The sequence below is a fragment of the Pseudomonas sp. ESBL9 genome (assembly GCF_036668715.1).
GTDB classification, from domain to species: domain Bacteria; phylum Pseudomonadota; class Gammaproteobacteria; order Pseudomonadales; family Pseudomonadaceae; genus Aquipseudomonas; species Aquipseudomonas lundensis.
The window spans coordinates 1-230,138 of the sequence record NZ_JAZEVV010000004.1; the positions used below are offsets into that span (position 1 = coordinate 1).

Annotated in this window: 207 protein-coding genes, 9 tRNA genes, 3 pseudogenes and 1 riboswitch (1 of these 220 running past the window's edge); of the genes and pseudogenes, 92 read left to right on the forward strand and 127 right to left on the reverse strand. The window is 58.1% G+C overall.

All coding sequences use genetic code 11. The annotated features are described in order from the left end of the window. Nucleotides 1-296: 296 nt before the first annotated feature. Nucleotides 297-1,184, forward strand: a complete 888-nt coding sequence (rhtA, locus tag V6F78_RS12320) for a threonine/homoserine exporter RhtA (protein WP_070414316.1) — start codon at nt 297-299, stop codon at nt 1,182-1,184. A gap of 164 nt (nt 1,185-1,348) precedes the next feature. Next, a complete protein-coding gene (locus tag V6F78_RS12325) occupies nt 1,349-1,630 on the forward strand; it encodes a hypothetical protein (RefSeq protein ID WP_047293986.1) in 282 nt (93 codons plus the stop codon). 55 nt (nt 1,631-1,685) lie between these two features. Here V6F78_RS12325 and V6F78_RS12330 read toward each other — a convergent pair whose 3' ends face one another. After that, nucleotides 1,686-3,509 (reverse strand): aminopeptidase P family protein, encoded by a 1,824-nt coding sequence (locus V6F78_RS12330; RefSeq protein WP_047293988.1) that lies wholly within the window; start codon nt 3,507-3,509, stop codon nt 1,686-1,688. A 56-nt stretch (nt 3,510-3,565) separates the two neighbouring features. Then, nucleotides 3,566-4,735, reverse strand: coding sequence for a cysteine desulfurase family protein (locus V6F78_RS12335; protein ID WP_169839836.1), 1,170 nt, complete (start codon nt 4,733-4,735; stop codon nt 3,566-3,568). A gap of 537 nt (nt 4,736-5,272) precedes the next feature. On the opposite strand from V6F78_RS12335, the gene V6F78_RS12340 reads away from it, so the two are divergent. Next, complete coding sequence (locus V6F78_RS12340; RefSeq protein WP_047293992.1) at nt 5,273-6,052, forward strand: TSUP family transporter; 780 nt, start codon at nt 5,273-5,275, stop codon at nt 6,050-6,052. On the opposite strand, the gene nudC is transcribed toward V6F78_RS12340, so the two are convergent. From nudC to gnd, 5 genes are all read right to left on the reverse strand, one after another. After that, complete coding sequence (gene nudC / locus V6F78_RS12345) at nt 6,020-6,850, reverse strand: NAD(+) diphosphatase (protein ID WP_047293994.1); 831 nt, start codon at nt 6,848-6,850, stop codon at nt 6,020-6,022. The genes V6F78_RS12340 and nudC overlap by 33 nt on opposite strands. Nucleotides 6,851-6,892: 42 nt before the next feature. After that, nucleotides 6,893-7,705: a crotonase/enoyl-CoA hydratase family protein gene (locus V6F78_RS12350; protein ID WP_047280472.1), complete on the reverse strand. Its 813-nt coding sequence runs from the start codon at nt 7,703-7,705 to the stop codon at nt 6,893-6,895. 112 nt (nt 7,706-7,817) lie between these two features. After that, nucleotides 7,818-8,600, reverse strand: coding sequence for an HAD family hydrolase (locus V6F78_RS12355; RefSeq protein ID WP_169858701.1), 783 nt, complete (start codon nt 8,598-8,600; stop codon nt 7,818-7,820). A 40-nt stretch (nt 8,601-8,640) separates the two neighbouring features. Then, on the reverse strand, nt 8,641-10,164 hold the full coding sequence (gene zwf / locus V6F78_RS12360; protein WP_047276474.1) for a glucose-6-phosphate dehydrogenase: 1,524 nt from the start codon (nt 10,162-10,164) through the stop codon (nt 8,641-8,643). Further along, nucleotides 10,161-11,141: a phosphogluconate dehydrogenase (NAD(+)-dependent, decarboxylating) gene (gnd, locus tag V6F78_RS12365; protein WP_047276476.1), complete on the reverse strand. Its 981-nt coding sequence runs from the start codon at nt 11,139-11,141 to the stop codon at nt 10,161-10,163. Before gnd ends, zwf begins: the two co-directional genes overlap by 4 nt. Before the next feature lie 291 nt (nt 11,142-11,432). Between gnd and V6F78_RS12370 the strand changes: the two genes are divergently transcribed. The 3 genes from V6F78_RS12370 to V6F78_RS12380 all read left to right on the forward strand — a co-directional run bounded on the left by V6F78_RS12370 (nt 11,433) and on the right by V6F78_RS12380 (nt 15,924). Continuing rightward, nucleotides 11,433-11,615, forward strand: coding sequence for a DUF6026 family protein (locus tag V6F78_RS12370; protein ID WP_047276477.1), 183 nt, complete (start codon nt 11,433-11,435; stop codon nt 11,613-11,615). A gap of 168 nt (nt 11,616-11,783) precedes the next feature. Further along, complete coding sequence (locus V6F78_RS12375; protein WP_094991377.1) at nt 11,784-13,526, forward strand: phosphoethanolamine transferase CptA; 1,743 nt, start codon at nt 11,784-11,786, stop codon at nt 13,524-13,526. Nucleotides 13,527-13,677: 151 nt separating this feature from the next. After that, nucleotides 13,678-15,924 (forward strand): TonB-dependent siderophore receptor, encoded by a 2,247-nt coding sequence (locus V6F78_RS12380; protein WP_094991378.1) that lies wholly within the window; start codon nt 13,678-13,680, stop codon nt 15,922-15,924. Nucleotides 15,925-16,039: 115 nt separating this feature from the next. Here V6F78_RS12380 and V6F78_RS12385 read toward each other — a convergent pair whose 3' ends face one another. The 8 genes from V6F78_RS12385 to V6F78_RS12420 all read right to left on the reverse strand — a co-directional run bounded on the left by V6F78_RS12385 (nt 16,040) and on the right by V6F78_RS12420 (nt 27,410). Then, entirely contained in the window at nt 16,040-16,525 is a 486-nt protein-coding gene (locus V6F78_RS12385; protein WP_047294102.1) for a GNAT family N-acetyltransferase, read from the reverse strand. A 56-nt stretch (nt 16,526-16,581) separates the two neighbouring features. Further along, nucleotides 16,582-16,926, reverse strand: a complete 345-nt coding sequence (locus V6F78_RS12390) for a hypothetical protein (RefSeq protein ID WP_047294103.1) — start codon at nt 16,924-16,926, stop codon at nt 16,582-16,584. A gap of 118 nt (nt 16,927-17,044) precedes the next feature. After that, complete coding sequence (locus V6F78_RS12395) at nt 17,045-20,302, reverse strand: transporter substrate-binding domain-containing protein (RefSeq protein WP_332727380.1); 3,258 nt, start codon at nt 20,300-20,302, stop codon at nt 17,045-17,047. Next, nucleotides 20,303-20,929 (reverse strand): response regulator transcription factor, encoded by a 627-nt coding sequence (locus V6F78_RS12400; protein ID WP_203305217.1) that lies wholly within the window; start codon nt 20,927-20,929, stop codon nt 20,303-20,305. 288 nt (nt 20,930-21,217) lie between these two features. Then, nucleotides 21,218-21,934, reverse strand: a complete 717-nt coding sequence (locus V6F78_RS12405; protein ID WP_047294109.1) for an MgtC/SapB family protein — start codon at nt 21,932-21,934, stop codon at nt 21,218-21,220. 70 nt (nt 21,935-22,004) lie between these two features. Beyond that, on the reverse strand, nt 22,005-24,767 hold the full coding sequence (gene mgtA / locus V6F78_RS12410) for a magnesium-translocating P-type ATPase (RefSeq protein ID WP_047294111.1): 2,763 nt from the start codon (nt 24,765-24,767) through the stop codon (nt 22,005-22,007). A gap of 708 nt (nt 24,768-25,475) precedes the next feature. Beyond that, a complete protein-coding gene (locus tag V6F78_RS12415) occupies nt 25,476-26,813 on the reverse strand; it encodes a lysine N(6)-hydroxylase/L-ornithine N(5)-oxygenase family protein (RefSeq protein ID WP_047294113.1) in 1,338 nt (445 codons plus the stop codon). 117 nt (nt 26,814-26,930) lie between these two features. Continuing rightward, nucleotides 26,931-27,410 carry a sigma-70 family RNA polymerase sigma factor gene (locus V6F78_RS12420; RefSeq protein ID WP_047294115.1) on the reverse strand — a complete coding sequence of 160 codons (480 nt, stop codon included), beginning with the start codon at nt 27,408-27,410 and terminating at the stop codon, nt 26,931-26,933. A gap of 312 nt (nt 27,411-27,722) precedes the next feature. Here V6F78_RS12420 and V6F78_RS12425 point away from each other — a divergent pair, with 312 nt between their 5' ends. The 5 genes from V6F78_RS12425 to V6F78_RS12445 all read left to right on the forward strand — a co-directional run bounded on the left by V6F78_RS12425 (nt 27,723) and on the right by V6F78_RS12445 (nt 34,473). Continuing rightward, on the forward strand, nt 27,723-28,895 hold the full coding sequence (locus V6F78_RS12425; RefSeq protein ID WP_047276498.1) for an efflux RND transporter periplasmic adaptor subunit: 1,173 nt from the start codon (nt 27,723-27,725) through the stop codon (nt 28,893-28,895). Further along, nucleotides 28,896-30,863, forward strand: a complete 1,968-nt coding sequence (locus V6F78_RS12430; protein ID WP_047294119.1) for a MacB family efflux pump subunit — start codon at nt 28,896-28,898, stop codon at nt 30,861-30,863. 7 nt (nt 30,864-30,870) lie between these two features. Beyond that, nucleotides 30,871-32,265 (forward strand): efflux transporter outer membrane subunit, encoded by a 1,395-nt coding sequence (locus V6F78_RS12435; protein ID WP_332727658.1) that lies wholly within the window; start codon nt 30,871-30,873, stop codon nt 32,263-32,265. Between the two features lie 285 nt (nt 32,266-32,550). Continuing rightward, nucleotides 32,551-33,501: a hypothetical protein gene (locus V6F78_RS12440; protein ID WP_169839843.1), complete on the forward strand. Its 951-nt coding sequence runs from the start codon at nt 32,551-32,553 to the stop codon at nt 33,499-33,501. Between the two features lie 30 nt (nt 33,502-33,531). Beyond that, nucleotides 33,532-34,473, forward strand: a complete 942-nt coding sequence (locus tag V6F78_RS12445; protein WP_139048400.1) for a hypothetical protein — start codon at nt 33,532-33,534, stop codon at nt 34,471-34,473. Nucleotides 34,474-34,546: 73 nt separating this feature from the next. On the opposite strand, the gene pvdP is transcribed toward V6F78_RS12445, so the two are convergent. Next, complete coding sequence (pvdP, locus tag V6F78_RS12450; protein ID WP_047294125.1) at nt 34,547-36,175, reverse strand: pyoverdine maturation tyrosinase PvdP; 1,629 nt, start codon at nt 36,173-36,175, stop codon at nt 34,547-34,549. Between the two features lie 227 nt (nt 36,176-36,402). Between pvdP and dkgB the strand changes: the two genes are divergently transcribed. After that, nucleotides 36,403-37,206, forward strand: a complete 804-nt coding sequence (gene dkgB / locus V6F78_RS12455; protein ID WP_095007888.1) for a 2,5-didehydrogluconate reductase DkgB — start codon at nt 36,403-36,405, stop codon at nt 37,204-37,206. A 26-nt stretch (nt 37,207-37,232) separates the two neighbouring features. On the opposite strand, the gene zapE is transcribed toward dkgB, so the two are convergent. Next, nucleotides 37,233-38,354 (reverse strand): cell division protein ZapE, encoded by a 1,122-nt coding sequence (gene zapE / locus V6F78_RS12460; RefSeq protein ID WP_332727387.1) that lies wholly within the window; start codon nt 38,352-38,354, stop codon nt 37,233-37,235. 305 nt (nt 38,355-38,659) lie between these two features. On the opposite strand from zapE, the gene V6F78_RS12465 reads away from it, so the two are divergent. Both V6F78_RS12465 and V6F78_RS12470 read left to right on the forward strand, forming a co-directional pair. After that, a complete protein-coding gene (locus V6F78_RS12465; RefSeq protein ID WP_047276512.1) occupies nt 38,660-38,914 on the forward strand; it encodes a DUF2790 domain-containing protein in 255 nt (84 codons plus the stop codon). A 300-nt stretch (nt 38,915-39,214) separates the two neighbouring features. Beyond that, nucleotides 39,215-39,472 carry a DUF2790 domain-containing protein gene (locus V6F78_RS12470; RefSeq protein ID WP_047294131.1) on the forward strand — a complete coding sequence of 86 codons (258 nt, stop codon included), beginning with the start codon at nt 39,215-39,217 and terminating at the stop codon, nt 39,470-39,472. Nucleotides 39,473-39,605: 133 nt separating this feature from the next. Here V6F78_RS12470 and V6F78_RS12475 read toward each other — a convergent pair whose 3' ends face one another. Beyond that, nucleotides 39,606-39,887 (reverse strand): PepSY domain-containing protein, encoded by a 282-nt coding sequence (locus tag V6F78_RS12475; protein ID WP_047294133.1) that lies wholly within the window; start codon nt 39,885-39,887, stop codon nt 39,606-39,608. A 164-nt stretch (nt 39,888-40,051) separates the two neighbouring features. Between V6F78_RS12475 and V6F78_RS12480 the strand changes: the two genes are divergently transcribed. Further along, the gene (locus V6F78_RS12480) at nt 40,052-41,053 is read left to right on the forward strand and encodes a FecR family protein (protein ID WP_169839848.1); all 1,002 of its coding nucleotides are present in this window, start codon (nt 40,052-40,054) and stop codon (nt 41,051-41,053) included. Here the strand turns inward: V6F78_RS12480 and pvdQ are convergent. Continuing rightward, nucleotides 41,050-43,344, reverse strand: coding sequence for a bifunctional acylase PvdQ (gene pvdQ, locus V6F78_RS12485; protein WP_332727390.1), 2,295 nt, complete (start codon nt 43,342-43,344; stop codon nt 41,050-41,052). The genes V6F78_RS12480 and pvdQ overlap by 4 nt on opposite strands. A 311-nt stretch (nt 43,345-43,655) precedes the next feature. Between pvdQ and V6F78_RS12490 the strand changes: the two genes are divergently transcribed. Further along, the gene (locus tag V6F78_RS12490) at nt 43,656-44,039 is read left to right on the forward strand and encodes a fe2+ zn2+ uptake regulation protein (RefSeq protein ID WP_332727391.1); all 384 of its coding nucleotides are present in this window, start codon (nt 43,656-43,658) and stop codon (nt 44,037-44,039) included. On the opposite strand, the gene V6F78_RS12495 is transcribed toward V6F78_RS12490, so the two are convergent. After that, nucleotides 44,036-44,224, reverse strand: a complete 189-nt coding sequence (locus V6F78_RS12495) for a hypothetical protein (RefSeq protein ID WP_047276524.1) — start codon at nt 44,222-44,224, stop codon at nt 44,036-44,038. The two genes, V6F78_RS12490 and V6F78_RS12495, sit on opposite strands and share 4 nt — an antisense overlap. 149 nt (nt 44,225-44,373) lie before the next feature. Between V6F78_RS12495 and V6F78_RS12500 the strand changes: the two genes are divergently transcribed. After that, on the forward strand, nt 44,374-44,559 hold the full coding sequence (locus V6F78_RS12500; protein WP_097191499.1) for a hypothetical protein: 186 nt from the start codon (nt 44,374-44,376) through the stop codon (nt 44,557-44,559). Between the two features lie 12 nt (nt 44,560-44,571). Here the strand turns inward: V6F78_RS12500 and V6F78_RS12505 are convergent, their stop codons facing one another. Beyond that, nucleotides 44,572-45,477, reverse strand: coding sequence for a LysR family transcriptional regulator (locus V6F78_RS12505; protein ID WP_047294141.1), 906 nt, complete (start codon nt 45,475-45,477; stop codon nt 44,572-44,574). 118 nt (nt 45,478-45,595) lie between these two features. On the opposite strand from V6F78_RS12505, the gene V6F78_RS12510 reads away from it, so the two are divergent. Then, nucleotides 45,596-46,591, forward strand: a complete 996-nt coding sequence (locus V6F78_RS12510) for an aldo/keto reductase (RefSeq protein ID WP_047294143.1) — start codon at nt 45,596-45,598, stop codon at nt 46,589-46,591. A gap of 58 nt (nt 46,592-46,649) precedes the next feature. Here V6F78_RS12510 and V6F78_RS12515 read toward each other — a convergent pair whose 3' ends face one another. The 3 genes from V6F78_RS12515 to V6F78_RS12525 all read right to left on the reverse strand — a co-directional run bounded on the left by V6F78_RS12515 (nt 46,650) and on the right by V6F78_RS12525 (nt 52,762). After that, on the reverse strand, nt 46,650-50,324 hold the full coding sequence (locus V6F78_RS12515; RefSeq protein WP_332727394.1) for a translocation/assembly module TamB domain-containing protein: 3,675 nt from the start codon (nt 50,322-50,324) through the stop codon (nt 46,650-46,652). Next, entirely contained in the window at nt 50,321-52,048 is a 1,728-nt protein-coding gene (locus V6F78_RS12520) for an autotransporter assembly complex protein TamA (protein WP_047294147.1), read from the reverse strand. The genes V6F78_RS12515 and V6F78_RS12520 overlap by 4 nt, the downstream gene beginning before the upstream one ends. 63 nt (nt 52,049-52,111) lie before the next feature. Continuing rightward, nucleotides 52,112-52,762, reverse strand: coding sequence for a GNAT family N-acetyltransferase (locus V6F78_RS12525; protein ID WP_047276532.1), 651 nt, complete (start codon nt 52,760-52,762; stop codon nt 52,112-52,114). 184 nt (nt 52,763-52,946) lie between these two features. Here V6F78_RS12525 and xthA point away from each other — a divergent pair, with 184 nt between their 5' ends. Continuing rightward, complete coding sequence (xthA, locus tag V6F78_RS12530; RefSeq protein WP_047294148.1) at nt 52,947-53,759, forward strand: exodeoxyribonuclease III; 813 nt, start codon at nt 52,947-52,949, stop codon at nt 53,757-53,759. 142 nt (nt 53,760-53,901) lie between these two features. Further along, the gene (locus V6F78_RS12535; protein ID WP_047277918.1) at nt 53,902-55,218 is read left to right on the forward strand and encodes a substrate-binding domain-containing protein; all 1,317 of its coding nucleotides are present in this window, start codon (nt 53,902-53,904) and stop codon (nt 55,216-55,218) included. Nucleotides 55,219-55,279: 61 nt separating this feature from the next. On the opposite strand, the gene V6F78_RS12540 is transcribed toward V6F78_RS12535, so the two are convergent. Beyond that, nucleotides 55,280-56,494 carry an acyl-CoA dehydrogenase gene (locus V6F78_RS12540; protein ID WP_047294149.1) on the reverse strand — a complete coding sequence of 405 codons (1,215 nt, stop codon included), beginning with the start codon at nt 56,492-56,494 and terminating at the stop codon, nt 55,280-55,282. Between the two features lie 154 nt (nt 56,495-56,648). On the opposite strand from V6F78_RS12540, the gene V6F78_RS12545 reads away from it, so the two are divergent. Genes V6F78_RS12545 through V6F78_RS12555 form a run of 3 tightly spaced genes read left to right on the forward strand, consistent with a single transcriptional unit; the run spans nt 56,649 to nt 58,990 of the window. Next, nucleotides 56,649-57,614 (forward strand): LysR family transcriptional regulator, encoded by a 966-nt coding sequence (locus V6F78_RS12545; protein WP_094990330.1) that lies wholly within the window; start codon nt 56,649-56,651, stop codon nt 57,612-57,614. A 26-nt stretch (nt 57,615-57,640) separates the two neighbouring features. After that, the gene (locus tag V6F78_RS12550; protein WP_047276537.1) at nt 57,641-58,036 is read left to right on the forward strand and encodes a MerR family transcriptional regulator; all 396 of its coding nucleotides are present in this window, start codon (nt 57,641-57,643) and stop codon (nt 58,034-58,036) included. A gap of 57 nt (nt 58,037-58,093) precedes the next feature. Next, nucleotides 58,094-58,990: a hydroxymethylglutaryl-CoA lyase gene (locus V6F78_RS12555; protein ID WP_047294153.1), complete on the forward strand. Its 897-nt coding sequence runs from the start codon at nt 58,094-58,096 to the stop codon at nt 58,988-58,990. Nucleotides 58,991-59,532: 542 nt separating this feature from the next. Here the strand turns inward: V6F78_RS12555 and V6F78_RS12560 are convergent. Then, complete coding sequence (locus V6F78_RS12560) at nt 59,533-61,230, reverse strand: AMP-binding protein (RefSeq protein WP_094990329.1); 1,698 nt, start codon at nt 61,228-61,230, stop codon at nt 59,533-59,535. 206 nt (nt 61,231-61,436) lie between these two features. Between V6F78_RS12560 and V6F78_RS12565 the strand changes: the two genes are divergently transcribed. From V6F78_RS12565 to V6F78_RS12580, 4 genes are all read left to right on the forward strand, one after another. Next, nucleotides 61,437-62,600 (forward strand): isovaleryl-CoA dehydrogenase, encoded by a 1,164-nt coding sequence (locus V6F78_RS12565; RefSeq protein WP_047277923.1) that lies wholly within the window; start codon nt 61,437-61,439, stop codon nt 62,598-62,600. Between the two features lie 10 nt (nt 62,601-62,610). Then, a complete protein-coding gene (locus V6F78_RS12570) occupies nt 62,611-64,218 on the forward strand; it encodes a carboxyl transferase domain-containing protein (protein WP_169839853.1) in 1,608 nt (535 codons plus the stop codon). Between the two features lie 106 nt (nt 64,219-64,324). Further along, nucleotides 64,325-65,143: a gamma-carboxygeranoyl-CoA hydratase gene (locus V6F78_RS12575; protein WP_047276545.1), complete on the forward strand. Its 819-nt coding sequence runs from the start codon at nt 64,325-64,327 to the stop codon at nt 65,141-65,143. Next, nucleotides 65,140-67,080 carry an acetyl/propionyl/methylcrotonyl-CoA carboxylase subunit alpha gene (locus V6F78_RS12580; protein WP_094990328.1) on the forward strand — a complete coding sequence of 647 codons (1,941 nt, stop codon included), beginning with the start codon at nt 65,140-65,142 and terminating at the stop codon, nt 67,078-67,080. Before V6F78_RS12575 ends, V6F78_RS12580 begins: the two co-directional genes overlap by 4 nt. Nucleotides 67,081-67,152: 72 nt before the next feature. Here V6F78_RS12580 and V6F78_RS12585 read toward each other — a convergent pair whose 3' ends face one another. Next, entirely contained in the window at nt 67,153-67,809 is a 657-nt protein-coding gene (locus tag V6F78_RS12585; protein ID WP_169839854.1) for a LexA family protein, read from the reverse strand. Between the two features lie 131 nt (nt 67,810-67,940). Here V6F78_RS12585 and V6F78_RS12590 point away from each other — a divergent pair, with 131 nt between their 5' ends. Then, a complete protein-coding gene (locus tag V6F78_RS12590) occupies nt 67,941-68,288 on the forward strand; it encodes a DUF6124 family protein (protein ID WP_047276550.1) in 348 nt (115 codons plus the stop codon). Between the two features lie 131 nt (nt 68,289-68,419). Here the strand turns inward: V6F78_RS12590 and V6F78_RS12595 are convergent, their stop codons facing one another. Then, nucleotides 68,420-69,472 carry a Glu/Leu/Phe/Val dehydrogenase dimerization domain-containing protein gene (locus tag V6F78_RS12595; RefSeq protein WP_047294164.1) on the reverse strand — a complete coding sequence of 351 codons (1,053 nt, stop codon included), beginning with the start codon at nt 69,470-69,472 and terminating at the stop codon, nt 68,420-68,422. 189 nt (nt 69,473-69,661) lie between these two features. On the opposite strand from V6F78_RS12595, the gene V6F78_RS12600 reads away from it, so the two are divergent. The 3 genes from V6F78_RS12600 (at nt 69,662) to V6F78_RS12610 (ending at nt 73,220) form a co-directional block, all read left to right on the forward strand. Then, the gene (locus V6F78_RS12600; protein ID WP_047276552.1) at nt 69,662-70,129 is read left to right on the forward strand and encodes an Lrp/AsnC family transcriptional regulator; all 468 of its coding nucleotides are present in this window, start codon (nt 69,662-69,664) and stop codon (nt 70,127-70,129) included. Nucleotides 70,130-70,664: 535 nt separating this feature from the next. Further along, complete coding sequence (locus V6F78_RS12605; RefSeq protein ID WP_332727401.1) at nt 70,665-71,816, forward strand: M14 family metallopeptidase; 1,152 nt, start codon at nt 70,665-70,667, stop codon at nt 71,814-71,816. A 93-nt stretch (nt 71,817-71,909) separates the two neighbouring features. After that, the gene (locus V6F78_RS12610) at nt 71,910-73,220 is read left to right on the forward strand and encodes a leucine-rich repeat-containing protein kinase family protein (RefSeq protein WP_047294169.1); all 1,311 of its coding nucleotides are present in this window, start codon (nt 71,910-71,912) and stop codon (nt 73,218-73,220) included. 106 nt (nt 73,221-73,326) lie between these two features. On the opposite strand, the gene V6F78_RS12615 is transcribed toward V6F78_RS12610, so the two are convergent. Continuing rightward, nucleotides 73,327-74,052, reverse strand: coding sequence for a YebC/PmpR family DNA-binding transcriptional regulator (locus V6F78_RS12615; RefSeq protein ID WP_047294171.1), 726 nt, complete (start codon nt 74,050-74,052; stop codon nt 73,327-73,329). A gap of 169 nt (nt 74,053-74,221) precedes the next feature. Further along, nucleotides 74,222-75,091 carry a LysR substrate-binding domain-containing protein gene (locus V6F78_RS12620; RefSeq protein WP_047294173.1) on the reverse strand — a complete coding sequence of 290 codons (870 nt, stop codon included), beginning with the start codon at nt 75,089-75,091 and terminating at the stop codon, nt 74,222-74,224. A gap of 115 nt (nt 75,092-75,206) precedes the next feature. On the opposite strand from V6F78_RS12620, the gene V6F78_RS12625 reads away from it, so the two are divergent. Beyond that, on the forward strand, nt 75,207-76,316 hold the full coding sequence (locus V6F78_RS12625; protein ID WP_047294174.1) for a 2-aminoethylphosphonate--pyruvate transaminase: 1,110 nt from the start codon (nt 75,207-75,209) through the stop codon (nt 76,314-76,316). Nucleotides 76,317-76,384: 68 nt separating this feature from the next. Continuing rightward, nucleotides 76,385-77,212 (forward strand): phosphonoacetaldehyde hydrolase, encoded by an 828-nt coding sequence (gene phnX, locus V6F78_RS12630; protein ID WP_095007908.1) that lies wholly within the window; start codon nt 76,385-76,387, stop codon nt 77,210-77,212. Between the two features lie 50 nt (nt 77,213-77,262). Here the strand turns inward: phnX and V6F78_RS12635 are convergent, their stop codons facing one another. Next, nucleotides 77,263-77,823 carry an NADPH-dependent FMN reductase gene (locus V6F78_RS12635; protein WP_047282916.1) on the reverse strand — a complete coding sequence of 187 codons (561 nt, stop codon included), beginning with the start codon at nt 77,821-77,823 and terminating at the stop codon, nt 77,263-77,265. A gap of 205 nt (nt 77,824-78,028) precedes the next feature. Between V6F78_RS12635 and V6F78_RS12640 the strand changes: the two genes are divergently transcribed. Next, nucleotides 78,029-78,250, forward strand: coding sequence for a hypothetical protein (locus V6F78_RS12640; RefSeq protein ID WP_047294178.1), 222 nt, complete (start codon nt 78,029-78,031; stop codon nt 78,248-78,250). A 119-nt stretch (nt 78,251-78,369) separates the two neighbouring features. Here the strand turns inward: V6F78_RS12640 and V6F78_RS12645 are convergent, their stop codons facing one another. The 4 genes from V6F78_RS12645 to V6F78_RS12660 all read right to left on the reverse strand — a co-directional run bounded on the left by V6F78_RS12645 (nt 78,370) and on the right by V6F78_RS12660 (nt 81,097). Further along, on the reverse strand, nt 78,370-78,942 hold the full coding sequence (locus tag V6F78_RS12645; RefSeq protein WP_047277944.1) for a GNAT family N-acetyltransferase: 573 nt from the start codon (nt 78,940-78,942) through the stop codon (nt 78,370-78,372). Nucleotides 78,943-79,038: 96 nt separating this feature from the next. Continuing rightward, nucleotides 79,039-79,797: a DNA polymerase III subunit epsilon gene (gene dnaQ / locus V6F78_RS12650; RefSeq protein ID WP_047294182.1), complete on the reverse strand. Its 759-nt coding sequence runs from the start codon at nt 79,795-79,797 to the stop codon at nt 79,039-79,041. Beyond that, nucleotides 79,790-80,242 (reverse strand): ribonuclease HI, encoded by a 453-nt coding sequence (gene rnhA, locus V6F78_RS12655; RefSeq protein ID WP_047276573.1) that lies wholly within the window; start codon nt 80,240-80,242, stop codon nt 79,790-79,792. Before rnhA ends, dnaQ begins: the two co-directional genes overlap by 8 nt. A 96-nt stretch (nt 80,243-80,338) precedes the next feature. Further along, complete coding sequence (locus V6F78_RS12660) at nt 80,339-81,097, reverse strand: methyltransferase domain-containing protein (protein ID WP_047276574.1); 759 nt, start codon at nt 81,095-81,097, stop codon at nt 80,339-80,341. Between the two features lie 73 nt (nt 81,098-81,170). On the opposite strand from V6F78_RS12660, the gene gloB reads away from it, so the two are divergent. The 8 genes from gloB to fabI all read left to right on the forward strand — a co-directional run bounded on the left by gloB (nt 81,171) and on the right by fabI (nt 91,793). Further along, nucleotides 81,171-81,950, forward strand: coding sequence for a hydroxyacylglutathione hydrolase (gene gloB, locus V6F78_RS12665; protein ID WP_047294186.1), 780 nt, complete (start codon nt 81,171-81,173; stop codon nt 81,948-81,950). Nucleotides 81,951-82,049: 99 nt separating this feature from the next. Next, nucleotides 82,050-83,450 (forward strand): transglycosylase SLT domain-containing protein, encoded by a 1,401-nt coding sequence (locus V6F78_RS12670; RefSeq protein ID WP_047276576.1) that lies wholly within the window; start codon nt 82,050-82,052, stop codon nt 83,448-83,450. A gap of 130 nt (nt 83,451-83,580) precedes the next feature. After that, nucleotides 83,581-85,434, forward strand: coding sequence for an extracellular solute-binding protein (locus tag V6F78_RS12675; RefSeq protein WP_095007910.1), 1,854 nt, complete (start codon nt 83,581-83,583; stop codon nt 85,432-85,434). Further along, nucleotides 85,431-87,272, forward strand: coding sequence for an extracellular solute-binding protein (locus V6F78_RS12680; protein WP_094987723.1), 1,842 nt, complete (start codon nt 85,431-85,433; stop codon nt 87,270-87,272). The genes V6F78_RS12675 and V6F78_RS12680 overlap by 4 nt, the downstream gene beginning before the upstream one ends. Beyond that, on the forward strand, nt 87,273-88,346 hold the full coding sequence (locus V6F78_RS12685) for a microcin C ABC transporter permease YejB (RefSeq protein WP_193077835.1): 1,074 nt from the start codon (nt 87,273-87,275) through the stop codon (nt 88,344-88,346). A gap of 1 nt (nt 88,347) precedes the next feature. After that, nucleotides 88,348-89,367 carry an ABC transporter permease gene (locus tag V6F78_RS12690; RefSeq protein ID WP_047276583.1) on the forward strand — a complete coding sequence of 340 codons (1,020 nt, stop codon included), beginning with the start codon at nt 88,348-88,350 and terminating at the stop codon, nt 89,365-89,367. A 1-nt stretch (nt 89,368) separates the two neighbouring features. Next, nucleotides 89,369-90,979: an ABC transporter ATP-binding protein gene (locus V6F78_RS12695; RefSeq protein WP_314397839.1), complete on the forward strand. Its 1,611-nt coding sequence runs from the start codon at nt 89,369-89,371 to the stop codon at nt 90,977-90,979. A 19-nt stretch (nt 90,980-90,998) separates the two neighbouring features. Further along, nucleotides 90,999-91,793, forward strand: coding sequence for an enoyl-ACP reductase FabI (fabI, locus tag V6F78_RS12700; RefSeq protein WP_047276587.1), 795 nt, complete (start codon nt 90,999-91,001; stop codon nt 91,791-91,793). Between the two features lie 251 nt (nt 91,794-92,044). Here fabI and V6F78_RS12705 read toward each other — a convergent pair whose 3' ends face one another. The 9 genes from V6F78_RS12705 to V6F78_RS12745 all read right to left on the reverse strand — a co-directional run bounded on the left by V6F78_RS12705 (nt 92,045) and on the right by V6F78_RS12745 (nt 101,292). Then, nucleotides 92,045-93,916 (reverse strand): SurA N-terminal domain-containing protein, encoded by a 1,872-nt coding sequence (locus tag V6F78_RS12705; RefSeq protein ID WP_047294195.1) that lies wholly within the window; start codon nt 93,914-93,916, stop codon nt 92,045-92,047. A gap of 229 nt (nt 93,917-94,145) precedes the next feature. After that, nucleotides 94,146-94,418 (reverse strand): HU family DNA-binding protein, encoded by a 273-nt coding sequence (locus tag V6F78_RS12710; protein ID WP_003183171.1) that lies wholly within the window; start codon nt 94,416-94,418, stop codon nt 94,146-94,148. 148 nt (nt 94,419-94,566) lie between these two features. Next, nucleotides 94,567-96,963, reverse strand: a complete 2,397-nt coding sequence (gene lon, locus V6F78_RS12715; RefSeq protein ID WP_047277959.1) for an endopeptidase La — start codon at nt 96,961-96,963, stop codon at nt 94,567-94,569. 164 nt (nt 96,964-97,127) lie between these two features. After that, the gene (gene clpX, locus V6F78_RS12720) at nt 97,128-98,411 is read right to left on the reverse strand and encodes an ATP-dependent Clp protease ATP-binding subunit ClpX (RefSeq protein WP_047276597.1); all 1,284 of its coding nucleotides are present in this window, start codon (nt 98,409-98,411) and stop codon (nt 97,128-97,130) included. A gap of 106 nt (nt 98,412-98,517) precedes the next feature. Continuing rightward, nucleotides 98,518-99,159 (reverse strand): ATP-dependent Clp endopeptidase proteolytic subunit ClpP, encoded by a 642-nt coding sequence (gene clpP, locus V6F78_RS12725; RefSeq protein WP_047276599.1) that lies wholly within the window; start codon nt 99,157-99,159, stop codon nt 98,518-98,520. 91 nt (nt 99,160-99,250) lie between these two features. Beyond that, entirely contained in the window at nt 99,251-100,561 is a 1,311-nt protein-coding gene (gene tig, locus V6F78_RS12730; RefSeq protein WP_047276601.1) for a trigger factor, read from the reverse strand. Nucleotides 100,562-100,958: 397 nt separating this feature from the next. Then, nucleotides 100,959-101,043: transfer RNA gene (locus V6F78_RS12735), tRNA-Leu, on the reverse strand. 56 nt (nt 101,044-101,099) lie between these two features. Beyond that, nucleotides 101,100-101,175: transfer RNA gene (locus tag V6F78_RS12740), tRNA-His, on the reverse strand. A gap of 40 nt (nt 101,176-101,215) precedes the next feature. Continuing rightward, a tRNA-Arg gene (locus tag V6F78_RS12745) sits at nt 101,216-101,292 on the reverse strand. A 280-nt stretch (nt 101,293-101,572) separates the two neighbouring features. Between V6F78_RS12745 and folD the strand changes: the two genes are divergently transcribed. Then, a complete protein-coding gene (gene folD / locus V6F78_RS12750) occupies nt 101,573-102,427 on the forward strand; it encodes a bifunctional methylenetetrahydrofolate dehydrogenase/methenyltetrahydrofolate cyclohydrolase FolD (protein WP_047276671.1) in 855 nt (284 codons plus the stop codon). 112 nt (nt 102,428-102,539) lie between these two features. Here folD and cysS read toward each other — a convergent pair whose 3' ends face one another. Both cysS and V6F78_RS12760 read right to left on the reverse strand, forming a co-directional pair. Continuing rightward, complete coding sequence (gene cysS / locus V6F78_RS12755; protein ID WP_047295307.1) at nt 102,540-103,922, reverse strand: cysteine--tRNA ligase; 1,383 nt, start codon at nt 103,920-103,922, stop codon at nt 102,540-102,542. A 21-nt stretch (nt 103,923-103,943) separates the two neighbouring features. After that, nucleotides 103,944-105,641 (reverse strand): glutamine--tRNA ligase/YqeY domain fusion protein, encoded by a 1,698-nt coding sequence (locus V6F78_RS12760; protein ID WP_047277965.1) that lies wholly within the window; start codon nt 105,639-105,641, stop codon nt 103,944-103,946. 275 nt (nt 105,642-105,916) lie between these two features. Between V6F78_RS12760 and V6F78_RS12765 the strand changes: the two genes are divergently transcribed. Together V6F78_RS12765 and lpxH are read left to right on the forward strand one after the other, a co-directional pair. After that, complete coding sequence (locus V6F78_RS12765; RefSeq protein WP_047277967.1) at nt 105,917-106,420, forward strand: peptidylprolyl isomerase; 504 nt, start codon at nt 105,917-105,919, stop codon at nt 106,418-106,420. Then, entirely contained in the window at nt 106,417-107,166 is a 750-nt protein-coding gene (lpxH, locus tag V6F78_RS12770; protein ID WP_094990274.1) for a UDP-2,3-diacylglucosamine diphosphatase, read from the forward strand. Before V6F78_RS12765 ends, lpxH begins: the two co-directional genes overlap by 4 nt. A 105-nt stretch (nt 107,167-107,271) precedes the next feature. Here the strand turns inward: lpxH and V6F78_RS12775 are convergent, their stop codons facing one another. The 5 genes from V6F78_RS12775 to V6F78_RS12795 form a co-directional block, all read right to left on the reverse strand. Then, a complete protein-coding gene (locus V6F78_RS12775) occupies nt 107,272-108,801 on the reverse strand; it encodes a DHA2 family efflux MFS transporter permease subunit (protein WP_332727426.1) in 1,530 nt (509 codons plus the stop codon). Between the two features lie 63 nt (nt 108,802-108,864). Continuing rightward, entirely contained in the window at nt 108,865-110,070 is a 1,206-nt protein-coding gene (locus tag V6F78_RS12780; protein WP_332727428.1) for an HlyD family secretion protein, read from the reverse strand. 15 nt (nt 110,071-110,085) lie between these two features. Next, the gene (locus V6F78_RS12785) at nt 110,086-111,555 is read right to left on the reverse strand and encodes an efflux transporter outer membrane subunit (protein WP_332727429.1); all 1,470 of its coding nucleotides are present in this window, start codon (nt 111,553-111,555) and stop codon (nt 110,086-110,088) included. After that, nucleotides 111,552-112,025 carry a MarR family winged helix-turn-helix transcriptional regulator gene (locus V6F78_RS12790; RefSeq protein ID WP_047295315.1) on the reverse strand — a complete coding sequence of 158 codons (474 nt, stop codon included), beginning with the start codon at nt 112,023-112,025 and terminating at the stop codon, nt 111,552-111,554. The genes V6F78_RS12785 and V6F78_RS12790 overlap by 4 nt, the downstream gene beginning before the upstream one ends. Before the next feature lie 197 nt (nt 112,026-112,222). Next, the gene (locus tag V6F78_RS12795; RefSeq protein WP_047295316.1) at nt 112,223-112,831 is read right to left on the reverse strand and encodes a tRNA-(ms[2]io[6]A)-hydroxylase; all 609 of its coding nucleotides are present in this window, start codon (nt 112,829-112,831) and stop codon (nt 112,223-112,225) included. A 212-nt stretch (nt 112,832-113,043) separates the two neighbouring features. Between V6F78_RS12795 and V6F78_RS12800 the strand changes: the two genes are divergently transcribed. Next, nucleotides 113,044-113,907, forward strand: a complete 864-nt coding sequence (locus V6F78_RS12800; protein WP_047295318.1) for a universal stress protein — start codon at nt 113,044-113,046, stop codon at nt 113,905-113,907. Nucleotides 113,908-113,915: 8 nt separating this feature from the next. Here V6F78_RS12800 and V6F78_RS12805 read toward each other — a convergent pair whose 3' ends face one another. Next, complete coding sequence (locus V6F78_RS12805) at nt 113,916-114,386, reverse strand: DUF1289 domain-containing protein (protein ID WP_047295319.1); 471 nt, start codon at nt 114,384-114,386, stop codon at nt 113,916-113,918. Nucleotides 114,387-114,791: 405 nt separating this feature from the next. Here V6F78_RS12805 and acnB point away from each other — a divergent pair, with 405 nt between their 5' ends. Further along, on the forward strand, nt 114,792-117,392 hold the full coding sequence (gene acnB / locus V6F78_RS12810; RefSeq protein ID WP_047277978.1) for a bifunctional aconitate hydratase 2/2-methylisocitrate dehydratase: 2,601 nt from the start codon (nt 114,792-114,794) through the stop codon (nt 117,390-117,392). Between the two features lie 70 nt (nt 117,393-117,462). On the opposite strand, the gene V6F78_RS12815 is transcribed toward acnB, so the two are convergent. Beyond that, nucleotides 117,463-118,533 carry an AI-2E family transporter gene (locus V6F78_RS12815; RefSeq protein ID WP_047277980.1) on the reverse strand — a complete coding sequence of 357 codons (1,071 nt, stop codon included), beginning with the start codon at nt 118,531-118,533 and terminating at the stop codon, nt 117,463-117,465. 32 nt (nt 118,534-118,565) lie between these two features. Further along, nucleotides 118,566-118,805 carry a sulfurtransferase TusA family protein gene (locus V6F78_RS12820; RefSeq protein ID WP_047295322.1) on the reverse strand — a complete coding sequence of 80 codons (240 nt, stop codon included), beginning with the start codon at nt 118,803-118,805 and terminating at the stop codon, nt 118,566-118,568. A 113-nt stretch (nt 118,806-118,918) separates the two neighbouring features. On the opposite strand from V6F78_RS12820, the gene V6F78_RS12825 reads away from it, so the two are divergent. Further along, on the forward strand, nt 118,919-120,349 hold the full coding sequence (locus V6F78_RS12825) for a M48 family metalloprotease (RefSeq protein ID WP_169839275.1): 1,431 nt from the start codon (nt 118,919-118,921) through the stop codon (nt 120,347-120,349). A 71-nt stretch (nt 120,350-120,420) separates the two neighbouring features. Here the strand turns inward: V6F78_RS12825 and nadA are convergent, their stop codons facing one another. Both nadA and V6F78_RS12835 read right to left on the reverse strand, forming a co-directional pair. Continuing rightward, the gene (nadA, locus tag V6F78_RS12830) at nt 120,421-121,479 is read right to left on the reverse strand and encodes a quinolinate synthase NadA (RefSeq protein ID WP_047277983.1); all 1,059 of its coding nucleotides are present in this window, start codon (nt 121,477-121,479) and stop codon (nt 120,421-120,423) included. Between the two features lie 237 nt (nt 121,480-121,716). After that, entirely contained in the window at nt 121,717-122,406 is a 690-nt protein-coding gene (locus V6F78_RS12835; RefSeq protein WP_047295327.1) for a type 1 glutamine amidotransferase domain-containing protein, read from the reverse strand. 186 nt (nt 122,407-122,592) lie between these two features. Between V6F78_RS12835 and V6F78_RS12840 the strand changes: the two genes are divergently transcribed. Then, entirely contained in the window at nt 122,593-123,858 is a 1,266-nt protein-coding gene (locus V6F78_RS12840) for a deaminase (RefSeq protein ID WP_169839276.1), read from the forward strand. 143 nt (nt 123,859-124,001) lie between these two features. On the opposite strand, the gene V6F78_RS12845 is transcribed toward V6F78_RS12840, so the two are convergent. The 17 genes from V6F78_RS12845 to V6F78_RS12925 form a co-directional block, all read right to left on the reverse strand. Further along, nucleotides 124,002-124,077, reverse strand: a tRNA-Lys gene (locus V6F78_RS12845). Between the two features lie 74 nt (nt 124,078-124,151). Continuing rightward, nucleotides 124,152-124,844 carry a 7-cyano-7-deazaguanine synthase QueC gene (gene queC, locus V6F78_RS12850; RefSeq protein ID WP_169839277.1) on the reverse strand — a complete coding sequence of 231 codons (693 nt, stop codon included), beginning with the start codon at nt 124,842-124,844 and terminating at the stop codon, nt 124,152-124,154. Nucleotide 124,845: 1 nt separating this feature from the next. Beyond that, nucleotides 124,846-125,493: a 7-carboxy-7-deazaguanine synthase QueE gene (gene queE, locus V6F78_RS12855; RefSeq protein ID WP_047276706.1), complete on the reverse strand. Its 648-nt coding sequence runs from the start codon at nt 125,491-125,493 to the stop codon at nt 124,846-124,848. 163 nt (nt 125,494-125,656) lie between these two features. Then, the gene (gene ybgF / locus V6F78_RS12860) at nt 125,657-126,478 is read right to left on the reverse strand and encodes a tol-pal system protein YbgF (protein ID WP_332727437.1); all 822 of its coding nucleotides are present in this window, start codon (nt 126,476-126,478) and stop codon (nt 125,657-125,659) included. Nucleotides 126,479-126,484: 6 nt separating this feature from the next. Continuing rightward, entirely contained in the window at nt 126,485-126,985 is a 501-nt protein-coding gene (gene pal, locus V6F78_RS12865) for a peptidoglycan-associated lipoprotein Pal (protein WP_003441254.1), read from the reverse strand. A gap of 55 nt (nt 126,986-127,040) precedes the next feature. Next, on the reverse strand, nt 127,041-128,291 hold the full coding sequence (gene tolB, locus V6F78_RS12870) for a Tol-Pal system beta propeller repeat protein TolB (RefSeq protein WP_222933227.1): 1,251 nt from the start codon (nt 128,289-128,291) through the stop codon (nt 127,041-127,043). 47 nt (nt 128,292-128,338) lie between these two features. Next, nucleotides 128,339-129,433, reverse strand: coding sequence for a cell envelope integrity protein TolA (gene tolA / locus V6F78_RS12875; protein WP_047295335.1), 1,095 nt, complete (start codon nt 129,431-129,433; stop codon nt 128,339-128,341). After that, the gene (tolR, locus tag V6F78_RS12880) at nt 129,433-129,885 is read right to left on the reverse strand and encodes a protein TolR (protein WP_162199712.1); all 453 of its coding nucleotides are present in this window, start codon (nt 129,883-129,885) and stop codon (nt 129,433-129,435) included. Before tolR ends, tolA begins: the two co-directional genes overlap by 1 nt. Before the next feature lie 23 nt (nt 129,886-129,908). Then, nucleotides 129,909-130,604: a protein TolQ gene (gene tolQ / locus V6F78_RS12885; protein WP_047277996.1), complete on the reverse strand. Its 696-nt coding sequence runs from the start codon at nt 130,602-130,604 to the stop codon at nt 129,909-129,911. Next, nucleotides 130,594-131,061 carry a tol-pal system-associated acyl-CoA thioesterase gene (gene ybgC / locus V6F78_RS12890; RefSeq protein ID WP_047277999.1) on the reverse strand — a complete coding sequence of 156 codons (468 nt, stop codon included), beginning with the start codon at nt 131,059-131,061 and terminating at the stop codon, nt 130,594-130,596. Before ybgC ends, tolQ begins: the two co-directional genes overlap by 11 nt. A gap of 138 nt (nt 131,062-131,199) precedes the next feature. Further along, nucleotides 131,200-132,258, reverse strand: a complete 1,059-nt coding sequence (gene ruvB / locus V6F78_RS12895) for a Holliday junction branch migration DNA helicase RuvB (RefSeq protein ID WP_047276721.1) — start codon at nt 132,256-132,258, stop codon at nt 131,200-131,202. Further along, nucleotides 132,259-132,867, reverse strand: coding sequence for a Holliday junction branch migration protein RuvA (gene ruvA, locus V6F78_RS12900; protein WP_047276723.1), 609 nt, complete (start codon nt 132,865-132,867; stop codon nt 132,259-132,261). Between the two features lie 106 nt (nt 132,868-132,973). Continuing rightward, the gene (gene ruvC / locus V6F78_RS12905; RefSeq protein WP_332727442.1) at nt 132,974-133,498 is read right to left on the reverse strand and encodes a crossover junction endodeoxyribonuclease RuvC; all 525 of its coding nucleotides are present in this window, start codon (nt 133,496-133,498) and stop codon (nt 132,974-132,976) included. Between the two features lie 128 nt (nt 133,499-133,626). Further along, nucleotides 133,627-134,373, reverse strand: a complete 747-nt coding sequence (locus V6F78_RS12910) for a YebC/PmpR family DNA-binding transcriptional regulator (protein WP_047276727.1) — start codon at nt 134,371-134,373, stop codon at nt 133,627-133,629. Nucleotides 134,374-134,507: 134 nt separating this feature from the next. After that, on the reverse strand, nt 134,508-136,283 hold the full coding sequence (gene aspS / locus V6F78_RS12915) for an aspartate--tRNA ligase (protein ID WP_047276729.1): 1,776 nt from the start codon (nt 136,281-136,283) through the stop codon (nt 134,508-134,510). A 112-nt stretch (nt 136,284-136,395) separates the two neighbouring features. Then, the gene (locus V6F78_RS12920; protein ID WP_047278004.1) at nt 136,396-136,617 is read right to left on the reverse strand and encodes an FmdB family zinc ribbon protein; all 222 of its coding nucleotides are present in this window, start codon (nt 136,615-136,617) and stop codon (nt 136,396-136,398) included. A 178-nt stretch (nt 136,618-136,795) separates the two neighbouring features. Next, nucleotides 136,796-137,158, reverse strand: a complete 363-nt coding sequence (locus V6F78_RS12925) for a ribbon-helix-helix domain-containing protein (RefSeq protein ID WP_047278006.1) — start codon at nt 137,156-137,158, stop codon at nt 136,796-136,798. A 734-nt stretch (nt 137,159-137,892) separates the two neighbouring features. On the opposite strand from V6F78_RS12925, the gene V6F78_RS12930 reads away from it, so the two are divergent. Beyond that, on the forward strand, nt 137,893-138,495 hold the full coding sequence (locus V6F78_RS12930) for a cold-shock protein (protein ID WP_047295340.1): 603 nt from the start codon (nt 137,893-137,895) through the stop codon (nt 138,493-138,495). Between the two features lie 70 nt (nt 138,496-138,565). Here the strand turns inward: V6F78_RS12930 and V6F78_RS12935 are convergent, their stop codons facing one another. The 3 genes from V6F78_RS12935 to V6F78_RS12945 form a co-directional block, all read right to left on the reverse strand. Beyond that, the gene (locus tag V6F78_RS12935; protein ID WP_047278009.1) at nt 138,566-138,772 is read right to left on the reverse strand and encodes a SlyX family protein; all 207 of its coding nucleotides are present in this window, start codon (nt 138,770-138,772) and stop codon (nt 138,566-138,568) included. After that, nucleotides 138,769-139,200, reverse strand: a complete 432-nt coding sequence (locus V6F78_RS12940; RefSeq protein ID WP_047295342.1) for an HIT family protein — start codon at nt 139,198-139,200, stop codon at nt 138,769-138,771. The genes V6F78_RS12935 and V6F78_RS12940 overlap by 4 nt, the downstream gene beginning before the upstream one ends. Nucleotides 139,201-139,295: 95 nt before the next feature. Then, entirely contained in the window at nt 139,296-139,550 is a 255-nt protein-coding gene (locus tag V6F78_RS12945; RefSeq protein ID WP_143517913.1) for a hypothetical protein, read from the reverse strand. Between the two features lie 380 nt (nt 139,551-139,930). Here V6F78_RS12945 and V6F78_RS12950 point away from each other — a divergent pair, with 380 nt between their 5' ends. Further along, a complete protein-coding gene (locus V6F78_RS12950) occupies nt 139,931-141,214 on the forward strand; it encodes an OprD family porin (RefSeq protein ID WP_047278013.1) in 1,284 nt (427 codons plus the stop codon). Between the two features lie 231 nt (nt 141,215-141,445). Here V6F78_RS12950 and V6F78_RS12955 read toward each other — a convergent pair whose 3' ends face one another. Continuing rightward, nucleotides 141,446-142,288: a mechanosensitive ion channel family protein gene (locus V6F78_RS12955; protein WP_047278015.1), complete on the reverse strand. Its 843-nt coding sequence runs from the start codon at nt 142,286-142,288 to the stop codon at nt 141,446-141,448. A 143-nt stretch (nt 142,289-142,431) separates the two neighbouring features. After that, the gene (locus tag V6F78_RS12960; RefSeq protein ID WP_047276745.1) at nt 142,432-142,917 is read right to left on the reverse strand and encodes a YajQ family cyclic di-GMP-binding protein; all 486 of its coding nucleotides are present in this window, start codon (nt 142,915-142,917) and stop codon (nt 142,432-142,434) included. A 115-nt stretch (nt 142,918-143,032) separates the two neighbouring features. On the opposite strand from V6F78_RS12960, the gene V6F78_RS12965 reads away from it, so the two are divergent. The 3 genes from V6F78_RS12965 to V6F78_RS12975 are packed head-to-tail and all read left to right on the forward strand — an operon-like array spanning nt 143,033 to nt 146,628. After that, nucleotides 143,033-143,986 (forward strand): putative 2-dehydropantoate 2-reductase, encoded by a 954-nt coding sequence (locus V6F78_RS12965; protein WP_169839279.1) that lies wholly within the window; start codon nt 143,033-143,035, stop codon nt 143,984-143,986. 45 nt (nt 143,987-144,031) lie between these two features. After that, nucleotides 144,032-146,044, forward strand: a complete 2,013-nt coding sequence (locus V6F78_RS12970) for a sensor histidine kinase (RefSeq protein ID WP_047295349.1) — start codon at nt 144,032-144,034, stop codon at nt 146,042-146,044. Between the two features lie 2 nt (nt 146,045-146,046). Further along, the gene (locus V6F78_RS12975; RefSeq protein ID WP_047276751.1) at nt 146,047-146,628 is read left to right on the forward strand and encodes a cob(I)yrinic acid a,c-diamide adenosyltransferase; all 582 of its coding nucleotides are present in this window, start codon (nt 146,047-146,049) and stop codon (nt 146,626-146,628) included. 89 nt (nt 146,629-146,717) lie between these two features. Here V6F78_RS12975 and V6F78_RS12980 read toward each other — a convergent pair whose 3' ends face one another. The 3 genes from V6F78_RS12980 to secA form a co-directional block, all read right to left on the reverse strand. After that, a complete protein-coding gene (locus V6F78_RS12980) occupies nt 146,718-147,662 on the reverse strand; it encodes a Nudix family hydrolase (protein ID WP_047295351.1) in 945 nt (314 codons plus the stop codon). A gap of 143 nt (nt 147,663-147,805) precedes the next feature. Beyond that, nucleotides 147,806-149,023 (reverse strand): bifunctional glutamate N-acetyltransferase/amino-acid acetyltransferase ArgJ, encoded by a 1,218-nt coding sequence (gene argJ, locus V6F78_RS12985; RefSeq protein WP_047295353.1) that lies wholly within the window; start codon nt 149,021-149,023, stop codon nt 147,806-147,808. 117 nt (nt 149,024-149,140) lie between these two features. Further along, a complete protein-coding gene (gene secA, locus V6F78_RS12990) occupies nt 149,141-151,894 on the reverse strand; it encodes a preprotein translocase subunit SecA (RefSeq protein ID WP_047295356.1) in 2,754 nt (917 codons plus the stop codon). A 308-nt stretch (nt 151,895-152,202) separates the two neighbouring features. Between secA and V6F78_RS12995 the strand changes: the two genes are divergently transcribed. Then, nucleotides 152,203-152,667, forward strand: coding sequence for a DUF721 domain-containing protein (locus tag V6F78_RS12995; protein WP_047278025.1), 465 nt, complete (start codon nt 152,203-152,205; stop codon nt 152,665-152,667). Between the two features lie 13 nt (nt 152,668-152,680). On the opposite strand, the gene V6F78_RS13000 is transcribed toward V6F78_RS12995, so the two are convergent. After that, the gene (locus V6F78_RS13000; protein ID WP_332727452.1) at nt 152,681-154,159 is read right to left on the reverse strand and encodes a helicase HerA-like domain-containing protein; all 1,479 of its coding nucleotides are present in this window, start codon (nt 154,157-154,159) and stop codon (nt 152,681-152,683) included. A 196-nt stretch (nt 154,160-154,355) separates the two neighbouring features. Between V6F78_RS13000 and V6F78_RS22435 the strand changes: the two are divergent. Together V6F78_RS22435 and V6F78_RS22440 are read left to right on the forward strand one after the other, a co-directional pair. After that, nucleotides 154,356-155,387: pseudogene (locus tag V6F78_RS22435) on the forward strand (HAMP domain-containing protein); the annotation flags it as partial. A gap of 93 nt (nt 155,388-155,480) precedes the next feature. Next, nucleotides 155,481-156,245: a methyl-accepting chemotaxis protein gene (locus tag V6F78_RS22440; protein ID WP_428982728.1), complete on the forward strand. Its 765-nt coding sequence runs from the start codon at nt 155,481-155,483 to the stop codon at nt 156,243-156,245. Between the two features lie 32 nt (nt 156,246-156,277). Here the strand turns inward: V6F78_RS22440 and V6F78_RS13010 are convergent, their stop codons facing one another. Continuing rightward, on the reverse strand, nt 156,278-156,451 hold the full coding sequence (locus V6F78_RS13010) for a hypothetical protein (RefSeq protein ID WP_162841624.1): 174 nt from the start codon (nt 156,449-156,451) through the stop codon (nt 156,278-156,280). A 116-nt stretch (nt 156,452-156,567) separates the two neighbouring features. Next, entirely contained in the window at nt 156,568-157,416 is an 849-nt protein-coding gene (purU, locus tag V6F78_RS13015) for a formyltetrahydrofolate deformylase (protein WP_047278030.1), read from the reverse strand. Between the two features lie 351 nt (nt 157,417-157,767). On the opposite strand from purU, the gene mvaT reads away from it, so the two are divergent. Then, nucleotides 157,768-158,145, forward strand: coding sequence for a histone-like nucleoid-structuring protein MvaT (mvaT, locus tag V6F78_RS13020; RefSeq protein ID WP_047276768.1), 378 nt, complete (start codon nt 157,768-157,770; stop codon nt 158,143-158,145). 75 nt (nt 158,146-158,220) lie between these two features. On the opposite strand, the gene sbcB is transcribed toward mvaT, so the two are convergent. The 3 genes from sbcB to V6F78_RS13035 all read right to left on the reverse strand — a co-directional run bounded on the left by sbcB (nt 158,221) and on the right by V6F78_RS13035 (nt 160,686). Continuing rightward, on the reverse strand, nt 158,221-159,672 hold the full coding sequence (gene sbcB / locus V6F78_RS13025) for an exodeoxyribonuclease I (protein ID WP_047295359.1): 1,452 nt from the start codon (nt 159,670-159,672) through the stop codon (nt 158,221-158,223). 71 nt (nt 159,673-159,743) lie between these two features. Beyond that, complete coding sequence (locus V6F78_RS13030; RefSeq protein WP_047295361.1) at nt 159,744-160,103, reverse strand: PilZ domain-containing protein; 360 nt, start codon at nt 160,101-160,103, stop codon at nt 159,744-159,746. Nucleotides 160,104-160,311: 208 nt separating this feature from the next. Beyond that, nucleotides 160,312-160,686 (reverse strand): tetratricopeptide repeat protein, encoded by a 375-nt coding sequence (locus tag V6F78_RS13035; RefSeq protein WP_047276773.1) that lies wholly within the window; start codon nt 160,684-160,686, stop codon nt 160,312-160,314. Between the two features lie 160 nt (nt 160,687-160,846). On the opposite strand from V6F78_RS13035, the gene pyk reads away from it, so the two are divergent. Then, a complete protein-coding gene (gene pyk, locus V6F78_RS13040; protein ID WP_047276775.1) occupies nt 160,847-162,298 on the forward strand; it encodes a pyruvate kinase in 1,452 nt (483 codons plus the stop codon). Nucleotides 162,299-162,355: 57 nt separating this feature from the next. Here pyk and V6F78_RS13045 read toward each other — a convergent pair whose 3' ends face one another. Together V6F78_RS13045 and V6F78_RS13050 are read right to left on the reverse strand one after the other, a co-directional pair. Then, nucleotides 162,356-163,111, reverse strand: a complete 756-nt coding sequence (locus V6F78_RS13045; RefSeq protein ID WP_047278034.1) for an enoyl-CoA hydratase-related protein — start codon at nt 163,109-163,111, stop codon at nt 162,356-162,358. A gap of 30 nt (nt 163,112-163,141) precedes the next feature. Then, nucleotides 163,142-164,080, reverse strand: coding sequence for an iron-sulfur-binding ferredoxin reductase (locus V6F78_RS13050; RefSeq protein ID WP_094990253.1), 939 nt, complete (start codon nt 164,078-164,080; stop codon nt 163,142-163,144). 311 nt (nt 164,081-164,391) lie between these two features. Here V6F78_RS13050 and V6F78_RS13055 point away from each other — a divergent pair, with 311 nt between their 5' ends. Next, on the forward strand, nt 164,392-165,915 hold the full coding sequence (locus V6F78_RS13055) for a fumarate hydratase (protein ID WP_047276780.1): 1,524 nt from the start codon (nt 164,392-164,394) through the stop codon (nt 165,913-165,915). A gap of 122 nt (nt 165,916-166,037) precedes the next feature. Here the strand turns inward: V6F78_RS13055 and yiaY are convergent, their stop codons facing one another. After that, nucleotides 166,038-167,186: an L-threonine dehydrogenase gene (yiaY, locus tag V6F78_RS13060; RefSeq protein ID WP_047281025.1), complete on the reverse strand. Its 1,149-nt coding sequence runs from the start codon at nt 167,184-167,186 to the stop codon at nt 166,038-166,040. 147 nt (nt 167,187-167,333) lie between these two features. On the opposite strand from yiaY, the gene V6F78_RS13065 reads away from it, so the two are divergent. Next, a complete protein-coding gene (locus tag V6F78_RS13065; protein ID WP_047281026.1) occupies nt 167,334-168,359 on the forward strand; it encodes a DUF4917 family protein in 1,026 nt (341 codons plus the stop codon). Between the two features lie 14 nt (nt 168,360-168,373). Here V6F78_RS13065 and V6F78_RS13070 read toward each other — a convergent pair. Further along, a pseudogene (locus tag V6F78_RS13070) lies at nt 168,374-168,487 on the reverse strand (cupin domain-containing protein); the annotation flags it as partial. Between V6F78_RS13070 and V6F78_RS13075 the strand changes: the two are divergent. After that, nucleotides 168,458-168,681 (forward strand): annotated as a pseudogene (locus V6F78_RS13075) (dihydrodipicolinate synthase family protein); the annotation flags it as partial. The pseudogenes V6F78_RS13070 and V6F78_RS13075 overlap by 30 nt on opposite strands. 64 nt (nt 168,682-168,745) lie before the next feature. Here V6F78_RS13075 and V6F78_RS13080 read toward each other — a convergent pair. After that, complete coding sequence (locus V6F78_RS13080) at nt 168,746-169,078, reverse strand: YegP family protein (protein WP_047276791.1); 333 nt, start codon at nt 169,076-169,078, stop codon at nt 168,746-168,748. 181 nt (nt 169,079-169,259) lie between these two features. On the opposite strand from V6F78_RS13080, the gene V6F78_RS13085 reads away from it, so the two are divergent. The 3 genes from V6F78_RS13085 to V6F78_RS13095 all read left to right on the forward strand — a co-directional run bounded on the left by V6F78_RS13085 (nt 169,260) and on the right by V6F78_RS13095 (nt 173,416). After that, nucleotides 169,260-169,799, forward strand: coding sequence for an RNA polymerase sigma factor (locus tag V6F78_RS13085; protein ID WP_047276793.1), 540 nt, complete (start codon nt 169,260-169,262; stop codon nt 169,797-169,799). After that, nucleotides 169,796-170,746, forward strand: a complete 951-nt coding sequence (locus tag V6F78_RS13090; protein ID WP_047295370.1) for a FecR family protein — start codon at nt 169,796-169,798, stop codon at nt 170,744-170,746. The genes V6F78_RS13085 and V6F78_RS13090 overlap by 4 nt, the downstream gene beginning before the upstream one ends. Before the next feature lie 120 nt (nt 170,747-170,866). Further along, entirely contained in the window at nt 170,867-173,416 is a 2,550-nt protein-coding gene (locus V6F78_RS13095) for a TonB-dependent receptor (protein WP_332727463.1), read from the forward strand. 33 nt (nt 173,417-173,449) lie between these two features. On the opposite strand, the gene V6F78_RS13100 is transcribed toward V6F78_RS13095, so the two are convergent. The 10 genes from V6F78_RS13100 to V6F78_RS13145 all read right to left on the reverse strand — a co-directional run bounded on the left by V6F78_RS13100 (nt 173,450) and on the right by V6F78_RS13145 (nt 180,583). Then, complete coding sequence (locus V6F78_RS13100; protein WP_047278045.1) at nt 173,450-173,755, reverse strand: ribbon-helix-helix domain-containing protein; 306 nt, start codon at nt 173,753-173,755, stop codon at nt 173,450-173,452. A gap of 15 nt (nt 173,756-173,770) precedes the next feature. After that, entirely contained in the window at nt 173,771-174,352 is a 582-nt protein-coding gene (locus V6F78_RS13105) for a DJ-1/PfpI family protein (protein ID WP_047276800.1), read from the reverse strand. 146 nt (nt 174,353-174,498) lie between these two features. Then, entirely contained in the window at nt 174,499-175,716 is a 1,218-nt protein-coding gene (locus V6F78_RS13110) for a class I SAM-dependent methyltransferase (RefSeq protein WP_047295373.1), read from the reverse strand. Nucleotides 175,717-176,012: 296 nt separating this feature from the next. Then, entirely contained in the window at nt 176,013-176,825 is an 813-nt protein-coding gene (locus V6F78_RS13115; RefSeq protein WP_094990251.1) for a hypothetical protein, read from the reverse strand. 9 nt (nt 176,826-176,834) lie between these two features. After that, nucleotides 176,835-177,413 (reverse strand): 2OG-Fe(II) oxygenase, encoded by a 579-nt coding sequence (locus V6F78_RS13120; RefSeq protein WP_047295375.1) that lies wholly within the window; start codon nt 177,411-177,413, stop codon nt 176,835-176,837. Beyond that, entirely contained in the window at nt 177,394-177,945 is a 552-nt protein-coding gene (locus V6F78_RS13125) for a hypothetical protein (protein WP_047295377.1), read from the reverse strand. Before V6F78_RS13125 ends, V6F78_RS13120 begins: the two co-directional genes overlap by 20 nt. Nucleotides 177,946-178,001: 56 nt before the next feature. Continuing rightward, nucleotides 178,002-178,223, reverse strand: coding sequence for a LuxR C-terminal-related transcriptional regulator (locus V6F78_RS13130; protein WP_332727467.1), 222 nt, complete (start codon nt 178,221-178,223; stop codon nt 178,002-178,004). 256 nt (nt 178,224-178,479) lie between these two features. Next, complete coding sequence (locus V6F78_RS13135; protein ID WP_047295379.1) at nt 178,480-179,094, reverse strand: TPM domain-containing protein; 615 nt, start codon at nt 179,092-179,094, stop codon at nt 178,480-178,482. A 28-nt stretch (nt 179,095-179,122) separates the two neighbouring features. After that, nucleotides 179,123-179,866, reverse strand: coding sequence for a TPM domain-containing protein (locus V6F78_RS13140; RefSeq protein WP_094990250.1), 744 nt, complete (start codon nt 179,864-179,866; stop codon nt 179,123-179,125). Between the two features lie 105 nt (nt 179,867-179,971). Continuing rightward, entirely contained in the window at nt 179,972-180,583 is a 612-nt protein-coding gene (locus tag V6F78_RS13145) for a LemA family protein (RefSeq protein ID WP_070411899.1), read from the reverse strand. Between the two features lie 261 nt (nt 180,584-180,844). On the opposite strand from V6F78_RS13145, the gene bglX reads away from it, so the two are divergent. Continuing rightward, nucleotides 180,845-183,136 (forward strand): beta-glucosidase BglX, encoded by a 2,292-nt coding sequence (bglX, locus tag V6F78_RS13150; protein WP_332727472.1) that lies wholly within the window; start codon nt 180,845-180,847, stop codon nt 183,134-183,136. Nucleotides 183,137-183,491: 355 nt separating this feature from the next. On the opposite strand, the gene V6F78_RS13155 is transcribed toward bglX, so the two are convergent. Beyond that, nucleotides 183,492-183,701 carry a hypothetical protein gene (locus V6F78_RS13155; protein ID WP_139048414.1) on the reverse strand — a complete coding sequence of 70 codons (210 nt, stop codon included), beginning with the start codon at nt 183,699-183,701 and terminating at the stop codon, nt 183,492-183,494. A gap of 125 nt (nt 183,702-183,826) precedes the next feature. Between V6F78_RS13155 and V6F78_RS13160 the strand changes: the two genes are divergently transcribed. Next, nucleotides 183,827-186,712, forward strand: a complete 2,886-nt coding sequence (locus V6F78_RS13160; protein ID WP_332727474.1) for a ribonucleoside-diphosphate reductase subunit alpha — start codon at nt 183,827-183,829, stop codon at nt 186,710-186,712. Nucleotides 186,713-186,930: 218 nt separating this feature from the next. Here V6F78_RS13160 and flgE read toward each other — a convergent pair whose 3' ends face one another. From flgE to V6F78_RS13190, 6 genes are all read right to left on the reverse strand, one after another. Continuing rightward, on the reverse strand, nt 186,931-188,259 hold the full coding sequence (flgE, locus tag V6F78_RS13165; RefSeq protein WP_047294921.1) for a flagellar hook protein FlgE: 1,329 nt from the start codon (nt 188,257-188,259) through the stop codon (nt 186,931-186,933). 29 nt (nt 188,260-188,288) lie between these two features. Next, nucleotides 188,289-189,017, reverse strand: coding sequence for a flagellar hook assembly protein FlgD (flgD, locus tag V6F78_RS13170; RefSeq protein WP_047294925.1), 729 nt, complete (start codon nt 189,015-189,017; stop codon nt 188,289-188,291). A 15-nt stretch (nt 189,018-189,032) separates the two neighbouring features. Continuing rightward, entirely contained in the window at nt 189,033-189,476 is a 444-nt protein-coding gene (gene flgC / locus V6F78_RS13175) for a flagellar basal body rod protein FlgC (protein WP_047276817.1), read from the reverse strand. A gap of 3 nt (nt 189,477-189,479) precedes the next feature. Next, entirely contained in the window at nt 189,480-189,887 is a 408-nt protein-coding gene (flgB, locus tag V6F78_RS13180) for a flagellar basal body rod protein FlgB (protein WP_047276819.1), read from the reverse strand. A 252-nt stretch (nt 189,888-190,139) separates the two neighbouring features. Then, nucleotides 190,140-190,967, reverse strand: a complete 828-nt coding sequence (gene cheR / locus V6F78_RS13185; protein ID WP_047276821.1) for a protein-glutamate O-methyltransferase CheR — start codon at nt 190,965-190,967, stop codon at nt 190,140-190,142. Between the two features lie 46 nt (nt 190,968-191,013). Continuing rightward, a complete protein-coding gene (locus V6F78_RS13190; protein ID WP_047276825.1) occupies nt 191,014-191,946 on the reverse strand; it encodes a chemotaxis protein CheV in 933 nt (310 codons plus the stop codon). A gap of 77 nt (nt 191,947-192,023) precedes the next feature. Between V6F78_RS13190 and flgA the strand changes: the two genes are divergently transcribed. The 4 genes from flgA to V6F78_RS13210 all read left to right on the forward strand — a co-directional run bounded on the left by flgA (nt 192,024) and on the right by V6F78_RS13210 (nt 194,621). Beyond that, complete coding sequence (gene flgA / locus V6F78_RS13195; protein ID WP_047276827.1) at nt 192,024-192,794, forward strand: flagellar basal body P-ring formation chaperone FlgA; 771 nt, start codon at nt 192,024-192,026, stop codon at nt 192,792-192,794. Between the two features lie 151 nt (nt 192,795-192,945). Further along, the gene (flgM, locus tag V6F78_RS13200; RefSeq protein ID WP_047276829.1) at nt 192,946-193,269 is read left to right on the forward strand and encodes a flagellar biosynthesis anti-sigma factor FlgM; all 324 of its coding nucleotides are present in this window, start codon (nt 192,946-192,948) and stop codon (nt 193,267-193,269) included. Between the two features lie 50 nt (nt 193,270-193,319). Further along, a complete protein-coding gene (locus V6F78_RS13205; RefSeq protein ID WP_047294927.1) occupies nt 193,320-193,787 on the forward strand; it encodes a flagella synthesis protein FlgN in 468 nt (155 codons plus the stop codon). Nucleotides 193,788-193,880: 93 nt separating this feature from the next. Beyond that, nucleotides 193,881-194,621, forward strand: coding sequence for a flagellar brake protein (locus V6F78_RS13210; protein WP_047278066.1), 741 nt, complete (start codon nt 193,881-193,883; stop codon nt 194,619-194,621). A 51-nt stretch (nt 194,622-194,672) separates the two neighbouring features. On the opposite strand, the gene V6F78_RS13215 is transcribed toward V6F78_RS13210, so the two are convergent. Then, entirely contained in the window at nt 194,673-196,013 is a 1,341-nt protein-coding gene (locus V6F78_RS13215) for an MFS transporter (RefSeq protein ID WP_047278068.1), read from the reverse strand. 103 nt (nt 196,014-196,116) lie between these two features. Continuing rightward, on the reverse strand, nt 196,117-197,358 hold the full coding sequence (locus V6F78_RS13220; protein ID WP_169836381.1) for a glutamine synthetase family protein: 1,242 nt from the start codon (nt 197,356-197,358) through the stop codon (nt 196,117-196,119). Between the two features lie 279 nt (nt 197,359-197,637). On the opposite strand from V6F78_RS13220, the gene V6F78_RS13225 reads away from it, so the two are divergent. From V6F78_RS13225 to V6F78_RS13250, 6 genes are all read left to right on the forward strand, one after another. Continuing rightward, complete coding sequence (locus V6F78_RS13225; protein ID WP_095007976.1) at nt 197,638-198,648, forward strand: LacI family DNA-binding transcriptional regulator; 1,011 nt, start codon at nt 197,638-197,640, stop codon at nt 198,646-198,648. A 147-nt stretch (nt 198,649-198,795) separates the two neighbouring features. Continuing rightward, nucleotides 198,796-199,629 (forward strand): inositol monophosphatase family protein, encoded by an 834-nt coding sequence (locus V6F78_RS13230; protein ID WP_047294931.1) that lies wholly within the window; start codon nt 198,796-198,798, stop codon nt 199,627-199,629. A 79-nt stretch (nt 199,630-199,708) separates the two neighbouring features. Beyond that, nucleotides 199,709-201,097: an MFS transporter gene (locus V6F78_RS13235; protein WP_332727484.1), complete on the forward strand. Its 1,389-nt coding sequence runs from the start codon at nt 199,709-199,711 to the stop codon at nt 201,095-201,097. Nucleotides 201,098-201,250: 153 nt separating this feature from the next. Beyond that, a complete protein-coding gene (locus V6F78_RS13240) occupies nt 201,251-202,009 on the forward strand; it encodes an oligogalacturonate-specific porin KdgM family protein (RefSeq protein ID WP_169839291.1) in 759 nt (252 codons plus the stop codon). Between the two features lie 37 nt (nt 202,010-202,046). Continuing rightward, a complete protein-coding gene (locus V6F78_RS13245) occupies nt 202,047-203,351 on the forward strand; it encodes a histidine-type phosphatase (RefSeq protein ID WP_332727485.1) in 1,305 nt (434 codons plus the stop codon). Between the two features lie 150 nt (nt 203,352-203,501). Further along, entirely contained in the window at nt 203,502-204,812 is a 1,311-nt protein-coding gene (locus tag V6F78_RS13250) for a histidine-type phosphatase (protein WP_332727486.1), read from the forward strand. 36 nt (nt 204,813-204,848) lie between these two features. Here V6F78_RS13250 and V6F78_RS13255 read toward each other — a convergent pair whose 3' ends face one another. Both V6F78_RS13255 and V6F78_RS13260 read right to left on the reverse strand, forming a co-directional pair. Further along, a complete protein-coding gene (locus V6F78_RS13255; RefSeq protein ID WP_047294941.1) occupies nt 204,849-205,610 on the reverse strand; it encodes a FadR/GntR family transcriptional regulator in 762 nt (253 codons plus the stop codon). Beyond that, entirely contained in the window at nt 205,591-205,839 is a 249-nt protein-coding gene (locus V6F78_RS13260; RefSeq protein ID WP_139048409.1) for a hypothetical protein, read from the reverse strand. Before V6F78_RS13260 ends, V6F78_RS13255 begins: the two co-directional genes overlap by 20 nt. A 9-nt stretch (nt 205,840-205,848) precedes the next feature. Here V6F78_RS13260 and V6F78_RS13265 point away from each other — a divergent pair, with 9 nt between their 5' ends. The 10 genes from V6F78_RS13265 (at nt 205,849) to V6F78_RS13310 (ending at nt 214,901) form a co-directional block, all read left to right on the forward strand. Beyond that, complete coding sequence (locus V6F78_RS13265) at nt 205,849-206,589, forward strand: SDR family oxidoreductase (protein ID WP_047276849.1); 741 nt, start codon at nt 205,849-205,851, stop codon at nt 206,587-206,589. Between the two features lie 44 nt (nt 206,590-206,633). Continuing rightward, nucleotides 206,634-207,482: an ureidoglycolate lyase gene (locus V6F78_RS13270; protein ID WP_332727487.1), complete on the forward strand. Its 849-nt coding sequence runs from the start codon at nt 206,634-206,636 to the stop codon at nt 207,480-207,482. Between the two features lie 14 nt (nt 207,483-207,496). After that, complete coding sequence (locus V6F78_RS13275; RefSeq protein ID WP_169858676.1) at nt 207,497-208,774, forward strand: L-fuconate dehydratase; 1,278 nt, start codon at nt 207,497-207,499, stop codon at nt 208,772-208,774. 33 nt (nt 208,775-208,807) lie between these two features. Next, a complete protein-coding gene (locus tag V6F78_RS13280) occupies nt 208,808-209,671 on the forward strand; it encodes an amidohydrolase family protein (RefSeq protein ID WP_169839294.1) in 864 nt (287 codons plus the stop codon). Continuing rightward, entirely contained in the window at nt 209,668-210,444 is a 777-nt protein-coding gene (locus tag V6F78_RS13285) for an SDR family oxidoreductase (RefSeq protein WP_332727489.1), read from the forward strand. Before V6F78_RS13280 ends, V6F78_RS13285 begins: the two co-directional genes overlap by 4 nt. After that, entirely contained in the window at nt 210,441-210,818 is a 378-nt protein-coding gene (locus V6F78_RS13290; RefSeq protein ID WP_094990238.1) for an L-rhamnose mutarotase, read from the forward strand. Before V6F78_RS13285 ends, V6F78_RS13290 begins: the two co-directional genes overlap by 4 nt. A gap of 44 nt (nt 210,819-210,862) precedes the next feature. After that, nucleotides 210,863-212,095 (forward strand): sugar MFS transporter, encoded by a 1,233-nt coding sequence (locus V6F78_RS13295; RefSeq protein ID WP_047294948.1) that lies wholly within the window; start codon nt 210,863-210,865, stop codon nt 212,093-212,095. Nucleotides 212,096-212,141: 46 nt separating this feature from the next. Next, a complete protein-coding gene (locus V6F78_RS13300; RefSeq protein WP_047282946.1) occupies nt 212,142-213,449 on the forward strand; it encodes an MFS transporter in 1,308 nt (435 codons plus the stop codon). A 118-nt stretch (nt 213,450-213,567) separates the two neighbouring features. Then, complete coding sequence (locus V6F78_RS13305; protein ID WP_169858679.1) at nt 213,568-214,467, forward strand: SDR family oxidoreductase; 900 nt, start codon at nt 213,568-213,570, stop codon at nt 214,465-214,467. A gap of 164 nt (nt 214,468-214,631) precedes the next feature. Further along, nucleotides 214,632-214,901: a hypothetical protein gene (locus tag V6F78_RS13310; protein WP_186348030.1), complete on the forward strand. Its 270-nt coding sequence runs from the start codon at nt 214,632-214,634 to the stop codon at nt 214,899-214,901. Nucleotides 214,902-214,932: 31 nt separating this feature from the next. Here V6F78_RS13310 and V6F78_RS13315 read toward each other — a convergent pair. Next, a tRNA-Arg gene (locus V6F78_RS13315) sits at nt 214,933-215,009 on the reverse strand. A gap of 355 nt (nt 215,010-215,364) precedes the next feature. Between V6F78_RS13315 and V6F78_RS13320 the strand changes: the two genes are divergently transcribed. Together V6F78_RS13320 and V6F78_RS13325 are read left to right on the forward strand one after the other, a co-directional pair. Then, nucleotides 215,365-215,601, forward strand: coding sequence for a hypothetical protein (locus V6F78_RS13320; RefSeq protein ID WP_314397703.1), 237 nt, complete (start codon nt 215,365-215,367; stop codon nt 215,599-215,601). A gap of 18 nt (nt 215,602-215,619) precedes the next feature. Beyond that, entirely contained in the window at nt 215,620-215,799 is a 180-nt protein-coding gene (locus V6F78_RS13325) for a PA3371 family protein (protein WP_047278099.1), read from the forward strand. Here the strand turns inward: V6F78_RS13325 and phnN are convergent. Next, nucleotides 215,791-216,369, reverse strand: a complete 579-nt coding sequence (phnN, locus tag V6F78_RS13330; RefSeq protein ID WP_047294958.1) for a phosphonate metabolism protein/1,5-bisphosphokinase (PRPP-forming) PhnN — start codon at nt 216,367-216,369, stop codon at nt 215,791-215,793. The two genes, V6F78_RS13325 and phnN, sit on opposite strands and share 9 nt — an antisense overlap. 364 nt (nt 216,370-216,733) lie before the next feature. Here phnN and V6F78_RS13335 point away from each other — a divergent pair, with 364 nt between their 5' ends. Then, nucleotides 216,734-217,060: an Arc family DNA-binding protein gene (locus tag V6F78_RS13335; protein WP_047276944.1), complete on the forward strand. Its 327-nt coding sequence runs from the start codon at nt 216,734-216,736 to the stop codon at nt 217,058-217,060. Between the two features lie 118 nt (nt 217,061-217,178). Here the strand turns inward: V6F78_RS13335 and mgtE are convergent, their stop codons facing one another. From mgtE to ltaE, 9 genes are all read right to left on the reverse strand, one after another. Continuing rightward, nucleotides 217,179-218,621 carry a magnesium transporter gene (gene mgtE / locus V6F78_RS13340; RefSeq protein ID WP_047276945.1) on the reverse strand — a complete coding sequence of 481 codons (1,443 nt, stop codon included), beginning with the start codon at nt 218,619-218,621 and terminating at the stop codon, nt 217,179-217,181. A 442-nt stretch (nt 218,622-219,063) separates the two neighbouring features. Next, nucleotides 219,064-219,140 (reverse strand) — tRNA-Arg (locus tag V6F78_RS13345). Nucleotides 219,141-219,210: 70 nt separating this feature from the next. Then, nucleotides 219,211-219,287 (reverse strand) — tRNA-Arg (locus tag V6F78_RS13350). A gap of 70 nt (nt 219,288-219,357) precedes the next feature. Continuing rightward, a tRNA-Arg gene (locus tag V6F78_RS13355) sits at nt 219,358-219,434 on the reverse strand. 107 nt (nt 219,435-219,541) lie between these two features. Next, nucleotides 219,542-219,632 (reverse strand) — tRNA-Ser (locus V6F78_RS13360). 61 nt (nt 219,633-219,693) lie between these two features. After that, complete coding sequence (csrA, locus tag V6F78_RS13365) at nt 219,694-219,882, reverse strand: carbon storage regulator CsrA (protein ID WP_003175645.1); 189 nt, start codon at nt 219,880-219,882, stop codon at nt 219,694-219,696. A 187-nt stretch (nt 219,883-220,069) separates the two neighbouring features. Next, complete coding sequence (locus tag V6F78_RS13370) at nt 220,070-221,305, reverse strand: aspartate kinase (RefSeq protein WP_047278104.1); 1,236 nt, start codon at nt 221,303-221,305, stop codon at nt 220,070-220,072. 83 nt (nt 221,306-221,388) lie between these two features. Further along, nucleotides 221,389-224,007, reverse strand: a complete 2,619-nt coding sequence (gene alaS / locus V6F78_RS13375) for an alanine--tRNA ligase (protein WP_094990222.1) — start codon at nt 224,005-224,007, stop codon at nt 221,389-221,391. Between the two features lie 146 nt (nt 224,008-224,153). Beyond that, complete coding sequence (gene ltaE / locus V6F78_RS13380) at nt 224,154-225,158, reverse strand: low-specificity L-threonine aldolase (RefSeq protein ID WP_169858682.1); 1,005 nt, start codon at nt 225,156-225,158, stop codon at nt 224,154-224,156. 214 nt (nt 225,159-225,372) lie between these two features. Next, nucleotides 225,373-225,543: riboswitch (FMN riboswitch) on the forward strand. Between the two features lie 129 nt (nt 225,544-225,672). Between ltaE and V6F78_RS13385 the strand changes: the two genes are divergently transcribed. Then, nucleotides 225,673-226,185, forward strand: a complete 513-nt coding sequence (locus V6F78_RS13385) for a 6,7-dimethyl-8-ribityllumazine synthase (RefSeq protein WP_047276954.1) — start codon at nt 225,673-225,675, stop codon at nt 226,183-226,185. Between the two features lie 143 nt (nt 226,186-226,328). Next, on the forward strand, nt 226,329-227,810 hold the full coding sequence (locus V6F78_RS13390; protein WP_094990221.1) for a M91 family zinc metallopeptidase: 1,482 nt from the start codon (nt 226,329-226,331) through the stop codon (nt 227,808-227,810). Here the strand turns inward: V6F78_RS13390 and astE are convergent. The 3 genes from astE to astB all read right to left on the reverse strand — a co-directional run. Continuing rightward, nucleotides 227,795-228,817: a succinylglutamate desuccinylase gene (gene astE / locus V6F78_RS13395; RefSeq protein ID WP_094990220.1), complete on the reverse strand. Its 1,023-nt coding sequence runs from the start codon at nt 228,815-228,817 to the stop codon at nt 227,795-227,797. The genes V6F78_RS13390 and astE overlap by 16 nt on opposite strands. A gap of 13 nt (nt 228,818-228,830) precedes the next feature. After that, nucleotides 228,831-229,118, reverse strand: a complete 288-nt coding sequence (locus V6F78_RS13400) for a hypothetical protein (protein ID WP_047276959.1) — start codon at nt 229,116-229,118, stop codon at nt 228,831-228,833. Between the two features lie 64 nt (nt 229,119-229,182). Continuing rightward, a protein-coding gene (gene astB, locus V6F78_RS13405) for an N-succinylarginine dihydrolase (RefSeq protein WP_047278112.1) crosses the window boundary here: on the reverse strand, nt 229,183-230,138 show its 3' portion. 391 nt of this gene lie beyond the right edge of the window; the window shows 956 of its 1,347 coding nt (coding positions 392-1,347); the start codon falls outside the window, past its right edge; the stop codon is at nt 229,183-229,185.

Sequence of the window (230,138 nt, forward strand, 5' to 3'; positions counted from 1 at the left end):
TCTACAGCGTTACACGCTGCTGTCAACACCTCATTTCCTGCTTCGATGAATTGAAGCTGGTATCGTCAAAACCGTCTAACTCATTGAAACTCAAGGAGTTTTCCGTTTCGACTGCGCCGGAAGTGGGGCGAATTATAGGCCGCTGAAATTCTGAGTCAAGCCCCGTGTTCGCTTTAGTTGTGAAAAGTTCAAAACCAATGTGCCCCCCTCAATTGCGCACTATATTGCACAGCCTTTATAACTTGCGCATCATGCCCCTCTTAATGCTACTGCATCCCTTCTCAGGCCACCCCTATATGACAAAGCAGACTCAACACCTTACATCAGTTCTATTACCGGTCGGCTTACTTCTGATAGCCATGGCGTCTATTCAATCTGGCGCTTCGCTTGCCAAAAGCATGTTCCCGATCGTGGGCGCGCAAGGCACCACTACGCTGCGCCTGATCTTTGCCAGCCTCATCATGCTGCTCATTCTGCGTCCCTGGCGAGCCAAGCTCACCGCCAAGTCCCTGAAGACTGTGATTGTTTATGGCATCGCGTTAGGCGGGATGAATTTCCTCTTCTATATGTCATTGCAAACGGTCCCACTCGGCATAGCCGTAGCACTTGAATTCACAGGTCCTTTGGCAGTCGCTATTTATGCATCCCGCAGAGCTATTGATTTCGTCTGGATTGCGCTTGCGATCACGGGCCTCTTACTACTGATTCCGGTTGGCGAAAGCACACATGGCATTGACTTATTAGGGGCCGGGTACGCCCTAGGGGCTGGTGTTTGCTGGGCGCTCTATATCTTGTTCGGACAGAAAGCAGGGGCTGACAACGGCGTGCAGACTGCCGCACTGGGCGTGATCATTGCGGCGTTATTCATTGCACCGATCGGCATCGTCCACGCAGGCGCAACGTTATTGACGCCAAGCCTGATCCCGGTGGCCATCGGTGTAGCTGTACTGTCGACAGCCCTGCCCTATACCCTGGAAATGGTTGCGCTCACCCGCATGCCCACGCGCACATTCGGCACGCTCATGAGCATAGAACCAGCGTTTGGCGCACTGTCAGGCCTGCTGTTTCTTAATGAAGTGCTGTCGTTCGTACAGTGGATGGCCATCCTGTGCATCATCATGGCGTCAGTCGGAGCAACGTTAACCATGCGCGGCCACACAAAGCCTGTAACTAAAGCCGAATGACAGTCCATCGCTATAAGCTCTGGCAATTGACTCTCATTTGAGCGATGTTTAATCACCGTGAGAGTCAATTGGGGCGGTTCAAGACAGGGAGATCTATAAATAGCCACGGGCAAGGCAGTTCGGCACCCACCTCCGCAACCCGACGCTAACGCTTAAGGACAGGAATGAAACGCTTTTTGATAGGTTTGACAGCATTGGCACTCGCAGGCTGTGCGGCAACCTCAGAAACCACTGTGAAACACGGCAAACGTGGGATGCATATCAACTGCTCAGGATTGTCTTCATCGTGGGACAAATGTTATGCCGAGGCTGCGCGATCCTGTGGCGAAAAAGGGTTTCGAACCCTCGCAAAATCAGGCGACTCCGCCGAAGAGCCGGGAGATTATCCCTTCGGCTTGAACCCGGCGGGTTACACCAGCCGAAGCCTGATCATCATCTGCAAGTAAAACAGCCATAAAAGTCAGCCACGCAACCCTCTGAAATTGATTGCGTGGCTTCTTGTTATGACCGCGTGTTGACTACAGGCTCAGTGCGCGTGTTCAGCCAGGCCAGCGCATCGCCTGCAAGCAACGGCGACAAGCGCTCACGAACGTGCGCGTGATAGCCATTGAGCCAATCCAACTCTTCGCACGTTAATAGCTCAACTTGAAGACAGCGCGTGTCAATCGGACACAACGTAAGCGTTTCAAACTTCAAGAACGTGCCAAATTCTGACGTCCCCGCTTCTTGATTCAAAACCAGGTTTTCAATTCGCACCCCCCAGCGACCCGGCCTGTATGTACCGGGTTCTATAGAGGTAATCATTCCCGGCAGCATGGCCGTATGCGGCGCAGTTGCGGCCTGATAGGCAATCACTTGTGGGCCTTCATGCACGTTCAGAAAGTAACCGACCCCATGTCCGGTACCGTGCCCGTAATCGACGTTATCCGCCCAGAGAGGGGCGCGCGCGATCGAGTCCAGCAAAGGAGACAAAATACCTTTCGGAAAACGGGCCCTGGACAATGCGATCACACCTTTGAGCACGCGGGTGCAGTCCTGTTTTTGTTCAGCACTGACCTCCCCCACCGGCACCATCCGCGTGATATCCGTTGTGCCACCCAGATACTGCCCACCCGAGTCAATCAGGAGCAGGCCATTACCCTCGATCACAGCATGTTCCTGCTCGGTCGCATGGTAATGAGGCATCGCACCATTTGCGTTAAATGCCGCAATGGTATTGAAGCTCAATGACACAAAACCCGGACGACGTGCCCGGGCAGCCGTCAATCGTTCATCAATGGTCAGTTCGGTAATACGCTCGCGGCCCCAAGCGGACTCCAGCCACGCAAAGAACTCGCACAACGCCGCGCCGTCCTGCTCCATTGCCTGACGGATGTGAACGGCATCTTCGGGCTTCTTTTGGGCTTTAGCTAACGTTGTAGGGTTTATGCCTTCAACCAGCCTGACCTCCTTGTTTACATTGGCAATCAGCCCACACGTGACACGCGCAGGATCCAGCAGCAAACGGGTCGATGCTGGCAAGGCCGCCAAGGCGTCTGCGATCTCGCTGTAATCACGCAGCACTACGCCCTCACGCTGCAAAGTACGCTTGAGTTCGGCACCGACCTTGTTCAGATCGACAAACAAAGAGGCTTGTGTGTGTTCAATCAATGCAAACGAGAGGAATACAGGATTAAAGGAAACGTCCGAACCGCGAAGATTAAAAAGCCAGGCGATATCGTCCAACGTAGCAATAAAGTGCGCATCGGCCTGACGCTGTTGCAGCGTTTCTCGCAATTGCGCGAGCTTTTCTGCACGGCTCACAGTGGCCTGTGGCGCTCCATGTTCGTACAACGGCTGAACAGGGAGCGAGGGACGCCCCTCCCACACCAGCCCCAACACGTCGATATCGGTACGCAATTGCGCACCCCGCTCTTTCAACCTGTTTTCCAGTGTGCGTGAAGACGCCAAGGCCAGCACTGAACCGTCCACCGCGACGGTTTCACCTTCAGGGGTTTGCTCGGCCAGCCATTCAAGCGGGCCAGGTTGCCCGGGCATCAGTTTGACCAATTCGATGCCGCTGCCCGCTAGCTCTTTGGCCGCCTGTTCCCAGTAGCGGCTATCGGCCCACACACCCGCAAAGGTCGGCGTCACGATCAACGTACCGACTGACCCCTGAAAACCCGATAACCACTGCCGGCCTTGCCAATACGCAGGCAAATACTCTGATAGATGAGGATCGGCGGAAGGCACCAGCAACGCATGGACGCCATGCTCGCTCATGACTGACCGGACCCGCGCCAGGCGCTGCACAACCGATCCTTGATTCAACAACTGAGTACTCATCCTCTCTCCTGCAGGCCAATGGTCATTGTTATGAAGCCCTGATCATGAATCAGCAACTAAGGTTGAGCAACTGCCCAAAACGGCGTGGCGACTTGTGTTGCCGCGTGAATAGCGCTGGCCAGCGCATCAACGTCTTCTTCAGATGTAAAGCGTCCAAAACTCAAGCGAAGGGTGCGTGATGCTTCTTCTGCACTCAGGCCCAAGGCGAGCAGTACATGGGACGGGGCATGACTGGCCGAATTACACGCCGACGTGGCCGAATACGCTACATCAGCCGCCAGCACCGCACTGTCGAAGTTGCCCTCAACGAAAGTCAGACTCAGCGTGTGAGGAATCCGATGCGTCTGACAACCGTTACACCGCAAACCGGCAATACCGGCCAGTTGATCCAGTAAACGCTCACGTAAGCGGCAGATATGCGCCAGCTCTTCACTAAACTGCTGCTCGGCCAGCTCAAACGCCGCGCCCATACCTGCAATTTGGTGTGTGGCCAACGTACCGGAGCGCAGACCCAGCTCATGCCCCCCGCCATGCATCTGAGCCTGCAGCCGCTCCTGAGCCCGTGGGCCAACATACAAAGCGCCAATTCCTTTAGGCCCGTAAATCTTGTGCCCAGAAAAGGACATCAAATCCACCGACCAACTGCCGAGATCAATGGCCATCTTTCCTGCGCCTTGTGCGGCATCCACGTGGAAAAGGGCTCCATGCTCGCGCACCCGCTGCCCGATGGACTGGATATCGTTGACTGTTCCCAGTTCGTTGTTCACCAGCATCAACGAAACCAGCAAGGTATCTTCGCGCAACGCATCCCGGACTTGCTGCACACTGATCAGTCCGTTGACGTCCGGCTTCAGCCAGGTCACATCAACGCCTGATTGCTGCAAAAACAACGCAGTGTCCAAGACGGCCTTGTGCTCGATCTGGCTGGTAATGATATGTCCACGGGTCAAGCCACTGCCTGATGCCACCCCCTTGAGCGCCAGGTTGTTGGACTCCGTGGCCCCGGATGTCCAGACAATCTGTGAGGGCATAGCTCCAACCAACCGGGCAACTTGCGCCCGGGCCTGCTCAACCACAGCACGCGCTTGCCGACCAAACACGTGTGAACTGGAAGCCGGGTTCCCGAAGTTACCCTCGAAACCGAGGCAATCCACCATCACCTGAATGACGCGAGGATCGGCAGGGGTGGTGGCAGCGTAATCGAAATAAAGAGGTCGTTTGTCCATTGTGAACACTCACTGATCGAATTCCGGCATCAGGCATTGCTTGATAACAGAAGCGGGAGGCAAACAGGTTCAGGGGCCTTTACAACTACCCTACCGAAGCCTGCGAAAAAAGAGCCGCGCACAAGAAAAGCCGTAGGAGCATTCCCAAATTCTGATCTTGCACCGCAATGGCCTTAATAAAGCGCCAGAACACCAATCAAGCGCAAGTCTTATATGCAATACGGATATATAAATATGGAATTAGATAGATTTAAGGAATATAAACCCTCGCCTTTCAAGCTGACTCCGACTGACCGGTGAAAGTCTGAGCCTCAAGCAATGGCAGCGTCGGGGTCATTGGGGGGAAACCGGCAATAACACTTGCACCGGCTGCAGGGCCGCGCGGTTTGTTTTCCCTGACCAATTGCTGAACACCTGTTGACCCAGCAGCATGTGGCAAATCGTCGACATGCCTGTCGCCGCCCTGTCGGGTTATGGGTAAGATGATGCCCTTCCCGCGCACCTGCGCCGTACGTCCCGCCGAATTAAGTCGATCCCATGCCTTTTGAACTCAGCGTAGATTTGACCACCCTCGCCATTCTGGCTGCCGTGGCCTTTGTGGCCGGCTTCATCGATGCCATCGCCGGCGGTGGTGGCCTGCTCACCACGCCTGCATTGCTCACCGCTGGGTTGCCGCCGCACCTGGTACTGGGCACCAACAAGCTCAGCTCGACCTTCGGCGCCGCCACTGCCAGCTTCACCTTTTACCGACGCAAGCTGTTTCACCCGCGGGAGTGGAAACTGGCGATTTTCGGCACGTTGGCGGGCGCCCTGATTGGCGCCATCGTCGCGCACTACATGCCTGCCGAATGGCTTAATAAAATGCTGCCGGTGATTGTTTTTGCGTGCGGGTTGTACCTTTTATTCGGTGGCACGCCCAAAACCCCGATCGACAACGATGCTCCGATCAAAAAGAAGTGGCAGTTGCCTCAAGGTTTCAGTCTCGGGTTCTACGACGGCGTTGCAGGGCCTGGAACGGGGGCCTTCTGGACCGTCAGCAGCATGCTGCTTTATCCCATCGATCTGGTGAAAGCCAGCGGGGTAGCGCGCAGCATGAACTTCGTGAGCAATATTGCAGCCCTGTCGGTGTTCATCTTTTCCGGGCATGTGGACTGGATCATTGGCCTGAGCATGGGCCTGGCAGTCATGGTCGGCGCCTTCTTTGGCGCCCGCAGCGCAATCAGCGGCGGGGCCAAATTCATTCGTCCGGTATTCATCACCGTGGTATTGGGGCTGACTGTACGCCTAGCCTGGCAACACTGGTTCGGCCAGGCCTAAACGGCGCGCCACGTACAGATCGATGAGATAACGCGCAATCGAGCGCGATGCCGGCAATGGCGGCAGGTGATGCACATTGAACCATTGCGCATCCTCAATCTCATCGGGCTGCGGCACGATCTCCCCGCCGGCATACTCCGCATGAAAACCCAACATCATGGAGTGCGGGAACGGCCAGCACTGGCTGCCCACATACTGGATGTTCTTGACCTCAAGCTGCACTTCTTCGCGCACCTCGCGGATCAGGCACTCCTCCGCCGACTCCCCCGGCTCGGCAAACCCCGCCAATGTGCTGTAGACACCAGGGACAAAGCGCGGGGACCGCGCCAACAACACCTCATCTCCTCGGGTGATCAGCACGATCATGCTCGGTGAAATACGCGGATAACTGCGCAAATCGCAAGGCGAGCAGTACATCGCCCGCTCCCCGGGCACTTGAGTCATCGCCCGGCCGCAACGCCCGCAGAACCGATGCTCGCGCGCCCACGTCGCAATCTGAGCGGCATAGCCCAACACCTTGTACAGCGTGTGATCGCCTTCCAGCATAAAGGCGCGCAACCCTTGCCAGCGACAGCCTTCCACCTCCACCGCGCGCTCCAGCTCCAGCACATACACCGGCTCGCCATCCAGATAACCGATCCCGTGTTCAGCCATCACCGGTAACGACTGTGAAGCCAGCCATTCACGCGAAAACAGCGGCCCATCATCGTTAACCAGAAAGCCCTCCGGGCTGCGCGCCACGGCACGGCCGCCCGAAAGGTTGGTGTCCAGTACTGCGGTGGTCCAACGCGGTGTCATACAAGGTCCTTGTCAGGGTTAAACGCTGACGCCGCGCAGGCGTCAGTCGAGAAATTGCGGGGTGTTCTTGGTCATGTGCGCCGTCATCGCGACGCGCAAATCAGCGGATTGCAGCATGGCTGCGTTCCAGGTAGCCACGTACTCCAGGCCGTCGTCCACCCGGTGATCGCGCATGTAACCGATCATCTGCTTGGTGCCACCAATCGCAATAGGTGACTTGCCGGCAATCTCACGTGCGATCCCCATAACGCCTGCAAGCAGCGCCTCATGGTCGGGGTAAACACGGTTGACCAGCCCGATGGCGCGCGCTTCTTCGGCACCGACCATACGCCCGGTGTAGGCCATTTCGCGGAGCATGCCATCGCCGATGATGCGCGGCAAACGCTGGAGAGTACCCACGTCGGCGGCCATGCCCATGTCGATTTCCTTGATCGAGAACTGTGCGTCTTCTGCGGCATATCGCATGTCACACGCGGCAATCAGATCAATCGCACCGCCCAGACAGTAACCTTGAACCGCCGCCAGTACAGGCTTACGGCAGCGATCCACGGCATTGAAAGAGTCTTGCATCTGCAAAATCTTGCGCCGCAACAAGCGCGCATTGCGCCCTACATCCTTGCCCATTTCGTTGGCGACCGAGGCCAGCAACATGAGGTCGATACCCGCCGAGAAATGCTTGCCGGCACCGCTGATGACCACTGCCCGCACGGCATCGGTCTCGTCGATCCAGCGGAAAATATCGATAATCTCAGTCCAGAACGCCGCATTCATCGCGTTGACCTTTTCCGGTCGATTGATCCGCACGTGAGCAATATTGCCGTCTAACTCAACCTCAAACGCCTGGTACTGAGACATCACCTGAATCCTTTGTTAAGTGCCGTTGCCGGCCATAAGCCAAGGACTATAACAAGCCGCAAACCACGCTAGCAGGCCGCGATCCTGCCAAACGCCGGACAAAATGACTTACTCAGTGCTTCTGAGGCCGAAGGACAAAGCGCTCGATCGCCTGGGCAACACCGTCTTGCACATTGGTGCCCGTGACATGGGTCGCCTTCAACTTGATGGCTTCGTCCGCTTGCCCCATGGCGATTGATAGCCCGGCCTTTTCGAACATCGCCGGGTCATTGCCCCCATCACCAATGGCCATGGTCCGGGACAACGGCACATCCAGCATGTGCGCCAGCGCCACCAGGGCTTCGCCCTTGTTCGCCTTCGGCGCCGTGATATCGAGATAGAACGCCTGAGAACGGCTCGCCAGCGCCTTGCCTGCCAGTTCGTCGTGCAGGCGATCTTCAAGCTGGATCAACAATGGCGCGTCACGACTGGCGGCCACGATTTTGTCAACGCGCTCCAGGTGCGGCTCAAAACGGTCAACCACCACAGGGGCGTAGCCGAGTGCGCGCTGCTCATGATCCACCATCGGGCTGTCAGGATCGCGCAAATACCATTGATCATCAGCGAAGACCCACAGATCCACCGGGTAGGCTGACAACAGCTTCAAGCTCTGGCGTACCGCGTCTACCGGTATGTGGTGCGACTTCAGGTACTGGCCATCTGCATCGACCAATACTCCGCCATTGAAGGCCGCCGTGGGCAAGATGATGCCCAACTGCTCGATCTGATCGCACATCGCGCGCGGCGGGCGCCCCGTGGCCAACGTGAAGAACACGCCAGCATCTTGCAGTTGCCTGACCGCCGCCACCGTGGCCTCACTCAGGGAGTGGTCCGGGCGCAGCAGGGTGCCGTCCATATCGCATAGCACCAGTTGGATTGAATCGGATTTCACGCGTTCATCCTATGTTCAGCCACACCCGGCCATCGCGGGCCAGCAGGTCTTTAGCTGCTTCAGGCCCATCTTCGCCAGCCCTGTAGGATTGGACTTCAGTGTGTTCGCGCCAGGCGTCCAAAAAGGGCTGCACGCCTCGCCAGCCGTTTTCGATGTTATCGGCGCGCTGGAACAGCGTCTGATCGCCCGTCAGGCAATCGTAAATCAACGTTTCGTAACCCGAAGAAGGCTGGATCTTGAAGAAATCCTTGTAGGCAAACCCCAACTCGATATTGGCCATTTTCAGGCCCGGTCCCGGACGCTTGGCCTGCAAGTCAAACCACATGCCTTCATTGGGCTGGATCTGAATGCGCAAATAGTTGGGCTGCATGCGCTCAACGTCGGTATCACGAAACTGCGCATAAGGCGCAGGCTTGAAGCAAATGGCAATTTCCGTGTCCCGGGCACTCATACGCTTGCCGGTGCGCAGATAAAACGGCACACCCACCCAGCGCCAGTTATCGATCATCACTTTGAGAGCGACGTAGGTTTCCGTCGTGCTGTCGGGCGCCACATTGTTTTCTTCGCGGTAACCGGGCACTGGCTTACCGCCGGACTCACCCTGGGTGTACTGCCCGCGCACTGAATATTTGCGCGCGTCTTCAATCGACCAAGGACGAATCGCGCCGATGACCTTGGCCTTTTCGCCCCGCACCGCGTCTGCGCCGAACGCGGCAGGTGGCTCCATGGCTACCATCGCCAACAACTGAAACAGGTGATTGGGCAACATGTCGCGCAACGCACCCGTGTGTTCGTAAAAACTGCCACGTGTCTCGACCCCCACGGTTTCGGCCGCGGTGATCTGCACATGGTCAATGTAATGGTTGTTCCAAAAGGCCTCGAACAGCCCGTTGGAAAAGCGGCTGACCAAAATGTTCTGAACCGTCTCTTTGCCCAGGTAGTGGTCAATCCGGTAGATCTGCTTCTCGCTCATCACTCTTAGCAGGCAAGCGTTCAATGCCTGGGCTGTTTCGAGGTCCGAGCCAAAAGGTTTTTCAATCACGACCCGGCGAAATGCATCCGGTGTTTCATTGAGCAACCCGCTGGCTCCCAGACGCTGCGCCACTTCACTGAAAAAGCGCGGCGCAGTGGCCAGGTAAAACACCGCATTGCCCGTGCCACTGGCGGCAATCTTCTGTTCCAGCGCCGCGTAGGTGCTGTCGTCCAAAAAGTCGCCCTGCACGTAACTGATGTTTTTTGCCAGCGAAGCCCATAACGCAGCATCCAAGCCATGGCCATCAGGATGATCGACCTTGCTGGAGGCTTCCGTGCGAATGAAGTCCTCCAGTTTCTTGGCAAAGCCTTCATCACTGATCGCATTGTGGTCAACGCCCACAATGCGCAGGCCATCGTCCAGCAACCCGTCACGACTCAAGTTATACAGCGCGGGCATCAGCAAGCGCTTGACCAGGTCACCGTGCGCACCAAACAGAAACAGTGTGGTGGGCGGTGCCGGCTTGGCGTCGGGTTGGCTGGACAGGTCAGTCATTTTTTAGGGGTCTCAACGTGGCCGCCGAAACCAAAGCGCATGGCCGACAACATTTTGTCGCCATACAGGCTTTGCTGACGGGAGCTGTAACGGGCAAACAATGCGCTCGACAGTACAGGAACCGGCGTCGATTGCTCCATGGCCGCTTCGATGGTCCAGCGACCTTCGCCGCTGTCAGCCACCGCACCCGAGAAACCGTCCAGCGGTGCGTCGGTGGCCAGAGCATCGGCTGTCAGGTCCAGCAACCAGGACGACACCACGCTGCCACGGCGCCAGACTTCAGCGATATCGGCCAGGTTGAGATCAAAGCGCTGGTCTTCCGGCAAGTTTTCGGAAGCCTTCATTTTCATCACGTTGAAGCCTTCGGCATAAGCCTGCATCAGGCCGTACTCGATACCGTTGTGGACCATTTTCACGAAGTGACCGGAACCTGCCGGGCCTGCATGGATGTAGCCACGTTCGGCACGGTCATCGTCAGACACACGGTCTTTGGTACGCGGGATGTCTCCCATGCCCGGCGCCAGCGTGGCGAACAACGGGTCGAGGTGCTTAACCACCGCCGTATCACCGCCGATCATCATGCAGTAACCGCGCTCCAGGCCCCACACACCGCCCGACGTGCCGACATCCACATAACGGATGCCTTTTGCAGCCAGCGATGCGGCCCGGCGAATGTCATCTTTATAGAACGTGTTGCCACCGTCGATGATGATGTCATCGGCGTCGAGCAGTTGGCTCAAGGTCTCGATGGTGTCTTCGGTCGGTGCACCGGAAGGCAGCATCACCCACACTGCACGTGGCTTGGACAGGCCGTCGACCAGCGCCTGAAGGTCGGCAACACCGGTTGCACCGTCCTTTTCCAGCGCGCTGACGAAATCGGTATTGCGGTCAAAAACCACGGTGGTATGCCCATTGAGCATCAGACGCCGTGCGATATTACCGCCCATACGGCCCAATCCAATAATTCCCAACTGCATGTACTGATGCTCCAAACACAAAATAAAAAAGGGTTACAACACTCTAGTGCAGCGATGCGTAAAGTGCCTCGCTGAGGATTAGTCCTAGCGCATGGCGCATAGTTTCGCACATGAGAGGTAACAGATTCCCTATTCAATACGTTCTGGCGACGGACGAAGGCACGCGGACAACAAAAAATATAAAAGTTCACTTCCCCGACAAAAGAAATCACAATTCACCCCGGCAGTGACCCACGACCCGTAGCGGGCCGTTCGGGTACTCGATCGAAGATGTCAAAAAAGAGGTGAACCATGACCACAGTACTGTCCGCACGACCCGCGCAAACCCTCTATGTCACGATCCGTCGTGATGAGTTGCGTCAGCTCAAGGACGACAACGCGCAGTTACTGCAACAGGTCGAGCACTTGCGCCAGCAACTGGCCCTCGGCCAATCGCCTCTTTCCCTGACACGCTCAGCCGCTCACCTGAACTGACACCCGCCTGCCATGGCGAGTGAATGCTCGCCATTTCGCGACAAAGTTTTCACATCCCCTTGTTGATACTTCAACGCTCGAAGGCTGCTCAACGCTTGATGCAGCGCTGACGCGTTGGCCACGCCTTGCTGCGCCAACCATCCAAGTGGTTATCAGCTGGAGCGCTGTATGGGGATGTTTAAACGCGATACCACCTCGGCTAAAGGGTTCGACTGGGCAGGCCTGGGCTGGCTGTTTCTGTTCTTCTGGTACTTTTCCGGCATCACTCAACTGTTGATCCAGCTGACCGGCACCTCGGGCTTTTCCGGCTTCCGTCAGGCCTTCGTCATGAGCGCAATCTGGCTGGCCCCGATGCTGCTCTTCCCCGCCCGCACTCGCGTGCTCGCGGCGATTATTGGCGTTGTGTTGTGGGCTTGCTCCCTGGCCAGCCTCGGCTATTTCTTCATTTATCAGCAGGAATTTTCCCAAAGCGTCATCTTCATCATGTTCGAATCGAACATCTCTGAAGCGGGCGAGTACCTAACCCAATACTTTGCCTGGTGGATGGTACTGGCCTTCCTGGCACATACCGCCGTGGCCGTATTCCTGTGGACGCGTTTAAGGCCGGTGTACCTGCCCCGCGTCCAGGCATGGGCCGCCGCCGTCGGTATTCTGGTCGCCGTCGTGGGTTACCCGTTGATCAAGCAAACGCTCAAGCACGACACCCTGGCCGCTGCGATGGAAAGCTTTGAAAGCCGCGTCGAACCGGCGGTGCCATGGCAGATGGTAGTGGCGTATCGCCGTTACCTTGAGCAACTGGACAGCATGCAGGGCATGTTGGCCAGCGCCAGCAAAATCCCGCCGTTGACCCATCTCAAGGACAGTGAAGCGGGCAAGCCTGCCACGCTGGTGCTGGTCATCGGCGAGTCAACCAACCGCCAGCGCATGAGCCTGTATGGCTACAACCGCAAAACCACGCCCAACCTCGACGAACTGCGCGATCAGCTGTCGATTTTCGACAACGTCGTGACCCCGCGTCCGTACACCATCGAGGCCTTGCAACAAGTGCTGACGTTTGCGGACGAAGAAAACCCGGACCTGTACCTGAGCACGCCGTCGCTGGTCAGTGTGATGAAGCAGGCGGGCTACAAAACCTTCTGGGTGACCAACCAGCAGACCATGACCAAGCGTAACACCATGCTCACCACCTTCTCCGAGCAAGCGGACGAACAGGTCTACCTCAACAACAACCGCAATCAGAACGCCCGTCAGTACGATGGCGACGTGCTGGAGCCGTTCTCGAAAATCCTCGCCGACAGCGCACCGCGAAAATTGATCGTGGTTCACTTGCTGGGCACCCACATGAGCTACCAGTACCGTTACCCGCCCAGCTTCGACACATTTACTGACCGCACAGGTGTGCCCGCTGGCCTGACGGACGATCAGGTGCCGACCTACAACAGTTACGACAATGCGGTGCTGTACAACGACTTCGTGGTGTCGAGCCTGATCAAGGACTTCGCCAAGACCGATCCCAACGGTTTCCTGCTGTACCTGTCCGACCACGGCGAAGACGTGTTCGACTCGGTCGGCCACAGCACGCTGGGGCGCAACGAAGCCAAACCGACGGCCCCGATGTACACCATTCCCTTCATGGCCTGGGCCTCACCGAAATGGCGTGAAAACCACCCATGGAATTTCACCCGTGACCTGAGTCGCCCGTACAGCAGCTCGCAATTCATTCACACCTGGAGCGACCTGGCCGGGTTGTCCGCCGATGAGCTGGACGACAAGAAAAGCCTGGTCAGCGATCAATTCGTGGCCCGCCCGCAACTGATCGGCGACCCCTACTCGCGTCCGCAAAAAGCCTTGATCGACTTCAGCCTGATCAAACCCAAACACCCGGCTCCCGGTGAAATCGCCAAGCAATAACCCCCGCCACGAGGCGGCCCGACCGCCTCGTTGACTTTCAGTTGCGCCAAGACATAATTTGAAATAAGAACATTTCCCATTTGGCTAATTTGCCTCCTTATCGCTCGTTTTATGTGAACCACTTCACAACAACGATAAGGAGCCGACAGCCATGTACGCGCCCAAACCCCGTCCCGTCACGTTCGCCCTCGGCCTGCTTGGCAGTGTTTTCACCGCCCAACTGCTGGCAGCGCCCGAGGCCGAAAAGGATGAGCCAGCCCCATCCCCCACGCTGGAACTCCCCAAAACCAGCATCACCGCCCAGGGATTAGGCGCCATCACTGAGCACACAGGCGCTTACACCACCGGTTCTACCAATACCGCCACCCGGCTTAACCTGAGCATTCGCGACACCCCGCAGTCGGTTTCGGTGGTCACCCGTCAGGAAATGGACGACTTCAACCTCAACACGCTTACCGAAGCCATGCGCCATACCACCGGCGTGGTGGTGCAACACAACGACACGGATCGCGTCAGTTATTCATCCCGGGGTTATTCCATCCAGAACTTCCAAGTCGACGGGATGCTCAACACGTTTCGCCACATGAAAACCGACGCCGATACGATCATTTATGACCGCATCGAACTGGTGCGCGGCGCCACCGGCCTGACCACTGGCGCAGGTGATCCCTCAGCCACCATCAATATGATTCGCAAGCGCCCGACTCATGAACTGGCTGCCAAAGTGGGGGTCAGTGGCGGTAGTTACGACGACTATTACAGCTACGTGGATGTCGGCGGTCCATTGGCCTTCGACGGCCGTTTGCGCGGCCGCAGCGTACTGGCCTACCGTGACAAAAAGTCCTTTCGCGATCACTACGCCCTCAAACGAGAAGTCGCCTATGGCATTCTTGAAGCCGACCTGACCGACGACACGACCCTCTCGGTGGGTTACGACTACTTCAACAAAGAGGTCCAGGGCACATCATGGGGCACGTTGCCCTACTGGAATGGCGCGGGTGAGAAAGCCGGGCTGGGCCGTTCAAACAACTGGGCGGCGCCCTGGAGTTCATGGCCCAAGCAAGACAAAACGGCGTTTGCCACGCTGGATCAACGTCTATTCAGCGACTGGCGCCTCAAAGCGGCTTACACCCATCGCATCAGCAGTACAGACGGCAGTGTTTATTACGCCGGTGCCGGTTTTCCGCAAGCCGATGGCACGGGCATGCAGGCCTATACCAAGCACATGACGGGCGACGAATCCATGACCGCCATGGACATCAACATTTCAGGCACATACCCGCTGTTGGGGCGCGATCACGAGCTGATGTTTGGCTACGGGGAGGCAAAGTACGTCAATACCTCCCCCTGGTTAATTGATCGCAACCCGGAAGGTTACACGCAGATTCCCGACTGGCAGGACTTGAGCACCGCGCCCAAGTTCCAGGACATCAACACCGGGCTGGAGCAAAGCCGGGACACCACCCAGCAGAAAGCCGGGTACCTGGCAACGCGCTTTAACCTCAGCGCTCAATGGCACGCGGTGCTGGGCACGCGTTACGGCAGCTGGAAAGGCACAAACCTCAACAATGAATACGACGAAACCACGTACCGACTGACCCAAAAAAGCAAGGTCACCCAGCTGCATAACGACATGCTCACCCCGTACGCCGGGCTGCTCTATGACGTCACCGAACACCTCACGGCCTACGTGAGCTACACCGATATTTTCAAACCGTCCGAAGAGAAAACCATCAACAAGACTTACCTTGAACCGGTGGTCGGCAGTAATTATGAAGTGGGTCTCAAAGGCAGCTTTCTGGATGAGCGGTTGAATCTGTCGAGCGCCGTGTTCTGGAGCACGCAAGACAACGTGCCCGTGGTAGATGACTCCGTGCCGCGCGGCCCGAATGGTGAGGAATATTACAAAGCTGCCGGCAAAGGCAACAAGATCAAGGGCTTTGAAATAGAGCTGGCCGGGGAGATCATGCGCGACTGGAACATGATGGCCGGTTACACCTACACCCACTCGCGGGACAGTGAAGGTCAACGCCTCAACAGTGCATCGCCGTTGAACCTGTTCAAGCTCTCAAGCACCTATCGGCTGCCCGGACAGTGGCGAGCCCTGACAGTGGGGGCGGCCGTCAACTGGCAGAGCGACATATTCCGTGAGGCCCGACGTCCAACCGGTGACAAAGATGAAAAGGGCGAGCCGATTACCGTCGCCAATACCATCACTCAAAAGTCCTACACCCTGGTGGATCTGATGGCCCGCTACGAATTCGATAAACACGTGTCGGCCACACTGAACGTCAAGAACTTGTTCGATCAGAAGTACTACGACAATGTCGGTTTTTATAACGGTGTGTTCTGGGGGGATCCCCGTACCGTCAACCTGGGGATTGAATGGAAGCTGTAGCCAGCCCGTGGTAGGCAGCGGGCAACGCAGGGCACGAACGGGGCTGGCGCAAGCAGCCCTGGGCAATTCATATGCGGCTCGCCGGGCACCCGCCTGAAGTCACCGGCGGCAAGCCTTACAAGTATTTATTCCAGAACAGCATGCGCCCGTGCGCCGGATTCAGTTGGCCTTCGCTAAAGCCAAACTTGCGATAGGAACCCTGGGCCACCGGATTGCCTTCCAGCACTTCGAGGGTGATTTTGCAGCACCCGCGCTCACGGGCGATGACTTCAACTTTCTCCAGCATGTGCTGGCTCAAGCCCAGCCCCCGATAGGTATCGACCACCGACACGTCGTGAACGTTGACCAGCGGCTTACCGGCGAAGGTGGAAAACCCTTCGAAGCAGTTGATCAATCCCGCGGCTTGGCCGCCTACAAAGGCCAGCACGCTGAACGCATGCGGGCGCTTGGCCAGTTCAGCGGGCAACGCCTGAAGAACCGCATCCGATAACGCCTCACCGCCCCCCATCGGGTCCCTGGCGTAATGGTTGAGCACATCCCTGACGGCCTGTGCGTGAACAGGGTTCAAATAGTCCGCTTGCACCACAACCACGTCTGACATGCCATCGGCTCCTTTATCAACGTGCATAAGAAGCCTCGGACATTAACGGGCCAACCTCAGCCCGACAAGCCTGACGTAGTGACCGGCACGTCAATGCTCTGCATCAACGCGTTGACCCGTTGTGCAACGTCATGGGCACTGGCATACACCAGCACGTGTTTGTATTGCGGGTGATCCTTGCGGGCGTCGGGTCGATCAAAACCCGCAGCGGCCGCCATGGGTTGACTGATCAGCAACACATCAAACGCATGTTTCTCGGCATCCCCGAGCCCCAGCAGGGCTTCAATCCGGTCCAGTGGCGCAATGCGGAAATAGCCCAAACCGTTAAGCGCCCTCTCTATCTTCAGAGCCTCTTTTCGCTCTGCGTCGGCGATCAAGATTCGCAATGATTTCGTTGGCATTTAAGTTGAACCATCAGCAAGTGTGTCGTAGGAACGTTTACCGGTGCCAGGCAGCTTCAGGCCACGGCACCAGCAAAATAAGTGCTGCCCACCCCATTTCAAGAGGCCGCCGGTCTTGTCAGGCGCCCGATTCATCGTCATCCAGATAAGGCGCAAGCAGCTCATCGAGCCTTTCCATGCTTTGGTACAAAGCGTCTACAGCCTCGGTCAGCTCGGGGGCATGGCTGGCAGCACAGGCGTCTTCGAGGCGCTCACATTGATGGATCACGTCCCGCGCGTCGATCAGGCGCGCACCGCCTTTAACGCCGTGCGCCAACCCCATCACCCCCTTGCGATCGCCGGCCACAAACATTGCCAACAGCCGGGCCATGTCCTGCTGATTACTCGTGGCCAGAGCGGCCAGCATCTTTTGGACCTGTGCTTCATCCCCCTGACTGGTCTCGCGCAGGTACCTCAGGTCAATGTCTGGCGCGGCGCCGCAAAGCGCATCGGTCTCCTCACCTCCGACCGATGCCAGACAGTCGCTCAAGTCCTTGAGGCTGATGGGTTTGAACAGGCATTTATCCATCCCGGCTTCCAGGCAACGGTCAACTTCTTCGGGTTGAGCATTGGCCGTAAACCCCAGGATCAGGCACGGCTTCATGCCCAGCAGGTGTTCTTGTTCGCGTATGGCGCGCGCCAGGTCATAACCGTTCATGACAGGCATGTTGCAATCGGTAATGACCACGTCAAATGAGCGCGCATGCCAGCTTTCAAGCCCTCGCGCCCCGTGCTCGGCATCGACCACCTGATGCCCCAGGTAGCGCATCTGTTGAGCCAGCAACAGGCGGTTCGCCGGATAATCGTCGACCACCAGAATCGTTAACGAACGGCTTTGCAGCGGCGCCGATTCAGGCTCAATGGGCAGTGCTATCGGCTCAAGACGCGGCACCTGCAACAGCACCTCAACCTGAGTCCCCTGCCCCAGCACGCTCTGCAGGCGTAACGTTCCGCCCATCATTTCGCAGAGGGTTCGGCAAATAACCAGCCCCAGGCCCGAGCCACTGCGGGCGGATTGCGTGTTGTTGCTGGCTTGAATGAACGGGCTGAACAACCGTGACTGATCGGCCTCAGAGATGCCCATGCCCGTATCGCTCACGCGCACGCGCACGCTCAGGCGTGAAGGGTCGCGGCCCGGCGTCACGCGCAAGGCCAGCTTCACGTCTCCGGCGTCCGTAAACTTGATGGCATTGCTCAGCAGGTTGGAAACAATCTGCTTGAACCGCATAGGGTCGATCCAAGCGTCCGTCTCAGGCACTTCACAGACCACGTGACTGACCAGATTCAGACGTTTCTGGCGTGCCAGACCGTCAAACATGCGCAACACCGACGCGACCAACGCCTGAATATTGGCCCGTTCAGGACTTAAAGACAGATGCCCGGACTCAATGCGCGCGATGTCCAAAATGTCCCCGATCAGCGCCAGCAACTCTCGCGCCGATCCGGAAGCCACCTCGATGGCAAACCGGTCCAGCACACCCTGCTCGGCTTTTTTCATGGCCAGTTCGAGCATGCCGATCACCGCATTCATCGGCGTACGAATTTCATGACTCATGGTGGCCAAAAACGTGGTTTTGGCCCGGTTCGCCTCATCAGCACTTTGCTTGGCGGCCTGCAGCTGCTCCAGCAATTGCTGACGTTTAATGACCGCGCGACGCAGATAAGCAATCCAGCCCAACGCCACCGCCAACAAAACAGCGGCAATCGCAAAGCCCTGAAGAATCGCGGCACGATTGCGTAACCAATAACTGTCTGTCTCTTGCCCGGTGGTGCGCCAGCGCTGGGTCAAGGCGCCCATTTCTTCAGGGCTGATACTCAACAAGGCTTTGTCGAGAATGCTGCTTAACTCCGATGAGTGACGCGCCGTGGCGAAGCCGATATGCGCGGGCTGTGTGCCGACCGTGCTGGTGATATGCAACTGCTCGCGGAAATAGCGCGAAATCATATAGCGCGCGCTGATCAACGCATTGACCGCCGCTGCCGCCTCACCTTGGGTCACCTTGTTCATGGCTTCCCAGGCATTTTCCACCTCAAGCACCTGCACCTGCGGGTAGTGATGCAACACAAATTCACGCAGCACAGTGCCCCGCACCATGGCCACCCGCTGGCCTGCCATCTGGTCCAGGGTGGTCGGGCTGCCCGACCCGACCCGCGTGACAAGCACGAAGGGCGTGGTGAGATAAGGCCGGGAAAAGCGCAATTGCCCTTCACGGGCGTTGCTGGGCGTGAAAGCGCCCATCAAGTCGGCTTCGCCCGTAGTCACCAGCGCGATCAATTCTTCAACAGAATTCCCCGTCACCGGCTCGAACACCAATCCGGTTCGAGCACTGATATTGAGCAACACATCCGCGCTCACGCCTTTGAAGGCGCCCTGCTCATCAATAAACGATAGCGGCAGGTAATGGTCATTGATGGCCACTTTCAGTCGCGGGTGTTCATTCAACCAGCGCTGTTCGTTACTGCTGAGGTTTAATCGCCAATGACCGCTTACCTGCGGCCCTTCCGAACTCCAGCGGCGCAGGATCGTCATGCGTTCACTGGGCGGAATGGCCGACAGGGCGGCGTTCACAATACCCAACAGCCTGGTGTTATCCCGTTCAAGGGCGAAGGAAAACGGGGTGACTTCCATGCGCGAGAAGTCAGCCAACTGCACGTTGTTCAAGTAATTTCTGTTGATCAGGTAATTGGCGCCGATGAAATCGCCGAGGTAGACGTCTGCCTGGCCGAAGGCCACTGCGCCGATCGCGGTCAGGGTGGACGGGTACAGTTGCAGGATGGCCTTGGGGTAAAACGCCTGGACTTTTTGCGGCTGTAAATAATGATCCAGCAGCGCCACCCGCAGGCCAGCCAGATCGGCAGGCAAATGGCCTTTTCGCGCCGTTCGCGTCACCAGCGTCGGCGCGTCTTCGGCGTAGGCCTGGGTCAACTTGAGCGCGCTGTCCTGGGCTTCAAAGTCGTTGGCGCTGCCCAGCAGGTCGACTTCACCTTGCTTGAGGGCTTGCACGGCAAGCGGCCTTGAAGGGTAGCGCCTGACATCGATCGCGATGTGCAGCAACTGCGAGAGGAGTTGCGCATAGTCCGCCGTGATGCCTTCAAGGTACTGCTCATCTTCGGCCAGTTCGAAAGGCATGTTGTCGGGGGCTGACACCCCTAATCGCAAGACACCCTTTTGCTCAAGCCAGTGTTCATCGGCGGCCTCAAGCGCCACGTTGTACTCTTCGACATTCGAGCGTCCCAGCAGCTGCAAGGTTTGCACTGAGGGGTCAGCAAAGGCTTGTGGCCACCCGAATACGAGCACCACCATGCCAGCCCACGCCCGGAGGATGAGCGCGTTCATTCAGATCAGGTCATTACGTTTGGCAAACTCTGCCAGGTAAACCACCGACTTCATGTTCAGCTTTTCAATCAGGCGGGCTTTGTACGTACTGATGGTTTTACTGCTGAGCAACATGTCTTCAGCAATTTTCTTGTTGGTTTTACCCAGTGCCAGTTGTTTAAGAATGCTCAGTTCACGGCCGGATAAACGCTCGATCAACTCCTGTTCACTCACGGCGCTATCGCTGCTGCGCACAGAGCTGTCACTCAAGTTGGGGAAAAAGGTATACCCATCAAGCACCACTTTTACCGCTTGCAGAACTTCGCTAAGGCCTTTGGTTTTGGTGATAAATCCGGTCGCACCGGCTTTCATGCAACGCTGTGAATAATGCAGGGGCGAATGGGAGGTCAGCACCAGAATACGGCTCGTAAGGCCCGAGGTTTTTATGCGCCTGATGACTTCAAGGCCATCGAGCCCTGGCAGGCTCAGATCAAGAATAATCAGATCGACATGATGCTCGCGGGCCATTTGAACAGCGTCCACCCCGCTATCGGTTTCCCCCACGACGTGATAACCGTGATTGCTCAAGATGGCGCTCACGGCAGAACGGATTAACGGATGATCATCAACAATCAAAATCTTATGCATATGCACCCCAGCCAGTAGTATCAATGCCGGTGTACACCGAGCGAAAATCACCGTTTTGAATAGACACGATTTAATATCAACCCAAAAAGACAGAGTTATTGAGACCTAAATGAAGTATAGGAAAAGTCCTACGAACTTCTTTCATCAGGCTCAAAAAAAACGCTGCCGGGTTAGAACCGATTTCAAATCAAGCTGCGGATAATGGCCAAAAAAAAACCATCGCGAGGAAGGGCGCTGGTGACTCTTGTTGTAAGAATTCCCTTAAAGATGCTTTCCGTTATCCCGAAGTTACTCCGTGGTACTCGGGCTCCAAAACGCCTGGACCACCAACGTTGATGTGGAAATTCGCGCGACCAGTGCATCCAGCTCGTCGCCGTCCACGGAAGTGGCAACCAGCGTGCATTCAATCTCGACTTCGTCCTGGCCAAACGCATGCAGATCCAGATCCCGCGCCGGGTAATTGCTGCGCTCAAGCTCGGCTTCCAGCAAGGCAAGCACGGCCTTTTGCTGATGACGTCGCGCAATCACATAGACCATGTAAGTGACTTCGGACGAAATCACGTCCAACGGCTGGCGGTTGATGTTGTTCACGATCGGACGCAATAAGGTGTTGGCCGCGAGCACGAACAAGGTGCCCAGCAGCGCTTCGAGAATCAGGTCAGCCCCCGCACACGCGCCTACGGCAGCAGACGCCCAGAGCGTGGCGGCCGTGTTAAGCCCACGCACATTGCCTTCTTCCCGCATGATGACCCCGGCCCCTAAAAAGCCGATACCGGAAACCACATAGGCCACCACCCGCACGGCGCCTTCAGCCCCGCCCAGGCGGTTGGCCATGTCGACAAAAATGGCCGCGCCCACCGCCACCAGCACATTGGTGCGCAAGCCGGCGGTGCGTTGGCGGTATTGACGCTCGAAACCGATCAACCCGCCCAGGACGAACGCCGCGCTGAGGCTGACCAGGGTGTCGATCAGTGACGTGAGGTTGATGTTGTTGAGTGCTTGCATGGTTTCATCCCTGACTCAATCGCTGTGTGGCACCGCCGCCCGGCCAGGCGGCGATGGGTGAGCGCTGGCGTTACTGCCAGCCGAACTTGCGAATGTAGAACCCTTTCACCGCTTGGGTCAGCCCCATGTACGCCAGCAGGATCACGGGCAAGAACACGAAGTACAGCGGTGGCAGCGCCTCCAGTTTAAAGTAGCTGGCCAATGGCCCCATCGGCAGGAAAATCCCGATCGCCATGATCACCCCCGTCATGACCAGCAGCGGCATGGCGGCGCGGCTTTGCAGGAACGGAATCTTCGGCGTGCGGATCATGTGCACGATCAGGGTTTGAGTCAGCAGGCCAACCACAAACCAGCCCGACTGGAACAGCGTCTGATGCTCGGGCGTATTGGCCTGGAACACGTACCACATCAGGCAAAACGTCAGGATGTCGAAGATCGAGCTGATCGGTCCGAAGAACAACATGAAGCGTCCCACGTCGGCGGGCTGCCAGCGCTGGGGCTTTTTCAACATCTCGTCATCGACGTTGTCGAACGGAATCGCAATCTGCGACACATCGTAGAGCAGGTTTTGTACCAGCAGGTGCATCGGCAGCATCGGCAGGAACGGGATAAAGGCGCTCGCCACCAACACCGAGAACACATTGCCGAAGTTGGAGCTGGCCGTCATTTTGATGTACTTGAGCATGTTGGCGAAGGTGCGACGCCCTTCCAGCACGCCCTCCTCCAGCACCATCAGGCTCTTTTCCAGCAGGATGATGTCAGCCGCTTCCTTGGCAATGTCCACGGCGCTGTCGACCGAAATCCCGATGTCGGCGGTGCGCAATGCCGGGGCGTCATTGATCCCGTCGCCCATAAAACCGACCACATGGCCATTGGCTTTGAGCAAGCGCACGATGCGCTCCTTGTGGGTGGGCGTGAGCTTGGCAAACACATTGGTGGTTTCCACAGCCACCGCCAGTTCGGCATCGCTCATGCGCTCAATGTCATTGCCCAGCAACAAACCCTGCTGGTCCAGCCCCACTTCCCGGCAAATTTTCGCCGTCACCAACTCGTTGTCACCGGTCAGCACTTTAACCGCCACGCCGTGTTCAGCCAGTGCCTTGAGCGCGGGCGCCGTGCTCTCTTTGGGTGGATCCAGGAACGCCACGTAGCCGATCAGGGTCAGGCCTTGCTCATCCGCCAGGGTGTAGGTGTCGCGCCCGCGCGGCATGGAACGTGCGGCGACGCCCACCACCCGCAGGCCTTCTTCGTTGAACGCTGCCGTGACGCTGCGAATGCGGGCCAGCAGTTCATCGGTCAGTACTTCTTGCGCATCGCCGTGGCGAACGTACTGACACACGGAGAGGACTTCCTCGACAGCCCCTTTGCAAATCAGCACGTGCGGCCGGTCGTGCTCGGCCACCACCACCGACATGCGCCGCCGGTTAAAGTCGAAAGGAATTTCGTCGACCTTGCTGTAGGCCGTGCCCACGTTCAACTCGCGGTGCACCTCAACATGCTCCAGCACCGCGACGTCCAGCAGGTTCTTCAGGCCGGTCTGGTGATAGCTATTGAGGTAGGCCATTTCCAGCACGTCGTCGGACTCTTGCCCCCAGATGTCCACATGACGGGCGAGAAAGATTTTGTCCTGGGTCAGGGTCCCGGTTTTATCGGTGCACAGTACGTCCATCGCGCCAAAGTTCTGGATCGCATCCAACCGCTTGACGATGACCTTTTTGCGCGACAGAAACACCGCGCCCTTGGCCAGGGTCGAAGTCACGATCATGGGCAGCATTTCAGGCGTCAGGCCCACGGCCACCGAGAGTGCAAACAGCAGGGCTTCGGGCCAGTCGCCTTTGGTGAAACCGTTGATGAACAGCACCAGCGGCGCCATCACGAACATAAAACGGATCAGCAACCAGCTGACTTTATTGACACCGGTCTGGAACGACGTCGGGCCACGGTCGGTGGCCCCGACGCGCTGGGCCAATGCCCCAAAATACGTGGCGTTGCCCGTGGTCAGCACCACGGCGGTTGCCGCCCCGGACACCACGTTGGTGCCCATGTACACGATGTTTTCCAGCTCCAGCGGGTTGCGGGTATCGCGGTCTGCCTGGTGCGGGAATTTTTCCACGGGCATGGATTCGCCGGTCATGGCTGCCTGGCTGACGAACAGGTCCTTGGCACTGAGCACGCGGCAATCTGCCGGAATCATGTCCCCGGCCGACAACACGATCAGGTCACCCGGCACCAGTTGCTTGATCGGCAACTCGATGCGTTGCGCGCCCTTGATGTGCAACGACGCCCCATAAAATTTGCCAAACACCGGCGCCGCATCGGCACTGAAGTCACGGCGCATCACCGTGGCGGTGTTGCTGACCATGGCCTTGAGCGCATCCGCGGCCTTATTGGACTTGGCCTCTTGCCAGAAGCGCAACACCGTGGACAACACCACCATGGTGCCAATCACCACCGCGGCCTGGACGTCATCGGTGGCCAGCGACACGCCCGCCAGCAAGGTCAGCAACAAGTTGAAGGGGTTTTTATAGCAGTGCCACAGGTGAACCCAACGGCTGAGCGGTTGTTCGTGCTCGACCTCGTTAAGCCCGTGCTGTTGGCGCAAGGCCTGCGCTTCAGCTTCGCTCAGCCCGTCAGTGTGGGTGCCGAGCCGGTCGATCAGCTCGGCACTGTCACTGTGGGCCGCGGCTACCAGGGTTTGCGCCAGGGTGGGCGGCACCTCGCGGCTGACGGTGGTGTGGGTCACGCTGTCGAGCACGGCCAGACGCCGAAAATGCCGGGCGATGTGCCGGGTCCGCAGAAAACCTGCGAAAAATTCTTTAAGGGTGAGTTTCATCGTGCTACTCCTGCGCCGCCTGCGCTCACCCTCATCGGGGCTTACGCAGGCGGCCTTAATCTCGAACCGTCATTCATGGTGTGAGTACTCGCGAGCAGGTCAAATACCTGCGTTTAACGGGGCAATCGCCCACGGCCCGGCAAGGCAGGTCGATGATGGCGACGGCGGATTGGCATAAACGTGTTACCCATGGTGAGTCCTCTGACAGACAACGTCAGCGGGATTCCACGGCAGGTGCAGGCGAGCACAGGCGCTACGCCGCAAACGCGGGGCATGAGCCTGCTTCCTGAGGCAACCGGCCTGGCAGAAGGCGTTGGTCACACAGGTTTAAGTGTCGAAGAAAGGGCTTGTCGGATCAGGTCACAGGGGACCGGCTCCAGGCGCCATTTCTCGCTGTTCAGCAAGAAACGGCAGGGGAAGCTGCGCGTTAACTTGCCGAGTATGTGCCAGTCTTGAAGACCGGCCGACTACTGTCACTCGAACTGGTACCCACTGAGGGACTCCGCTATTGATGAAAACGCCGGCAGCTTACGCCCGACCTTTTGCAGAGTAAACCGTGAAAACACGTCCCGTTGAGGAATCAAACAGTTCTTCAGCACGGGTTCAGAAATGACCAGTCACTCACTCAAAAAACGTGAGCGACTGGAGGGAGGCAATGGCCAAGGCTGGGAACAGAGCGCTGCGACAGGGCCTTAAGTAGGGGCAGGTTCAGACGGCAGCGGCCAGCATTTGCTCAGCGCTGACGCCGCTCTTTGCACGATCTTTCTCGTAACCATACAAAGATGCTGAAATTTCCTCGGCACGAATCGGAAGAACCGACAACAAGGTATCGCTCAAACCATGGCTGGCCTGACAGAAACCTTGCATGTAGATCCCCGCTTTGCATCGCTCGTCGGTGACGATTCGATAATCGCGGTCCACTTCAAACTCGCCCAGGTACTCAGCCAGCGGGGCCAGCAGGTGACGGTGCATGTGCCGCTCATAGCCCGTGGCCAGAATCACTGCATCGTAAGCCTGCGTGCTGACCTCACCGTTGGCGGAGTTACGCAGCGCCAGGGTGATGCCCTGCTCGTCAGCCACGGCGCTTTCAATGCCGGTCAGGCTGCGGAACGCGTGACGGGCAATGCCCGAGACTTTCTGACGGTAGAAAATCCCGTAAATACGCTCGATCAGGTCGATGTCGACCACCGAGTAGTTGGTGCTCTGGTACTCGGTAATCAGGCGCTCGCGCTCGGCGGTGTTCTGCTGGTACACCAGATCGGTGAACTCCGGCGAAAACACTTCGTTGACGAACGGGCTGTCATCGGCCGGTTTGAGGGCCGAACCGCGCAGGATCAAATCCACCTGGGCCGACGGGAAACTGTCATTTAAATCAATGAAGGCTTCGGCGGCACTCTGGCCACCGCCAATGATTGCGATACGCATGGGCTGGCCGCTCACGCAAGGCTGCGAAGCCATCCGCGCCAGGTACTGCGAGTGGTGGAACACGCGGCTGTCATCTTTGAGTGCCTTGAACGCCTCTGGAATGCGCGGTGTACCGCCCGCGCTGACCACCACCGAACGCGTGGTGCGCACGTGCTGCTGGCCGTGGGCATCGCGGGAAATCACGCGCAGCGCTTCGACCTGTTGCTGATGCAACACCGGCTCGATGGCCAGCACTTCTTCGCCGTAGCGGCTTTGTGCTTCAAAGTGCGACGCCACCCAGCGCAGGTAGTCATTGAACTCCATGCGGCACGGATAAAAGGTGCCGAGGTTGATGAAATCCACCAGGCGCCCGTGGGCTTTGAGGTAATTGACGAAAGAATAAGGGCTGGTCGGGTTGCGCAATGTGACCAGATCCTTGAGGAAGGAAATCTGCAGCTCACTCTGGGTGACCAGCGTATTGCCGTGCCAGCGGTAGTCCGCCTGCTTGTCCAAAAACAGCACGTCCAACGGGCCTTGCACCTGCCCGCGTTCTTCCAGGGCGATGGCCAAGGCCAGATTGGAAGGCCCGAAACCGATGCCGATCAGATCATGAACGACGGCCGAAGCGATTGCCTGTGTCATTTCCAGTGTCCTCTGGATTGCCCCTCAACAGAGGGAAGAAAAAGCCCATGACCCGATTGCGCTGTTGCAGCGCAGCAGGTCGTCTGTTGAGTAGGAACGAGGCTACAGAAATAAAATTTAAGCGTGGTCCCACTGCCGAATCCGAACTCGGCAATGCTTCATGGCGTTCACGATGTGCTTCTCGACCACACTGCGGGACACACCGAGGCGTTCGGCAATTTCCAGGTGGGACAGCCCTTCGAGCTTGCGCAGCAAGAAACAGTCGCGGCACACCGCCGGCAACTCATTGAGCGCGCGCTGCACCATTTCCAGACGCTGACCCTGCGCCAGGGTGGCCTGCGGGGATGGGCTGTAAAAGCGTTCGTCGGCGTCCAGGGCCTCCAGTGGCTCGATCTGGCGCAGCGTGTTGCGTCGATGCCCGTCGATCACCAGGTTCAGGGCCGTGCGGTACAAAAAGGCCCGTGGCTGCTCAATCGGCTCATCGCTGGAACGCTCCAGTACGCGTACATAGGCGTCATGCACCACATCTTCGGCGGCCTGTGCATTGCCCAGTCTGGCGCTCAAAAAGCTGACCAGCTCGCGGTAGTAGTTTTCCAACGTAACTCCTGACCGCAGCGGGTGCGGCAACTTTCCATGAGCGCTGAAACAGGGCCGAATCAGATGGCGGCATGATGATGGCACTTTAGGGGACGTAATTTATAGTAATTCTCATATAGATTTAAAGTCCGGCCGTAGAAACAAACAGGAAATATTCAGTAACAGCCCAATCCGAACAGCCTTAAATTCATGGCTCACGCCTACGTCTACTCAACAGCTCCCCGTAACTGTCATCTCGCGACAGCGTTAGCTGTAGGGCATTTCAGCTCGATAACCTGACGACGGGCCGAATCCCATTGGCCGGAACCCTGCATGAAACGCCCCCGACAGACCCGCCGCGCGTTGCTGATCGTACTTTCTTCACTGCTGGTTGGTGCCCTGGTTGCCTGGCCTTTTCTGACACCCGGTCGCGAAGCGTATGACACGGTGCCCGTGACACGCGGCAACATCGAAAGCAGTGTGACGGCACTCGGCACGCTGCAACCGCGTCAGTACGTCGACGTCGGCGCCCAGGCGTCCGGGCAGATCCGCAAGATCCACGTCGACGTCGGCGCCGAGGTCACGCAAGGCCAGCCGCTGGTCGAGATCGATCCGTCGACGCAAACCGCAAAGCTCGACGCCAGCCGCTTCGCCATTGAAAACCTCAAGGCCCAGTTACAAGAACAACGCGCCCTGCACGATCTGGCGCAACAGAAATACCAGCGCCAGCAGCGCCTCGCCCAGGGCGGCGCCACCCGCGAAGAAGACATCCAAAGTGCCCGGGCTGAGGTGCGCACCACGCAGGCGCGCATCGACATGTTCCAGGCACAGATCCGTCAGGCCCGGGCCAGCTTGCGCAGCGACGAAGCCGAACTGGGCTATACGCGCATCTTCGCGCCCATGTCGGGTACGGTGGTGGCCATCGACGCCCGCGAAGGGCAAACCCTCAACGCCCAGCAGCAAACACCCCTGATCCTGCGGATCGCCAACCTGTCGCCCATGACGGTCTGGGCCGAGGTCTCGGAAGCCGACATCGGCCACGTCAAACCGGGCATGCAGGCGTATTTCACAACCTTGAGCGGCGGCAACCGGCGCTGGGCCAGCACCGTGCGGCAAATCCTGCCCGTGCCGCCCAAGCCCCTGAACGAGGCCAGTCAGGGCGGCGGCAGCCCCGCCAGCTCAGGCAAAAGCGGCAGCGCGCGGGTGGTGCTGTACACCGTGCTGCTCGATGTCGACAACACCGACCAGGCGTTGATGCCTGAAATGACGACCCAAGTGTTCTTCGTCGCCAATCAGGCGCGCGATGTCCTGCTGGCGCCGGTCGTGGCGCTGCAAGGCAGCACCGACAGCGATCGCCAGACCGCGCGGGTGGTGGCCAAAAACGGTGACATCGAAACCCGCCAGATCCGCACTGGCATCAGCGACCGCTTGCGCGTCGAAATCCTTGAAGGGCTCAACGAAGGCGATCACCTGCTGATCGGCCCCGCTCCCGGCAACGGAGGTTAAATGCCCACGCCCCTGATTGAACTGCATGACATCCGCAAGGTGTACGGCGGTGTCGACACCCCGCAGGTGCAGGTGCTCAAAGGCGTCAGCCTGTCGATCCATGCGGGTGAATTCGTGGCCATTGTCGGCGCCTCGGGTTCCGGCAAGTCGACGCTGATGAACATCCTCGGCTGCCTCGACCGCCCGACGTCCGGGCGCTACCTGTTTGCGGGCGAAGACGTGGCCAGCCTCGACACCGACGAGCTGGCGTGGCTGCGCCGCGAAGCCTTCGGCTTTGTGTTTCAGGGCTACCACCTGATTCCCTCTGCCTCGGCCCAGGAAAACGTCGAAATGCCCGCTATTTATGCCGGCATGCCTGCCGCCGAACGCCATGCCCGCGCCGCTGCCCTGCTGACGCGCCTGGGCCTGGCCGAACGCACCGGCAACCGCCCGCATCAACTGTCCGGCGGCCAGCAACAACGGGTGTCCATCGCCCGCGCCTTGATGAACGGCGGGCACATCATCCTCGCCGACGAACCCACCGGCGCCCTCGACAGCCACAGCGGCGCCGAGGTCATGACGTTGCTCGATGAACTGGCCAGCCAGGGCCATGTGGTGATCCTGATTACCCACGACCGCGATGTCGCGGCACGGGCCAACCGCATTATCGAAGTGCGCGATGGCGAGGTCATCAGCGACAGCGCCAATGGCGCGCCCCCCGTCTCTGACAACCCGAACGCCTTGCAAGCCATCGACCTGCGCCAACGCCTCAACCAGGGCAGCGAAGCGCGCGGGGCCTGGAAAGGCGAGCTGGTGGACGCCGTTCACGCAGCCTGGAGGGTGATGTGGATCAATCGCTTTCGCACCGCCCTGACCTTGCTCGGCATCGTGATTGGCGTGGCGTCGGTGGTGGTGATGCTGGCCGTGGGTGAAGGCAGCAAGCGTCAAGTGATGGCCGAAATGGGCGCGTTCGGCTCCAACATCATCTACCTCAGCGGCATGTCGCCCCGGCCTCGGGCACCGCTGGGAATTATCACGCTTAATGACGTGGCCGCGCTGTCCACGCTGCCGCAGGTGAAGATGATCATGCCGATCAACGGCGCCGAGATTGGCGTGCGCTATGGCAACGTCGATCACACGATGTACACCGGGGGCAACGGCATCGATTTCCCGGCCATCTTCAACTGGCCGGTGGTGCAAGGCAGTTTCTTCACCCAGGCCGACGAAGACGCGGCGGCCGCCGTGGCTGTGATCGGCAAGAAAGTGCGGGAAAAGGTACTCAAGGACGTGCCCGACCCGATCGGGCGCTACATTCTGCTGGAGAATGTACCGTTTCGCGTGGTGGGGATTCTGGCCGAAAAAGGCGCCAGCTCCGGGGACTCGGACAGCGACACGCGCATCGTGGTGCCCTATTCCGCCGCCAGTGTCCGCCTGTTTGGCACCCACAACCCGGAATACGTGGTGATCGCCGCGGCCGACGCGAGCAAGGTCAATCAGACCGAAAAAGCCATCGAGCACTTGATGCTCAGGCTGCACAACGGCCATCGCGATTTCGAAATCACCAACAACGCCGCGATGATTCAAGCCGAGGCCAAGACCCGCAACACCCTGTCCTTGATGCTCGGCTCGATTGCTGCCATCTCATTGCTGGTGGGCGGCATCGGGGTGATGAACATCATGCTGATGACGGTGCGTGAGCGCACCCGTGAAATCGGTATTCGCATGGCCACCGGGGCGCGCCAACGCGACATCCTGCGCCAATTCCTCACCGAAGCGCTGATGCTCTCGGTGGTGGGGGGCGCGGCTGGCATCGGACTGGCTTTCATCGTCGGCGCCGTGTTGTACCTGTGCGACGTGGCCGTGGCGTTCTCGTGGATGGCCGTCCTCGGCGCCTTTGGCTGCGCCCTGGTGACCGGCGTCATTTTCGGCTTTATGCCGGCCCGCAAAGCTGCCCGGCTCGACCCGGTCACGGCCCTGACCAGTGAATAAACAATTGATAAAGCCGTCCTTGAGCCTGTTGTCCGTGTGCCTGTTGCTGGGGGCTTGCAGCCAGAACGTTGCGCCTGACGCGACGGCCGTTGTCCCGCCGCCGAGCTGGCAGTTTGCCCAAGAGCGCGCCTCCCTGGCCGTCAACCAGCCATGGTGGCAACAGTTTGGCAGCCCTGAGCTGAATCGCCTGATTACCGAAGCCCAAGCGGGCAGTTATGACCTTGCGGCGGCCGTCGCCCGCGTGCAGCAAGCGCAAGCCGGCGCCGTGATTGCCGGTGCGCCGCTGCTGCCCGAGGTTAAGTTCGGTGGCAGCGGCAACCGGGAAAAACTCCTGCGCGGCAACGGCTACAGTCAGCTGGATGCCACCGATGACAACAAGGCCGTGGACTACTTTGATGCCAACCTGACCGCCAGCTATGAGGTGGATTTCTGGGGGGGCAAGGCTGCTGCCCGGGACAGTGCGGTACAGGCGCTGCGGGCCAGCGAGTTTGATCGCGCAACCGTGGAGCTGACCTTGCTCAGCAGCGTCGCCAACCGTTACGTGCAGACCCTGGCCTTTGTTGAGCAACTGCGTATCGCCCGCCTCAACCTCGCCAACGCTCAACGGGTGCTCAAGGTGGTGCAAACGCGCCATGACGCGGGCTCGGCCACGGCGTTGGAACTCGCCCAGCAAACCAGCCTGGTGGCCAGCCAGCAACGGCACGTGCCGCTCGTGGAACAGCAAGCCCGAGAGGCGCGCATCAGCCTGGCCGTTTTGCTGGGTAAGCCCGTGCAACAGCTGCAACTAGGGGCGACGCCTTTCGCGCGCCTGCACTGGCCAAGCATTGGCAGCGGCGTACCCAGCCAATTGCTGAGCCGCCGCCCGGACATCGCCAGCGCCGAAGCCAAACTGGCGGCGGCACACGCCGACATCACCGTCGCACGGGCCGCCATGCTGCCCAGCCTGACCCTGGGCGCCAGCCTCGGCTCGGGCGCCGACCGCTTGAGCGACGTGCTGCGCAGCCCGTTCTACAACCTGACGGCAGGGCTGGCGGCGCCCATCTTCAACAATGGCCGCCTGAGCGCCGAACGTGACAAAGCCATCGCCCGCCAGCAGGAACTGCTGCACACCTACCGCGCCAGCATCATCAGCGCCTTTGCCGACGTCGAAAAAGCCCTGAACAGCGCTAACGGGCTGGACCGCCAGCGCCAGTGGCAAGACGAAGAACTCAAGCAGGCGCAACAGGCGTTCGCCATTGCCCAACACCGTTATGCCGCCGGAGCAGAGGTGTTACTGACGGTGCTGGACACCCAACGCACGCTGTACCAGACGCAAGACCAGCACGTGCAACTACGCCTGGCGCGCCTGCAAGCCAGCATCGCGTTGTATAAAGCACTGGGCGGGGGATGGCACGCGCGGTAGCGGCCAAGGCCACCTCCAGTGCGGCGCTGCTGTGCCCATAACGCCGTAAACGTCACCCTATATATCTACCCCTTCAACGCCCCCGCCCCGCCTTAGTATGTCGACATGCCGTTTTCAACAGCTGCATGGAAAAGTCATCACCCCGACTTAAGAACAACGAAGCAGAACGCGCTGTTGCTGGATCGACTCGTCTCAATGGTGATAGTTCGACGAGCATAGGACTCACGCACCGTTTAATTCGCTTCCTTATCTACTTGCACATTACGTTGCAGTCAGGAGTCACGTTTGAACACACATATGGGCGATAACATGCTAAACCTGCATGCAGGTAATCAGCCCCAGGACACGTTCCCCTGCCAGAGTTGGCAACTGGTTCTTCCGGTAGAAGGCACCGGTATTAACAGCGGCGTTTCAGCCGTCGAATACCAAGGCAAGTTATATGCCTTCTATAACAAAGGTCGCGGCCCGCAAGACGGCATGATCGGCTATGCAATCCTGTCGAAAAATTCAAGTGACCGACTTGTGTTAGAGGGTATCCATGAATTACCCAATGAGTCGGATAATCAATATCGTCCTTCAGGCGGTTTTCGCCCTGCGGTGACGGTCTATCAAAACAGGCTGTTCTGTTTTTACAGAGATGCGAGCGGCGGCATCAGCTTCAATGTGGGCTCGGGTACTTTTTGGGAGAGCACGCAATCCGTGCCACAGGTCTTGACCAGCGACGCGCCCTCAGTGGCAGCGCTGGGCGATCAACTGTTTGTGGTACTGCGGGGTACAGAGGGCGGCGACTTTTATCACAAGGTGCTGGATCCATCGGGCTGGCAACCGAATCAGCGCGATCCCCAGATAAAATTCAACGGCAGCCCTTCTCTCAGCATCGCGGGCGGCCTGCCAACCGTTGCCCTTAAAGGGCTCGATGAGCGCCTGTACCTGTTCAAGTTTCAAGATAATGGCTGGCTCCCCGTCTTGACCTCTTCGCAACACGATATTTTTGGGCCTCCTGCATTTATTCAGTGGGACAGGTTTATGGTTGACGCGTCACTTAAACGCTCCAACAACCACTACACCACTGAACTCATTCGATCCCCCCTTGAAGTAAACGACTACTACCAGACAGCGGGGGTTTATACCTCCCCGCCGTGCCTGGCAAAGTACCACAACGAGTTGTATTTGATTGGCAGGCGGCCTTGCAATGACTTGGGCATTTCGATCTTCAACCCTGAGTGCATTAAATAACAATAACTTATCAACCTTAAAGGTGCGCCCTTGAGTACTGAACACGACCACTCCGCCCTTCGACCCACACGTCAAGTCCTGTCTCAAGATCCGCAGGAGAGTATGCCCTGCGAAACATGGGACTTTCATTTATTGATTGAAGGCACCGGCATGTCCACCGGCGCCTCAGCGGTTGAATTCAAAGGCAAGTTATATATTTTTTACGCCCTGCAAAAAGCACCGGGAGTGTTTACGCTGGGTTATACCGTGCTGTTCAAAAACTCAGCCAATCAAATGATTATCCAGCACATCTCTGAATTGCCGACCACACGGACCCGCCAGCTTCGACCTTCCGTCACCGTGTATGCAGATCACTTGTATTGTTTTTATACCGCACCTGATAAATCCATACGGTTTATCACGTTCTCCGGCACTCAGTGGTCGCCCGTCGAAACCGTCCCCCAGGTGTTAACGTCTGATGCCCCATCGGCAGTGGGCAATGGTGTAAATCTGTATCTCGCCTTACGCGGGGAAGACAGCCGCGCACTTTATTACAAAGTGCTGGGGCCTTCCGGCTGGCAACCCCATGTGCGCGAAGACCATAAAAGCGTCGTTGAAAGCCCTTCACTGTGTATCCATAGAGAAATGCCCTTCGTTTCTACCCGAAGCGCCGCCGGGCAACTGGTGACCTTTCAACTGATCGATGAGCAATACCCGATACATGTGTCCAACCAACCAGATACCTATGGCGCCTCCGCGCTGCATACCCAAGGGGAATACTTTTATTGCGCCACGCGAAAACGGTCGGGCAACCAATACACCGTTGAAATGTTCCGCCCCTATCTCGATGTGGATATCTACTCGCAAACGGCAGGACGCTTCGTGTCTGCGCCCTGCCTGACCAGCTACCTGGGCGATATGTACCTGATCGGGCAACGGCCTTGCCAGGACCTGGCCCTCCTGAAACTCAACCCGGTTTGTATAACAAAATGAACGGGGACCCTGGCCGTTGAATTCATGACGCTCACCCGTCACGGTCCCCCATCGGATACGCCCGCCTTCAGGGTCACTCGCGGGGCGGGGCCTTGGTCACCAGATGCCGCGCATACCAGGGGCGGCGCGGAATTTTTCGGAACAAGTTGTCCAGGGCCTTTTCATCCCCAAAGGTAATGCGTAACGCCAGCTTCATGGTTTCAGGGTCCATTTCCACGGTTTTGCCCGACGCCAGCCCCGGCGTGGTGCTGCACCCGTGGGTGATGGGCCCCAACCACGGGTCGTCGACTTCGACCCACCGGCCCGGCGCGAACCACGGCACGCCATTGACCTCCCTACGCGTCAGTTCGCCTGGGTGAAAGCGTTCGTGGGCGCGAAACCAGTCTTCAAGGCGATCATCGATCCAGCCGTGAAAGCACCAGAACACGGGATTGACGTGGGACGAAAACGGATCGCCCAGAAAGTCGTTTTCAGGCACGTACCAGCGCGCCGAAAAATCCGCAGGGTCACGCGCCCAGGGCACCGGAGCGCCGTTGGAGGGATCGCGCGGCACTGACGCCCAGCGCATGTGCAGCCAGTCATGCAGCCCCAGCTCAACCTCGGAACCGAACTGCCCGAGGGTCAATGTCGACAGATAACGCGGGTCACGGTAGCGCGACTCCCACACCTCAAAATTACTGTGAAAGGTCTCAGGCTGTTTGATATCACTCAGCCACTGGGTGTAGAACTCATCGCCCTCCGCCAGCCAGGTCGGTGGCAAGGCGCTGCCGTCGTGGTTGTCAAAGTAACGGGCGAACCCCGCGCGGTCGCGCGCAAGCTCCGGCTGGGGCATCGGGAACGCGGACCACGAGGGCAAATGCTGCATCGAGCGCGCTGTGCGCAACATGTGCCGGTGCATAAAAAAGAAATCCACCCCCGAGCCATTGCGGTCTTTGCGTGGCCCACGGGCGTCGCGTTCCTTGTCGCGCTGACCGGGCTGCCAGCCGATGCCGCGCAAGGCATTGCGCTTGGTCTCGGACAGGTCGTGCCAGGTGTCGCGTGAGGCATGCCAAAGCTGGTGAAACAAGCGGTGTTCCGGGGACACCAGCCACGCCAGCAAGGTCGGGTTTAGCCCGATACGCTCGCGGGCTTCTGGAAAAGTGCGTTTAAGCGCGACAACGTGGTTGTCCTGCTCGAGCAATGCCAGCGGGCGATCCAGACGCTGCACCCGGCCACTCAACGTGCCGCTGCCCGCGTTGCCATACATGCCCCACACTTCATCAAGGCTGAAACTCAACTCGTAATCGGGCACGCCATGAGGCGCATCGCTGCGCGTCAGGCGCCAGTGCAGGTGTTTGGCGTCGGGTTCAACCAGGTCGCCCAGAATGCGGTAGCGCGGGGTTTGCTGGCTGTGCAACACCTGCGCCGTGTCCAGATAGCCGCGTACCCCACGCCCACGCGGCGCGATGTCCAGCCACATTTCGAGGTCATCGGACGGCAAGCCGTCCAGCCCGGCATCGCGGCCGTTGAAGCGGATCGTCCACAGGCCACGCAGTTGATCAGCCAGTTGCTGCCCGGCGGTGTCCGCGAGGTCGACCGTTGCCTCGCCGGGGGTGACCGGCTCGTCCACCCGGGTCAACTCGCGATGGCCATAGAACGCTGCTGGCGCCGCTGCGCCGGTGATCGCTAAACCCGCGATAAACCCTCGTCGAGAAATCGTCATTGCCCTACCTGTCCCAGCCTGAATGCAGGCGTTATCCAAGCTAGAACGTGCGTGCACCGACGAAATTTAGGCCGTGGCCCCGTATCCGGCAGCCGGAACTCCTATGCGTGAGCGCACTCAGTGATTCATGACCTGAACTCACGAGTGCTTTGTCTCAGGACGGGTTTTTCAGACCCGCTAGGACAGGGATACTCAGCCTCATTCTTACAACCTCCAAGGAGTTATCCATGACAGTTCCAGCCTTCGGCCTCGGTACTTTTCGACTTAAAGGCCAAGTGGTCATCGACTCGGTCAAAAACGCCCTTGAATTGGGTTACCGCGCAGTGGACACCGCGCAGATTTACGAAAACGAAGCGGATGTGGGCCAAGCCATCGCCGACAGTGGTGTGGCGCGTGATTCGCTGTACATCACCAGCAAGATTTGGGTCGACAACTTCAGCCAGGACAGACTGATCCCGAGCCTGAAAGAAAGCCTGAAGAAACTGCGCATCGACCATTTGGACCTGGCCCTGATTCACTGGCCGTCCCCTCAGGGCGCCGTTCCGGTTGCCGAGTTCATGGGCGCACTGCTGGAAGCCAAAAAACAGGGGCTGACCAAAGAAATCGGCGTGTCCAACTTCACCATCGCGCTGATGAAAGAGGCGATTGACGCCGTCGGTGCCGAGCACATTGCGACCAACCAGATCGAACTGCACCCGTACTTGCAGAACCGCAAAGTGGCCGAATTCGCCAAGAGCCAGGGCATTCACATCACGTCCTACATGACCCTGGCGTATGGCGAAGTGCTGAAAGACCCGGTGATCCAACGTATCGCTCAGCAGCACAACGCCACCCCGGCGCAGGTCACGCTGGCGTGGGCCATGCAACTGGGCTATTCGGTGATCCCGTCTTCCACCCAACGCACCAACCTTGAGAGCAACCTCAAGGCGTGTGCATTGAAACTGACTGAAGACGATATGCAGCAGATTGCAGCGCTGGACCGCGGCCACCGCCTGACCAACCCAAAAAGCGTGGCCCCGGCCTGGGACTGATGTCGTCGGGGGCCTTAGGGCGGCAACTACAGAGGCTGGCCGAAGCGTTGTAACTGCATTTCCTGCAATCGGCTTAAGGTGCGGCGGAACGCAAACGCCAGGTAGCCCTGGGTGTACAACTGATCCATAGGCACCTGCGCCTCGATCCAGACCGGCACTTTGCGGTCATAGCATTCATCGATCAGCGCAATGAAACGCCGCACGCTGTCGTCAAATCTGGACAGCTGCGGCAGCTCCCGATCCCCTGCCTCAACTTTCACCGCCCCATCCTCAGTGCCGCGTGCAATCTTGCCTTCACGTTGCTCGGCACTCAGGCAGGGGACATCGCTGAGCAACAGGACCTTGAAACGATCGCACAGGTACATGAAATCCGTGGCGGCCAGCGGCTGCTCGCACAGTTCATGAAAGCTGCACCACAGCACGCTGTCACTGGCGCCCCGGATGTTGAGCGAACGGTGCCCGACCACCCTCGGCTGATGGCTGCGGGTCTGCCCCTGTGTGAGGCGCTCGAATAAAGGCCCCATGACGCTGGATGGCCCCGCGGGTGTCACCCAATAACGCTGTTCGGCGATGCCCGGATGCAGGCGATGATCCTGCGCACCGTCGACCGAAATCACGTCCATGTGCTTGAGAATCGCAGTAATTGCAGGCGCAAAGCGATCACGGTTGAAACCGTGGCCATACAACTGCTCGGGCGGCTGGTTGGAGGTGCACACCAACACCACGCCTTCATCGAACATCACCTGAAACAGACGGCCGAGGATGATCGCGTCGCCGATGTCATTGACGAACAGTTCATCAAAACACAGCACCCGCACTTCGTGAGCCAGCCCTTGCGCCAAGGCCTTGAGCGGATCAGCGGTCCCGATCAACTGAAACAGACGCTGATGCACCCACTGCATGAAGTGATGAAAATGCTGGCGTCGGGCTGGCACGTGCAGGCTCTGGTAGAACTGATCCATCAACCAGGTTTTGCCACGCCCAACCGGGCCCCACAAATACACCCCTTTGACTGATTTCACGCCCTGGTTCAGTTGCTCATGACAACGCTGCAAGGCTTGCACCGCGCGCCATTGTGCGGGGTCGTGAACAAAGCCGTGTTGTGCGACGGCCTGCTCCCAGGCACTGAGGGGGGAATCCACATTCATACGATGGCTGGCTCCAGAATCTGACGCGGCAGTATGCCAGCAAGGCCTTGATGACGCGCCCTTGAAAAGGTGATCAACGTCACCACATTGTTACCCATGCGGTAACACAGCCTTTTGCCATCAGGGCTTTTTCAGAAGATTAAACGGCGTAAACTTAGCGACATGTAATACACAACTTATGAACTGTCTTACCGGTACTTCGTACGGGCTTATTGAATAATCAACGGGCGCCGTAACTTCTTTCCGCCCGCCTGGCAAATGAAGTCAGTCAGTGTTACCCCTTGATTACTTTAGAGGCCACTTTAATGAAACAGTTAATTGCTTTATTGATGGCTGGCATGGCAACAGTTGCCATGGCCAGTGAAACAACCCACCCTTCGCAACCGGCGGTCGAACACTATTCCTACGGGTCGAAGCTGGACATTGCCAAAGTCATTCATTTGTCGACCATCCCGAAAGTGTGTGAAGTGGTACCGGCACAGATGACCTACGAAGACCATCAGGGTCAACGTCATACCGTTGAGTACCAAGTGATGGGCGACGGCTGCAGCACCCACTAAAACCGTGCGCTGTACCTCCGGTTGCCCGCACGGATGCGACCCCAGGCCCCCTCTTTGCAGGGGGCTTTTTTATTGCGGGTTAAAAACACCGTATTGTTACCGATCCGACAATACTTCTTGGCGATCTTTTGACTTTAATCACTGTTTTGATTCGGTACTCTATGTACATCCCTAGCCGAAACATTGAAACAGGGCACGGTACTTCGTGTTACGTCATTGAGTGCTAATGACGTAACAACTTCTCCCGCCGGCACGGCAATTGAAGTCAGTGACACGTGATTGTTTTAAGGTCTTGAAGAAATGAAACGTTTGATCGTACTTGCTTTGATGGGTATTTCGACACTGGCCGCTGCAGATGAAGTTCACGTTGCACAGGCCCAACCGGTGGTTGAACACTACACCTACGCCACCGATCTCGACGTTGCCAAAGTGATCAGCGTGACCCCCACTGCCGATGTGTGCGAAGTGGTCCCGGCGCAAATGATCTACGAAGACCATCAGGGTCAGCGTCACATCCTTGAGTACCGCATCATGGGTAACGGCTGTTCGAACGGCTAAGCCCGGCACACCACAACCCTTTGCAAAACAAGCCTGCGTTCAACGGAGGCTTTTTGTGCGTAAAAAGCACGCTCGGCAGGGTCCGGCCCTTAAGTACAGGGCCGGACGTTCAAGGCGATTCAGACGCCGAGGATCAGTCTTTTTTCTCGGAAAGCACTTTGCCGGTGTGATCAAACGTCGTTTCAACCTCGACTTCCACACCGTCGATTTTTTTCACGCCTTCCGCTTTCCAGATACCCGTCGCCGGGTTTTCCAGTTCGATTTTCTTAATGATGGTGTAGCCATTTTTGTTCTTGAGGACTTCAACGGCTTCTTTAGAGAACGCCCAGTTCGCATCCGGCGTTGCCGCCATCGCAGCGCCAGCGCTCAACAGAACAGCAGCAGTGATTGCAGCAGTAAGGGTTTTTTTCAACATTGTCTTAACTCCATTAATTGATGTTGCGTCTGTTACCTAGCTTGCCGCAGTAAACGTAGCAGAGAAAAAACCAGCCATGAGACTCAAATGACATGCTTTTGACATGACTCAGGTTCTCGTTCGCTCTGGCACAGGGGTAGAATGCCCAAAACCAGGAAGAGCCAATGAGCGAAACACGCCTCACCGAAGCCCAATACGATGCCATCACCGAGGCTGCTGCTCAGTGGTGCATGCGCCTGCATGAGCCCGATTGTACGGATCAGGAGCGTGAGGCGTTTACGGTGTGGCTGAACGCCGACCCCCTGCACGCGTTTGAATATCAAGCGATGCAAGACATCTGGGAAATCAGCGAACACCTGCCCAAGCCCGAGCCTGTTACCCCGCAAGTGATTGCACGGCCTCAACGCTCCCGCCAGCCAGCCTGGCGAAAGCTGGCCATCGCTGCGGCCATCACCTTGCTGGCAGTTCCGGTCGCGGCTTACAGCGGTTGGGAGTTGGGTTGGGTGCCCAATGCCTACGAGCGGGTACAGGCGCACGCCCACCTGCAGACCGTGATCCTGCCGGACGGCAGCGAAGTCGAGCTCAACCTAGGCACTGAACTCACCTACGCCAACTACAAAGACCAGCGCCGGGTCACCCTGAGCAAAGGTGAAGCTTTCTTTAAGGTGAGTCACGATGTCACGCACCCGTTTGTGGTGCAGGCGGCGGAAGGCCGTGTGCGCGTCACCGGTACCCAGTTCAACGTCTGGATGTATCAAGATCAGGTCAAAGTGACATTGCTGGAAGGCTCGGTGCTGGTGACCAGCAATAAAAAGCTGAGCGGTGACGGGCTGCGCCTGGAGCCTGGCATGCAGGCACGCTACAAGGCGGGCGACTATGCCCCGCAAATCAGCCAGACCTACGCCAACTCGCCGGATCTGGCGTGGCGCAACGGCAAGTTGGTGCTGGACAACCTGACCCTGGCCGAAGCGCTGCCCCTGATCAACCGCTACCTGAGTACGCCGCTGGAACTGGCAGACAGTGCCACCGGCGCCCTGCGCGTGGGTGGCGTGTTCAACACCACAGAAATCAACAGCCTCGTGACTTCCCTTCCCAAAGTGTTACCGGTCTACCTGACCCTGAGTCAGGATGGTAAACCGGTGCTCAACGCCCTGCCTCGGGGTTAACGGCGCTGCCGGATCTCAACCCGCTGGTAGTTCGGATCGGCGTTGATCTGCGCCTCGGTAAACGGCAAGGTTTGCCACTGTTTTTTCGAGAACGCCCGGGTCTGATCCGACGCGTGCCGGGACGCCGGGTCGCTTGAGAGCGAAAACGCCAGCATGCCTTGGGCCTGTGGGCCGTGTTCGTCAAACGTGACGGTTTGCACATAACTGGTGCCGCTGACGACCGCTTGCTTACCACCCTCGCCCGGCACGCTCTGCATGGCGTTGTAAACGCCGAGTACCGCCGGGCCACCGTGAATTGGCGTGCGCTGGCCACCCACGCTGACACCTTGAATCTCGCCCCACGTCACGTCCGTGCTCAACCCTGCTTGCGCCACCTGCGCGGCCGAGGCCGCGAGCGCCTCGTGCACCGCCTGGCGCACCGCCGGCTGCTCGATATTCAACCCGCGCGGCGTGTGCTGCGGGTCCGCCGGACTGAACGGCACCCGCCACACGTCAGGCACCTCGAACAACTGCGCCATGAGGTTCTGGAAATGCACCAGTCCGATACCGCTGTCCAGATTCGCTTGCTGATCCCACGCCTTGAGGCTCGCGCACACGGCAACCAGCGGCGCCTGCTGTTCTGCTTGGCAGACGTGAAGCAGATCGGGCATCACCTGCCCGGCCAGGTACACCCGGTTGTCCATCACCATCCCTTGCAGGTCCAAGACTCCGAGCGTTCCGGGCTGACTCAGGCGCTGCAAGGCAAAGCGCGCACGTGGCCCCAAGGGCTGACCGTCCTGACTGATCAACGGCGAATAGCCGCGCAGAGGCGCCTGCGGGTTAGCCATCCAGGCTGAGTCGTTGGAATGCTGCACGTAATCCGTGCGCCGCAATTGCGGCAATTGGCGGGCCGGGTAAATCCCGGCCTGGGCCGCATGGGGGTCGACGGTCCATGCACACGTGCTGCGACTGCCATCGAGCAGGATCATCTCCAGCCCTGCCGCAGGATCGCTGCACGCCGCCAGTTTGGCCTGATCGACATACGGCACCACCGACAAGTTCATGTAGAGCGTCTGGCCCTGGTCATCCACCGCCAGCGTGTTGACCCACGGGATGCCTTGAAGGCGATTGACCGACGCTTGCAGGGCGTCGAGGCTGTGCGCCTGATTGATCGCGTACCACTGCTGCAACACGCGATCGTTATCAAGATTGGCGTCCCGCAGGCTGAACGCCACGTGATCGTCCCAGTCCAGCTTGCCCGGCCACTGCACGACCGGCCCGAATGCCGAACTGTAAATAACCCGTGATTGTGGCTTGACGCTGCCATCGGCCTGCTTGACCTCAACGCTGACGGTTTGCTCATGCAGCGGCAACGACTGGCCATCCAGCAGGTAACGCTTGGGGTCCTGCGGATCGAGGGCCAGCCGGTACAAGGTGAAGTGTTTAGAGGTGTCGACCGTATGGGTCCAGGCCATGTGTTGGTTGAAGCCGATATTGATCAATGGCAGGCCGGGCAAGGCAGCGCCCATTACATCGAGTTTGCCGGGGATGGTCAGGTGCATTTCATAAAAGCGCATGCCGCCGACCCATGGAAAATGCGGGTTGGCCAGCAACATCACGCGGCCGGTATTTGAGCGTTCGCGGCCGATGGCCACGGCATTGCTGCCCCGGTCCAGGGCAAACCGCTGCATGCGCTCGGCAGCCAACGCGAAGGGCTGCGGGCGACTGGCCAGCCGGGCGCTGGCCTGAGGTGGCGTAGCCCCCACCAGTGCTTCGGCAAACTGCCCCACCCCGCCTTCCACCAACAGACGGCGGGTCAGCTTGACCAGATCCTGTGGCGTGAGCGGGCGCACCGAGGGGTTGTCGCACGCTGCCGGCAAATGGTTGCGCTCGCTGAGCTGGCGGTTGTAACCGGCGACGTAGCCTTCAATCAGCGCCTGGACCTGCGGGGTTTGCGCCTGCCAGAACGCGTCCACGGCGTGCGGCGTGTTCAACCATTTGAAAAACACATCGCTGGACAAGTTGTCACGCTGCTCCAGGGTCTGCCCCTCAGGGCCAAAGAATTTCGAGCGCTCGCCATTTACCGTGGTGACTTCATTGGCCAGCAAACACAGGTTGTCTTGCGCGTAGGCATACCCGATGCCGTAACCCAGGCCGCGCTCATCGGCGGCCTTGATGTGCGGCACGCCGAACGTGGTGCGCCGGATTTCGGCACTCACGTGCGTTGAGGGTGTCTGAGCCTGGGCTGAAACACTTAGCCCCAGACACAGTCCTGCAAGACACGCTTTGCTTAATGGCCTGGAAATAATCACGCGGACTCCTGCTTTGTCTTAGAAATGCCCGGCGGCGCGCGCGATCACACGCGACTGCCCGGCCGATGCCTGCCCCACGTGGGGTTTCGTCGCGACTGCAATGAAACGGGGACAGACCTAAAGACGAAGCCGGTGAAAAAAAATTAATCCGCCGCTGCAACCTCGTCTGCACGGGGGCTTTGACGCGCCTGCACTGGCGTGACGACAAAATTTCTACAACCCACTGTTCATGATTTTGGCTGCTCATTCGTCTAGTTACTAAAGAGCACTTTTTTGTTTTCCTGATCAGGCTCTGAAAAGGAGTTTTTTGCATGCACAACTCGCAACTGCGAACGGACGGTCATCAACAACGCAAGTCAGCTTTTCAACCCGACAACGGGTTGCTGGAGGCCCAGGTGCAACTGCACGGCAATGAACGTATTCGACACTTACTGAAATTTTTCGGGCTGCGCACCAGCCTGGTGCGGCTCAAGGTGATCGACGCGCTGTTGACGGCCGCCGGCAATGATCGTCGGCTGGGGGTGCGCGGTATGCACAGCCACTTGCAAGCGCTGGATATTCCGCTGTCTTTTCTGAGTGTGCGCGAGGTGCTCAAGCGCCTGTGCAGCGAGGGGGTGGTGGTGCTTAACAGTGACAAGAGCTACAGCCTGCATCCACAGGCTGAAGCGGTGCTGACGGGTCAGATCGAGGCTTAAAGCTTGGTCTTGCGGCGCATGACGCCATTGATGACCACGACCACCACGGCCACGCCGATGGCGATGTACTGGAACATCTTCTCGGTGATCATGCCGGCGTTTTGCATATACGAAAGACCAAACATGATCCCCAGCACAACCAGAGAGATCAGAATCGAGTATTTCAAGCGCTGCGAAGGAGTCATTACCTGTTCCTGAAAGTAAGGCGGAAAACACAGGCCGGAATTTAACAAATATGTCCGGCTCATGGAGATGAATTGAAACAATCCTGGTCTCATCTTACAGCCGGAGAAGCGTTTTCGCTTGAGCCGGCTTTCACCTTGAGGATTGATCCATGTTCCGTCGTACTGCACGCCCGCTTGCACTCTTGCTCATGTTGACCCTGAGCGGGTGCGTCTTTTATCCAGACCATGGAAGGCGTCACGATCATCGGCACGACTCGCGATACGATCAGCGCTATGACCAGCAGCGCTATGACCACCGTTACGACGATGGCCGGCCGGGTTATTACCGCCGCTGAACCGCATTCCGGTTAACGCCTGAAACCACTGGTGGGCCTGGCGCACAGGTCCACCAACCAGTCGACAAACACCCGCACCCGTGGCGACAGTTGCCGATGCGGCGGGTACAACGCCGTCAGCGCCATCCTCGGCGGTGGGCAATCCGTCAAGACGGCCTGCAAGCGCCCTTCGCGCACCAGCTGTGTCACGTGGTAGTGCGGCGCTTGCACCAACCCATAGCCCGCCACACACGCCGCCAAATACCCTTCTGCACTGTTGACCGATACCTGCTTGGGCAAATTGATCAACTGCACGTCCTCGCCATGCTGAAATTCGAGCCCGTAGCGCTTGCCTGACGCACTGGAGAAATACTCCACCATCTGATGCCCACTCAACTGCGCGAGGGTCAGCGGCACCCCATGGGTCAGCAGATAGGCAGGGCTTGCGCAAGTCACCTGGTCCATCTGCACCAGTGGCCGGGCCACCAGCGAGTCGTCCAGGGTCAGCCCCCCGCGAATCACGCAGTCCACCCCTTCGCGAATCAAATCCACCGGGCGGTCATTCAGGCCGATTTCCAGGTCGATTTGCGGGTAGCGCCCGGTGAATTCCGGCAATGCCGGGAACACCACCAACCGCCCGACCGCCGCGGGCATCTCGACCCGCAACGTGCCTTTGGGTTGACTGGTGCAGAACAGCCCTTCCGCTTCTTCCAGGTCAGCCAGCAGGCTGACGCAACGCTGGTAATAGGCCGCGCCATCGAGGGTCGGGCTGACCTGACGGGTGGTGCGGTGCAGCAATTGCACGCCCAGGTGGGCTTCAAGTTGTTTGATCAGCACCGTCACTGACGCACGGGGCATGTGCAGGCTGTCAGCCGCCTTGGCAAAACCACCCAGCTCGACGATGCGGGTAAACACCCGCATCGCATTGAATCGGTCCATATCCGCTCCCGTCCCGGCCTGGATTATTCGGATTATCCGAACAGTGATAGCGTTTTTACCCAGTTTATCTTGCATGTGTCGAGGTTAAGAATAGGCCACCCACTCAGGAGGACTTCACATGCACACCCGCCCACTCGGAAAAAACGGCCCGCAAGTCAGCGCCATTGGCCTTGGCTGCATGGGCATGACTGACTTTTACACCACCGGCAGCGATACCCGCGAAGCCGTGGCCACCTTGCACCGCGCGCTGGAGTTGGGGGTCAATTTTCTCGACACCGCCGACATGTACGGCCCACACACCAACGAAACCCTGATCGGCCAAGCCCTTCGTGGCAAACGTGACCAAGTGTTTCTGGCCAGCAAGTTCGGCATCGTGCGCGACCCGGCCAACCCCAAGGGGCGGGCAGTGAACGGCCGCCCGGAGTACGTTCGTCAGTCCATCGACGGCAGCCTGAAACGCTTGGGCGTCGACACCCTCGACCTGTATTACCAACACCGCATGGACCCCGAGGTGCCGATTGAAGAGACCGTCGGCGCCATGGCCGAACTGGTCAAGGCGGGCAAAGTCCGCTACCTGGGCCTCAGCGAAGCGTCGGTGGCCACGCTCGAACGTGCGCATCACGTGCACCCCATCAGCGCCCTGCAAAGTGAATACTCGCTGTGGAGTCGCGATCAGGAAGACAACGGCTGCCTTGCGGCTTGCCAGCGTCTGGGCATTGCCTTTGTGCCCTACAGCCCCTTGGGGCGCGGTTTTCTGACCGGCGCACTGAAAAGCCCCGAGGACTTCGCGGCGGACGACTATCGCCGCTCCAATCCGCGGTTTCAGGCCGATAACTTTGCGAAAAACCTGCAACTGGTGGATCAGGTTAAGCAACTCGCGGCCGACAAAGGCGTCACGGCCGGGCAACTGGCACTGGCCTGGGTAGTGGCGCAAGGGGATCACCTGATCCCGATTCCGGGGACCAAGCAACGTCATTACCTGGAAGAAAACATCGCGGCGCTAGACATCAGTTTGAGCGCCAACGAGTTGGACGCCCTGCAAACCATCTTCCCTCCAGACGCCGTGGCCGGTTTGCGCTATGCCGAAGAAAACATGAAGCAGCTTAATCGGTGATTGCAGATCACCGCCTCACGCTGCCGGGCAGCGTGAGGCGGCGAAGGCTGACAGGGCGCTAAAAGTCGCGCTTGTAGAAGATGTCCAGCGAGCTGGCAAAGCCGCTGGCCACTTCCACGTACACCCGTTTGCTCAACTTGTACCGCAAGGCAATGGTGCTCGCCGGCTCAAACACACCGACGCCATACCGCACACTCAAACGCTCATTGATCTTGCCGCTGGCAACCACCGACGTGCTGTCACCGCTGCCTTCGGTGTCGAGTTCGAAGTCCTTGATGCCCAAGTGATTGGCCAGCCCCGAAGTAATCCCCGAGCTGCCCATCAAGCCAAGGCCCAGCGCAGCCTCCGCCAGCATGTTGTTGTCTTCGCCGGTGCCCGACAGCGGACGCCCCAGAATCAGGTAGGAAAGCGCCTGCTCCTGGCTCATGGCGGGTTCAGAGAAGATCTGCGTGGTCGGCTGTTCTGCGCTGCCGGTCAGGCGAATGCCCGCAATCACGTCATCCGTCTGGCGAATCGCCTCGATGTCGAGATACGGCTGCGCAATCGGCCCGGCGAACAGCAAGCGCGCCCGGCGTATGGTCAGGCGCTGGCCATAGGCACGGTAGCGGCCGTTGTTGAGGCGCAACTCGCCGCGGGTGTCCAGGTTGTTGCCGATGTGCACCTGGCCCACCAGATCGGCGTTCAAACCGAACCCCGAGAACGCCAGCAGCTCTTGCCCGACGATGACGTCGATGTCCATGTCGACCACCATCGGGGCGTCTGCATCGGAGGTTTGCTGGCCAACGATCACCGTGTCATCAGACACCTTGACCGTCGACGGCGGCAGTTCGCGCACGGTGATTTCGCCCTTGGGCACGTTCACTTTGCCCGCGATCAGCAAGGTGTTATCGGGGTTGAGCGAAATTCTCAGGTCCGGGGCCACATCCAGTTTGGCGTAGGGCTCAACCGTCACGGGCAGGTGACTGCCCTTGACTAGCACGTTGACGGCCATGGTGTTGCCCCACGCCACATTCCCGCTGATACTGCCCAGCCCCAACTGGCCGCTGGTCCAGCCGCCGTTGAGCAAAGCCGTTTCGCCCACAATGTTGGCGGTCAGTTGCAGGTTCTCGATAGTGGTCGGCAGTTGCGGCCCGGAAATCTGCCCGCCGGTCAGTGCCACTGTGCCGTTGATGCGCGGCGCCAGTAACCCGCCCGTGAACGTGCCCGTGCCATTCAATTGGCCGGCGAGTGTTTCGACCATGGGCACAAACGGACGAATCACCGACACATCCAGCCCGCTCAAGCGGAAATCGCCAGTCACCGGCTTGCTCTTGGGCAGAGGATTGATGCGCGCATTGAGCATCAGTTGCCCGAGTTTGCCGCCGTTGAAATCAAAGCGGGTGTCGACCCGGCTCGGCGTCAGTTGACTGGTCAAGCGCAACGTCTGGTACGGGAAGTCCAGCCACTGGCCTTTGTCCTTGATGCGCAACGTGCCGCCGCTGGCGTCCACCACCACTTGCCCTTTAGGCCCGCTGGCTGGCAAGTCGAGGGATAAGTCGGCATTGAGCTGACCTTGCCACCGGAAGTCGTCGGGCAGCCACTTGGCCAGGCTGTCGAGCGGGAACTGCTTGAGATGGAAACGCAGTTTGGGGTCCGGCATCAGGCGTTGTTCTTCGCTGCACAGACTGGCAGGCCCCGACATCCAGCACTGAGCCCCCAGGTTGATCCGGCCATCGGCCAGGCGCTCCAGACGCGCCGGTTTTTGCAAGGCCCAGTCCTGACCACCAGCCTTGACGTCCCCGCTGAGCAAACGCCCGCGCCACTGGTCTTTGTCCAGGCCGCCATCGAGTGCCAGGGCGAGTTGCAGCATCGGCCCTTGCAGCGCAAGTTTCAGTTGCTGTCGCTTCAGATCCCCACTGCCGTTGACGGTCAGCACACCCAACTGCGTATCGCCACTCGTGATCCCGCTGCCCTTGAGGTCAATCCGCCCGTGCTGATTACGATCGAGCGCGGCATCGAGGCGCAGGTTTTGCAGGTGGTTGTCGGCGAAAGCCAGTTGCTGGCCATTGAGTACCAACTTGCCTTGCGGCGCCTTGAGGGTGCCGCCGACATCGACCCGGCCCTTGAGCTGACCGCGCAGATCCGGCCACAGCTGGCCCAGACGCGGCAGGTTGAGGTCCAGTTGCGCCTTGAGTTGCTGCTGCACACGGGCCGTGCCATTGATGCGATTGTCCCCCAGGCGAATGTCCAGCGCGCTGAGGTTCCAGTCCTCGCCCGCCCCTTGGGCCTTGGCCTGCAACACGGCGGGCAAGCCGCGCAAACGGCCTTTGAGGTCGAGGTTAGCGTTCAGCTCCAGACGTTCATCCTTGAATGAACCTGTGCTGCGCAGCGGCCCCCCGAGATTGCCCGGCAACTCGGCCACCCAATACGCCGGGTCGATTGCGCTGAGGTCCAGTGCGGTATCCCAGGCCACGCCGTCGGCAAACTGCACCTTGACGTGGCCTTGGGCCTTGCCCTGCCCCGCCACCAGTTCCAGTTGCGGCAGGTAGAGGTTGCTCAGATCACCGCTGAACGGGCTGGCCAGGCTAAACGCCCCGGCCGGGCCATCCAGGTTGGCCTTGAAGTTGCCCAGGTAGTTGCCATCGGTGTAAGACACTTCGCCGTTGAAAGTGCGCAGGTCTACCTCCGGCTTGTCGATAACCGGGTACAAGCGGTGCCAGGGAAACGCCAGCCAGTCGATCTTCGCGTCGGCCTTCACGCCTTCCTGCCAGTCCACTCGCCCGGACAGGTTCAGGTGCTGCTCGGGGCTGACGGTCAAATTCAGTGCCGACACCTGCGCGCCCGTGGCGTCTACCCGCCCCTTGAGCAGCACACGGACGGGGGCTTTTTCGGCGGGCAGGCTGGCGCTACCGTCCAGCACATAGCCGTCCTTGAGGTCGCCCTTGGCCGTCAGCACAAGCTGATTGACTTGCAGGGTGTCCGGCAGCTCGGGGCTGGCCTTGAACGCGTCAGCGGTGATACTGACCTGTGCTGGCAAGTGCTCGGCCAGCGGCTGCAATTGGCCTTTTAGCTGTGCGTTGAGGTAGCCGGTACTGTCAGCGATCAGATTCAGGGAAGTGCGTAAATGGCCGTCGACCTTGAGCGCCAGCGCCCAGGGTGTTTGATCAGGCGAGGGCAGCCGGATAGTGCCTTGCAGGGTCAACGGCCAGTCACCATTGGGCTGCAACAGACCGGACAACTCGACGTTCACGTCCTCGCGATCCACGTGCACCGAATCGATCTGCAACCCTTTGGAGGTCCATTGAGCCGCCATCTGCATGCCCTTGAGCTGCTCGATACCGTTAAACAGCACATTGCCGACTTTGATCACACCCACTTCGATGGCCACCGGCAACGTCAATTCAGGCAGGCTGACCGGCCCGCTGCTGCTGTCTTCACTGGGCGGGAATTGCAGGCTGACACGCTCGGCCTGCAACTGATCGATGCACAGGGTCATGCGTGTCAGGCAGGACGGCGACCAGGCAAAAATCGGTTTATCCACTTCCACACGGCTGGTGCCCTGCTCCCACAGCAGATGGTCAGCGCTCCATTGGCCGCCCAGGCGCCCGGCAAAATTGTCGATCTGCAAACCCGGCACCTGGCCCAACACCCAGCGACTGCCCGCTTGCGTACCCAGCACGATCCCCAGCGCCAATGCCATCAAGACCACCAAGGCCAGCAACACCAGACCCGCTATTTTCAACCCACGAATCACAGTTCTGGCCCCATGGAAAAGTGCAAACGAACGCCGCCGTCATCATCCAGCGCGTGGGCCAGGTCGAGGCGGATCGGACCGACTGGCGAGACCCAGCGGATCCCCACCCCGACCCCGGTTTTCAGGCTTGGAAAATCAAGGTTGTTGAAGGCGTTGCCTTTGTCGACAAAGGTTGCCCAGCGCCACTTATCCGCGAACTGGTATTGATACTCGACGCTACCCGCGACCATGTAGCGGCCGCCGATCCGGTCACCCTCGGAGTTTTTCGGTGACAGGCTCTGGTAGTCATAGCCGCGCACGCTTTGATCACCACCGGCGAAGAAACGCAGCGACGGTGGCACTGATTTGTAGCCGTTGGTGGCGCTGCCGCCGAACTGTATGCGGCCGAGGAAACGGTGTTTTTCCCACAGGGTTGTCAACGCCTTGAATTGCGCGTTGCCGTGCAACAGGTTGGTGTCCGACATCAGCCCTTCCTTGGCCACCTGCGCATCCAGCGACACGCTGTAACCATGGGACGGGTCGATGCGGTTGTCGCTGCGCAACACGGCATAGCTGACGCCCGGCATCAACAGGGTGCTGAGCCCCGAGTCATCGCCCAACCGGTACTCTTCGTGCTGCCAGCGCAACGAGACAATCCGTGTCCAGCCGTTATCCAGCTTGCTGTGCCACTCCGGGCCGACGGTCAGCAATTTGCTCAAGGTGTCGGTGTTGGCGATTTCTTCGTACTGATACCCGGCCGCAAAACGCAGTTTGTCGGTCAGCGGCGGGTCGAGCGGAATGTCGTACCAGGCGCCAACGTTTTGCTTGGGTTGTGAAATTTCAGACTCAAAACCGTAACTGTCCCCACGGGCATTGTCCCAGTGACGCATCCAGCTGGCCTTGCCTCGCGGCCCGGTATCGGTCGAGTAGCCCAGGCCCAATGTCATGGTGCGGGGTTTGCGCGTATGCAGGTCGACGTCCACCGGGATGATCTGCCCGACAGCCGTACTGGGCGCGGCATCGACCCGCACCACTTCAAAATAGCCGCTCGATTGCAGGTTCTGGTTCAGTTCGTTGACCAGTTCCGAATCGTAGGGCGTGTCCGGCTTGAACGGCACCATGCGCTGCAACAGGACATCATCGAACGGCGTGTCACCCGTAAAGCTGACCTTGCCCAGCACGTAACGCGGCCCGCTTTCGTAGACAAGATTGATGTCTGCGTAGCCACCCTTGGGGTCGACCAGCAGCTCGTGGCGGGTGAATTTACCGTCAAAGAAACCGTAGCGCAGCGCCCGGTTCTGGATCATTTGCTTGGCGCTTTCGTAATTGCCCTGGTTAAGCACGGCCCCCGGCTTGAGGTCGTCAGCGGGCGGAATTTGAAACGCCTTGAGCGAAGCCGCCGGGCCTTCGACACGCACGTTGACGTTGCGCAGATGCACCGGCTCGCCGGGATCGATGTTCAACACCAGACGCGGCGGCGTGCCAGGCTGGACTTCACTTTCAATGATGGGGTTGTAGTACCCCAAGGCTTGCGACGCTTTGAGGGCCTGCTCGTGCGCACCGCGTTTGAAGCGCAGCAAAGCCGCCTCGTCGCGGTCGCCGAGGCTGCCTATATAGCCTTCCACATTGGCCTTGAGGGCGTTATTGGCGGGCTTGACCCTGACCACCAGCTCGCTTTGCGCACAGACTGCAAAGCTGCTGAGCAGCAGGACCACACCGCTGGTAAATCTTCCTGGAAACGTCATAGGCGCGGATGCTAACACGGGCAAGGAGCGTCATAGAGCACCCCTGGGAGAAGAAGTTCGTCCTCAACCCGTTGCTGTATGTAACACCTGCGGATTGGCGTGAAAGAAAACGTGCTCACGCACCGGCCCGATGGCGACTTCGCCAATTTCGACGTAACCCTGCTTCTTATAAAACTCCAGGTAACGCGGGTTGCCCGTATCCAGCACCACCCCTTCGGAGTGTTCGTCTTCAGCGCACCAGTTGTGCACGGCTTCGAGCAACTGCTCGCCATAATGCTGGCCCTGAAATTCAGGGTGAATGCCCAGCAGCGGCAGCATGTGCACGGCATCGCCCGGCACGCAGGCCAGCACCGCCTGATGGTACTCAAGGTAACGGCGGGTACAACGCAACCCGGTACTGAGCACCATGCGCAACTGCCAGGCCCAGCTTTCAGTGATGTCCAGACGCCGCATCGGCGGCGCGATCAGGGCCACCCCCACCAGCCGGTCATTGACCAGCAACCCCAGCCCCGGACGGTCCTGCAAAAAATGCTGTTTGACCAGTTCCCGCACCGTCGCCCTGACCCGCTGCTCGTAACCTCGGCGGTCAGCATCGAACAGAAAGCGGAACGTCGGTTCATGCCGATAAGCCTGATACAGCAACGACCGCGCCTCGCGTGAGTACCCCCCATCGAGCAACTGGATCTGGGCGGTGGCATTCGACGTTTGCGTCATGACGTTCAATCTCCGTGGCGGCGCTTGGATGGCGGCGCTTCTAGTGAGTACGAGCCCCCGAGTACCACAACAGTTCCATTGTGGCGCATGCAACCTACGTTAGCAGTGCATTTGCCCTACCGCACGCTGGCCGCTGAGGCGTCAGTCCGCTAGCATCGCTGTTTTTGCTCAGGACTGCCCGCCCATGAAAATTGTGTCATTCAACATCAACGGCCTGCGCGCTCGGCCTCATCAGCTGGCAGCGCTGATCGAAAAACATCAGCCGGACGTGATCGGCCTGCAAGAAACCAAAGTCAGTGACGAACAGTTCCCTTTCGCTGACATTGAAGCGCTGGGGTATCACGTGCAGTTCCATGGCCAGAAAGGCCATTACGGCGTCGCGCTGCTGTCCCGTCAGGCGCCGCTAAGCATTAATAAAGGCTTTGCCACCGATGAAGAGGACGCCCAGCGCCGCTTCATCTGGGGCGAATTCGCTGATGAAAACGGTCAGCCGGTGACCATCATGAACGGGTATTTCCCACAAGGTGAAAGCCGCGATCACCCCACCAAGTTCCCTGCCAAGCAACGTTTCTATAGCGATTTGCAGCAGTTGCTTGAAAGCCAGTTCAGCAACGAACAGCCTTTGGTGGTCATGGGCGACATCAATATCTCGCCCCAGGATTGCGACATCGGTATCGGCGAGGTCAACGCCAAGCGCTGGCTGAAAACCGGCAAATGCAGCTTCTTGCCCGAAGAGCGCGAGTGGATGGAGCGCCTCAAGGGTTGGGGCCTGGTGGACAGCTTCCGCTACCTGCACCCGGACGTCACCGACCGCTTCAGCTGGTTCGACTACCGCAGCCGCGGCTTTGAAGACGAACCCAAGCGCGGCCTGCGCATCGACGTGATTCTGACCTCCCAAGGGTTGGTGCCGCGCATCAAGGACGCAGGCGTCGACTACGACCTGCGCGCCATGGAAAAGCCATCAGACCACGCGCCGATCTGGCTGGAACTGAGCTGACAGCGCGCCTGTGCACCGCTGCCGGGCCACGCCATCGCGCGGAGCACGTCAGCGGCATGGCGCACGATCCGGCTGTCATCGGCCTGCAACGTTTCTGACTTAAATTGCTGGCACTTTTATGGCCCCAGGAAGGTGCCGGATCATGCTGCGTTTAACGTCTTTCATCCTGCTGTGGGCCATGACGGCGTTGGCCTGGGCCGCGCCGGTGGCCGACCTGAGGATTCAGGGTTCCAACACCATTGGCGCCAACCTTGGCCCGGCGCTGGTTGCCGCCATGCTTGCCGGGCAAGGCTTGCGCGACATCCACAGCGTGGCCGCGCCGCCTCCCAACGAACAGACCATCATCGGCACTGACGCCCACGGACGACAGGTGCGGGTGGACGTCGCGGCCCACGGCTCAGGCACCGGATTCGCCGCCCTGAATGCCGGTCAGGCCGATGTGGTGGCGTCTTCACGCCCGATCAAGGACCGCGAGCTGGTGGAGCTCGAACGCCTCGGCGACCTCAAAAGCCCGGACGCCGAACAGGTGATTGCCATTGACGGGCTGGCGATCATCCTCCACCCGCGCAACCCGCTCACAACGTTGAACACCGAGCAACTGGCACAGGTCTTCAGCGGCCAGATCCAGACGTGGGAAGCATTAGGCGGCATCGGTGGGGCGATTCATCTTTATGCCCGGGATGATCAGTCCGGCACCTGGGAAACCTTCAAGGAGTTGGTGCTTAATCGCAGCCCGCGGGGGTTGAGCCCGGACGCCAAGCGTTTCGAGTCCAGCGAGCAATTGTCCGATGCGGTCAGCCGGGACCCGCAAGCCATCGGGTTTATCGGCCTGCCCTATGTACGTCAGGCCAAGGCCGTGGCCATCGTTGACGGTGCCTCCCAACCGATGCTGCCGCTGGAGAGCCTGATCGCCAGCGAAGATTACCCGTTGTCGCGGCGCCTGTTCTTTTACCTGCCGCCCAACGCGAATAATCCTTGGGCCAAAGCCCTGATTACCTTCACCCAAAGCACCCAAGGCCAGGCCATCGTCGCGCGCAACGGCTTTGTGGCCCAAAGCATCGTGGCAGGCCACGTGACGCCCGGGCCGCACATGCCGGCCGATTACCGGACGCTCACGCAACAGGCGCAGCGCTTGTCGGTGAATTTTCGTTTTGAAGAAGGCAGCGCCTCGCTGGACAACAAGGCCCGGCAAGATGTGTTGCGTGTCGTGGACTATTTACGGGCCCACGACAAACTCGGCAAACAGGCGACGCTGGTGGGCTTTGGCGATGTGAAGGACGACCCCGAGCGAGCGCAACTGTTATCAAAATTGCGGGCAATGGCCGTGCGCCGGGAATTGGCGAAAAGCGGTGTCATCCTGCGCGAAATACGCGGTTACGGCGCGCAAATGCCGGTGGCGGCCAACACCGAAGACGAAGGCCGCGTGAAGAATCGCCGGGTTGAGGTGTGGGTGTATTGAGACCGCTACCCGTTGCAGACGCGCAAAGCCGCTTCCCACGGCAACGGGTACACGCTCCGATTCAGCTCGACGGCTTGGCGTACTTGTCCAGTTCACACTTGCCCACAGCGGCGCGGTGCACCTCATCCGGCCCGTCGGCCAGGCGCAAGGTGCGCTGCATGGCGTACATGTAGGCCAGCGGAAAATCCCCCGAAACCCCCGCTCCGCCATGCATCTGGATGGCCCGGTCGATGACCCGCAGGGCCACATTCGGCGCGATCACCTTGATCTGCGCGATCTCGCTTTTCGCCACCTTGTTGCCCACGGTGTCCATCATGTACGCCGCTTTGAGGGTCAGCAGGCGGGCCATGTCGATCTCCATTCGCGACTCGGCAATCGTGTCGAGATTGCCGCCCAGGCGTGCCAGCGGTTTGCCGAAAGCCGTGCGCTCCAACGAGCGCTTGCACATCAATTCCAGCGCCCGCTCGGCCATGCCGATGGACCGCATGCAGTGGTGAATCCGCCCCGGCCCCAGTCGACCCTGAGCGATTTCAAAGCCCCGGCCTTCACCCAGCAACACGTTGTCATAGGGCACGCGGACGTTGTCGAACAGCACTTCAGCGTGGCCGTGGGGCGCATCGTCGTAACCAAACACCGGCAACGGCCGCACGATGTGAACCCCGGGCGTATCCACGGGCACCAGGATCATCGAATGCTGCTGATGGCGCGGGTTCTGCGGGTTGCTCAGCCCCATGAAGATCATGATTTGGCAGCGCGGATCACACGCGCCCGAAGTCCACCACTTGCGTCCGTTGATCACCCACTCATCGCCCTGGCGTTCTGCGCGGGCCTGCATGTTGGTGGCATCCGACGAGGCCACGTCCGGCTCGGTCATGGCGAACGCCGAACGGATGTCCCCGCGCAGCAAAGGGGCCAGCCATTGTGCTTTTTGGGCCTCGCTGGCGTACCGCACCAGCACCTCCATGTTGCCGGTGTCTGGCGCCGAACAGTTGAACGGCTCAGGCCCGAGCATCGAGCGCCCCATGATTTCGGCCAGCGGCGCGTATTCAAGGTTGGTCAGGCCCGCCCCCAGTTCAGACTCGGGCAAAAACAGATTCCACAACCCTTCGGCTTTGGCCTTGAGTTTGAGGGTTTCCATAATGGCCGTGGGTTGCCAGCGATCGCCTTGCGCCACCTGTTGATCAAAAATCGCTTCGGCCGGGTACACATGGGCGTCCATAAAAGCCGTGACCCGCTCGCGCAGCGCCTGAACGTTGGGGGAATAAGCGAAATCCATGGGTGGCTACCTTCTACCGGGAATGTGGGAACGTGTGACCGATGCTAGTTGAGCGCCCCATCATTTACCTTGTCTATTTACCGCGTGTATCACCATTCATAAGCAATATATGATTCACCACCAACCTCCCCTTCGATAACACGAGTGGCGTGCCATGAACCTGAACAAGGTCGATCTCAATTTGTTTGTGGTGTTCGATGCGATCTACACCGAAGCCAACCTGACCCGCGCCGGGCAAATCATCGGCATCACTCAGCCTGCGGTGTCCAATGCGCTGGCCCGGCTGCGCGAAAGTTTCAACGACCCGCTGTTTGTGCGCACCGCCCAAGGCATGGTGCCGACGCCCATGGCGCAAAACATCATCAACCCGGTGCGCAGTGCCCTGGCTTTGTTGCGGGTCTCGGTACAAGAGAGCCGCACCTTCAACCCCTTGCAGGCCAACAAGACCTTTCGCATCAGCATGACCGACCTGACAGAAGCCGTGGTCTTGCCCCCGCTGTTTCAGCGTCTACGCAAGCAGGCTCCTTCTGTGGTGGTGGAAAGCTTGTTGTCCCATCGACGTGAGACCACCAGCGATCTGGCTGCGGGACGTCTGGACTTCGCCATAGATGCGCCACTGAACACCGACCCGCAAGTTCGCCACGTCAAGCTGATGGAAGACCGCTACGTGTGCGCGATGCGCCCCGCCCATCCGCTGGCGGGTCAGCCGTCGATTTCGCTCGATGAGTATTTGGGGCTGACGCACATCCACATTTCGACGCGGCGTAACGGGCTGGGCCAGGTCGACCTGGCCCTGGGCAAAATGGGTTTGCAACGCAAAATCACCCTGCGTTCGCAGCATTACCTGATGGCCTCCAACGTGTTGCAACACACCGACATGGTGATGACCGTGCCCGAGCGGTTTGCCCGGCGTCATGCGCTGCACTTTGTGGCGCTGCCGCTCAACGAGCTGCCCAACGTGGAAACCCATCTGTATTGGCACGAAAGCACCGAGCAAGACCCGGCCAACCGCTGGATGCGCGAACTGTTGATCGAACTGTGCGAACAACAAGTGGCCCATGAAACCAGGCAGCGGTCGCAGCCCCTGCTTGACGTAAACGTCAACCAGCCATTAGCTTAACCCCACGAACCTTCCAGAGCCCGCCCATGAGCAGCCAGACGTACAGTATTTCCGACCTTGCCCGCGAGCTGGACATCACCACCCGTGCGATCCGTTTTTATGAAGAACAAGGGTTGCTGGCCCCTGAACGCCGAGGCCAGGAGCGGGTGTATTCAGGCCGGGACAAGGTCAGCCTGAAGCTGATCCTGCGTGGCAAGCGCATCGGCTTTTCTCTGGCCGAGTGCCGCGAGCTGATCGAGTTGTACGACCCCACCAGCGGCAATCAGAAGCAACTGACCAGCATGCTGGCCAAAATCGCAGAACGCCGTCAGCAACTGGAGCAACAACTGCTCGACATTCAGCAGATGCAACTGGAGCTGGACACCGCCGAAGAGCGTTGCACCCAAGCGCTGGAACACACCATCAAAAACCAGACGGCCTGAACCCACCCTCCCGTGGCCGCTCACACAGGCAGGCCCCACACTCAAACCGGTGACCCCATGACATTACCCACCCACGTGCGCCTGATCGAAGTCGGCCCCCGCGACGGCCTGCAAAACGAAGCCCGGCCGATCAGCGTGGCTGACAAGGTGCAACTGGTTGACGCCTTGACCGATGCCGGACTCGGGTACATCGAAGCGGGCAGTTTCGTTTCACCCAAATGGGTGCCGCAAATGGCGGGTTCGGCCGAGGTTTTCGCCCGCATCCAGCGTAAACCGGGCGTGGTGTACGGTGCGCTGGCGCCCAATCTGCGCGGGTTTGAAGACGCGGTGGCCGCCGGTGTCAAGGAAGTCGCGGTGTTTGCAGCCGCGTCTGAAGCCTTCTCGCAACGCAATATCAACTGTTCGATCAGCGAAAGCCTGGCGCGGTTCGTGCCGCTGATTGAAGCCGCCCGGCAGCACGGCATTACCGTGCGCGGTTATGTGTCCTGCGTGCTTGGTTGCCCATATGAAGGCGATGTAGCGCCGCAGCAGGTGGCGGCCGTGGCCAGCGAGCTGTATGCCATGGGCTGTTATGAAGTGTCGCTGGGCGACACCATCGGCACCGGCACTCCCAGCGCCACCCGCACGCTGATTGAAGCTGTGAGTGCGGCCGTGCCCAGAGAGAAACTGGCCGGGCATTTCCATGACACCTACGGTCAGGCGCTGGTGAATATTTACGCCAGCTTGCAAGAAGGCCTCGCCGTGTTCGACAGCTCCATTGCGGGGCTGGGTGGCTGCCCTTATGCCAAGGGCGCCAGCGGCAATGTCGCCACCGAAGATGTGCTGTACATGCTCAATGGCATGGGCATCGAAACCGGTGTCGACATGGACAAATTGTTGCTCGCCGGTGAACACATCAGTCGGGTATTGGGCCGGGTCACCGGTTCGCGTGTTGCCCGCGCCCGACAGGGCTGAAAAGTGTGCCGCAGTGTTACCGCACGGTAACCCACACGAGTAACAAGGAAACAAACCGGCCCGTTGCAAGGCCGGTTTTTTAAGACCTAAAAAAACAAACCATTGATTTATAAGGGTTTTTAAAAGTTGGCACGGGTTCTGCTATCTCTATGGCATAACAAGAATAAAAACTGCAGCAACATAATAAAAACAATACGAAACGACTCTGACATAACAAAAACAACACGGCAGAGACGCAGCTAACAGATTTTTTTGGAGAAGGTTTACTTTTCCGGGGAGCCAAAAGCCACCTCGCAACCGGGCAGAGAACAATAAAACTACCTTCAGGTAGCACCCGTTCAGGTTGGATCGCAGGTTTCAAACCCTGTGATGAAAGTGGATCAGCGCTCAAAAAAATACGTTTGCTCTTGATCCCGTATGGGGATCGCCAAAAACAGCAGTAAAGGGCCACGGTCACAAAAACAACAACAGACCGCCCCTCAATAATAAAAAGAGCAGGCAACAACACATTAAAGGGGAGCTCAGGCTCCCCTTTGTGTTGCTCAGGATTTGCCCCGCCCTGCCTGACCAAGCTCCTGAATGCTGACTTCGCGCATTTTGAATTTCTGGATTTTGCCGGTCACGGTCATCGGGAACGTGTCGACGAACTTGAAATAGCGCGGGGTTTTGAAGTGCGCAATGCGGGCCTTGCACCAAGTCTGCAACTCCAGCTCGTTGGCAGTGTGGCCGGGGTGAAACTTGATCCAGGCGACAATTTCCTCACCGTACTTCTCGTCCGGAATGCCCACGATCTGCACGTCCGCCACGGCCGGGTGGGTGAAGAAAAACTCTTCCAGCTCACGCGGGTAAATGTTTTCGCCGCCACGAATAATCATGTCTTTGTTGCGCCCCACGATGCGCACATACCCCTGCTCGTCCATTTGCGCCAGATCGCCGGTGTGCATCCAGCCTTCGCTGTCGATAGCCTCCAGCGTGGCGTGCGGGTTATTCCAGTAGCCCAGCATCACGCTGTAGCCGCGCGTGCACAGCTCACCGATCTCACCTCGCGCTACGATCTGCCCTTCAGCGTCGATCAGCTTGTTCTCCAGGTGCGGCTGAGTGCGCCCGACCGTGGTCACACGTAATTCCAGCTCGTCCGCAGGGCCCGTCTGAATGGACACGGGGCTGGTTTCGGTCATGCCATAAGCAATTTGTACCTCGCTCATGTGCATCTCGCTGATGACACGGCGCATCACTTCAATCGGGCACGTGGCGCCCGCCATAATCCCGGTGCGCAAGCTCGACAGGTCAAACCCGGCCCGCTGCGGGTGATCGAGCATGGCAATAAACATGGTGGGCACCCCGTAGAGCCCGGTGGCGCGTTCTTGTGCGATGGCTTGCAGGGTCAGGCCGGGGTCGAAAGCTTCACAGGGGTAAATCATCGTGGTGCCGTGGGTGACGCACCCCAGGTTGCCCATGACCATGCCAAAGCAGTGGTACAACGGCACCGGAATCACCAGACGATCATTGGCCGTCAGCCCCAGGCTTTCGCCCACCATGAACCCGTTGTTGAGGATGTTGCGATGGCTCAGGGTCGCGCCCTTGGGAAAGCCTGTGGTGCCTGAGGTGTACTGGATATTCACCGGGTGCTCGGGCATCACGGCCGCCTTGCGCGCCTGCAATTGCTCAACCTCGACCCCTGCCCCCAGCGTGGCCAGTTGCGCCCAGGGCAAAAAGCCGGGCGCCGGCGCCGCCGCGAGGCTGATCACACCACGCAAATCCGGCAGGTGCGCACTGCACAGGTGGCCAGGCGAGTGGGCACTCAATTGCGGGACCAATTGCTCAACCATCGCGTGGTAGTCCGATGTTTTGAACGCCCCGGCGCAAACCAGCCACTGACAAGCCGACTGCTTGAGCACGTAGTCCAGTTCAGAAAGCCGGTACGCCGGGTTGATGTTGACCAGAATCACGCCAATCTGGGCACTGGCAAATTGGCAGATCAACCATTCAAGGCAATTGGGCGCCCAGATGCCCAGCCGGTCGCCGGCTTGCAGCCCCAGCGCCATGAAGCCACGGGCATGCAGGTCGACAGCACGGCTCAATTGCGACCAGCTCAGGCGCTGGTGTTGATGGCGCACAATCAGCGCCTCGTTCTCGGGGTAACGCGCGGCCGTACGCTCAAACGCCTGGCCGATGGTCAATGTCAGCAGGGCCTTGTCCTGCGCACCCTGGCTGTAACTGGGGGCTGATTGCGACGTCATGACAACTCCTCTTGTGATTATTGTTGGGAGTATGGGAAAGCGCTCACAAGCGCCCTCTCAATCAGAAGAATAGCAATCACTCTGGCTTAAGTTGACGTTAACGTAAAGGTCATTGACAGGCCCAGGTGCCAAGTTTACGTTTACGTAAAGCTTCCCCCTGGCGACGCAGTAACCGCCTCATACAAGAACAATGAACAAGGTGCCCCATGAGCTACCCGACTTTGAACTTCGCCCTGGGCGAAACCATCGACATGCTGCGCGAACAGGTCCAGTCATTCGTCGCCGCTGAACTGGCGCCCCGTGCAGCGCAAATCGACAAGGACAACCTGTTCCCGGCAGACATGTGGCGCAAGTTTGGCGACATGGGCTTGCTGGGCATCACCGTTCCGGAAGCCTACGGCGGCACCGGTCTCAGCTACCTGGCCCATGTGGTGGCCATGGAAGAAATCAGCCGTGGTTCGGCGTCGGTTGCGCTGTCCTACGGTGCGCATTCGAACCTGTGCGTGAACCAGATCAACCGCAACGGCAGCGATGCTCAAAAACGTCACTACCTGCCCAAACTGATCAGCGGCGAACACATCGGCGCGCTCGCCATGAGCGAACCCAACGCCGGCTCTGACGTGGTGTCCATGAAATTGCGCGCTGACAAGCGCGGCGACCATTTCGTGCTCAACGGCAGCAAAACCTGGATCACCAACGGCCCCGACGCCGACACTTATGTGATCTACGCCAAGACCGACATCGAAAAAAAGGCCCATGGCATCAGCGCCTTTATTGTCGAGCGCGACTGGAAAGGCTTCAGCCGCAGCAAGCATTTCGACAAGCTGGGCATGCGCGGCTCCAACACCGGCGAGCTGTTTTTCGACAACGTTGAAGTGCCTGAAGAAAACCTGCTGGGCCCCCTCAACGCCGGGGTCAAGGTGCTGATGAGCGGCCTCGATTACGAGCGCGTCGTACTGTCGGGCGGTCCGACCGGAATCATGCAAGCCTGCATGGACCTGGTGGTGCCCTACATCCATGACCGCAAACAGTTCGGCCAAAGCATCGGCGAGTTTCAGCTGATTCAGGGCAAAGTGGCCGATATGTACACCCAGCTCAATGCCAGCCGTGCCTACCTGTATGCGGTCGCGGCCGCCTGTGAACGGGGCGAAACCACCCGCAAGGACGCCGCCGGGGTGATCCTCTACAGCGCCGAACGCGCCACGCAAATGGCCCTCGACGCCATCCAGATCCTCGGCGGTAATGGCTACATCAATGAATTCCCGGCCGGACGTCTGCTGCGCGACGCGAAACTGTACGAAATCGGTGCGGGCACCAGCGAGATACGCCGGATGCTGATTGGCCGCGAACTCTTTAACGAAACCCGCTAAGGAGTGGCCCATGTCTATCTTGCACAGCACCGTCAACCCGCGCTCCCCCGAGTTCGCCGCCAATCGCGACGCCATGCTCAAACAGGTGGACGCCCTGCACAGCGTGCTCGCCCATGTGCAACAGGGCGGCGGCGCCCGCGCCCAGGAGCGCCACACCGCCCGGGGCAAGCTGCTGCCGCGTGAACGCATCGACCGGCTGCTGGACATTGGCTCGCCCTTCCTTGAACTGAGTCAGCTGGCGGCTTACGAGGTGTACGGCGAGGACGTCCCGGCTGCCGGCATCATTGCCGGCATCGGACGGGTTGAAGGCGTGGAATGCATGATTGTGGCCAACGACGCCACGGTCAAAGGCGGCTCGTACTACCCGCTGACGGTCAAAAAGCACTTGCGGGCGCAGACCATTGCCGAGCAAAACCGGCTGCCTTGCATTTACCTGGTGGATTCGGGCGGCGCCAACTTGCCGCGTCAGGACGAAGTCTTCCCGGACCGCGAGCACTTTGGGCGCATCTTCTTCAATCAGGCCAACATGAGCGCCGCCGGGATTCCTCAAATCGCCGTGGTCATGGGCTCGTGCACGGCGGGCGGCGCATATGTGCCCGCGATGGCGGACGAAGCGATCATGGTGCGCCAACAAGCCACCATTTTTCTCGCCGGGCCGCCGCTGGTCAAAGCCGCGACCGGAGAGGTGGTCAGCGCCGAAGACCTGGGCGGTGCCGATGTGCACTGCAAGATCTCCGGGGTGGCCGACCATTACGCCGAGAACGACGCGCATGCGCTGGCGCTGGCGCGGCGCAGTGTTGCCAACCTCAACTGGCGAAAGCTGGGGCAATTGACCCGGCGCACACCGTTGGCGCCGCTGTATGCCAGCGACGAGCTGTACGGCATCGTCCCGGCCGAGGCCAAGCAGCCGTTTGATGTGCGAGAGGTGATCGCCCGGCTGGTGGACGGCTCGGTGTTCGATGAGTTCAAAGCGCTGTTCGGCACCACGCTTGTGTGCGGTTTTGCCCATTTGCACGGGTATCCGGTGGCGATTCTGGCCAACAACGGCATTTTGTTTGCCGAGGCGGCACAAAAAGGCGCGCATTTCATTGAGCTGGCCTGTCAGCGCGCCATTCCGCTGGTGTTCCTGCAAAACATCACCGGTTTTATGGTGGGCCAGAAATACGAAGCCGGCGGCATTGCCAAGCATGGTGCCAAGCTGGTGACCGCCGTGGCGTGCGCCAACGTGCCGAAATTCACGGTGATCATCGGTGGCAGTTTTGGCGCGGGCAACTACGGGATGTGCGGGCGTGCCTATGACCCGCGCTTTTTGTGGATGTGGCCCAACGCCCGCATTGGCGTGATGGGGGCGGAACAGGCGGCGGGCGTGTTGGTGCAGGTCAAGCGTGAACAGGCGCAACGTACCGGCGAGGCCTTTACCCCTCAGGACGAAGCCGACATCAAGCAGCCGATCCTCGACCAGTACGAACATCAGGGCCACCCCTACTACTCCAGCGCCCGGCTGTGGGATGACGGCGTGATCGACCCGGCGCAAACCCGTGACGTGCTGGCGTTGGGCTTGTCCGCTGCCTTGAGCGCGCCGATCGACACCACGCGCTTTGGCGTGTTCCGCATGTAAACCCGTACCGGGGCGGGCATGGGCGGGCGCAACACCTACCCGCCGCGCCATTGCCGGCCCCCCTGCGCACTCATCTACACGTACAGCCATCCAAGGACTGACGGACATGATCGATTTCAACACCCTTGAACTTCAGACCGACCCCCGGGGTTTCGCCACCCTGTGGTTGAGTCGCGAAGAAAAAAACAATGCTTTCAATGCCGAGATGATCCGCGAACTGATCCTCGCGCTGGACGCTGTGCAAAGCGACGCCAGCCTGCGGTTTCTGGTCCTGCGCGGGCGCGGCAAGCACTTTAGCGCTGGCGCCGACCTGGCCTGGATGCAGCAATCGGCTGAACTGGATTACAACACCAACCTCGACGACGCCCGGCACTTGGCCGAGCTGATGTACAACCTGGCCAAGCTGAAAATGCCGACGCTGGCCGTGGTGCAAGGCGCGGCCTACGGCGGCGCGCTGGGCCTGATCAGCGCCTGCGACATGGCCATCGGCACGGACGACGCGCAGTTCTGCCTCTCTGAAGTACGCATCGGCATCGCGCCTGCGGTCATCAGCCCATTTGTGGTGCAAGCGATTGGCGAACGCGCCGCGCGCCGCTACGCGCTGACCGCCGAACGTTTCAGTGGCGAACGGGCGCGTGAGCTGGGGCTGTTGTCCGAAAGCTACCCGGCCGCCGAACTCGATCAGCAGGTCGCACGCTGGATCGACACGTTACTGCTCAACAGCCCCTTCGCCATGCGCGCCTGCAAAGACCTGCTGCGCGAAGTCAGCCATGGCGCACCGACGCCAGCCATTCGCCGCTACTGTGAAAACGCTATTGCGCGCATTCGCGTCAGCCCCGAAGGCCAGGAAGGCCTGCGCGCATTTCTGCAAAAGCGCGCGCCCAGTTGGCAGATCGACTCAACGCAACAGGAGCCGCGCCCATGAACGCCCCGACCCTTACCACCGTGTTGGTGGCCAACCGTGGTGAAATTGCCTGCCGGGTGATGCGCACTGCCAAGGCCCTGGGCCTGACCAGCGTCGCCGTGCACAGCGACACTGACCGCGACGCACGCCACTGCCGAGAAGCCGACCAGTGCGTGAATCTGGGGGGCAGCAAGGCGGCCGACAGCTACCTGCAAATCGACAAGATCATTGCCGCGGCCAAGGCCAGCGGCGCGCAGGCGATCCACCCCGGCTATGGCTTTTTGTCTGAAAACGCCGGGTTTGCCAGGGCGATTGAACAGGCAGGCCTGATCTTCCTCGGCCCGCCCGCCTCGGCCATTGATGCCATGGGCAGTAAATCCGCCGCCAAGGCCTTGATGGAAGTGGCCGGGGTGCCTCTGGTGCCGGGTTATCACGGCGAGGCGCAAGATCTGCAAACCTTTCGCGCCGCAGCTGAGAACATCGGCTACCCGGTCTTGCTTAAAGCCACCGCCGGGGGTGGCGGCAAGGGCATGAAAGTGGTGGACGACGAAAGCCAACTGGCCGAAGCACTGGCTTCGGCTCAGCGTGAAGCGCTGTCGTCGTTTGGCGATGCACGCATGCTGGTCGAAAAATACGTGCTCAAGCCCAGGCATGTGGAGATTCAGGTGTTTGCCGATCAGCACGGCCATTGCCTGTACCTCAACGAACGGGACTGCTCCATTCAGCGCCGTCACCAAAAAGTGGTTGAAGAAGCCCCTGCGCCGGGGCTCAGCCCCGAGCTGCGGCGCGCCATGGGCGAATCGGCCGTGCGGGCGGCCCAGGCCATTGGTTACGTGGGCGCCGGTACGGTGGAATTTTTGCTGGATGCGCGGGGGGATTTCTTCTTTATGGAGATGAACACCCGGCTGCAGGTGGAGCACCCGGTGACGGAAGCCATCACCGGGCTTGATCTGGTGGCCTGGCAGATCCGCGTTGCGCGCGGCGAAGCGTTGCCCATCACCCAGGCGGACGTACCACTGCGCGGGCATGCCATCGAAGTGCGCCTGTACGCCGAAGACCCGAGCCATGATTTCTTGCCCCAGACCGGCCGTCTGGCGGTGTACCGTGAGTCGGCCGAGGGTGCAGGACGCCGGGTCGACAGCGGGGTCAGCGAAGGCGACGAGGTGTCGCCGTTTTATGACCCGATGCTGGGCAAGCTGATCGCGTGGGGCGAAGACCGCGAGCAGGCGCGTTTGCGCTTGCTGGCCATGCTCGATGAATTCGCTATCGGCGGCCTGAAAACCAACCTGAGTTTCTTGCGCCGAATCATCGCTCACCCTGCGTTTGCCGCGGCCGAGCTGGACACGGGGTTTATCCCGCGCCATGAGGCGCAATTACTGCCAAAGGCGCAACCTTTGCCTGACGCGTTTTGGTCAGTGGCAGCCCCCGCATTCGTGCAGACCCTGCCACTTGATCGTCGCGACGACGAGGCCACTTCACCGTGGTCGCAGCGCAACGGATGGCGCATCGGTTTGCCCGCGCAAACCCTGTTGGCCCTGAGCTGTAAGGATGAACACAAGGTCATTGCCCTGACCGGGCAGCAGCCCACGGTGCAGGATCAGCATCTGGTGATCGAACAACACGGCGTGCGCACCCGGCATCTGGCTCTGCGGCGCGGCGACACGCTGTATATGCAGTGGGACGGCGAGCTGCAGGCCGTGAGCGCTTGTGATCCGTTGGCCGCGGCCGGTGCCCGGCAGGCACACGAAGGCGGACTGAGTGCGCCCATGAACGGCAGCATCGTGCGCGTCATGGTGGCGGTCGGGCAGAACGTGGCGGCCGGGGCGCAACTGGTCGTGCTTGAGGCCATGAAGATGGAACACAGCCTGCGTGCGCCACGCGACGGGGTGGTCAAAGCCGTATTCGGCCAGGAAGGTGACATGGTGGGAGAAGGCGCGGTACTGGTCGAACTCGAATAAAGCAACGGGCATGAAAAAGGCGGCTACCGGTTTCGGTAGCCGCCTTTTTAGTGGATGTCTGGAAACTGCGCGTCAGAACTTGGTCGTCGCCTGCACCACGACGCCAAGAACGCGGCAGCCTTCATCAAACAGAACTTTGGGATAGGTCGGGTTGAGCGGCTTGAGATAACGCTGGCCACTGTCCTCGATCAACTGACGGAACATGGCGCTTTCGGCGCCCGGTGTGCGCACGACCACCATTTTGCCGGGCTCGACCTCAATATCGGGGTCCACCAGGATCAACATGCCCTGGGGAATGCTGAGGCCCATGGGCGCCGTCATCGCATCACCGGTCACTTGCAGCCAGAAAGCATCGCCCTTGGCGTAGTGATCACTCATTTCAAAGCCTGTGGCCGCGGGATAGCCGTCGGGCGTGGCCTCGTTGATCTCGCCCACCTTCTCCCAATCCCGCACGGGGTATCGGAAGGCTGAGGTAATGACGTACGTGTTTTCTTCAGGGTTGAGGTCGTCGTTGCTGGCCTTGCGTTCACGCACCACCAACGCCACCTCAAGGTGCCCAAGCCCGAGGGCATGCAGCACTTTGTTCATGGTTTCGAGGTCGGGTTGACGACGTTTATTAAGCCAATGACCAACGCCGCCCTGGGAAGCCCCCACGCGTTCGGCGAGTTTTTCTTGCGTGAGTTTGAGCTCGCGCAATTTCGTTCTGACTAAAGCGATCCATTTATCCATTTGCCGAACAATACGGATTGCCCGTCACGCAACAATACACATATTGTATTATTTATTTTGTTAATCATAAATACCTTACGTACTAATCTGACGTCTGCTGATTCGATTAACCTCACAAACGCAGGCAGATCATGACTCCAATAACAAAAATCCCTCTCAAGATTGAGGCCGATGCCGAGCTTGAAGCCCTCAAAGACAGCGCCGCAACCCAACGCGCGCTCGACTATTATTTGAAACCATCTGTAACTCAGCGCTGCAACGAGCAAAAAGTGTTCAACGTCAGCGACGATGTCGGCTACGAAGAAGCCTTGTTGCACGCGTCGGAGTTAATGCGTTTTGCATTGACTTACGCTCATGGAGGCGCGGCGAGTGTGCAAGGCCCTCATCTGGACCTCATCAGGGGCATGGCGCACTTCGTTGAAATGGCCAAAGACCTGGTCGACAAGACCATCGACAAGCAAAAAGCACCTGCACGCTGAGGTGGGTCGTCGCTCCAAGGCAATGAAGCTGCATACGAGGGCATAACGTCACACCGCGGGCGATGGCTGCTCCCTTGCGCAGCCTCGCCCCCGGCTGCAACCCCATTGGCTGCCTGCGGTGTTGCGTTACATCAGGCGTTGAGGCGTTCGTGGGCAAGGCTGTCGGCAATCAGCGTGGTGTTACGATCTTCAGCCTTTGCTCGCTCAAAAATCTGACGCAATGTTTCGCCAATGCCTTCAACGTGCTGACGCACTTGCTCAGGCGTCCCGCCGTTGTACTCGTAGGACACGTCGATAATGCCCCCGGCATTGATCGCGTAATCGGGTGCATGCAGGCAGCCCCGACGCCACAACACGTCGCCGTGCTCGGGACGGGCCAGTTGATTGTTGGCTGCGCCGGCAATCACCGGGGCACGCAGCAATTGCAGGGTTTCGTCGTTGATGACCGCCCCCATGGCGCAGGGTGAGAACACATCCACGTCCAGGCCGTAGATGTCCTGCCCACTGACCGCATGGGCGCCCAACTCGTCCACGGCGCGGCGAACGTTGGCTTCCTGAATATCATGCACCCATAACTGGGCACCGACCGCGCTGAGCTGTTGGGCCAGGTTGAAGCCGACTTGCCCCAGGCCTTGAATGGCCACGCGCAGCCCGCTCAGGTCGGATCGCCCCAGACGCTGGCGAACGGCCTCGCAGAGGCCGATGTACACCCCCAGCGCCGTGGCAGGCGACGGATCGCCGCTGCGGGTGCCGCCACCCAACTGTTCACGTGTACCGGCCCCCACGACGTGGCGGGTGCGTTGGCCCATTTGCGCCATCTCTGTCACCCCGGTGCCCGAGTCAGCGGCGGTGATGTAGCGACCGCCCAGGCTTTCGACAAAGTCGCCCATGGCCTGGAACAACGCCTCGGTTTTGTCCTTGCGCGGATCGCCAATGATCACGGCCTTGCCACCGCCCAAGGGCAAACCGGCCAGGGCCGATTTGTAGGTCATGCCCCGTGACAGGCGCAACACATCATTGACCGCCTGTTGCTCATCGGCGTATGGCCACATCCGGCAACCGCCCAATGCAGGGCCCAGACGCGTGTTGTGCACCGCGATTATGGCGTTGAGGCCGCTGGCCTTGTCGTGGCAGAACATGACCTGTTCGTGTTGATCAAACTCGGGATGAGCAAATATCGGCATTTCAGTTCTCTCTTGTTGTTAGCGCACAGGGACGTCAGACCAAAAGGTCAGTTTTCGACCCGTTCAGGGGCTGCGAAGTCCGCCTTAAGAGCGTGAAGGGTTACAAGAGGATTTTTCTTTCTAATTCTTAGGAAATGCAGTGCTACGCTGCATGAATCATTCAACAAAAATAAGAAATCTGATCAATTCATGCCGATTAAATTAAGCCCCATCGACCGTAAGATTTTGCGCCTGCTGCAACATGACGCCGACCTGTCCGCCGCCGAGGTGGCCGAGCGCGTGGAATTATCCCAATCCCCCTGTTGGAGACGGATTCATCGCTTGCAGGAAGAAGGCTTGATAGAGCGCAAAGTTGCCCTGCTCAGCCCGAAGAAACTGGGACTCAACGTCGTGGTATTCGTCAATGTGCGGTTATCGGGGCACGGACGTCGTCACCTGACCGAATTCGAAGAAGCCATCACTCATTACCCGGAAGTCATCGAGTGCTACACCATGGCGGGTGATATGGATTACCTGCTAAAAGTGGTCACGCACGACATCGACAGTTACGAGCGTTTTTTACGCGACCATCTTTTGCAGAAGCCACACGTGCAGGAAGCTCACTCCAACATCGCCATGAGCGAAGTCAAACGCACCACTGAGTTGTTGCTGGATTAGCGAGATAGAGCCTTGGGGCGGGGGAAGGGGAATAAATTTCCGAGAAGCACAGAAAAAACGCTTGCTTTGCAAATGATAATGATTACTATTGCATGCAGCTGGTCGCGAGATCAGCCGATCATTCAAGGGACCTTAGGTCGGTGCTTTGAATAATCTCCTCATCAGGCTAATCACGGTTATTTGACCCGGCTTATGGCCGGGTCTTTTTTTTGTGGCCAGTTATCTGGCTCAGCTTGCTTCAGGCTAATGAAGTCGGGTGTGCGACCGGTTTTTTTCGGTGGCCGCTACGATGCCGGCGATGATAGCAAAAGAACATCGACCGAAGAAAGCCTGAAGTCTAGGACTATAGGCGTAATGGCAATTTAGCACTTGAGAATCACTCGCAAAAACACTAGAATTGCGACGCGTCACGGATGACGCCCCCCTGACGTTTTTCTCCCCCATTCTCTCTGTAAATGCCTGCATTTTCGTATTGGCCCCACGCCATGGCGAGGTACAGTAACGCCCACAATTCTCAGACTCAGGGATCTGGACGATGACTGTGGCGCCCTCTTCACTTCACATCAGCAGTGACTTCGACAGCGGCAATATTCAAGTGCTGGATGCCAGCGATCCGTTGGACGTGAAACTGGCGATCAAACCCGACACCAAAAGCCCGCACTTTCAGTGGTTTCATTTCAAGGCCAGCGGCCTCACGCCCGGGCAGCCCCACCACTTTCATCTGACCAACGCCAGCCAGTCTTCCTACAACAAAGCGTGGGACGGCTACTGTGCGGTGGCGTCTTACGATCAGGAACATTGGTTCCGCGTGCCTACAGACTTTGATGGGGCTTCGCTCAACTTCAGTCTTGAACCTCAACACAGCAGCGTCTGGTTTGCCTACTTCGAACCCTACAGCCGCGCACGTCACGAGGTATTGATCAGCGACGCGCAGCAATGGTCCGGTTGCCAAGTGCTGGCGGTGGGCAAAAGTGCCGAAGGGCGTGACATTCAGTTGTTGCGCAAAGGAAATGGCGCCCCCCGCAAACACAAAATCTGGATCATTGCGCAGCAGCACCCCGGCGAACACATGGCCGAGTGGTTCATGGAGGGCATTTTCAAGCGCCTGGAACAAGGCAGCGACCCGCAACTGCGCAAGTTGCTTGATTACGCCGAGCTGTACCTGATCCCCAACATGAACCCCGACGGCGCCTTTCACGGGCATCTGCGCACCAATGCCAACGGCCAGGACTTGAACCGCGCCTGGCAAAACACCAGCCCTGAGGTCAGCCCTGAGGTGTTCTTCGCACTGGAACAGATGCGCACCTACGGCGTCGACCTGTTTCTGGACATTCACGGCGACGAAGAAATCCCCTACGTCTTCACCGCAGGCTGCGAGGGCAACCCGGGCTATAACGAGCGGATTGCCACGCTCGAAGAACGTTTTCGTTCGCACCTGAGCCAGCAGACGAAAGACTTCCAGACAACCCACGGTTACACCCGCGACGAACCCGGCCAGGCCAATATGACCCTGGCCTGCAACAGCGTGGGCCAACGCTTCGACTGCTTGTCCCTGACGCTGGAAATGCCGTTCAAGGACAACAACGACGCACCCGACCCGGTCACCGGCTGGGACGGTAAACGCTCGATGCAACTGGGCCATACAGTGCTGACCACCCTTTCGGATATGGTCAACACGCTGCGTTAACCCCCACGCCTTAATTGCCTGAAACCCGCGCACGATTAATCGCTATCATGCGCGGCACTTTCACTGATCGATACGAGTGCACATCGCCTGCTTATGGATACCCTCGCTAAACTGCGCGCCGGTCAACTGACGGGGCTCAAACGTCTGGATTTGTCCTGTGGGCTGACCGAGTTCCCTGAGGAAATCTTTCAACTGGCGGATTCGCTGGAAATCCTCAATTTGAGCGGCAACGCTCTGTGCTCCCTGCCCCACGACCTGCATCGCCTGACGCATTTACGGGTACTGTTCTGCTCGGACAACCTGTTCACCACCCTGCCCGAATGCCTGGGTCAGTGCGCCCAACTGAGCATGGTTGGCTTCAAGGCCAACCGGATCACCGATGTGCCGGGCGCCGCGTTGCCGCCGCAACTGCGCTGGTTGATCCTCACTGACAACCACATCAGTCAGTTGCCGGATGAGTTGGGCCGCCGCCCCTTGCTGCAAAAATTGATGCTGGCCGGTAACCGTCTTCAGGCGTTGCCGCGCAGCCTGGCCGGTTGCGAGCGTCTGGAGCTGATTCGTCTGGCCTCCAACCAACTGCGCGAACTGCCGGACTGGTTACTGGCGATGCCCGGCCTGAGCTGGCTGGCGTACTCGGGCAATCCGTTGGCGGACGAACTGAATGCCGAGCACGCGCCTGACAGCACGCCAAACATCGACTGGACAGAACTGGAACTGGCGCAGCCGCTGGGCGAAGGCGCATCCGGGGTGATTTACCAGGCCATCTGGCGGGCACCGGAACAGGCGCAACGTGCGGTGGCAGTCAAACTGTACAAAGGCGCGATCACCAGTGATGGCTCACCGCTTGACGAGATGCACGCCTGCATTGCTGCGGGCCAGCACCCGAACCTGATCAACGTGTTAGGGCGCGTGGTAGGCCATCCGCAGCACCAGGCGGCATTGGTGATGGAGCTGATTGCGCCCTCTTTCCGCAATCTGGCCGGGCTGCCGAGCCTTGAGAGCTGCAGCCGCGACGTCTATGCCAATAGCACGCGTTTCAATGCCGACAGCGCGTTGCGCCTGGCACGTGGCATCGCGTCAGCCGCAGCGCATCTGCACGCGCAGGGCATCTGCCACGGCGACCTGTATGGGCACAATATTTTGTTCAATGATCAAGGCGAGTGTTTGCTGGGCGACTTTGGGGCCGCGTGCTTGCACGCCACCGATGACAGCCCGCACACCCGTGCCTTGCAGCGTATCGAGGTGCGTGCGTTCGGCATTCTGCTGGGGGAGTTGCTGCAGCGGATCGATTCAGGATTGAGCGATCAACAGCGCGCAGCGTTGCAACACTTACAAACGCGCTGCATGCAGCCTGAGGTACTCGCCCGGCCGGACTTCGTTGAAATCTGCCGCGCCCTGGGCTGAGGGCTGCCCGACTACCACCCCGCGCCTGGTCAGCGACACACTGAGTGGCAGTCGTTGACGAGGCGACGAAGCAGGCCCGGCGACACACTCGTCGTGAACGGGCCTCTTAACGGACGGGCTCGTCTTCAGGCGCAAGCGCAACAAACATGTCCTGCACATCGTCCTGCTCTTCCAGCTTCGCCAGAAATTCCTCGACTTCGGCCATTTGCTCGTCAGTCAGGCCCGTTACCGGGTTTTTAGCCATGTAGCCCAACTTGGCCGACAACACGGTAAAGCCTTGTTCAGGCAACGCCTTTTGCACGGCATCCAGGTCCGTGGTCTCGGTGATGAACAAGGTCGTGCCTTCTTCTTCGCCCTTTTCGAGATCCTGAGCGCCTGCTTCAATTGCTGCCATTTCTGGATCAGCATCCGGGGAGTCAGGCTTGGCTTCGATCAGGCCGACATGGTTAAAGTCCCAGGCCACGGAGCCCGACGCACCCAACTGCCCCTTGCGGAACGCCACGCGGATTTCAGCCACGGTGCGGTTGACGTTATCGGTCAGGCACTCAACGATCAGCGGCACCTGATGCGGGGCAAAACCTTCGTAGGTCACGCGGGTGTATTGCACGGCTTCAGTGCCGATACCGGCACCCTTGTTGATCGCCCGCTTGATGGTGTCAGCCGGCATGGACGCCTTTTTGGCCTGTTCGTACACCAGGCGCAGGTGCGAGTTCATGTCCGGGTCGGCGCCGTTACGGGCTGCAACGGTCAGCTCTTTGGCCAGCTTGCCGAAAATCTTGCCGCGGCTATTGGCGGCTTCCGCTTTGTGTTTAACCTTCCACTGTGCGCCCATTTCTCACTCTCTCAATCGTGTGTGTCGAGGCACGCTGGCCGTCGAATGGGCGCAAGTTTATACGCCCAGAACGCCTCAATCGACCAAAAAATCCAATCACGCCCGGCTCAACCTTTATCCACACCGCCCTTCACCGACGGCACGCGGCCTCTGTCCAAGGCGATAACCCTCACGCTGGGTACGATGGCGCCAGTTCCATGAACGCCTTGATCAGTCGCAGTTGGGCGCGACGCTCCATGCAGCCGAGCAGGTGCCGGTTGGTCAGGCCCTGCCCGTTAATGGGTACAGCGTGTACCCGTGGGTCCTGACTAACCTCCGCCGACGAGACAATGCCCACCCCAAGCTGGGCCGCCACCGCTTCGGTCACCGCCTCGCGGCTGTCCAGCTCCAGCAACACACGCGGGCTGATCCCTGCCTGCTCGCAGGCCAGGTCAAACGTGCGGCGGGTCGTGGACGCGGGTTCGCGCAAGACCATGATGACCTGATCCAACAGCGCCATCTCAACCCCGCCCGACAGCGCCTGCCAAGGGTGACCGGACGGCACCAACGCGCAGATACGCGATGCCTTGAGGGGCCGCAGCATCAAGCCTTTACGCGGCTCGACCTCTGTCAGCACGGCCACGTCTGCATGTTCTGAGAGCAAAGCGGCCAGGGTGTCCTGCGCATTGCCCAAGCGTAAATTCACGGTGATGCCGGGATAGCGCTCACGCAGGCTCGCCAGCATGGGCATCACCAGGTGCGGGCCGTCCGCCGCCACTTCGAGGCGTCCGGTGAGCAGTTGGCGATTGGCTTCGAGCATGACTTGCGCCTCATCCACCAAACCAAACATGGCGCGGGTGATGGCCGCCAGCTTGATGCCCTCTTCGGTCAACTCCACACGCCGGGCCGTGCGGCGCAATAAGGTGATCTGGTAATGCTCTTCAAGGGTTTTGATATGCCCGGTGACCGCCGGCTGGCTGATAAACAAGCGTGCAGCCGCCCGGGTGAAGCTGCCTTCGCGAGCCACCGCGTCGAAGGCCCTGAGCTGGAACAGATTCATAAATAACCCTCGCTGATGGCTGGCATAACAACAAACAATTTGAATGATGGCAACTCAAACTGCAATTTAGCCGGTGTATCCAGTCGCTATCCCATTGTTTGCGAGGAACCCCCGAATGCACACTGCCGCGCCGATCCTGCTGACTCCCGGCCCCCTGACCACCTCGGCGCGAACCCGTCAGGCCATGATGGTCGACTGGGGCTCATGGGATGAAGGCTTCAACCAATTGACGACCCGCCTGTGCGAACAACTGCTGGCCATCGTCAATGGCGCCAGCAGCCACCATTGCGTACCGTTGCAAGGCAGCGGCACCTTCGCTGTAGAGGCCGCTATCGGCACCCTGGTCCCACGTGACGGCAAAGTGCTGGTGTTGATCAACGGCGCCTACGGCAAGCGTCTGGCGAAAATCTGTGAGGTGCTGGGGCGCCGCTTCAGCACGTTTGAAACCGCCGAAGATGAACCCACCACAGCCGCTGACGTAGAACGCCTGCTCAAGGCTGATCCCGGCATCACCCACGTGGCGTTGATCCATTGCGAAACCAGTACCGGGATGCTCAATCCGCTGCCAGAAATTGCGGAGGTCATTGCCCGACAGGGCAAGCGCCTGATCATCGATGCCATGAGTTCTTTCGGCGCACTGCCCGTGGACGCACAAAAAGTACCGTTCGACGCGCTGATCGCCGCCTCCGGCAAATGCCTCGAAGGCGTGCCGGGCATGGGCTTCGTGCTCGCCCGTAAAGCCTCCCTGGCCCAGGCAGCGGGCAATGCCCACTCACTGGCGATGGACTTGCAGGATCAGCACGCCTACATGGCAAAAACCGGCCAGTGGCGCTTCACCCCACCCACCCATGTGGTCGCCGCCCTGCACGAAGCGTTACTGCAATACCACGAAGAAGGCGGCCTGCCCGCTCGCCATCAGCGCTACGCCAACAACTGCCAGACACTGCTCGCCGGCATGGCCACGCTGGGGATTCGCAGTTTCCTGCCCGAAGCCATTCAGGCACCGATCATCGTCACCTTCCACGCCCCGAAAGACCCGCGTTATCAGTTCAAGGAATTCTACGAACGGGTCAAGGCCAAGGGTTTCATTCTCTACCCAGGCAAATTGACCCAAGTTGAAACATTCCGCGTGGGCTGCATTGGGCACGTCACCCACGTCGATATGCAGGCGGCGGTCGATGCCGTGGCGCAGGTGCTGCAAGACATGGAAGTGCTGGACATCTGACGGCACAAACGCTGGTTGCACGTAAATTTCTCCGTGCGGTTACGACCGCTCACACAGGATCCAACGACATGAACTACACCAACCCCCACACGCTTCAAGCCGCCATCTTCGACTGGGCGGGCACCGTGGTCGACTTCGGTTCATTCGCCCCTACGCAAATTTTTGTCGAAGCGTTTGGCGAGTTCGATGTGCACGTTTCCATCGAGGAAGCACGCGGCCCCATGGGTATGGGCAAGTGGGACCACATTCGCACCCTGTGCAATCAGCCGCAGATTGCCGAGCGCTACAAAAAGGTCTTTGGCCGCACCCCGACCGATGATGACGTGACGGCCCTTTATGAGCGCTTCATGCCGCTGCAAATCGAGAAAATCGCCGCGCACTCGGCGTTGATCCCCGGTGCGCTTGAGACCATTGCCCAATTGCGCGCCCAAGGCTTAAAAATCGGCTCTTGCTCGGGTTACCCCGCACAGGTCATGGCCAAAGTCGTTGAACTGGCGGCCTCTAACGGTTACGTCGCCGACCATGTGGTGGCAACCGACGACGTACCCAACGGGCGTCCATGGCCTGCTCAGGCGCTGGCCAACGTGATCGCGCTGGGCATTGAGGACGTGGGCGCTTGCGTGAAGATTGATGACACCGTGCCGGGCATTCTTGAAGGTCGCCGCGCGGGCATGTGGACAGTGGCGTTGGTGTGTTCGGGCAACGCCCTGGGCCTGACATGGGAACAATTCAAAGCGCTGGACGCGCAGACGCTGGCCAGCGAGCGCACGCGCATTCACGCGCTGTTCGAGGGCTCACGCCCGCACTACATGATCGACACCATCATGGACTTGCCGCCCGTGATTGTAGACATCAATACGCGCCTGAAAAACGGCGAAATGCCACAAAGTAGCTGACCCGGTTCAACGGAGGACAGCGGCCAATGGCGCCGCTGTCTTCACCGCATTCAGGCTGGCGTGTTCAGCTCAACCCACTGCACATACGCATCAATAAAGGCTTGCAGGAAGGGACGGGTTTTTTCTGAGAGTGCGCCGGACTCATCAAAGGCCGCGCCCGCTCCGCCCAGATAGGCTTCTGGCTGCTGCATGCACGGAACATTCAGGAACACCAGCGACTGGCGAAGGTGATGGTTAGCCCCAAAGCCGCCAATGGCGCCGGGGGAAACGCTGATCACAGCGCCCGGTTTGCCGCTGAAGACACTTTGACCGTACGGGCGCGAACCCACATCGATAGCGTTTTTCAGCGCACCCGGCACTGAACGGTTGTATTCGGGGGTCACAAACAGCACCGCATCGGCCTGGCGAACCTGATCGCGAAATGCCGTGTACGGCGCAGGCGCCGGGGTGACATCAATGTCTTCGTTATAAAGCGCCAGCTCGCCAATTTCGACAATGTTCAGCTTCACGTGGGGTGGCGCCAGTTGCGCCAGGGCGTGTGCCACTTTTCGATTGAGCGAGTCCTTTCTCAAACTGCCGACCAGTACTGCAACGTTGTAGACCTTGCTCATGGAAACCCCCGAAGCTGCTGTAGGAAAGCTGTAAGAACGTTAGTTATAGATGATCGGACGCCTTTCTTGCACCCCGGTTCACCCTATCGACCGGCAAGCCTGTAAAGTAGCCGGACTATTTTTTCCACAGCGTTAAACTTCCCCGGCTGATCAACGGTCTACAAGAACCGCAAATTGGGTGTTTATCTCCAGAGGTTCTCTACAAATGGCAGCAGTGCTCGTTGGGCAGTTTCATGCAAGAGACGCGGAAGGCCGTGTTTATTCCGTGCATGAGTTTCAAGACTCCACCCCTGGAACAGACGGTCAGCCGGTCATCACGTACAAGTTGGCGATTGGCGACCGTGTCAAGAAAATAAGTGATACCGAATTCGAACTGGTGCAATCAGGCATTGCCCTGGTTCGCGAGCCTGAACCCGCTCACTTTTAACACGTCATTTTTGTGGGAGGCGCGCCTGTCGGGTGGTGCACGATCATGCGCCTTGGCTGAGAAGTCACTGCGCGCTGCGGGTAGCACACGACACGCTCAACCCTGCGTTGACTGACGGCTCATGCCTGCTTTTCAAATAGCAGATACCAGAAGATCGCCACCTCGGCTGTCTGCGGATCAATCCCGCGATAGCGCAAATGATCGACCCCGCCTACCTGATACCCACAACGCTCGTACAAACGGCACGCGCCAATGTTGTTGTTCTGGGTTTCCAGCATGATGCCCGGCAGCTTTTTCTTGTGGCTCCAGAACCTCACCACTTCCAGCAATGATCGGGCGACCCCATGGCGACGGGCGCCGGCAATCACGGCCAATTCGTCAACGTGGGCAAAACCGTTCCAGTTGGTACTGACCACAACGTGGCCTACGGCCTGGCCATCGAGATAAGCCATGAACACGGCGCTGTCTGGCGCGCCGCGATAACTGGCGAACTCGTCGGGATCGATTCCGTAACACTTGCGGTAGGGTGTGATCCGGTGCAAGGGCCATTCATCGACGCGCGTGTGCAGATCTACCTGGGCGTAAGCGCGTACTTCAAAACTGAAATCGTTGCACCACACATAGGGCGCGAACCCTTCATCCGCCAGGCGCACAGACACTTCAGGATTTTGCGGATTTATGACCAGGTGCATGGGTGAGCCGATCCTTGTGTGCGGGCACCTCTCACCCAGGTGCCGCCGATGGCAACAAGGGCTGCCAGCCCTTGCCGAGACCTCAAAGGGGGTCGTTTATTGCAGCGTCTGCTGCTTGGCTTCAAGCAGTTGCGCCCATAACGAAGGGGCGCCCGCAGACTTGGCAATCGCTTCGAGCCGCGCTGCGTGCTCAGCCATATCGCTTTCACTTGCACGAATAATCCGACCCGGCTGACGATCTGCGGGCAAACGGCGGATTTCAGTGGCCTGGTTGCCGGAGCCTTCGCCCGAGCCATTGCCGTCAGAGGCATTCCCGGCCAAAGACAGACTGGTCTGCCCACCCGTCATGGTCAGGTAAACGTCTGCCAGGATCTCGGAGTCGAGCAAGGCGCCGTGCAGCTCACGGCCCGAGTTGTCGACGCCATAGCGTTTGCACAAGGCATCGAGGCTATTGCGCTGACCCGGGTGACGGGCACGCGCCATCATCAAGGTATCGAGGATGGTGCAGTGCTGCGTGAGGTCGGCGCGGTCGGTTTGCCCGATCAGGGAAAATTCGTTGTTCAGGAAGCCGATGTCGAACGCGGCGTTATGAATGATGAGCTGAGCGCCCTTGATGAACTCGAAGAATTCATCGGCCACTTCGGCAAAACGCGGCTTGCCCACCAGAAACTCGTTGGTGATCCCGTGGACGCCAATCGCGCCCTCGTCGCTTTCACGGTCAGGTTGCAGGTACACGTGAAAATGCCGCCCGGTCAGGCGGCGACCCATCAACTCGACGCAGCCGATTTCGATGACCCGGTGGCCATCGGTCACCGGCATACCGGTGGTTTCGGTATCGAGGACAACACTACGCATGCTTGAGGCCCCTCATTTCATCCACACCCCGATTGGCCAACTGGTCGGCACGTTCATTGCCCGGATGGCCGATGTGACCACGCACCCATTGCCACTTCACGGTGTGACGGCTGACTTGTTCATCAAGCAACTTCCACAGGTCGGCGTTTTTCACCGGCTCTTTGGAGGCGGTTTTCCAACCGCGTTTTTTCCAGTTGACCATCCACTCGGTGATGCCTTTCATCACGTACTGGGAGTCCGTCACCAGCACGACTTCGCACGGACGCTTGAGCTCTTCAAGGCCACGAATGGCCGCCATCAGTTCCATGCGATTGTTGGTGGTATTGGGTTCGCCGCCCCAGAGTTCTTTCTCGACACCCTGACACACCAGCAAGGCACCCCAGCCGCCGGGGCCGGGATTGCCCTTGCAGGCACCATCGGTGAACATTTCAACGCTATTGCTCATTACAACCTATCCAGAAAAGGGTGTTGTGGCCTGCCCATCATGGATCGGCAGCACCTGAGGCCGGATCGCTCCGGCCCTTCGTTTATTCAAGCGCAACTACGGTTGGCTGTGACGCCGGTTGACCTTGGCCATCGGCAAGGGAATCAGCTTGCCCATAGGCTCGCGTCGTAACGGATTGACCGGCCGCAAGCCAACCACCATCTTGCGTGCCACCAATATATAGAAGCCGCCACCGGCCAATTGCCAGTTGCCCGCCTTGTGTTCCCAACCTGATAAACGACGCTGCCAGGCCGGGGACGCGAGCGGCGGACGATAGCACCCGAAGCGGCGTTTCTCCAGCGCAAAGCCCAGCAGATTCAGCCAATCGGCCACGCGGGAGGGGGAAATACAACGCGCCTTGCTCAGCGCATCCTTGGCGAACACGTGGCGCAGGCCCCAGGTGCTCCAGGGGTTGATGCCCACGATCAGCAAATGCCCACCGGGCCGTACGCTGCTGGCGGCTTCGCGCAACAAGCCATGGGGCGACAGGCAGAAATCCAGACCGTGTTGCAGCACCACCACGTCGGCCGCGTGCTCGCACAGCGGCCAGGCCTGCTCTTCACAAAAAATCTCAACCCCCGGTAATGGCGCCCCCAGGCGCACCGTGCGCTGGACTTGAGCCGCGTTGGGCGGGGTATCCGCGCCCGGCCCGTAATGCACCAGATAACCGCCAAAAAACCGGCCGAGTTCGTCTTCCAGTACACGTTGTTCATCTTCCAGCAATAACTGCCCGTGGGGACCGGACAACCATTCGCGCGCCGAACGGATCAGCGCCAGCCACTCAGGGTCAGCCTGAGCCAATGCTTTATCGGTCATTGCTCCTCCAACTCGCCATGTACCCATCACAAGCCCTAAGATGCGCCATTGTTTCGCACTTGGGAATTGCGCCATGCTACAGATCGATGCACTGCCTGCCTTCAATGACAACTACATCTGGTTGTTACAGGACACTGCCAGCAAACGCTGCGCCGTCGTTGATCCGGGCGACGCTGCGCCGGTCGAAGCCTGGCTGGCCCAACACCCGGACTGGACCTTGAGCGACATCCTGATCACCCATCACCACTTCGACCATGTTGGTGGGGTTGAACAGTTGCACCAAAAGACTAACGCCAAGGTCTGGGGCCCGGCCCAGGAAACCATCCCCGCACGACAAGCGGCCCTTAACGACAACGATCGCATCGAGGTGCTGGGGTGTACGTTCGAGGTCTTCCTACTGCCCGGCCATACCCTTGGGCACATCGCCTACTATCACGCGCATCCGGCAACCCCGCTGCTGTTCTGTGGCGACACCCTGTTTGCGGCGGGTTGCGGCAGGCTGTTTGAAGGCACCCCCGAACAAATGCATCGCTCCTTGGGCCGACTGGCGGCGCTGCCCGGTAACACCGCCGTGTATTGCGCCCATGAATACACTTTGAGCAATTTGCGCTTTGCTCAGGCGGTGGAGCCGGACAACGCGGATATCAAGGCGCGCATCGAACAAGTCACGCAATGGCGAGCCAAGGATCAGATCAGTCTGCCGTCCGATATCGCACTGGAATTACGTACCAACCCTTTTTTACGGGTTAACGAAACATCCGTTAAAGAAAAAGCTGACGAATGGAGCGGGCAGGACAATGCCTCGCCGGGCGCGGTGTTTGCCAGCTTGCGCCGCTGGAAAGATAAGTTCTAATCAGGGCCGCGGTTGACACAAAAATTCTGAACAGTTGACCGCGTCCCACCTGCTTTCTAGAATCGCCCGACATTTTTGCCCGGAACTTACTTCCAGCCAATGTCGTCATCTATACGTAACTCCCTCAAAACAGACGCATTGACGCGCCTTGCGCAAGCCATCGCGCTGGCCGTGTCCGCTGTACTGGCGGGTTGTCAAAGCATGGATCATTCGGCTCAAACGTCCGAAAGACCCTCGCTCAAACTGACCAAACGCATTCCTCAAGAGCCGATCTGGCTCAACGAAAAACCCAGCCCTGCAGCCCCGCAAGATGTGTGGGAGCGGATGCGCCAGGGGTTCAAGTTGCAGGAAGGCGCGGACGTTAACCCGCGAATAGAACAGCAGCGCCTCTGGTTCGCCAGCAACCCGTCGTTTCTCGAAAACGCGGGCGAGCGCGGCAGCCTTTATATCCACTACATCGTGGAGCGCCTCGAAGAACGCAACATGCCCCTTGAACTGGCCCTGCTGCCAGTGATTGAAAGTGCCTACAACCCAATGGCGTATTCCCACGCCAATGCCGTAGGTCTCTGGCAGTTCATCCCCTCGACCGGTCGCTACTTCAACCTGCGCCAGACCCGCGCTTACGATGGTCGCAAAGACATTACCGCCTCGACCCTGGCGGCCATGAATTACCTGACCCGCCTGCATGACATGTTCAATGGCGACTGGTTGCTGGCACTCGCGGCTTACAACGCGGGCGAAGGCACGGTGAGCCGGGCAATCGAGCGCAATGAAAAGCTGGGCCTGCCTACCGATTACTGGAACCTGCCCCTGCCCCAGGAAACCAAGGACTACGTCCCCAAGCTCCTGGCATTGTCCCAAGTGGTGATGGCCCCTGAAGCCTATGGCATCAACCTGAACCCTATCGCCAACGAACCGTACTTCGAGATGGTCGAAATCAAGCAGTCCATGGACTTGTCCCGTGTGGCAGCGCTGGCTGAAATCGACGAAGACGAAATGTTCCAGTTGAACCCGGCCTACAAGCAACGCGCCACCACCGATGGCCCGCAGCACTTGCTCGTACCGACCTCCAAGGCTCAATTGCTGACGGCCAGCCTGTCCAACCTCAAACCTGAAGAATTGGTCAGCCTGCGCCCTAAAAAGGCTGTCTTCGATACCGTCGCCAGCACCACGCCACGCCTCAAGCGCACATACAAAGTCAAAAGCGGCGACAACCTGACCACCATTGCCAAAGCCAACAGGGTCAATGTTCGCGACTTGCAGCGCTGGAACAAGCTCACCGGCAAAAACCTCAAGGCCGGTCAGATGCTGGTCATGCAGGACACACGTAAACCCGCGACCCGCCAGAAACCCACGCAATACAAGGTGAAAAAGGGCGACTCGCTGTACATCGTCGCCAAGCGGTTCAACGTTGAGATGCAACACCTCAAGCGCTGGAATCCCAACAGTGCCAAGGCACTCAAGCCAGGGCAGATGCTGACCATTTCAAAGCCTCGGTAAGCGTCACGCCGTCAACGCAGCGGGCAATCCAGCTCCTACATAAATGTGGGAAGCAGATTGCCCGTTTTGCTTTCCGGTGCAGTCTTTTTCCTACAGATACAAGCTGTTACTGTACGGAAACCCAAGCCCAATGCCGGATCGGATCTCTGACTTGAAGCGTCCCCTCCTCCCGTTACTGCTCTGCCTGGCCTTGAGCGCCCCCGCCTGCGCAACCCTCAGCGAAAGCCACGGTTATGCGCAGTTCGGCACACTCAAATACCCGGCCACATTTACCCATTTCGACTGGGTCAACCCTGACGCGCCCAAAGGCGGGACGCTCAAGGTCATGGCGTTTGGCACGTTCGATACGCTAAACCCCTATACCTTCAAAGGCACCAGCCCGGTTTCAACCCCCAATTTCTTGCAATACGGGGTCAATGAGCTCAATGAAACCCTGATGGCGGGCACCGGCCAATATGCTCCCTCCGGCGACGAGCCGACCGCCAGTTATGGCTTGATTGCCCAATCGGTTGAATACAACGAAGACCGCAGCTGGGTCGTGTTCAACCTCAGGCCCGAAGCGCGCTTTCATGATGGCGCCCCCATCACAGCCTACGATGTGGCGTTTTCATACAACCTGCTGCTCAAAGAAGGCCATCCGCAGTACCGCACCAACCTGCAAGAAGTGCAGCGCGTGGACATTCTGGGACCCAAGCGGATCCGGTTTGTGTTCAAGCGTTCGGGCAACCCGCTGCTGATTTTGCGCCTGGGTGAGCTGCCGGTGTTGCCCCAGCATTACTGGGCCACGCGCGACTTCAAGGCCACGACGTTCGAACCGCCGCTGGGCAGCGGTCCCTACCGGATCACTAAAGTCACGCCGGGACGGCAACTGGTGTTTGAACACGTCAAGAACTGGTGGGGCGCCAACCTGCCGGTCAACCGTGGCAAATACAATTTTGACCGGGTGGACGTTGAGTTTTACCGCGACAGCGATGTGGCGTTCGAAGCCTTCAAGGCCGGTGAATTCGATATGTATATCGAGCATCAGGCCAAAAATTGGGCCAATGGCTACAACTTCCCGGCCGTGCGCCGGGGCGAAGTGATCCAGGCGCAAATCCCTCATCACATCCCGACTCAAACCCAGGGGCTGTTCATGAACAGCCGCCGCAGTACGTTCAATTCAACCGGCGTGCGTGAAGCCATGGGCTTGATGTTCGATTTTGAATGGACCAACCGCACCCTGTTCAACGGCGCCTACCAGCGCGCGACGAGCTTCTATCCCAACAGCGATTTCTCGGCCAGCGGCATTCCACAGGGTCATGAATGGCTACTGCTTTCCCCTTGGCGCACGCAATTGCCGCCCGAACTGTTCAAACAGGCTTTTAGCCTGCCGCAAACACAAGGGCGCGGCATCCCCCGCGACACCCTGCGTCGTGCGCTGGCCTTACTGGCCGACAATGGCTGGAAACTCTCCGGGCAACGCTTGATCAATAGCGAAGGAAAACCGCTGAGCTTTGAGATATTGCTGGTAAATCCAAACCTTGAGCGCATTCTGCAACCGTACGTGGAGAACTTGGCGAGCATCGGCATTGCAGCGCGTCTGCGTACAGTGGATCGGGCCCAGTACAAACAGCGTCTGGATCAGTTCGATTTCGACATGATCCTCATGACCCTTGACCAGACCCTGAGCCCCGGCCTTGAGCAGTGGCAGTACTTTCACTCCAGCCAAGCCAACGTCAAGGGCAGTAAAAACTATGCAGGCGTGGCCAATCCGATTGTCGACCAACTGCTCGAAAAGCTGCTGGCCGCGCAAACCCGTGAAGAGCAATTGGCCGCAGGCCGGGCACTGGATCGTGTCCTGTTGTGGCAGCACTACAGCATCCCAAACTGGTATCTGAATTATCACCGCCTGGCGTACCGCAACCGGTTCGCCTTCGTGACTACGCCGCCCTACACATTGGGCTTGAGTGCGTGGTGGCTAAAGCCTACGGAGAAATCCCAATGATGCCTTTGCGTACCCTGCTAAAGCCCCTTGGCGGCCTGCTATTGGCCGGTGTCAGTTGCCTCGTGCTGGCCGCCCCGCAACATGCCCTGACCCTGTACGACGAACCGCCAAAATACCCGGCCAATTTCAAGCACCTCGATTACGTGAACCCGAATGCGCCCAAAGGCGGCACCTTCCGCAAATCCGCCCTCGGCACGTTCGACAGCCTGAACCCGTTTATCAATAAGGGCGTTCCGGCCGATGACATCGATCTGACCTACGACACCCTGGCCCGTCAGAGCCTCGACGAACCGTTTACCGCCTACGGACTGATCGCAGAAAAAATCGAAAAAGCCCCTGACAACAGTTGGGTGCGTTTTTATCTGCGTCCGCAGGCCAAATTCAATGACGGCCACCCGATCCGCGCAGAAGACGTGGTGTTCAGCTTCGACACCTTGATGAAAAGCGCGTCGCCGCTGTTCAAGAGCTATTACAGCGACGTAGAAAAAGCGGTCGAAGAAAACCCGTTGCAGGTGAAATTCATCTTCAAACACACCAAAAACCGCGAATTGCCGCTGATTCTCGGACAACTGCCGATTTTGCCCAAACACTGGTGGGAAACTCGTGACTTCAACAAGGGTAATCTCGAAATACCCGTCGGCAGTGGCCCTTACACCATTACCGAGATCAAGCCGGGCCGTTCGATACGCTACGAACGCAACAAGGACTACTGGGGCAAAGACTTGCCCATCAATAAAGGCCTGTACAACTTCGACGCCATCACCATCGATTATTTCCGCGATAACAGCGTCGCGTTTGAAGCACTCAAGGCCGGCCAATTCGATTACTGGCTGGAAATCAGCGCCAAGAACTGGGCAGGTGCTTACAACGTGCCTGCGGTCAAACAGGGTCGCCTGATTAAAGAAGAAATCCGCAACGCCAACCCCACCGGTATGCAAGGCTTTATTTTCAACCTGCGCAGGCCGATGTTTCAGGATGTGCGCGTGCGTGAAGCCCTGAACCTGCTGTTCGATTTTGAATGGGCCAACAAACAGCTGTTCAACGGTTCGTATGCGCGCACCAGCAGCTATTTCGAAAACTCGGACATGGCCGCCAAAACACTGCCGAGCGACGAAGAACTGGCGATTTTGGAACCGTTGCGCGGGCAAATTCCCGACAAGGTCTTCACCGAGGTGTACAAACCGGATGTGACCGACGCCAGCGGCATGATTCGCGAGCAGCAGCGCCGCGCGTACAAGCTGTTACAAGACGCCGGGTGGCGCATCGTTGACGACAAGATGGTCGACACCCAGGGCAACCCGGTAAAGATTGAATTCCTTCTGGCGCAAACCGAATTCGAACGCATCTTGCTGCCGTTCAAGCGCAACCTCAGTGACTTGGGCATCGACTTGCAAATTCGCCGCGTCGACACCTCCCAATACCTGAACCGTCTGCGCTCAAGGGACTTCGACATGATCATCGGCAGCTTCCCGCAATCCAGCTCGCCGGGCAGTGAGCAACGCGAGTACTGGGCCTCTGAAAGCGCCGAAAAACCGGGCAGTCGCAACTTCATGGGCCTCAAAGACCCAGCCATCGATCAACTCACCGAAGGGCTGATCAATGCCGACTCCCGCCAGAACCTGATCACCCATGCCCGCGCGCTGGATCGCGTGTTGCAGTGGGGGTTCTATGTCATTCCCAACTGGCACATCAAAACCTGGCGCGTGGCCTATTCCAACCACATCGGTCACCCGGCCGTCACACCGCTGTATGACATCGGCACCTCCACATGGTGGGTCAAACCTGATGTCGAGCCGGTCACTGCCACCCAACCCACAAGCGAAAGCCTGGAGCCTTAGATGCTGGCCTATATATTCAGGCGACTGCTGCTGATTATTCCGACACTCTTCGGGATTCTGCTGATCAACTTCGTCATCATCCAGGCCGCTCCCGGCGGCCCGGTGGAGCAGATGATTGCCAAGCTCGAAGGTTTTGACGGCGCGACCAGCCGGATCGCCGGGGGCGGCTCCGAAGTGTCGGTCGCAGGCTCCAACTACCGTGGTGCGCAGGGGCTGGACCCTGCGCTGATTCAGGAAATCGAAAAAATGTACGGGTTCGACAAGTCAGCCCCGGAGCGCTTGTGGATCATGATCAAGAATTACGCCCACCTGGACTTCGGGGAGAGTTTTTTCCGCGACGCCAAGGTCATTGATCTGATCAAAGAAAAAATGCCCGTCTCGATCTCGCTCGGCCTGTGGAGCACGCTGATCATGTACCTAGTGTCGATCCCGCTGGGGATCGCCAAGGCCACGCGGCACGGCAGTCATTTCGACGTTTGGACCAGCTCGGCCATCATTGTCGGGTATGCGATACCCGCCTTCCTGTTCGCCATTTTGCTGATTGTGGTCTTTGCCGGCGGCAGCTACCTGGACTGGTTTCCGTTGCGCGGCCTGACCTCCAACAACTTCGATGAACTGAGCCTGGGCGGCAAGATCCTCGATTACTTCTGGCACCTGGCCTTGCCGGTCACGGCGCTGGTGATCGGCAACTTCGCGACCATGACCCTGCTGACCAAAAACAGCTTTCTGGACGAAATCAACAAACAGTACGTGGTAACGGCCAAGGCCAAGGGGCTGACCCAACATCGCGTGCTGTATGGCCACGTGTTTCGCAACGCGATGTTGCTGGTGATTGCCGGTTTCCCATCTGCTTTTATCGGCATCTTCTTTACCGGTTCCTTGCTGGTCGAAGTGATTTTCTCGCTGGACGGGCTGGGTTTGATGAGCTTTGAAGCGGCGATAAATCGTGACTACCCCGTGGTTTTCGGCACGTTGTTCATCTTCACGCTGGTCGGCTTGCTGGTAAAACTGATCGGTGACCTCTCATACACCCTGGTTGATCCGCGCATCGACTTTGAAAGCAGGGAGCATTGAGATGACGTTATCGCCCCTTAACAAGCGACGATTCGCACGGTTCAAAGCGAATAAACGCGGCTGGTGGTCACTGTGGATTTTTTTGGTGCTGTTCACGCTCAGCCTCGGCGCCGAGTTGATCGCCAACGACAAACCGCTGGTCATCCGCTACGACGGCGAGCTGTACTTTCCCGCCCTCAAACGCTACCCCGAGACCGACTTTGGCGGTGAGTTCCCGCTGGAGGCCAATTACAAGAGCCCCTACATCCGCGAACTGTTGGCCAAAAAAGATGCCTGGGTGCTGTGGCCACCCATTCCGTATAGCTATCAGAGCATCAACTACGACCTGAAAGTCCCCGCCCCCGCACCGCCTTCAGCCGAAAACTGGCTCGGCACCGATGACCAAGGGCGCGACGTGCTGGCGCGGGTGATTTACGGCTTCCGGATTTCGGTGCTGTTCGCCCTGACCCTGACGATCTTGAGTTCCATCATCGGTGTGATTGCCGGTGCGCTGCAGGGCTTCTACGGAGGCTGGGTCGACCTGGCAGGTCAGCGCTTTCTGGAGATCTGGTCCGGATTGCCAGTGCTGTACCTGCTGATCATCCTCGCCAGTTTTGTGCAGCCCAACTTCTGGTGGCTGCTAGGCATCATGTTGCTGTTTTCGTGGATGAGCCTGGTGGATGTCGTGCGGGCCGAATTCCTGCGGGGTCGCAATCTGGAGTACGTTCGGGCCGCCCGTGCCCTGGGCATGCAGGACATGGCCATCATGTACCGGCACATTTTGCCCAACGCCATGGTGTCGACCATGACGTTCATGCCGTTCATTCTGACCGGTGCGATCGGCACGCTGACCGCGCTGGACTTTCTGGGCTTCGGCCTGCCGCCGGGAGCACCCTCTCTGGGTGAGCTGGTCGCCCAGGGTAAATCCAACCTGCAAGCGCCGTGGCTGGGCATGAGCGCGTTCGCCGTGCTGGCAATCATGCTCAGCTTGCTGGTGTTCATCGGTGAGTCCGCTCGCGATGCCTTCGACCCGAGGAAATGAAATGACGCAGGACAATCTGATCGAAGTGCGCGATCTCTGCGTCGAGTTCGTGGCCGGGGAGCAACCGCAGCGTGTGGTGCAAGGCGTGAGCTTTGACATCAAACGTGGCGAAACCCTGGCACTGGTGGGCGAAAGCGGCTCAGGCAAATCTGTCACGGCCCACTCGATCCTGAGGCTGCTGCCCTACCCCATCGCCCGCCATCCCGGCGGCAGCATCACCTATGCGGGGCAGGATTTACTGACGCTGGACGAGAAAAAACTGCGGCACATCCGCGGCAACCGCATCGCCATGATTTTTCAAGAGCCGATGACGTCACTCAACCCCCTGCACAGCATTGAAAAGCAGATCAATGAAGTGCTGGGGCTGCACAAAGGGTTAACGGGCAAGGCAGCCACTGAGCGGACGCTGGAGCTGCTGGATCTCGTAGGCATCCCCGAGCCCCACAAACGGCTAAAGGCCTTGCCACACGAGCTCTCCGGCGGCCAGAGACAGCGTGTCATGATTGCCATGGCCCTGGCCAATGAGCCTGAGTTATTGATTGCCGACGAACCCACGACGGCGCTGGACGTCACGGTACAGCTCAAAATCCTCGATTTGCTCAAAGATTTGCAGGCCCGGCTGGGCATGTCGCTGTTACTGATCAGTCACGATTTGAACCTGGTTCGACGAATTGCTCACAGAGTATGTGTCATGCAGCGCGGTTGCATCGTCGAACAAGCATCGTGCGAACAGCTGTTCCGTTCGCCGCAACATCCTTACACCCGGGAACTGCTCGGTGCAGAACCCAGCGGAGGCCCAGCGGAGACCATCGCGGGCCCGCCGTTGCTGAAGGTCGAGGACCTGAGAGTCTGGTTTGCGATCAAAAAAGGGCTGTTGCGCAAAACCGTTGATTACGTAAAAGCAGTCGATGGCATTAACTTCAGCCTGCCCCGTGGTCAAACGCTGGGCATTGTGGGGGAAAGCGGATCGGGCAAATCGACGTTGGGGCTGGCGATTTTGCGGCTGATTGCCAGTCGCGGCGCGATTCATTTTGGGGACAAGCAGCTAGACTGCCTGTCGCAGAAAGACGTCAGACCGTTGCGACGCCAGATGCAGGTGGTGTTTCAGGACCCGTATGGCAGCCTCAGCCCGCGCATGAGCGTCAGCGAAATTGTCGGTGAAGGTTTACGCATTCACGGCATGGGCACCGCTCAAGAGCAAGAAGCCGCCATTATTGAGGCGTTGCGTGAAGTAGGTCTGGATCCTGAAACCCGGCACCGTTACCCTCACGAGTTTTCAGGTGGACAGCGGCAGAGAATCGCCATTGCCCGCGCGTTAGTGTTGAAGCCAGCGTTGATTTTGCTGGACGAGCCAACCTCTGCGTTGGACAGAACGGTTCAACGCCAGGTCGTCGAGCTCTTGCGTGCTCTGCAAGCCAAGTACAACCTGACGTATTTGTTTATCAGCCATGATTTGGCGGTAGTCAAAGCGCTGAGCCACCAATTGATGGTGGTCAAGCAAGGCCAAGTGGTCGAACAAGGTGAGGCGTCTTCCATTTTTGCCTCGCCGCAACATCCATATACACAGCAGTTGCTGGAAGCCGCCTTTTTGGCACCAGTGGCTGTCGATTAATCTGATAGAGGAACAACACATGGGTTTTCTCGCCGGTAAGCGCGTCCTGATCGTCGGTGTCGCTAGCAAATTGTCCATCGCTTCTGGCATTGCTGCCGCCATGCACCGTGAAGGCGCTGAACTTGCCTTCACTTATCAGAACGAAAAGCTGAAAGGCCGCGTTGAAGAGTTCGCCGCAGGTTGGGGCTCCAGCCCTGAACTGTGCTTCCCTTGCGACGTTGCCAGCGATGAAGAAATTGCCAAGGTCTTCGAAGACCTGAGCAAGAAGTGGGACGGTCTGGACTGCATCGTTCACTCCGTGGGCTTCGCTCCGGGCGACCAACTGGATGGTGACTTCACCGACGCCACCACCCGTGAAGGTTTCCGCATTGCCCACGACATCAGCGCCTACAGCTTCGTGGCCCTGGCTAAGGCTGGCCGCCCGATGATGAAAGGCCGTAATGGCAGCCTGCTGACCCTGTCGTACTTGGGCGCAGAGCGCACCATGCCCAACTACAACGTGATGGGCATGGCAAAAGCCAGCCTGGAAGCGGGCGTACGCTATCTTGCTGGCAGCCTGGGCCCGGAAGGTACGCGCGTTAACTGTGTATCGGCAGGCCCGATCCGCACGTTGGCCGCGTCGGGTATCAAGAACTTCCGTAAAATGCTGGCAGCCAACGAAGCGCAAACGCCTCTGCGTCGCAACGTGACCATTGATGAAGTCGGTAATGCCGGCGCCTTCCTGTGCTCTGACCTAGCGTCGGGCATCAGCGGTGAAATCATGTACGTTGACGGCGGCTTCAACACCACCGCAATGGGCAACATCGAAGAGTAACTCTTCGCTGTCGCTGCCTTAAAAACGCCCGGTGCAGCCACTGCATCGGGCGTTTTGCGTTTAAGGTCGGCGCTCCTCCTGCTCTTCCCTCGTCGCATGCGCCGCAACACGGCCAGCCCCTGATCACGCGAGGACCGCATTCCCTCTGCGCACCCTAATCGCGAGGGAGCAACTGGCCCGTTTCCCAAGCAAAAAAATGGCCGCTCCATGAGCGGCCATTTTGGTTGAGGCTAAACGCTTGATCTCACGGCTTAGTAGCGTTCGACCTTGGCCTCGTTTTCCAACTGCTTGCGCAAAGCAGAGAAGTCCTGCTGACCGGCACGCGAAGCGAGAACGCGACGATACGTAGCTTTCTCTTCTGCTGTCGGCTGGGCACCGTCATTGACGGCATTCAAGCGCAGCACGACAACACTGCCATCCGCCAGGGTAACGCTGCCGAACGTCGGCTTGTCCTTGGAGGCTGGCTTGGGCATGCGGAACACGGCTTGCAAGACAGCCGGATCGATACCGTCCTGACCTCGTGCCACCCCTTGCTCAACCTTCCAGGCATGACCATCAACCGGCTGATTCAACGGCAACTTGCCATCGCGCAGTCCTTTAATGATGTCCTCAGCCCGGGTTTTAGCCGCAGCACTGGCGTGCTCTTTAACCAATTGCGCACGAATGCTTGGCGCGACCGCTTCCAGCGGCAATTGCTCCGGCTTGCGGTGCTCCTTGACGCGCAATACGACAACGGTCTCAGGATCAAGCTCAATGGCAGAGCTGTTCGCCCCCTCATCCATCACTTCAGTGCTGAATGCGGCTTGAACCACAGCGCGGTTGGCGGCAACCCCTTCTCCACCTTCACGACCAAACGGTGCAGAGGTGTGAACGGTCAACTTCAGCTCCTGGGCTGGCTGCGCCAGATCAGAGGCTTCAAATGCCGAATCTTCAAGCTGCTTGCTGGCATCGACAAAGCGCTGCTCGACCTGTTGTGTTTTCAGGTCACGCGTCAGTTTGTCTTTGAGGCTGGCAAAGGTCGGCACCTCAGGCGCTTCCACACCCAGCAGTTTGATCAAGTGGTAGCCAAAGCTCGTGCGAACCGGCTCGGACACCTGGTCTTTGTTCAGCGCATACAGGGCTGTCTCAAACACCGGGTCGTAAACACCCGGGCCTGCGAAACCAAGATCACCGCCGTTAGCCGCCGAACCTGGATCCTGAGAGAACTCCTTGGCCAATGCCTCGAAACTTTCGCCCTTGGCCAGACGTTGTTGAATCTCGGCGATTTTGGCCTTGGCTTGCTCGTCGCTGACTTTGTCGTTCACTTCAATCAGGATGTGCGCGCCACGACGCTGTTCAGCCAAATTGGCGATTTCTTTCTGATAAAGCGCCTGAAGCTCGTCATCCTTGACCGCCACCTGATCAAAGAAAGAAGACTTCTTCAATTCGATGTAATCGATCACAACCTGATCAGGGGTCATGAACTCTTTGGCGTGCTCGTCGTAGTAGGCCTTGATCTCGTCATCGCTCAATTTCACCGCAGCAGGATCGGCCTTGATGTTCAGCGAGTCGAAATCGCGGGTCTGTTTTTCAAGACGGGCGAAGGCGTTGACTTGCTCGTCGGTAACAAAACCACTGCCTGCCAAACCGGCGCGCAGCTGACCAATCAGCATTTCTTCAGCCAGCATGTCGCGAAATTGCAGGCGGCCGTAGCCCAACTGGCGGATGACCTGATCGAAACGCTCGGGACTGAACTTGCCATCCACCTGGAACTCTGGCGTTTGCAGAATCACTTGGTCCAGCGCGGCCTCAGAGAAAGAGAACTTGGACTGGTTGGCACCTTGCAGCAACAGCTTGCGGTCGATCAACCCTTTGAGGGCCGACTCACGCAGCATTTTCTCGTCCAGAAGCGAGGCATCGAAATCCTTGCCCAGTTGCTGCATCAGCTGACGACGTTGCATGTCGACGGCCTGGCTCAGCTCGGTTTGAGTGATTTCTTCACCATTTACCTTGGCTGCATCCTTGCTGGTCGAAGTGGCTTGAAAAATGGCATCGAAACCGGTCAACGCCATTAACGCGACGATGACACCGATGATGGTCTTGGCAATCCAGCCTTGTGAATTGTCCCTGATATTTTGCAGCATGCTTCCCCCAGAAACGGTCTTGCTTAATGAACAACCGTGGAGCGTGGGTAGAGTCCGGATAGAAGAAAGGCGCATCCGAGGATGCGCCTTCTCGTAACTGGCGGAGCGGACCGGGCTCGAACCCGCGACCCCCGGCGTAACAGATCGATATAGCCATCGACCGCACTACCGCTCCGCTGCCAAGCCTGGCGTGCGCCTGACCCGGTTGGGTAAAAGGTGTAGCAGAAACTCAGTTAACGGCTTCTTTCAGCGCTTTACCGGCTTTGAAACCTGGCTTTTTAGCAGCAGGAATTTCCAGCGTTTTACCGGTCTGTGGGTTACGACCAGTACGAGCAGGACGATCGGTTACAGAAAAAGTACCAAAGCCAACCAGTACCACAGAGTCGCCAGCCTTAAGAGCGCCAGTGACGGATTCGATTACTGCGTCCAGCGCACGGCCGGCGGCAGCTTTCGGGATATCAGCAGATGCAGCGATAGCATCAATCAGTTCCGACTTGTTCACTCTAAGTCCCCTTATATCTATCTGAGTATGTTTCTAAAGTTTTTTGGTCAAAGCAAAACGACTGCTGAAGCACTTACGGACACTTATAGAGCCGCTTTATAACAAGGGCTCTAAAAAGCGTCAAGAAAGCCCCTCAGGCGAATCCGTATTAATGCGTGCTAATTCTTTCCTTAGAGTCAGACTCTCGTTTGTCTTCCTTGGCGACAATCTCGGGAGCCTCGTCCGGCAAGGGCTCCGGCGCGTATTGCAGCGCAATTTGCAGGACTTCGTCAATCCATTTAACCGGTTTGATTTGAAGATCCTGTTTGATGTTGTCAGGGATTTCCTTCAGATCACGGACATTTTCTTCAGGAATAATTACTGTCTTGATCCCACCACGGTGAGCAGCCAATAGTTTTTCCTTCAAGCCCCCGATGGCCAATACCTGACCACGCAGCGTAATTTCACCGGTCATCGCAACATCTGCCCGCACGGGAATCAGCGTCAGTGCGGAGACCAAAGCGGTGCACATTCCGACACCCGCGCTCGGGCCGTCCTTGGGCGTAGCGCCTTCAGGCATGTGAATGTGAATATCGCGTTTCTCGTGGAAATCCAACGGGATACCCAGACTTTTAGCGCGACTGCGCACAACCGTCAGCGCTGCCGTGATCGACTCGACCATGACATCGCCCAGCGAGCCGGTCTTGATCAGTTGACCTTTGCCAGGCACGACTGCGGCTTCAATCGTCAACAGCTCGCCGCCCACCTGAGTCCAGGCCAGGCCGGTTACCTGACCAATCTGATCTTGCTGTTCAGCCAAGCCATAACTGAATTTTCTTACACCTAAAAAGTGCTCGAGCAAATCAGACGTCACCACCACAGAGAAGCGTTTTTCCAACGCATGCTCTTTGACGGCTTTACGGCAGATCTTGGCAATTTGACGCTCAAGCCCCCGTACACCGGCTTCACGGGTGTAGTAACGAATGATGTCGCGAATGGCTTCGTTGTCGAATGCCAATTCGCCTTTTTTAAGGCCATTCGCCTCGATTTGCTTGGGTGCCAGGTATTTGACAGCAATGTTGATTTTTTCGTCTTCGGTGTAACCCGGCAGACGAATTACCTCCATCCGGTCCAGCAACGCTGGCGGAATGTTCATGGAGTTAGAGGTGCACAGGAACATCACATCGGACAGGTCGTAATCAACCTCGAGGTAATGATCATTGAAGTTATGGTTTTGCTCAGGATCGAGCACTTCGAGCAACGCTGACGCGGGATCGCCACGCATGTCGCTGCCCATTTTGTCGATTTCATCGAGCAGAAACAGCGGGTTACGTACGCCCACTTTGGTCATTTTTTGAATCAATCGGCCTGGCATCGAACCGATATAAGTCCGGCGATGGCCCCGAATTTCGGCCTCGTCACGGACACCGCCCAACGCCATTCGCACGAATTTACGATTGGTTGCATGGGCGATCGACTCGGCAAGCGAGGTTTTACCGACCCCCGGAGGCCCGACCAGGCACAGCACCGGTCCACGGATTTTCTTCACCCGCTTTTGCACAGCGAGATATTCAAGAATCCGCTCTTTAACTTCCTCCAGACCGTAATGGTCGGCATCAAGGATGTCTTCAGCGCGCTTGAGGTCCAGACGCACCTTGCTCTGCGCTTTCCAGGGCACCTGGACCAGCCAGTCGATATAGGAGCGTACGACCGTCGCTTCGGCCGACATGGGCGACATCTGCTTGAGCTTGTTAAGCTCAGCCTGCGCTTTGGCCATGGCATCTTTTGGAAGGCCGGCTGCATCAATGCGCTTTTTCAGTTCTTCAATTTCGTTGTGACCTTCGTCACCATCACCCAGCTCTTTCTGAATGGCCTTCATCTGCTCATTCAGGTAGTACTCGCGCTGACTGCGTTCCATCTGCTTTTTGACGCGGCCGCGAATGCGCTTTTCAACTTGCAGCAGATCGATTTCGGCGTCCAGCAGCGCGAGCACGTGCTCCACCCGGGTTTGCAGATCGATGATTTCGAGTATTTCCTGCTTCTGTTCGATCTTGAGTGCCATATGGGCAGCCATGGTATCGACCAGTCGGCTTGGCTCATCAATGCTGTTAAGCGAAGACAACACCTCAGCCGGTACTTTTTTGCCCAACTGCACATACTGCTCAAACTGCGAGAGCAGGCTGCGTACAAATACTTCGGACTCGCGCTCAGGCGCAGCCGCTTCTTCGATCAAGGAAACTTCGGCGCTCAGGTAACCATCCGCCTGGCCAAATTTTTCAACAGCGCCACGCTGCTCACCCTCGACCAGCACCTTGACGGTACCGTCTGGCAGTTTCAGCAACTGTAAAACAGTGGCGATAGTGCCCACGCCATAAAGTGCGTCGGCAGTGGGATCATCGTCAGCAGGATTTTTTTGAGCCAACAGCAGGATTTGCTTGTCGCCCGTCATCGCAGCCTCGAGGGCCTCGATCGACTTCTCGCGTCCCACGAACAGTGGGATCACCATGTGCGGATACACAACGACATCACGCAACGGCAGGAGAGGCAATTCGATGGTTGTCTTCATGATTTCGCCTCTACGGCGGCCATACGGCCGTAATCAGATGGAAGTAAGCTTGAAGCCAAGATGGGGGCTGTCTCTAAAAAAAACAAGCGTTGATAGGCAGTAAAAACAAAGGGGCCCGAAGGCCCCTTTGTTAAACACGCACCATGTAACAAAGAGCTACACATTTACGCGTCTGGCGCAGCCTTGGCAGTCGCATCGTTGTTTTCGTAAATCAACAATGGCTTGGACTTGCCTTCGATAACGCTTTCATCGATCACCACTTTACTCACCTCGGACTGCGAGGGGATTTCATACATGGTGTCGAGCAGCACGCCTTCGAGAATGGAACGCAGGCCACGAGCACCTGTTTTACGTTCCAGAGCACGCTTGGCCACAGCTTTCAGCGCATCCGCACGAAACTCAAGGTCTACACCTTCCATTTCGAACAACTTGCCGTACTGCTTGGTCAGCGCATTTTTAGGCTCGGTGAGAATCTGCATCAATGCAGCCTCATCCAGCTCATCCAATGTCGCCAGTACAGGGAGACGGCCTACGAATTCCGGAATCAGACCAAACTTGACCAAATCGTCAGGTTCGACCTCACGTAGGGATTCACCTACCTTCTTGCCCTCTTCCTTGCTGCGAACCTCAGCACTGAAGCCAATACCGCCACGGGTTGAGCGAGCCTGAACGACCTTTTCGAGGCCGGAGAAAGCACCACCGCAGATGAAGAGAATATTACGGGTATCAACCTGTAAAAATTCTTGCTGAGGATGCTTGCGCCCACCTTGAGGAGGAACGGAAGCCACGGTACCTTCGATCAGCTTCAATAGAGCTTGCTGCACACCTTCACCGGAAACATCCCGGGTGATGGACGGGTTGTCAGATTTGCGTGAAATCTTGTCGATTTCATCAATGTAGACAATGCCCATCTGAGCCTTCTCTACATCGTAGTCGCACTTCTGCAACAGCTTCTGAATGATATTTTCAACATCTTCCCCCACATAACCCGCCTCAGTCAGCGTGGTTGCGTCGGCAATGGTGAAAGGCACATTCAGCAAACGAGCCAAGGTCTCTGCCAGCAGGGTTTTACCCGAGCCAGTAGGACCGATAAGCAGGATATTACTCTTGCCCAGTTCGACGTCGTCGTTCTTTTTGTCACGCTGGTTGAGGCGCTTGTAGTGGTTATAAACCGCTACAGCCAAAACCTTTTTGGCACGTTCCTGACCAATTACATACTGATCAAGGATGCCGCTGATTTCTTTTGGCGATGGTAATTTATGCGCACTGCTCTCGGCCTGGGCTTCCTGCACCTCCTCACGGATGATGTCATTGCACAGGTCGACGCATTCGTCGCAGATAAAGACCGAGGGGCCGGCAATCAATTTGCGCACTTCATGCTGGCTTTTGCCACAGAAGGAGCAATAGAGCAATTTGCCGTTGTCCTCGCCGTTGCGGGTGTCAGTCATTCGATCGATCCAAATCCGATAGGCTTGCAACACAAGATGAAGGCAACTGCAGGCTTTTTCAAGCCCACAGGTGGCCGGATAAACCAACCACCTACATTTGAGCTGCTTAAGCGGGCATTTGACGCTTGCTGAACACAGAGTCGATCAAGCCATATTCGGCTGCACGCTCGGCACTCATGAAGTTGTCACGCTCCGTGTCACGCTCGATGGTTTCGAGGGTTTGACCGGTGTGATGCGCCAACAGCGAGTTCAAACGATGACGGATGTTGAGGATTTCCTTGGCGTGAATATCGATATCCGACGCCTGCCCCTGGAAACCGCCCAGTGGCTGGTGAATCATCATCCGCGAGTTCGGCAGGCAATGACGCTTGCCCGGCGCACCGCCAGCCAACAGGAATGCACCCATGCTGCAGGCCTGACCAATACAGATGGTCGAGACGTCCGGCTTGATGAACTGCATGGTGTCGTAGATCGACATGCCTGCCGTTACCGAGCCACCAGGGGAGTTAATGTAAAGATGGATGTCCTTGTCCGGGTTTTCGGCTTCAAGGAAGAGCAACTGCGCCGCGACCAGGTTAGCCATGTAGTCTTCTACAGGGCCTACCAGGAAGATGATCCGCTCCTTCAACAGGCGCGAATAGATGTCATAGGCGCGCTCGCCACGGGCGGACTGCTCAACAACCATCGGGACCAAGCCGCCAGCGGCTTGAATGTCAGAGTTCTGCTGCATATAAGAATTGCGGGACATGTCCTGCAGTCACTCCCAAATAGTTCTGTCTTGAATACGCATAAGCCAGCACGAGGCTGGCTTATGGTTGTGTTTTCAAACGAATCTGAAATCAGTCGGCTTGTGGAGCTTCCACCGGCTTGACAGCTTCTTCGTAAGAGACCGACTTATCGGTCACCTTAGCCTTCTGCAGAACAGTATCCACAACTTGTTCTTCCAGCACAACCGAACGGACTTCGTTCAATTGCTGGTCATTTTTGTAGTACCAGGCTACAACCTGCTCCGGCTCCTGGTAAGCAGAAGCCATTTCCTGAATCATTTCACGAACGCGATCTTCGTCTGGCTTCAGGTCGAACTGCTTGACCACCTCAGCCACGATCAAACCCAGCACAACGCGACGCTTGGCTTGCTCTTCAAACAGCTCGGCTGGCAGTTGATCCGGCTTGATGTTGCCGCCGAACTGCTGAACAGCCTGAACGCGCAGACGGTCAACTTCGCTCGACAACAGCGCCTTAGGCACTTCAATCGGGTTGGCAGCCAGCAGGCCTTCCATAACCTGATTTTTAACCTTGGACTTGATCGCCTGACGCAATTCACGCTCCATGTTCTTACGAACTTCGGCGCGGAAACCTTCAAGGCCAGTCTCTTTGATACCGAACTGAGCGAAGAATTCTTCGTTCAATTCAGGCAGCTTTGGCTCAGAAACGGTGTTAACCGTCACGGTGAACTCGGCAGTTTTACCTGCCAGATCAAGATTCTGATAGTCCTCAGGGAATGTCAGGGTCAGAACGCGCTCTTCGCCCGCCTTGGCGCCTACCAGACCTTCTTCAAAACCAGGAATCATGCGGCCCGAACCCAGAACCAGCTGAGTACCCTTCGCCGATCCGCCTGCAAACACTTCACCGTCAACCTTGCCAACGAAGTCGATATTCAGCTGATCTTCGTTCTGAGCAGCACGCTCAGTGACTTCAAAACGAGTGTTCTGCTTGCGCAGTACTTCCAGCATCTTGTCCAGGTCAGCATCAGCCACTTCAGCGCTCAGACGCTCAACGGCAATAGTGTCCAGACCCGTCACTTCGAATTCAGGGAACACTTCGAAAGTGGCGATGTATTCCAGATCTTTGCCTTTTTCGAACACTTTAGGTTCTACAGATGGCTGACCTGCCGGGTTGAGCTTTTGCTCAACCACTGCTTCGTAGAAGGAAGCCTGGATGATGTTGCCCAGCGCTTCTTGACGCGCATCAGCTTCGTAGCGCTGGCGGATCACGCTCATTGGCACTTTGCCTGGACGGAAGCCCGGGATCTTGGCCTTTTGGGCAGTCTGTTGCAGACGCTTGTTGACTTCAGCCTCAATACGCTCAGCTGGCACGCCAATGGTCATGCGACGCTCAAGAGCGGAAGTATTTTCAACAGAAACTTGCATGGATATTCCTCGTTGCACAGACGTTAGCCGGCCGTTTCCGACCCCATAATCAAGGGCATGCATTCTAGTGGGTCAAACTCAAGAAGTCACCCTACCGCATTCGTACCCGGAAACAGCACACGCATTAATAAGGAGCAGCATTCATTCGCTCACTCCCGGAGACACAACCTATAACCATAAAGACCGAGTCAGAACCTTCCTATATAGAAGGCGACTCTCGGCCATAAACGCCCACCAAAAAGGCCCAGCTAAAGAGGAAAAGCAGAAATGCCTGACTCGACAACCCGCCTCTTTAGCACGATCAATGGCGCTTGAACATTTAAAAACGCCAAAACGAAAAAGGCGCAGCCCTTTTCAGGTGCTGCGCCTTTTTTAGTAAGTGGACGAGCCACTAATTTGGTGCGGACGGAGAGACTCGAACTCTCACACCTTGCGGCGCTGGAACCTAAATCCAGTGTGTCTACCAATTCCACCACATCCGCATTTCAAACTTTTGAAGCAAAGACGCCAGATTATTAATCTGGCGTCTTTCTAAATATGGGGTGGACGAAGGGGATCGAACCCTCGACAACGGGAGTCACAATCCCGTGCTCTACCAACTGAGCTACGCCCACCATATTGCCTGTACTGCCTACTTGTGCCAAAGCTGCCTAATGGCGCACCCGGCAGGACTCGAACCTGCGACCATCCGCTTAGAAGGCGGATGCTCTATCCAGCTGAGCTACGGGCGCCTTATTAATCTGTACTCTGTGACGACTACAAACTAAGTGCTTTCAGTATCACCAAGCTAGACATCAACTTCGCTCTACCTTCTTAACCAGTGCTAGGCTGTGCCCGACAAGTGCGACGAATGTTATAGGTGAGTCGGTAGGTCGTCAACTCTTTTTTAAAAAAAGTTTAGAAATATAAAGGGGTTAGGGGATTAAGCAGACCAAGCGCCTTTGCCCTCACGCCATGGCATGCGAGAATGCACGCCCTTTTTCCACCCTTTTCGATGGTTAATCACGCGTAATGACTGCACAACTAATCGACGGCAAAGCGATCGCCGCCAGCCTGCGCCAGCAGATTGCCAAACGTGTTGCCGAGCGTCACGAGCAAGGCCTGCGCACTCCTGGTCTGGCAGTGATTCTGGTCGGCAGCGATCCTGCCTCCCAGGTTTATGTTTCGCACAAGCGTAAAGACTGCGAAGAGGTAGGCTTTCTTTCACAAGCCTATGACTTGCCTTCCGATACCAAACAGCAAGACCTGACCGACTTGATCGACCGCCTCAATGACGATGCGAACATTGACGGCATTCTGCTGCAATTACCGCTGCCAGAGCATTTGGACGCCTCCAAACTGTTGGAGCGCATCCGCCCTGACAAAGACGTAGACGGTTTCCACCCCTACAACGTCGGGCGCTTGGCACAACGCATCCCGCTCCTGCGCCCTTGCACCCCCAAAGGCATCATGACCCTGCTGGAAAGCACAGGCCAAAACCTGTACGGAATGGATGCCGTCGTCGTAGGCGCCTCCAACATTGTGGGGCGTCCAATGGCCATGGAGTTGCTGCTGGCAGGCTGCACCGTGACCGTTACCCACCGTTTCACTAAAGATCTGGCTGGCCATGTCGGCCGCGCCGACCTGGTGGTGGTAGCCGCTGGCAAACCGGGCCTGGTCAAAGGTGAGTGGATCAAGGAAGGCGCCATCGTGATTGACGTCGGGATTAACCGCCAGGCGGATGGCAAGCTGGTGGGTGACGTGGTTTACGAGACCGCCCTGCCCCGTGCAGGCTGGATCACCCCCGTTCCGGGCGGCGTAGGCCCGATGACGCGTGCCTGCCTGCTTGAGAACACGCTGTACGCCGCCGAGACGTTGCACGGCTAAGCGCTCAATCCATTGAGGCCAACGGCACCTTCGGGTGCCGTTTTTGTTGGCGATAACTCTCCAGACAAACAAAAGCCCGCACGAAGCGGGCTTGTGTTGGTACGGCGATTAACTAGTCAGCCAGACGCCAGGTGGTTGCGCCCTTCCCGTCTTCGAGCACAACCCCCATTTCGGTCAATTGATCACGAATACGATCGGATTCGGCCCAGTCTTTTGCCGCACGCGCCGCCAAACGCGCCGCGATCAAAGCTTCTACCTGCGCAGCGTCGACCTTGCCTTCAGCGCCTGCCTGCAAGAAATCGTCCGCCTCAAGTTGCAAGACGCCCAGCACATCCGCCAACTGCTTGAGACGAGCCGCCAAACCAGCCGCCGCCTGAAGATCAGTTTCACGCAGGCGATTGATTTCACGGACCATCTCAAACAAGACCGCACACGCTTCCGGCGTACCGAAATCGTCATTCATCACCTGAGTAAAACGCTCTACAAACGCTTCACCACCCGCTGGCTCAGCCTTTGGCAAGCCTTTGAGCGCATGGTAGAAACGTTCAAGCGCTGCTTTTGCGTCCTTCAGGTTGTCTTCCGAATAGTTGATCGAGCTGCGGTAGTGGCTGGACACCAACAAATAGCGCACCACTTCCGGATGATATTTCTCCAGCACGTCGCGAATGGTGAAGAAGTTGTTCAAGGATTTGGACATCTTCTCGCCATTGATGCGAATCATCCCGCAGTGCATCCAGGCATTGGCGTAGGTCTTGCCCGTCGCCGCCTCACTCTGGGCGATTTCGTTTTCATGGTGTGGAAACTCAAGATCACTGCCGCCACCGTGAATATCGAACGTCTCGCCCAGGCAGCAGGTAGACATGACCGAACATTCAATATGCCACCCCGGACGACCCGGACCCCACGGCGACTCCCAGCTAGGCTCCCCGGGCTTGACGCCTTTCCACAGCACGAAATCCAGCGGATCGTCCTTGGCTTCGTCAACTTCGATGCGCGCACCGATACGCAGGTCTTCAATTTTTTTACGCGACAACTTGCCGTAGCCCATAAATTTGGCCACGCGGTAGTACACATCACCATTGCCCGGCGCGTAAGCAAACCCCTTGTCTATCAAGGTCTGGATCATCGCGTGCATGCCAGCAATGTGATCCGTGGCACGCGGCTCCATGTCCGGCTTGCGGATATTGAGCCGCGCTTCGTCTTCATGCATCGCGGCGATCATGCGCTCGGTCAACGCAGTGAAGGACTCATTATTTTGGACCGCGCGATTGATGATCTTGTCGTCGATATCCGTAATGTTGCGTACATAGGTCAAGTCATACCCACTGAAGCGCAACCAGCGGGTAATCAGGTCGAAAGCAACCATGCTGCGACCATGACCCAGATGGCAATAGTCATAGACCGTCATGCCGCACACGTACATGCGCACGTTGTTGCCGTCCAGCGGCTTGAAGACTTCTTTGCTCTTGGTGAGCGTGTTGTAGATCGTTAGCACGACGACTTCCTTAAAACTGACTCACTGACCCCAAGAATCGCGCAGGGTCACGGTGCGGTTGAATACCGGACGACCCGGTTTCGAGTCCTTGATATCCGCGCAGAAGTAACCTTCGCGCTCGAACTGGAAACGGTCTTCAGGCTGTGCATTCCCCAAAGATGGTTCAGCACGACAACCGGTCAGGACCTGCAGCGAGCCAGGGTTGATGTTTTCGAGGAAACCCGCACCGTCTTCAGCCTTTTCAGGATTCGGCGAACGGAACAGACGATCATAAAGACGCACTTCACATTCAACGCTGGCTGCAGCCGGCACCCAGTGCACAACCCCTTTGACCTTGCGACCTTCCGGGTTTTTACCCAAGGTTTGCGGATCGTAGGAACAACGCAACTCGACGATATTGCCCTCGGCATCCTTGATTGCTTCATCCGCACGAATGACATAACTGCCACGCAGCCGCACTTCGCCCGCAGGCTCAAGCCGCTTGTAACCTTTTGGCGGTTCTTCCATGAAGTCATCCCGGTCGATATAGATTTCGCGCGCGAACGGCAGCACGCGCACACCCATGTCTTCTTTTGGATGGCAAGGCAGCTCAAGGTTTTCAACCTGACCTTCCGGGTAGTTGGTGATCACAACCTTCAACGGACGCAAGACGCACATGGCACGCGGCGCGCTTCGATCCAGATCGTCGCGGATGCTGAACTCCAGCATGCCGAAATCGACTACACCGTCGGAACGGTTGGTGCCGACCATGTCGCAGAAGTTACGGATCGACTTGGGGGTATAACCACGACGGCGGAATCCCGACAGCGTGGACATGCGCGGGTCGTCCCAACCGTTGACGTGCTTCTCATCAACCAACTGCTTGAGCTTGCGCTTGCTGGTGATGGTGTAGTTCAGATTCAGACGCGAGAACTCGTACTGACGAGGCTTGCTCGGCACCGGCAAATTGTCGAGGAACCACTCATACAGAGGACGGTGACCTTCAAATTCGAGGGTGCAGATCGAATGAGTAATCCCTTCGATGGCGTCAGACTGCCCATGGGTGAAGTCATAGTTGGGGTAGATGCACCACTTATCGCCCGTCTGATGGTGATGAGCATGACGAATGCGATACAGAATCGGGTCGCGCAGGTTCATGTTCGGCGAGGCCATGTCAATTTTGGCACGCAACACACGCTTGCCATCTTCGAACTCACCCGCCTTCATGCGGGCAAACAGGTCGAGGTTTTCCTCTACGCCGCGGTCACGAAACGGGCTGTTTTTGCCAGGCTCGGTCAGGCTGCCGCGGTACTCTTTGGCCTGTTCAGGCGTCAAGTCGCAGACGTAGGCCTTGCCCTCTTTAATGAGGTAAACCGCCCACTCGTGCAACTGGTCGAAATACTGAGAGGCATAGCGCACTTCGCCGGACCATTGAAAGCCCAGCCATTTGACATCGCTTTCAATGGCGTCAATGTATTCCTGGTCTTCCTTGGCCGGGTTGGTGTCGTCAAAACGCAAATGCGTGACACCACCAAACTCTTCAGCCAGCCCGAAGTTCACGCAAATCGATTTGGCGTGACCAATGTGCAGGTAACCGTTGGGCTCGGGCGGGAAACGGGTCACGATCTGTTTGCATTTACCCGAGTCAAGGTCAGCCTGAACGATTGGACGCAGGAAATTGGCCGGGACAGCTGGGCCAGCCTTTGGATTCAGAGTGGGGTCGACAGTGGGCTTGCTCATAGGATCCTTGAACATAACGAGTGCGCGGCCTGGGTCGGCCGACTAAATCAAAGCGCCTATCATAGCCGATGCTGTCAAGTCACTGACAGAGCAGGCGCTCAATCAAAGCATTTGAAATCGCCGCTTTTAGTACCCATATCGTAAAAACCGCATCGAAATGCCGCGCGAGCACGCTAAACTCCGCCCCGCGGCTGTTTCTACCCAGCCAGCTCAGGGGTTGGGGCGACCCATACCGCCTCCGGGCCCGACGAATTCTCTGATAGAGCGATAACACCATGTCAAAAGTAAAACTGACCACCAACCACGGCGACATCGTGCTCCAACTGAACGCTGAAAAAGCGCCGATCACGGTTGCCAACTTCATCGAATACGTAAAAGCCGGCCACTACGAAAACACCGTTTTTCACCGTGTCATCGGCAACTTCATGATCCAGGGCGGCGGTTTTGAGCCGGGCATGAAAGAAAAGAAAGACAAGCGTCCAAGCATCCAGAACGAAGCCGACAACGGCCTGCCGAACAAGAAGTATTCGGTAGCCATGGCCCGCACCATGGAGCCGCATTCTGCGTCTGCTCAATTCTTCATCAACGTGGCTGACAACAGCTTCCTGAACCACAGCGGCAAGACCGTTCAGGGCTGGGGCTACGCAGTGTTTGGCGAAGTCATTGAAGGTCAGGACGTTGTCGACAAGATCAAAGCTGTGGCAACCACTTCCAAAGCCGGCCACCAGGATGTACCTGCAGACGACGTGATCATCGAGAAAGCCGAGATCATTGAGTGATACTGCTGATTTCAGATTTGCATCTGGAAGAGGAGCGCCCGGACATTACCCGGGCGTTTCTGAATTTCCTGACCGGGCGCGCGCGCTCGGCTCAGGCGCTGTACATCTTGGGCGACTTTTTTGAAGCCTGGATCGGCGACGATGCAATGACGCCCTACCAGCGCTCGATTTGTGACGCACTGCGCGCCCTGAGCGATGGCGGTACTGACGTGTTTCTCATGCACGGCAACCGTGACTTTTTATTAGGCCGAGCCTTTTGTAAAGCGGCCGGCTGCACCCTGCTGAAAGACCCTAGCATCGTGGACTTTTACGGCGAACCCGTGCTCCTAATGCACGGCGACAGTCTGTGTACCCGTGACGAAGCCTACATGCGCTTGCGACGCTACCTGCGCAACCCGATAACACTGTGGGTGTTGCGTCACCTGCCATTAAGCACCCGCCACACACTCGCGCGTAAATTGCGCAGCGAAAGCCGCGCCCAGACCCGCATGAAAGCCAACGATATTGTCGACGTGACCCCTGAAGAGATTCCGCGGATCATGACGCAGTTCGGCGTACACACCTTGATCCACGGCCACACTCATCGGCCGGCGATTCATAAATTGCAGATTGGTGAGCAGGCCGCCAAGCGGATTGTGCTCGGCGACTGGGACCGTCAAGGCTGGGTGTTGCAAGTGGATGAGCAAGGCATGCAACTGACGCCCTTCGACTTTCAGCTGACATTGCCAGCTGCTACGCACCCCTGAACCACCCGAGCCACGCCGACAGAGCACTGACCGGCGTCGCTAAAGGCCAAGACCCAGTACGTCGCGGCCTTCGGCTATCCTCGCATCATCCCTGCTAAAAATGTCTCAATGCCCGCTGGCCGCCGGACCCGCCTTGGCAGCAAAGGGCGGTTTGGCCAGCCATACGATCAAAATCAAGCCCATGAACATCCAGCCCATCATCGTGAAGTAGTCCACGGTCGACAGCATGTACGCCTGGCTGGTCAGGATTTGATCCATCTGAGCGTAGGCCTTGGTACTGGCACCCCCCAGATTTTCGAGGGTATGCCGGGTAATTGGATCGTACGTACTGACGCTTTCACTCATGTAGGCATGATGCTGATCCGCCCGGCGAATCCAGATCCACGTGGTTAATGAGGCCGCGAAACTGCCGCCCAATGTACGCAGGAATGTAGCCAAACCGGCCCCATCGGCAATTTGATGCGGCGGCAAATCCGACATCAAAATGCTCAACGTCGGCATAAAGAACAGCGCCACGCCAATTCCCATAAACAGTTGCACCATTGCGATGTGCTGGAAATCCACTTCATTGGTGAATTCGGCGCGCATAAAGCAGCTCAGGCCAATCGCCAGGAAGGCCAGCCCCGCCAACAGTCGCAGGTCAAATTTATGCGCGTACTTGCCCACGAACGGAGACATCACCACCGGCAAGATGCCGATAGGCGCAACGGCCAGACCGGCCCAAGTGGCCGTGTAACCCATTTGGGTTTGCAGCCATTGCGGCAGAATCAAGTTGATACCGAAGAAGCCTGCATACCCCAATACCAGGACCAGCGTTCCGATACGGAAGTTGCGGTGGGCGAACAGGCGCAGGTTGACGATCGGGTGTTTGTCAGTCATTTCCCAAATGACGAAGGCCGCCAGTGCAACCACTGACAGCGCGGTGCCCATCAGGATGAAGCTGGATTCGAACCAGTCCAGATCATTGCCTTTATCGAGCACAATTTGCAGGGCGCCCACCCCGATGATCAGCGTGATCAACCCCACATAGTCCATGGGCTGGCGGGTGATAACCACGGGGCGCGCTTTCAACTGCTGGCGCACGACCATAACCGCGAATATTCCGATCGGAATATTAATGAAGAAAATCCATGGCCAACTGTAACTGTCCGTAATCCAACCACCCAAAATCGGCCCGGCAATGGGCGCCACCACCGTGACCATCGCCAGCAATGCCAATGCCATCCCCCGTTTTGCGGGTGGATACACAGCAATCAACAGGGTCTGAGTCATCGGGTACAAAGGCCCCGCGACCAAGCCCTGCAGGACCCGAAAGCCCACCAGCTCAGGCATCGAGGTGGAAATCCCGCACAAAAATGAAGCCAACACGAACAAAATCGTCGCCCATAAAAACAGCTTCACTTCACCGAAACGGCGGCTCAGCCAGCCGGTCAAGGGCAACGCAATCGCGTTGCTGACAGCAAAAGAAGTGATGACCCACGTCCCCTGCTCCGAACTCACCCCCAGGTTGCCGGAAATGGTGGGCAGCGCGACGTTGGCAATGGTGGTATCGAGCACTTGCATAAAAGTGGCCAACGACAGGCCAATGGTGGCAAGCAGCAAGCTGGGCGGCGTAAAAGACGCGTTTGTACTCATCGCAAATCCTTTAAAACAGAGAGCGCAACCCCGCCGTAGCGACGGGGTCAGTGGATTGGCGAATCAACGCGCAGCGGCGGCATTGCTCACGACGGCACTGTTACTGTCAATCAGGCGCGCGATCAGGGCTTCAGCATCGGCCAGTTGCTTTTCATACACATTGGTCGTGAAGGTGGCTTTTTGCGGTGGCTGTTGCGCCAGCACTGGGCCACTCTGGTCATGCAGGTTTACATCCACCACAGTCGACAAACCCACCCGCAACGGGTGCTGCGCCAATTGGTCGGCATGGATATGAATACGAACCGGTACCCGCTGGACAATTTTGATCCAGTTGCCAGTCGCGTTTTGCGCTGGCAACAACGCGAACGCGCTGCCTGTACCGGCGCCGATACTGTCGATGGAGCCGCTGTATTTAACATCGCTGCCGTAAATGTCCGATTCGATCTCAACCGGCTGGCCGATACGCATGTTATGCAGCTGGGTTTCTTTGAAGTTGGCATCAATCCATAACTGATTCAGCGGGATAACGGCCATCAGCGCCGTACCCGGCTGGACACGCTGCCCCAACTGAACCGTGCGTTTCGCCACATAACCGGTCACTGGGGCAATCAGGGTGGTGCGGGCATGCTCCAGGTACGCCTGACGCAATTGCGCGGCGGCCGCGAGTACATCGGGATGGTTAGCGACGGCGGTGTTATCCACCAATGCCGTGGTGGTATTTAACTGTTGTTCGGCATTGCGCAAGGCACTTTGTGCCGATGCCAGATCGTCCCGCGCATGAGACAGCTCTTCCTGCGAAATGGCGCCGTCCGCAGCCAGACTTTTACGACGGCTGTAGTTGTCCTGAGCCTTTTGCACCTCGGATTTTTGCGCAGCCACTTGAGCCTTCATGCCGTTCACATTGCTGAACAAACCACGCACCTGACGCACCGTACGCGCCAGATTGGCTTCAGCACTTTGCAGCCCGACTTGCGCATCGCTCGGGTCAAAGTTGAGCAATACCTGACCTTCGTGAACCAGATCGCCATCATCGGCACCAATGCTCACCACCGTACCTGTCACCAGCGGCGTGATTTCAACCACGTTGCCATTGACGTAAGCGTCGTCAGTGCTTTCACTCCAGCGGCCGTACAGTTCGTGCCAAGCCCAAACGCCCACGATACCGAGCACGACCAGCAGCGCGAGAGCACCCAGCCAGAGTTTGCGTTTACGCGAGCCACCCGCGTTTTCGTTGTGTTGCATTTCATTCGGTGTTTGCACAGAGGCCATGACCATTACCTGAAATTATTCTGCCAGCGAGGCTTGGGAGGGAACGGCCAACGCCGTATGAGCGGGCTCGAAGCCGCCGCCCAAGGCCTGCATCAATTGAATCGAGAGATCGATCTGTTGCGCGTTCAAATCAGCCAATTGGCGCTGAGCCTGAAGCAGTTGCTGTTCAATGCTGAGCACGTCCAGGTAGTTACCGACCCCCGAACCATAACGCTGCAACACCGTGTCGTAGGAGTCCTGCGCGATATCGGCGGCACGCTGTTGAGCCGTAATCTGACGGCCCGTGGCCCCCAATTGCCCGAGGGTATCGCTGACTTCGCCAAGGGCGCCCACGACTGTTTTGTTGTACTGCGCCACCCCCAGATCGTAATTGGCGTCCTCCGCATCCAGCCCGGCACGTAGACGCCCGCCATCAAAAATCGGCAGCGTCAACGCTGGCGCAATATTGAAGAAGCGGCTTGCCGACCCGAACAACGCATCCCCCAGCAACGACTGAGTACCCGCTGCGGCCGTTAAATTCAGGTTGGGGTAGAAGCGGGTCTTGGCCGCAGCAATGTTTTTGCTGGCCGCTTCCACGCGCCAGCGCGCCGCGACCACGTCTGGCCGACGCCCCAGCAAGTCCGCAGGCAATGTACTGGGCAATGCCACGTGGCCCGGTGCCAACCTATTGGGCCGGGTGATTTCCTGACCGCGATCCGGCCCCTTGCCAAGCAACACCGCGAGCGCAATACGCGCTGAATTGAGCTGTTTCTCGGCGTCAATCAGTTGCTCTTGAGCGCTGGCCTCAAGGCTTTCGGTTTGTTGAAACTGATAATGGCTGTCGATGCCTGAAGCCAAACGACGCTTGCTCAGGTCCAGCATTTTTCGCGTGCGTTGCAGATCCTCTTGCGACAAATCTCGCACTTGGAAGGCATGTCCCAAATTGCTGTAGGCACGTGCCACATCGCCCGCCAGCGTAAGACGCGCGGCCTGGCCGTCCACTTCAGCTGCACGGGCTTCGCCCAATGCGGCTTCCCACGCAGCGCGCTGACCGCCCCACAAGTCAAAGGTGTAATTGAAGGTCAGATTGAGGTCACGCTCGGTGCTGTAACGCCCGCCCTGCCCGCTTGGATCTTGTGATCGAGACAGGCGCGAGCGCGTGACATCCCCGTTCGCATCCAGCGTGGGCATCCGCGCCGCGTTCACTGAACGGGCTGCAGCCGTGGCCTGGTGGGTGCGGGCGCTGGCCACTTGCATGTCCGGGCTGTCACGCAAGGCCTGCGCAACCAGGCTGTTAAGTTGCTGATCGCCCAACCGCGACCACCATTCCTTTTCGGGCCAGGCAGCGGGGGTGACGCTGACGTTTTTGAAGGAGTGACCGGCCTTCAATTGTTGGGCATCAAGGCTGATGCCCTGGGGGTTCAGCCCGTGGTAATTGGCACAGCCAGCCAACACCATTGACGCAAATACCAGGCCCAAGCCCGTACGCAAGGTTTTGTCGCTCATTTTCCACCCAGGCGCTGCACCGTGATCGTGTCACCGGCGGCGAGCAGTATTTTTTTCAGGATATGTTCAAGACTTAGCAGTTCTTGCGGGGTAATCGCGCCAGCCAACTGGTTCATGGCTGCAGCACCGAAGGTCGGGAGTTGATCAGCCAGCCCTTGCCCTTCCTCTGTAAGCACTAACCGCACCTGACGCCTGTCGGCCTCGGAGCGCTGACGCACCAACAGATTTTTTTGCTCAAGACGGTCGAGCATGCGGGTCATCGAACCGCTGTCGATGCACAAGTGCCGACACAGCTCGGCCGGGGTGTCCACCTCGAACTGCGCCATGATGATCAGCACTTTGAACTGCGCAGCCGTGATGCCATACGGCTCCATGTGCGTATCAATAATGCGGTCCTTGAGCAACGCCGCACGACCCAGGAGTAAACCCAGGGTGCAATTTTGGAAGTTATCGGGGGAAAAGTGCTTCATCGGCCACCAGGAAGCTGTTTAAGCAGTAATGTTTCAAAATATTACTGTCTAGGCAGCTAATGTCAAGGCGATAAATAGCCAGCTATCTATTCAAACCAATGGCGTCTGACCGACGGGGTTGGCCCGCCACTCGTAGCAATGAGCTGTTTGATAAAAAAGGAGGGGCTGACGCAAGGGATGCCTGCGCCAGCTGAAGGCTACGCCTGAGCAGGCACGCCGCTGTGGAAGCGAAACTCAACGTCAGGGCTTTCGATGAGTGCTTGCTCGGCGTCGCGAACGCGCTCAATGACCTGAGCAATGTCCTTGGCGTCGCCGTATTGATAGGCCAATTTCAAATAGCCCTGGAAATGCCGCGCTTCGCTTTTCAGCAAACCGAAGTAAAACGTGCCCAGTTCTTCGTCCAGGTGCGGCACCAACGCCTCGAAACGCTCACAACTGCGCGCCTCGATAAACGCCCCGACCACCAGCGTGTCTACCAGCTTCACGGGCTCGTGGTTGCGCACCACCTTGCGCAAGCCTGAGGCGTAGCGGCCTGCAGACAACTGGCGCAGTTCGATCTTGCGCTTTTTCATCAAACGCATGACCTGCTCGTGGTGCACCAGCTCTTCGCGGGCCAGACGCGACATCATGTTGATCAGGTCAACATGGGAGTGATATTTGGCGATCAGGCTCAGCGCCGTGCTGGCAGCCTTGAACTCACAGTTTTTATGATCGATGAGCAGGGTTTCCTGATCGGCCAGCGCTGCCGTGATCCAGCCATCGGGCGTTCGGCAACCAAGAAACTCGTGAATTTCAGGAAGAATCACGCGAACGCTCCCGAAATAAGAAAGGTGCGCGACGAGTCGGCAGTAGGCAGAGAAGTGACAGGCATGAGGCTCACACAGGCTGGAGTGGCAAAGCCGCCGATTATACGGGCCCCACAGCACAGCACCAGTCTGGCGGATTGATATGCATCAACGCGCGGGCAACCCGTGAGCAACTATAGTGGTTGCACTTAATCCTCCATGGAGCCTCGACCATGCAAAAGATCAACAAGCTGCTGGTGGTGATCGAACCCGAGTTAATGGAAAGCCTTGCCCTCAAACGTGCCAAACAAATCGCCGAAAAGACCAAGGCCGCCCTGCACCTCTTGATTTGCGACAAAGAGGACAAACACGCCGCATTGCTCAGTGTCCTTGAGAACGCGTTAAGGGCCGAAGGCGTTACTGCCAGCAGCGAACGGTCTTGGCATGAGAGCAAGCACCAGACCATCATCCAGGCGCAGCAGGCTGAGAACTGCGGCCTGGTGATCAAGCAGCACATTCCTGACCCCGCCCTGAAAAAACTCTTGCTCACGCCTGAAGACTGGAAACTGTTGCGCTACTGTCCGGCTCCGGTATTGCTGGCTAAATGTGCAGCGGACTGGGACAACGGTGTCGTGCTGACCGCGGTGGACGTGGGTAATGACGATGCCGACCACATGGAACTGCACAAGAGCATTGTTGACGCCGGTTTTGAAATCGCCAGCCTGATTAAAGGCAAGCTGCATGTGGTCAGCGCCTACCCGGCTCCCATGCTGGCCGCCGTTGAAGCCGCCTACCCGATTGAAACGCAATACGAGGCGATTTATCGCAAGGCGTGCGAAGGGTTCCAGAAACAGTACGACATTGACGGCAGCCGCCTGCATGTCGAGGAAGGCCCGGCCGATGTGATTATTCCGCGGGTTGCCGACGAGCTACACGCTGCCGTGACCGTCATGGGCACAGTGGCGCGCACCGGGTTTTCGGGGGCGCTGATCGGTAACACCGCAGAAGTTGTCATCGACAAACTCAAAAGTGACATCTTGGTGCTCAAGCCAGAAGAAATGACCCGTCACCTGGAAAAACTGGCATCCAAACATTGACCTGCTAATCAGTTGCCCAGCGCATCTTTCAAGAAACTGGGGGCGATGTAGCGCTGATAGTGGGCTTCGGACAGCAGGAAAAATTCCCGATCAATGGCGTCTCGCAGCTCGGGCAAATTCCAGTCTCGAAACTCGGGCAACAGCACCATTCCGTACGCTTGCAGCTGATTGATCACCCGCGCCCCGCGGGCAATCAGCTGGTAGGCCCAGCAATATTCGGACTGATGGGGGACAAACCGGATTTGCCGCGCCAGCAACTGGCCACGCAGCTTTTGAGGGTCAAAGACTTCAACCTTGCCCGCCATCACCTGCACGAGCAACTGCTCCAGACGCATCCACACTGCGCGCTTCTCGTCGTCGTTGTAACCGTTCCAGTGGATCACTTCATGATGGAAACGCTTGCATCCACGGCATACCAGGTCGCCGTAAACCGTCGAACACAGGCCGATACATGGAGTCTTGATGGTTTGGTTGGGCATGGCGAAATAGAGCACTGCAGAGCGAAACAGGCGGGCATGTTAGCCCTTTGTCTAACGCAGATCACCCCTCAACCTTCAGGGGTTAACTTACCTTTACCAAGTTTTTCCCGTAGAATCGGCCTGCCTTTTAAGGCGCCAATGTCCGTTAGAAGCTGTTTTCAAAGCGTCACGAGCACAGTTGATCCTGAAGAACGGTGTTGGTGATGGGTACTTGCCAGGCAACTGCCCGCACCAACGTGCACCACCCCTCCGTTCCCAAGGCGTAAAACTTTGAAAACAGCTTCTGTTGGGAATCTCTGCAACTCTGGCTAAGCGGCTCATAAAGCCCCGCAGCGCATGAGTGCCTTGCATTCCTGGATGAGCGTCCCGGACACCCATTTGGGACCAATGATGAGGGTAATAACTGTGCTTGAAGCCTACCGCAAACATATCGAAGAGCGCGCAGCACTGGGTATCGTTCCCCAGCCGCTTAACGCCGAACAAACTGCAGGCCTGGTTGAGCTGCTGAAAAACCCGCCTGCTGGCGAAGAAGAATTCCTCGTTGACCTGATCACCAACCGCATTCCACCGGGTGTTGACGAAGCGGCCTACGTAAAAGCCGGCTTCCTCGCTGCCCTCGCGAAAGGTGAAGCCACCTCCCCCCTGATCAGCAAAAAACGCGCTGTTGAACTGCTTGGCACCATGCAAGGCGGCTACAACATCGTCACGCTGGTTGACCTGCTGGACGACGCAGAGCTGGCTCCGGTGGCTGCCGAGCAGCTCAAGCACACCCTGTTGATGTTTGACGCCTTCCACGACGTTGCTGAAAAAGCCAAGAACGGTAATGCCCACGCCAAGGCGGTGGTGCAATCCTGGGCGGACGGCGAATGGTTCAAAAACCGCCCTACCCTGGCAGACAAAATCAGCCTGCGCGTATTCAAGGTGACCGGCGAAACCAACACCGACGACCTGTCGCCTGCCCCAGATGCCTGGTCACGTCCTGACATCCCGCTGCACGCGCTGGCCATGTTGAAAATGGCTCGTGACGGCATCGTGCCAGACGTCCAGGGCTCCATCGGCCCGATGAAGCAAATCGAAGAAATGCGCGGCCAGGGCTTCCCTATCGCCTACGTCGGTGACGTTGTCGGTACGGGTTCTTCGCGTAAATCGGCTACCAACTCGGTACTGTGGTTCTTCGGCGACGACGTGCCTTACGTGCCGAACAAGCGCGCCGGTGGTTTCTGCTTCGGCAGCAAAATTGCTCCGATCTTCTACAACACCATGGAAGATGCGGGCGCACTGCCTATCGAGTTCGACGTCAGCAACATCAACATGGGCGACGTGATCGACCTGTACCCGCACGCTGGCAAAGTCTGCAAGCACGGTACCGACGAAGTCATCACCACCTTTGAACTGAAAACCCCGGTTCTGCTGGATGAAGTCCGCGCTGGCGGCCGTATTCCGCTGATCATCGGTCGCGGCCTGACTGAAAAGGCACGCGCCGAACTGGGCATGGGTCCATCTGACCTGTTCAAAAAGCCTGAAGCGCCTGTTGAAAGCACCAAGGGTTTCACCCTGGCGCAGAAAATGGTCGGTAAAGCCTGCGGCGTAACCGGTGTTCGTCCGGGCACTTACTGCGAGCCGAAAATGACCACCGTGGGTTCTCAGGACACCACCGGTCCAATGACCCGTGACGAACTGAAAGACTTGGCGTGCCTGGGCTTCTCGGCGGATCTGGTGATGCAGTCGTTCTGCCACACCGCGGCGTATCCAAAGCCGATCGACGTGACCACCCACCACACCCTGCCTGACTTCATCATGACCCGTGGCGGCGTTTCCCTGCGTCCGGGCGACGGCATCATCCACAGCTGGTTGAACCGCATGCTGCTGCCTGACACCGTCGGCACCGGTGGCGACTCCCACACCCGCTTCCCAATGGGCATTTCGTTCCCGGCCGGTTCGGGTCTGGTGGCATTTGCTGCCGCGACTGGCGTCATGCCACTGGACATGCCGGAATCGGTTCTGGTTCGCTTCAAAGGCAAAATGCAACCAGGCATTACCTTGCGCGACCTGGTTCACGCCATTCCTTACGTGGCAATCCAACAAGGCCTGCTGACCGTAGAGAAAAAGGGCAAGATCAACGAATTCTCGGGTCGCATTCTGGAAATCGAAGGCCTGGACAACCTGAGCATCGAGCAAGCGTTCGAACTGTCCGACGCGTCGGCAGAGCGTTCGGCTGCTGGCTGCACGATCAAACTGTCCAAAGAGTCGATCACCGAATACCTGAAATCCAACATCACCCTGCTGCGCTGGATGATCGGTGAAGGTTACGGCGATGCACGCACCCTTGAGCGTCGCGCTCAAGCGATGGAAGCCTGGATTGCCAACCCGCAATTGATGGAAGCCGATGCTGACGCCGAATACGCGCACATCATCGAAATCGACCTGGCTGACATCAACGAGCCAGTGCTGTGCGCCCCGAACGACCCGGATGACGCCCGTCTGCTGTCCAGCGTTGCTGGCGAGAAAATCGACGAAGTATTCATCGGTTCGTGCATGACCAACATCGGCCACTTCCGCGCAGCGGGCAAGTTGCTCGACAAGGTCAAAGGTCAGTTGCCAACCCGTCTGTGGCTGTCGCCGCCGACCAAGATGGACGCTCACCAGCTGACCGAAGAAGGCTACTACGGCATCTACGGCAAAGCCGGCGCGCGCATGGAAATGCCGGGTTGCTCGCTGTGCATGGGTAACCAGGCACGTGTTGAGCCGAACGCCACCGTGGTGTCGACTTCAACCCGTAACTTCCCGAACCGTCTGGGTGACGGCGCCAACGTATACCTGGCTTCGGCCGAGCTGGCGTCGGTGGCTTCTATCCTGGGCCGCCTGCCTTCCGTTGAGGAATACATGGCGTACGCAGCTGAGATCAACACCATGGCGGCGGACGTTTACCGCTACCTGAGCTTTGATCAGATCGCTGAATTCCGTGAAGCGGCAGCCAATGCCAACATCCCGGTTATTCAAGCGTAAGCTGACGCTGTAACGAAAAAGCCCCGACTCGCAAGAGCCGGGGCTTTTTCATGCCCGCCGCAGCGCCAGGCTATAGCAGTGGCGCCACAACCTGCTGCTTGCGCGGCCAGGCATCCAGCACCGCCTTGAACAGCGTGGCCAGCGGGATGGCAAAAAACACACCCCAGAAGCCCCACAAGCCACCGAACAACAGCACCGCGCAAATGATCGCCACCGGGTGCAAGCTCACCGCTTCTGAAAACAGCAACGGCACCAGAACGTTGCCATCCAGTGTCTGAATGATTCCGTAGACCGCCATCAGGTAAATGAACTGATCGCTCCAGCCCCACTGGAACAAGGCAATCAGGCACACCGGCACAGTCACGACCACCGCTCCTACGTAGGGCACCACCACCGACACACCCACCAATAAGGCCAGCAATGCCGCGTAATTGAGATCCATGACGACAAACGCAATGTAGGTGACGCCTCCGCAGATGATGATCTCGATGACTTTGCCACGAATGTAGTTGGCAATCTGACGGTTCATGTCATGCGCCACGCGGGTAATCAGCGCACGCTGGCGAGGCAAGTAGCTGCGCACCCAGCGGCCGATCATGGCCCGGTCCTTGAGGAAGAAAAACACCAGAATCGGCACCAATACCAAATAGATCATGATGTTGACCAACAGCGGCAGACTGGACAGCGAGAGGGTCAACGCCAATTGCCCCACTTTGCCAATCTCCCCACGCGCCACCTCGATGGCCTGCAACACTTGCTCATCCGAGACCAGATGCGGGTAGCGTTCCGGCAGCAACAACAGCAACGACTGCCACTTGACGAGCATGCCCGGCAGCTCATTGAACAGCGTGATCAGTTGGTGCCACAGCAGCGGCACCACCACCACGATAAACAGCAATAACAGACCCATGAACAGCGCAAACACCAGCCCTACGGCCACCGCTCCAGGCAAGCGCAAGCGCTCCAGTGCCACCACCAGCCCCTGCATGAGATACGCCAGGACCATGCCCGCCAGCACAGGCGCCAGCATGCCGCCCAAGGTCAAGACCACTGTGAACGCCAGCACCAGCAACACGGCCAGCACCACCGCTTCCTCATCGGAAAAGTAGCGTTGTATCCAGTTACGCAACACGTTGAACATCAAGATTCCTTTTAAAAGGTGTCGCCCGGGCGTCAGGCCTTGCGCAACCAATAACGATAGACGCCCGAATCCTCTTGCTCGCCGAGCAGCTCATGCCCCGCCAGACGCGCGAATGTGCGGAAGTCGCGCTGGGAGCCCGCATCAGACGCAATCACCTTCAGCACGGCACCCGAGCTCATCTGATTGAGTGCCATCTTCGCCTTGAGCAACGGCAACGGGCAATTCAGTCCGCTGGCGTCCAGCAGCGAATCATGTTCCAACACATCAGTCATTTACCCGTCCTCAGGCATTTTGTAGCGCACTAGAATACCCCAGACTGACCCGCCTCTGGTCGCCAGCCCACTGTGCAGCTACAGTAAGCCCTTTATCGACTAGAGCTTCGTGCATGAATTTTCTGCGCCCGACCCTGTTGACGCTCGCTTGCCTGCTCGCATCACCGCTTTTCGCCGACGATTTGCCGTCGTTGGGTGATGCCAGCTCCTCCATTGTTTCGCCTCAACAAGAGTACAAACTGGGTCGCGCTTGGCTAAGCATGTTGCGCGGCCAGGTCTCGCAGCTTAACGATCCGCAGCTCAAGGACTACGTTGAAACCAGCGTCTATAAATTGGTCGAAACCAGCCAGGTTCAGGACCGGCGCCTTGAATTCATATTAATCAACAGCCCCCAGCTCAACGCCTTTGCCGCGCCCGGCGGAATCATCGGCGTGAACGGCGGCCTGTTTCTCAACGCGCAGACCGAAGGTGAGTATGCCTCGGTGCTGGCGCACGAATTGGCCCACTTGTCGCAGCGGCACTTCGCACGCGGGGTCGAAGCGCAACAACGCATGCAATTGCCCATGATGGCCGCCTTGCTGGCGGGCATCGTCATCGCCGCCTCGGGGGCGGGTGATGCCGGGATTGCCGCTATTGCGGGCACTCAGGCCGCAGCATTTCAGGAGCAGCGACGCTTCTCCCGGCAAAACGAGCAGGAAGCAGACCGCATTGGCATCCTTAATCTGGAGAAAGCCGGTTACGACCCGCGCTCCATGCCGACGATGTTCGAGCGCTTGATGCGCCAATACCGGTTCGATGCCAAACCACCGGAATTTTTACTGACTCACCCGGTCACCGAATCGCGTATTGCAGACACCCGCAACCGTGCTGAACAAGCCCGCCCCGGCGGCGCCGAGGACAGCCTGCGCTATCAATTGATTCGCGCACGGGTGCAACTCAACTACGAAGAAACGCCGGGGCTTGCCGCCAAGCGTTTCAGGGTCCAACTCGATGAAAACCCGAACAACGACGTGGCCCGCTACGGTTTGGCCATCGCGCAGATCAAGGGCAGTCAATTCAAGGACGCTCGGGACAACCTGAAACGGCTGCTCGACAAATCGCCCAACGACATCACGTACAACCTGGCGCAGATCGAACTCGACATGGCCAGCAATCAACTGGACGATGCGCAAAAGCGCGTCGAACGGATGCGTACGCTGTATCCGGGCAATTACCCGCTCAATCAGGCGCGAGTCGATCTGTTGCTTAAACAGAACAGAGCAGGTGAAGCAGACAAAGCACTGGAAGCCTTGCTCAAGAGTCGACCGAACGACCCGGATGTCTGGTACTCAGTGGCTGAAACCCGCGGCCTTTCGGGCAATATCATCGGCTTGCATCAGGCGCGGGCGGAGTACTTTGCACTGGTGGGTGATTACCGTCAGGCCCTGCAACAGCTGGACTTGGCGAAAAAACTGACCAAGAACTTCCAGCTGCTATCGCGCATTGATGCTCGGCAACGTGATTTGCTGGATGAAGAGCGGTCTATCAAAGACATGATGAATTGAGAGTACGCCTGAAAGCGGCAGCTTCACGAGAGTGAGCTACCGCCTTCAGTGCCTACGCCCAAGAGCGACACTCAGGCGTTGCCCGCCAGCTTCAAACGGGCCGCTTGAGTGAAATCCAACATGCGCTTGAGCGGGCGAACCGCTTGCGGCACCAGCGCCGGATCGACAAAGATCTCGTTCGACCCCTTCTGTAGACACTCCAGCGTACGCTCCAGCGTATTCATTGCCATCCACGGGCAATGGGCGCAACTGCGGCATGCCGCGCCATTGCCTGCCGTAGGCGCTTCAATAAAGACTTTGTCAGGACACAGCTGCTGCATTTTGTAAAAAATGCCGCGGTCGGTGGCCACGATGAAGGTCTTGTTGGGCAGGTTCTGCGCGGCGGCAATCAGTTGACTGGTGGAGCCTACGGCGTCGGCCAGATCAATCACCGACTCGGGCGATTCAGGGTGAACCAGAATCGCTGCATCCGGGTACAGCGCCTTCATGTCTTCGAGCTGCTTGGACTTGAACTCTTCATGGACAATGCACGCCCCATCCCAGAGCAACATGTCGGCCCCGGTCTGGCGCTGGATATAGCGCCCAAGATGCTTGTCAGGCCCCCAGATGATCGTTTCGCCGTTATCCATCAGGCTTTCGACGATTTCCAGCGCACAGCTTGATGTCACCACCCAGTCTGCACGGGCTTTAACCGCAGCTGACGTGTTGGCGTAAACCACCACAGTGCGCTCGGGGTGTTTGTCACAGAACGCAGAAAACGCTTCGACCGGGCAACCCAGGTCCAGCGAGCAGGTGGCTTCCAGCGTCGGCATCAGCACACGCTTTTCAGGGGTGAGGATTTTCGCCGTTTCACCCATGAAACGAACACCGGCGACCAGTACTGTTTTTGCGGGATGCGCGGCACCGAAACGGGCCATTTCCAGCGAGTCGGAAACGCAACCGCCTGTTTCTTCGGCGAGCGCCTGAATCACGGGATCGCAATAAAAATGAGCCACCAGAACCGCATCCTGCGCCTTGAGCTCGGCAGCGATGGCGGCACGCAATGCAGCCTCTTCTTCCAGGGTCAGGGCTTTAGGCTGCTTGGCATCAAGGTGGGCTTGAACCAGAAGTCGTTCGGAAATATGCGTCATGTTCGCAAGACCTGCAGGCGCTACTGCGCGAAAGTCGAGTGTACCACCGGCTCCGGACCGTCGAGTCCCGCCGGGAGAGTGTGTGTTATCAGGCACGGACCATCTATTCAGCTCGCCAAGGCTACAGAATATGCTTGCGATTCAAAAGTTTAATGTTTCAGGGGAGGTGTTGCAGGGCCACAAGGGCAAATCTGCCGATGACTGGCAGGCCGCCAGGCATCGGCCGCAGAACTTAACTCACTGGCTCAACGCTTTAAGCACAAGCTCAGCCACAGCGCCACCTGACGCAGGGTTCTGGCCCGTAATCAAACGCCCATCTGCAACGGCATAAGCCGCCCACGGCTGGCTCGCCTTCTCATACTTGGCCCCACGCTTGACCAGCTCGGTCTCGGTCAAATACGGCACGACTTCGGCCAAACCTGCCAGTTGCTCTTCTTCATTGGAGAAGCCCGTGAGTTTTTTGCCCTCAATCAGCAGTTTGCCGTCGCTGAGCATGATATTCAGCAGCCCGACCGCCCCGTGACACACCGAGGACACGACTCCACCCGACTCATAAATCTCGCGGCTGATGGTTTGCAGCTCAACGTTGTCCGGGAAATCCCAAATGACCCCGTGGCCCCCTGCAAAGTAAATAGCGCAGTAGTCTTCAGGCTTGATATCGCTTGGCTTGAGCGTTGCGCCAAGGCGATTCATGAACGACTTATCGTGATACCACTGCCAGTCAATATCAGTTGCCATGTCCTTGGCCAAACTGTGAGGGTCGATCGGTGTGTAACCACCTTGAGGGCTGACGAAGTCTACTGTGTAGCCTGCAGCCTCAACCTTCTGTACGAAATGCACCGCCTCCCCCAGCCATAAACCCGTGGCACGCGGCAGGTTCGGGTATTTTTCGACACTGGTCAAAACCACCAACATTTTCTTGCTCATCGTAAGCCTCCTGTAAATAGCGGGTATGCACGGAGCTTGGGCTGTACATCACTGCAAATGGTTCAGCCGAGGAACGAAGCGAGAGCATAGACCATTAGGTTTGCCGACTCAGGGTGAGCGGCTACGCTGAGTTTTCCCAGCACTTGAAATAGCGTGCCAGCATCCAACCCAACAGGAGTTGAAGCCATGACCACAGTCACGAATGCGCAGGAAGCCGTCGGTGTCGCGGCATCGGAGTCAGTCAACGCGGCGTATCAAAAAACCTTTGCTGTCGGCGGAGCCATCATTGATAACGCCACAAAAAAAATCATCGCAGCCATGCATAACAACGTATTGATGCCCTACCCGCCAGCCTCTGGCACAACCCGGTTTCTACCCCACGACCCTACCGCCCATGGCGAACGGCAATTGGTGGACTGGTATTACGAAAACGCCGCCGCACTCAAACTGCCACCTGCACAGCAGCTCACGATCGTTACAACGCTCGACCCGTGCGCCATGTGCGCAGGTTCTTTACTCACCGCGGGATTCAATGTTGCCGTCAGCGCAATCGATACCTATGCGGGCATTAATTACAACAGCGCATTTGATTTCCCCACTCTGCCCCTCCACATACGCGAACAAGCGCAAAAAAGCTGGGCTTATTACGCTGTCGCACCACCCTTCAGCCGTGCTTTTACAGGCAGCACTACGCCAGTCTTTGCCGGGCAGACGATTGATTCGTTGTTGTATTGCCTGACGTCATCCATTTTTGAAGCCAGCGTGAACACCGTCAGAGAGTCCAGCAATAACAGCGGCATCGAGCCGGCACACTTGAAAAACCCCGCCGACCTCCCTGCCAACAGCCCCGTACGACAAGCGCTAACAGCATTGAGCGACCAAGCACTCACAACGGTCTCACCCAGCCCGCGCAACCCTGGCGCCGAGCTGAGCGCCCCATTGATTGCAGCTGCACAACAGGCCCAGCTCAACGGCGGCGCCTTCAACGCGGTTGCGCTGCTTGATCCATTTGGTAATTTGCTGACCTGCTTGGGCGGGAGTGAAAAACAATCCCCCATCCGCACGGCATTTATGGAGACCACGCGCGGTTACGCCGTTCTGCGCTGGAAACTCATGAATGACCCGTCACCGGAAGTGCGCGCCGAAGCCGAGCAATATCTGACGCACCCCAAATACGGAACATTCGTCTTTCTTTACGCCCCAGATCCCGCAACACCACAGGCCGTAATGACACTGGGGGCGTACGGATCAACGATGGAAGGCCCCGTACCGCAGAGCTACCCCTCGAACTTTCAATACGTACTGTTGCCCGCCTCAACCACCGCACAGGCCGTTTCGGAACTGGCGCAAACGCTGCCGCCTTTTTATACCCAAAGCGTGCAAGTGGCGCCCGCCCAAGTGCTCAGCGAAGCGTTGATTGCCAGCGCCCAGCAAGGCGGATGCAAGCACTAGCTAAATTCGCCCGTCAAGCGCCAACGGGACGACGCTACTGGATGGCGTCGACCCGTTGCAGGTATGTCCATTCCAGGCAAATTAAAGACACAAAAAAGCCGGTAGACCCTAAGGTACTGACCGGCTGTTTTGGTGTCGCGATATGGTGGGTCGTGTGGGATTCGAACCTACGACCAATTGGTTAAAAGCCAACTGCTCTACCAACTGAGCTAACGACCCGCTTCGTTGTGGGACGTATAATACTGATTTTTAACGAGAATTCAACACCCGATTAAAAATAAATATGAAATAAATTAAAAATAACGGGTTGGGTCTTTGATTCCGGCGGCTGCAAAGCCATCTGCACGCAAGCGACAGCTGTCGCACTTACCGCATGCACGACCCTGGTCATCGGCCTGATAGCACGAAACAGTCAGCGAATAGTCGACGCCTAACTGTATGCCCGCCTGAACAATCTGGGCCTTGCTCAAGTTTTGCAAAGGTGCCTTGATGCTGAAAGGCTTACCTTCGACACCCGCCTTGGTGGCAAGGTTGGCCATGACTTCAAAAGCCTCGACAAACTCGGGACGGCAATCCGGATAGCCGGAATAGTCCACAGCGTTCACGCCGATAAAAATATCTTGGGCGTCCAGTACCTCGGCCCAGCCCAATGCCAACGACAGGAACACCGTATTGCGCGCAGGGACATAGGTGACGGGAATGCCCTCACTTGGCGCCTCAGGCACGTCAATTGAGCTGTCGGTCAGCGCCGACCCTCCGATGCCGTCCAGGTTCAGGCCAATGACCTTGTGGTCAATGACGCCCAGATCACGGGCAACACGCGCTGCGGCATCAAGTTCCGCACGATGGCGCTGGCCATAATCAAAGCTCATCGTGTAGCAGCTGTAGCCCTCGGCGCGGGCCATGGCGACAACGGTCGCCGAATCCAGGCCACCCGACAACAGAATGACCGCTCTTTTCTCTGTTACAACCGATTGTTCCGACATTTCAGCGCCCCGGCTCATCATTCCATAAGTATTTGTGCAACTGCATTTGCAAACGCACAGGCAAGTTGTCCGCTACGATCCAGTCGGCCAGGTCACGGGCCGACAAATCATGGTGGCTTGGCGAAAACAGCACCTCGCCCGCTCGCCGCTCCAATCCATACTCGATCAACTTCGAAACAGCCCAGTCGTAGTCATCACGCGAACAGATAACAAACTTGACCTGATCATTGGATGTCAGCAACGCGATATTTTCGTAGAGGTTACGATGGGATTCTTTAGAGCCAGGGGTTTTCAAATCAAGCACGCGACTGACGCGTGGATCAACTGCCGAAATATCCAGCGCACCACTGGTCTCGATGGAGACTTCATACCCGGCATCGCAGAGCTGCGTCAGCAAAGGAATTGCATTGGGCTGCGCCAGCGGCTCCCCCCCTGTAACACAGACGTAACGCGGACGATAACTTGCCACCTGCTCAAGTATGTCCTCAAGAGGTCTCACAGTGCCGCCACTGAATGCGTAAGCGCTGTCGCAATAACCACAGCGCAATGGGCAACCGGTAAGGCGAACAAAAACGGTAGGCAAGCCAGCCGTTCGCGTTTCACCCTGCAACGAGTAAAAAACTTCGGTAATTCTCAATGTGTCTTGCATATCCGCCACGGGCGTAACAGCTAAACAGGCTGTCCGCCTCCGTCAGGCACTCCAAAGAATCTGCCAACGCAGTACTCAGAAGAGCGTATTTCATAAAAGGGCGTGGATTCTAACGAAAAAACCCGCGACAGGCGCGGGTTTCTCGATGAAAGCGTTTGAGAGCTTACATGCGCTGCAAATCGCGCTGCGCCAATTGCGCTGCCGATGTGCCCGGATATTGAGACACCACTTGCTGCAGGATGCCTTTAACCTTATCGGCATGGCCAAGACGGCGCTCTACATCAGCCAACTTGTACAAAGAGTCAGGCACCTTCCCATGCTTGGGATAAAGCTGGCTGACTTTGGCAAATGCCTGGCCTGCAGCCTGCAAATCCCCTTTCGCCAAATTTACCTCACCCAGCCAGTACTGCGCGTTACCGGCGTACTGACTGTTAGGGTATTTGCGCAAAAAGGCAGTGAATGCCTGACTGGCCTTGTCGAAATCTTTGGCCTTGATCAAGTCGAAAGCAGCATCGTAATAGAGCTTTTCTTTCGCAGGATCACCTGGCTCGGAACTGGCAGCGGCCTGAGGTGCAGGCACGGCCGTATTACTGGCGGCGGTATTGCTGCCACCCGATGACGAATTATCAGGCGTGGCAGCAGGAGCAATGCCAGCACCAATACGCCGATCAAGATCCTGGTATCGCTCCAGGCTTTCTTGCTTCATGCGCGAAATATCATTTTGCAGAACTTCAATCACACCCTGTTGGCGTGCAATCTGTTCCTGCATTTGTTGCAACTGGTTGAACAGCTCGCCCTGTGCCGAGACAGGGGCCGAAACCCCTCCCCCGGCATAGGCGCCGCTCGCACCGTAACCCGTTGACGGATAACTCCCCCCGCTATTGTTATAGCCAGAGTTGTCATCGACCACAGGAACCGCAGCCCAGGCCGCAAGCGGCATGAGGCTGAGAGTCAGAATAGTTACAGCGCGGCGGCACGTTCGCATGACGAATTACTTACGCAGTTCGACGCGACGGTTCTGAGCCCACGACTGCTCGTCGTTGCCAGTAGCGATCGGACGCTCTTTACCGTAGGACACCAGCTCCAGCTGTGCTGGAGAAACACCTTGCAGTACCAGGTAGCGTTGAACGGCTTTCGCACGACGCTCGCCCAGCGCCATGTTGTACTCACGAGTACCACGGGCGTCAGTGTTACCTTCCAGAACAACGCGAGCGCCGTTAGCTTTCAGGTCTTTTGCGTGAACGTCCAGAGCGCGCATAGCTTCTGGTTTCAGGTCCGAACTGTCGTATTCGAAGTAGAAAACAGTGATAGCGCGCAGAGCAGCTTCTTCGCTCAGGGAGCCATCAACAGCGCCTGTGTTTGCGCCGTAACCAGCGTTTGGATCAACAGCAGCGCCTTCACCGGCATTGTCGCCGCCTTTGGACGAGCAACCTACAGCTACAGCCATGGCCAGTGCCAGCGCAGCAAATTTACCAAACTTCAGCATTTCCATCGTAAAACTCCTAATGAACCCCAAGTGTTAAGTGCAACGTAAAGCTATCACCACGTCAGTTCAGGTAAGGGGACCAGGAAGGTTCTCTGACTTCGCCTTGAGCGGTAGGAAGAGGGAGCCTTACGCGTCCATTAATGGACACGAGCATCAAGACTCCCCGGCCCTGCTGGCGGGTGGCGTAGATTACCATGGTGCCGTTGGGCGCAACAGTAGCTGACTCATCAAGGTTGGTATCTGTGAGTATTTTTACGCTTCCACGCTGCAAATCTTGCGCTGCGACACGGAAGTTCGTGAAACCGTCCTGACGATGAATCATTACCAGGGTCTTTTCGTCTGCCGAAAGCTTCGGACTGGCGTTGTAGTTCCCGATAAATGTCACGCGTTCTGCATTACCGCTACCGACTGTGGTTTTGTAGATTTGTGGTTTACCGCCACGGTCAGAGGTGAAGTAGATCGTAGACCCATCTTTACCCCAGAACGGTTCGGTATCGATAGCCGGGCTGTTGGTCACGCGCGTCAACTGACGAGAAGCCAGGTTCATCACGTAAATTTCAGCGTTGCCATCTTTGGACAACACAAATGCCAGCTTCGAACCGTCCGGTGACCACGCAGGAGCACCGTTGAGGCCTTCGAAGTTGGTGATTTGCTCGCGACGGCCGGTATCAATGTTCTGCATAAAGATACGCGGACGTTTTTGTTCGAACGATACATAAGCAATGCGCTTGCCATCTGGCGCAAAACGCGGCGACAGAATCGGTTCACGCGATTGCAGCAGTGTGACTGCACGAGCACCGTCGTAATCCGAGCGCTGCAAGGTGTAGCGCGTGTTGTTGGCACTTGCGCGCTCAGCCGTCACGTACAACAGACGGGTTGAGAATGCACCTTTAATACCGGTCAGCTTTTCAAACGACTGATCGGAGATGTAATGCGCCATGTCTCGCAGTTGCTCAGCAGTACCGGAAACACTGCCGGTCAGAACCGGTTGCTCGGTGGCCACGTTGAACAGGGCATATTGCACCTGCAAACGACCGCCCGCCGGAACAATATTACCGACCATAACGTACTGGGCACCCAGCGCTTTCCAGTCACGGAAAATGACTTCACTCGCCTGGGTCGGCAAGCTGATCATGTTCTGCTTTGGAATCGGCGCGTAGTAACCCGAGTTGCGCAGGTCATTACCAATGATCTCCGCCATGTCGTCCGGCAGAACGGAACCACCTTGCCAGCCGAATGGAACCACGGCAATCGGTGTGGCCCGGTCGCTACCGCTGGTGACCAGAATGTTCTTTTCTTGCGCCATTGCCATCCCTGCAAAGCAGCAGACGACGACTAGCAGTCCTCGAAAAAAGTTAATCACAAGGCTAGATCCTCAGGTGTGAATGTCATCTTGAATGATCGATAAGGATTGAATTCGCTGGGCTTCAAACCCTGCATCTCCGTTAAACGGCCAATATTCTTGACCGCCGCCACAGCCGAACTGTCAAAAGGTCCGTCACCGCTAGACCTGGCAACCGTAACCGAAGTTACCGTGCCATCCGGCAACATGCCGATTTGCAGCACCACTGTCATGTTCTTGCGAGCCGAAGGAGGACGAGCCCACCCTTCTGCTGCCCGGGCACGAATCAGGTCATCAAAACTACCGGCGACCTCATCGCCCTGCTCCTCTGCCAAGGCTTGTTGACGTTGGGGCGTGTCAGAAAGCAAATCTGCCAAGGCCTGGGCCTTTTTCTCTTCGGTCGATTTACGCGCTGCTTCTACTGCCTTCTTCTTGGCAGCATCGGCAGACGCTTTTTTCTTCGCGTCTTCGGCGGCTTTCTTTTTCGCCTCCTCCGCTACGGCCTTTTTCTTGGCATCTTCAGCCGCTTTCTTCTTCGCATCTTCGACAATCTTTTTCTTGGCTTCTTCGGCGGCCTTTTTCTTCGCCTCTTCTTCAGCGGCTTTTTTGGCCTCTTCCTCAGATTTCTTTTTGGCTATGTCAGCCAATTTCTTCTCTTCAGCCTTTTTAGCTTCGGTGGCTTTTTTAGCATCATCAGCCTTCTTGGCTTCGTCTGCTTTTTTAGCTTCTTCGGCCTTTTTGGCTTCGCTGGCCTTGGCTTCGTCAGCCTTCTTGGCCTCTGCGGCTTTCTCGGCAGCCTCTTCTTTCTTTTGCTCTGCCGCTTTCACGGCTTCCTGCTCAACCTTTTTTTGCTCCATCTGCTCAACTTCGGTCTGACGTGCGGCAGATTTCTTTGCCTCACCCGCAATCTTTTGATTGGTTTGGGTCGTCGCCTGACTTTTTGACTTCAGTTGATACAAGGTTGCTTGAACAATCGGCTTGGAGGGTGGCAATTCCGGCGTCATGGCAAAACTGGCGAAGAGCATGCCAAAAATCAGGACGTGCAGCCCCACCGCCCAAACTGTAGGCCAAAAATAATTTTCAGAGGCGGACGGCTCCCGCTGTTCGCGCATCAGGGAGCCTCGGTGATCAAGCCAACGTTACCGACGCCGGCTTTCTGCAAGCCGCCCATGGCACCCATTACCGCGCCGTAATCCACCGACTTGTCACCGCGAATAAAGACCTGGGTGTGCTTGCCACCCTCATTGCCGGCACGAATGATTTTGGTCACGGCATCGGTCATCTGCGGCAAGGTCATGGCCTTGTCCATCTGTTTTTCAGTGTCGACTTCGCTGCCAAGGTTCCAGAAGTAGGTCTTGTCAGCCTTGATCGAAATAGTCAGAACCTGAGTGTTGTTGTCTTGCGGCAAAGCCTCGCTGGAGACTTTGGGCAAATCCACTTTCACACCCTGGTTGAGCATGGGCGCCGTCACCATGAAAATGACCAGCAGTACCAACATCACGTCGATGTAAGGTACTACGTTCATCTCGGCGACCGGCTTGCGCTTCTTGCGAGCTCGAGCGATTAAAGCCATTGGAAAATACCTGCTTATTCTTCGCTGGTGTGCACTTTGCGGTGCAGGATCGCCTGGAATTCATCGGCGAAGGTGTAGTAGCGACCGATCAGGGTTTCGCTACGCGCAGCAAAGCGGTTGTAAGCGATAACAGCCGGGATTGCAGCGAACAGACCGATTGCGGTAGCCACCAGTGCTTCAGCGATACCGGGTGCTACGGTTGCCAGCGTGGCCTGCTGCGCAGTCGCCAGCCCGCGAAAGGAGTTCATGATGCCCCATACCGTACCGAACAGACCGATGTACGGGCTAACGGAACCGACCGTTGCAAGGAACGGCAGGCTTTGCTCCAGCTTTTCTTCTTCACGGGAAATGGCCACGCGCATGGCACGGGCCACGCCCTCCATGACAGCCTCAGGATCGACGCCAGGCTGCTGACGCAGGCGGGAAAACTCCTTGAAACCTGCACGAAAGATCTGTTCAACGCCCGAATCCGGGTCTGGGTTACTGCCCGCCTGACGATACAACTTGGACAGATCGATACCCGACCAGAAGCGCTCTTCAAAGCTTTCCAGGGCACGTCGACCGGCACGCAGCATGGTGCTGCGCTGAAAAATCATGACCCACGAGGTAACCGATGCGGCCAGCAGGGTCAACATTACCAATTGCACAACAATGCTGGCATTGCTGACCAAGCTCCACATGGAGGAATGGTCGACGACGTTAGCTTCCACGCTTTATCTCCTGCTCTAAATGTTTACCCGCGCCGCTCACGTCGGCAAAGGCCGTACGTAAAGCTTCGGGAATGGCCCGGGGTTTGAAACTATCGGCGCGCACACAGGCCACCAAAAACTGCCCTTCACAGAGCAACGTTGAGTCCGCAGCCCGCCAGACCTGCTGTTTGAAACGCAAGCTGGCACGGTTGAGTTCTATTACTTGCGCAGTTACCAACAGTTCGTCGTCCAGTCGCGCCGGTGCGTGATAACGCGCCTCGCTGGAATGCACGACAAATAACAGGTTCTCGCCTACCAGCTCGGACTGGGCAAACCCCAGCTCCCGCAGCCTTTCGGTTCGAGCCCGCTCCATAAACTTTAGATAATTTACGTAATACACGACGCCACCCGCATCGGTGTCTTCGTAATAAACGCGACAGCGATGTGCGAACGGCTCAAGCCTGTTTTGCGCGCGCATACTCTAGTGCTTACTCCTCAGGTTGCCAATCCGCCAGACCACTGTTTTTCACTCTTCTTAGACTTTAAGACCCAGGATTTTCAGCGCCAGCCCTTGTGACATCAAAAACGGCAAAAAAATCGACTCATTACGGCTTAATTAATCATCCAGCGCGTTCGAGAATTCATTAGCGCCCGGCATTTCGCCCAAACGCGACGGAATATTCAGACCGAAGTGCAAATACGCATGCCGGGTCACGACCCGCCCTCGCGGCGTACGCATGATATAGCCCTGCTGAATCAAATACGGCTCCAGCACATCCTCGATGGTATGGCGCTCTTCACTGATCGCCGCTGCAAGACTGTCGACACCAACCGGCCCACCATCGAACTTCTCGATCATGGTTAACAGCAATCGCCGGTCCTGATGATCAAAACCGTGCTCATCCACATCCAGTAAGTTGAGTGCCAGATCCGCCACTGATTTGGTGATGTGCCCCTTGGCCCGCACTTCGGCAAAGTCACGCACCCGACGCAGTAATCGATTGGCGATACGCGGTGTACCGCGGGCACGCCGTGCAATTTCGTACGCACCTTCAGGATCCAGCGGCAAACCGAAAATTCCCGCGGAACGACTGACGATCGTCGCCAGATCGTCCGTGCCGTAAAACTCAAGTCGCTGAACGATACCGAAGCGGTCGCGCAATGGGTTGGTCAGCATCCCGGCACGGGTTGTGGCCCCAACCAGCGTAAACGGCGGCAAGTCCAGCTTGATCGAACGGGCTGCAGGCCCCTCACCGATCATGATGTCCAGCTGAAAATCTTCCATGGCCGGGTACAAGACTTCCTCGACAATGGGCGACAGACGATGGATCTCGTCAATGAACAGCACATCATGGGGCTCCAGATTGGTCAGCAAGGCTGCCAGATCTCCCGGCCGCTCAAGTACCGGGCCCGACGTACTTTTGATGGAAACCCCCATTTCCTGCGCGATGATGTTCGCCAAGGTGGTTTTACCCAAGCCCGGCGGACCGAAAATCAACGTGTGGTCCAACGACTCTGCGCGCCCCCGCGCTGCCTGTATGAACAACTCCATCTGCTCACGCACTGCCGGCTGGCCAATATAGTCGGCCAGACTCAATGGTCGGATCGCACGATCCTGAACATCTTCGCGGTCACGTCCGCTGGAAGCGGTTATCAAACGATCAGCTTCAATCACTTAAATCATTCCCTTCAGGGCCCGGCGAATCATGTCTTCACTGCTCAACGTTTTGTCCTTGATGGCTGACACGGCTTTACTCGCCTCTTGAGGCTTATAGCCCAAAGAAATCAAAGCGCTGACCGCATCGCTTTCAGCGCTGGCGACTTGCACCGGCGCATCCGGCTGATTGGGCACCAGCGCAAACATGCTCGGCACCTGCTCCCAGGCCTTGAACCGATCCTTCAACTCGACCAGCAGGCGCTCGGCGGTTTTCTTGCCAACCCCCGGCACCTTGGTCAGCGCCGACGTGTCCTGTGCCTGCACGCAACGCACCAGCTCATCGACTTCCAGACTGGACATCAATGCCAGCGCCAATTTCGGACCCACACCATTGAGCCGAATCAACTCACGAAAAAAATCGCGCTCTCGCTTGCCACTGAAACCATAGAGCAACTGCGCATCTTCGCGAACCACCAGATGGGTATGCAGGGTCAAGGGCTCACCGATTGAAGGCAGACGATAGAGCGTAGTCATCGGGACCTCGACTTCATAACCCAGGCCATTCACATCCAGAATCAGGTGAGGGGGCTGTTTTTCAGCGAGAGTACCGCGCAAGCGTCCAATCACGTTTCAGATCCTTTTTCAGGCCAGATCAATGGCTAACTAATGAGACCGGGGCGCTGCACGATTGCACAGGCAATCATTCGCAGCGCTCACACACGGCATACATGCCTTAAAGACGCAGACGACCGCCCCGACTGCGCGCTGCGCCCAACCCGTGCGGCAGCAGACTGGAGCGCGTGTGCGCGTGGCACAACGCAATTGCCAGGGCATCGGAAGCATCGATTTGCGGCTTTGTGGTCAGCTTGAGCAAATGCATGACCATCATCATGACCTGCTCTTTATTCGCGCCCCCCGTGCCTGCAACGGCCTGCTTGATTTGAGTCGCCGTGTACTCGGCTATCTCCAGACTCTCTTCACCGCCAGCCACGATCGCCGCGCCGCGGGCCTGACCCAGCTTTAATGCAGAGTCCGCATTACGCCCCATAAACACTTTTTCAATGCCCATCGTAACTGGGCCGTACATCTGGATCACTTCGCGCACGCCGCGATAAACGATCTGCAGCCGCTCATGCATTTCGCCATTGCCTGTACGAATACACCCCGAAGCCACGTACACACAGCCACGACCGGTATCCTGCACCACGCCATAGCCGGTAATTCGCGAACCGGGATCGATACCTAGAATAAGAGTCATAACGCCTGCAGCTTTAGAAGTGATGCCCTCGGGCATGAACCCGGACAGCTTAAAGGCAGAAGCCGGAGGTGCACAGCCTGCGATCATCGCAGCGTTGCACCTCCGGCTTCCAGGATTACAGCGAGGTATCAGGCAAGCTGTTCCAGCACAGCCTCGGGAATCTCGGCGTTGGAGTAAACGTTTTGCACGTCATCCAGATCCTCAAGCATGTCGATCAGCTTGAGGATCTTTTCAGCCCCCTCCAGATCCAGCTCGGCACTCGTGGTGGGTAACATCACGATTTCGGCATCAGCCGGCTTAAAACCTGCAGCCTCCAATGCGTTGCGAACCGCGTAGAAGCTCGAGAACGATGTAAACACATCGATCGACCCGTCTTCATTGGTCACAACGTCATCCGCATCAGCCTCCATCGCCGCTTCAATCAACGCATCTTCATCAACGTCAGCGGTATACGAAATCTGGCCTTTACGCTCGAACAAGTAGGCCACAGAGCCATCGGTACCCAGATTGCCGCCGCACTTGCTGAAAGCATGACGCACAGCCGCTGCAGTCCGGTTGCGGTTGTCGGTCATGCACTCAACCATCACCGCCACGCCACCGGGACCGTAACCTTCGTAACTCAGCTCCACCATGTCATCGGTATCAGCCGCACCGGCACCGCGGGCAACCGCACGATCAATGACATCGCGACTCATGTTTGCACCGAGCGCCTTGTCCAGCGCCAGACGCAACCGTGGGTTGGACGCCGGATCACCGCCACCCTGACGCGCCGCGACGGTCAGCTCACGAATCCACTTGGTGAAAATCTTGCCTTTTTTGGCATCCTGACGCTCTTTGCGGTGCTTGATGTTCGCCCACTTAGAATGACCTGCCATAACCTACTCCGAATCCTTGTCTGTGAAACCTTGCCAATTGGCACCAAAGTGCCAGTCAGCAATAATATTTCCGGCCCAACATTTCCGGCCCAACGAGAAAGGCGCATCCGGGGATGCGCCTTCGCTGTTCCGTCTTACTCAGCCTTAGGCTGTTCACGCAAACGAATATGCAGCTCTCGCAGCGCCTTCGCATCCACCATGCCAGGGGCCTGAGTCATGACGCAGGCAGCACTCTGGGTTTTCGGGAACGCAATGACTTCACGAATCGACTGAGCGCCGGTCATCAGCATGACAAGACGATCCAGGCCGAACGCCAGACCACCGTGCGGCGGCGCACCGTACTTCAGTGCGTCCAGCAGGAAGCCGAACTTCTCTTCCTGTTCCGCTTCGTCGATACCCAACAGGCGGAAGACCGCTTGCTGCATTTCTTTACGGTGGATACGGATCGAACCGCCACCCAGCTCAGTACCGTTCAACACCATGTCGTAAGCACGGGACAGCGCAGTTGCAGGGTTGGCTTCCAGCTCTTCAGGCGAACACTTGGGTGCTGTGAACGGGTGATGCAAGGCGCTGAAGCTACCGTCTTCGTTCTCTTCGAACATCGGGAAGTCAACGACCCACATCGGGGCCCACTCGCAGGTCAGGAGGTTCAGATCGTTACCCACCTTGATACGCAGCGCACCCAGTGCCTCGCTCACGATCTTGGCTTTGTCGGCGCCAAAGAACACGATGTCGCCATCCACGGCACCTACGCGATCAAGGATGACATTGAGGTTCGCTTCCGGAATGTTTTTAACGATCGGCGACTGCAGACCCTCAACACCCTTGGCGCGCTCGTTGACCTTGATGTAGGCCAGACCACGAGCACCATAAATGCCCACGAATTTGGTGTAATCATCGATCTTGCTGCGCGGCATGCTCGCCCCGCCCGGAACGCGCAACGCTGCAACGCGGCTTTTAGGGTCGTTGGCCGGGCCACTGAAGACCTTGAATTCAACATCCTTGAGTTGATCGGCAACATCTACCAGCTCAAGCGGGTTGCGCAAATCTGGCTTGTCGGAGCCATAACGGCGCATGGCCTCTTCAAACGTCATGTGCGGGAATTCGCCGAATTCCAGATCCAGCACTTCCTTGAACAGGGTGCGAATCATGCCTTCGGTCAAGCCCATGATGTCTTTTTCATCAAGGAAGCTGGTCTCGATGTCAATCTGAGTGAACTCAGGCTGACGATCAGCACGCAAGTCTTCGTCGCGGAAGCACTTGGCGATCTGGTAGTAGCGATCAAAACCGGCAACCATCAGCAGCTGCTTGAACAGCTGTGGCGATTGAGGCAAGGCAAAGAAGCTGCCTGCATGAGTACGGCTCGGCACCAAATAGTCACGCGCACCTTCTGGCGTGGCACGGGTCAGAATCGGTGTTTCGACATCCAGGAAACCGTTTTCATCGAGATAACGACGAATGCTGGTGGTCATGCGCGAACGCAGGCGCAGCTTCTCGAGCATTTCCGGACGACGCAGGTCAATAAAGCGATAACGCAGACGGGTTTCCTCGCCTACGTCAGAAAATTCGTTCAGCGGGAACGGCGGGGTCTCTGCTTCGTTCAGCACCTCCAGCTCGTAGCCCAGCACTTCGATCATGCCAGACGCCATGTTGGCGTTACCGGCACCTGCCGGACGCAGACGGACTTTACCGGTCACCTTTACGACGTACTCGCTACGCACGCGATCTGCGGCAGCGAAGGTTTCAGCACGGTCCGGATCGAAAACCACTTGGGCCAGACCGTCACGATCACGGATATCGAGGAAAATAACCCCACCGTGGTCACGGCGACGGTGTACCCATCCGCAAAGGGTAATTTCCTGGCCTTCCAGGCTTTCGTTCAGTTGGCCGCAATAATGGCTGCGCATCATGGTCGTGTTTTCACTTCTCGTAATTCAAAATTCGGTGGAGGCCTTGCGCACCCTTACTACTGGTGAGTGATGCGCAAGACCCCGCTCATATTCAGACTGTTTTCGCTCAATCTCAGTCGGATTTGTCGCCGCTTGCCAGATTCTTTTTCGAGCCTGTCTTGAAATCTGTTTCATACCAGCCCGTGCCACTCAGGCGAAAGCCCGGCATGGACAGCAGTTTCTTCAATTCAGGCGCCTGGCAGGCAGGACAATCGATCAGTGGTGAGTCACTGATTTTTTGAATGGCTTCCAACTGATGACCGCAGGAAGCACATTGATAATCGTACATGGGCATTGGCGTATCTCGACTATCTGTTAGCGGCGCCCCCTTCAGAGGGCCACAAAGCGCGAGATTATATCTGGTAAATCGAGCCTTTGCAGCCGCGCGAGCGGCCATATCAAGCTAAAGGCACCATAAAGATTGAGCGATTACAAGTCTCTGAACACCGGCACTCGATTTGCCAATGGGTGACTTACCCCCAAAAGAACTGCTTTTGTGGCGCTTCAGTCGTTCCGCGCACCGCATTGGAGAGGTGCATGACGCACACAACACGAATCAGCCCACTGAAGTTTTTTACCCCGCCGTGCCGCAGGTGGACCTCTCTGTCGACGTAAGACAACAAAGCATTTATTGAGCAATCATTATTGCGCGCTATCTCGGATAACACCTCCCAATACACCTCCTCCAGACGAAGACATGTTGCAAACCCGTTTAATCTGACCGATCGCGATAACGGTCGAGCCAAAGACATCCCAAAATCAAGAATGGCAGGATCAATTTTGACCCGTTGAACGACTCTGCCACCCGCCCCTTCATGCCTGATTAATCGCCCCATATTTAGAGCACTCCATCGCAACACCATTTAAGTTAATTAATATTTCCTGAAACACCCTTACATAAAACATTATGTAAAATTTCTAATCCAGCGGATCTCACCCGCAAATACGTAGGAGCTCTCCCGCTGCGCCGATTGAATTCTTGAACGCTCAACCTCAAGCCCTCAAGCACAAGCCCCGTAGACGGCCCATCATTCAAATTCAGCCAATCAGGTCACCGAGCTATCATATCCTTTGAGTAACACGATGGATTTCACACCAACTTTTCCCCTAGCGTATATACGCGACACTGCTAACCACGCACGCCCGACACACATAACAACGCATAGTCCATGCGATTAAATAAATATATATAGGCTTTATTCAAATACCGCCAAACTTCAAAGCGAGACAAAATTCATCGATTACAAAAAAAACTGCAGCACCATCCTGTCCTGGAAATATATCCACAACGCTACAACATCAAATCACGCAGCTGTCGAGATATAGCCAAAGCAAGAAAAAGACGCGTCCTACGCACTCCTCGGAAACACCTTTATTTACCGTTCAGGACCCATAATTTGAGAAGCACCCCGCTTTACTGTTAAATAGGCAGCGTGTCGCTTCCACCAAGGCTTGGTGAAGGTGCATAGGCTGATAAACGTACGTGTCCAACGCCTCCCTTTTTTTTCCAGAAGCGAACCGTACCCACTCAGCTCTTCCTTGCGATCCATCTTAATGTGAGTCAATCGAAATGTTGAAAATCGTCCATTTGGTGACGGGAACAGCGGCCTTGCTGCTGTCCTTCGTACCCAGCCTACAGTCCGAAGCGGTCCCTTACCTGCAACACGCCGATGCCCTTTACCTGGCATTTCTCGGCTTACTCAACCTCACACTGGCACCTGTCATTCCATTCTGGAATAAAGGAGCACGCCACCAACTGCAAAACCTTGTCAGCGCCTTGCTTGTCCTTTCGGTGGTTCTGCAAACACTCACCCTGTTTGGCCTTCTGCGGCCGATCGGCGATCAGCCTGCCGTCCTGCTCAGCCTTGTACCGGCTGTACTGGCCGTGCTTTTGCATCTGGCAGTGAGTTTTTACAAATCCTCACCTTCGTCAGCTTCGCAAAACTACGATATGACCAACCGCGATACAGGGACCGTGAAGTGGTTTAACACCTCTAAAGGCTTCGGTTTTATTTCCCGCGACTCCGGTGATGATATTTTCGTGCACTTTCGTGCCATTCGCGGCGAAGGCCACCGCGTTCTGGTAGAAGGTCAGCGCGTCGAGTTTTCGGTCATGAACCGCGACAAAGGCTTGCAAGCTGAAGACGTCATTGCAGCATTGCCACGCCGCTGATTTCCCGCGCCAAATAAAAACCGCGAACAGCTTGGCTGATCGCGGTTTTTTTTATTCTCTGCCAGCAGAATCAGTAATGAGGCGGAGGCGCCTCATCCTCAAAAGATTCGAACTGCCCACCCATTTCTTCCTGACGTTTGAGCAATGCGGCGATCTGCATTTGCAACCGATCAACCGCATTTTGTTGAGCCACCAGCACGTCATTCAATGCCTGGATGGTGTCATCCTGAAAAGCCAAACGGGTTTCAAGATCCGTCACACGAGCTTCAAGCGTCACAACGCGCCCTCCGAAATAGTTAACACGTCACCCATGATCGCTTTGAGCTTGTCACGCAAGTTCAGTACCGCATCACGCGTGTAGGGCTTGGCCGGATGCTTGCCCCAAACCGGACCAGGCCAGGCAGGATCCGTGGTGTAACGGGCGATCACATGCATGTGCATCTGCTTGACCACATTGCCCAACGTGGCCACATTCATTTTGTCCGCACACAACAGTTCCTTCAGTACACGCGCCAATGCAGTGGTTTCACGCCACATCAATTGCTGGTCATCGTCATCCAATTGAAACAACTCACTTATACCCTCGCGACGCGGTACCAAAATGAACCAGGGGTAATTTGAGTCGTTGGACAGCAAAAGGCTGCACAAAGGGAGCTCCCCTATCAGCCACGTATCCTGTTTGAGACGAGAATCCAAAGCGAACACTGAATGTTCTCCTGTACGACGGGGAATTTTACCAGTGACCAGACGCATCAACCGCCAGCCAGCGCAGTGCAGGATACCTGTGATTCAGGCTTGCATCACGTCACACGGCTAGAGCGATTACACAAAGCCGCACCAAAACGAAACAGCTGACTGGTTTTGGTGCACACAAATGTCACCGCCACCAAGGTTAGGTGTGAACCGGTAACATCTTGGTCGCCCCAACGCCCGGAAATTTTGCAATCGGGTAACACACGTTGCGCCAAGCCTGATCCAAAGCGCGCAGCCTCCTCGCTCAAGGCCGCACCAATACCCGCAATCCCCGATTTATGATTTTTTTCTAAATTTTTCAAGCTTTGAGCATGCTTGTTGCATAGAGCCTATCTATATCGAGGGCACGCCCTTGGGAAGGGAACGGCCCTCGATTAACAAACCTAGATCAGAATCTGGGAAGTGGCGCTTCTAACCCGTGGTTTCACGACAGAACGCACCGCCCCATAGAGTAAAAGCAGTTTCGAGAACATGTACAAACACTCATGACCGCCGCACATTTACGACTTCAAAAACGTGTTTTGCGACACAGCTGTAAAGAAGCTGAAAGCTTATGAGGGTAAGTATCGCCAATAGGGCCGGCGTGATATAAGTTTGCGCCGACACAAAAAGAAAGAGCCGCCCAGATAAAAATTCAGGTGGGACGGCAGTACTCTTCCGAAAACCAAAGGAGCAAATCACGATGCGCGTGATGAAGTGGAGCATGATCGCACTGGCTGTATCAGCCGGGACTACGCAGTTCGCAATGGCATCGTCTCAGGACGAAGCCAAGGGTTTCATTGAAGACAGCACCCTGACGTCCAAAACCCGCATGTTGTACATGAACCGTGACTACCGAAATGGCGCTGGCAACATCGCTAAAGAGGGTGGCGGATTCAAAAGCGGTTATCGCGAAGACTGGGGCCTGAGCGAACTGCTCAACTACGAGTCCGGCTTCACTCAAGGCACCGTGGGCGTAGGTGTCGATGCTTTTGCAATGGGCACCGTACGCCTGGATGGCGGTGCAGGTCGCCAGGGCAACGGCCTGTTCGCCACGCGAGGCAATGGCGATCCTGAAGACACTCAATCGAAGATGGGTGGCGCAGTCAAATTCCGCATCTCCGACACCGTTCTCAAATACGGCAACCAGTTTGTCGCCAGCCCGGTCTTCTCTACCGATGACAGCCGCTTGCTGCCTGAAGTCGCGACCGGCACCTTGCTCACCAGCAAAGAAATCAAAGGGCTTGAACTGAGCGCAGGTCGCTTCACCAGCCTGAGCTCCCAGACCGGCATGGGTCGCGACAGCATCAACGGCCCGGGCGAGCCCGGCCTGACCGCAGCCAACATCGCCGGCGCGACCTACCAGTTCACCGATAACTTCGTCGGTGGCGTAGCCGCATCGGACGTTGACGATTACTTCAAGAAGCAATACGTCAACCTGAACTACACCCTGCCGATCGCTGAGTCCCAGGCCCTGAACTTCGACTTCAACGGCTACCGCACCTCTAGCCAGGGCAAAGAGCTGGCGGGCGACGTCGACAACAAAATCTGGAGCTTGGCAGCTGCCTACAGCCTGGGCGCACACAAATTCACCCTGGCCTACCAGCGCTCCACCGGTGACAGCGGCTACTACTACGGCGTAGACGGCGGCGGCTCTATCTTCCTCGCCAACTCCGTGCAGTACTCCGACTTTAACGGCAAGGACGAACGCTCCTGGCAGGGTCGTTACGACCTGAACATGGCCAGCTACGGCGTACCCGGCCTGAGCTTCATGGCCCGTTATGTCAACGGTGACAACATCTCCACCTCCGAAGGCGAAGGCAAAGAGCACGAATTCAACTTCGAGAGCAAATACGTGATGCAAGAAGGCCCGGCCAAAGACTTGTCTTTCCGTCTGCGTAGCTCGGTTTACCGCACCACCAGCAACTACGGCGTTGATACCAACGACGTTCGCGTGATCGTTGAGTACCCGCTGAACATCTTGTAATTAAGTGCGTTAACGCCTTAACCGCATCGTGTTCAAACAAAGCCATGCCCTTCAAAGAGGGCATGGCTTTTTAATGTCCGGACTTAGCCATATAGCAAGCTAACTAACTTCTTTAGTGCTTGTCGATACCGTCCCGACCACTAAAGGCACCCGCCAAAAACAATTAAAGAGGCTCTCGCCCCTTCAATTGTTCAATCACACAGACATCCAGGCCGGGATATTCGCAAGCAATTATTCTGCTGCCGACTCTTGCACCACGCGGATCACGCGCTGCGGGAACGGAATATCAATATTGGCTGCTTTTAGTCGATCACGGGACTGTTCGTTGAACATGAACAGCACGTCCCAATAGTTCGGCGTATCAACCCACACGCGTAACGACATGGTGATAGCACTGTCACCCAACGTGGTCACCACGACTACCGGAGCAGGATCTTTGAGTACGCGCGGGTCATCCGCCAACGCCAGCAACACCTCGCGCACCTTCTGCAGATCGGCCTCGTAATCAACGCCCACATCAAACACCACCTTACGCGTCGGTTGGCGGTTGTAGTTGGTGATGATGCCGTTGGATAAATTGCCATTGGGCACGATGACCGTCTTGTTATCGCCTGTGCGCAGCACGGTATGGAAAATCTGAATGCTGTCGACGGTACCGCTCACGCCCTGCGCTTCAATCCAGTCACCGATCTTGAACGGACGGAACAACAGAATCAGCACCCCGCCGGCAAAGTTCGCCAGGCTGCCTTGCAACGCCAAACCGATTGCCAGACCCGCCGCACCGATCGCCGCCACAAATGAGGTGGTCTGAATGCCGATCATTGAGGCGACACTCACCACCAGCAGCACTTTGAGAATGATGTTGGCCAAACTGCTGATAAAGCCTTGCAGGGCCAGATCAGCCTTGCGCAGCGCCAGCAGATTACCCAGCTTGGCGGTCAGGCGGTTGATCAACCACCAGCCCACAGCCAGTGTAATCAGGGCCAGCAGCACGCGGCTGCCGTACTCCATGATCATCGGAATCCAGGCTTGCGAAGCCTTGATCAAGTGATCCACTTCAGCGTTCAAGTCCATTTATCTCTCCTTGTACCGATACCCGGCGACGTCATTTATTCAGTGAAACGACTGAACCCGACAGGCTCAATCGTTTCTGCAGTGCCCGAAAAAATCGGACGCCGATGATCGCCAGAGGTTCCCCCATGGCCAATGATCATTGATCAATCGCGGAAATTATTGAACTGCAAAGGCAGGTCGAACGTCTTGGCGCGCAGGGCTGCGATGGCTTCTTGCAGGTCGTCGCGTTTTTTACCCGTAATACGCACTTGCTCACCCTGAATGGCGGCCTGAACCTTGAGCTTGGCCTCTTTGACGTGGGCGACGATTTTCTTCGCCATCTCTTTGTCGATACCTTCCTTGAGCACCGCTTCCTGCTTCATCAGCTTGCCCGATGCATAAGCGTCCTTGACCTCAAGGCACTGCACATCGATCTTGCGCTTGACCAGAGCCAGCTTGAGAATTTCGATCATTGCTTCCAGTTGAAAATCAGCTTCGGCAGTCAGGTTGACCGTCAGGTCCTTTTCCTTGAACTCAAAAGAGCCCTTGCCCTTCAAGTCGTAACGGCGGTCCAGTTCCTTGACAGCGTTCTCGACTGCGTTGGTGACTTCGTGCTTGTCCAGTTCGGATACCACGTCGAACGACGGCATGTGTTTTCTCCAATAATAAAGGGCGCGCTCAACACTGATGGAGCACGCCTGACCTGACAGTTAAAATGCGCGGGCATTATAGCGGTTCTTCGACTTCATTCACGGGCGAGCATTCATGTCTGTACCTACCTTCTGCGGCACCTCGCGACAGCCTTCTGCGCCCTGGCACATTTTGGGGGCAGGCAGCATGGGGTCGTTATGGGCCACCCGCCTGGCACGGGCCGGGTATGACGTACGGCTGATATTGCGCGATCAAGCACGATTACAGGCTTACCACGCCGCGCAAGGTTTGACCCTCGTAGAGGGAAGCAACGCCATTTTGCTGCCCATTGCTGCGCAAACGCCTGACGCTGCAGACCCCATCACTCGCGTGCTGGTGGCGTGCAAAGCCTATGACGCTGAACATGCCGTCGCCCAAATCGCACACCGCTTAAGCCCTGAGGCGCACCTGATCCTGCTGCAAAACGGACTGGGCAGCCAGCAGGCCGTGGCCGCGCAAGTTCCACACGCGCGCTGCGTGTTTGCCTCCAGCACCGAGGGGGCGTTTCGTGATGGCGACTGGCGTGTGGTTTTTGCCGGGCAAGGCCACAACTGGCTGGGCGATCCTGAGCAGGGCGACGCACCCGCCTGGCTTGACGATTTACAGCACAGCGGCATCCGTCACGAATGGAGCCCGACTATCATGAGCCGGTTGTGGCGCAAGCTGGCGCTCAACTGCGCAATCAACCCGTTGACCGTGCTGCATCAATGCACAAATGGAGGACTGAAGGCCCATACGCAAACAGTGGATGCGCTGTGCATCGAACTCAGCGCCCTGCTGGTAGGCTGCGCGCAGCCAGAGGCCGCTGTAAACCTGAGCGATGAAGTGCACCGGGTGATTGATGCCACTGCCCAGAATTATTCCTCGATGTATCAGGATGTAGCGCAGCGCAGGCGCACAGAGATCAGCTATTTGTCCGGTTATGCCTGCCAGGCAGCGCAACGCATTGGCCTGGACACACCTCACTTGCACGCCATCCATCAGCAATTGATAGCCCACCTGACGCACCTCGGTTTGCCCTCTCACTGAGCGCCGCGCTAACCTGCCCGCTCACCCACTCCATACGGCCCCGTCATGCCCTTGCGCCAGCGTCTCGAAAACCTGCCGGTCGGCCAAAAGCTGCTGGCCGCCCTGCTTGTTTTGTTGGCAACCGTGTTGCTGGTAGCCAACCTGACCTTCATCAGCGTGGCTTACTGGATATCCCACGAGAGCACCGCCCCGCAGGCATTGCAGACCCTGGGCAGCCTGGCAGCCAACCCCGGCCTGATGGAGCATGCGCTGGATTCGCCCGAAAGTGCCAAGGCACTGCTCACAGAAATGGGCAGCTACGCTCCCCTGCGGGCCGGTGCCATTTATGACGCGTCCGGCCAATTGTTGGCACAGGTGCAGCACGGCGATCATTTGGCGTTGCCCGAACAGATCGGGCAGGTTCAAGCCTGGGGCCGGACTGAACTGCGCAGCCATCACACCTCCCGCCTTCCGAAGGGCGGGCACCTGCTGCTCGTGGCCAGCAGTGAACTGCCCATGGCGTTTTATACCGGCACATTCACCGCCAGCCTCGGAATTCTGGTGTTCAGTGTATTGCTGTGGCTGTTGATCGCGCGCCAGATCAAGCGCCTGATCACCCAACCCATCTATCAACTCGAAGAGCTGTCCCGACAGGTCACACGCGAAGAGAACTATTCGTTACGGGCTAAACCGGGCAATAACGATGAAATCGGTAGCCTCGCGGAGGCGTTCAATACCATGCTCTCGCGCATCGAGGCGCGTGAGCAGGAACTCAAGCGCGCCCGGGATGAAGCGCAGGCAGCCTACGATCAAGCCCAGGCGCTGGCAGAAGAAACCCGCCACACCAATCGCAAGCTGGAACTTGAAGTTCAGGTGAGAAGCAAGATCGAGAAAAAGCTCACCGGTTTTCAGATCTACCTCAACAGCATTATCGATTCGATGCCTTCTGCCCTGATCGCACTGGACGAACAGCTCTACGTCACCCAATGGAACCAGGAGGCCAGCGCCCTCTCCGGCACCCCTCTGGATGAAGCCTTGAATCAACCGGTGTACCTGGCGTTTGAACCCCTCAAACCCTTTTTGCCACAAATCAAAGACACCATCGCCCATCACCGCGTGGTCAAGATCGAGCGCGTGACCTGGACCCAAGCTGAGGACACCAGGCAATACGCGCTGACCTTCTATCCACTGATGGGCGGCGGCGGGCGCGGTGCCGTAATCCGCATCGATGACATCACCCAACGTCTTTCCATGGAAGACATGATGGTTCAATCCGAGAAGATGCTCTCTGTGGGCGGTCTCGCGGCGGGGATGGCCCATGAGATCAATAATCCACTGGGTGCCATTTTGCATAACGTGCAGAACATCCGGCGGCGCCTGTCCAACGATCTGCCCAAGAACATTGAGCACGCCGCGTTGACAGGCGTAGACCTCGATGCGATCAACCGCTACTTGCAGGCCCGCGAAATCCCGAAACTGCTGGATGGCATTCAACAGGCGGGGGCGCGTGCAGCCAAAATCGTGACCCACATGCTCAGCTTCAGTCGCCGCAGCAATCGCCAAATGAGCCCTTGCGACCTGTCAGCGCTGATCGATCAGGCGATCGATATCGCGAGCAATGACTTCGACCTCGCCATCGGTTTCGACTTCAAGGGCCAGGCCATCACGCGTCAGTTCGACCCTCAACTTGGCCCGGTGCCCGGCATTCCCAACGAATTGGAACAGGTGCTGCTCAACTTGCTGAAAAACGCTGCACAGGCGATTCATCAGCGCCAGGACACCACCGAACCCGGCCGCATCGTCCTGCGCACGAAGCTCAATCCACCCTGGGCAGAGATCCAGGTCGAGGACAACGGCGCAGGCATGCCTGAGAACGTGCGCAAACGTATTTTTGAACCCTTCTTCACCACCAAGGAAGTTGGCCAGGGCACGGGGCTGGGTCTTTCCGTGTCCTACTTCATCATTACCAATAACCACAAAGGGCAAATGGAAGTGCATTCAACCCCGGGCCAAGGCACGTGCTTTACGCTGCGTTTGCCATTGGCGCCCGTCCACGACTCTACCAAGCTGGAACTGTAACCATGGGCTTTCGCTTATCGAAGATTTACACCCGCACCGGCGACAAAGGCGAAACAGGTCTGGGGGATGGCCGTCGCGTGCCCAAAGATCATCCTCGGGTCGAGGCCATTGGAGAAGTGGACTCGCTAAACAGCCAACTGGGCCTGTTGCTGGCCGGCTTGCATGAGCAAAGGGTCCAGACACCGGGCCTTGAGGAACTGATCGAGGTACTGACGCCCTGCCAGCACCGCCTGTTTGACCTGGGAGGCGAGCTGGCAATGCCTGCTTATCAGGCACTCAAGCTGAGCGAAGTCGAACGGCTTGAGGCGGCAATTGACCACTGGAACGAGACGCTTGGGCCATTGGAAAACTTCATATTGCCAGCAGGCTCTACCCTGATCGCCCAAGCCCATGTGTGCCGCTGCCTCGCGCGCAGTGCCGAGCGCCGCTGCCAGCACCTCAATGCCGTCGAGCCACTGAACGGCCCGGGGCTGGCCTACATCAACAGGTTGTCAGACCTGCTGTTTGTGGCGGCACGCTTGATTGCCAAGCGACAGGGGGTTGCCGAAGTCTTGTGGCAGGCCGCCGATAAACCCGCTGACTGATGCGCAGGCAGCCGTCACTGGCGCTTGCGCGGCAACATCGCAGGTACGCCAGGGACTGCAGTTGTGCGTTGATGCGCGGCGGCGTCAGCTCATGCCTGGGGCCAGAATGCGCGAATACCCGCTACACCTTGTGCGCCGACGCCCCATGCCTGCTGACGGTCATCAGGCCCCAACCCGCCCAGCAGAAACACTCGCTTGTTAAAACCGGCGATCAATTGCTGCGCCTGCTCCCATCCCAAAGGCTCCATACCGGGATGGGTCTCGGTGGGCAATACGGGCGACAAGGTCACGAAGTCCACGTCCATCTGTTCTGCCAACGCCAATTCCTCAGCGTTATGACACGACGCTGCCAGCCAGCGATCTTTAGGGAACGGTCGGCCTTTGGCGGCGTATTTACGCAATTGCGCTGCCGTCAAATGCCAGCCAGCTGACGGAAAATCACCCAACCACTCCAGAGGCCCTTTGAGCATCAGTTGCGCCTTGCCCGCGCACAGCCCCGTGGCGTCCACTGCCAGATCCCGATACTTGGGGTCATAGCCTTTGGGAGCACGCAGGGAAATCAGTTTGATGCCGCCCGCTATGGCCTTTTGCACCCCCTTTAACAGTTCAGGAGGTTCCAGGCCGTCGGGGGTGATCAAGTACTGATCAGGCAAGCGCGCTGCCGCAACGATAGGCTGATTGGCGGGCGGAAATGCGTAATTCGCCAAGTCCCGCGGGGCCACCCACGCCAAAGGCTGACCTTCTACGCCGTGGGCCTCGCCGGTAAACGACGACACTTCCCACACGTCCAGCAGCACATGCTTGTCGGGATAATCGTGCTTCACGGTGATCAATGGGCGAGCCGAGGTCACGTCGATCCCCAGCTCTTCTTTAAGCTCACGACCCAAGGCAGCACTGACAGACTCGCCAGCTTCAACCTTGCCGCCGGGAAACTCCCACAGGCCGCCCTGATGCTGTGTATCAGCACGACGGGCAATCAGGATTCTGCCGTCGCTGCCTCGAATGACGGCCGCAGCCACATGAACGCGTTTCACCCTTGAACTTCCTCTACTCCGGCCTGTTGCCAGGCCTTGAACGTGGACTACTCAAACAGCAGTCTTGACTTGCGCCGGTCGGTGATTCGCACGCCAGTCAAGCGCACTATGCTTGCCTGACTGACACGCGGTGTCGAGACGACTTAGGTCCGGTACTCGGCGTTGATTTTCACGTACTCGTGGGACAGGTCGGTGGTCCAGATGGTTTCGCTGCACACACCGCGACCCAGCTCGATGCGGATGGTGATCTCTTCGCGCGCCATCACCGCAGAACCTTGCTCTTCGGTGTAGGTCGCCGCACGTGCGCCACCACTGGCGATACAGACTTCGCCGAGGAACACGTCGATCTTGCTGACATCCAGATCCGGCACACCGGCACGCCCCACAGCGGCCAATATCCGGCCCCAGTTGGGATCAGAGGCGAACAGCGCGGTTTTGATCAACGGTGAATGGGCCACGGTATAGCCGACGTCCAGACACTCCTGATGGTTGGCGCCGCCATTGACTTCAACGGTGACGAACTTGGTTGCACCTTCGCCATCGCGCACGATGGCCTGCGCCACCTCCATGCACACGTCCAGCACCGCCTGCTTGAGCGCGTCGAACAAGGGCCCGCGGGCTTCGGTGATTTCAGGCAGGTTGGCCTTGCCTGTGGCAATCAACATGCAGCAATCGTTGGTAGACGTGTCGCCATCGATGGTGATGCGGTTGAACGATTTGTTAGCGCCGTCGAGCAACAGATCCTGCAGCACCTCGCGCGACACCTTGGCGTCCGTCGCGATGTAACCGAGCATGGTGGCCATGTTCGGGCGAATCATGCCTGCGCCTTTGCTGATCCCGGTGACGGTGACGGTCACGCCATCCTGCTGAAACTGGCGGCTCGCCCCTTTGGGCAAGGTGTCAGTGGTCATGATGCCAGTAGCCGCTTCAGCCCAGTGATCCTCAGAGAGATCGTCCAGGGCTGCTTGCAGTGCGCCTTCAATTTTCTCGACCGGCAGAGGCTCACCAATCACCCCCGTGGAGTACGGCAGCACAGCACTGGCGTCCACTCCCGTCAACTCGGCCAGCTTGGCACAGGTACGCGTGGCAGCTGCCAGGCCCGGCGCGCCGGTGCCCGCATTGGCATTGCCGGTGTTGGTCAACAAATACCGTACAGGGCCTTGCACACGCTGTCTGGCCAGAATCACCGGCGCTGCGCAAAACGCATTCAGGGTGAACACACCCGCCACGCTGGAACCCTCGGCGCAGCGCATCACCACCACATCCTTACGCCCTGGGCGCTTGATACCGGCTGAAGCAATCCCCAGCTCAAAACCCGCAACCGGGTGCAAAGTGGGCAAAGGACCAAGACCAACTGCCATGATGCGCTCCTCAATAAGCTGTCTGCGCCGCCCTTGAAAGGCGGGAATTCAATGGTAAAACGCCGCGACGGCTAATGCCGGTCGCGGCGCAGGTGTTTCAGCAGATGAAACGGGTTATCAGTTGATTTGCCCGTGACAGTGCTTGAATTTTTTGCCCGAACCGCAGTAGCACAGTTCGTTGCGACCGAGCTTCTGCTCGTTACGAACAGGGTCGATTGCAGGCGAGACGTCTGAAACGTCTGCACCGTCCAGCGCTTCGGTCAATGCATCCGGCTGATCAAGACCCGGGGCCTCTGCATGCTGGAACTGCATGCGCGACGCCAGATCTTCAGCTTCCTGACGCAGACGCGCCTCTTCTTCAACAGGGTCTTCGCGACGTACCTGAACGTGCGACAGCACGCGGATCGAATCGCGCTTGATCGAGTCAAGCAGCTCGGAGAACAGGTTGAAAGACTCGCGCTTGTACTCCTGCTTCGGGTTCTTTTGCGCATAACCGCGCAAGTGAATGCCGTGACGCAGGTGATCCATGGTCGACAGGTGGTCTTTCCACAGGTCGTCCAGTACACGCAGAACGATCTGCTTCTCGAACGTGCGCAGCGCTTCAGCGCCCGCCTGCTCTTCTTTCTCGTTGTACGCCGCAATCAGCTCAGCCAGCAGCTTCTCGCGCAGGGTTTCTTCGTACAGGTGATCGTCTTCATCGAGCCACTGCTGGATCGGCAGTTTCACGCCGAAGCCGCTTTCGATGGCGGACTCAAGACCTGCAACGTCCCACTGCTCCGGCAACGACTGTGGCGGAATGTGAGCGCTGATGGTGCTGTCGAGGACGTCCTTGCGGAAGTCAGCGATGGTTTCGCCAATATTGTCAGCGGCCAGCAACGTATTACGCATGTGATAAATCACTTTACGCTGCTCGTTGTTGACGTCGTCGAACTCCAGCAATTGCTTACGGATATCGAAGTTGCGGCCTTCAACCTTGCGCTGGGCCTTTTCGATAGCGTTGGTCACCATGCGGTGTTCAATCGCTTCGCCGGACTGCATGCCCAGGGCTTTCATGAAGTTTTTCACCCGGTCAGAGGCGAAAATGCGCATCAGGCTGTCTTCCAGCGACAGGTAGAAACGGCTGGAACCCGAGTCACCCTGACGGCCGGCACGGCCACGCAGCTGGTTGTCGATACGGCGCGACTCGTGACGCTCGGAAGCGATCACGTGCAGGCCACCCGACTCCAGCACTTGCTGGTGACGTTTCTGCCAATCGGCCTTGATCTGGGCAATCTGCTCAGGGGTCGGGTTTTCCAGGGAAGCCACTTCCACTTCCCAATTACCGCCCAGCAGGATGTCAGTACCACGGCCCGCCATGTTGGTGGCGATGGTCAGCGCGCCAGGACGGCCCGCCTGTGCAATGATTTCAGCTTCTTTTTCGTGGAACTTGGCGTTCAGAACCTTGTGCTCGATCCCTTCCTGCTTCAACAGGTTGGACATGTGCTCGGAGGTTTCGATGGTCGCCGTACCCACCAGCACCGGACGGCCTTTGGCCATGCAGTCCTTGATGTCCGCCACGATGGCTGCGTACTTCTCGTCCGCCGTCAGGAACACCAGGTCGTTATAGTCTTTACGCGCCAGCGGCTTGTTCGGCGGGATAACCATCACCGACAGACCGTAAATCTGGTGGAACTCGAACGCTTCGGTGTCTGCCGTACCGGTCATGCCGGACAGTTTGTTGTACAGACGGAAGTAGTTCTGGAAGGTGGTCGAAGCCAGCGTCTGGCTTTCTGCCTGAATGTTCAAGCCTTCCTTCGCCTCGATGGCCTGGTGCAGCCCCTCGGACAAACGACGGCCCGGCATGGTACGCCCGGTGTGTTCGTCAACCAGCAGCACCTGACCGTCTTCAACGATGTATTCAACGTTGCGGTGGAACAGTTTGTGAGCGCGCAGTGCCGCGTACACATGGGTCAGCAGGCCCAGATTGTGCGCCGAATACAGGCTTTCACCTTCAGCGAGCAAACCGATCTGGGTCAGCATTTCTTCAACGAACTGGTGACCGGCTTCGTTCAGCTCGACCTGACGGGTCTTCTCGTCGATGGTGAAGTGACCCGGTTTGGTCACTTCGCCTTCCACTTCTTCGATGTGCTGCTCAAGGCGCGGAATGAGCTTGTTGATTTCGGTGTACAGCTTGGAGCTGTCTTCGGCCTGACCAGAGATGATCAGCGGCGTACGGGCTTCGTCGATCAGGATCGAGTCGACTTCGTCGATGACGGCAAAGTTAAGCTCACGCTGGAATTTTTCTTCCATGCTGAAAGCCATGTTGTCACGCAGGTAATCGAAGCCAAACTCGTTGTTGGTGCCGTAGGTGATGTCGGCGGCATAGGCTTCGCGCTTTTCCTGTGGCGGCTGGAACGGCGTGACGATGCCGACCGTCAGGCCCAGGAATTCATAAAGCGGGCGCATCCAGTTGGCATCCCGGCGCGCGAGGTAGTCGTTCACCGTCACAACGTGTACGCCCTTGCCGGACAACGCGTTGAGGTAAACGCCCAAGGTCGCTACCAAGGTCTTACCTTCACCGGTACGCATTTCTGCGATCATGCCTTCGTGCAGGGTCATGCCACCGATCAGCTGGACGTCAAAGTGGCGCATGCCCATAACGCGCTTGCCCGCTTCACGGCAGACCGCGAAGGCTTCAGGCAGGAGTTGATCGAGGGTCTCACCTTTTGCTATGCGGGCCTTGAACTCTTCGGTCTTGGCACGCAATTGCTCATCGGTCAGAGCAACCATCTGCTCTTCGAGGGCATTGATGACCTGAACCTTCTTGAGCATGCGTTTAACTTCGCGCTCGTTCTTGCTTCCAAAAAGTTTCTTTAACAAAGGCGCAAACATATCGGCAGGATCTTCCACACATAGGGATGGAGGGCGGCCCCGAGAGTCGCCCGAGCAGCCCTGATGGCCGCATGCGAGCGAGCATTCTACCCGGAAACGGCGGTGAGGAAAGTGGCGTTATTCCACGATACTGGTGCAGCGTTGTGACGGGGCTTCACTAAAATAAGGGCTTTTTACTGAACTTCAACCCATAAGACCAAGAAGTTACTCATTGATTTTGCTGCCAAAGTGGCAAGCCTGCGGATCGAGCGCAGTCAGGCGGGCGGTTTCTGCTAAGATTGCGCCTCAGTTTTCTCAGGTGTTTGAACATGGCATTTCGCCCACATCCAGCGCGGGCACCCTCTGTCCTGCTGCGCGAGGCCAAACCGTTAAAAGCCATTTTCGGCCACGCCAAGCGCTTGGCCCACCTGCAACGCCTGCTTGAAAGCCAACTCCAGCCCGCGGCCCGCGAACACTGTCATGTGGCCTCGTGGCGCGAAGGCAGCCTGCTACTGATTGTCACAGACGGCCACTGGGCAACACGCTTGCGCTACCAGCAAAAACGCCTGCAACGTCAATTGCAGGCGTTCGACGAATTTGCCAGCCTGACCCGCATTCTATTTAAAGTGCAGCCGCCCACCGTGCTGGCCAAAGTCGCCGGCCACACGCTGGACTTGTCAGAAAACGCCGCGCAGACCATTCAAGCCACCGCCGAAGGCATCACTGACCCGGCACTGCGGGCGGCCCTTGAGCGGCTGGCCAGCCATGCGAAGCCCAAGCCCGATCCGGCCTAGGCCCGCCTCGCTATCATTTACGCTTGCTGCCACCCAGCAACGACCCGAGCAAGCCCCGCACCAACTGGCGCCCCATCTGATTAACGGCCTGACGCGCCATCGACTGCAAAGCTTTGCCCGTCGACGTCCCGAGGAATTCCCCGGCCTGATCCAGAAACCCGGGCTCTTTGGCCTGCCCCGGCGCCGGTTCTTCGCTGCTACCGCCTTTGCGCGCCATGAGCACTTCGTAAGCAGACTCTCGATCAATCGGCTTGTCGTAACGCCCCTGCAATGGGGAGGTGGCAATCAGGCCGTTACGCTCGGCCTCACTCAAAGGACCGATCCGCGACTGCGGCGGCGCAATCAACACCCGCTGCACCATTGCCGGGGTGCCTTTGTCCTCCAACATACCGACCAGGGCTTCGCCCGTGCCCAGCTCCGTCAGCACTGCGAGCGCATCGAACGCCGGATTGGGTCGGAACCCGTCGGCCACAGCCCTGAGGGATTTCTGCTCCTTGGCAGTGAATGCACGTAAACCATGCTGAATGCGCAACCCCAATTGCGCCAGAACCGTGTCAGGCAAGTCCGCCGGTGATTGCGTGACGAAGTACACCCCCACGCCTTTGGAGCGGATCAAGCGCACCACTTGCTCCAGTCGATCCTGTAGCGCTTTCGGCGTACCGGCAAACAGCAAGTGCGCCTCGTCAAAAAACAGAGCCAGCAACGGTTTGTCCGCATCACCGCGCTCGGGCAATTGCTCAAACAATTCGGCCAGCAGCCACAGCAAAAAGGTTGCATAGACCTTGGGCGCCTCATGCACCAAACGGCTGGCATCGAGCAAATGAATGCGCCCTCGCCCGTCGCGGTCTGGCTGCAAAATGTCTTCCAGTTGCAATGCCGGTTCCCCAAACAGCGCCTCAGCGCCCTGCTGCTCCAGCGTCGCCAATCGACGCAGCAGCGCCTGGCTCGAACCGGTGGTCATCAACGCCGCGTCATCACCCAGCACCTCGGGGTGGTCACGCAGGTGATTGAGCAACGCCTTGAGGTCTTTGAGATCCAGCAGCAACAGGCCTTCGCGATCGGCCACTTTAAAGGCTGCGTACAACGCTGACTGTTGGCTGTCCGTCAGCTCCAGCAGACTGCTCAGCAAGAGCGGCCCCATTTCACTCAAGGTTGTGCGTAATGGATGACCGGTCTTGCCTTGAATATCCCATAGCGTCACCGGATAAGCCTTGGGCTGGAAGTTAAGCCACGGCATGCCCGCGATGCGCTCCGCGATTTTGCCCTGAGGGTTACCGGCAGCTCCCAGACCGCACAAGTCCCCTTTGATGTCGGCAGCAAACACCGCCACACCGGCGTCACTGAACTGCTCTGCCAGGCGTTGCAGCGTGACGGTTTTACCTGTCCCCGTGGCCCCCGCGATCAAGCCGTGACGATTGGCCAGACGCAATGACTGGGCGACGGGCTGACCCGCAAGGTCGGCGCCGAGAACTAAAGCTGAGGAATCAGGCATTTTTCCACCTTAAATTAATCTTTCGCGGTAACACGTCGATACAACGTTAATGCTAGACCAGAAAAATCCGAAATTAACGTCGGAAAAAGCGCAAATAAATATAGAAATTGCTCGGGTTCAGTCAGTGCTTTCTATGTTGTGCGTATTTCATGTCGGCAGGCATCACACTTTTAGACCTAAGCGGACCCTTCAAGCCATGAACAAAAACCTGCGTTTCAGTCATAAAATCCTGCTTGCCGCGTCCCTGATCGTAATAGCCGCTTTTTCGCTATTTACGCTGTACAACGATTACCTGCAGCGCAATGCCATTCGCGACGATCTGGACAGCTATCTGCGTGAAATGGGCAGTACGACGGCCAACAACATTCAGACTTGGCTCGGCGGGCGCATCCTGCTCACTGAAAACCTGGGTGAAACCCTCGCCCTTAACCCTGAACCCGAGTATGTCTCCCGCTTGCTGGAGCAAAAAGCGCTGACCAGCTCGTTCCTCGCGGTGTACTTCGGTGACACCCAGGGCGCCTTCACCATCCGCCCCGACAGCAAAATGTCGGACGGCTTCGATCCGCGCAGCCGCCCCTGGTACAAAGACGCGCTGAACAGCAACGGCGCCAGCCTGACCGAACCGTACATTGATGCGGTCACCGGGCAGATGATCATTTCCATTGGCACGGCAGTGAAAAAAGCCGGGCAAACCCTCGGCGTCGTCGGCACCGACCTGACACTCAAGACGGTCACCGACAGCATCAACGCACTTGATTTCAGCGGCATGGGTTATGCCTTCCTGATCAGTGGGGACGGCAAAATTCTGGTGCACCCCGATAACACGCTGGTGATGAAAAACCTGAAGGATATCTACCCGCACGATACCCCGCCGATCAGCTCCGACATCAGCGAAGTCACACTCGATGGCAAAGAACGCATCGTGACGTTTGCCCCGGTCAAAGGCCTGGGGTCCGTCAACTGGTACGTCGGGCTGTCGATCGATAAAGCGCAGGCATTTGCCATGCTCAGCACCTTCCGCACTTCAGCGATCATCGCCACCGTGATTGCGGTGATCTCGATCATTGCCTTGCTCGGTTTGCTGATTCGCCTGCTGATGCAGCCGCTGCACGTCATGACCCGCGCCATGCAAAACATCGCGCAAGGTGAAGGCGACCTGACGCGCCGCCTGGTCGTCGAATCCAAAGATGAATTCGGCACATTGGGAAGCGCGTTCAACCAGTTTGTGGAGCGCATCCACACCTCCATGACGGAAGTGGCCTCCGCTACCGAGCACGTCAATGAAGTCGCGCTGCGTGTGGTCAGTGCGTCCAACTCGTCCATGGTTAACTCAGACGAACAAGCCAGCCGCACCAACAGCGTGGCCGCAGCGATCAACGAACTGGGCGCCGCGGCGCAAGAAATCGCCCGCAATGCAGCCCAGGCCTCGCATCAGGCCAGCGATGCACGCGGCCTGGCCGAAGAAGGTCAACAAGTGGTTGAGCGCAGCATTGGCTCGATGCAGCAACTGTCGCAGATGCTCAGCACCTCCAGCGGCCATATCGAGTCGCTGAATGACAAGACCGTGAACATCGGGCAAATCCTGGAGGTCATCACCAGCATTTCTCAGCAAACCAACCTCCTGGCGTTGAACGCCGCGATTGAAGCGGCACGTGCCGGTGAGGCCGGACGCGGATTTGCGGTCGTGGCCGACGAAGTTCGCAATCTGGCGCATCGCACTCAAGAGTCTGCGCAACAAGTGCAAAAGATGATCGAGGAATTGCAAGTCAGCGCCCGCGACTCGGTAAACACCATGGAAGAGAGCCAGCGTCACAGTAAAGACAGCGTAGAGATTGCCAACAGTGCCGGCGCGCGCCTGACCAGCGTGACCGAACGCATTGGGGAAATCGACGGGATGAACCAGTCGGTCGCCACTGCCACCGAGGAGCAAACGTCGGTCGTGGAATCGATCAACATGGACATTACCGAGATCAACACCCTCAATCAGGAAGGCGTGGAAAACCTGCAGGCGACATTGCGCGCCTGCTCTGACCTTGAGCAACAAGCCGCCCGCCTGAAACAACTGGTCGGCAGCTTCCGCATATAAAGGAACGCTTGATCTGTGGCCGCCGAACGCGGCTACAGATCAGGTTCGGTTTCTCCCTCTTGCTGTAACGCCTCCCACAGCCGGGCAGCGTCAGGAAACTCGGTTCCATCTTCGGGGCCCAGAGCTTGCGGGTCGTAACGACTCAAACACCCCTCACCCAACGTGGCCGGTGCGCTGGACGTCGCCTTGTCGAGTGGATCGGTCATCGCACATCACCCCGCGTGGAATTACAGCGTTTGGTGTCATAGAAAAACAACGCGAGGCTGCACTCAGAGCGCAGCCTCGCGTGGGTCGTCATGGTGGGTGCTCTACAAAGGCTTGGTCAGAACACGACCGTCTTGTTGCCGTGCACCAACACGCGATCTTCCAGGTGATAGCGCAGGCCACGAGCCAGCACCATCTTCTCGACATCACGGCCGAAGCGCACCATGTCTTCAATGCTGTCGCTGTGACTCACACGTACCACGTCTTGCTCGATGATCGGGCCCGCATCCAGCTCTTCGGTCACGTAGTGGCACGTAGCGCCGATCAGTTTTACGCCGCGCAGCGAAGCCTGGTGGTAAGGCTTGGCGCCGACGAAGGAAGGCAGGAAGCTGTGGTGAATGTTGATGACCTGGCCTGCGTATTCTTTGCACAGGTCCGGCGGCAGGATTTGCATGTAGCGCGCCAGAACCACCACTTCAGCAGCGTGTTGCTTGACCAGACGTGAGACTTCGGCAAACGCCGGCTCTTTGTCTTTTGGGTTAACCGGCACGTGGTAATAAGGAATACCGTGCCACTCCACCATGCTGCGCAGGTCATCGTGGTTAGAGATCACACACGCGATCTCGCAATCGAGTTCATCGCTGTGCCAGCGGTGCAGCAAGTCCGCCAGGCAGTGCGATTCGCGGCTGGCCATCAGCACCACGCGCTTCTTCTGCGCCGTATCCGTAATGCGCCACACCATCGAGAACTCTTCAGCGATAGGTGCAAATGCTTCACGAAATGCCTCGATGCCGAACGGCAGCGAATCGGCACGAATTTCGTGACGCATAAAGAACCAACCACTCTGGTCATCCGAGTGGTGGCTCGCTTCAGTGATCCAGCCATTGTGTGAGGCCAGAAAATTACTGACCTTGGCGACAATGCCGACGCCATCGGGGCACGCAATCACCAGTCGAAAAGTGCGCATGTAGGGCAAACTCCAAAAACTTTACTAAGGCCGCCATTCTAGCGAGTGCGCAGCAAAACGACAGTATTCGTTGAGACTGATTACGCGCCCCCCTGCACTCGCGCTGTCACGGGCCAGCCTCAACAGTACCGCGGCCTGCATGCTTTTTAACACGGCCCGAATGTAGCTGATTAATCGTTTTTATTAGGCTGATAGCGTGACCTCTATTTAATAGCGCGCTTATTCAATACCGCGAAGTTAATGAATAAAAATTTAACTAAATGTGCGAAGACAGGTTTACTTGCTCAAAGTGTCTGACTATTATTGCCCCACTGTGTCCCTGTTAACCCTTTTCAACATAAGGTTATCCTCATGTCCCTGATCAACGAATACCGCGCAACTGAAGAAGCTATCAAAGAGCTGCAAGCTCGCCTGAAGAACCTGTCGGAAGACGACAAACTTCAAACTGAGCTGGAATTCGAAGGCAAACTGCGCACGCTGATGGGCGAATACCAAAAATCGCTACGCGATATTATTGCGCTGCTGGACCCAGAGTCCAAAGTAAGCAAAACGCCACGCGGTGTTGTGAAAACTACCGGTACCAAACGTGCCCGTAAGGTTAAACAATACAAAAACCCGCACAACGGCGAAGTGATTGAAACCAAAGGCGGCAACCACAAAACGCTGAAAGAGTGGAAAGCCAAGTGGGGCGGTGACGTGGTAGAAGGTTGGGCAACTTTGCTCGACTAAGTAACACGCGCTCGCAGCCTAGTTGCGATGCTCTAAAAAAACGCCAGTTCGCTGGCGTTTTTTTATTGGCGCCGGTTAATCCTCGCTGCCCTGCTCGCCCTCGACAAACAGGCGACGGCTGATACCTTCGGCATACCGGCGCCACTCATCCAACAACGTCAATTGCGCAGGCGTTGCGCTGCGTGACAGCGCTGCCAGGCTCTCCAGAAAGGCATCGAGGGTCAACGGCGCGCCCATCTGCGGATCGGACAATCGCTGCTGGCAGAACACCCGCCAGCGTGCCTGCTCTTGCGCGTTCAACGTATCGGGAAAGTTACGCGCCCGGTACCGAAACAATAATTCAGGTAATCGCTCGTCATCAAAAGGCCAGGCATCTTTGGCCAGAGCCTGCGGATCACTGAGTCTTACTTGTTCGCACAAGCGCCGGTCACGGTCACCGATAAAACCCTCATATAACTGCTGCTCGGGATCGCTGCTCGGCACAAAGTCTTCGCCGGCATAAATCGCCGTTAATTTATCCCGCCAAAGTTCCTGCGCCTCGGTAAGTGTTTGCACCCGCGCCTGGTATTGGCCAACGTCCAATTGCAAACGCGCCTGATCCTGTGCACGCACTACATTCATCGGCGCCACCACCGGACAACGATTAACGTGTATGAGCTTGAGCGGCACCGGTAATTGCCCTTCGGGCAAATCTTCTCGCCGTGTATAGAGCCGTGCACGCAGTGACTCTGCGTCCAGTTCCAATAATGGCCGCGGGTCAAAGTGCAAATCACAGACAATCAGCGCATTGCGGTTTTTCGGATGCCACGCCAAGGGCAGCACCACCCCCAAATAATGACGCGCTGCCGAAAACCGTCCTGAGATATGCACCATCGGCTGTAACAGTCGAACCTGATCCAGCACCCGCTGTTTCGTTCGCAACTGGAAGAGCCACTCATATAACTTGGGTTGTTTGTCGCGAATCAATCGGGCCAGGGCAATGGTGGCGCGCACATCCGACAACGCGTCATGGGCCTGACCGTGATCAATCCCGTTAGCCGCGGTCAAGCGCTCCAGCTTCAGGGTGACGCGCCCCTCCTCTTCAGGCCACACAATCCCTTCAGGGCGCAAGGCATAGGCGGTGCGCACCACATCGATCAAATCCCAGCGGCTGTTGCCACCCTGCCATTCACGGGCGTAGGGATCGAAGAAGTTGCGGTACAGACTGTAGCGCGTCACTTCGTCATCAAATCGCAAGGTGTTGTAGCCTGCGCCGCAGGTGCCGGGCAATGACAGGTGCGCGTGAGTGCGCGTCATGAACTCGCCTTCGACCAGCCCCCGGTCTTCCAGGCGACTGGGCGTGATACCGGTGATCAGGCAGGCCATAGGGTGCGGAAGGATGTCGTCGCTGGGCTGACAGTAGAGATTGAGCGGCTCGTCAATCTCGTTCAATTCAAGGTCAGTGCGAATGCCGGCCACTTGTACCGGCCGGTCACAACGAGGGTTGATACCGGTGGTTTCGTAGTCGTACCAAAAGATAGTGGTCACGGGGTGTTCCTGAACAGTAGACCCCGCAAGTCTAGGCGTTCAGCCCTGAGCAAGACCAGCCCTGTGCGGCCTCAGGCCGACGCTGGCAAGGGATAAAAGCTGAAATACTGGCACAAGGCCGTGATCAGGGCGGTGTATTCGGGAGGCGGCTGATAGAGGGTGAAACCGGCGTCGTAGTAACGCGGGGTGACATCTTCATGGCACCACAGGCAGCGCGCTGTCAGGTCGACCACTTGCACACGACCGTCACTGTCCGGCAGCTTGAGTCGCAATTCGAAATTGGCATCGACCAACAACGGGAGCTGGCTGATAAGCATCAGCCCGTCCTCGCAGACGTTGCCCAGATACCCCATGGGTTTGTCCGTGAAGCGATTGAACACCTTCAAGAAATACGGCAGTTGATGACGCTCGATACGGCGATCAGTAAACATGCTGAATATCACTTTGAAAGGCCATTAAGCATGGCCGCGCTAGTACCAAGGACCCCCAACGCTACACGACGCCCGGGAGCTGAAATGACCACTCAAGTGGTTCGCAAAGGCTTTTGTCACTCACGGTCAGACTGTGCAGACACACAAACGTCACTTCGCATATCGCACAGCAATATTAGTAAATGCAGGGCAAATGGCCAGCTCGCGGTTAAATTTTTGCCGGGATGGCCTGCGAATTGGCGTTGCCGGGTATGAATTTGAGGATGCGCAACGTTTCAATACGTGCCTTGGCCCGATACGCCCACTCGCTCTGCGGGAACTCCTTGATGATCCATTCGTAGGTCTGGGCAGCATCCAGGTAAAACTTCGTACGCTCCAGGCACAAACCGCGCAGCATGGCCGTTTGCGGCCAGATATAAGGACGGCTACGGCTGTCGCGATCGACTTCCGACAGCTCCAGCATGACCGCCTCGCAATTGCCCCGGTCGTAGGCGCGATAAGCATTGTTCAAGTGGTGGTTCATCGACCAGCGGGTGCAACCGACCACACTGGTGGCCAACAGTACAACGAGCAAAATTCGCATGGGTATCTCCTGTTCTCAGCAGGGTATCGACCCGGCGAGCGAATTCTTCAACCAATGACCGTATGCACCACAACTTAAGTCGAAAGTAGTGCAGAGGAACAATGACTACAACTTGAGACCATAGTAGCCTTTGGCAGCGCTTGAACTCAGGAGTCTTTGCATGTCCGTTCGTCGAACCAAAATCGTTGCCACCCTTGGCCCTGCCAGTAATTCACCGCAAATGCTGGAGCAGCTGATCCTGGCTGGCCTGGACGTTGCCCGTCTGAACTTTTCCCACGGCACGCCCGATGAGCACAAGGCCCGCGCCAAGCTGGTGCGCGACATCGCCGCCAAGCACGGCCGCTTCGTCGCTCTGCTGGGTGACCTGCAAGGCCCGAAAATTCGCATCGCCAAATTCGCCAACAAACGCATCGAGCTGAAAATCGGTGATCGTTTCACCTTCTCCACCAGCCATCCGCTGACAGAAGGCACTCAGGAAATCGTCGGCATCGACTACCCGGATCTGGTCAAGGATTGCGGCGTGGGCGACGAACTGCTGCTCGACGATGGCCGCGTGGTCATGCGTGTCGACACCGCCACTGATGACGCCCTGCACTGCACCGTGCTGATCGGCGGCCCGCTGTCGGACCACAAAGGCATCAACCGTCGCGGTGGCGGCCTGACAGCCCCGGCACTGACTGAAAAAGACAAAGCAGACATCAAACTCGCGGCCGAGATGCAGGTCGACTACCTGGCCGTTTCGTTCCCGCGTGATGCGGCGGACATGGAATACGCCCGTCAACTGCGCGACGAAGCCGGTGGCACCGCCTGGCTGGTGGCCAAGATCGAACGTGCCGAAGCCGTGGCCGACGACGAAACCCTCGACGGCCTGATCAAGGCCAGCGACGCGGTGATGGTTGCCCGTGGCGACCTGGGCGTCGAGATCGGTGACGCCGAGCTGGTAGGCATCCAGAAAAAAATCATCCTGCACGCACGCCGTCACAACAAGGCGGTGATCGTTGCGACCCAGATGATGGAGTCGATGATCCAGAACCCGATGCCAACCCGCGCTGAAGTGTCCGACGTGGCCAACGCCGTGCTCGACTACACCGACGCCGTGATGCTTTCGGCTGAAAGTGCTGCCGGTGCTTACCCGCTGGAGGCCGTACAAGCCATGGCGCGCATTTGTGTCGGCGCTGAAAAGCACCCGACCAGCAAAACCTCCAGCCACCGCATTGGTAAAACCTTCGAAAGCTGTGACCAGAGCATCGCGCTGGCGGCCATGTACACCGCCAACCACTTCCCGGGCGTCAAGGCCATCATCGCCCTGACCGAGAGTGGTTACACGCCGCTGATCATGTCGCGCATTCGCTCCTCGGTGCCGATCTACGCGTTTTCCCCGCACCGCGAAACCCAGGCCCGTGCCGCCATGTTCCGTGGCGTCTACACCGTGCCGTTCGACCCGGCCTCGTTGCCGCCAGAACAGGTCAGCCAGGCTGCCATTGACGAGCTGCTCAAGCGCGGCGTTGTCGAAAAAGGCGATTGGGTCATCCTGACCAAGGGCGACAGCTACCACACCATCGGTGGCACCAACGGCATGAAGATCCTGCATGTCGGCGACAAAATGGTGTAAGCCTTAACCGGCCCACACCCCAAGCCCCGCCCGAGCAATCCGGCGGGGCTTTTTGCATCAGGGGGCGGCTTTATGGATAAAACCGGATAACGCCGCCACTGCCTCAGGCGATTTCAAGCGCTGAATAAACAGCCAGCTTTCTTCTTCAATCACCCGTTGCAACTGCTCACGCCCCGGCGCCCTCATCAACCGCTTGCTGTCTTGCACCGCAGCCGGGGCCAGCGCAGCCAGTCGATGCGCAGCCGCATGGGCTTGGCGCAGCACCGCCTCACCGTCCTCCAGCGCGGCATTGGCCAGCCCCCAGTTCGCCGCCTGCTCCCCGCTGAACCCCTCACCCAGCAGCAGCAACCCGGCCGCCCTTGCCTGCCCCAGCCGTTGCGGCAACAGCAGACTCGACCCGAATTCCGGGCTCAGGCCCAAGTTGACAAACGGCATGCGCAGGCGTGCATCGCCCGCCACATACACCAGGTCGCAATGCAGCAACAGGGTGGTGCCAATGCCCACCGCAGCGCCAGCCACCGCAGCCACCACCGGTTTACGGCAGGCCAGCAAGCTGCGCATAAAGCAAAACACCGGGCTATCCATGTCCGTCGGCGGGACTTCAAGAAAGTCCACGATGTCATTGCCGCTGGTGAAACAGTGCGCACTGCCGCACAACACGATGGCATGCACCGACGCGTCAGCATCGGCCTGCTGCAGCGCAGTGGCCAGGCGACTGTACATATCGCGGGTCAGGGCGTTTTTCTTTTCGGGGCGATTCAGGCGCAGGGTCAACACCGCGCCGTCACGTTCACTAACGATGGTTTGAGTCATGGGCACGCTCAAAAAGGGGAAAGACAGCACTCAACCCCGACTTAAAAAGGCATCCGCCAGCAGTTGGTTGCGCGACAACCCGGCCAGGAACAAACGCTTGGCGAACGCCTCCACCGTGTCAGGATGCCCACACACTAGGGCACGTGTCTGGCGCGAAACAAGGCGCATCCGGACTAGAAAATCCGCCAATTCATCCTGCCGTACGTATTCAACCTGCAACTGAGGGTGGGCCTGGGCCAACGCTTGCAGTTCGGCCTTGAGGTAATGCCCGGCCTCATCACGGGCCACATGCACCACTCGAATCGGGCCGTGGTGCGCTTGGCGCAAGGCTTCACGCAATACGCCATACAACGGGCCCAGCCCACTACCCGCCGCCAGCAACCACAACGCCAGCTCCTGCCAGTCCGGGTCGTAATGCAGCGCCCCCCCGCGCAACTCGCCCAACCGCACCGCATCCCCCACCGTGAGCTGACGCGCCGCGCGGATAAAGGCACCGGGCTTGGCGCACTCGAGATGAAACTCCAGAAACGGGTCTTCCCCCGGCAAACTGGCCAACGAATACGGCCGTGCCACCCCGTCGGCCGTCCACAACACCAGATGCTGCCCGGCGCGATAGCGCAGCGGGCGCTCCGGCACGAGCCGAAGCCGCAACAACGTCGGGCTTAACCAGTCCAGCGCTGCCACCCGGGCAGGCAGGCCGTCTCGCACCGGATCAAACGCCTCAACCTGCAAATCCCCGACCACCTGGCACTGACAAGCCAGGCGCCAGCCTTGCTCGCGTTGGGCACGGGTCAGGGCTTCGGGCTTCAAGTCCAACGGCTCGCCCTGCACGCAACGCACCAGACACGCATGGCAACTGCCCGCACGGCAACTGTAGGGCACACCTACCCCGGCCTGATTCAGGCTGTCGAGCAAATTACTGCCGACGGTAACCGGCCAGCACTGATCGGCGACGTGTAACTCGGGCACTTCGGGGCTCCTGTGGGCAATTAGTCTTATAGACGCTAGCGGGTTGTGAGGGACCGACTGCCCCGCACGCCCGCAAACCCGTGCAATCAAAAGCATGCGCAGGTTCCGGGCCCTTATCGCAGCCTTGGGCGGCGACTACAAGTTTTGCCTGCTCAGGTGTATCAATGAGAGGGCCGGGTTATACTGCCGCGCCTTTTTTGTGCCGGTCATGCGTGCCCGGCGCATCCCAGCAAAGATGTTTACGACAGACCGAACGACCCAGGTCGCAAACACCTTATTGAATGTTCCCGTCTTATAGAGGAGCGCGACCCATGACCGTGATCAAGCAAGACGACCTGATTCAGAGCGTTGCTGACGCCCTGCAATTCATTTCCTACTACCACCCCGTGGACTTCATCCAGGCCATGCACGAGGCCTACCTGCGCGAAGAATCGCCGGCAGCCCGTGACTCGATGGCACAAATCCTGATCAACTCGCGCATGTGTGCCACCGGCCACCGCCCGATCTGCCAGGACACCGGCATCGTCACCGTGTTTGTACGTGTGGGCATGGACGTGCGCTGGGATGGCGCCACCATGGGCCTGGACGACATGATCAACGAAGGCGTGCGTCGCGCTTACAACCTGCCGGAAAACGTCCTGCGTGCTTCGATCCTGGCCGATCCGGCCGGTGCCCGCCGCAACACCAAGGACAACACCCCGGCGGTCATCCACTACTCCATCGTCCCGGGTAACACCGTGGAAGTGGACGTAGCGGCCAAGGGCGGCGGTTCCGAGAACAAGTCGAAAATGGCCATGCTCAACCCGTCCGACTCGATCGTAGACTGGGTGCTCAAAACCGTTCCGACCATGGGCGCTGGCTGGTGCCCACCGGGCATGCTGGGCATTGGGATCGGCGGCACGGCTGAAAAAGCAGCCGTCATGGCCAAAGAAGTGTTGATGGAATCCATCGACATTCACGAGCTGATCAAGCGCGGCCCGTCCAACCGTATCGAAGAGATGCGTCTGGAGCTGTTCGAAAAGGTCAACCAACTCGGTATCGGCGCCCAGGGCCTGGGCGGCCTGACCACCGTGCTCGACGTAAAAATCATGGACTACCCGACCCACGCCGCCTCGCTGCCGGTGTGCATGATCCCGAACTGCGCCGCCACCCGTCACGCCCACTTCGTACTGGACGGCTCCGGCCCGGCAGCACTCGAAGCGCCACCGCTGGACGCCTACCCGGAAATCGTCTGGGAAGCCGGCCCGTCGGCTCGCCGTGTCAACCTCGACACCCTGACCCCGGAAGACGTGCAAAGCTGGAAGCCGGGCGAAACCGTCCTGCTGAACGGCAAAATGCTCACCGGCCGTGACGCTGCGCACAAACGCATGGTTGAAATGCTGAACAAGGGCGAAACCTTGCCGGTCGACCTCAAGGGCCGCTTTATCTACTACGTGGGCCCGGTTGATCCGGTGCGTGACGAAGTGGTGGGCCCTGCCGGTCCGACAACTGCAACGCGGATGGACAAGTTCACGCGCCAGATCCTCGATCAGACCGGCCTGCTGGGCATGATCGGCAAATCCGAGCGTGGCCCGACCGCCATCGAAGCGATCAAGGAACACAAAGCGGTGTACCTGATGGCCGTCGGCGGCGCGGCTTACCTGGTGGCTCAAGCGATCAAGAAGTCGCGCGTGGTGGCGTTCGCCGAACTGGGCATGGAAGCGATCTACGAGTTCGACGTAAAAGACATGCCGGTGACAGTGGCTGTCGACAGTTCAGGTGAGTCGGTGCACATCACCGGCCCGGCGATCTGGCAGAAGAAAATCAGCGAGAGCCTGGCCGTAGAAGTGCAGTAAGCGCTTTTAAGTCAGACACAAAAACGGCCGGGTTAACCGGCCGTTTTTTTATGCGCGTGATGTACAAGCCCCTCACTCAACCCTCTGCTAAAGGGAGGGTTGGGGTGAAGGCTGGCCGTGACTCAAAACGCGTTACGGAAGATTTCTTCAATCTGCGCCTGATCGGCCTTGCGCGGATTGGTCAGACCACACGCATCTTTCAACGCGTTGGTCGCCAGAATCGGGATGTCATCCAGCTTGGCGCCCAAGTCCCGCAGGCCCGCCGGAATGTCGACAGCTTTAGCCAAGGTCCGAATTGCCGCAATCGCCGCCTGAGCACCCTCTTCCGGGCTCAACCCGCGGATATCCGCGCCCAGCGCATGGGCCACGTCAGTCAGGCGTGACGCACACACGCTGGCGTTGAAGGTCTGCACGTGGGGCAACAGCACGGCATTACACACGCCGTGGGGCAAGTCGTAAAAACCGCCCAACTGGTGCGCCATCGCGTGCACAAACCCCAGCGACGCATTGTTGAACGCCATACCGGCCAGAAATTGCGCATACGCCATGTTCTCGCGCGCGGTCAGGTCCTTGCCGTCATGAACCGCCTGACGCAGGTTTTGGCTGATCAGCTCCATCGCCTTGATCGCACAGGCATCGGTAATCGGGTTGGCCGCAATGGACACGTACGCTTCAATGGCGTGCGTCAGCGCGTCCATGCCGGTGGCCGCCGTCAGGCCTTTGGGCATGGCCACCATCAATTGCGGGTCGTTGACCGATAGCAGCGGCGTCACGTTGCGGTCGACGATGGCCATTTTCACGTGGCGCTCTTCATCGGTGATGATGCAAAAACGCGTCATCTCACTGGCCGTGCCGGCGGTGGTATTGATGGCCACGAGGGGCAGTTGCGGCTTGGCCGAGCGGTCGACGCCTTCGTAATCGCGAATATGCCCGCCATTGGTGGCGCACAGCGCAATACCCTTGGCGCAATCGTGGGGCGAGCCGCCGCCCAGCGACAGCACGAAATCACACTGATGTTGCTTGAGCACAACCAGACCGGCTTCCACGTTGGCGATGCTCGGGTTGGGTTTGGCCCCGTCGAACACCACCGCATTGATGTCCTGCGCGGCCAGTTTTTCGGCAATCATGGCCGCCACGCCCGCCTTGGCCAGCCCGGCGTCGGTCACGATCAACGCGTTGCGAAACCCATAATTGCGAATTGCAGTCATGGCTTCATCCAGACAACCGTTGCCCATGATGTTCACGGCCGGGATAAAAAAGGTACTGGTCATGGCGAGTCCTCTTTGCGGGCGCACCCGCGACGCTGATGAAGTCAATGAGCATAGCTTCAACTCATCAGCGCATCCGGATGTTGATCTGGCTCAACACATGGTCGTGATAAAGTCCCGCACCGCCCACGCCTTGAGATGACCTACGCGATGACCCCCTTCCAGGAATTTGATGCCGAACTAGAAGACTGGAACGCCCTACGCACCAGCACCCCGTGCAGCGGCTTGCTGCTCGGCAATGGCGCAAGCATGGCCGTGTGGCATGACTTTTATTACGACTCGCTGTTTGAAAAAACCAAAAGCGTGGCCGAAAAACCCCTCAGCCAGACGGAACTCAGCGTGTTTGACGCCTTGAACACGCGCAATTTCGAGCACGTGCTCAGTGCCCTGAAAACCGCGAGCAAGGTCAACAAGGCGCTGGCCATCAGCTCTGCATCACCGCGCAAACGTTACTACGCCATCAAGGAAGCCCTGATCAACAGCACTCAGGATGTCCATATTCCCTGGCGCTTGATGCCCGCCGCCACGCTGGATTGCTGGCAGGAAGAACTGGCCCGCTACAGCACGGTGTATTGCTCTAACTATGACCTGCTGGCGCCGTGGGCGCTGATGCAGGCGCCCAAGCGTTTCAACGATTTGTTCCAGACGCCGGGCGCCACTTTTGAACTGGCGCAGGCCGCAGCCAAAGGCAAAACCACCCGCGTGCTGTACCTGCACGGCGCGCTGCACCTGGTAAAAAATCAGGAAGGCAAGGCACGCAAATCCGTGGGCGATCCCGCCGCGCTGCTCAGCAACTTCGCCATCAATCACTCCATCAGCGCGCTGGATGACGTGCCGCTGTTTGTCAGCGAAGGCACCAGCGACGACAAGCGCAAGTCGATCCGGATGTCGGATTACCTGTCGTTTTGCCATGAACAGTTGATGGCCCACAAAGACAGCCTGTGCATCTTCGGCCACAGCCTGGGTGAGCAAGATCAACACCTGATTGACGCCCTGCGCCTGGCGCCCCTGAAAACCCTGTGCATCTCGATTTATCCGCGCAGCGAAGCCTTCATCCGCTTCCAGAAAAACCATTACACGCAGCTATTTGCACAGAACAAGGTGGCATTGCGCTTCTTTAACGCTAAAACGCACCCATTGGGCGACAGCCGTCACTCAGTACCGGTCGAGCGCTGAAAGCGCCCTTCGCCTTACTCCTCGATGCTGTGCACCACCACCAACAATTGCGCTTGAACCTCACCCACCGAACGCACGCGGTGAGGTTTTTGCGCATTGAAATGCAGGGCATCGCCGCGCTGCAACAACGAGGGGAAGGCAAGGCGCCGTTCTATAACGGTTGCAACCCGCTGACACTGTGGCCTTCGCTGCGGGTGCAAAAGGCTGGTGCACAGCGGCGCCGAACCTGATTCGGGCGCTGAATCTGACGCTGCATTACGCCATGCTGGCCAACGACTTAGACGCCGCGTGCGCCCTGTTACACGGGTTGCTGGCTCAACTGAAATAACCCTGCTCCGGCCGACGCGCACCGGGCTGCCTAGCCCGGCGCATCGGCCACCGGCCCCTCACAGCTTCTCTTTGATGACCGTGGTGGGCCCATTGCTTTTCACACTGGCAATGCCCTTCTCCCGCGCCGCTTCGGTGCTGTATTGCTCACTGGTGCCGATGATCTGGTGATTGGCCGCCTTCAGGTTGAAATACGGTTTGCCGTCTTTCGCCACCTTGCGGTCATAGCGTTCATCCAGCGGGCTGTTGGCCTGAACCGAAGCAATGCCCTTTTTCGCCGCCTCGTGCGTGGTGTACTGCTCACTCACCAAAATGGTTTCGGCATTCGCTGCTTTCAATACGAATCGGAACTGCCCGTTGCTGGTCTTGCTCAACTCATACCAACCCGACATAGCGTTTCTCCTTGTGGCTGAAGGTCATTTGTCCCCTTCAGTAAAGCGCTCACCCAGCAATTAGCCATTTATCTGTAGGAAAAAAGAAAAAAGGAAAGGTGAATTTACATAGAGACAAATAGTAATAATTCTCGATACCATTCGCGGCTTATTTTGCATCGCTGAGTCCACAAGGATTTTCATGTCTCGCTTTAAACCTGACCCCGCGTTGGCCGAATCCTTACGCGAGTTCTATACGCAGATTCTGCATTTCCTGCGTAAGCGCACCGACAACGCCAGCGATGCAGCTGACATGACGCAAGACGTTTTCACGCAATGGCTGGGCTATCAGGACCGGGCCAAGGTCCAGCAACCCCGGGCGTTTTTGTTTCAGATGGCGCGCAACCTGCTGCGCGATCACTGGCGACGCCAGCAGGTGCGCCAATCCGTGCATGCGGATCAGGTTGAACGCGAAGACGAGCCGTTAAGCGATGAGAGGGATGACCCCATGCTGGCCGCACACCGCCTGCAACGGCTTGAACAACTCAAGACCGTACTCGCAGAGCTCTCGCCCCGGCGCCGTGAAGCCCTTATCCTGCACCGCTTCGAAGGGTTGAGTCAGGCGCAGATCGCGCAACGCATGGGAATCTCGGTCAGCATGGTAGAAAAGCACATCGCCTTTGCGTTGTTGCACTGCAAGCAACATTTACAGCGGGACAGCGGCAAGGAGCAGCCACAATGAGCCCTTTTCAATCGGCCGCCCACGACAGCATTGATGCGCAGGCGGCCAGCTGGTTTGCACGCAATCGCAATCGGCCCGACGCACAGACCCGCGCGCAATTCGACGCCTGGCATGCGCAACCGGCGCATGCACGGGCGTATGCCGAGTTCGAGTCGCTATGGGCCGACTTGGGCGAACTGCAACACCGGAACAAACCGCTGCCACTGCCGGTCAAGCCGGCGATCAAGCGTCGTTCGACGTTTGCCCTGGCTACGGCGGCAGCCGTGTTGTGTGCCGTGCTGGCCTTGAACATCGGCACCCCCGTCACGCTGCACCAGCAACAGCTCACGACCCAGTCCCAAGGTGCGAAAACCCTGACACTGCCCGATGGCAGCACCCTCTACGTCAATGCCAACACCCAACTGCGCCTCGATTTCAACGCACAACAACGCGACATTTACCTGGAACGCGGTCAGCTGTACATCGAGGTGGCGGCCAATAAAGACCAGCCGCTGGTGGTGCACGCCGATGACGCGCGGATACGGGTGGTCGGCACCGGTTTCGATGTGCGACGCAGCCCACGCCAACTGGTGGTCAGCGTCGCCCACGGCCAGGTTGCGTTCGTGCCTGACGCCAAGCGCTCTGCCCTGCTCGGCGCCGATCAGCGTGCCACGTACGACTACGCGCGCCAGGCATTGACTGAACACACCCTCACGGCCAGCGAAATCGGCGATTGGCGCAACGGGCACCTGGCCTTTCGCAACCGCGAGCTGGCCAGCCTGATCGACGAACTGGACCTCTACCGGCCCGGCATCATCGAACTGGCCAATGGGCCGCTCCAACAGTACAAGGTCTCAGGCCACCTCGACATCAATGATCCGCTGGCACTGGTGAAAGCCTTGCCCGCCTTGATCCCGGTGAACACCGTGTGGCTGGACAACGGAAAAATCCGCATCGAACCCCGCTAAAAAAACATATGCGAATATTTTGCATTCGCATATGTGGTTTTTTAATCGCCCCGCGTCTTCCTTCGGTCTGCGTTGTTAACGCATGTCTTTTTGGCCTTTGTTGCCGCACTGGGGGATTTCATGTTTCGCGCACCGCATCACGTCTCGCATTTCTGCACACGCCCGACCCTGCTGGCCGCCTGCCTGGCGTTCTGCCTGCAGGCTCACGCCGAGTCGGTCCAACTGCAATTGCCTGCACAGTCGCTGGCCAATTCGTTGAGTGCCGTGGCCCGGCAAGCCAACATCCAGTTGCTGTTTGACGAAGCACTGTTGCGCAACATCAAGGCCCCGGCGCTGAACGGCCGTTACAGCGCGCAAGAAGCCATCAACCAGTTGTTGCGCGGCACCGATTTCAGCCTGACCCAGGTCGACCGCACCTTCGTCGTGCGCCCCAAGGAAGAAGGCACGACGACCAGCAACAGCCTGCAGCTCAGTGCCATGAGCGTGATCGGCACCGGCAATGAAGTCGACTCCAGCAACGTCGGCAAATCGACCCTGACCCAAGCTGAAATCAATCGCTATCAGGCCAACAACATTCCCAGCCTGCTGGCGACACTGCCCGGCATCAACCTCGGCGGCTCGCTCAAGCCCGGTGGCCAGACCATCAACATTTGGGGCATGGGCGAAGCCGAAGACGTGCAGATGACCGTCGATGGCGCGACCAAAAGCGGCTTCGAACGCTACATGCAAGGCACCATTTTCATTGAGCCGGAGCTGATCAAGGGGCTGGTGGTCGAGAAAGGCCCGCACGATATACGCACCGGCAACGGCGGCTTTGCCGGCTCCGTGCACATGGAAACCAAAGACGCCCCGGACTTGCTCGCAGAAGGCAAAGACACCGGCGCCATGCTCAAGTACGGCTACAGCAGCAACGATCACCAGCAGGTTTACAGTGGCGCCGTGTATGGCCGCACCGATGATGGTCGCGCGGATGCGCTGGTGTATTACACCAAGCGCGATGGCGACAACATGAAGCTGGCCGGGCACATGCCAGACCCCAAGAATGCCTACCCGATCAACCCCAAACGCTTGCCCAACACCGCCCAGGACCTGGACGCGCAACTGCTCAAAGTGAACCTGCACTTCAACGAAGAGCACAGCCTGGGGATGTCGTACTCACGCTCCAACAACTACCTGTGGGTGCCCTTCTCGGCCATCAGCTACCCGGCCCCGCCGAGCCAGGCCAACATCGACAAATATGGGTACGACATCGCCACCCGGCGTTACTTGTCGAACCGTTCGACCATCGACACCACGTGGTCCGCCAAATACAACTACCAGCCCCTTGAAAACCCCTTGGTGAACCTTGAGGTCAAGTACTCGCATTCCAATACCGAGCAAACCGATACGCGTGGCGCTCAAGCTTATTTCCAGCCGTCCACCGGCGGTCGCAAGATGGAAACCGGCTACACCGACGACATGGTGCAAATCGAAAACGTCAGTCTGTTTGCCAGCGGCCCGCTGGACCATGCCGTGACCACGGGCATGCAGGTGCGCAAGCACCAGCGTGATGTCGACATGTGGATGCCGGGCAAGACCTACGAGGTAGAAAAATACAACTACGGCCACTACCAGCCCAGCTTCATGCCCAAAGGCAAAGTCGACACCCACAGCTTTTACCTGCAAGACGCGATCACCCTCGGTGACTTCACCCTGACCCCGTCCGTGCGGTACGACCACGTGCGTAACCGCGGTGAAGAAAACGATGCACCGTTCTATAACCACGCGGAATTGGGTCACGACTACAGCGATAAAACCTACACGGGCTGGTCGCCTCGCCTGTCAGCCTTTTGGAAAATCACCCCCAACACAGCGCTGTTTGTCGACTACAGCAAAACCTGGCGCGCCCCGGTCATCGACGAACAATACGAGCTACAAGGGCTCGGCAGTCGCACAGCCACCAGCCTGAATCTGAAACCGGAAAAGATCACAGGCTGGCGAGCAGGCAACATCACCAACTTCGATCAGATTTTTACTGACAGCGACCATGCACTGATCCGCACCACGCTGTTTCAAAACACCGTCGACAATGAAATATTCAAGGCCACCGGCGTCGGCTGTGCCGCCCAGACAGCGGCGGGTAGCCTGTCCAAAGACTGCGGGCCGGGCAACATACCGAACTACCGCAACATTGGCAGTGTGACCATCAAGGGCTTTGAAGTTGAAAGTTTCTACGAATCCACGTACCTGTTCGGTTCACTGTCGTACGCCTGGATGACTGGCAAACACCAAGGTGCCTACACCAACCCGTGGGGGCCAAACGTCTGGGCACGTGACATTCCGGCGCCTAAATGGGTCGCCGTGCTGGGGACCAAAATTCCGGCATGGGATGCACGCGTGGGCTGGAAAGGTGAGTTCGTGCGCAAGACCGACCGTCTGCCAAGCGACAAGTACTCGGGTAACGAGATCAGTGTGTTAGGGGATCGCTACTACGACCAACACGCCAATGACGGGTACAACGTGCAGGGCCTGTTCGCCAACTGGACACCTCAGCAGCCTTACCTCAAAGGCACCGAGGTCAACTTCACGGTCGACAACCTGTTCAACAAAAGTTACCAGCCGATGCTCAGTGGGGATAACGCCTATAGCCAGGGCCGCAATGCCAAGATCAGCGTGACCCGTTTCTTCTGAGAGCGACGCTGGCCGCTGCGGCGAGCACGACCATCAACCGTGCTTGCGCGGCACCACATTCAAACCGCTCGACGGCACCCGACGCTGACTCAGGTAACGGGTGCAACTGACCCGCAGGAACGAGGCGAAGTTGACCACTTCGCCTTGGTAATCCATCACCTCTTCGTAGAGCTTGGCCACCAGTTGATTGGTGGTCATGCCATCGGCGTCGGCGATTTCACTGAGGATGTCCCAGAACTGGTTTTCCAGACGCAACGTCGTGACCACGCCACCGATACGCAACGATCGCGAGCGTGACTCGTACAGAATCGGATCGGCTTTGACGTACAGTTCACACATGGTCACGCCCTCGTCTTACACGGTAATGGTGGTGCCCAGCAGGCTCACAAACGCCGCCAGCCACGCAGGGTGCGCAGGCCAGGCAGGCGCGGTGACCAAGTTGCCCTGCACATGGGCCTGGCTGACGTCGATATCCATAAACGTACCGCCCGCCAGTCGCACTTCCGGGGCACACGCCGGGTAAGCGCTGCACTCGCGACCTTCCAGGATCCCGGCCGCCGCCAGCAACTGCGCACCGTGGCACACCGCAGCTATGGGCTTACCGGCCTTGTCGAAGTCGCGCACCAGTTCAAGTACTTTTTCATTCAAGCGAAGGTATTCCGGCGCACGACCACCTGGCACCAACAAGGCGTCGTAGTCGCCCGCCTTGACCGTGTCGAAATCACAATTCAGGCCAAACAGGTGGCCGGGCTTTTCGCTGTAGGTCTGATCGCCTTCAAAGTCATGAATGGCCGTGCGCACGGTCTGCCCCGAGGTTTTGCCCGGACAGACGGCGTGCACCTGATGGCCGATCATCAACAGCGCCTGAAACGGCACCATCACTTCGTAGTCTTCGACGTAATCGCCCACCAGCATCAGAATTTTTTTCGCCGCCATGTCGCGTACTCCCATGAGTGAGGACTGCCCTGACAGGCGCTGCCGGAGGCAGGCCTGCGGGTCATCGTTGGTTTTCGAAAGCTCGGAAACCCCACAAGAGTAGTCACTGAGTACCTACACGGGTAATAACCCGGTACTACACAGGTTTACTTCAACAACCCATCGGCCCGGAGCAGGGTTTCGAGGCAGTGTTCCTCAATGCCGTAGAACGCCTTGAGTGCCTGAATCTTCACCAGCAACTGCGCAGGGTCTACAGGCTCGGCGCGTTTGACCGCGAGGATCATTTTGTTCTTGTTGGTGTGTTCCAGCGAGATGAACTCAAACACCTTGGTGTCATAACCGCAGGCTTCCAGAAACAACGCCCGCAGACTGTCTGTCACCATCTCGGCCTGCTGGCCCAGGTGCAGGCCGTATTGCAGCATCGGCTTGAGCAGCGCTGGGCTCTGGATCTGCAGGCGGATCTGCTTATGGCAGCACGGCGAACACATGATGATCGCGGCGCCCGAGCGGATGCCCATGTGAATCGCGTAATCGGTGGCGATGTCACAGGCATGCAGCGCGATCATCACGTCAATCGGCGTCGGTGCAAAACTGCGCACGTCGCCATGCAGAAAGCTCAGGCCCGGATGTTCCAGACGCTGCGCCGCGTTATTGCACAACGTGACCATGTCTTCACGCAGCTCAACGCCGGTGACCACGCCTTCAGCGTGCAGGCTGTGGCGCAAGTAATCGTGAATCGCAAACGTGAGGTAGCCCTTGCCCGAACCGAAATCCACCACCTTGACCGGCTGATCCAGCGTGAGCGGCGAGCTGCTCAGCGCGTGGGAAAACACCTCAATGAACTTATTGATCTGCTTCCACTTGCGCGACATGGCCGGGATCAGTTCTTGCTGTTTATTGGTCACGCCCAGATCAGCCAAAAACGGACGCGTCAGGTCCAGAAAGCGATTTTTCTCACGATTATGCTCAGCTGACGGCACTTCCCGCGCGTGCTGGCTTTTGCCCTTGAACAGTGAGCTTTTGCCTTTTTTGCTGTACTCCAGCTGCACTTCGTCGGTCAGGGTCAGCAGGTGCGCGTTCTTGAACGCTTGCGGCAACAAACCGGCAATCGTCGTCACCGCCTCGTCCAGCGGTAAATTCTTGGTGATATCGCGGGTTTTGTAGCGGTACACAAACGACAGGCAAGGCTGATCCTTGACCGTGACCTGCTTGATGATGACCCGCTGCAGCTCAGGCTCAGGCCCCACGTACTTGGCCAGCACCAGCTTGATAAACGAGTTTTGCGCCAGGCCGGTGTCCAGCAGGTTCAAAAATTGCGCACGATGATCCGGCGCAGACGCGGCGGTGGTAGCAGTCACTGACATTGAAAAAAGCGCCTCGGGGGATGCAGGAGGGGAAATCAGGAAAGGAATGGCGGGTATTTTAGGCGGGTTGGCGGCACAGGGCACGGGGTAATTTTGCTGCGCAGTCTTCGTGGGGTTCTGATGAGCACCCTTCCTGGCATTGCAAAGACTCAGTGGCGTAACCAACCACATGAAATTGACATGGATAAAACCCTGAAAATGCCGCCGGCCGGCATGCATAAACGGTCATTCGAACAGCCTAAATTGGGTGCCTTAACTCGTTATTACGTCGACAAACAAGTCAACCATGAAAATAATTATATATAACCATCACTGGTGCCAGTGCAACATCCATATTCATCCCCTGCATCATAGGTGTTACCCCCCACAATAATACTGATACCTACATTGCCTACATTATGAGGGGGAGGCGGTGGTGACGGAAGTACAGGCCTGGACGGTGTATATGTACCGCCGATAAAACCACCACCTATTCCGTTGCCAAGATCGGGGGCAACCGTTGAAAAAGGCTGCAACTCACCCGTCGCCGATATCCAATTACAGGACAACATCATATTGGCATACGCCAGCCTCAGGGTATTACGATCAACAATCTTCATATCCGGAGCACACCTATAATCGAGGTAGTTATCGGAGGGATTATTGCCAAAAAAATCTCCGGCTGACTTCATAATGCGTTTAAGTGTTTCAGACCTAATAATCGACAGCAAACTCGCCCCTACAGAAACCACGGCGGCCACCGCGACAAAACCAGAAGCAGCTCCCACCAAAATAGCGAAAGTACCAATAATTCCTGCCACATTCCCTACCAGACTCAATACATCCCCAGGGCTTATTTCTCGACCCTCTCTGACATCCACACCCACCTTCAAAAAAGTGATCGTGCCTGCGATGATATTGCCAGGCATACTTATTATTGGCACATAAGGGCCAGCCAATTTTGTCACTGAAGTAATACTGGCAATAACAGCCCCGGTCTGTGCCGTCTGACTCACCAACTCCATTCCTTGGCTATTCATTATAAACTGATCCGAGATGGCCGTTGCACCCGAACCGACTGTAGCACCGTCATTAATCACACCTATAATTATTTCTGTTTTTCCTGCCATCTGCTATTCCTAAATTATTGTTTTAAACGCCAGAGTCATCCTGACCTGATCGCACTTGGCCGAAGGTGATCGGGCTGCATGGGGGATTCGCCCATCGAACACAACCACTCTCTTTGATTTAGGAAGCACCGCCTTAATAATATTTGCTTTAGTTTCATCGTAAAAAACCAGTTCACCACCCCACGAGGTCGGCCAATACTCATTGCAAAACACAATAATGGTTAAACCCGGATGAACTTTATTATCTCGATGAATAATCGTGTCTTGACCAAACGTCTGTCCATTTGCATAAACACCAAGCAAGGTCACTTTAAATGTATGCAAGGCTAAAAATCGTTCCCACACCCCCGTCAAAAAACCCCAAGCCTGGTTGCCCCTCAATTCATCAAGGCTTGACTGGCCAAGCGGGCGCCCTTTGCCGGCTATAAAGACGTGCCAGCAGGGTCTGACAAAGGGTAAAGCCTCATAATTTGGCCAGTTATACCGCCACACCTCTCCCTTGAGCTGAATATTGATTTCACTCTCTTCAGCTTCTGTCAAAAAATCATCAAACACATAAATTGACTCATCAACTTTCTCTGTCCTCATTGAATACCTTCCTATGACAATATCGATTAAAAATACCGTACCTAATGATATGAAATACAAAATAACCTACAGCCAAACTTGAGTAAGCAACCATAATATAACTAATAATATTGTTACCCCTCGCCCACCGCGCTATCTGCTGACGGCTCATCATCAGTAGAAATTCTTCATCATAGACCGCCCAAACAAATGTATTATCGCTGTCAGCGTCTACAGCCACCCACAATTTTTTATGCTTGCGAACATCCAACAAACCGTCCTCATAACTGGGAAATTCAATCCTGTATTTATAATCACTCTCGCCTCGCCCCACATTAAAATACAAATACACTGATGATTTTGACCTACCCAAAGCATGGGTAACATAAGCGCTGCGCAGTACCATGCTTTTAGGCACCGCGGGCACCTCCACCCGCTCATTCCACATCATCACACCAACTCCGAACATCAGCAGACAAAAAAAGACCACCACCACTAATTCCATGGGAGTTGCCACATAACCAGGCGGCATATAAAAAGGTGACTTATTCATTTCTGCCTCTTGCGCGATTGATTTAAAACTAAAGCCTCAATATTGATACAGCAACCCTATATCCGTAGGGGTTTCGTTATTTTTCGGGCATTGTCACCCAAACGACTAACCACCACCATTAGCGCCATACGATTTCCCACACCATACTTTGACAACAATGACGACACATGATCCCGAACCGTAAAATCACTAATCAGCAACTGTTGTGCTATCGCCTTATTTGTGCACCCATCCATAAGCAAATCAAGCACCTCTTTCTCCCTAGATGTAAGTTTCATCCCCTTATCCCCATCTTTTATCAACCTCAGAGCACATTAAAAAAACACCCGGACACAATACAACCTAACCATCATTCAAAAAAAATGACAACACAGCTTTCCACAACAATGAGAACTATAAATAGCGGGAACTTATATTGCAGACTCGCAAGAACTTACTTACGGAGATACAAGAATAAAACCACAAAGAGGACATCACAAAAGTCTGATACTTCTTAGCGAAGTATCAGAAACATCAAGACCAGAAAGAAAACGATTACAACATCACCAACCGATTCGGCAATTGATTACGCGGTTGGGTTTTCGGGATGTGCTGCGCAAGCAACTCAGCACTGGCATCGATACAGGCAATAAAGCCTTCAGCCGTATGCCCCAACGCCACACGACGGACGAAATCGTTGACGATGGAGCCCCAGTCGCTGTCGTCCAGATGGCGTGAAATCCCTTCATCCACCAGGATTTCAACATAACGCTCAGCTTCACTGACAAAAATCAGCACCCCGGTGCGGTCTTGGGTGTGATGCAGCTTTTGCTCCAGAAACTGGCGCCGCGCCAGGTTGCTGGCCCGCCAATGCCGCACACGAGGCGGGATCAAGCGGGTGGTAATCGCCGGGATGCGAAAGATCAGGCAGAGGAAGACAAAGCTGGCCCATTGCAGCATGAGCAGCGAATAGATCTGAATGCCGCCGATAAAAAAGTGCGCCAATGCGGGCACCAGCAAGGCGATCAAGCTGGCCCAGAGCAGCGGGATATAACTGTAGTCGTCCGCGCGCGGGGCTAATACGGTGACAATTTCGGCGTCTGTGTGTTGCTCGGCGCGGGTGACCGCTTCTTCGACCTGCCGTTGTTGCGCTTGTGTGAGTAAAGCCATGAGTGTTTATGCTCGCCTGAAAATTGAATTACCAGCCGCCCGAGGCACCACCGCCGCCAAAGCTGCCACCGCCGCCACTAAAGCCGCCACCTCCTGCGCCACCACCAAAACCGCCCCCGCCAAAACCGCCGGAGCGTGAACCGCCCCCGCCGCCCGAGTTGCAGATGCCGTAGAACTGGCACGCGGCAACCACTATGACAAACAGGACGAATAACAGCAGTACGACAAAGGGATGTTCGGCCAGCAAGTCATTGCCATCGCCCTGCCCGCTGGCGTAGGCCGGTTCGGCCAATGGATCGCCGCCCAACACCTGAAGGATCGCTGCAACACCGTCGCTGATGCCCTGGCTGAAGTGGCCCGCTTTAAAGGCAGGCGTGATGACTTGATTGATGATTACCGACGATTGCGCGTCTGTGAGGCGGTCTTCCAGCCCATAACCGACCTCGATGCGCAATTTGCGGTCGTCACGGGCAACGATCAGCAAGGCACCGTTGTTTTTGTCCTTTTGACCGATGCCCCAGGTGCGCCCCAATTGGTAGCCGAAGTCTTCAATGGGGGTGCCTTGCAAATCAGGCACGGTCACTACCACCACCTGCTCGCCGGTGGCTTTTTCGTGGGCTTCAAGCGATTGCGTCAATTGCTGACGCGTGGCGGGATCGAGCATTTGCCCGTCGTCCACTACCCGTCCGCTGAGTGCGGGAAATGTCAGCGCCTGGGCCGTGGCTATAAATAGCCACAGCAGCAGGCCTGACCCCAGTCTTGATATACGCATCTGCACCACGCTGATTGAAGGGGGGACGTACCCGTAGTAGCTGCCGAGGAACGCAGCCTTCGTTCATCGGCAGCTGCTACGGGGCTCGCGTATTGGCCAGGCGTCTTAAAACTTCACTTCAGGCGCTTTGTCGGCGTCCGGGCTGGTGGCTTCGAACGTCGGACGCACGGGCAAATCGCTGTACATCACGGCATGCCACAGACGCCCCGGGAAGGTGCGGATCTCGGTGTTGTAACGCTCGACCGCGAGGATGAAGTCGCGACGGGCCACGCTGATGCGGTTTTCCGTGCCTTCGAGCTGCGATTGCAACGAGAGGAAGTTCTGGTTGGATTTGAGGTCCGGGTAGCGCTCGGAAACCACCATCAATCGGCTCAAGGCCCCGGTCAGCTGATTTTGCGCATCCTGAAACTGCTTGAGTTTTTCAGGGTTATTGAGGGTACTGGCATCCACTTGAATCGAGGTGGCCTTGGCCCGCGCTTCAATCACCGCAGTCAGCGTCGCCTGCTCCTGCTTGGCTGCGCCCTTGACCGTCTCTACCAGGTTGGGGATCAGATCCGAACGACGCTGATACTGGTTTTGCACCTGTGACCAGGCCGCTTTGACCTGCTCATCGAGGGTCGGAATGGTGTTGATACCGCATCCGGCCAAGACGCTGCTCATCAGCAGCAACGCCATGACTTTCCAGCCGGTGGCGGTCTGTACGCGTTGTATTCCCATGGTCGTGACGCTCCAAAATGATCGCATTGAATTCATAGACATCGCTTGCCCGAGAAAAACTCCATCGCCTTCATTGAATATCGCCAGCAGCACTGGATTGCAGGCTACTAATCAGATAAAAGACTTCTCGCATGTAGTGCTACTCCTACTAAAGATAGGGCAATTCTTTAAGTTAAGTATTCCCGATCCAATCCAGAACAATATCGCTTCAAGAATGCGGGGCTTCCTCGCTTTATGTGAGCGGCTGCGTAGAAGAATTCCATGAGAAAAATGTGTTTGCTGGGCATCGCCATCAGCCTGGCCAGTTCCTGCGCGTGGGCGCAGACCCCGTCCGTCGCGCTGGAGCATAAAGCGGCGTTCATCACGGACTTGATGAACCGGATGACCCTCGATGAAAAAGTCGGGCAGTTGCGCCTCATCAGCATTGCGTCAGACATGCCGCGAGAGTTGATTCGCAAGGAAATTGCGGCAGGCCGCATCGGCGGCACGTTCAACTCGGTGACGCGCCCCGAAAACCGCCCCATGCAAGACGCTGCCATGCGCAGCCGGCTGAAAATCCCGATGTTTTTTGCCTACGACGTGATTCACGGGCACCGCACCATTTTCCCGATCAGCCTGGCGCTGGCCTCCAGCTGGGACATGGATGCCATCGCCCTGAGCGGCCGGGTGTCGGCCAAGGAAGCCAGCGCCGACAGCCTTGACCTGACCTTTGCCCCAATGGTCGATATCGCCCGCGACCCGCGCTGGGGGCGCACCTCTGAGGGGTTCGGCGAAGACACCTACCTGGTCTCGCGCATCGCCAAAGTCATGGTGCAGGCGTATCAAGGTGTGTCCCCGGCCCTGCCCGGCAACATCATGGCCAGCGTCAAGCATTTCGCCCTGTATGGCGCCGTCGAAGGCGGCCGCGACTACAACATCGTCGACATGAGCCCGACGCGCATGTTTCAGGATTACCTGCCGCCTTACCACGCCGCCATTGACGCTGGCGCGGGCAGCGTGATGGTGGCGCTGAACTCGATCAACGGTGTACCGGCCACCTCCAACACCTGGCTGATGCAGGATTTGTTGCGCAAGCAATGGGGCTTCAAAGGCGTGGCGGTCAGTGACCACGGCGCGATTCTGGAACTGATCAAGCATGGCGTGGCCAAGGATGAGCGTGAAGCCGCCACGCTGGCGATCAAGGCCGGGGTCGACATGAGCATGAATGACCTGGTGTATGGCAAGGAGCTGCCGGGCTTGATCAGGTCCGGCAAAGTGCCACAAAGCGATCTGGACAACGCGGTGCGTGAAGTGCTGGGCGCCAAGTACGACATGGGCCTGTTTAAAGACCCGTACCTGCGTATCGGCAAAGCCGAAGACGATCCGGCCGACATCAATGCCGAAAGCCGCCTGCACCGGGCCGAGGCCCGCGAGGTGGCGCGCAAGAGCCAAGTGCTGCTCAAGAATGAATCGCGCACCCTGCCTTTGAACAAGCGGGCGAACATCGCGTTGATCGGGCCGCTCGCCGATTCGAAGATCGACATGCTCGGCAGCTGGTCGGGCGCCGGGGTTCCCGCGCAGTCGGTGACCGTGCTTGAAGGCTTGCGCTCTGCCGTGGGCAAACCGGGCACGCTGACCTACGCCCGTGGTGCCAACGTGACCGATGATCAGGCCGTGGTCGACTACCTCAATTACTCCAACCCCAACATGCTCGACCTGACCAACGACCCGCGCCCGGCGCAAGCGATGCTCGATGAAGCCGTCAAGGTGGCGCAACAGGCCGATGTGATTGTGGCCGTGGTAGGCGAAGCCCGGGGCATGTCCCACGAAGCGGCCAGCCGCACCGACCTCGACTTGCCTGCGACGCAACGCGCGTTGATTAGTGCCCTCAAGGCCACCGGCAAACCGCTGGTGCTGGTCTTGATGAATGGCCGCCCGCTGTCAATCGGCGATCAGGTGCAACAGGCCGATGCCGTGCTGGAAACCTGGTACAGCGGCACAGAAGGCGGCAATGCGATTGCCGACGTGCTGTTCGGTGACTACAACCCCTCGGGCAAGCTGCCGATCACCTTCCCCCGGTCGGTGGGCCAGATTCCGAGTTACTACAGCCACTTGCGCATCGGTCGACCGTTCACGCCGGGCAAGCCGGGCAACTACACCTCGCAGTATTTCGATGCCCCGAACACCCCGCTCTACCCGTTCGGTTATGGCTTGAGCTACACCGACTTCAGCGTGTCGGCGCCGCAACTGTCGGCCAACACCTTCAAGCCCGGGTCAGCCCTGACGGCCAGCGTGACGGTGAAGAACACCGGGCAGCGCGCCGGCGAAACCGTGGTGCAGCTTTATATACAGGACGTGAGTGCGTCGATGAGCCGCCCCGTCAAAGAGCTGAAAAACTTCCAGAAGCTGATGCTCCAGCCAGGGGAAGAAAAGGTCGTGCAGTTCAGCATCGACGAAGACGCCCTGAAGTTTTACAACACCCAACTCCAGTACGCTGCCGAACCCGGCGAATTCAACGTGCAAATTGGCCTGGATTCGCAAAACGTCCAGCAGACGAGTTTCCAACTGCTCTGACGTCGCCGCCGGGGAGGCTTTGAACGGTCTTCCCGGCACTTCTTGAGCGCAATATCCGCTTGACCTTTTCGATCTTTGCGCCCGCCTCAAAATGCGTTCGGACAGCGCTGTTTTTTGTGGTAGGGTTCGCGCCCTCAAAATCCAGCGCGCCCGATTTCATCCCGGCAAAAACAGTGACAGACGGTGGAATGCCGGTGTCATGCGGCCTACGTGGAGATTCGAGGGTTCATACACAAATTACACACAGGGTTATCCACAGGTGGTGCATTGCACACCTCTTGTAAAACGCATATCTTGTATCAATTCCGCCAAAAGACCCCACATATAGGGTTTTAGGGCAAAAACCCAACACAACTCAGCCGAGAATTTCAAGTGCTTTTCTCGCCCCTGTCGGGTTGAACCAAACAGCGTTTTCAAAGCCCAAACCGCTCATGCGGATGGCAACCGTTTTCCAGCGCTGGCGCGGAAAGCGGCCCGGGTGTTGCAGTACAAAGACTGTCACCCACCAGGAATAAGATTTGAGGCGATATGCGCGAATCTGAGACTTCGGCAAGGAAGCGGCCAAAACACCCCTTTCTGTACGTCCCGAGGTCGTTATGCCCGGTTTATCCCCGGTTGTAGTGCGTCAGGACGGAACGGTGGGCACCTTTTTGAGGCGCCCAAATAAACATAGAGAATGTGGAGACACCCATGCAAACCGACTCAACTCGCGAGAACTCGCAGGGCACCGCGTCGCAGAACGATTCAAATCTGGATCTGTCGGCAACTGCGCCAGGCCAATTGCGCGTGATCAAGCGTAACGGAACCGTCGTTCCTTACACCGATGACAAGATCACCGTCGCCATCACCAAAGCGTTTCTTGCAGTTGAAGGCGGCAATGCAGCCGCTTCGTCACGCATTCACGACACCGTTGCCCGCCTGACCGAACAGGTCACCGCAACCTTCAAGCGTCGCATGCCTTCGGGCGGCACCATCCACATCGAAGAAATCCAGGACCAGGTTGAACTGGCCCTGATGCGTGCCGGCGAGCAGAAAGTGGCCCGCGACTACGTGATCTACCGCGATGCCCGCTCCAAGGAGCGCGCCACCCGCGCACCGGCCGAAGACGCGGTGCAAGCGCACCCGTCGATCCGCATCACCCGCGCCGACGGCAGCTTCGCGCCGCTGGACATGGGCCGCCTGAACACCATCGTCACCGAGGCCTGCGAAGGCCTGGAAGAAGTGGACGGCGACCTGATCCAGCGCGAAACCCTGAAAAACCTGTACGACGGCGTGGCCCTGAGCGACGTCAACACCGCACTGGTGATGACGGCCCGCACCCTGGTTGAGCGTGAGCCGAACTACTCGTTCGTGACCGCCCGCCTGCTGATGGACACCCTGCGTGCCGAAAGCCTGAACTTCCTCAACGTTGCCGAAAGCGCCACTCACCACGAGATGGCCGACCTGTACGCCAAGGCGCTGCCTGCTTACATTGCCAAAGGTATTGAGTTCGACCTGCTGAACCCGGTGCTGGCCACCTTCGACCTGGAAAAACTGGGCAAGGCGATCAACCACGAACGCGATCAGCAGTTCACCTACCTGGGCCTGCAAACCCTGTACGACCGTTACTTCATCCACAAGGATGGCGTGCGTTTCGAACTGCCGCAGATCTTCTTCATGCGTGTGGCCATGGGCCTGGCGATCGAAGAGAAACAAAAAGAAGACCGCGCCATCGAGTTCTACAACCTGTTGTCGTCCTTCGACTACATGTCGTCGACCCCGACCCTGTTCAACGCCGGTACCCAGCGTCCACAGCTGTCCAGCTGCTACCTGACCACCGTGCCGGACGACCTGTCGGGCATTTACCACGCGATCCACGACAACGCCATGTTGTCCAAATTCGCAGGCGGCCTGGGCAACGACTGGACGCCAGTCCGTGCATTGGGTTCGTGGATCAAAGGCACCAACGGCAAGTCCCAAGGCGTGGTTCCGTTCCTTAAAGTGGTAAACGACACCGCTGTCGCTGTTAACCAAGGTGGCAAGCGCAAAGGCGCTGTGTGTGCTTACCTCGAAACTTGGCACATGGACATCGAAGAGTTCATCGAGCTGCGCAAGAACACCGGTGATGACCGTCGTCGTACCCACGACATGAACACCGCCAACTGGATCCCTGACCTGTTCATGAAGCGTGTCTTCGATGACGGTAAATGGACCCTGTTCTCGCCTTCCGAAGTACCGGACCTGCACGACCTGACTGGCAAAGCCTTCGAAGAGCGTTACGAGTACTACGAAGCCCTGACCGAGTACCCGGGCAAGGTCAAGCTGTTCAAGACCATCCAGGCCAAAGACCTGTGGCGCAAAATGTTGTCCATGCTGTTTGAAACCGGCCACCCGTGGCTGACCTTCAAAGACCCGTGCAACCTGCGCAGCCCGCAGCAGCACGTGGGCGTGGTTCACAGCTCGAACCTGTGCACCGAGATCACCCTGAACACCAACAAGGATGAAATCGCGGTCTGCAACCTGGGCTCGATCAACCTGCCGAACCACATCGTGGACGGCAAGCTGGACACCGCCAAGCTCAAGCGCACCATCGACGTGGCCGTGCGCATGCTCGATAACGTGATCGACATCAACTACTACTCGGTGCCGCAAGCGCGTAATTCGAACTTCAAGCACCGTCCGGTCGGCCTGGGGATCATGGGCTTCCAGGACGCGCTGTACCTGCAGCACATTCCGTATGCCTCGCAAGCAGCGGTCGAGTTTGCCGACAAGTCGATGGAAGCGGTCAGCTACTACGCCATTCAGGCGTCCTGCGACCTGGCTGACGAGCGTGGCGCTTACGAGACGTTCCAGGGCTCGCTGTGGTCCAAAGGCATCCTGCCACTGGATTCGCAACAGATCCTGATCGAACAGCGCGGCCAGAAGTACATCGACGTTGACCTGAACGAATCCCTGGACTGGGCACCGGTTCGCGCGCGTGTTCAGAAAGGCATTCGTAACTCCAACATCATGGCCATCGCACCGACCGCGACCATCGCCAACATCACCGGCGTATCGCAGTCGATCGAACCGACGTATCAAAACCTGTACGTGAAATCCAACCTGTCGGGTGAATTCACCGTAATCAACCCGTACCTGGTTCGCGACCTCAAGGCCCGCGGCCTGTGGGACTCGGTCATGATCAACGACTTGAAGTACTACGACGGTTCTGTGCAGCAGATCGAACGCATCCCGCAAGAGCTCAAAGAGCTATATGCCACCGCGTTTGAAGTCGACACCAAGTGGATCGTTGACGCTGCCAGCCGCCGCCAGAAGTGGATCGACCAGGCTCAGTCGCTGAACCTGTACATCGCCGGTGCTTCGGGCAAGAAGCTGGACGTCACCTACCGCATGGCGTGGTACCGCGGCCTGAAAACCACGTACTACCTCCGTGCCCTGGCTGCCACCAGCACCGAGAAGTCCACCGTCAACACGGGCAAGCTCAACGCCGTATCGAGCGGCAACAAAAGTGAAGACGTCGCCGCCGCCCCTGCGGGCCCGGCTCCGGTGCCAAAGGCTTGCGCCATTGACGAGCCGGATTGCGAAGCGTGCCAATAAGCTGAGCTGTCCAGCGGGTCACACCGCTTGACTGAAACCCCCGTTAAACCCTGGCAACAGGTGGGTTTAACGGGGGTTTTGTTTTGGCGGGTGAAAAATCCAGCGCCCGTTTTCTCGAACAGCGATGACGCGGTGCTCCGAGCCAGGCTGTGATGAATCTGCAGGCGAAAAAAAGCCCCTCACACACTTGAGGGGCTTTTTGAAGACGCATTCGCCCATCAGGTCATCTGAATGATGGTCTGCATGATGGTGCTTTGGGTCGAGATGGTCTTGGCGTTCGCCTGGTAGTTGCTTTGCGCCTTGATCAGGTCAACCAGCTCGTTGGTCAGGTTAACGTTGGAGTCTTCCAGCGAGTTGGACTGGATTGCCCCCAGGGTACCGACCTTCGGTGCGTCGTAACCGGCCTGGCCCGAAGCGAATGTCTCTTTCCACGCCGTGCCGCCCACAGGCTGCAAGCCTTGTTCGTTGGTGAAGCTGGCCAGGGAGATCTGGCCGATGGCACGGCTCTGATTGTTGCTGAAGTTAGCAAACATCACGCCCGAGCCATCGATGGTCAGGTTGGTGATCTGGCCAGTGGCGTAGCCGTCCTGGCTCGGCGGGTTGCGCGAGGTGTCAGTGTTGTATTGAGTGGTTTTGGCCATGTTGATGGCAATACCGCCATCTTTGGCCGCTGCACCGTTGGAAACCCACGCACCGTTAACCGTGGCACCTGGCATCCAGTCAGTCACCGTCAGGGTGCTGCTGATGATGTCCGGTTCGCCCGGAATCGGATTTGGTGTGGTGACGCTGGTCAGGGCGCCTGCCGTATCAAACACCATGGTCGCAGCAACCGGGTCTTTGGCGCCCGTTCCCGTCACCGGGCTGCCGTCCGGGTTGCGGCCATCGACGAGGGTGTAGGCTTTCCAGGTATTGGAGCCGGTTTTCACCATGTACTGATCCATCTCATGGGGGTTGCCCTGGGTGTCGTAGATGGTGGTGGAGAATTTTTTGGTGTAGCTGTCCGACTCCAGCGGATTGAACTTGTTGGCCACCTGGTCGACCACATCACTGGTCGAGTTCAAGTTGATGGTCGATTCCACCGAGCCGCTGGCGCGTGGCGCCAGGTTCGAGGTGTCGATGCGCAGGTCCGTCAATATGCCATTGACGATATTGCCGTTGGCGTCGACACCATAGCCCTGCAAGCGCGCGCTACCGTCGGTGTTGGTCACGTAGCCGTCTTTATCGGCCTTGAACGTACCAGCACGGGTGTAGCTCAGGGAGCCGTTGTCGCTCAGCACAAAAAAGCCGTTGCCCTGAATGCCCATGTCCAACAAGTTGCCCGTGTTGTTGATAGCACCCTGACCAAAGTTCTGCGAGACGTTGGCCAGGTTCACACCGCTGCCGATGGTTTTGCTGCCAATGCCCAGCTTGCTGGCCGAGTAAATGTCCGAGAACTCGGCACGGGACGATTTGAAGCCGGACGTGGCGACGTTGGCGATGTTGTTGCCGGTCACGTCGAGTTGTTTGCTGGCCGCATAGAGGCCGCTAAGGCCGATATTGAAAGACATGTTGCACTCCTTAAGGCGTATGAGTCGGCTTAGAGGCCAATGGTCTGGACTTTGGACATGCCAATGCTGCCCAGGCCTGCGAGATTGAGCATCACTTCCCCCCCCGTCTTGCTCAGCGTCACACTGTTGACAGTGGCGGGCAGGTACGTGGTGAGGGCCGTGGTTCCGGTGTCAGTTTTTGTCGACGCGGTGAAGGTGTAGTTGCCCTTGGGCATCAGTTCACCGTCATCGTTTTTGCCGTCCCAGGTGAAATCGACATTGCCCGCTTTCTGGGCGCCCATTTCGAGGGTTCGGACCACAACGCCATCGGCATCGGTGATCTTGATGGTGGGCGAGGAGTTAGCATCTTTGACCGCCACGGTGCCGTTGAACGGCTTCTCGCTGGCAGGGTCCACCAAGGCTTCACCGGTTTGCACGATCACGGAACGCCCTACCAGCGACGAAGCCTGCAGCGCCTGCGAGGATTGCAAGCCGCCGGTGATGGCCGTCACCGATTCGTTCAGGGACGTGATGCCTTCCAGGCTGCTGAACTGGGCCAACTGCGCAACGAATGCGGTGTTGTCCTGCGGGTCCAGCGGGTTCTGGTTTTTCAACTGGGTGACCAGCAATTGCATGAACGCATCTTTGCCCAATGCCTTGCTGTTGCCCGCCACGGCCTTGGAAGCAGCCGCAAGGCTGGTGTCCGTGGCCTTGGCCTGAGAGGAGTTGGCCAGCACCTGATTAAGGGTCTTGTTGCTGACGGAATCGGTCACACTCATTTGCGTCGTTCCTTATCACTGACCGAGGGTCAGGACCTTCTGCATCATGGTTTTGGCGGTGTTCATCATTTCTGCGTTGGTCTGGAACGAACGACTGGCGGAAATCATGTCAGCCATTTCTTCAACCACGTTGACGTTGGGGTAGTACACATACCCCTTGGCGTCGGCAGAAGGATGGTTCGGTTCGTAGCGGGCTTCGAGGTTGCTCTGGTCTTCGACCACGCCCAGTACTTGTACGCCCTGCCCGGCGGCATCCTGATTCTGGAACAGCGAATCGCCCGTGCCGTTTTGCGCACCTTGAAACATGGTGGCAAACACCGGGTGCCGTGCGCGGTAAGTCTGGTCGATGCTCGACGACACGGTTTCGGCGTTGGCAATGTTACTGGCCACGGTGTTCAGGCGCGTGGTCTGAGCACTCATGCCGCTACCGGCAATATTGAAAACACTGGCTAGAGACATGGATTACTCTCCGCGCAGGGCTGACACCAGCCCTTTGAATTTACTGTTGAGCAGGGTGAAGCTGGCCTGGAAGTTGACCGCGTTCTCTGCGTAATTCGATTGTTCGAGCTGAGCATCCACCGTGTTCTGGTCGATGGAGGGCTGCATCGGCGTGCGGTACAACAGCGATTCATCGCCGCTGCTCAAGCCCTGGGCTTCGATGTGGCGACTGTTGGTCATGTTCAAGGCAAAGCTGCCGTTCTTGTTCTTGTCATTCTGTGCAGCGAGCACAGAAGCAAAATCCAGATCCCGAGCCTTGTAGTTCGGGGTGTCGGCGTTGGCGATGTTATTGGCCAGGACTTCAGCGCGCTGGGCGCGAAAACCCAGGGCTTGCTCATGGATACCGAGCGCTTTATCGAAGCTGATGCTCATGTCGAAAAACCTTTGTGGGCTGACCTGAACATGTGGTTCAGGTCCTTCTTGCTCTGGATAGAGCAAACCCCGTGCCAATATTCACATGCCCGTATTTCAAGGCTTTGCCGGGGGCTGGGGCGCGGCAATGCCAGAAAAGCGGCAATCACTGACCGTCGACTGCCGCTTTTCTGCCGCTTTGTTGCACGACACACTCGCACCGCCGCCCCACAGCGCCATAAAAAACGGGAGCCTTGTGGGCTCCCGTTAGGGTTATTTGGCCTGGTAGATGATCCCCGGGCTGCACTGGATCATCTGGTAGTGATCCGGCAACCCGTTGAGCGCTTCGGAGGCGCCCAGGAATAAATAGCCGCCCGGCTTCAAGGTGCTGTGAATGCGCAACAGGATGTCTTTTTTGACCTCTGCCGAGAAATAGATCAGCACGTTGCGGCAGAACACCATGTCGAACTTGCCCAACCCGGCGTAACTGTCCAGCAGGTTGAACGAGCGAAACTCCACACGGCTCTTGATCGGCGCCTTGACCATCCAGCGCCCCGGCCCTTTAGGCTCGAAGTAACGCTGCAAGCGCTCCTGGGACAAACCGCGGCCGATCGCCAGGCTGTCGTACTCGCCGGTCTTGCAGTTGTTGAGCATCAGACTGGACAGGTCGGTGGCGACAATTTGCACCCCCGCTTTCAATTGCCCGAGGTTGCTGCGCTCAAACTCATCGATGGCCATCGACAGCGAATACGGTTCCTGCCCCGAAGAGCAGGCGGCCGACCAGATGCGTAAACGTTGCCCCGGATGGGCCTTGGTCAACTCAGGCAGGACTTTGTTTTTCAGCACTTCAAAGGGGTAGGTATCGCGAAACCACAGGGTTTCGTTGGTGGTCATCGCATCGACCACCTGCTCACGCAGCCCGCTGCGGGGCTGGCTCTGGATGCGCTGAATCAGCTCACCCAGTGATTTGATACCTTGCTGTTCCATCAGCTTGTTCAGTCGACTGGAAACAAGGTACTGCTTGTTCTCCCCTAGCAAAATGCCACAGGCTTTTTCCAGGAAAACCCGGAACTGCTCAAAATCCAAATTAGCCGTAGACAAATGATCCTGCCTCTATAAAACGTGTTGACCGCCAAGGACTGCGTTCTTAGCTGTGATCTGCTTCTTTGATCCGGTCGACGACCCGGGATGCCAGGTCATCAGGGCGGAATTTTGCCAGAAAGTCATTGGCGCCGACTTTCTTGACCATCGCCTGATTGAATACCCCGGACAGCGAAGTGTGCAGAATGATGTGTAAATTTTGCATGCGCGGATCGCTACGGATTTCAGACGTCAGGGTGTAACCGTCCATTTCCGGCATCTCGATGTCCGAAATCATCATCAGAAACTCTTCTGACGGGTCCTTGCCTTCGTCCACCAGTTTGCGCAGATACTCCAGCGCCTGGCGACCGTCATTCAGCGAGACTACTTCCACCCCCACCGTTTGCAGGCAACGTGACACCTGCTTGCGCGCCACTGACGAGTCATCGACCGTCAGCACCCGCAACGACACGGCCTTGGTGTGGGTGTCGACATCGACCACACCGTGGGAAATGCTTTCCGATGACGGCGAAACCTCTGACAGGATTTTTTCAACGTCGATGATTTCTACCAGTTGATTGTCCAGCCGTGTCACCGCCGTCAGGTAGTGGTCACGCCCCGTGCCTTTGGGCGGCGGATGGATCTCTTCCCAGTTCATATTGACGATGCGCTCGACCGCGCCCACGAGAAACCCCTGAGTCTTGGTGTTGTACTCCGTGATAATCACAAACGGGCTGCTTTGATCTTTCAGCGCGCCTGAACCGGTGGCCATGGCCAAATCCAGAATCGGAATGGTCGCCCCCCGAATACTCGCAACACCGCACACCACAGGATGGGATTTGGGCATCACGGTCAGCTTGGGGCATTGCAGCACCTCGCGCACCTTGAACACGTTAATCCCGTACAGCTGTGGCCCATCCAGGCGAAACAACAACAGTTCCAGGCGGTTCTGCCCGACCAGTTGTGTGCGCTGGTTAACCGAATCCATCACCCCAGCCATACACGGTTCCCCTTAGAAACTTTAAGTTGCGACGCACATCGCCCGGTAAACGGCACGGGCTTTGCTATTTATCCGCCATGAATGCAAAAACGACAATTTCTTGCCACCGGCCGATCCTTCAGACGCTGCGCCTTCGCTGTGCAAGCATGCTTGCGGCTGTCTGCCTGATAAGCGTGGGCACACAGTCATACGCAGATGGATTTACTTCTCCTACACAGCTTATCGGCGTGACCCAAGGCTTTCTTGAATTCACCGTCGAAGACTACCTTGCCACTGGTCAGATAGAAGGCCGCTACGAGATTCAGGTCAATAACCTTGATCCGCGCTTGCGCCTCGCTCAGTGCGACAAGGAATTGACAGCCACCCTCGAAAGCCCGGCGCAACCCATGGGCCGCGTGACGGTGCGTGTGCGCTGTGAGGGTAGCTCGCCCTGGACCATTTTTGTCCCGGCACAGGTAAAGTTATTTCGCGAGGTGGTGACCGTGCTCCACCCCCTCAAGCGCGGCACGATCATCAGCGATGACGATGTGGTGTTGCGCGAGCGCGACGTGGGCCTGATCACGCAGGGTTACATGACCGCCGTGGAACTGGTAGTCGGGCAAAAACTCCTGCGGCCCATGGTCACCGATCAAGTGCTGACCCTGACGCACCTGGAGCAAGCGGCTGTGGTGCGCAAGGGCGATCAAGTGGTGATCAATGCCCGTAGCGGCACCTTGACGGTGAGAATGCCCGGCGAAGCCCTGTCCGACGGCGGCCTCAGTGAACAGGTGCGGGTGAAGAACCTGAACTCCAAACGGGTTATCAAGGCGCGTATTACCGGGCCGGGGCAAGTGGAGGTGGCTTTGTAGGACAGTTGGCATACGACTCTCAACTTTCCTACACTGTCGCTTGACGCAGATCAGTACGGTTGCGCGTCGCCGTATGATTAATCGTGCCTAAAGTTTTCTCGGGTATGGCCGAAAACATGGCAAGCGTCCAAATACCCAGAGGTTTTCCATCATGGTCATCGACTTCAGTCGCCTTAACAACGCCGCGCCTTTAACCGGCACTGCGCGCAGCAACAGCAGTCAGGAAGCAGGCAGCGCCACTAAATCGGCCCCTGCCACTCAGGAGCAAGCGGGCGTCAGCGCCCCGAGCGGTGAATCTGTGCACCTCAGTGACGGGGCACAACAATTGCAAAAAATCAGCGATTCGCTGCGCGATCAACCGATTGTCGACAAAGGCCGAGTGGCCGAGTTGAAACAAGCCATCGCCGACGGCACCTACACCGTCGACAGCAATCGGGTTGCCAGCAAATTGCTTAACTTGGAAGCCCAGCGCTAGCCCTTGGGGCAAGCGCCAGGCTTTTGGACGCTTAAATTCCAGAGCCAGCCATGCACGACACGACTTTATTGCAACTGATCAACGACGACTTCGCCCCTGCCGAGAAACTGCTCGCCTTGCTGCAGGACGAAACCATTGCCCTGCAAGGGCGCGACATGTTGGTGCTCGAAGACATTCTGGCGCGCAAACAGTCGTTGATCATTCTGCTCGATCAGCATGGCCGCAAGCGCAGCGAAATCCTGGCGGGGCTTGGATTGCCGGCCAACCGCAGCGGGCTTGAGCAACTGGCCAGCCACTCGGACCTCGGGCCGCAACTGCTCGCTCAAAGCGAGGCATTGAATCAGGTGCTGGCCGATTGTCAGGCGGCCAATGTGATCAACGGCCACGCCATCCAGACCCAACAACTCATCACGGCCAATCAACAGCGCATTTTGCACGGCGGCGAAGCCCATACGCTGTATGACGCCCGCGGCACCACCGCACTGGTCAACAAACCACGCGCTTTCAGCCAGGCGTGAGCCCGCGTGACCGCACTATCCTAAAGACGCAACATACTGGCAAAATGCCTCTTTTTTGCGTGTTGTTGTATTTTGTCTGGAGATTGATGAACCGTGTCCCATGCTGAAGATGCTCCGCAGCCTCCCAAGGTGCTTACCACGCCTTTGGAAATTTCCGCCCATTTGCGGATGCTACAAGAGAGCCACGACCCGCTGATCATCACCTTCCACGAACGCAGTCAGCGTTTTCAGAGCTATCTGGTCGAAGTTGATCGCGACACCGCGACCCTGGCTTTTGACGAAATGATCCCGCGTGACGGTGAGCGTTTCCTTGAAGCCGGTGAGCCGTTTCGCGTTGAAGGCTTTCATGACGGCGTTCGCATTGCCTGGGAATGCACCACGCAACTGACCATTGACGACAAAGACGGCCACCGCTGCTACCACGGCGCGTTGCCGACCGAGATCGTTTACCACCAGCGCCGCAATGCGTTCCGCGCCGCCCTCAAGCTGGCGGATCTGGTGAATGTGAAAGTCGATGGCGACAAAATCAAATTCCCGCTGGAAGGCAAGTTGCTGGATGTCTCAGCCACAGGTTGCAAATTGCGCTTTGAAGGCGACGTCAGCGAGCGCCTGCAACTGGGGCAAGTCTACGAACGCTTCAACGCCGCCCTGCCCTTCGGCCCTATGACCACACCTGTGGAATTGCGCTACCTGCATTTTGAAGAACGTCTCAACATCACTTTTGCCGGCATGCGCTTTCACAACATGAGCGGCGGCGTGCAGCGTCAGGTCGAGCGTTTCGTGTATCAACTGCAACGCGATGCGCGACGGTTCGATAAAGACGACGACTATTGAGGCAGCGCCTCACCCTCTCCCACCGGGAGAGGGTGCAGATTTCACAGTGATTCAAACACGCGGCTGATCAGCGCCTTCTCCCTCGGGGTGAGGGCCTTCGGCGCTTTCAGGGACGACCGTCGGTTCTACGTTGTCCTGCATCTGATCCTGCACCACCTGCTCATCGACCCGAGGGTCAAGCGCCGCCACCAAAGGCGAGCTGGACATGCTGTCCGGCATGGCCACGTGCTGCAGCGGCGCATCGTCGACCTGATGCAGGTTGGTCACCGCATTCGGACGAATGCGCCACACCAGCACCAGGCCCGTCAGGCTGAAAAACGCGTAAAGCATCTGACTGCCCAACACCTTCATCAATACCCCCGCCACCAACGGCCCAATACTGGCCCCGATGCCGTAGGTCACCAGCAGCATCGCCGTCAGTGACACCCGGCGATCCGCTTCCACGTGGTCATTGGCAAACGCCACGGCCAGCGGGTAGATGCAAAACTGCACCAGCGCGCTCAACCAGCCCGCAATAAACAGCACCTCCAGGGGGACTGAGGGCAGGATCGCCAGCGGCAGCGACACCACCGCCAGAATGAACGCGAACACGCGAATCAGCAGGGGCCGGTCATAGCGGTCGGACAACCAGCCCAGTGGCCACTGCGCCAGCAACCCGGCAAAAATGCAGCAGCCCATGTACAAGCCGACCAATTCGGTGGACAAGCCCTGCTGCGTGGCATACAGCGGCGCCAGACCGTAGAACGACCCCACCAGCAACCCCGCCCCCAGCACGGCAATCAAGGACTGCGGCACCCGCTTGATGAAAAACTTCGGGTCCATCGGCGCGGGGTGCAACGGCGCCGGGTGAATGCGCCGAGTCATGGCCACCGGCACCAGGCACAGCGCAAAACACAGTGCCACCAGCATCAGCAGTTCCGGGCCAAGGGCCGGGTGGATGACCAGAATCAGTTGCCCGAGCACCAGGCCCAGGTACGAGGCAATCATGTACAGACTAAAGACCACCCCACGCTGTTTGGCATCAGCCTGCTCGTTGAGCCAGCTTTCAATGACCATGTACTGGCACATCATGCCGAGGCCAACGATCACCCTCAGCAGCAGCCACACCGGCAGCCAGTCGGTGAGGCCGTGACACAGCACCGCCGCGCCGACAATCCCGGCGCAGGTCGCATACGCACGGATGTGCCCCACCCGCGCAATCAACCGGTGACCAATTTTGCCCCCCAGCACCAGACCAAAATAGTTGGCCGCCATGAGGGCACCGATCCACAGGCCGTCGACATTGTCGGCAGCCAGACGCAAGGCAAGGTAGGTACTGAGCAAGCCCGAGCCGATCAACATCATCAGCGAGGCGAAATACAACGCTTTAAAAGACTTCCAGATTTGGCGCATCGGCGTTCCCCGCGACTCCATGCAGTGGCGTGCGCGCTGCCCCAAGGCAGCCCGCACGCAGCAGGTTCAAACGGTTGAGCCGAAGCCTGTGCCGTCTGGACGATTAAGCCTGAGCCGCTAACACGCGGCGTTCCCAGGGTGTGATTTCATCAAAGAAGCTGGTGAGCTCCATCGTCTTGGACGCAATGTAACCTTCGATGAACTCCTTGCCGAACAGTTCCTTCGCCAAGTGACTGCGTTTGAGACGCTCCAAAGCGGCATGCAAGGTACATGGCAATGACAATGCCTCAGGCACCTCGAATTCCCCTTGAATCGCGGGGGTCGGCTCCAGTTGGTTTTCGATGCCGTGCAAGCCCGCTGCGAGGCTGGCCGCAATCGCCAGATAGGGGTTGGCGTCGGCACCCGGCAAACGGTTTTCGACACGCCGAGCCACCGGCGAACTGGCAGGAATGCGCAAGCCCGCAGCGCGGTTGTCGTGGGACCAGCACGCATTGTTCGGGGACGCGTACGGGTGGCAGAGGCGCTGGTAGGAGTTGACGTTAGGCGCAAACAAGGCGGTGAAGTCCGCCATGCCGGCCTGCTGGCCGCCGATAAAATGGCGGAACGTCGCGGTCGGTTGGCCCGCCGCATCACTGAACACGTTACGCCCGGTGCCCAGCTCCACCACGCTTTGATGAATGTGCATTGAACTGCCGGCGGTTTTCGCCAGCGGTTTGGCCATGCACACCACCGTCAGGCCATGCTTGAGCGCGACCTCTTTGAGCAGGTGTTTGAACAGAAAGGTTTGGTCGGCCAGCAACAGCGGATCGCCATGCAGCAAGTTGATTTCGAACTGACTGACGCCCATTTCGTGCATGAAAGTGTCACGGGGCAACCCGAGCGCGGCCATGCATTCATAGACTTCATTAAAGAAGGGACGCAGGCCGTTATTGGAACTGATGCTGAACGCCGAGAAGCCGACTTCACGACGACCGTCCAGGCCCAGCGGTGGCTGGAACGGCTGGGTCGGGTCGGTGTTGGGCGCAAACACAAAGAACTCAAGCTCTGTGGCCACCACTGGCGCCAGGCCGCGGGCGGCATACCGGGCGATCACGGCTTTGAGCTGGCCCCGAGTCGACAGCCGCGAACTTTCGCCCGTCAGCTCGTCGGCGTCACAGATGGCCAGCGCCCGGGGTGGAGTGCTCCACGGCAGGCGATGGATGTGCGCGGCATCGGGCACCAGCGCCAGATCGCCGTCATCGCTGCCGTAAAAGCGCGACTCCGGGTAACCGCCCATGATGCATTGCAGCAGCACCCCACGGGCCATCTGCAAGCGTCGCCCTTCGAGGAACCCCTCGGCGGTCATCACTTTGCCGCGGGGAACGCCATTCAAATCCGGCGTCACACATTCAATCTCATCAATGCCGGTCAGTCGCTGCGCGAGTGAACCCTGGCCATCGGTCGTCATGACTCTTTCCTTGTTGTTGTACAAGCCGCGAACGGCGACCCGTACAAAATACGCACCACCTGTTCAGTATTTCAAGCGCGCGTGGGTTAAATCCCTGAAATCCTGCGCCAGGCTCCCTATGCATTTAGGGCGCAAGCCATTAGGGTGGCGATTCTACTTTTTCGCGCAGTGCCCGGTATGCCTAAAGACGACGCCCATTTAATCACCGCCCACGATGTGGCCCGCCACGCCGGGGTGTCGCGTTCTGCAGTTTCGCGCACGTTCACGCCGGGCGCCAGCGTTGCGCCCCACACACGCGACAAGGTGCTGGCCGCCGCGCAGGCGTTGGGCTATCAGGTGAACTTGATCGCCCGCACCATGAACAAGGGCTACAGCAACTTTGTCGGGGTGGTCACGGCCGGGTTCGAAAGCCCGTTCCGCGCCAGCCTGCTCAGCCCGATCACCGACGCCCTGAACAAACAAGGGCTGATGCCGCTGCTGATGAATGCCGACAACCCTCAGCAACTGGAGCAATCGCTGCACACGTTGTTGAGTTATCAAATTGCCGGGGTGATTCTGACCTCGGCCTCGCCGCCCCTGTCGGTGGTGCAGCACTACCTCAAGCATCACATCCCCGTGGCGATGATTAACCGGGGTCACGAACTGGAGGGCGCCGACATCATTGGCAGCGACAATCGCGGCGGCGGTCGGCTAGCGGCGCAGACGTTACTGGCCAGCGGTGCCAGGCGCCCGGCGTTTATCGGCCAGGGCCTGCACAATTTCAGCAGTCGCGAACGCTGGCTGGGCTTCAGCGAAGGCCTGGCCGCAGCAGGCATCACCCCGTTGGCGGTGCAGGATGCAGCCCCCGGCTATGAAGGCGGACTGGCGGCGGTCCGGCACTTGTTCAGTGACGCGGTGCGGCCCGACGCCCTCTTCTGCGCCACCGACATGCTGGCCCTGGGCGCCATGGACGGTGTGCGTATTGAGCACCACCTGGCAGTGCCCCACGACGTGCAAATCATCGGCTTTGACGACATTCCCCAAGCCGCCCATCTGGCCTACCGCCTGACCAGCCTGCGTCAGGACAGCCACGAACTGGCCAACAGTGCCGTCGCGGCGATTGTCGCCCGTCGGAAAAATTTTCTTCTGCCAACGCCGCACCGCTCTATCCCGGTCACGCTGGTCAGACGCTACAGCACTTTGGAATAATTGTTTTATTTTGACCTTGAATTGAATTTTTATTTCGTGTTGTATGACCTCAACAGTGGGTCGTCCCTGCACCCTCTCTCCTGCAGCCGGACGACTCACTTTTTTTGAAACCCGATTGCACACGTGTGCAAACCTAAGGATGTCAGCATGCCGGACCGTCTTTCTGCCCTTCTGCCGCCCGAGCCACTCGCCCTTGATGAACGCTACCGTCAGGCTCAGCGCATCGCGATGCAAGCGGCGCAACTGGGGCTCGACTATTACCGCCAGCGCGCCAGCCTGGAAGTCAGTCACAAGGCGGGCGTGGGGCAAGACGTGGTCAGCATCGCCGACCGCGAGCTTGAAACCTTCATCAAGCAGCAACTGAGCGAGCACTTCCCGCAGGACGGCTTTGTAGGGGAAGAAACCGGCGCCAGCGATTTGCAAGCACGCTGCATCTGGGTGGTCGATCCCATTGATGGCACCAGTTGCTTCGTCAACGGCTTGCACACCTGGTGCGTGTCGATTGGCCTGCTGGTGGACGGCGAACCGTGGCTGGGCGCCGTGGCCGATGCTAACCATGACGAACTGTTTCATGCTTGCCGGGGCCACGGCGCCTTTGTGAACCAGACCCGTATTGAAGTGAACCCGGCCACCGACCTGACCCAGGGCTTGACCGGGGTCGGCACCTCCCACCGGCGCGGCAAAGAACACTTTTTGCCGTTCCTCAATCGCCTGCTGGATGAAGGCGGCATGTTCATTCGTAATGGTTCGGGCGCATTAATGATTGCCTACGTCGCGGCAGGCCGTTTGCTCGGCTACTACGAAACCCACATCAACAGTTGGGACTGCCTGGCCGGGCTGGTGCTGGTTCGCGAAGCCGGCGGGCACTGCAGCGACTTTTTGCGCGACGACGGCCTGACCGACGGCAACCCGTTACTGGTCGCCGCCCCGCAGCTCTACCCTGCGCTGGCGCAATTGATCGGACCGTCGCTGAGCGCCTGACCCACAGCATTGCCTGACCTGAAACAGCGCGTGCCTGCAGGGCGCGAACTGAAAAACAATAAACAGGAAACCTTGCGCCATGATTTCTTTGCTCAATGCCTTCAAGGCAGCGCCCGCCCGGCCAGACCCGGCCAACCTGGACATGGATCGGTTCAAGCGGTTGCGCTGGCAAACCTTTTTATCCATGTCCCTAAGCTACGCGCTGTTCTACGTGTGCCGCCTGTCGTTCAACGTGGTCAAGCCCGCGCTGGTCGCCCATAACCTGCTCAGCCCCGCGCAACTGGGGATCATCGGATCGGCCCTGTTCTTCGCCTACGCCATCGGCAAATTGGTCAACGGGTTTCTGGCCGATCACGCCAACGTGCGGCGCTTCATGATGCTGGGTCTGCTGCTCAGCGCCCTCGTCAATGCCTGCATGGGCCTGACCACCAACACCGTGATTCTGACCCTGATCTGGGGCCTCAACGGCTGGGCCCAGTCGATGGGCGTCGGGCCGTGCGTGGTCTCGCTGTCACGCTGGTACAGCGACAAGGAACGCGGCACGTTTTATGGCTTCTGGTCGATTGCCCACAGCCTGGGCGAGGCGCTGACCTACGTGGCCGTGGCCGCCGTGGTGGTCACGTGGGGCTGGCAGTATGGCTACGGGCTGGCGACCCTGATGGGGCTGGCCGGGCTGGCGTTGATCTTCTTTTTCATGGCGGACTCGCCGCAAAGCTGCGGCTTCCCTCCCATGCACCATGAAGCGCAAACGCCCACCCCCGGCGACTCGCCCGCACCGAGCATCTTCAGCAAACAATTGGCCCTGCTGAAAAACCCGGCCCTGTGGTTGCTGGCAATGGCGTCGTGCCTGATGTACATCGGCCGTTACGCGGTGATCTCCTGGGGCGTGTTTTTTCTGGAGAACGCCAAGGCGTACAACACCTTGAGCGCTTCGACCCTGATCTCCATCACCGGTGTGTTCGGCATCATCGGCACCGGGCTCAGCGGCTTGATCTCCGATCGTTTTTTCAATGGCAAACGCAACGCGCTGGCCATGCTGTTCGGCCTGATGAACACCTTGTCGCTGAGCGCATTCCTGTTCGTTCCGGCGGGCCACTATTGGCTCGACGCAACCGCCATGCTGTTTTTCGGCCTGTCGATGGGCGCGCTGCTGTGCTTTTTGGGCGGCTTGATGGCCACCGACATCGCCGCCAAAGGGGCCGCGGGCGCTGCACTGGGCATGATTGGCATCGCCAGTTACGCAGGAGCCGCCGCCGGGGAAATCCTCACTGGGGTGTTAATCGAACACGGCACCACAGTGCTCAGTGATGGCAGCAAGGCGTATGACTTCCAGACACTGTCGATTTTCTGGGTCTGCGCCTCGCTGGTCTCGGTACTGATGACGGCCCTGTTCGCCCTGCACCTGCAACAGCGCAGGCCACCGACCTTGCCCAAGCGCAAGGACAGCCTGGTGCCGGTGCAGCCCTGAACAGCCTGTTGATTTTGAAACAAAAAGTGACATACCCCTGAAACATTCACCCCGCATAGTTGGCAGATGCCAGCAAGGAGTTGTGTTAACCAAGCCCCTCAAATCCCGCGTATTTGTCTTGGATCTAACAACAACAATAAATGAGCCAACACGATGACTAACCCATTGAGCACGCCCCGAATTGCACACGTGTGCAAACCTGTTTACAACCAAGCCCTGATGGCTGCCCTGTGTGCCACCGCCCTGCAAGGCAGCCTGTTGCTGATGCCTGGCGCGGCTCAGGCGCTGGAACTGGATTACCAGCACCAGTACAACGAAAAAGATCGCGATCACACTGACAAAGTGATGATCACCCAGGCCCTGGATAACGGTCTGGCGTTCTCTTTCCAGTTCGTCGCCAGCCCGGCCGAGAAAAGCAATGGCCAGCCGGGCCAGCCGTTTGAACACATGACCAAGGACTCCCTTAAGGGCAAGGTCAAGTACTCGCACAAACTCACCAAACACTTGAAGTTCAAACCCAAGTTCACCTATTCACAGGGCAAAGACAAAAAGTCCTACAAGCCAGCATTGAAGTTCCCGTATGAACTGGGTTACGGCTTCTCCGCCACGCCCGGCTATTACTACAAGGTCACGACCTACAAAGACGCCAAGGAAACCAAACGCGACAACGTTTGGTCCTTAGGCGGTAAATACAAGACGGAACACATGTCCATCGGCGTGGCGCGCAAAGAGATCTACAGCAACCAGATCGCCTTCGATGGCAAAAAACGTAACTACAGCAACAAGCTGTATATCGACTACAAGCTCACCCACTCTTTCACCCCGTACGTTGAAGTGGCGGACGTCTACGTCGACAAAAACACCGACGAGCGTCAGGCCCGCTACCGCGTGGGCTTCAAATACAAATTCTGACCGCGCCCTGCCCTTCAATCCCTGCTGGAGACTGCGAATGAACGTTTCTCTCTCACGCCTTGCCCGCCTGGGCGGCCCCCTGTTGAGCGTCGCCCTGGGTATGAGCAGCCCACTCACGGTCCACGCTCAGGACGAAGGCCATTACGTGCTTGAAAAAGCGGTGCAGGTCAGCCGCCACGGCATACGCCCGCAAACTGACACCGCCAAACTGGTGGAGGCCACACAGCGCCAATGGCCCACCTGGCTGGTGCGCGACGGTGAACTCACCGGCCACGGCTATCTGGCCGCCAGTTTGATGGGCGCCTGGCAAGCCGAGCAGTATCGCCAGGCCGGTCTGTTGCCAGCGGGCTGCCCGCAAAACGGCACGCTGTACGCGGTTTCCAGCCCCAAACAACGCACCCGCGCCACCGCCGCCGCATTGATGGACGGCATGTTCCCCGGCTGCGGCGAGAAACCCCACGCCAGCGCGCAGTCCCTCGATCCGCTGTTTCAGACTGACAAGATGGACTTCGCCCGCGTCGACCCGGCCATCGCCAAGGCTGAAATCCTCACGGCGCTGGGTGGCGACCTGCAAGCGGCCAAGGCCCGCCTGCAACCCGACCTCGACCTGCTCAAGGCCGCCGCGTGTGTCGAGGGCAAACCGTGCCCGTTTTACGACGCGCAATGGGTCATCAAGCAAAATGATGAGGGGCGCCTAAAAATCAAGGGGCTGGATAAAGCCTCTTCGCTGGGCGAAACCTTCCGCCTGCAATACAGCGAGGGCAAACCCATGAGCGAGGTGGCGTTCGGCCACGCAGCCGATGCCAAACAGGTGATGGCACTCACGCGCTTGCACCGGGCCAAATATGACTTCGTCAATGACACGCCACACATCGCCCGGCGTGGCGGTTCGCAACTGATGAATCAGCTGCGCCTGGCGCTGGAGCAAGGCACGCCCCTGGAGCAGGCCGATCCACTGGGCAACCCGCCGGCGGCACCGTTGCTGGTGATCGTGGCCCATGACACCAACCTCTCGCAGTTACGCACCATGCTCGGGTTTCACTGGACGCTGGGCGAGTACCAGCCGGGCAATATCCCGCCCACCGGCACCCTGGCGTTTGAACGCTACCGCGACGCGGACAGCGGCGAGCGCTTCATTCGCACCACGTTCGTCACCCAGACGCCGGATCAAATGCGCCACCTCACGCCGTTGAATGCCGACAATCCGCCGCTGCACGCTGACTTCAGCCTGCCCGGCTGCAAGGTCACTCAGGTCGGCACCTTGTGCCCGCTCAAGGATTTTGCCGAGCGCCTGAACACGGCCATCGACCGCACCGCCCTGACCGCGTACCGCTATCCCTGACAACGGGGGCGCGGGCTGCGACATCAAGTAGCCTGCGCCAGCGCACACAAAATGCCGCGCCTCTGGATTTGGCCGACTAGTCTTTGTCGCCACTTGTGTCGGGGAAGAACCGGCTGGTTCCCCTGCGCCGCGTTGCCAAAAGGAAATCCCATGAAAGACTCCGCGTTCTCTGTCACCCGTTTCGCGCTTGGCCTGTTGCTGGGCAGTGCGCTCACGCCCGTCGCGCTTGCCCAAACCGCCAGCAGCGATGGCTACGTGCTGGATAAAGTGGTGCAAGTCAGCCGCCACGGCGTACGGCCACCGACCGCGTCCAATGAAAAACTGCTGACGCAGGTCACGCAGCGCCAATGGCCGACCTGGCTGGTGCCCTTGGGCAACCTGACCGGCCACGGCTACACCGGGGCGGTGGAAATGGGCCGCTATCGCGGCACGGTCCTGCGCCACGCCGGGCTGATCCCCCAGGGTTGCCCGGACGCCAAAACGGTGCTGGCACATGCCAGCCCCCTGCAACGCACCAAGGCCACGGCCCAGGCGTTACTCGACGGCATGTTCCCCGGCTGCGGCTTCCAGCCCACCTACGTGGCGGGCAAACAGGACGCCCTGTTCCAGGCCAATGAAATGAGCTTTGCCGCGCTGGACGCCGAAAAAGCCAAGGCGCAGATCCTCAAGGCACTGGGCGGCAGCGTGGAGGCCGCCCAGAAGCGTTACGCCCCGTTTGAAGAAACCCTGCGTGAAGTGGCCTGCTTGCCAGACGTGAACTGCCCCTACGGCCACGAACCCTGGAAACTGGTGCAAAACGAAAAGGGCCGTTTTTCGATCAAGGGCCTGAGCGCGGGCGCCAACATGGGCGAAGTGTTCCGCCTTGAATACAGCCAGGGCCTGCCGCTGGATAAAGTCGCGTTCGGCCACGCCCCCACGGCTGCGGACGTGTCGGGCCTGATGGTGCTGACCAAAGCCAAATACGATTACCTGAACGACATCCCCTACATCGCCAGCCGGGGAGCGTCGGAGCTGATGAACCAGATTGCTCTGGCACTCAAACAAGGCACGGCGCTAGCCGCCAAAAACGTCACCGACACGCCGCCTGACGTGCCGCTGATGCTGCTGGTGGCGCACGACACCAACATTTCGTACCTGCGCACCATGCTCGGCTTTGGCTGGAAGCTGGGCGACTACATTGAAAACAACATTCCACCCGTGGGCACGTTGCAGTTTGAGCGCTACAAAGAAGTCAGCACCGGGGACTACTTCTTGCGCATCGCGTTTGAAGCCCAGTCGATGGACCAGATTCGCAACCTGACGCAGCTGCAAGGCAAGGCAAAACCCCTGAACAGCGAGTTCAAAAGCGCCACGGACTGCCGCACCACCCGCGTCGGCCTGCTGTGCCCGCTCAAGGCCGCAATGACGACTGTCGAGCGAAACATCGACCCGACCGCGCTCACGCCCTACCGCTTTCAGTAAACCGTCACGCCACGCGGCAGGCGCAATGCCTGCCGTTTATTGCGCGTTTCGACTGAAGATGCGGATGACTTCGTCCAGATGGTCAGCCATTGCCTGGCGCGCGCCTTGCGCGTCGTGCTGCTCCAGGGCATGCAGCAGGGTGCGGTGCTCGTCTTCAGAACGGTGTGGCATGTCGTCTGAGGTGTAATGGCTTTGCAGGCGCTGGAACAGACTGCCGTAACGATGGCCCAGCAAATGTTGAATCATCAGCGCATACGCCGGGTTGTCAGACGCTTGTGCAATCCGGATGTGAAACAGACGGTCGCCGGGGTGGGTGTGCGAGCCTTCGCGGTTGTCCTGCACGTTGCGCTCGAACGCCTCACGAATCCCGGCCAGCTCTTCATCACTGGCATTCACGGCCGCCAGCGCCGCGGCTTCGGGCTCAATCAGCCGACGAGCCTGGAGCAAGGCAAACGGCGGAATTTCCGCGCTGAAATCCACCTCGATGCCCAGTTCCGGGTCCAGTTCTTGCCACTGATTGCGCGTGACTTGCGCCATCACCGGTTCATCGGACACGGGTTTGACTGGCGGCTCACACACTAAAACGCCATTGCCTACGCGCACGTCCACCAGCCCGATTACTTCCAGCGCAATCATGGCTTCACGCACGGACGCGCGACTGACGCCCAACAACTTGGCCAGTTCACGTTCGGCGGGCAAGCGGCTGCCGGGTGGAAATTCTCCACTGTCGATCAGGGCGCGCAACTGATCTGCGATCTGTCGATAAAGCCGTTGGTTATCAATCACTTGAAAAGGCATGTCGGTTTTTGTCCTGCTCAATTCGGCGCTCTGCACGCCACGCGGCCGTAAAAAGGCGCTTGTTGCGGTGCAACGTGCATGCTACAAAAGGTTCAATGGCCTGACCATTGGATGGGTAACGTACAGCGATCATAACGCAAAGCGCCACCCAATCCTTCTCCGGTTTTGCCAGGCGTACGCCTACAATGGCCTGACCATTGGGCCAAATAACAATAATGAACAGTGTCACGGAGCATCCATGGATCTTTCCGGCAAACGCGTCCTCATCACCGCGGCAGCCCAAGGCATTGGCCAGGCCAGTGTGCAGGCGTACCTCGCCGCTGGCGCCGAGGTCTTCGCCACCGACATCAATGCCACCGCCCTGGACTCACTGCACGGCGCGCACAAACACCTGCTCGACGTCACCGACCCGCACGCCATTGAGCGCCTCGCCGCCGAGCTGGGCCCGCTGGACGTGCTGTTCAACTGCGCGGGGGTGGTGCACAGCGGCAACATCCTCGAATGCAACGACACCGACTGGGCCTTCGCCCTCGACCTGAACGTCACGGCCATGTACCGCATGATCCGTGCGTTTCTGCCGGCAATGCTGAGCAACGGCGGCGGTTCGATCATCAACATGGCGTCGGTGGCGTCCAGCATCAAAGGCGTGCCCAACCGCTTCGCCTACTGCGCCAGCAAAGGCGCGGTGATTGGCCTGACCCGCGCCGTCGCGGCCGATTTCGTCAGCCAGAACATTCGCTGCAACGCCATTTGCCCCGGCACGGTGGACTCCCCTTCCCTGCGCCAGCGCATCACCGAGCAGGCCCTGCGCGAACAGCGCAGCGAAGCCGAGGTGTACGCCGCGTTCGTCAGCCGCCAGCCCATGGGCCGTATCGGCTCGGCGCAAGAAATCGCGCAACTGGCGCTGTACCTGGGGTCCAGCGCCAGCGGCTTCACCACCGGTACCACCCAGATCATTGACGGCGGCTGGAGCAACTAGTCCACCGCTGCGCGCCCCCCTCTTTCCCCCTTCAAGGAGCTTTTATGAAACTGCTGCGCTTTGGCGAAAAAGGCCAGGAACGTCCAGGCCTGCTGGATGACAACGGTGAGCTGCGGGATTTGTCTGCCGTGGTCACGGACATTGCAGGCCAGGCCTTGAGCCCCGACAGCCTGAGCCGCCTGCGGGACATCGACCCCGCCTCGTTGCCCCGCGTACCCGGTACGCCGCGCCTGGGTGCGTGTGTCGGTCAAGTCGGAAAATTCATCTGCATCGGTCTCAATTACGCCGATCACGCCGCCGAAACCGGCGCACCGATTCCCGCCGAGCCGGTGGTGTTCGGCAAATGGACCAGCGCCATTGTCGGCCCCAACGACGACATCGAAATCCCGCGTCATTCGCGCAAGACCGACTGGGAAGTGGAACTGGGCGTGGTCATCGGCAAGGGCGGCCGTTACATCAGCGAAGACGATGCGCTGGAACATGTGGCCGGGTATTGCGTGATTAACGATGTGTCCGAGCGCGCCTTTCAGTTGGAGCTGGGCGGCACATGGGACAAGGGCAAAGGCTGCGACACCTTTGGCCCGCTCGGCCCGTGGCTGGTGACGCGCGATGAAATCCCCGACCCGCACCAGCTCGACCTGTGGCTGGAGGTGGATGGCAAGCGCTATCAGAACGGCAACACACGAACCATGATTTTCCAGATCCCGGCCATCATCAGTTACCTGAGCCGATTCATGAGCCTGCAACCCGGTGATGTGATTTCCACCGGCACCCCGCCCGGCGTCGGGCTGGGCATCAAGCCCGAGCCCGTTTACCTGCGCGCCGGCCAGCAGATCCGCCTGGGCATCAGTGGCCTGGGTGAACAACACCAACGCACGGTAGATGCCGACTGACAGGGAGTTGCGCCATGACCACCATTACCGCCGTACGGGTCGAAGACATTCGCTTCCCCACCTCGCAGTCGCTGGACGGGTCCGACGCGATGAACCCGGACCCGGATTATTCCGCGGCCTATGTCATCCTCGAAACCGACACCCCCGGCCTTGAAGGCCATGGCCTGACGTTCACCATCGGCCGCGGCAATGAAATCTGCTGCGCTTCGATCAAGGCGCTGGCCAGCCTGCTGGTGGGCTTGAAGCTGGACTGGATCGCCGAGGACATGGGCCGTTTCTGGCGTCACGTCACCAGCGACAGCCAACTGCGCTGGATCGGCCCGGACAAGGGCGCCATCCACCTGGCCACCGGCGCGGTGGTCAACGCCGCGTGGGACTTGTGGGCCAAGGCTGAAGGCAAACCGGTGTGGCGCCTGGTGGCCGACCTGAGTCCCGAGCAACTGGTGCGTTGCATCGATTTTCGCTACCTCACCGATTGCATCACCCCCGACGAGGCGCTGAGCCTGCTGCGCGAGCGCGCCAACGGCAAGGCCGAACGCATGGCGCTGCTCGAAGCCCACGGCTACCCCTGCTACACCACGTCCGCCGGCTGGCTGGGTTACGCCGACGACAAGCTGCGCCGCCTGTGCCAGGAAGCCGTGGATGCGGGGTTTTCCCACGTCAAATTGAAAGTCGGACATGACCTGCAAGACGACATCCGCCGCGTGCGCATCGCCCGCGAAGTGTTGGGCCCGGACCGCAAATTGATGATTGATGCCAATCAGGTGTGGGAAGTCGACACCGCCATTGATTGGGTGCGCGAATTGTCCTTCGCCAACCCGTGGTTTATCGAAGAGCCCACCAGCCCGGATGACGTCGAAGGGCATCGCACTATCCGCCTGGGCGTCGCGCCGGTCAAAGTGGCCACCGGCGAGATGTGCCAAAACCGCATCGTGTTCAAGCAACTGATCATGCGCGAGGCCATCGACGTGGTGCAGATTGATGCCTGCCGCCTGGGCGGGGTCAACGAAGTGCTCGCGGTGATGCTGATGGCGGCCAAGTACAACTTGCCGGTGTGCCCGCACGCAGGCGGGGTTGGTCTGTGCGAGTACGTGCAGCACCTGTCGATGATCGATTACCTGTGCATCGCTGGTACCCATGAAGGGCGAGTGGTGGAGTTTGTCGATCACCTGCATGAGCATTTCGAAGACCCGTGCGTGATTCGCGATGCCGCTTACATGCCGCCCCAGGCACCGGGGTTTTCGATCCAGATGAAAGCCACATCCCGCGAGCAGTATCGCTACCGGGGTTGAAACCCAGTCATCAGCGGACGGAGCACAACAATAATGTCGTCCCGACACTCACTACGGCTGGATGCCCACCAGCATTTCTGGCGCTACGACGCGGCACGCTACCCGTGGATAACGGGCGACATGCCAGCGTTGCGTCAGGACTTTCAGCCCGATGATTTGCGGCCCTTGCTGGACCGGGCCGGGCTTGATGGCTGCATTGCCGTGCAGGCTCGCGCCTGCGAAACCGAAACGGATCGCCTGTTGGTACTGGCCCACAGGCATCCCTGGATACGGGCCGTGGTGGGCTGGACCGACCTGCGTTCGGCCCGCCTTGAGCCGTCCCTTGAACAATGGGCAGATGCCCGCGTGCTACGCGGGTTTCGTCATCAGTTGCAAGACGAGCCCGTGCCCGCCGCGTGGATGCAGGACGCGGCGTTTAATCGCGGGCTCAGCACCCTGCAACGCAAGGGTCTGGTCTATGAAGTCCTGATCAAGGCGCGGGATTTACCTGCCGCGACCCGGCTGTGCCAACAGCACGACGGGCATCACCTGGTGCTCGATCATCTGGGCAAGCCCGACGTGCAAGCGCAGGGCCTGCGGGAGTGGGCGCAGCAACTCGCGGGGCTGGCGGCGCTGCCCCATGTCAGTTGCAAGCTCTCGGGGCTGATGACCGAAGGTGACTGGCAATCGCGCGACTGCAGACCCTTACTGCCCTACCTGCACACCGCGCTGGAGCTGTTCGGCGCCGATCGCCTGATGTTCGGATCGGACTGGCCGGTGTGCCTGCTGGCCAGCGACTACATCGGCACCTGCGCCCTGGTTGAGCAGGCGGCGCAGCCACTGAGCACGTCCGAACAGGCCGCCATTTGGGGCGGCACCGCGTGCCGTGTCTACGGGATTGAAGGAGTTAACCCATGAATCTGTATTTGCAGGACAAGGTGTTTATCGTTACGGGCGGCGGTTCGGGGATTGGTGCGGCCATTTCACTGGGGCTGGCCGATGAAGGCGCGATCCCGGTGATTTTCGGCCACAGTCCGTTGCCGGATGAGCTGGCGCGGGCACTGGACCAGCGTCAGGCGCAAAGCCTGTTCATAGAGGTGGAGTTGCGCGATGAAGACGCCTGCCGCACCGCCGTGGCCCAGGTACTCACACGTTTCGGACGCATCAACGGGCTGGTGAACAACGCCGGGGTCAATGATGGCGTGGGGCTGGAAGCCGGGCGGGCGGGCTTTGTCGAGTCGCTGGAAAAAAACCTCATCCATTACTACGTCATGACCCATTTGTGCGTGGATGCGCTCAAAGCCAGTCGCGGCTCTATCGTCAATATCAGCTCCAAAACTGCCCTCACCGGCCAAGGTGGTACCAGTGGCTATACCGCCGCCAAGGGCGCGCAATTGTCGCTGACCCGGGAATGGGCCACGTCGCTGCGCAATGACGGGGTACGCGTCAACGCGGTGATCCCGGCCGAGGTCATGACGCCGCTGTACGCGCGCTGGATCGACACCTTTGCCGACCCTACGGCCAAGCTGGCCAGCATCGTCGAGAAGATCCCCTTCGGTCAGCGGATGACAACCGCCGAGGAAATCGCTGACAGCGTGCTGTTCCTGTTGTCGTCCAGGTCTTCCCACACCACCGGGCAATGGCTGGTGGTCGATGGCGGCTACACCCACCTGGACCGGGCGCTGACATGACGGCGCAACGTCATTGCCTGGCCCTCGACCTCAAGGACGACCCGGCGCTGATTGCCGAATACGAAGCCCTGCACCGCCAGATCTGGCCGCAGATCAGCCAGCACCTGCTCGACAACGGGGTACTGGACATGCAGATCTGGCGACTGGGCACGCGCCTGTTCATGGTCATGGACACGGCCTGCGGGTTCGACCCTGAAGCCTTTGCCCGCGCCGGGGCCCGCGACCCGCACGTACAGGCATGGGAGGCGCTGATGTGGCGCTTTCAACAGTCCACGCCATGGACGGCCAGGCACCAGAAGTGGACGCCGATGGCACAAATATTCAGCCTGCACGCGCCCCACACGGGCGCCACGGGCGAAGCGCGAGACCTTTAACACCCGGCAGCAACGACACAACAACAATAAGCAGGAGATGCGTTATGTCACTCAAGCATTCCACCGTTGCAGCGTCGCCCCGTCCGGCGGCGGTTTCTTCTTATCGCCGGGCACTGATACTGGTGACCTGTCTGTTCTTTTTATGGGGGTTGTCCTACGGCTTGCTGGATGTGTTGAACAAGCACTTTCAAGACACACTGCACGTCAGCAAGGCGCAATCGGGCTTGTTGCAAAGCGCTTATTTCGGCGCGTACTTTGTGATCGCCCTGCCCGCCGGGCTGCTGATGGATAAATACGGTTACAAGGCGGGCATCCTGCTCGGCCTGTGTCTCTATGCCATCGGCGCGTTGCTGTTCATGCCCGCGGCCTCGGCACAGAGCTTCGCGTTTTTTCTGTTTGCGCTGTTCGTGATTGCGTGCGGCCTTGGCTGCCTGGAAACAGCCGCTAACCCGTACGCCACCGTATTGGGCGCACCGCAAGGCGCCGAGCGGCGCTTGAACCTGGCGCAGTCGTTCAACGGGCTTGGGCAGTTTTTTGGCCCGCTGATTGGTGGCGCGCTGTTCTTCGGCGGTGCCAGCCATCTCGAATCCACGCAATCGCTACAGATGACGTACCTGGTGATCGCCGGACTGGTGTTGCTGGTGGCACTGCTGATTGGCCGCACCCCGTTGCCGGATTTGCGCGAGCAGGAAAGTGCCGTGCAACAGCGCAGCGACAAAACCCTGTGGCAGCATCGTGAATTCGTCACGGGGGTCATCACCCAATTTTTTTATGTCGGCGCGCAAGTCGGGGTCGGGGCGTTCTTCATCAATTACGTGACTGAGCACTGGGCGCAGATGAGCAACCAGCAAGCGGCGTACTTGCTCTCGGTGGCGATGCTCAGCTTCATGTTCGGGCGATTTTTCAGCACCTGGTTGATGGGCCGGGTAAACGCGCAGCGCCTGCTGCTGACCTATGCGCTGATTAACACCGGGCTCTGCGTCGTGGTGGTCAGCGGGCTGGAGGGGGTGTCGGTGATCGCGCTGGTGGCGACGTTCTTTTTTATGTCGATCATGTTTCCCACTCTGTTTGCCATGGGGGTCAAAAACCTCGGCCCGCACACCAAGCGCGGCAGTTCATTCATGATCATGTCCATCGTCGGCGGCGCGTTGTTGCCCTACGTGATGGGGCTGGTGGCCGACCATTCTTCAACGGCAGTGGCGTACCTGCTGCCGACAGGCTGCTTTTTGATTGTCGCGGCCTACGCCCGCAGTGCATTGCGCGCCCGGCCCAACTGACACCTGATGTTGTTGCACTCCACAAAAACAATAATCGGAGTTCTACATGTCCACTCCCGCGTTGAAACAAGCCCTGAGAAAGATCCGCTGGCGCATCCTGCCGTTCGTGGCGCTGATGTTCGCCATGGCCATCATCGACCGCTCCAATATCGGCTTCGCCAAACACGCCTTTCAGGCTGACACAGGCCTGAGCAACGCTGCATTTGCCCTTGGGGCCGGGATTTTCTTCATCGGTTATGCGGTGTTTGAAGTCCCCAGCAACTTGATGCTGCACAAGATCGGCGCCCGCGTCTGGCTGAGCCGGATCATGGTCACGTGGGGGCTGGTGTCGGCAGCCATGATGTTTGCTCATGATGAAACCAGCTTCTACATCCTGCGCTTCTTGCTGGGTGTGGCTGAGGCGGGTCTGTCGCCGGGGGTGGTGCTGTATTTGACCTACTGGTTCCCGCAGAACCAGCGGGGTTCGGCATACGGCATTTACTACTTTGGCGTACCGCTCTCGCTGATGATCGGCGGCCCGGTCTCGGGCTGGTTGCTAGAAAGCAGCCAGTTTGGCCTGACAGGCTGGCAATGGATGTTTGTGACAGAAGGATTGGCCGCCTCGGTGATCGGCGTGGTTGCGTTCTTCTACCTCAATGACCGCCCGCGGGATGCGAAGTGGCTGAACATCGAGGAAAAGGCAGCGATCGAGCAGGCACTGGATGCCGAACAGCGGCAAAAAGCCAATCAGGGCCCGTCGTCCTGGCGCGCCGCCCTGATCAACCCGGCCGTGCTGTACTTCACCCTGATTTATTTCACGATTCAGGTCAGTGTGTATGGCGTTCTGTTTTACCTGCCCACCCGGATTGCCGAGCTGCTGGGCACCGGGATTGGTCTGCACGTGGGCGCGCTGACCTCGATTCCGTGGATGGCCACGGTGTGCATGCTGTACGCGGTGACACGACATGCCGACCGCAAGGGTCAGCAAACCCGCTATGCCGCCTGGATGTTGGCGCTCGCGGCGCTGGGGATGGTCGGCTCGACCCTCAGCGCCAGCCTGCCGCTGGTGATCCTGGCGTTTTGTCTCGCGGCGTCAGGGTTTATCACCGTGCAACCCTTGTTCTGGACCCTGCCCACGCGGCTGTTAAGCGGCGCGGCGGCCGCCAGCGGGATTGCCGTGATCGGGGCGCTGGGCAATCTGGGCGGGTTTCTGGCACCGACGGTGAAAACCTTTGTCGAGCAACACTTCGATAACCCTCATGCGGGCATGTACTTCCTGGCCGGAACTGCCTTACTGGGTGCGCTGATGCTGTTGCGCTCAAGCCGGGCCAGTAGCGGGCCAGCGCCACAGGGTGTGCCCGCCCCCAGCCGTTGACCATTGCCCGGTTTCAAGACACCTGAAATCCGATTGAACGATCAAACCGTGCTCCAACTCCGATTTTTAAAGACGCGCAACAGCGCTTGTTCTTTCAATCTGAGCTGGAGCAGCCCACATGACGACCGAAAACCAGTACGCAATGCAAAACCCGGTGACGCAATACCCTCAGCCGGGTTTTCCTGAGCAACCGCAACCCGCTCCCGGTTCAGTGCATAAATTGCAGCCCCATGCTGACCACGGCGAAAAATCCTACAAAGGTTTTGGCCGACTGGCGGGCCGCAAGGCGCTGATAACCGGGGCTGACTCGGGGATCGGCCGCGCCGTTGCCATTGCCTACGCCCGCGAAGGCGCGGACATCGTGCTCAACTATTTGCCTGAGGAAGAAGCTGACGCACGGGAGGTGGTCGCCTTGATCGAAGCCGAAGGTCGCAAGGCCCTCTGCATTCCGGGCGACTTGTCCCAAGAAGCGTTTTGCCAGACATTGGTGAGCCAAGCCGTCCAAGGGCTGGGCGGGCTGGATATTCTGGTGAACGTGGCGGGTAAACAAACCGCGCAAAAAGCCATTGCCGACCTGACCACCGAGCAGTTTGACGCGACCTTCAGAACCAACGTTTACGCCTTGTTCTGGCTGTGCAAAGCCGCGCTGCCGCACTTGCCGGCCGGCGCCACCATCGTCAACACCACGTCGATCCAGGCCTATCAGCCATCTGAAACCTTGCTCGACTACGCGCCGACCAAATCAGCCATTGCTGCGTTTACCAAAGCACTGGCCAAACAGGTCATCGGCCAGGGCATTCGCGTCAACGCCGTAGCACCCGGCCCGTTCTGGACGCCGCTGCAACCCAGCGGTGGACAGCCTCAGGAAAAAATCCCCACCTTCGGCGCCGAAACCCCCATCGGTCGTGCAGGGCAACCGGCCGAGTGCGCACCGCTGTATGTGCTGCTGGCCAGCCAGGAATCGAGCTACATCACGGGTGAGATTTTCGGCATTACCGGAGGGACATCCATTGCCTGAGGCATAAACGTTAAAACGCGAACAAGGCCGCCGGTGCGGCCGACCGCTGAAACGTGCACAGGGATCGCGGTCGGGGTCACGGGTGGGTTACATTCAATGCTGGTTGTAACAAAAACAACAGCCCATTCTTCCAGTAAGGGTCAACCGTGAATACCAATCAAAAACTGCGAACCTTCGACCGCATCCGTGAAGCCGTACTGCCGCAATACCGCGAACGTGTCGCCGAGTATCTGACGGCTTACCAAGAGGTGCTTCACGACGACCATGCCTGCCCTGACGCTCAGCGCACCGCGGCCAATCAGCTGATGGGGTATATACGCGGCCTGAACACCACACGTGTGTTGGGCATGGCGGACCTGGAAGAACTCGAACGCCGCATCACCGAGTCCTGGCTCAAACACGCCGAGCTCGAAGGGCAGGAAGAGATAATCTGAAGGGGAGACACTGAAAGGCGATGACGTGAAATGGTGTCCCAGGCGGGGTTCGAACCTGCAACCTTCCCCTTAGGAGGGGGATGCTCTATCCAATTGAGCTACTGAGACTGATCACGCGTACCACGCACAGGACGTGGTGTGCAGGTCGGCGTGCATGGTAACGGCGATGTCGGGATTTGTCATGTCGTCCGTTGGCTTTTTAGTTGTAAGGAATTCAATGCCTGCCAGACAGGACATCAGCCTGCATAGCCCATATACGCCCATGGATCGGCGTGTTGGACAGCGTCACTTGGCCATCGTGCAATTTGCATTGCAGCAAAATGGCGTCATTGCAATTTGCAACTCACACCCCTTAAAAATCGACAGTAAATGACTGTTTTACAAGGCTTTTATAGGTATCCTGCGTTGGCACGAAGACTGCAACCACAACAGTATTAAGTCCATGCCCTCAGAGATGACCGCCATGAACAGCACATTGATCCTGTTGAATGCACTCGCGCTGGCCGTTCTGGTCATTTTTCAATTCCACCCCGATGAGGCGACTGGTCAACAGGGCGTTGAAGTGGCGGGAACGTACAAACCCCACGCGCCATTGCCACAGTTGGCGGTGATGACACCCGGTCAAAGCGGCACACCTCACCTGACCGCCGAGCACGCTGCGCAGACGCAGGCCGTTCAGGGCGAACGCTGGGTTTTCTAAAGAGAGCTTTAAAGAATCATGTCCAAAATTGCATTTGGTTTTTTGATGTTGGCGCTGGCCAGTCTGGCGCTGGATATTTTTATCCCTAACGGGACGCTGGGCGACGTGCCGTTATTTGCCGCCGCTACGTTTTTCAGCTGTTGGCTGGTGGCGTTGCTGGTAGGACGACGTATCAAGTTTGACCCGCAATTACGCTGAAGCCGGATACCCCGCTGCGTCATCAATCAAGGCCAGCAACCCTCGCACCGCGACGGTGATGCTGGCGGAGTTGTCGAGCACCTCGATGGCATCGTCCCCCAAGAGTGCCATCGCATCCAGAAAGAGCTCATTACGCTGCAAGCGCTGCCGGATTTGCTCCGGCGTTTCGCGGCCCCGCTTAAGCAACCTTTCGTGCAGTACCTCTGTGTTAACACACAACATGACCGCCACTAAATCCGGATAGCGTTCGCGGGCCTGGCGCAGGTAGGCGCGCGAGCCATTGACCAAGACGTGGCGCCCCTGCCGCAGACAGTCATCCAACTGCGTGGTAATTCCGTAGCTGAGGCCATGCGCCTGCCAGTGCAAGGCAAAGGCCCCCTGCTCTTTTAGCGCTTCAAACGCTTGGGCTGAAACACTTTGTGCGTCCTCACCCACAGATTCGGCAGAGCGGGTGATGACACGCCGCATCACCTCACACCCGCGCTCGGCCAGATAGGGACGTGCCGCTTCGATCAGGCTGTCTTTGCCCGAGCCAGACGGGCCCATCAAATAGATCAATTTGCCTGACATCTGCGACCCTCTTCTGATGCTGATCGGTTAAACCCTGGCGCTGCACCCGTGGCGGTTTACATAAGGGTTGCCGCTCCGTCTTCCAAACTATTTGCGCGCAAATGGCGTTATATGACGTGTTTCAGATGAATGGAACCGGTTACCGCTATCCAACCCAGTGCGCATTTCTGATAATCACTACTGGCAAAAAGCCTGTATCCGGTTCAATATTTGTCACAGAATTGACGCCAGGGAAGTGGCTAATTTGAGGCATGATGCCGGCCTCTTAGCAATTCAGGTTGAACATTTGGCCTTAGGGATGGTCTTAAAACACATCCTGCGGCCAATCCCGAGAACCGCTCCCCTGAACTAACCGGTTAACTATATGCGCCCATTGAAACAGGCTATTTATTCCAGCCGTACGGCTGACAAGTTCGTAGTGCGCCTGCCAGACGGAATGCGCGAGCGCATTGCCGAGGTGGCACGTAATCACCATCGCAGCATGAACTCAGAAATCATCGCCCGCCTGGAGCAGAGCCTCATCCAGGAAGGCGCCTTGGGCGACGAGCCCGCGCTGCGCCTCGACAGCCCGGAGCTGTCCATGCATGAACGCGAACTGTTGCAACGCTTCCGCCAGCTGTCACATCGTCAGCAAAACGCACTGGTTTCATTGATTGCACATGATGTCGAAATGGCATCCGACGCATCGTGATCTAGACGCGGTATTAAAAGCCAGCCTTGTGCTGGCTTTTTTGTGGCCGGCCCGCACGCTCCCGCTCAACGGAAACAAAAACGGCTTGATCGACACAGTCAGATCAAGCCGTTGATGGTCAGAGCAGGAAGATCGTGGCCAGCCCCAGGAAGATGAAGAACCCGCCACTGTCTGTGACAGCCGTAATCATCACGCTGGCCCCCATGGCCGGATCACGTCCCAGCCGCGCCAGCGTCATCGGGATCAATACCCCCATCAATGCCGCCAGCAACAAGTTGAGCGTCATGGCAGCGGTCATCACCACCCCCAGCGACCAACTGCCGTAGAGCAGATAGGCGACTACGCCAATCACCCCGCCCCACACCAGGCCATTGATAAGACCGACCGCCAGCTCCTTGCGCATCAGGCGCGAGGTGCTGCCCGTGTTGACCTGATCCAGCGCCATCGCCCGTACGATCATGGTGATGGTCTGGTTACCGGAGTTGCCGCCAATGCCCGCCACAATCGGCATCAGCGCCGCCAGTGCCACCAGTTTTTCAATCGACCCCTCAAACAACCCAATGACCCGCGATGCAAGAAACGCGGTGATCAGGTTAATCGCCAGCCAGGCCCAACGGTTGCGCAGGGATTTCCAGACGGACGCGAATATGTCTTCTTCTTCGCGCAAACCGGCCATGTTGAGGACTTCGGTTTCGCTTTCTTCACGGATCAGGTCGACCATTTCATCGATGGTCAGACGACCGATCAGCTTGCCGTTCTTGTCAACCACCGGCGCCGAGATCAAGTCGTACCGCTCAAATGCCTGCGCCGCATCGTAGGCGTCTTCATCCGGATGGAAACTCACCGGATCGCTGGCCATCACCTCGGACACTTGCTTTTCAGGGTCATTGACCAGCAAGCGCTTGATCGGCAACACGCCTTTCAATGCGCCGTCGTAATCGACCACGAACAATTTGTCGGTATGGCCGGGCAACTCCTTGAGGCGACGCAGGTAACGCAGAACCACTTCAAGGCTGACGTCTTCGCGGATGGTGACCATCTCGAAGTCCATCAAGGCGCCGACCTGGTCCTCGTTATAGGACAACGCGGAGCGCACACGCTCACGCTGCTGGCCGTCGAGGGTTTCCATCAGCTCATGGACGACGTCTCGCGGCAGCTCGGGGGCCAGGTCAGCAAGTTCGTCAGCGTCCATCTCCTTGGCGGCTGCCAGGAGCTCATGATCGTCCATGTCGGCGATCAGGGTTTCTCGAACCGAGTCCGACACTTCAAGCAGGATGTCGCCGTCACGGTCAGCCTTCACCAACTGCCAGACCGTCAGACGGTCGTCCAGAGGCAACGCTTCTAGAATGTAGGCAACGTCAGCGGAGTGCAGGTCTTCCAGCTTGCGCTGGAGTTCTACGAGGTTTTGCCGGTGGACCAGGTTCTCGACCCGATCATGGTGATGGCCTTCCTGACGATGTGTCAGGTCTTCGACCACACGCTGGCGGTTAAGCAGTTCAATCACTTGCGCAAGACGGCTTTGCAGGCTGTCTTGAGTCTTTTTTACTTCAACTTCGGTCATAGGCGAACTCCACTCCCAGCAGCAGGGCACGCCGGAAGGATCAATCAGTCAATTCATGATTGGTAAAGCGGGATGCTGAGTTACTACTGGGTAAGTCCATGGAGGTATTCCACAAGCCCCGGCGGGGCTGACGGGCGCAATCATACACGGCTTAAAAAATTAATGACGCTTAAAAATCTCGGGGATACAAATGCTTGCGCATCATGCGCAATTCAATGGTCGCGAGACTGAATCTGCGACGCCGGATTCAAGGAAGAGAACACACGCCACTGCAAAAAACGGCTCAGGCGCATCACACCCTTTAACAGGCACCCTTGGAGCGGGTTAATTCCTGATCGGTGGTGAGCACCGCTGTGCGCAGCGTCACCAGACCCCACACGAGTGGAAAAACATAAATGACAGACAGCAAAAAGCCCGCTTTAGAGGCGGGCTTTTTGGTGTTTGGTGCACTCGACAGGATTCGAACCTGTGACCGCTCGGTTCGTAGCCGAGTACTCTATCCAGCTGAGCTACGAGTGCAAGGTGTGTTTGTTAAACCAGACCACCCTGGTTGAAGCCAAGTTAACCGCCGAAGCAACTAACTCTTAAATGGTGCACTCGACAGGATTCGAACCTGTGACCGCTCGGTTCGTAGCCGAGTACTCTATCCAGCTGAGCTACGAGTGCAAGGTGTGTTTGTTAAACCAGACCACCCTGGTTGAAGCCAAGTTAACTACCGAAGCAACTAACTCTTAAATGGTGCACTCGACAGGATTCGAACCTGTGACCGCTCGGTTCGTAGCCGAGTACTCTATCCAGCTGAGCTACGAGTGCATTTGAAGCTGCGTATTATAGACCGTTGAATCTCTCTGCCAAGTGTTTTTTTCAATAAAATCAACGACTTACTGAAATGGCTAGATTCGAACGTGCTACATGAATAATGGCGGAGAAGGGGGGATTCGAACCCCCGACACCCTTTTGAGATGTACTCCCTTAGCAGGGGAGCGCCTTCGGCCACTCGGCCACCTCTCCGCAACACGGGGCGTATAATAACCAGCCTTTTCCCCGTATGCAACCAAAAACTTAAATAAAATTAAAGACTTGGTTCTTCGTCCTTTTCTTTCTTGATCCGCAGGTAGATTTCCTCCCGGTGTACGGCCACTTCTTTGGGGGCATTCACACCGATCCGCACTTGGTTTCCTTTGACACCGAGCACGGTCACAGTAATTTCACCGTCGCCTATGATCAGGCTTTCTGCGCACCGGCGAGTCAAAATCAGCATAGGTTTCTCCTCACGCTATTCATTCAGGGACAACAGTCTGCAAAAAAAAAGGGCTTCGGCCTACTAGCTAAATAGCTATAGCCCGACGCGCCTTCAGTATTGACCAACATGACGAAACAAGAGGCCTTCGTTCACATTTATCAAAAAAACAAAGGGCGCGGATCAACCGCGCCCTTCGGGCAACGCGCTACTCACCCTGTGGGGCAGGCGCGTCCAATTCAAAAGCGGTGTGCAAGGAACGCACGGCCAGCTCCAGGTATTTCTCTTCGATCACCACCGACACTTTGATCTCGGAGGTCGAGATCATGAGAATGTTGATGTTCTCTTTAGCCAACGATTCAAACATGCGACTGGCCACACCGGCGTGCGAGCGCATGCCCACACCCACGATCGACACCTTGGCGATCTTGGTATCGCCGACCACTTCACGCGCGCCGATCTCGCGGGCGGTGTTTTCCAGCACAGTCTGCGCCGCGTTGTAGTCGTTACGGTGCACCGTGAAGGTGAAGTCGGTGGTGTTATCGTGCGCGACGTTCTGCACGATCATGTCGACTTCGATGTTGGCCGCACTGATCGGCCCCAGAATCTTGAACGCCACGCCGGGGGTGTCCGGCACGCCACGGATGGTCAGCTTGGCTTCGTCGCGGTTGAACGCGATACCAGAAATGATCGGCTGTTCCATGGATTCCTCTTCATCAATAGTAATGAGGGTGCCAGGACCCTCCTTGAAGCTGTGCAATACGCGCAGCGGAACGTTGTACTTGCCGGCAAACTCGACCGCACGGATCTGCAGCACCTTGGAGCCCAGGCTGGCCATCTCCAGCATTTCTTCGAAGGTGATCTTCTCCAGACGCCGGGCTTGCGCCACCACGCGCGGGTCCGTGGTGTAGACGCCATCCACGTCGGTGTAGATCTGGCACTCGTCAGCCTTCAACGCCGCCGCCAGCGCCACACCCGTCGTGTCGGAGCCACCACGGCCCAATGTGGTGATATTGCCCTGCTCGTCCACGCCCTGGAATCCGGCGACCACAACCACACGCCCGGCCTTGAGGTCGGCGCGAATCTTCTGATCGTCAATTTTCAGGATGCGGGCTTTGGTATGGGAACTGTCGGTGAGGATACGCACCTGGCTGCCGGTGTAGGACACCGCCGGCACGCCCCGTTTGTTCAGCGCCATGGCCAACAGGCCAATGGTCACCTGCTCGCCCGTGGACACGATCACATCCAGCTCGCGCGGCAACGGCTGATCGCTGATCTGTTTGGCCAGATCGATCAGGCGGTTGGTTTCGCCACTCATTGCCGACAAGACAATCACCAGGTCATTGCCGGCTTCGCGGAACTTCTTAACTTTATCGGCGACCTGTTCGATTCGTTCGACAGTGCCGACCGAGGTGCCTCCGAATTTCTGTACGATCAAAGCCATTTCAAAGCAGCCTCAGCCCCTAAAGGGCGCCCATTTATCATTCAAACGACGCGCCGCCACTAGACAGCGGCGCGTTCTGGACCTCAGATACCCTGTTCGACAAATGGCACAGTCAGGGCCAGCGCGGCGTCCAGAGCAGCAGCATCAACACCGCCACCTTGCGCCATGTCCGGGCGACCACCGCCCTTCCCGCCCACTGCCGCAGCGGCCTGCTTCATCAAATCCCCGGCTTTGAGTTGGCCGGTCAGGTCTTTGGTTACGCCTGCAACCAGCACGACCTTGTCTTCATAAACCCCACCCAGCAGGATCACTGCACGGCCGAGCTTGTTCTTCAGCTGATCCACCAGCGCCAGAAGCGCCTTGCCATCCTGACCGTCCAGGCGAGCGGTCAGGACTTTCACGCCTTTGATGTCCACAGCCGACGCCGACAGATCGTCGCCAGCCGCGCTTGCGGCCTTGGCCTGCAATTGCTCCAGTTGCTTCTCCAACTGACGGTTACGTTCCAGCACCGCCGAGAGCTTGTCGACCAGGTTTTCGCGCGAGCCCTTGATCAGGTTCGCCGCTTCCTTGAGCTGCTCTTCAGCTGCGTTCAAGTAAGCCAGTGCGCTCGCACCGGTCACCGCTTCAATTCGACGAATACCCGACGCCACGCCGCCTTCGCTGGTGATTTTCATCAGGCCGATGTCGCCCGTGCGTTGGGCGTGGATACCGCCACACAGCTCCACAGAGAAATCGCCGCCCATGCTCAGCACGCGCACGTTGTCGCCATACTTTTCGCCAAACAGCGCCATGGCGCCTTTTTGCTTGGCGGTTTCGATGTCGGTTTCTTCGGTTTCCACCGGTGTGTTCTTGCGAATCTCGGCGTTGACGATGTCTTCCAGGGCCTTGATCTGCTCAGGCTTGATGGCTTCGAAATGGCTGAAGTCAAAACGCATGCGCTGACTGTCCACCAACGAACCTTTTTGCTGAACATGCTCACCCAGCACTTTGCGCAATGCAGCGTGCAGCAAGTGCGTGGCCGAGTGATTCAAAGCCGTCGCGTGGCGCACATCGGCATCAACCTGAGTCTCGACGGTTTCGCCCACTTTCAGGCCGCCCATGGCAACCACGCCGTGGTGCAGGAACGCACCGCCGGTTTTCGTGGTGTCCCGCACGTCAAAGCGCGCAGCACCCGCCTGCAGGTAACCACAATCACCCACCTGACCGCCGGATTCAGCGTAGAACGGCGTCCGGTCGAGCACGACCACGCCTTCATCACCTTCATTCAGGGTCTGGACCGACTGGCCTTCTTTATAGAGGGCCACCACCTTCGCCGAACCGTGCGTGGCGTTGTAGCCGATGAACTCGGTCGGCACCTCCACCTTGACCAGCGTGTTGTAGTCCAGGCCAAACGAACTGGCCGAGCGGGCACGTACCCGCTGAGCTTCCATTTCACGTTCAAAACCGGCTTCATCGACCGTCAGGTTGCGCTCACGGGCGATGTCCGCCGTCAGGTCCATCGGGAAACCGTACGTGTCATACAGTTTGAACACCACGTCGCCCGGCACCACGGTGCCTTTTAGGTCAGCCAGATCCTGCTCCAGGATTTTCAGGCCCTGTTCGAGCGTCTTGGAGAACTGCTCTTCTTCAGCCTTGAGTACGCGCTCGATGTTGGCCTGTTCGCGCACCAGCTCGGGGAAGCTGGCACCCATTTCAGCCACCAGCGCAGCCACGATCTTGTAGAAGAAGTTGCCGGTCGCGCCCAGCTTGTTGCCATGGCGGCAAGCGCGACGAATGATGCGACGCAGCACGTAGCCGCGGCCTTCGTTGGACGGCAATACGCCATCCGCAATCAGGAAGCTGCACGAACGAATGTGGTCCGCCACGACTTTGAGCGAAGCCTGACCTTCATTGGCGCAACCAATGGCCTCGGCGGCGGCTTTGAGCAGGCTCTGGAACAAGTCGATGTCGTAGTTGGAATTGACGTGCTGCATCACCGCACTGATCCGCTCCAGGCCCATGCCGGTGTCTACCGACGGCGCTGGCAACGGATGCAACACGCCATCGGCGGTGCGGTTGAACTGCATGAACACGTTGTTCCAGATTTCGATGTAACGATCGCCGTCTTCGTCTGGCGAGCCTGGCGGGCCGCCCCAGATTTCAGGGCCGTGATCGTAGAAAATCTCGGTGCAGGGGCCGCACGGGCCGGTATCGCCCATGGTCCAGAAGTTATCGGACGCGTACGGAGCGCCTTTGTTGTCGCCAATGCGGATCATGCGCTCGGCGGGTACGCCGACGTCTTGGGTCCAGATGTCATAGGCTTCGTCATCGCTGGCGTAGACGGTCACCCACAGCTTGTCGGCAGGCAGCTTCAGCACGCCAGTGAGGAAGGTCCAGGCGAAATTGATCGCGTCTTTCTTGAAATAATCGCCAAAGCTGAAGTTGCCGAGCATTTCAAAGAAGGTGTGGTGACGGGCGGTGTAACCGACGTTTTCCAGGTCACTGTTCTTGCCACCGGCACGCACGCACTTCTGGCTGCTGGTTGCACGGGTGTATGCACGCTTTTCCTGACCCAGGAAGCAGTCCTTGAACTGGTTCATCCCCGCGTTGGTGAACAGCAGGGTCGGGTCGTTATTCGGCACCAAGGAGCTGGAAGGGACACGGGTGTGACCTTGCTCCTCGAAGAAGCGAAGGAAGGCTTCACGGATTTCTGCGCTTTTCATAGGTTCTTCCACGGAGGCTGAGGCCAGAGGCAAGTCAATCAGGTCGGTCGACAGTGCGACTCGCAAAGGGCCGCATTATATCGGCCCTGCGCCCTGGGTACAGCGTGTTTATACGATAGGCACCCTCAATTGGACGGGTTACGCACTCATTGCCGGTTAAATTCGTCCAGAACCGTGACCACTTGCTCAATTTGCCCGCGGCTGACGTCCAGGTGCGTCACCATGCGCAGGCGCGGGGCGGCGCTCAGCTTGATGCCGCGCGTGGCGGCAAAGGCTTTGAGCGCTTCGGCGCGGTCGCCCAGATCGGCGTACACCATATTGGTCTGTACCGGCTCGACGTCATAACCGCAGGCACGCAGCCCGTCAGCCAGATACTGCGCATTGGCATGGTCATCCGCCAGGCGCTGCACCTGATGATCCAGCGCATACAAACCGGCCGCGGCCAACTGCCCGGCCTGACGCATTCCCCCGCCGACCATTTTGCGCAGGCGTCGGGCCCGGGCAATCAGTTCGGCCGAGCCGCACAGCACCGAGCCTATCGGCGCGCCCAACCCCTTGGACAAACACACCGACACTGAGTCGAAGTGGCGGGTAATGTCGGCGGCGTCCACGCCCAGCCTGACGGCTGCGTTATACAGCCGCGCGCCGTCCAGGTGCAGCGCCAACCCATGCTCGCGGGTCAGGCGACTGGCCGCCGCCAGGTACTCCAGCGGCAGCACTTTGCCCTGCATGGTGTTTTCCAGGGCCAGCAAGCGGGTCCGGGCGAAATGGAAGTCATCCGGCTTGATCGCGGCCGCTACCTGTTTCAAATCCAGCGAGCCATCGGCCTGAACCTCCAGCGGCTGCGGCTGGATAGAACCCAGTACCGCCGCCCCGCCACCTTCGTATTTATACGTGTGGGCCTGCTGCCCGACGATGTATTCCTCGCCCCGCCCGCAATGCGCCATCAGGGCCAAGAGATTGCTCATGGTCCCGGTGGGCACAAACAGGGCCCGTGCAAACCCGAGCCTGTGCGACAGCTCGGCTTCCAGGTGATTGACCGTCGGGTCTTCGCCATACACATCGTCCCCGAGCGGCGCAGCGGCCATGGCCTCACGCATGCCAGGCCCGGGTTGAGTCACGGTGTCACTGCGAAGATCGATAACAGTCATTGGAAGCCTCGGCCAAGGGAGATAAGCACTGGATGCTAAGCGGTGAATAACCTGTCGAACAAGAGGCGTTCGAGTTATGGCGAGATGAATCAAACCGTATTGCCCGAACCGGCCGCTAAAACCATCAGAAATTTCGATGACCATTAGCAAAAAGCATCGATGCATCCCTGAAACATTTGTGATACAAAATGCCCGCCGCCAGAAAGGCTGGCGGCAACGTTCTCAGGGCGGGGTGTAACTCCCCACCGGCGGTAATTGCGCGCAATGCGTATAGCCCGCGAGCGCTTGGCAGGTCCCAAAGCTACGGCTGACGGCTTGGCAAGGTCAGCAGACCCGGTGTGATTCCGGGGCCGACGGTCATAGTCCGGATGAAGAGAGAACGGGATTGGCGCCAAAGGGCCGTCAGTCAGGCAGGTCAGTGTCGAGGCTCCTTGCTCGCGCGGCCTGTCTGGACGCACCCTTAAATCCCATTCGATTCATATGCCCTGTTTTTCACACAAACAGGAGTCTGAACATGCAACCCACCGCAATCGACAGCAAAAGCAAAAACCACCACAACGAGCGCGTCGCGTTCATTCAGGCCAGCTGGCACAAAGAAATCGTCGATCAAAGCCGTAAGGGCTTTCTGGCCGAGATGCTTGAACAGGGCTATCAGGAAAGCGACATCGACTTCTTTGAAGTCGGCGGTGCCTTCGAGATCCCGCTGCATGCCAAGCTGCTGGCCAAGACCGGTCGCTATGCAGGCATTGTGGGCGCGGCACTGGTGGTGGACGGCGGCATCTATCGCCACGACTTCGTCGCGCAGTCAGTCGTCAGTGGCCTGATGCAAGTGCAGCTGGAAACCGAAGTCCCCGTGTTCTCGGTCAGCCTGACCCCGCATCATTTCCATGCGGGCGAAGAGCACCAGAAGTTTTTCTTTGACCACTTTGTGCACAAAGGCCAGGAAGCGGCGAAAACCTGCGTCGATACCCTGCAGAAAATCCGTCATATCAAGCGTCTCGATACCCAGCAAAAACGCGCGGTGTAACGCCTGAATTCCCGACTGCCCCGCCTGCGGGCCGTCGGGATCGCGCACTAACTATCTAAAGCACCAGCAAGCCCTCAACGCGTTTCAATCGTTGCCACTGGGAACCCCCAGACGTTTGAACACACTGCGATGGAGTCTTGCCTATGTGCCCTTCCCCCCCTTCAGCAACAGCGGGTCCCGAACCTGCACGCCATCAGTTTGATATAGACGGCGGCGACACAGCACCGCCGGAACTGATCGAAAAAACCGTTTCCAGCCCCACACCGCACGCCCCCCAAACCACCACCCGAAGCCTGCTGCACCTGAGCACGTATGCCTCGATCGTGCGCTACGTCACTGAGGGTGCGTTTTTCGAAAGACCTGTTGACCGACTGGAGTTCCGCTCTACAGCGCCACGTTCGTCCATCTTCGTGACTCAAGGCGAAAACGACACGATCGTGATTGACCTCAACCACCAGCGCTTCACCATTCGCCCCGCCAGCAGCCGACAGATCATCGAACTCCACACCTCACACGGTGACGACACGGTGTATGTCGCCAGCGCTTTCAAAAATCCGTTTCATATCCAAACCGGTGACGGCAATGACACCGTGGTCACCCTCGCGAAAAAATCAAACGTCATCACAGGGGCTGGCGACGACATGGTGATGACCGGCGCCGGGCGCAGTTATATCAATACGGGCCAGGGCAATGACATCGTGAATGTCAGTGGTTCAGGCACTACCACGGCTTATATGGGCAGTGGCGCCGACTTTTTCCGGGGAGATGCAGGCAGGGTCTTTGTGGAGGGTGGTAAAGGTGACGACGTCCTCATCGGTGGGCAGGGCCATAACATCATCAGTGGCAACGACGGGGATGACCTGATCACCGCAGGCCCGGCCACTAACGTGATCTACACGGGCGCCGGGCAAAACATCCTCGACAACATCAAGGACACTGACCGGGTCTTCACAGGCAGCGACATTACATCCCTCTCAGAAGGCAGGATTACGCCCGACACGCAAATGGGAACGGTCTTCAAGGTCACGTCACAGCCACTGCCCGAGACCGGACTGATGATTGAAGGCAGCGACATGTTCACCGAGCGGGTTCAGGATGACCTCAGGTTATTGCTCGGCTCTGCCAATGGCCATCAACTGTTAAAGGCGTTGACCAAAAGCATCCGTGACAGCAAGAAACCCATCACCATTGCCGAGTTCAAACATGTGCGAAACGGCCTGTATGTCCCCACTCTGAATGACGGCACCGCCTTTGTGGCATTGGGCAGGCCAGGCACCCGGACCTATGGCGGCACGGTTTACTACAATCCGACCTATTCAGAAACCGAAGACATCCCGCTCGCAGCGCTGTATCACGAACTGTGCCATGCCTATAACTTTGTAACAGGCTCGGTGTTCGAGGGGATGAGTCCTGACGGCCACAGCGGGACCAAGTCCGCGCCCATGGTCAATAACCTCGAACTGCAGGTCGTCGGGCTGCCGTGCAACGTTGAACCGTTTGACTTCGACGCCGACCCGTCCACCCCTGCCCGCGTCACCAACCCAACCCCCTACACCGAAAATGCGTTGCTCGAAGAGCTGGGCCTGCAACTGCGCAAAACCTACATTTATTACGCCAATGATTGATCCAGCAACGCTTCAGACGCAGGCTCAATAATGATCCCGGCGCGCAGGCCACTCTTGACCTTGGGATTGGGAAAGATGATCCGCGCGCCCTTTTCCTCAATGATCCAGCGGGTTTTCCCGGCATCTTCGGCCAGTAAATAGCCCTTGGGCAATTCAGAAAAGTTCTCAACATCGGCCGGCAAATGCAGAATGAACGCCTCGCTGTGCTTGATCACTTCGCGCGCCACACTGAACAATTGCAAGCCGTCCAGCGACGCCTCTTCCAGGGACGGCTCAGTGCCTTCAATGATCTGTTTCAGACGTTGCTCAAGACGTTCGACATTGACCCCGGCGTTATGCCCAAACGGCCGCGCTTTACCCAGCTCAAGGGTGAACGCCTCGGCACCCAGTTGTTCACAGGTGAAGGCACTGAAGACAATCGACGGTTTGCTTTGCAACAAGACCGCTTCCATCCCCGCCGCGCGCAGACGCGCCAGTTCACGACGTGAAGGGGCGCGCCCCTCCTTGAACGGATACAAGGCAAATTGTTCAAGTTTCGAACCGCGGATGGCGGTGTGCAGGTCATAGTGCAAACGGGTCCGGCCAGCCAGGCTGAAAAACGCCTTGGCCAGATGCTCCAGTTCACAGGCGCGCAGGGCTTCAGAGCCGCAGCTGCTTTCGTGACGGCCGTTAAACAGCCGGTTGAGGTCCTCCTCGACAAAACGATCACCGGTGCGCATGGCACCCGGATTGCCGAACAAGAACAAAATACGTGCACGCGGTTTGATGCCTCCCCGTGCGATGCCTTGCAACAGGCGATCGAGCAGTTCGATCGGCGCTGTTTCGTTACCGTGAATGCCCGCTGACAAGAGCAAATCCAGACCCGTGTCCTGACCACCGGGCGGCGTCACCTCCAGCGCACCCTCGCCTAGCCAGCGCAATCGCACGCCATCGGCCGTCAGTTGAATTTTCTGGGCCGGTTCGCGACCGGCCAGGGTCAGTTCAAGCAGTTTGCCGAGGGCGAGCATAGTGCATCCTTAATCAGTGATTGCAGTCCGGGCCGTGGACGTGACCGTCTTCGTCATCGCTCATGTCAGCCGGTTCCATTTCCAGTTGCAGGCTCACCAGGTTGGTGGCCAATGGACGCAACAGCAGGTTGGCATATTCGGCGTCGCCTTCTTCCACGTCTACACCGATCAGCAACTGGCCGCGGCCGTCTTGCTGAATCCACAGCTCCTTGCCCTGCCACATGACCGCCACGCGGGTGCAGGACGTTTGCAATTGCGTGCCATCGGTGTCTTCAAGGATCAGCTGCAGGGAATCGCTCATAGTTTCGTACTCAGTGAAAAGTGGAGTGGCCAGGACCGACATCAACGTCGGTACAAGGCGCTATTCAATTGATCTGGAATGGATAGACCGCGCCCAGTTTAAGGATTTGCGTCAGTTCATCCAGTGCCGTCCGGCATTCAAGCAGCAACTGCGGGTCCGCCAGATCGCTTTCGCGCAGCGCATCGCGGTAGTGCGTGTTCACCCAACGGGTGAGCGTGCCGTACAACGCGGGCGTCATGATAACCCCCGGATTGACCGCCGCCAGCTCTGTTTCTTTCAGTGCGACCCGCAGCCGCAGGCAAGCCGGGCCGCCGCCGTTCTGCATGCTTTGTTTGAGATCGAACACCTTGACCTCACGGACCGGCCCGCCACTGGCGGTCAGGCTTTGCAGGTACTGCCAGACGCGCGGGTTGCTGCGGCACTCTTCTGGCACGATCAGCAGCATCGAACCATCGGCGCGGCTCAGCAATTGACTGTTGAACAGGTACGAACGCACGGCATCTTCAACGGCCACCTGGTCGCGAGGCACACAAATGGACTGGAAGGCCGCCCCACGTGCCTGCAGCTTGCCGTGCAATTCGGCCAGCACGTGCTCGGTGTTCAGGAAGGCATCTTGGTGATGAAACAGCAGTTCGCCATTCCCCACCGCAATGACGTCGTTATGGAACACGCCCTGGTCGATGACAGCCGGGTTCTGCTGCGCGAACACCACGCCCGCGTCACTCAGGCCGTGCAGCCGCGCGACCGCCTGAGAGGCCTCAAGCGTCTGGCGTGCCGGGTATTTCTGCGGGGCCGGGTAACGGCTATCGAACGCGCTGCGCCCATAGACAAAGAACTCAACGCCCGCTTCGCCGTATGAACGGCAGAACCGGGTGTGGTTGGCTGCGCCTTCGTCACCAAATTGCGCCACGGCCGGCAAGGCTGCGTGGTGGGCAAAATGCTCAGGGTCCGCAAACATTGCCCCTAGCACACGGCTGGTGGTCGGGTGTTCGATGCTGCGATGGAACTTGCAGTTAAGGT

Bases quoted from the DNA above. Each gene is read 5' to 3' on its own strand.
- rhtA (WP_070414316.1), top strand. From the start codon at position 297: ATGACAAAGCAGACTCAACACCTTACATCAGTTCTATTACCGGTCGGC.
- V6F78_RS12325 (WP_047293986.1), top strand. From the start codon at position 1,349: ATGAAACGCTTTTTGATAGGTTTGACAGCATTGGCACTCGCAGGCTGT.
- V6F78_RS12330 (WP_047293988.1), bottom strand. From the start codon at position 3,509: ATGAGTACTCAGTTGTTGAATCAAGGATCGGTTGTGCAGCGCCTGGCG.
- V6F78_RS12335 (WP_169839836.1), bottom strand. From the start codon at position 4,735: ATGGACAAACGACCTCTTTATTTCGATTACGCTGCCACCACCCCTGCC.
- V6F78_RS12340 (WP_047293992.1), top strand. From the start codon at position 5,273: ATGCCTTTTGAACTCAGCGTAGATTTGACCACCCTCGCCATTCTGGCT.
- nudC (WP_047293994.1), bottom strand. From the start codon at position 6,850: ATGACACCGCGTTGGACCACCGCAGTACTGGACACCAACCTTTCGGGC.
- V6F78_RS12350 (WP_047280472.1), bottom strand. From the start codon at position 7,705: ATGTCTCAGTACCAGGCGTTTGAGGTTGAGTTAGACGGCAATATTGCT.
- V6F78_RS12355 (WP_169858701.1), bottom strand. From the start codon at position 8,600: ATGGACGGCACCCTGCTGCGCCCGGACCACTCCCTGAGTGAGGCCACG.
- zwf (WP_047276474.1), bottom strand. From the start codon at position 10,164: ATGACTGACCTGTCCAGCCAACCCGACGCCAAGCCGGCACCGCCCACC.
- gnd (WP_047276476.1), bottom strand. From the start codon at position 11,141: ATGCAGTTGGGAATTATTGGATTGGGCCGTATGGGCGGTAATATCGCA.
- V6F78_RS12370 (WP_047276477.1), top strand. From the start codon at position 11,433: ATGACCACAGTACTGTCCGCACGACCCGCGCAAACCCTCTATGTCACG.
- V6F78_RS12375 (WP_094991377.1), top strand. From the start codon at position 11,784: ATGGGGATGTTTAAACGCGATACCACCTCGGCTAAAGGGTTCGACTGG.
- V6F78_RS12380 (WP_094991378.1), top strand. From the start codon at position 13,678: ATGTACGCGCCCAAACCCCGTCCCGTCACGTTCGCCCTCGGCCTGCTT.
- V6F78_RS12385 (WP_047294102.1), bottom strand. From the start codon at position 16,525: ATGTCAGACGTGGTTGTGGTGCAAGCGGACTATTTGAACCCTGTTCAC.
- V6F78_RS12390 (WP_047294103.1), bottom strand. From the start codon at position 16,926: ATGCCAACGAAATCATTGCGAATCTTGATCGCCGACGCAGAGCGAAAA.
- V6F78_RS12395 (WP_332727380.1), bottom strand. From the start codon at position 20,302: ATGAACGCGCTCATCCTCCGGGCGTGGGCTGGCATGGTGGTGCTCGTA.
- V6F78_RS12400 (WP_203305217.1), bottom strand. From the start codon at position 20,929: ATGCATAAGATTTTGATTGTTGATGATCATCCGTTAATCCGTTCTGCC.
- V6F78_RS12405 (WP_047294109.1), bottom strand. From the start codon at position 21,934: ATGCAAGCACTCAACAACATCAACCTCACGTCACTGATCGACACCCTG.
- mgtA (WP_047294111.1), bottom strand. From the start codon at position 24,767: ATGAAACTCACCCTTAAAGAATTTTTCGCAGGTTTTCTGCGGACCCGG.
- V6F78_RS12415 (WP_047294113.1), bottom strand. From the start codon at position 26,813: ATGACACAGGCAATCGCTTCGGCCGTCGTTCATGATCTGATCGGCATC.
- V6F78_RS12425 (WP_047276498.1), top strand. From the start codon at position 27,723: ATGAAACGCCCCCGACAGACCCGCCGCGCGTTGCTGATCGTACTTTCT.
- V6F78_RS12430 (WP_047294119.1), top strand. From the start codon at position 28,896: ATGCCCACGCCCCTGATTGAACTGCATGACATCCGCAAGGTGTACGGC.
- pvdP (WP_047294125.1), bottom strand. From the start codon at position 36,175: ATGACGATTTCTCGACGAGGGTTTATCGCGGGTTTAGCGATCACCGGC.
- dkgB (WP_095007888.1), top strand. From the start codon at position 36,403: ATGACAGTTCCAGCCTTCGGCCTCGGTACTTTTCGACTTAAAGGCCAA.
- zapE (WP_332727387.1), bottom strand. From the start codon at position 38,354: ATGAATGTGGATTCCCCCCTCAGTGCCTGGGAGCAGGCCGTCGCACAA.
- V6F78_RS12465 (WP_047276512.1), top strand. From the start codon at position 38,660: ATGAAACAGTTAATTGCTTTATTGATGGCTGGCATGGCAACAGTTGCC.
- V6F78_RS12470 (WP_047294131.1), top strand. From the start codon at position 39,215: ATGAAACGTTTGATCGTACTTGCTTTGATGGGTATTTCGACACTGGCC.
- V6F78_RS12475 (WP_047294133.1), bottom strand. From the start codon at position 39,887: ATGTTGAAAAAAACCCTTACTGCTGCAATCACTGCTGCTGTTCTGTTG.
- V6F78_RS12480 (WP_169839848.1), top strand. From the start codon at position 40,052: ATGAGCGAAACACGCCTCACCGAAGCCCAATACGATGCCATCACCGAG.
- V6F78_RS12490 (WP_332727391.1), top strand. From the start codon at position 43,656: ATGCACAACTCGCAACTGCGAACGGACGGTCATCAACAACGCAAGTCA.
- V6F78_RS12495 (WP_047276524.1), bottom strand. From the start codon at position 44,224: ATGACTCCTTCGCAGCGCTTGAAATACTCGATTCTGATCTCTCTGGTT.
- V6F78_RS12500 (WP_097191499.1), top strand. From the start codon at position 44,374: ATGTTCCGTCGTACTGCACGCCCGCTTGCACTCTTGCTCATGTTGACC.
- V6F78_RS12505 (WP_047294141.1), bottom strand. From the start codon at position 45,477: ATGGACCGATTCAATGCGATGCGGGTGTTTACCCGCATCGTCGAGCTG.
- V6F78_RS12510 (WP_047294143.1), top strand. From the start codon at position 45,596: ATGCACACCCGCCCACTCGGAAAAAACGGCCCGCAAGTCAGCGCCATT.
- V6F78_RS12520 (WP_047294147.1), bottom strand. From the start codon at position 52,048: ATGACGTTTCCAGGAAGATTTACCAGCGGTGTGGTCCTGCTGCTCAGC.
- V6F78_RS12525 (WP_047276532.1), bottom strand. From the start codon at position 52,762: ATGACGCAAACGTCGAATGCCACCGCCCAGATCCAGTTGCTCGATGGG.
- xthA (WP_047294148.1), top strand. From the start codon at position 52,947: ATGAAAATTGTGTCATTCAACATCAACGGCCTGCGCGCTCGGCCTCAT.
- V6F78_RS12535 (WP_047277918.1), top strand. From the start codon at position 53,902: ATGCTGCGTTTAACGTCTTTCATCCTGCTGTGGGCCATGACGGCGTTG.
- V6F78_RS12540 (WP_047294149.1), bottom strand. From the start codon at position 56,494: ATGGATTTCGCTTATTCCCCCAACGTTCAGGCGCTGCGCGAGCGGGTC.
- V6F78_RS12545 (WP_094990330.1), top strand. From the start codon at position 56,649: ATGAACCTGAACAAGGTCGATCTCAATTTGTTTGTGGTGTTCGATGCG.
- V6F78_RS12550 (WP_047276537.1), top strand. From the start codon at position 57,641: ATGAGCAGCCAGACGTACAGTATTTCCGACCTTGCCCGCGAGCTGGAC.
- V6F78_RS12555 (WP_047294153.1), top strand. From the start codon at position 58,094: ATGACATTACCCACCCACGTGCGCCTGATCGAAGTCGGCCCCCGCGAC.
- V6F78_RS12560 (WP_094990329.1), bottom strand. From the start codon at position 61,230: ATGACGTCGCAATCAGCCCCCAGTTACAGCCAGGGTGCGCAGGACAAG.
- V6F78_RS12565 (WP_047277923.1), top strand. From the start codon at position 61,437: ATGAGCTACCCGACTTTGAACTTCGCCCTGGGCGAAACCATCGACATG.
- V6F78_RS12570 (WP_169839853.1), top strand. From the start codon at position 62,611: ATGTCTATCTTGCACAGCACCGTCAACCCGCGCTCCCCCGAGTTCGCC.
- V6F78_RS12575 (WP_047276545.1), top strand. From the start codon at position 64,325: ATGATCGATTTCAACACCCTTGAACTTCAGACCGACCCCCGGGGTTTC.
- V6F78_RS12580 (WP_094990328.1), top strand. From the start codon at position 65,140: ATGAACGCCCCGACCCTTACCACCGTGTTGGTGGCCAACCGTGGTGAA.
- V6F78_RS12585 (WP_169839854.1), bottom strand. From the start codon at position 67,809: ATGGATAAATGGATCGCTTTAGTCAGAACGAAATTGCGCGAGCTCAAA.
- V6F78_RS12590 (WP_047276550.1), top strand. From the start codon at position 67,941: ATGACTCCAATAACAAAAATCCCTCTCAAGATTGAGGCCGATGCCGAG.
- V6F78_RS12595 (WP_047294164.1), bottom strand. From the start codon at position 69,472: ATGCCGATATTTGCTCATCCCGAGTTTGATCAACACGAACAGGTCATG.
- V6F78_RS12600 (WP_047276552.1), top strand. From the start codon at position 69,662: ATGCCGATTAAATTAAGCCCCATCGACCGTAAGATTTTGCGCCTGCTG.
- V6F78_RS12605 (WP_332727401.1), top strand. From the start codon at position 70,665: ATGACTGTGGCGCCCTCTTCACTTCACATCAGCAGTGACTTCGACAGC.
- V6F78_RS12610 (WP_047294169.1), top strand. From the start codon at position 71,910: ATGGATACCCTCGCTAAACTGCGCGCCGGTCAACTGACGGGGCTCAAA.
- V6F78_RS12615 (WP_047294171.1), bottom strand. From the start codon at position 74,052: ATGGGCGCACAGTGGAAGGTTAAACACAAAGCGGAAGCCGCCAATAGC.
- V6F78_RS12620 (WP_047294173.1), bottom strand. From the start codon at position 75,091: ATGAATCTGTTCCAGCTCAGGGCCTTCGACGCGGTGGCTCGCGAAGGC.
- V6F78_RS12625 (WP_047294174.1), top strand. From the start codon at position 75,207: ATGCACACTGCCGCGCCGATCCTGCTGACTCCCGGCCCCCTGACCACC.
- phnX (WP_095007908.1), top strand. From the start codon at position 76,385: ATGAACTACACCAACCCCCACACGCTTCAAGCCGCCATCTTCGACTGG.
- V6F78_RS12635 (WP_047282916.1), bottom strand. From the start codon at position 77,823: ATGAGCAAGGTCTACAACGTTGCAGTACTGGTCGGCAGTTTGAGAAAG.
- V6F78_RS12640 (WP_047294178.1), top strand. From the start codon at position 78,029: ATGGCAGCAGTGCTCGTTGGGCAGTTTCATGCAAGAGACGCGGAAGGC.
- V6F78_RS12645 (WP_047277944.1), bottom strand. From the start codon at position 78,942: ATGCACCTGGTCATAAATCCGCAAAATCCTGAAGTGTCTGTGCGCCTG.
- dnaQ (WP_047294182.1), bottom strand. From the start codon at position 79,797: ATGCGTAGTGTTGTCCTCGATACCGAAACCACCGGTATGCCGGTGACC.
- rnhA (WP_047276573.1), bottom strand. From the start codon at position 80,242: ATGAGCAATAGCGTTGAAATGTTCACCGATGGTGCCTGCAAGGGCAAT.
- V6F78_RS12660 (WP_047276574.1), bottom strand. From the start codon at position 81,097: ATGACCGATAAAGCATTGGCTCAGGCTGACCCTGAGTGGCTGGCGCTG.
- gloB (WP_047294186.1), top strand. From the start codon at position 81,171: ATGCTACAGATCGATGCACTGCCTGCCTTCAATGACAACTACATCTGG.
- V6F78_RS12670 (WP_047276576.1), top strand. From the start codon at position 82,050: ATGTCGTCATCTATACGTAACTCCCTCAAAACAGACGCATTGACGCGC.
- V6F78_RS12675 (WP_095007910.1), top strand. From the start codon at position 83,581: ATGCCGGATCGGATCTCTGACTTGAAGCGTCCCCTCCTCCCGTTACTG.
- V6F78_RS12680 (WP_094987723.1), top strand. From the start codon at position 85,431: ATGATGCCTTTGCGTACCCTGCTAAAGCCCCTTGGCGGCCTGCTATTG.
- V6F78_RS12685 (WP_193077835.1), top strand. From the start codon at position 87,273: ATGCTGGCCTATATATTCAGGCGACTGCTGCTGATTATTCCGACACTC.
- V6F78_RS12690 (WP_047276583.1), top strand. From the start codon at position 88,348: ATGACGTTATCGCCCCTTAACAAGCGACGATTCGCACGGTTCAAAGCG.
- V6F78_RS12695 (WP_314397839.1), top strand. From the start codon at position 89,369: ATGACGCAGGACAATCTGATCGAAGTGCGCGATCTCTGCGTCGAGTTC.
- fabI (WP_047276587.1), top strand. From the start codon at position 90,999: ATGGGTTTTCTCGCCGGTAAGCGCGTCCTGATCGTCGGTGTCGCTAGC.
- V6F78_RS12705 (WP_047294195.1), bottom strand. From the start codon at position 93,916: ATGCTGCAAAATATCAGGGACAATTCACAAGGCTGGATTGCCAAGACC.
- lon (WP_047277959.1), bottom strand. From the start codon at position 96,963: ATGAAGACAACCATCGAATTGCCTCTCCTGCCGTTGCGTGATGTCGTT.
- clpX (WP_047276597.1), bottom strand. From the start codon at position 98,411: ATGACTGACACCCGCAACGGCGAGGACAACGGCAAATTGCTCTATTGC.
- clpP (WP_047276599.1), bottom strand. From the start codon at position 99,159: ATGTCCCGCAATTCTTATATGCAGCAGAACTCTGACATTCAAGCCGCT.
- tig (WP_047276601.1), bottom strand. From the start codon at position 100,561: ATGCAAGTTTCTGTTGAAAATACTTCCGCTCTTGAGCGTCGCATGACC.
- folD (WP_047276671.1), top strand. From the start codon at position 101,573: ATGACTGCACAACTAATCGACGGCAAAGCGATCGCCGCCAGCCTGCGC.
- V6F78_RS12760 (WP_047277965.1), bottom strand. From the start codon at position 105,641: ATGAGCAAGCCCACTGTCGACCCCACTCTGAATCCAAAGGCTGGCCCA.
- V6F78_RS12765 (WP_047277967.1), top strand. From the start codon at position 105,917: ATGTCAAAAGTAAAACTGACCACCAACCACGGCGACATCGTGCTCCAA.
- V6F78_RS12775 (WP_332727426.1), bottom strand. From the start codon at position 108,801: ATGAGTACAAACGCGTCTTTTACGCCGCCCAGCTTGCTGCTTGCCACC.
- V6F78_RS12780 (WP_332727428.1), bottom strand. From the start codon at position 110,070: ATGGCCTCTGTGCAAACACCGAATGAAATGCAACACAACGAAAACGCG.
- V6F78_RS12785 (WP_332727429.1), bottom strand. From the start codon at position 111,555: ATGAGCGACAAAACCTTGCGTACGGGCTTGGGCCTGGTATTTGCGTCA.
- V6F78_RS12790 (WP_047295315.1), bottom strand. From the start codon at position 112,025: ATGAAGCACTTTTCCCCCGATAACTTCCAAAATTGCACCCTGGGTTTA.
- V6F78_RS12800 (WP_047295318.1), top strand. From the start codon at position 113,044: ATGCAAAAGATCAACAAGCTGCTGGTGGTGATCGAACCCGAGTTAATG.
- V6F78_RS12805 (WP_047295319.1), bottom strand. From the start codon at position 114,386: ATGCCCAACCAAACCATCAAGACTCCATGTATCGGCCTGTGTTCGACG.
- V6F78_RS12815 (WP_047277980.1), bottom strand. From the start codon at position 118,533: ATGTTCAACGTGTTGCGTAACTGGATACAACGCTACTTTTCCGATGAG.
- V6F78_RS12820 (WP_047295322.1), bottom strand. From the start codon at position 118,805: ATGACTGATGTGTTGGAACATGATTCGCTGCTGGACGCCAGCGGACTG.
- V6F78_RS12825 (WP_169839275.1), top strand. From the start codon at position 118,919: ATGAATTTTCTGCGCCCGACCCTGTTGACGCTCGCTTGCCTGCTCGCA.
- nadA (WP_047277983.1), bottom strand. From the start codon at position 121,479: ATGACGCATATTTCCGAACGACTTCTGGTTCAAGCCCACCTTGATGCC.
- V6F78_RS12835 (WP_047295327.1), bottom strand. From the start codon at position 122,406: ATGAGCAAGAAAATGTTGGTGGTTTTGACCAGTGTCGAAAAATACCCG.
- V6F78_RS12840 (WP_169839276.1), top strand. From the start codon at position 122,593: ATGACCACAGTCACGAATGCGCAGGAAGCCGTCGGTGTCGCGGCATCG.
- queC (WP_169839277.1), bottom strand. From the start codon at position 124,844: ATGTCGGAACAATCGGTTGTAACAGAGAAAAGAGCGGTCATTCTGTTG.
- queE (WP_047276706.1), bottom strand. From the start codon at position 125,493: ATGCAAGACACATTGAGAATTACCGAAGTTTTTTACTCGTTGCAGGGT.
- ybgF (WP_332727437.1), bottom strand. From the start codon at position 126,478: ATGCGAACGTGCCGCCGCGCTGTAACTATTCTGACTCTCAGCCTCATG.
- pal (WP_003441254.1), bottom strand. From the start codon at position 126,985: ATGGAAATGCTGAAGTTTGGTAAATTTGCTGCGCTGGCACTGGCCATG.
- tolB (WP_222933227.1), bottom strand. From the start codon at position 128,291: ATGGCAATGGCGCAAGAAAAGAACATTCTGGTCACCAGCGGTAGCGAC.
- tolA (WP_047295335.1), bottom strand. From the start codon at position 129,433: ATGCGCGAACAGCGGGAGCCGTCCGCCTCTGAAAATTATTTTTGGCCT.
- ybgC (WP_047277999.1), bottom strand. From the start codon at position 131,061: ATGCGCGCGCAAAACAGGCTTGAGCCGTTCGCACATCGCTGTCGCGTT.
- ruvC (WP_332727442.1), bottom strand. From the start codon at position 133,498: ATGACTCTTATTCTAGGTATCGATCCCGGTTCGCGAATTACCGGCTAT.
- V6F78_RS12910 (WP_047276727.1), bottom strand. From the start codon at position 134,373: ATGGCAGGTCATTCTAAGTGGGCGAACATCAAGCACCGCAAAGAGCGT.
- aspS (WP_047276729.1), bottom strand. From the start codon at position 136,283: ATGATGCGCAGCCATTATTGCGGCCAACTGAACGAAAGCCTGGAAGGC.
- V6F78_RS12920 (WP_047278004.1), bottom strand. From the start codon at position 136,617: ATGCCCATGTACGATTATCAATGTGCTTCCTGCGGTCATCAGTTGGAA.
- V6F78_RS12925 (WP_047278006.1), bottom strand. From the start codon at position 137,158: ATGGGGCGATTAATCAGGCATGAAGGGGCGGGTGGCAGAGTCGTTCAA.
- V6F78_RS12930 (WP_047295340.1), top strand. From the start codon at position 137,893: ATGTTGAAAATCGTCCATTTGGTGACGGGAACAGCGGCCTTGCTGCTG.
- V6F78_RS12950 (WP_047278013.1), top strand. From the start codon at position 139,931: ATGCGCGTGATGAAGTGGAGCATGATCGCACTGGCTGTATCAGCCGGG.
- V6F78_RS12955 (WP_047278015.1), bottom strand. From the start codon at position 142,288: ATGGACTTGAACGCTGAAGTGGATCACTTGATCAAGGCTTCGCAAGCC.
- V6F78_RS12960 (WP_047276745.1), bottom strand. From the start codon at position 142,917: ATGCCGTCGTTCGACGTGGTATCCGAACTGGACAAGCACGAAGTCACC.
- V6F78_RS12965 (WP_169839279.1), top strand. From the start codon at position 143,033: ATGTCTGTACCTACCTTCTGCGGCACCTCGCGACAGCCTTCTGCGCCC.
- V6F78_RS12970 (WP_047295349.1), top strand. From the start codon at position 144,032: ATGCCCTTGCGCCAGCGTCTCGAAAACCTGCCGGTCGGCCAAAAGCTG.
- V6F78_RS12975 (WP_047276751.1), top strand. From the start codon at position 146,047: ATGGGCTTTCGCTTATCGAAGATTTACACCCGCACCGGCGACAAAGGC.
- argJ (WP_047295353.1), bottom strand. From the start codon at position 149,023: ATGGCAGTTGGTCTTGGTCCTTTGCCCACTTTGCACCCGGTTGCGGGT.
- secA (WP_047295356.1), bottom strand. From the start codon at position 151,894: ATGTTTGCGCCTTTGTTAAAGAAACTTTTTGGAAGCAAGAACGAGCGC.
- V6F78_RS12995 (WP_047278025.1), top strand. From the start codon at position 152,203: ATGGCATTTCGCCCACATCCAGCGCGGGCACCCTCTGTCCTGCTGCGC.
- V6F78_RS13000 (WP_332727452.1), bottom strand. From the start codon at position 154,159: ATGCCTGATTCCTCAGCTTTAGTTCTCGGCGCCGACCTTGCGGGTCAG.
- V6F78_RS22440 (WP_428982728.1), top strand. From the start codon at position 155,481: ATGGTTAACTCAGACGAACAAGCCAGCCGCACCAACAGCGTGGCCGCA.
- V6F78_RS13010 (WP_162841624.1), bottom strand. From the start codon at position 156,451: ATGACCGATCCACTCGACAAGGCGACGTCCAGCGCACCGGCCACGTTG.
- purU (WP_047278030.1), bottom strand. From the start codon at position 157,416: ATGCGCACTTTTCGACTGGTGATTGCGTGCCCCGATGGCGTCGGCATT.
- mvaT (WP_047276768.1), top strand. From the start codon at position 157,768: ATGTCCCTGATCAACGAATACCGCGCAACTGAAGAAGCTATCAAAGAG.
- V6F78_RS13030 (WP_047295361.1), bottom strand. From the start codon at position 160,103: ATGTTTACTGATCGCCGTATCGAGCGTCATCAACTGCCGTATTTCTTG.
- V6F78_RS13035 (WP_047276773.1), bottom strand. From the start codon at position 160,686: ATGCGAATTTTGCTCGTTGTACTGTTGGCCACCAGTGTGGTCGGTTGC.
- pyk (WP_047276775.1), top strand. From the start codon at position 160,847: ATGTCCGTTCGTCGAACCAAAATCGTTGCCACCCTTGGCCCTGCCAGT.
- V6F78_RS13045 (WP_047278034.1), bottom strand. From the start codon at position 163,111: ATGACTCAAACCATCGTTAGTGAACGTGACGGCGCGGTGTTGACCCTG.
- V6F78_RS13055 (WP_047276780.1), top strand. From the start codon at position 164,392: ATGACCGTGATCAAGCAAGACGACCTGATTCAGAGCGTTGCTGACGCC.
- yiaY (WP_047281025.1), bottom strand. From the start codon at position 167,186: ATGACCAGTACCTTTTTTATCCCGGCCGTGAACATCATGGGCAACGGT.
- V6F78_RS13065 (WP_047281026.1), top strand. From the start codon at position 167,334: ATGACCCCCTTCCAGGAATTTGATGCCGAACTAGAAGACTGGAACGCC.
- V6F78_RS13080 (WP_047276791.1), bottom strand. From the start codon at position 169,078: ATGTCGGGTTGGTATGAGTTGAGCAAGACCAGCAACGGGCAGTTCCGA.
- V6F78_RS13085 (WP_047276793.1), top strand. From the start codon at position 169,260: ATGTCTCGCTTTAAACCTGACCCCGCGTTGGCCGAATCCTTACGCGAG.
- V6F78_RS13090 (WP_047295370.1), top strand. From the start codon at position 169,796: ATGAGCCCTTTTCAATCGGCCGCCCACGACAGCATTGATGCGCAGGCG.
- V6F78_RS13095 (WP_332727463.1), top strand. From the start codon at position 170,867: ATGTTTCGCGCACCGCATCACGTCTCGCATTTCTGCACACGCCCGACC.
- V6F78_RS13100 (WP_047278045.1), bottom strand. From the start codon at position 173,755: ATGTGTGAACTGTACGTCAAAGCCGATCCGATTCTGTACGAGTCACGC.
- V6F78_RS13105 (WP_047276800.1), bottom strand. From the start codon at position 174,352: ATGGCGGCGAAAAAAATTCTGATGCTGGTGGGCGATTACGTCGAAGAC.
- V6F78_RS13110 (WP_047295373.1), bottom strand. From the start codon at position 175,716: ATGTCAGTGACTGCTACCACCGCCGCGTCTGCGCCGGATCATCGTGCG.
- V6F78_RS13115 (WP_094990251.1), bottom strand. From the start codon at position 176,825: ATGGCAGGAAAAACAGAAATAATTATAGGTGTGATTAATGACGGTGCT.
- V6F78_RS13120 (WP_047295375.1), bottom strand. From the start codon at position 177,413: ATGAGGACAGAGAAAGTTGATGAGTCAATTTATGTGTTTGATGATTTT.
- V6F78_RS13125 (WP_047295377.1), bottom strand. From the start codon at position 177,945: ATGAATAAGTCACCTTTTTATATGCCGCCTGGTTATGTGGCAACTCCC.
- V6F78_RS13130 (WP_332727467.1), bottom strand. From the start codon at position 178,223: ATGAAACTTACATCTAGGGAGAAAGAGGTGCTTGATTTGCTTATGGAT.
- V6F78_RS13135 (WP_047295379.1), bottom strand. From the start codon at position 179,094: ATGGCTTTACTCACACAAGCGCAACAACGGCAGGTCGAAGAAGCGGTC.
- V6F78_RS13140 (WP_094990250.1), bottom strand. From the start codon at position 179,866: ATGCGTATATCAAGACTGGGGTCAGGCCTGCTGCTGTGGCTATTTATA.
- V6F78_RS13145 (WP_070411899.1), bottom strand. From the start codon at position 180,583: ATGGGAATACAACGCGTACAGACCGCCACCGGCTGGAAAGTCATGGCG.
- bglX (WP_332727472.1), top strand. From the start codon at position 180,845: ATGAGAAAAATGTGTTTGCTGGGCATCGCCATCAGCCTGGCCAGTTCC.
- V6F78_RS13160 (WP_332727474.1), top strand. From the start codon at position 183,827: ATGCAAACCGACTCAACTCGCGAGAACTCGCAGGGCACCGCGTCGCAG.
- flgE (WP_047294921.1), bottom strand. From the start codon at position 188,259: ATGTCTTTCAATATCGGCCTTAGCGGCCTCTATGCGGCCAGCAAACAA.
- flgD (WP_047294925.1), bottom strand. From the start codon at position 189,017: ATGAGTGTGACCGATTCCGTCAGCAACAAGACCCTTAATCAGGTGCTG.
- flgC (WP_047276817.1), bottom strand. From the start codon at position 189,476: ATGTCTCTAGCCAGTGTTTTCAATATTGCCGGTAGCGGCATGAGTGCT.
- flgB (WP_047276819.1), bottom strand. From the start codon at position 189,887: ATGAGCATCAGCTTCGATAAAGCGCTCGGTATCCATGAGCAAGCCCTG.
- V6F78_RS13190 (WP_047276825.1), bottom strand. From the start codon at position 191,946: ATGGCTGGGGTGATGGATTCGGTTAACCAGCGCACACAACTGGTCGGG.
- flgA (WP_047276827.1), top strand. From the start codon at position 192,024: ATGAATGCAAAAACGACAATTTCTTGCCACCGGCCGATCCTTCAGACG.
- flgM (WP_047276829.1), top strand. From the start codon at position 192,946: ATGGTCATCGACTTCAGTCGCCTTAACAACGCCGCGCCTTTAACCGGC.
- V6F78_RS13205 (WP_047294927.1), top strand. From the start codon at position 193,320: ATGCACGACACGACTTTATTGCAACTGATCAACGACGACTTCGCCCCT.
- V6F78_RS13215 (WP_047278068.1), bottom strand. From the start codon at position 196,013: ATGCGCCAAATCTGGAAGTCTTTTAAAGCGTTGTATTTCGCCTCGCTG.
- V6F78_RS13220 (WP_169836381.1), bottom strand. From the start codon at position 197,358: ATGACCGCCGAGGGGTTCCTCGAAGGGCGACGCTTGCAGATGGCCCGT.
- V6F78_RS13225 (WP_095007976.1), top strand. From the start codon at position 197,638: ATGCCTAAAGACGACGCCCATTTAATCACCGCCCACGATGTGGCCCGC.
- V6F78_RS13230 (WP_047294931.1), top strand. From the start codon at position 198,796: ATGCCGGACCGTCTTTCTGCCCTTCTGCCGCCCGAGCCACTCGCCCTT.
- V6F78_RS13235 (WP_332727484.1), top strand. From the start codon at position 199,709: ATGATTTCTTTGCTCAATGCCTTCAAGGCAGCGCCCGCCCGGCCAGAC.
- V6F78_RS13240 (WP_169839291.1), top strand. From the start codon at position 201,251: ATGACTAACCCATTGAGCACGCCCCGAATTGCACACGTGTGCAAACCT.
- V6F78_RS13245 (WP_332727485.1), top strand. From the start codon at position 202,047: ATGAACGTTTCTCTCTCACGCCTTGCCCGCCTGGGCGGCCCCCTGTTG.
- V6F78_RS13250 (WP_332727486.1), top strand. From the start codon at position 203,502: ATGAAAGACTCCGCGTTCTCTGTCACCCGTTTCGCGCTTGGCCTGTTG.
- V6F78_RS13255 (WP_047294941.1), bottom strand. From the start codon at position 205,610: ATGCCTTTTCAAGTGATTGATAACCAACGGCTTTATCGACAGATCGCA.
- V6F78_RS13265 (WP_047276849.1), top strand. From the start codon at position 205,849: ATGGATCTTTCCGGCAAACGCGTCCTCATCACCGCGGCAGCCCAAGGC.
- V6F78_RS13270 (WP_332727487.1), top strand. From the start codon at position 206,634: ATGAAACTGCTGCGCTTTGGCGAAAAAGGCCAGGAACGTCCAGGCCTG.
- V6F78_RS13275 (WP_169858676.1), top strand. From the start codon at position 207,497: ATGACCACCATTACCGCCGTACGGGTCGAAGACATTCGCTTCCCCACC.
- V6F78_RS13280 (WP_169839294.1), top strand. From the start codon at position 208,808: ATGTCGTCCCGACACTCACTACGGCTGGATGCCCACCAGCATTTCTGG.
- V6F78_RS13285 (WP_332727489.1), top strand. From the start codon at position 209,668: ATGAATCTGTATTTGCAGGACAAGGTGTTTATCGTTACGGGCGGCGGT.
- V6F78_RS13290 (WP_094990238.1), top strand. From the start codon at position 210,441: ATGACGGCGCAACGTCATTGCCTGGCCCTCGACCTCAAGGACGACCCG.
- V6F78_RS13295 (WP_047294948.1), top strand. From the start codon at position 210,863: ATGTCACTCAAGCATTCCACCGTTGCAGCGTCGCCCCGTCCGGCGGCG.
- V6F78_RS13300 (WP_047282946.1), top strand. From the start codon at position 212,142: ATGTCCACTCCCGCGTTGAAACAAGCCCTGAGAAAGATCCGCTGGCGC.
- V6F78_RS13305 (WP_169858679.1), top strand. From the start codon at position 213,568: ATGACGACCGAAAACCAGTACGCAATGCAAAACCCGGTGACGCAATAC.
- V6F78_RS13320 (WP_314397703.1), top strand. From the start codon at position 215,365: ATGAACAGCACATTGATCCTGTTGAATGCACTCGCGCTGGCCGTTCTG.
- V6F78_RS13325 (WP_047278099.1), top strand. From the start codon at position 215,620: ATGTCCAAAATTGCATTTGGTTTTTTGATGTTGGCGCTGGCCAGTCTG.
- phnN (WP_047294958.1), bottom strand. From the start codon at position 216,369: ATGTCAGGCAAATTGATCTATTTGATGGGCCCGTCTGGCTCGGGCAAA.
- V6F78_RS13335 (WP_047276944.1), top strand. From the start codon at position 216,734: ATGCGCCCATTGAAACAGGCTATTTATTCCAGCCGTACGGCTGACAAG.
- mgtE (WP_047276945.1), bottom strand. From the start codon at position 218,621: ATGACCGAAGTTGAAGTAAAAAAGACTCAAGACAGCCTGCAAAGCCGT.
- csrA (WP_003175645.1), bottom strand. From the start codon at position 219,882: ATGCTGATTTTGACTCGCCGGTGCGCAGAAAGCCTGATCATAGGCGAC.
- V6F78_RS13370 (WP_047278104.1), bottom strand. From the start codon at position 221,305: ATGGCTTTGATCGTACAGAAATTCGGAGGCACCTCGGTCGGCACTGTC.
- alaS (WP_094990222.1), bottom strand. From the start codon at position 224,007: ATGAAAAGCGCAGAAATCCGTGAAGCCTTCCTTCGCTTCTTCGAGGAG.
- ltaE (WP_169858682.1), bottom strand. From the start codon at position 225,158: ATGACTGTTATCGATCTTCGCAGTGACACCGTGACTCAACCCGGGCCT.
- V6F78_RS13385 (WP_047276954.1), top strand. From the start codon at position 225,673: ATGCAACCCACCGCAATCGACAGCAAAAGCAAAAACCACCACAACGAG.
- V6F78_RS13390 (WP_094990221.1), top strand. From the start codon at position 226,329: ATGTGCCCTTCCCCCCCTTCAGCAACAGCGGGTCCCGAACCTGCACGC.
- astE (WP_094990220.1), bottom strand. From the start codon at position 228,817: ATGCTCGCCCTCGGCAAACTGCTTGAACTGACCCTGGCCGGTCGCGAA.
- V6F78_RS13400 (WP_047276959.1), bottom strand. From the start codon at position 229,118: ATGAGCGATTCCCTGCAGCTGATCCTTGAAGACACCGATGGCACGCAA.